The 230,686-nt window shown below is 65.3% G+C and carries 191 protein-coding genes, 4 tRNA genes and 10 pseudogenes (1 of these 205 running past the window's edge); 111 read left to right on the forward strand and 94 right to left on the reverse strand.

Going from position 1 to position 230,686, the window contains the following annotated elements; translation table 11 throughout:
• Positions 1 to 177: 177 nt before the first annotated feature.
• Together GCU53_RS01075 and GCU53_RS01085 are read right to left on the reverse strand one after the other, a co-directional pair.
• Positions 178 to 1,626 carry a CobW family GTP-binding protein gene (locus GCU53_RS01075; RefSeq protein WP_244306977.1) on the reverse strand — a complete coding sequence of 483 codons (1,449 nt, stop codon included), beginning with the start codon at positions 1,624 to 1,626 and terminating at the stop codon, positions 178 to 180.
• A 373-nt stretch (positions 1,627 to 1,999) separates the two neighbouring features.
• Positions 2,000 to 2,749, reverse strand: a complete 750-nt coding sequence (locus GCU53_RS01085) for an IS5 family transposase (RefSeq protein WP_152385980.1) — start codon at positions 2,747 to 2,749, stop codon at positions 2,000 to 2,002.
• A gap of 622 nt (positions 2,750 to 3,371) precedes the next feature.
• Here GCU53_RS01085 and GCU53_RS01090 point away from each other — a divergent pair.
• From GCU53_RS01090 to GCU53_RS25655, 12 genes and pseudogenes are all read left to right on the forward strand, one after another.
• Positions 3,372 to 5,399 carry a sigma-54-dependent Fis family transcriptional regulator gene (locus tag GCU53_RS01090; RefSeq protein ID WP_244306979.1) on the forward strand — a complete coding sequence of 676 codons (2,028 nt, stop codon included), beginning with the start codon at positions 3,372 to 3,374 and terminating at the stop codon, positions 5,397 to 5,399.
• 151 nt (positions 5,400 to 5,550) lie between these two features.
• A pseudogene (locus GCU53_RS01095) lies at positions 5,551 to 6,532 on the forward strand (IS5 family transposase).
• Positions 6,533 to 6,749: 217 nt separating this feature from the next.
• A complete protein-coding gene (locus GCU53_RS01100; RefSeq protein ID WP_152385958.1) occupies positions 6,750 to 7,730 on the forward strand; it encodes an IS5 family transposase in 981 nt (326 codons plus the stop codon).
• A gap of 614 nt (positions 7,731 to 8,344) precedes the next feature.
• Positions 8,345 to 10,282 carry a hydantoinase/oxoprolinase family protein gene (locus tag GCU53_RS01105; protein ID WP_152385981.1) on the forward strand — a complete coding sequence of 646 codons (1,938 nt, stop codon included), beginning with the start codon at positions 8,345 to 8,347 and terminating at the stop codon, positions 10,280 to 10,282.
• A 3-nt stretch (positions 10,283 to 10,285) separates the two neighbouring features.
• A complete protein-coding gene (locus GCU53_RS01110; RefSeq protein WP_244306982.1) occupies positions 10,286 to 10,684 on the forward strand; it encodes an acetone carboxylase subunit gamma in 399 nt (132 codons plus the stop codon).
• Between the two features lie 77 nt (positions 10,685 to 10,761).
• A complete protein-coding gene (locus GCU53_RS01115; RefSeq protein ID WP_152385982.1) occupies positions 10,762 to 12,897 on the forward strand; it encodes a hydantoinase/oxoprolinase family protein in 2,136 nt (711 codons plus the stop codon).
• 51 nt (positions 12,898 to 12,948) lie between these two features.
• Positions 12,949 to 15,225, forward strand: coding sequence for a hydantoinase B/oxoprolinase family protein (locus tag GCU53_RS01120; RefSeq protein WP_152385983.1), 2,277 nt, complete (start codon positions 12,949 to 12,951; stop codon positions 15,223 to 15,225).
• Entirely contained in the window at positions 15,222 to 16,088 is an 867-nt protein-coding gene (locus tag GCU53_RS01125; protein ID WP_152385984.1) for a hypothetical protein, read from the forward strand. Before GCU53_RS01120 ends, GCU53_RS01125 begins: the two co-directional genes overlap by 4 nt.
• 315 nt (positions 16,089 to 16,403) lie before the next feature.
• Positions 16,404 to 17,102 carry a CoA transferase subunit A gene (locus GCU53_RS01130; RefSeq protein WP_152385985.1) on the forward strand — a complete coding sequence of 233 codons (699 nt, stop codon included), beginning with the start codon at positions 16,404 to 16,406 and terminating at the stop codon, positions 17,100 to 17,102.
• Between the two features lie 33 nt (positions 17,103 to 17,135).
• The gene (locus GCU53_RS01135; RefSeq protein WP_152385986.1) at positions 17,136 to 17,792 is read left to right on the forward strand and encodes a CoA transferase subunit B; all 657 of its coding nucleotides are present in this window, start codon (positions 17,136 to 17,138) and stop codon (positions 17,790 to 17,792) included.
• A 282-nt stretch (positions 17,793 to 18,074) separates the two neighbouring features.
• Positions 18,075 to 18,833, forward strand: a complete 759-nt coding sequence (locus GCU53_RS26735; protein ID WP_208845413.1) for a helix-turn-helix domain-containing protein — start codon at positions 18,075 to 18,077, stop codon at positions 18,831 to 18,833.
• Entirely contained in the window at positions 18,791 to 19,114 is a 324-nt protein-coding gene (locus tag GCU53_RS25655; protein ID WP_208845415.1) for a transposase, read from the forward strand. The genes GCU53_RS26735 and GCU53_RS25655 overlap by 43 nt, the downstream gene beginning before the upstream one ends.
• Here the strand turns inward: GCU53_RS25655 and GCU53_RS01145 are convergent, their stop codons facing one another.
• The 5 genes from GCU53_RS01145 to GCU53_RS01165 form a co-directional block, all read right to left on the reverse strand.
• Positions 19,115 to 20,110: an enoyl-CoA hydratase-related protein gene (locus tag GCU53_RS01145; RefSeq protein WP_244306987.1), complete on the reverse strand. Its 996-nt coding sequence runs from the start codon at positions 20,108 to 20,110 to the stop codon at positions 19,115 to 19,117. It lies immediately after the preceding gene.
• Between the two features lie 132 nt (positions 20,111 to 20,242).
• Entirely contained in the window at positions 20,243 to 21,430 is a 1,188-nt protein-coding gene (bktB, locus tag GCU53_RS01150; protein WP_152385987.1) for a beta-ketothiolase BktB, read from the reverse strand.
• 97 nt (positions 21,431 to 21,527) lie between these two features.
• The gene (locus GCU53_RS01155) at positions 21,528 to 22,580 is read right to left on the reverse strand and encodes an NAD(P)-dependent alcohol dehydrogenase (RefSeq protein ID WP_152385988.1); all 1,053 of its coding nucleotides are present in this window, start codon (positions 22,578 to 22,580) and stop codon (positions 21,528 to 21,530) included.
• A gap of 488 nt (positions 22,581 to 23,068) precedes the next feature.
• A protein-coding gene (locus tag GCU53_RS01160) for an IS630 family transposase (RefSeq protein ID WP_208845417.1) occupies positions 23,069 to 24,018 on the reverse strand; the annotation gives its coding sequence in 2 pieces (ribosomal slippage) (positions 23,069 to 23,677 and positions 23,680 to 24,018; 948 coding nt in all).
• 265 nt (positions 24,019 to 24,283) lie between these two features.
• Entirely contained in the window at positions 24,284 to 25,243 is a 960-nt protein-coding gene (locus GCU53_RS01165) for a LysR family transcriptional regulator (RefSeq protein ID WP_152385990.1), read from the reverse strand.
• A 122-nt stretch (positions 25,244 to 25,365) separates the two neighbouring features.
• Here GCU53_RS01165 and GCU53_RS01170 point away from each other — a divergent pair, with 122 nt between their 5' ends.
• Complete coding sequence (locus tag GCU53_RS01170; protein ID WP_152385991.1) at positions 25,366 to 26,589, forward strand: fumarylacetoacetate hydrolase family protein; 1,224 nt, start codon at positions 25,366 to 25,368, stop codon at positions 26,587 to 26,589.
• A 208-nt stretch (positions 26,590 to 26,797) separates the two neighbouring features.
• On the forward strand, positions 26,798 to 28,150 hold the full coding sequence (locus GCU53_RS01175) for an MFS transporter (protein WP_152385992.1): 1,353 nt from the start codon (positions 26,798 to 26,800) through the stop codon (positions 28,148 to 28,150).
• A gap of 269 nt (positions 28,151 to 28,419) precedes the next feature.
• Here the strand turns inward: GCU53_RS01175 and GCU53_RS01180 are convergent, their stop codons facing one another.
• Positions 28,420 to 29,292, reverse strand: a complete 873-nt coding sequence (locus GCU53_RS01180; RefSeq protein ID WP_152385993.1) for an AEC family transporter — start codon at positions 29,290 to 29,292, stop codon at positions 28,420 to 28,422.
• Between the two features lie 25 nt (positions 29,293 to 29,317).
• Positions 29,318 to 29,856 (reverse strand): annotated as a pseudogene (locus GCU53_RS01185) (SDR family NAD(P)-dependent oxidoreductase); the annotation flags it as partial.
• A gap of 328 nt (positions 29,857 to 30,184) precedes the next feature.
• Between GCU53_RS01185 and GCU53_RS01190 the strand changes: the two are divergent.
• The 4 genes and pseudogenes from GCU53_RS01190 to GCU53_RS01210 all read left to right on the forward strand — a co-directional run bounded on the left by GCU53_RS01190 (position 30,185) and on the right by GCU53_RS01210 (position 33,842).
• Positions 30,185 to 31,102, forward strand: a complete 918-nt coding sequence (locus GCU53_RS01190; RefSeq protein WP_208845419.1) for a LysR substrate-binding domain-containing protein — start codon at positions 30,185 to 30,187, stop codon at positions 31,100 to 31,102.
• A 226-nt stretch (positions 31,103 to 31,328) separates the two neighbouring features.
• Positions 31,329 to 31,460 (forward strand): annotated as a pseudogene (locus GCU53_RS26845) (transposase); the annotation flags it as partial.
• A gap of 305 nt (positions 31,461 to 31,765) precedes the next feature.
• Positions 31,766 to 32,572, forward strand: coding sequence for a substrate-binding domain-containing protein (locus GCU53_RS01205; protein ID WP_244306988.1), 807 nt, complete (start codon positions 31,766 to 31,768; stop codon positions 32,570 to 32,572).
• Between the two features lie 127 nt (positions 32,573 to 32,699).
• Complete coding sequence (locus tag GCU53_RS01210; RefSeq protein ID WP_152385995.1) at positions 32,700 to 33,842, forward strand: RNA-guided endonuclease InsQ/TnpB family protein; 1,143 nt, start codon at positions 32,700 to 32,702, stop codon at positions 33,840 to 33,842.
• An 18-nt stretch (positions 33,843 to 33,860) separates the two neighbouring features.
• On the opposite strand, the gene GCU53_RS26425 is transcribed toward GCU53_RS01210, so the two are convergent.
• Positions 33,861 to 33,992 carry a hypothetical protein gene (locus GCU53_RS26425; RefSeq protein WP_280115850.1) on the reverse strand — a complete coding sequence of 44 codons (132 nt, stop codon included), beginning with the start codon at positions 33,990 to 33,992 and terminating at the stop codon, positions 33,861 to 33,863.
• 243 nt (positions 33,993 to 34,235) lie between these two features.
• Here GCU53_RS26425 and GCU53_RS01215 point away from each other — a divergent pair, with 243 nt between their 5' ends.
• A complete protein-coding gene (locus tag GCU53_RS01215; RefSeq protein WP_244306991.1) occupies positions 34,236 to 35,153 on the forward strand; it encodes a substrate-binding domain-containing protein in 918 nt (305 codons plus the stop codon).
• 241 nt (positions 35,154 to 35,394) lie between these two features.
• On the opposite strand, the gene GCU53_RS01220 is transcribed toward GCU53_RS01215, so the two are convergent.
• Positions 35,395 to 37,140, reverse strand: coding sequence for a purine-cytosine permease family protein (locus GCU53_RS01220; protein ID WP_152385996.1), 1,746 nt, complete (start codon positions 37,138 to 37,140; stop codon positions 35,395 to 35,397).
• Between the two features lie 757 nt (positions 37,141 to 37,897).
• Positions 37,898 to 39,412 (reverse strand): mannitol dehydrogenase family protein, encoded by a 1,515-nt coding sequence (locus GCU53_RS01225; RefSeq protein WP_152385997.1) that lies wholly within the window; start codon positions 39,410 to 39,412, stop codon positions 37,898 to 37,900.
• Positions 39,413 to 40,070: 658 nt separating this feature from the next.
• Here GCU53_RS01225 and GCU53_RS01230 point away from each other — a divergent pair.
• Positions 40,071 to 40,964 (forward strand): helix-turn-helix domain-containing protein, encoded by an 894-nt coding sequence (locus tag GCU53_RS01230; protein WP_152385998.1) that lies wholly within the window; start codon positions 40,071 to 40,073, stop codon positions 40,962 to 40,964.
• Between the two features lie 505 nt (positions 40,965 to 41,469).
• Here the strand turns inward: GCU53_RS01230 and GCU53_RS01240 are convergent.
• The 4 genes from GCU53_RS01240 to GCU53_RS01255 all read right to left on the reverse strand — a co-directional run bounded on the left by GCU53_RS01240 (position 41,470) and on the right by GCU53_RS01255 (position 47,029).
• Entirely contained in the window at positions 41,470 to 42,744 is a 1,275-nt protein-coding gene (locus GCU53_RS01240) for an OprD family porin (protein WP_152386000.1), read from the reverse strand.
• Between the two features lie 266 nt (positions 42,745 to 43,010).
• Positions 43,011 to 44,591 carry an aldehyde dehydrogenase (NADP(+)) gene (locus GCU53_RS01245; RefSeq protein WP_152386001.1) on the reverse strand — a complete coding sequence of 527 codons (1,581 nt, stop codon included), beginning with the start codon at positions 44,589 to 44,591 and terminating at the stop codon, positions 43,011 to 43,013.
• 107 nt (positions 44,592 to 44,698) lie between these two features.
• A complete protein-coding gene (araD1, locus tag GCU53_RS01250) occupies positions 44,699 to 45,694 on the reverse strand; it encodes an AraD1 family protein (RefSeq protein WP_152386002.1) in 996 nt (331 codons plus the stop codon).
• A gap of 33 nt (positions 45,695 to 45,727) precedes the next feature.
• A complete protein-coding gene (locus GCU53_RS01255) occupies positions 45,728 to 47,029 on the reverse strand; it encodes an MFS transporter (protein WP_152386003.1) in 1,302 nt (433 codons plus the stop codon).
• Between the two features lie 188 nt (positions 47,030 to 47,217).
• Between GCU53_RS01255 and GCU53_RS01260 the strand changes: the two genes are divergently transcribed.
• Complete coding sequence (locus GCU53_RS01260) at positions 47,218 to 48,954, forward strand: IlvD/Edd family dehydratase (RefSeq protein ID WP_152386004.1); 1,737 nt, start codon at positions 47,218 to 47,220, stop codon at positions 48,952 to 48,954.
• 127 nt (positions 48,955 to 49,081) lie between these two features.
• The gene (locus tag GCU53_RS01265; RefSeq protein WP_152386005.1) at positions 49,082 to 49,804 is read left to right on the forward strand and encodes a FadR/GntR family transcriptional regulator; all 723 of its coding nucleotides are present in this window, start codon (positions 49,082 to 49,084) and stop codon (positions 49,802 to 49,804) included.
• Positions 49,805 to 50,133: 329 nt separating this feature from the next.
• Here the strand turns inward: GCU53_RS01265 and GCU53_RS01270 are convergent, their stop codons facing one another.
• The 6 genes and pseudogenes from GCU53_RS01270 to GCU53_RS01290 form a co-directional block, all read right to left on the reverse strand.
• On the reverse strand, positions 50,134 to 52,683 hold the full coding sequence (locus GCU53_RS01270; RefSeq protein ID WP_152386006.1) for a M10 family metallopeptidase C-terminal domain-containing protein: 2,550 nt from the start codon (positions 52,681 to 52,683) through the stop codon (positions 50,134 to 50,136).
• Positions 52,684 to 52,822: 139 nt separating this feature from the next.
• Positions 52,823 to 52,978 (reverse strand): NHL repeat-containing protein, encoded by a 156-nt coding sequence (locus tag GCU53_RS25360; protein WP_167520013.1) that lies wholly within the window; start codon positions 52,976 to 52,978, stop codon positions 52,823 to 52,825.
• 724 nt (positions 52,979 to 53,702) lie between these two features.
• Positions 53,703 to 54,596, reverse strand: a pseudogene (locus tag GCU53_RS01275) (aldehyde dehydrogenase family protein); the annotation flags it as partial.
• The gene (gene tpiA, locus GCU53_RS01280; RefSeq protein ID WP_152386007.1) at positions 54,593 to 55,405 is read right to left on the reverse strand and encodes a triose-phosphate isomerase; all 813 of its coding nucleotides are present in this window, start codon (positions 55,403 to 55,405) and stop codon (positions 54,593 to 54,595) included. The gene tpiA and the pseudogene GCU53_RS01275, both read right to left, overlap by 4 nt.
• On the reverse strand, positions 55,402 to 56,136 hold the full coding sequence (locus GCU53_RS01285) for a pyruvate kinase (RefSeq protein WP_152386008.1): 735 nt from the start codon (positions 56,134 to 56,136) through the stop codon (positions 55,402 to 55,404). Before GCU53_RS01285 ends, tpiA begins: the two co-directional genes overlap by 4 nt.
• Before the next feature lie 165 nt (positions 56,137 to 56,301).
• Positions 56,302 to 57,282 (reverse strand): IS5 family transposase, encoded by a 981-nt coding sequence (locus tag GCU53_RS01290; RefSeq protein ID WP_152385958.1) that lies wholly within the window; start codon positions 57,280 to 57,282, stop codon positions 56,302 to 56,304.
• 475 nt (positions 57,283 to 57,757) lie between these two features.
• Between GCU53_RS01290 and GCU53_RS01295 the strand changes: the two genes are divergently transcribed.
• The 3 genes from GCU53_RS01295 (at position 57,758) to GCU53_RS01305 (ending at position 61,225) form a co-directional block, all read left to right on the forward strand.
• A complete protein-coding gene (locus tag GCU53_RS01295; RefSeq protein ID WP_152386009.1) occupies positions 57,758 to 58,855 on the forward strand; it encodes an IS630 family transposase in 1,098 nt (365 codons plus the stop codon).
• Positions 58,856 to 58,942: 87 nt separating this feature from the next.
• Complete coding sequence (locus GCU53_RS01300; protein ID WP_152386009.1) at positions 58,943 to 60,040, forward strand: IS630 family transposase; 1,098 nt, start codon at positions 58,943 to 58,945, stop codon at positions 60,038 to 60,040.
• A gap of 87 nt (positions 60,041 to 60,127) precedes the next feature.
• Positions 60,128 to 61,225 (forward strand): IS630 family transposase, encoded by a 1,098-nt coding sequence (locus GCU53_RS01305; RefSeq protein ID WP_152386010.1) that lies wholly within the window; start codon positions 60,128 to 60,130, stop codon positions 61,223 to 61,225.
• A gap of 29 nt (positions 61,226 to 61,254) precedes the next feature.
• On the opposite strand, the gene GCU53_RS01310 is transcribed toward GCU53_RS01305, so the two are convergent.
• The 6 genes from GCU53_RS01310 to GCU53_RS01335 form a co-directional block, all read right to left on the reverse strand.
• Positions 61,255 to 62,562 carry an MFS transporter gene (locus GCU53_RS01310; RefSeq protein WP_152386011.1) on the reverse strand — a complete coding sequence of 436 codons (1,308 nt, stop codon included), beginning with the start codon at positions 62,560 to 62,562 and terminating at the stop codon, positions 61,255 to 61,257.
• A 301-nt stretch (positions 62,563 to 62,863) separates the two neighbouring features.
• On the reverse strand, positions 62,864 to 63,640 hold the full coding sequence (otnI, locus tag GCU53_RS01315) for a 2-oxo-tetronate isomerase (RefSeq protein WP_152386012.1): 777 nt from the start codon (positions 63,638 to 63,640) through the stop codon (positions 62,864 to 62,866).
• An 8-nt stretch (positions 63,641 to 63,648) separates the two neighbouring features.
• Positions 63,649 to 64,290, reverse strand: coding sequence for a 3-oxo-tetronate 4-phosphate decarboxylase (gene otnC, locus GCU53_RS01320; RefSeq protein ID WP_152386013.1), 642 nt, complete (start codon positions 64,288 to 64,290; stop codon positions 63,649 to 63,651).
• Positions 64,287 to 65,564 (reverse strand): 3-oxo-tetronate kinase, encoded by a 1,278-nt coding sequence (otnK, locus tag GCU53_RS01325; RefSeq protein WP_152386014.1) that lies wholly within the window; start codon positions 65,562 to 65,564, stop codon positions 64,287 to 64,289. The genes otnC and otnK overlap by 4 nt, the downstream gene beginning before the upstream one ends.
• Before the next feature lie 3 nt (positions 65,565 to 65,567).
• Positions 65,568 to 66,476, reverse strand: a complete 909-nt coding sequence (ltnD, locus tag GCU53_RS01330) for an L-threonate dehydrogenase (RefSeq protein WP_152386015.1) — start codon at positions 66,474 to 66,476, stop codon at positions 65,568 to 65,570.
• Positions 66,477 to 66,480: 4 nt separating this feature from the next.
• Positions 66,481 to 67,215 (reverse strand): FadR/GntR family transcriptional regulator, encoded by a 735-nt coding sequence (locus tag GCU53_RS01335; protein WP_208845421.1) that lies wholly within the window; start codon positions 67,213 to 67,215, stop codon positions 66,481 to 66,483.
• 173 nt (positions 67,216 to 67,388) lie between these two features.
• Here GCU53_RS01335 and denD point away from each other — a divergent pair, with 173 nt between their 5' ends.
• Positions 67,389 to 68,348, forward strand: a complete 960-nt coding sequence (gene denD, locus GCU53_RS01340; protein ID WP_152386016.1) for a D-erythronate dehydrogenase — start codon at positions 67,389 to 67,391, stop codon at positions 68,346 to 68,348.
• A gap of 66 nt (positions 68,349 to 68,414) precedes the next feature.
• Here denD and GCU53_RS01345 read toward each other — a convergent pair whose 3' ends face one another.
• From GCU53_RS01345 to GCU53_RS01370, 6 genes are all read right to left on the reverse strand, one after another.
• Complete coding sequence (locus GCU53_RS01345) at positions 68,415 to 69,677, reverse strand: OprD family porin (protein ID WP_152386017.1); 1,263 nt, start codon at positions 69,675 to 69,677, stop codon at positions 68,415 to 68,417.
• Positions 69,678 to 69,911: 234 nt separating this feature from the next.
• Positions 69,912 to 70,901 (reverse strand): 2-hydroxyacid dehydrogenase, encoded by a 990-nt coding sequence (locus GCU53_RS01350; protein WP_152386018.1) that lies wholly within the window; start codon positions 70,899 to 70,901, stop codon positions 69,912 to 69,914.
• 13 nt (positions 70,902 to 70,914) lie between these two features.
• Positions 70,915 to 72,213 carry an MFS transporter gene (locus tag GCU53_RS01355; protein WP_152386019.1) on the reverse strand — a complete coding sequence of 433 codons (1,299 nt, stop codon included), beginning with the start codon at positions 72,211 to 72,213 and terminating at the stop codon, positions 70,915 to 70,917.
• A gap of 62 nt (positions 72,214 to 72,275) precedes the next feature.
• Positions 72,276 to 73,226 carry a sugar kinase gene (locus tag GCU53_RS01360; protein WP_152386020.1) on the reverse strand — a complete coding sequence of 317 codons (951 nt, stop codon included), beginning with the start codon at positions 73,224 to 73,226 and terminating at the stop codon, positions 72,276 to 72,278.
• Positions 73,219 to 74,001, reverse strand: coding sequence for a sugar phosphate isomerase/epimerase family protein (locus GCU53_RS01365; RefSeq protein WP_152386021.1), 783 nt, complete (start codon positions 73,999 to 74,001; stop codon positions 73,219 to 73,221). The genes GCU53_RS01360 and GCU53_RS01365 overlap by 8 nt, the downstream gene beginning before the upstream one ends.
• 69 nt (positions 74,002 to 74,070) lie before the next feature.
• Positions 74,071 to 75,096: a LacI family DNA-binding transcriptional regulator gene (locus tag GCU53_RS01370; protein WP_152386022.1), complete on the reverse strand. Its 1,026-nt coding sequence runs from the start codon at positions 75,094 to 75,096 to the stop codon at positions 74,071 to 74,073.
• A gap of 389 nt (positions 75,097 to 75,485) precedes the next feature.
• On the opposite strand from GCU53_RS01370, the gene GCU53_RS01375 reads away from it, so the two are divergent.
• Positions 75,486 to 75,839 carry a cyclophilin-like fold protein gene (locus GCU53_RS01375; RefSeq protein ID WP_244306995.1) on the forward strand — a complete coding sequence of 118 codons (354 nt, stop codon included), beginning with the start codon at positions 75,486 to 75,488 and terminating at the stop codon, positions 75,837 to 75,839.
• 78 nt (positions 75,840 to 75,917) lie between these two features.
• Here GCU53_RS01375 and GCU53_RS01380 read toward each other — a convergent pair whose 3' ends face one another.
• The 7 genes and pseudogenes from GCU53_RS01380 to GCU53_RS01405 all read right to left on the reverse strand — a co-directional run.
• The gene (locus GCU53_RS01380; protein ID WP_244306996.1) at positions 75,918 to 76,382 is read right to left on the reverse strand and encodes a (R)-mandelonitrile lyase; all 465 of its coding nucleotides are present in this window, start codon (positions 76,380 to 76,382) and stop codon (positions 75,918 to 75,920) included.
• Between the two features lie 54 nt (positions 76,383 to 76,436).
• Positions 76,437 to 76,657: pseudogene (locus GCU53_RS25365) on the reverse strand (hypothetical protein); the annotation flags it as partial.
• Between the two features lie 188 nt (positions 76,658 to 76,845).
• Positions 76,846 to 77,778 carry a LysR family transcriptional regulator gene (locus GCU53_RS01385; protein ID WP_152386024.1) on the reverse strand — a complete coding sequence of 311 codons (933 nt, stop codon included), beginning with the start codon at positions 77,776 to 77,778 and terminating at the stop codon, positions 76,846 to 76,848.
• A gap of 99 nt (positions 77,779 to 77,877) precedes the next feature.
• Complete coding sequence (locus GCU53_RS01390) at positions 77,878 to 79,071, reverse strand: MFS transporter (RefSeq protein ID WP_244306998.1); 1,194 nt, start codon at positions 79,069 to 79,071, stop codon at positions 77,878 to 77,880.
• A 230-nt stretch (positions 79,072 to 79,301) separates the two neighbouring features.
• Positions 79,302 to 80,195, reverse strand: a complete 894-nt coding sequence (locus tag GCU53_RS01395; RefSeq protein WP_152386025.1) for a LysR family transcriptional regulator — start codon at positions 80,193 to 80,195, stop codon at positions 79,302 to 79,304.
• Between the two features lie 119 nt (positions 80,196 to 80,314).
• Entirely contained in the window at positions 80,315 to 81,364 is a 1,050-nt protein-coding gene (locus tag GCU53_RS01400) for an NAD(P)-dependent alcohol dehydrogenase (protein ID WP_152386026.1), read from the reverse strand.
• Positions 81,365 to 81,633: 269 nt separating this feature from the next.
• Positions 81,634 to 82,017 (reverse strand): annotated as a pseudogene (locus tag GCU53_RS01405) (alpha/beta hydrolase); the annotation flags it as partial.
• A gap of 787 nt (positions 82,018 to 82,804) precedes the next feature.
• On the opposite strand from GCU53_RS01405, the gene GCU53_RS01410 reads away from it, so the two are divergent.
• On the forward strand, positions 82,805 to 84,022 hold the full coding sequence (locus tag GCU53_RS01410; RefSeq protein WP_152386027.1) for a sugar transporter: 1,218 nt from the start codon (positions 82,805 to 82,807) through the stop codon (positions 84,020 to 84,022).
• Positions 84,023 to 84,212: 190 nt separating this feature from the next.
• On the opposite strand, the gene ahpF is transcribed toward GCU53_RS01410, so the two are convergent.
• The 6 genes from ahpF to GCU53_RS01440 form a co-directional block, all read right to left on the reverse strand.
• The gene (gene ahpF, locus GCU53_RS01415) at positions 84,213 to 85,778 is read right to left on the reverse strand and encodes an alkyl hydroperoxide reductase subunit F (RefSeq protein ID WP_152386028.1); all 1,566 of its coding nucleotides are present in this window, start codon (positions 85,776 to 85,778) and stop codon (positions 84,213 to 84,215) included.
• Positions 85,779 to 85,983: 205 nt separating this feature from the next.
• Positions 85,984 to 86,814, reverse strand: a complete 831-nt coding sequence (locus tag GCU53_RS01420; protein ID WP_152386029.1) for an alpha/beta fold hydrolase — start codon at positions 86,812 to 86,814, stop codon at positions 85,984 to 85,986.
• A 127-nt stretch (positions 86,815 to 86,941) separates the two neighbouring features.
• Entirely contained in the window at positions 86,942 to 88,312 is a 1,371-nt protein-coding gene (locus GCU53_RS01425; protein WP_152386030.1) for a formimidoylglutamate deiminase, read from the reverse strand.
• Positions 88,313 to 88,326: 14 nt separating this feature from the next.
• The gene (gene hutH, locus GCU53_RS01430; RefSeq protein WP_152386031.1) at positions 88,327 to 89,856 is read right to left on the reverse strand and encodes a histidine ammonia-lyase; all 1,530 of its coding nucleotides are present in this window, start codon (positions 89,854 to 89,856) and stop codon (positions 88,327 to 88,329) included.
• Positions 89,857 to 90,883: 1,027 nt separating this feature from the next.
• Complete coding sequence (locus GCU53_RS01435; RefSeq protein WP_152386032.1) at positions 90,884 to 91,555, reverse strand: RES family NAD+ phosphorylase; 672 nt, start codon at positions 91,553 to 91,555, stop codon at positions 90,884 to 90,886.
• Between the two features lie 3 nt (positions 91,556 to 91,558).
• A complete protein-coding gene (locus GCU53_RS01440) occupies positions 91,559 to 91,966 on the reverse strand; it encodes an MbcA/ParS/Xre antitoxin family protein (RefSeq protein ID WP_244307000.1) in 408 nt (135 codons plus the stop codon).
• 158 nt (positions 91,967 to 92,124) lie between these two features.
• Between GCU53_RS01440 and GCU53_RS01445 the strand changes: the two genes are divergently transcribed.
• Positions 92,125 to 92,580 (forward strand): hypothetical protein, encoded by a 456-nt coding sequence (locus GCU53_RS01445; protein WP_152386033.1) that lies wholly within the window; start codon positions 92,125 to 92,127, stop codon positions 92,578 to 92,580.
• A 6-nt stretch (positions 92,581 to 92,586) separates the two neighbouring features.
• Here GCU53_RS01445 and GCU53_RS01450 read toward each other — a convergent pair whose 3' ends face one another.
• Entirely contained in the window at positions 92,587 to 94,665 is a 2,079-nt protein-coding gene (locus GCU53_RS01450) for a sensor domain-containing diguanylate cyclase (protein ID WP_208845423.1), read from the reverse strand.
• Positions 94,666 to 94,816: 151 nt separating this feature from the next.
• On the opposite strand from GCU53_RS01450, the gene GCU53_RS26435 reads away from it, so the two are divergent.
• Together GCU53_RS26435 and GCU53_RS26440 are read left to right on the forward strand one after the other, a co-directional pair.
• Positions 94,817 to 95,218 carry an IS5 family transposase gene (locus tag GCU53_RS26435; protein WP_152388120.1) on the forward strand — a complete coding sequence of 134 codons (402 nt, stop codon included), beginning with the start codon at positions 94,817 to 94,819 and terminating at the stop codon, positions 95,216 to 95,218.
• A complete protein-coding gene (locus tag GCU53_RS26440) occupies positions 95,170 to 95,670 on the forward strand; it encodes an IS5 family transposase (protein ID WP_244307155.1) in 501 nt (166 codons plus the stop codon). The genes GCU53_RS26435 and GCU53_RS26440 overlap by 49 nt, the downstream gene beginning before the upstream one ends.
• 320 nt (positions 95,671 to 95,990) lie before the next feature.
• Here GCU53_RS26440 and GCU53_RS01465 read toward each other — a convergent pair whose 3' ends face one another.
• A complete protein-coding gene (locus GCU53_RS01465) occupies positions 95,991 to 96,269 on the reverse strand; it encodes a hypothetical protein (protein WP_152386037.1) in 279 nt (92 codons plus the stop codon).
• Between the two features lie 43 nt (positions 96,270 to 96,312).
• Between GCU53_RS01465 and GCU53_RS01470 the strand changes: the two genes are divergently transcribed.
• On the forward strand, positions 96,313 to 96,516 hold the full coding sequence (locus tag GCU53_RS01470) for a hypothetical protein (RefSeq protein WP_152386038.1): 204 nt from the start codon (positions 96,313 to 96,315) through the stop codon (positions 96,514 to 96,516).
• Positions 96,517 to 96,764: 248 nt separating this feature from the next.
• Here the strand turns inward: GCU53_RS01470 and GCU53_RS01475 are convergent, their stop codons facing one another.
• Positions 96,765 to 97,793, reverse strand: coding sequence for an IS5 family transposase (locus GCU53_RS01475; protein ID WP_425278158.1), 1,029 nt, complete (start codon positions 97,791 to 97,793; stop codon positions 96,765 to 96,767).
• Between the two features lie 1,005 nt (positions 97,794 to 98,798).
• On the opposite strand from GCU53_RS01475, the gene GCU53_RS01480 reads away from it, so the two are divergent.
• The 9 genes from GCU53_RS01480 to GCU53_RS01520 all read left to right on the forward strand — a co-directional run bounded on the left by GCU53_RS01480 (position 98,799) and on the right by GCU53_RS01520 (position 108,754).
• Positions 98,799 to 99,074, forward strand: a complete 276-nt coding sequence (locus tag GCU53_RS01480; RefSeq protein WP_152386039.1) for a hypothetical protein — start codon at positions 98,799 to 98,801, stop codon at positions 99,072 to 99,074.
• Between the two features lie 503 nt (positions 99,075 to 99,577).
• Positions 99,578 to 101,257 carry a urocanate hydratase gene (gene hutU, locus GCU53_RS01485; protein WP_152386040.1) on the forward strand — a complete coding sequence of 560 codons (1,680 nt, stop codon included), beginning with the start codon at positions 99,578 to 99,580 and terminating at the stop codon, positions 101,255 to 101,257.
• A gap of 153 nt (positions 101,258 to 101,410) precedes the next feature.
• Positions 101,411 to 102,622, forward strand: a complete 1,212-nt coding sequence (gene hutI / locus GCU53_RS01490; protein WP_152386041.1) for an imidazolonepropionase — start codon at positions 101,411 to 101,413, stop codon at positions 102,620 to 102,622.
• Positions 102,615 to 103,424 carry an N-formylglutamate deformylase gene (gene hutG, locus GCU53_RS01495; RefSeq protein WP_152386042.1) on the forward strand — a complete coding sequence of 270 codons (810 nt, stop codon included), beginning with the start codon at positions 102,615 to 102,617 and terminating at the stop codon, positions 103,422 to 103,424. Before hutI ends, hutG begins: the two co-directional genes overlap by 8 nt.
• 248 nt (positions 103,425 to 103,672) lie before the next feature.
• Positions 103,673 to 104,788, forward strand: a complete 1,116-nt coding sequence (locus GCU53_RS01500; protein WP_152386043.1) for a branched-chain amino acid ABC transporter substrate-binding protein — start codon at positions 103,673 to 103,675, stop codon at positions 104,786 to 104,788.
• A gap of 186 nt (positions 104,789 to 104,974) precedes the next feature.
• Positions 104,975 to 105,889, forward strand: coding sequence for an ABC transporter permease subunit (locus GCU53_RS01505; RefSeq protein ID WP_152386044.1), 915 nt, complete (start codon positions 104,975 to 104,977; stop codon positions 105,887 to 105,889).
• Between the two features lie 2 nt (positions 105,890 to 105,891).
• Positions 105,892 to 107,169 carry a high-affinity branched-chain amino acid ABC transporter permease LivM gene (gene livM, locus GCU53_RS01510; protein ID WP_152386045.1) on the forward strand — a complete coding sequence of 426 codons (1,278 nt, stop codon included), beginning with the start codon at positions 105,892 to 105,894 and terminating at the stop codon, positions 107,167 to 107,169.
• Positions 107,166 to 108,041, forward strand: coding sequence for an ABC transporter ATP-binding protein (locus GCU53_RS01515; RefSeq protein WP_152386046.1), 876 nt, complete (start codon positions 107,166 to 107,168; stop codon positions 108,039 to 108,041). Before livM ends, GCU53_RS01515 begins: the two co-directional genes overlap by 4 nt.
• Positions 108,038 to 108,754 carry an ABC transporter ATP-binding protein gene (locus tag GCU53_RS01520; RefSeq protein WP_152386047.1) on the forward strand — a complete coding sequence of 239 codons (717 nt, stop codon included), beginning with the start codon at positions 108,038 to 108,040 and terminating at the stop codon, positions 108,752 to 108,754. Before GCU53_RS01515 ends, GCU53_RS01520 begins: the two co-directional genes overlap by 4 nt.
• Before the next feature lie 174 nt (positions 108,755 to 108,928).
• On the opposite strand, the gene GCU53_RS25370 is transcribed toward GCU53_RS01520, so the two are convergent.
• The 7 genes from GCU53_RS25370 to GCU53_RS01550 all read right to left on the reverse strand — a co-directional run bounded on the left by GCU53_RS25370 (position 108,929) and on the right by GCU53_RS01550 (position 119,561).
• Positions 108,929 to 109,075, reverse strand: a complete 147-nt coding sequence (locus GCU53_RS25370; RefSeq protein WP_167520016.1) for a hypothetical protein — start codon at positions 109,073 to 109,075, stop codon at positions 108,929 to 108,931.
• Between the two features lie 68 nt (positions 109,076 to 109,143).
• Entirely contained in the window at positions 109,144 to 111,390 is a 2,247-nt protein-coding gene (locus GCU53_RS01525) for a xanthine dehydrogenase family protein molybdopterin-binding subunit (protein ID WP_152386048.1), read from the reverse strand.
• A 10-nt stretch (positions 111,391 to 111,400) separates the two neighbouring features.
• A complete protein-coding gene (locus tag GCU53_RS01530) occupies positions 111,401 to 111,859 on the reverse strand; it encodes a (2Fe-2S)-binding protein (protein WP_152386049.1) in 459 nt (152 codons plus the stop codon).
• A 261-nt stretch (positions 111,860 to 112,120) separates the two neighbouring features.
• Positions 112,121 to 113,245, reverse strand: a complete 1,125-nt coding sequence (gene gcvT, locus GCU53_RS01535) for a glycine cleavage system aminomethyltransferase GcvT (protein WP_152386050.1) — start codon at positions 113,243 to 113,245, stop codon at positions 112,121 to 112,123.
• A 97-nt stretch (positions 113,246 to 113,342) separates the two neighbouring features.
• Positions 113,343 to 114,719 carry an L-serine ammonia-lyase gene (locus GCU53_RS01540; protein ID WP_152386051.1) on the reverse strand — a complete coding sequence of 459 codons (1,377 nt, stop codon included), beginning with the start codon at positions 114,717 to 114,719 and terminating at the stop codon, positions 113,343 to 113,345.
• 122 nt (positions 114,720 to 114,841) lie between these two features.
• The gene (gcvP, locus tag GCU53_RS01545; protein WP_152386052.1) at positions 114,842 to 117,706 is read right to left on the reverse strand and encodes an aminomethyl-transferring glycine dehydrogenase; all 2,865 of its coding nucleotides are present in this window, start codon (positions 117,704 to 117,706) and stop codon (positions 114,842 to 114,844) included.
• Positions 117,707 to 118,025: 319 nt separating this feature from the next.
• The gene (locus tag GCU53_RS01550; RefSeq protein WP_152386053.1) at positions 118,026 to 119,561 is read right to left on the reverse strand and encodes a sigma-54-dependent transcriptional regulator; all 1,536 of its coding nucleotides are present in this window, start codon (positions 119,559 to 119,561) and stop codon (positions 118,026 to 118,028) included.
• Positions 119,562 to 119,815: 254 nt separating this feature from the next.
• On the opposite strand from GCU53_RS01550, the gene GCU53_RS26445 reads away from it, so the two are divergent.
• On the forward strand, positions 119,816 to 119,947 hold the full coding sequence (locus tag GCU53_RS26445; protein WP_280115851.1) for a hypothetical protein: 132 nt from the start codon (positions 119,816 to 119,818) through the stop codon (positions 119,945 to 119,947).
• Positions 119,948 to 120,004: 57 nt separating this feature from the next.
• On the opposite strand, the gene GCU53_RS01555 is transcribed toward GCU53_RS26445, so the two are convergent.
• The 4 genes from GCU53_RS01555 to arsB are packed head-to-tail and all read right to left on the reverse strand — an operon-like array spanning position 120,005 to position 124,189.
• Positions 120,005 to 120,241: a thioredoxin family protein gene (locus GCU53_RS01555; RefSeq protein ID WP_152386054.1), complete on the reverse strand. Its 237-nt coding sequence runs from the start codon at positions 120,239 to 120,241 to the stop codon at positions 120,005 to 120,007.
• 36 nt (positions 120,242 to 120,277) lie between these two features.
• Positions 120,278 to 121,282 (reverse strand): permease, encoded by a 1,005-nt coding sequence (locus GCU53_RS01560; RefSeq protein WP_152386055.1) that lies wholly within the window; start codon positions 121,280 to 121,282, stop codon positions 120,278 to 120,280.
• A gap of 51 nt (positions 121,283 to 121,333) precedes the next feature.
• Positions 121,334 to 123,097 carry an arsenical pump-driving ATPase gene (gene arsA / locus GCU53_RS01565; protein ID WP_152386056.1) on the reverse strand — a complete coding sequence of 588 codons (1,764 nt, stop codon included), beginning with the start codon at positions 123,095 to 123,097 and terminating at the stop codon, positions 121,334 to 121,336.
• 12 nt (positions 123,098 to 123,109) lie between these two features.
• Complete coding sequence (gene arsB / locus GCU53_RS01570; protein WP_152386057.1) at positions 123,110 to 124,189, reverse strand: ACR3 family arsenite efflux transporter; 1,080 nt, start codon at positions 124,187 to 124,189, stop codon at positions 123,110 to 123,112.
• A 224-nt stretch (positions 124,190 to 124,413) separates the two neighbouring features.
• Between arsB and GCU53_RS01575 the strand changes: the two genes are divergently transcribed.
• The 8 genes from GCU53_RS01575 to arsJ all read left to right on the forward strand — a co-directional run bounded on the left by GCU53_RS01575 (position 124,414) and on the right by arsJ (position 129,720).
• Positions 124,414 to 124,827, forward strand: coding sequence for an arsenate reductase ArsC (locus GCU53_RS01575; RefSeq protein ID WP_152386058.1), 414 nt, complete (start codon positions 124,414 to 124,416; stop codon positions 124,825 to 124,827).
• Positions 124,828 to 124,835: 8 nt separating this feature from the next.
• Positions 124,836 to 125,192, forward strand: a complete 357-nt coding sequence (locus GCU53_RS01580) for a metalloregulator ArsR/SmtB family transcription factor (RefSeq protein ID WP_152386059.1) — start codon at positions 124,836 to 124,838, stop codon at positions 125,190 to 125,192.
• A gap of 18 nt (positions 125,193 to 125,210) precedes the next feature.
• Positions 125,211 to 125,681: an arsenate reductase ArsC gene (locus GCU53_RS01585; protein WP_152386060.1), complete on the forward strand. Its 471-nt coding sequence runs from the start codon at positions 125,211 to 125,213 to the stop codon at positions 125,679 to 125,681.
• A 23-nt stretch (positions 125,682 to 125,704) separates the two neighbouring features.
• Entirely contained in the window at positions 125,705 to 126,418 is a 714-nt protein-coding gene (arsH, locus tag GCU53_RS01590; RefSeq protein ID WP_152386061.1) for an arsenical resistance protein ArsH, read from the forward strand.
• Between the two features lie 19 nt (positions 126,419 to 126,437).
• Entirely contained in the window at positions 126,438 to 126,932 is a 495-nt protein-coding gene (locus GCU53_RS01595; protein WP_152386062.1) for a cyclin-dependent kinase inhibitor 3 family protein, read from the forward strand.
• Positions 126,933 to 126,944: 12 nt separating this feature from the next.
• A complete protein-coding gene (locus GCU53_RS01600) occupies positions 126,945 to 127,271 on the forward strand; it encodes a YnfA family protein (RefSeq protein WP_152386063.1) in 327 nt (108 codons plus the stop codon).
• A gap of 22 nt (positions 127,272 to 127,293) precedes the next feature.
• Complete coding sequence (locus tag GCU53_RS01605; protein WP_152386064.1) at positions 127,294 to 128,298, forward strand: ArsJ-associated glyceraldehyde-3-phosphate dehydrogenase; 1,005 nt, start codon at positions 127,294 to 127,296, stop codon at positions 128,296 to 128,298.
• A 147-nt stretch (positions 128,299 to 128,445) separates the two neighbouring features.
• Complete coding sequence (gene arsJ, locus GCU53_RS01610; protein WP_152386065.1) at positions 128,446 to 129,720, forward strand: organoarsenical effux MFS transporter ArsJ; 1,275 nt, start codon at positions 128,446 to 128,448, stop codon at positions 129,718 to 129,720.
• Here the strand turns inward: arsJ and GCU53_RS01615 are convergent.
• From GCU53_RS01615 to GCU53_RS01630, 4 genes are all read right to left on the reverse strand, one after another.
• Entirely contained in the window at positions 129,664 to 132,033 is a 2,370-nt protein-coding gene (locus tag GCU53_RS01615) for a heavy metal translocating P-type ATPase (RefSeq protein WP_208845425.1), read from the reverse strand. The two genes, arsJ and GCU53_RS01615, sit on opposite strands and share 57 nt — an antisense overlap.
• Before the next feature lie 78 nt (positions 132,034 to 132,111).
• Positions 132,112 to 132,324, reverse strand: coding sequence for a hypothetical protein (locus tag GCU53_RS25660; RefSeq protein WP_208845427.1), 213 nt, complete (start codon positions 132,322 to 132,324; stop codon positions 132,112 to 132,114).
• A gap of 338 nt (positions 132,325 to 132,662) precedes the next feature.
• The gene (locus tag GCU53_RS01625) at positions 132,663 to 133,313 is read right to left on the reverse strand and encodes a methyltransferase family protein (protein ID WP_152386067.1); all 651 of its coding nucleotides are present in this window, start codon (positions 133,311 to 133,313) and stop codon (positions 132,663 to 132,665) included.
• On the reverse strand, positions 133,300 to 133,548 hold the full coding sequence (locus GCU53_RS01630) for a DUF2933 domain-containing protein (protein ID WP_152386068.1): 249 nt from the start codon (positions 133,546 to 133,548) through the stop codon (positions 133,300 to 133,302). Before GCU53_RS01630 ends, GCU53_RS01625 begins: the two co-directional genes overlap by 14 nt.
• Before the next feature lie 393 nt (positions 133,549 to 133,941).
• Between GCU53_RS01630 and GCU53_RS01635 the strand changes: the two genes are divergently transcribed.
• The 4 genes from GCU53_RS01635 (at position 133,942) to GCU53_RS01650 (ending at position 140,595) form a co-directional block, all read left to right on the forward strand.
• Positions 133,942 to 134,268, forward strand: coding sequence for a hypothetical protein (locus tag GCU53_RS01635; RefSeq protein ID WP_152386069.1), 327 nt, complete (start codon positions 133,942 to 133,944; stop codon positions 134,266 to 134,268).
• Positions 134,269 to 134,327: 59 nt separating this feature from the next.
• Complete coding sequence (locus GCU53_RS01640; protein ID WP_152389752.1) at positions 134,328 to 134,966, forward strand: c-type cytochrome; 639 nt, start codon at positions 134,328 to 134,330, stop codon at positions 134,964 to 134,966.
• A 393-nt stretch (positions 134,967 to 135,359) separates the two neighbouring features.
• A complete protein-coding gene (locus tag GCU53_RS01645; protein ID WP_152386070.1) occupies positions 135,360 to 138,302 on the forward strand; it encodes a hypothetical protein in 2,943 nt (980 codons plus the stop codon).
• Positions 138,303 to 138,429: 127 nt separating this feature from the next.
• Complete coding sequence (locus tag GCU53_RS01650) at positions 138,430 to 140,595, forward strand: LTA synthase family protein (RefSeq protein ID WP_152386071.1); 2,166 nt, start codon at positions 138,430 to 138,432, stop codon at positions 140,593 to 140,595.
• Between the two features lie 12 nt (positions 140,596 to 140,607).
• On the opposite strand, the gene GCU53_RS01655 is transcribed toward GCU53_RS01650, so the two are convergent.
• Positions 140,608 to 142,044, reverse strand: coding sequence for a calcium-binding protein (locus GCU53_RS01655; protein ID WP_152386072.1), 1,437 nt, complete (start codon positions 142,042 to 142,044; stop codon positions 140,608 to 140,610).
• Between the two features lie 148 nt (positions 142,045 to 142,192).
• Positions 142,193 to 143,095, reverse strand: a complete 903-nt coding sequence (locus GCU53_RS01660; RefSeq protein WP_152386073.1) for a LysR family transcriptional regulator — start codon at positions 143,093 to 143,095, stop codon at positions 142,193 to 142,195.
• Positions 143,096 to 143,221: 126 nt separating this feature from the next.
• Between GCU53_RS01660 and GCU53_RS01665 the strand changes: the two genes are divergently transcribed.
• The 5 genes from GCU53_RS01665 to GCU53_RS01685 all read left to right on the forward strand — a co-directional run bounded on the left by GCU53_RS01665 (position 143,222) and on the right by GCU53_RS01685 (position 148,725).
• Positions 143,222 to 144,211: an aldo/keto reductase gene (locus tag GCU53_RS01665; RefSeq protein ID WP_152386074.1), complete on the forward strand. Its 990-nt coding sequence runs from the start codon at positions 143,222 to 143,224 to the stop codon at positions 144,209 to 144,211.
• 116 nt (positions 144,212 to 144,327) lie between these two features.
• On the forward strand, positions 144,328 to 144,798 hold the full coding sequence (locus GCU53_RS01670) for a (2Fe-2S)-binding protein (RefSeq protein ID WP_152386075.1): 471 nt from the start codon (positions 144,328 to 144,330) through the stop codon (positions 144,796 to 144,798).
• Positions 144,795 to 147,107: a xanthine dehydrogenase family protein molybdopterin-binding subunit gene (locus GCU53_RS01675; protein ID WP_152386076.1), complete on the forward strand. Its 2,313-nt coding sequence runs from the start codon at positions 144,795 to 144,797 to the stop codon at positions 147,105 to 147,107. The genes GCU53_RS01670 and GCU53_RS01675 overlap by 4 nt, the downstream gene beginning before the upstream one ends.
• Complete coding sequence (locus tag GCU53_RS01680) at positions 147,107 to 148,126, forward strand: XdhC family protein (RefSeq protein ID WP_244307002.1); 1,020 nt, start codon at positions 147,107 to 147,109, stop codon at positions 148,124 to 148,126. The genes GCU53_RS01675 and GCU53_RS01680 overlap by 1 nt, the downstream gene beginning before the upstream one ends.
• Complete coding sequence (locus GCU53_RS01685; RefSeq protein WP_152386077.1) at positions 148,123 to 148,725, forward strand: nucleotidyltransferase family protein; 603 nt, start codon at positions 148,123 to 148,125, stop codon at positions 148,723 to 148,725. The genes GCU53_RS01680 and GCU53_RS01685 overlap by 4 nt, the downstream gene beginning before the upstream one ends.
• A 25-nt stretch (positions 148,726 to 148,750) precedes the next feature.
• Here GCU53_RS01685 and GCU53_RS01690 read toward each other — a convergent pair whose 3' ends face one another.
• Positions 148,751 to 149,365: a thermonuclease family protein gene (locus GCU53_RS01690; protein WP_244307004.1), complete on the reverse strand. Its 615-nt coding sequence runs from the start codon at positions 149,363 to 149,365 to the stop codon at positions 148,751 to 148,753.
• A 42-nt stretch (positions 149,366 to 149,407) separates the two neighbouring features.
• On the opposite strand from GCU53_RS01690, the gene GCU53_RS01695 reads away from it, so the two are divergent.
• The 4 genes from GCU53_RS01695 to groL all read left to right on the forward strand — a co-directional run bounded on the left by GCU53_RS01695 (position 149,408) and on the right by groL (position 152,843).
• Positions 149,408 to 149,650, forward strand: a complete 243-nt coding sequence (locus GCU53_RS01695) for a hypothetical protein (RefSeq protein WP_152386078.1) — start codon at positions 149,408 to 149,410, stop codon at positions 149,648 to 149,650.
• Entirely contained in the window at positions 149,647 to 150,213 is a 567-nt protein-coding gene (gene phnN, locus GCU53_RS01700; protein WP_152386079.1) for a ribose 1,5-bisphosphokinase, read from the forward strand. Before GCU53_RS01695 ends, phnN begins: the two co-directional genes overlap by 4 nt.
• Positions 150,214 to 150,284: 71 nt before the next feature.
• Entirely contained in the window at positions 150,285 to 151,226 is a 942-nt protein-coding gene (locus GCU53_RS01705; RefSeq protein WP_152386080.1) for a universal stress protein, read from the forward strand.
• A gap of 3 nt (positions 151,227 to 151,229) precedes the next feature.
• Positions 151,230 to 152,843 carry a chaperonin GroEL gene (gene groL / locus GCU53_RS01710; RefSeq protein WP_152386081.1) on the forward strand — a complete coding sequence of 538 codons (1,614 nt, stop codon included), beginning with the start codon at positions 151,230 to 151,232 and terminating at the stop codon, positions 152,841 to 152,843.
• A 217-nt stretch (positions 152,844 to 153,060) separates the two neighbouring features.
• On the opposite strand, the gene GCU53_RS01715 is transcribed toward groL, so the two are convergent.
• Positions 153,061 to 153,687, reverse strand: a complete 627-nt coding sequence (locus tag GCU53_RS01715) for an Hsp20/alpha crystallin family protein (protein WP_152386082.1) — start codon at positions 153,685 to 153,687, stop codon at positions 153,061 to 153,063.
• Positions 153,688 to 153,910: 223 nt separating this feature from the next.
• Between GCU53_RS01715 and GCU53_RS01720 the strand changes: the two genes are divergently transcribed.
• Complete coding sequence (locus GCU53_RS01720) at positions 153,911 to 154,735, forward strand: FAD/NAD(P)-binding protein (protein WP_152386083.1); 825 nt, start codon at positions 153,911 to 153,913, stop codon at positions 154,733 to 154,735.
• Between the two features lie 17 nt (positions 154,736 to 154,752).
• Here GCU53_RS01720 and GCU53_RS01725 read toward each other — a convergent pair whose 3' ends face one another.
• Positions 154,753 to 155,238, reverse strand: coding sequence for a BCAM0308 family protein (locus GCU53_RS01725; protein WP_152386084.1), 486 nt, complete (start codon positions 155,236 to 155,238; stop codon positions 154,753 to 154,755).
• A gap of 116 nt (positions 155,239 to 155,354) precedes the next feature.
• On the opposite strand from GCU53_RS01725, the gene GCU53_RS01730 reads away from it, so the two are divergent.
• Together GCU53_RS01730 and GCU53_RS01735 are read left to right on the forward strand one after the other, a co-directional pair.
• Positions 155,355 to 156,035: a phosphoribosyltransferase gene (locus GCU53_RS01730; protein WP_152386085.1), complete on the forward strand. Its 681-nt coding sequence runs from the start codon at positions 155,355 to 155,357 to the stop codon at positions 156,033 to 156,035.
• Positions 156,036 to 156,058: 23 nt separating this feature from the next.
• Positions 156,059 to 156,691 (forward strand): dienelactone hydrolase family protein, encoded by a 633-nt coding sequence (locus GCU53_RS01735; protein WP_152389754.1) that lies wholly within the window; start codon positions 156,059 to 156,061, stop codon positions 156,689 to 156,691.
• Between the two features lie 19 nt (positions 156,692 to 156,710).
• On the opposite strand, the gene GCU53_RS01740 is transcribed toward GCU53_RS01735, so the two are convergent.
• Complete coding sequence (locus GCU53_RS01740) at positions 156,711 to 157,271, reverse strand: phosphoribosyltransferase family protein (protein ID WP_152386086.1); 561 nt, start codon at positions 157,269 to 157,271, stop codon at positions 156,711 to 156,713.
• A gap of 239 nt (positions 157,272 to 157,510) precedes the next feature.
• A complete protein-coding gene (locus GCU53_RS01745; RefSeq protein WP_152386087.1) occupies positions 157,511 to 158,482 on the reverse strand; it encodes a site-specific integrase in 972 nt (323 codons plus the stop codon).
• A gap of 175 nt (positions 158,483 to 158,657) precedes the next feature.
• Between GCU53_RS01745 and GCU53_RS01750 the strand changes: the two genes are divergently transcribed.
• Entirely contained in the window at positions 158,658 to 159,692 is a 1,035-nt protein-coding gene (locus GCU53_RS01750) for a DNA-binding protein (RefSeq protein ID WP_152386088.1), read from the forward strand.
• Positions 159,693 to 159,701: 9 nt separating this feature from the next.
• Here the strand turns inward: GCU53_RS01750 and GCU53_RS01755 are convergent, their stop codons facing one another.
• A complete protein-coding gene (locus GCU53_RS01755) occupies positions 159,702 to 160,172 on the reverse strand; it encodes a nitroreductase family protein (protein WP_244307007.1) in 471 nt (156 codons plus the stop codon).
• Between the two features lie 35 nt (positions 160,173 to 160,207).
• Positions 160,208 to 160,345 (reverse strand): annotated as a pseudogene (locus tag GCU53_RS26450) (nitroreductase family protein); the annotation flags it as partial.
• A 53-nt stretch (positions 160,346 to 160,398) separates the two neighbouring features.
• Between GCU53_RS26450 and GCU53_RS01760 the strand changes: the two are divergent.
• The 3 genes and pseudogenes from GCU53_RS01760 to GCU53_RS01770 form a co-directional block, all read left to right on the forward strand.
• Positions 160,399 to 161,259 (forward strand): annotated as a pseudogene (locus GCU53_RS01760) (acetyl-CoA C-acyltransferase); the annotation flags it as partial.
• A 61-nt stretch (positions 161,260 to 161,320) separates the two neighbouring features.
• Positions 161,321 to 162,502 (forward strand): acyl-CoA dehydrogenase, encoded by a 1,182-nt coding sequence (locus tag GCU53_RS01765; protein ID WP_152386090.1) that lies wholly within the window; start codon positions 161,321 to 161,323, stop codon positions 162,500 to 162,502.
• 128 nt (positions 162,503 to 162,630) lie between these two features.
• Entirely contained in the window at positions 162,631 to 163,917 is a 1,287-nt protein-coding gene (locus GCU53_RS01770; RefSeq protein WP_152386091.1) for a tyrosine-type recombinase/integrase, read from the forward strand.
• Here GCU53_RS01770 and GCU53_RS01775 read toward each other — a convergent pair whose 3' ends face one another.
• The 4 genes from GCU53_RS01775 to GCU53_RS01790 form a co-directional block, all read right to left on the reverse strand.
• A complete protein-coding gene (locus GCU53_RS01775; RefSeq protein WP_152386092.1) occupies positions 163,918 to 165,531 on the reverse strand; it encodes an FMN-binding glutamate synthase family protein in 1,614 nt (537 codons plus the stop codon). It abuts the gene before it with no gap.
• 23 nt (positions 165,532 to 165,554) lie between these two features.
• Positions 165,555 to 166,652: an IS630 family transposase gene (locus GCU53_RS01780; protein WP_152385966.1), complete on the reverse strand. Its 1,098-nt coding sequence runs from the start codon at positions 166,650 to 166,652 to the stop codon at positions 165,555 to 165,557.
• Between the two features lie 74 nt (positions 166,653 to 166,726).
• Entirely contained in the window at positions 166,727 to 168,550 is a 1,824-nt protein-coding gene (locus GCU53_RS01785; protein ID WP_152386093.1) for a monovalent cation:proton antiporter-2 (CPA2) family protein, read from the reverse strand.
• A gap of 354 nt (positions 168,551 to 168,904) precedes the next feature.
• On the reverse strand, positions 168,905 to 171,511 hold the full coding sequence (locus GCU53_RS01790; protein ID WP_244307008.1) for a patatin-like protein: 2,607 nt from the start codon (positions 171,509 to 171,511) through the stop codon (positions 168,905 to 168,907).
• A gap of 62 nt (positions 171,512 to 171,573) precedes the next feature.
• Here GCU53_RS01790 and acuR point away from each other — a divergent pair, with 62 nt between their 5' ends.
• Positions 171,574 to 172,206: an acrylate utilization transcriptional regulator AcuR gene (gene acuR / locus GCU53_RS01795; protein ID WP_152386094.1), complete on the forward strand. Its 633-nt coding sequence runs from the start codon at positions 171,574 to 171,576 to the stop codon at positions 172,204 to 172,206.
• On the opposite strand, the gene GCU53_RS01800 is transcribed toward acuR, so the two are convergent.
• The gene (locus tag GCU53_RS01800) at positions 172,203 to 172,886 is read right to left on the reverse strand and encodes a response regulator transcription factor (RefSeq protein WP_152386095.1); all 684 of its coding nucleotides are present in this window, start codon (positions 172,884 to 172,886) and stop codon (positions 172,203 to 172,205) included. The two genes, acuR and GCU53_RS01800, sit on opposite strands and share 4 nt — an antisense overlap.
• A 1,021-nt stretch (positions 172,887 to 173,907) precedes the next feature.
• Between GCU53_RS01800 and GCU53_RS01805 the strand changes: the two genes are divergently transcribed.
• A complete protein-coding gene (locus tag GCU53_RS01805; protein WP_152386096.1) occupies positions 173,908 to 174,378 on the forward strand; it encodes an arsenate reductase ArsC in 471 nt (156 codons plus the stop codon).
• A gap of 43 nt (positions 174,379 to 174,421) precedes the next feature.
• Positions 174,422 to 174,919, forward strand: coding sequence for a hypothetical protein (locus GCU53_RS01810; RefSeq protein WP_152386097.1), 498 nt, complete (start codon positions 174,422 to 174,424; stop codon positions 174,917 to 174,919).
• Between the two features lie 122 nt (positions 174,920 to 175,041).
• Here GCU53_RS01810 and GCU53_RS01815 read toward each other — a convergent pair whose 3' ends face one another.
• Positions 175,042 to 176,082 carry an IS630 family transposase gene (locus tag GCU53_RS01815; protein ID WP_152385914.1) on the reverse strand — a complete coding sequence of 347 codons (1,041 nt, stop codon included), beginning with the start codon at positions 176,080 to 176,082 and terminating at the stop codon, positions 175,042 to 175,044.
• 764 nt (positions 176,083 to 176,846) lie between these two features.
• Between GCU53_RS01815 and GCU53_RS01820 the strand changes: the two genes are divergently transcribed.
• The 17 genes and pseudogenes from GCU53_RS01820 to GCU53_RS01895 all read left to right on the forward strand — a co-directional run bounded on the left by GCU53_RS01820 (position 176,847) and on the right by GCU53_RS01895 (position 191,081).
• The gene (locus tag GCU53_RS01820; protein WP_152386098.1) at positions 176,847 to 177,377 is read left to right on the forward strand and encodes a TetR/AcrR family transcriptional regulator; all 531 of its coding nucleotides are present in this window, start codon (positions 176,847 to 176,849) and stop codon (positions 177,375 to 177,377) included.
• A gap of 70 nt (positions 177,378 to 177,447) precedes the next feature.
• Positions 177,448 to 178,128, forward strand: coding sequence for a haloacid dehalogenase type II (locus GCU53_RS01825; protein WP_152386099.1), 681 nt, complete (start codon positions 177,448 to 177,450; stop codon positions 178,126 to 178,128).
• 53 nt (positions 178,129 to 178,181) lie between these two features.
• Complete coding sequence (gene arsS / locus GCU53_RS01830) at positions 178,182 to 179,162, forward strand: arsenosugar biosynthesis radical SAM (seleno)protein ArsS (RefSeq protein WP_152386100.1); 981 nt, start codon at positions 178,182 to 178,184, stop codon at positions 179,160 to 179,162.
• A 13-nt stretch (positions 179,163 to 179,175) separates the two neighbouring features.
• A complete protein-coding gene (locus GCU53_RS01835; protein WP_152386101.1) occupies positions 179,176 to 181,374 on the forward strand; it encodes an FAD-dependent oxidoreductase in 2,199 nt (732 codons plus the stop codon).
• Positions 181,371 to 181,700, forward strand: coding sequence for an NAD(P)/FAD-dependent oxidoreductase (locus tag GCU53_RS25375; protein ID WP_167519999.1), 330 nt, complete (start codon positions 181,371 to 181,373; stop codon positions 181,698 to 181,700). Before GCU53_RS01835 ends, GCU53_RS25375 begins: the two co-directional genes overlap by 4 nt.
• A gap of 33 nt (positions 181,701 to 181,733) precedes the next feature.
• Entirely contained in the window at positions 181,734 to 182,450 is a 717-nt protein-coding gene (locus tag GCU53_RS25380) for an FAD-dependent oxidoreductase (protein WP_167520000.1), read from the forward strand.
• A 93-nt stretch (positions 182,451 to 182,543) separates the two neighbouring features.
• Complete coding sequence (locus GCU53_RS01845; protein ID WP_152386102.1) at positions 182,544 to 182,945, forward strand: DoxX family protein; 402 nt, start codon at positions 182,544 to 182,546, stop codon at positions 182,943 to 182,945.
• A 123-nt stretch (positions 182,946 to 183,068) separates the two neighbouring features.
• Complete coding sequence (locus GCU53_RS01850) at positions 183,069 to 184,109, forward strand: methyltransferase domain-containing protein (protein ID WP_152386103.1); 1,041 nt, start codon at positions 183,069 to 183,071, stop codon at positions 184,107 to 184,109.
• 10 nt (positions 184,110 to 184,119) lie between these two features.
• Positions 184,120 to 184,935: a phosphate ABC transporter substrate-binding protein gene (locus GCU53_RS01855; protein WP_152386104.1), complete on the forward strand. Its 816-nt coding sequence runs from the start codon at positions 184,120 to 184,122 to the stop codon at positions 184,933 to 184,935.
• The gene (gene pstC, locus GCU53_RS01860) at positions 184,895 to 186,109 is read left to right on the forward strand and encodes a phosphate ABC transporter permease subunit PstC (protein ID WP_152386105.1); all 1,215 of its coding nucleotides are present in this window, start codon (positions 184,895 to 184,897) and stop codon (positions 186,107 to 186,109) included. The genes GCU53_RS01855 and pstC overlap by 41 nt, the downstream gene beginning before the upstream one ends.
• Entirely contained in the window at positions 186,106 to 186,879 is a 774-nt protein-coding gene (locus GCU53_RS01865; RefSeq protein ID WP_152386106.1) for a phosphate ABC transporter ATP-binding protein, read from the forward strand. Before pstC ends, GCU53_RS01865 begins: the two co-directional genes overlap by 4 nt.
• Positions 186,880 to 187,023: 144 nt before the next feature.
• Positions 187,024 to 187,611, forward strand: coding sequence for an RNA polymerase sigma factor (locus GCU53_RS01870; protein ID WP_167520017.1), 588 nt, complete (start codon positions 187,024 to 187,026; stop codon positions 187,609 to 187,611).
• A complete protein-coding gene (locus GCU53_RS01875) occupies positions 187,605 to 187,832 on the forward strand; it encodes an anti-sigma factor family protein (protein ID WP_152386108.1) in 228 nt (75 codons plus the stop codon). Before GCU53_RS01870 ends, GCU53_RS01875 begins: the two co-directional genes overlap by 7 nt.
• A gap of 146 nt (positions 187,833 to 187,978) precedes the next feature.
• The gene (locus GCU53_RS01880; protein ID WP_152386109.1) at positions 187,979 to 188,665 is read left to right on the forward strand and encodes a TIGR04282 family arsenosugar biosynthesis glycosyltransferase; all 687 of its coding nucleotides are present in this window, start codon (positions 187,979 to 187,981) and stop codon (positions 188,663 to 188,665) included.
• The gene (locus GCU53_RS01885; protein ID WP_152386110.1) at positions 188,662 to 189,411 is read left to right on the forward strand and encodes a glycosyltransferase; all 750 of its coding nucleotides are present in this window, start codon (positions 188,662 to 188,664) and stop codon (positions 189,409 to 189,411) included. Before GCU53_RS01880 ends, GCU53_RS01885 begins: the two co-directional genes overlap by 4 nt.
• Positions 189,408 to 190,193 (forward strand): DUF547 domain-containing protein, encoded by a 786-nt coding sequence (locus GCU53_RS01890; RefSeq protein WP_152386111.1) that lies wholly within the window; start codon positions 189,408 to 189,410, stop codon positions 190,191 to 190,193. The genes GCU53_RS01885 and GCU53_RS01890 overlap by 4 nt, the downstream gene beginning before the upstream one ends.
• A 14-nt stretch (positions 190,194 to 190,207) precedes the next feature.
• Positions 190,208 to 191,081 (forward strand): annotated as a pseudogene (locus tag GCU53_RS01895) (patatin-like phospholipase family protein).
• A 65-nt stretch (positions 191,082 to 191,146) separates the two neighbouring features.
• Here the strand turns inward: GCU53_RS01895 and GCU53_RS01900 are convergent.
• Entirely contained in the window at positions 191,147 to 192,949 is a 1,803-nt protein-coding gene (locus GCU53_RS01900; RefSeq protein WP_152386112.1) for a PAS domain-containing sensor histidine kinase, read from the reverse strand.
• A gap of 182 nt (positions 192,950 to 193,131) precedes the next feature.
• Between GCU53_RS01900 and GCU53_RS01905 the strand changes: the two genes are divergently transcribed.
• The 4 genes from GCU53_RS01905 to GCU53_RS01920 all read left to right on the forward strand — a co-directional run bounded on the left by GCU53_RS01905 (position 193,132) and on the right by GCU53_RS01920 (position 199,019).
• Positions 193,132 to 194,754: an acyl-CoA synthetase gene (locus GCU53_RS01905; protein WP_152386113.1), complete on the forward strand. Its 1,623-nt coding sequence runs from the start codon at positions 193,132 to 193,134 to the stop codon at positions 194,752 to 194,754.
• Positions 194,755 to 194,851: 97 nt separating this feature from the next.
• Entirely contained in the window at positions 194,852 to 196,225 is a 1,374-nt protein-coding gene (locus GCU53_RS01910) for a solute carrier family 23 protein (protein ID WP_152386114.1), read from the forward strand.
• A gap of 70 nt (positions 196,226 to 196,295) precedes the next feature.
• On the forward strand, positions 196,296 to 197,168 hold the full coding sequence (locus tag GCU53_RS01915) for a 3-hydroxybutyryl-CoA dehydrogenase (protein WP_152386115.1): 873 nt from the start codon (positions 196,296 to 196,298) through the stop codon (positions 197,166 to 197,168).
• Between the two features lie 72 nt (positions 197,169 to 197,240).
• Positions 197,241 to 199,019, forward strand: a complete 1,779-nt coding sequence (locus GCU53_RS01920) for an acyl-CoA dehydrogenase C-terminal domain-containing protein (protein WP_152386116.1) — start codon at positions 197,241 to 197,243, stop codon at positions 199,017 to 199,019.
• Positions 199,020 to 199,080: 61 nt separating this feature from the next.
• Here the strand turns inward: GCU53_RS01920 and GCU53_RS01925 are convergent, their stop codons facing one another.
• Positions 199,081 to 199,917 (reverse strand): HDOD domain-containing protein, encoded by an 837-nt coding sequence (locus GCU53_RS01925; RefSeq protein WP_152386117.1) that lies wholly within the window; start codon positions 199,915 to 199,917, stop codon positions 199,081 to 199,083.
• A 114-nt stretch (positions 199,918 to 200,031) separates the two neighbouring features.
• Between GCU53_RS01925 and GCU53_RS01930 the strand changes: the two genes are divergently transcribed.
• Complete coding sequence (locus GCU53_RS01930; protein ID WP_152386118.1) at positions 200,032 to 200,469, forward strand: hypothetical protein; 438 nt, start codon at positions 200,032 to 200,034, stop codon at positions 200,467 to 200,469.
• Between the two features lie 15 nt (positions 200,470 to 200,484).
• Here the strand turns inward: GCU53_RS01930 and GCU53_RS01935 are convergent.
• From GCU53_RS01935 to GCU53_RS01965, 7 genes are all read right to left on the reverse strand, one after another.
• Positions 200,485 to 200,571, reverse strand: a tRNA-Leu gene (locus tag GCU53_RS01935).
• 159 nt (positions 200,572 to 200,730) lie between these two features.
• Positions 200,731 to 200,804 (reverse strand) — tRNA-Cys (locus tag GCU53_RS01940).
• 39 nt (positions 200,805 to 200,843) lie between these two features.
• Positions 200,844 to 200,919: transfer RNA gene (locus GCU53_RS01945), tRNA-Gly, on the reverse strand.
• 63 nt (positions 200,920 to 200,982) lie between these two features.
• Positions 200,983 to 201,543: a CDP-diacylglycerol--glycerol-3-phosphate 3-phosphatidyltransferase gene (gene pgsA, locus GCU53_RS01950; RefSeq protein ID WP_152386119.1), complete on the reverse strand. Its 561-nt coding sequence runs from the start codon at positions 201,541 to 201,543 to the stop codon at positions 200,983 to 200,985.
• A 33-nt stretch (positions 201,544 to 201,576) separates the two neighbouring features.
• Positions 201,577 to 203,400, reverse strand: coding sequence for an excinuclease ABC subunit UvrC (gene uvrC, locus GCU53_RS01955; protein ID WP_152386120.1), 1,824 nt, complete (start codon positions 203,398 to 203,400; stop codon positions 201,577 to 201,579).
• A complete protein-coding gene (gene gacA, locus GCU53_RS01960) occupies positions 203,400 to 204,044 on the reverse strand; it encodes a response regulator transcription factor GacA (protein WP_152389756.1) in 645 nt (214 codons plus the stop codon). Before gacA ends, uvrC begins: the two co-directional genes overlap by 1 nt.
• 131 nt (positions 204,045 to 204,175) lie before the next feature.
• Positions 204,176 to 204,265: transfer RNA gene (locus GCU53_RS01965), tRNA-Ser, on the reverse strand.
• Between the two features lie 237 nt (positions 204,266 to 204,502).
• On the opposite strand from GCU53_RS01965, the gene GCU53_RS01970 reads away from it, so the two are divergent.
• Positions 204,503 to 204,970: a copper chaperone PCu(A)C gene (locus tag GCU53_RS01970; RefSeq protein WP_152386121.1), complete on the forward strand. Its 468-nt coding sequence runs from the start codon at positions 204,503 to 204,505 to the stop codon at positions 204,968 to 204,970.
• A gap of 36 nt (positions 204,971 to 205,006) precedes the next feature.
• Here the strand turns inward: GCU53_RS01970 and GCU53_RS01975 are convergent.
• Together GCU53_RS01975 and GCU53_RS01980 are read right to left on the reverse strand one after the other, a co-directional pair.
• A pseudogene (locus GCU53_RS01975) lies at positions 205,007 to 205,858 on the reverse strand (FAD-dependent oxidoreductase); the annotation flags it as partial.
• A 35-nt stretch (positions 205,859 to 205,893) separates the two neighbouring features.
• On the reverse strand, positions 205,894 to 207,552 hold the full coding sequence (locus GCU53_RS01980; protein WP_208845429.1) for a SulP family inorganic anion transporter: 1,659 nt from the start codon (positions 207,550 to 207,552) through the stop codon (positions 205,894 to 205,896).
• Between the two features lie 98 nt (positions 207,553 to 207,650).
• On the opposite strand from GCU53_RS01980, the gene GCU53_RS01985 reads away from it, so the two are divergent.
• The 12 genes from GCU53_RS01985 (at position 207,651) to GCU53_RS02040 (ending at position 224,529) form a co-directional block, all read left to right on the forward strand.
• Positions 207,651 to 207,881, forward strand: a complete 231-nt coding sequence (locus GCU53_RS01985) for a hypothetical protein (RefSeq protein WP_152386123.1) — start codon at positions 207,651 to 207,653, stop codon at positions 207,879 to 207,881.
• Positions 207,882 to 208,303: 422 nt separating this feature from the next.
• Complete coding sequence (glgA, locus tag GCU53_RS01990; RefSeq protein WP_152389757.1) at positions 208,304 to 209,797, forward strand: glycogen synthase GlgA; 1,494 nt, start codon at positions 208,304 to 208,306, stop codon at positions 209,795 to 209,797.
• A 15-nt stretch (positions 209,798 to 209,812) separates the two neighbouring features.
• The gene (gene treZ / locus GCU53_RS01995; RefSeq protein ID WP_152386124.1) at positions 209,813 to 211,606 is read left to right on the forward strand and encodes a malto-oligosyltrehalose trehalohydrolase; all 1,794 of its coding nucleotides are present in this window, start codon (positions 209,813 to 209,815) and stop codon (positions 211,604 to 211,606) included.
• Entirely contained in the window at positions 211,593 to 213,668 is a 2,076-nt protein-coding gene (gene malQ, locus GCU53_RS02000) for a 4-alpha-glucanotransferase (RefSeq protein ID WP_152386125.1), read from the forward strand. Before treZ ends, malQ begins: the two co-directional genes overlap by 14 nt.
• On the forward strand, positions 213,669 to 216,428 hold the full coding sequence (locus GCU53_RS02005; protein ID WP_152386126.1) for a malto-oligosyltrehalose synthase: 2,760 nt from the start codon (positions 213,669 to 213,671) through the stop codon (positions 216,426 to 216,428).
• A 25-nt stretch (positions 216,429 to 216,453) separates the two neighbouring features.
• Complete coding sequence (locus GCU53_RS02010) at positions 216,454 to 216,750, forward strand: DUF2934 domain-containing protein (protein ID WP_152386127.1); 297 nt, start codon at positions 216,454 to 216,456, stop codon at positions 216,748 to 216,750.
• A gap of 218 nt (positions 216,751 to 216,968) precedes the next feature.
• Entirely contained in the window at positions 216,969 to 219,131 is a 2,163-nt protein-coding gene (gene glgX, locus GCU53_RS02015; protein WP_152386128.1) for a glycogen debranching protein GlgX, read from the forward strand.
• A 219-nt stretch (positions 219,132 to 219,350) separates the two neighbouring features.
• A complete protein-coding gene (locus GCU53_RS02020; protein WP_152386129.1) occupies positions 219,351 to 219,764 on the forward strand; it encodes a CBS domain-containing protein in 414 nt (137 codons plus the stop codon).
• Positions 219,765 to 219,801: 37 nt separating this feature from the next.
• Complete coding sequence (locus tag GCU53_RS02025) at positions 219,802 to 221,136, forward strand: zinc-dependent alcohol dehydrogenase (protein WP_152386130.1); 1,335 nt, start codon at positions 219,802 to 219,804, stop codon at positions 221,134 to 221,136.
• Between the two features lie 404 nt (positions 221,137 to 221,540).
• Positions 221,541 to 222,308, forward strand: a complete 768-nt coding sequence (locus GCU53_RS02030) for an endonuclease/exonuclease/phosphatase family protein (RefSeq protein WP_244307009.1) — start codon at positions 221,541 to 221,543, stop codon at positions 222,306 to 222,308.
• On the forward strand, positions 222,305 to 223,555 hold the full coding sequence (gene clsB / locus GCU53_RS02035) for a cardiolipin synthase ClsB (protein WP_152386131.1): 1,251 nt from the start codon (positions 222,305 to 222,307) through the stop codon (positions 223,553 to 223,555). The genes GCU53_RS02030 and clsB overlap by 4 nt, the downstream gene beginning before the upstream one ends.
• Positions 223,552 to 224,529: a lysylphosphatidylglycerol synthase domain-containing protein gene (locus GCU53_RS02040; RefSeq protein ID WP_152386132.1), complete on the forward strand. Its 978-nt coding sequence runs from the start codon at positions 223,552 to 223,554 to the stop codon at positions 224,527 to 224,529. Before clsB ends, GCU53_RS02040 begins: the two co-directional genes overlap by 4 nt.
• A 34-nt stretch (positions 224,530 to 224,563) precedes the next feature.
• Here the strand turns inward: GCU53_RS02040 and GCU53_RS02045 are convergent, their stop codons facing one another.
• Positions 224,564 to 225,418 (reverse strand): GNAT family N-acetyltransferase, encoded by an 855-nt coding sequence (locus GCU53_RS02045; protein ID WP_152386133.1) that lies wholly within the window; start codon positions 225,416 to 225,418, stop codon positions 224,564 to 224,566.
• Positions 225,419 to 226,447: 1,029 nt separating this feature from the next.
• Here GCU53_RS02045 and acuI point away from each other — a divergent pair.
• The gene (gene acuI, locus GCU53_RS02050; protein ID WP_152386134.1) at positions 226,448 to 227,434 is read left to right on the forward strand and encodes an acrylyl-CoA reductase (NADPH); all 987 of its coding nucleotides are present in this window, start codon (positions 226,448 to 226,450) and stop codon (positions 227,432 to 227,434) included.
• Between the two features lie 4 nt (positions 227,435 to 227,438).
• Here the strand turns inward: acuI and GCU53_RS02055 are convergent, their stop codons facing one another.
• A complete protein-coding gene (locus tag GCU53_RS02055; protein WP_152386135.1) occupies positions 227,439 to 228,365 on the reverse strand; it encodes a LysR family transcriptional regulator in 927 nt (308 codons plus the stop codon).
• Positions 228,366 to 228,513: 148 nt separating this feature from the next.
• Between GCU53_RS02055 and nfsB the strand changes: the two genes are divergently transcribed.
• Entirely contained in the window at positions 228,514 to 229,167 is a 654-nt protein-coding gene (nfsB, locus tag GCU53_RS02060; protein WP_152386136.1) for an oxygen-insensitive NAD(P)H nitroreductase, read from the forward strand.
• Between the two features lie 471 nt (positions 229,168 to 229,638).
• A complete protein-coding gene (locus GCU53_RS02065; RefSeq protein WP_152386137.1) occupies positions 229,639 to 230,535 on the forward strand; it encodes a hypothetical protein in 897 nt (298 codons plus the stop codon).
• 48 nt (positions 230,536 to 230,583) lie between these two features.
• Here GCU53_RS02065 and GCU53_RS02070 read toward each other — a convergent pair whose 3' ends face one another.
• Positions 230,584 to 230,686, reverse strand: partial view of a potassium transporter Kup gene (locus GCU53_RS02070; RefSeq protein ID WP_152386138.1) — the final stretch only. It continues 1,793 nt past the right edge of the window; 103 of the gene's 1,896 nt are visible here — the last part of the coding sequence; its start codon lies beyond the right edge, outside the window — the gene reads right to left on this strand; the stop codon is at positions 230,584 to 230,586.

Here is a 230,686-nt window from a genome sequence, read left to right on the forward strand (position 1 = left end):
CTGGTGCCGCTCTTGTGGACGAGGCGGTACTCAACATCGTCGGGGCGGTATCGCTGACATCGCCGAGATGGGGGTGATGGCGGCTAGCACGCACTTGCTGTCGTCGGCGTGAATCCGAGCTGGCTGGGTTAGTGGTGTCTAGAAAGCACGATCAGTCGCCACCGTGAATGTGACGTATCAGCGATGGCGGTCTGACTCCGCTGCCCAGGAGTGTGCGCCGACGGCCTGGTGCTTCGCGAAGCGCTTCGGCTGGACGAACCAAGCGTCGAGCTCCAGGCCCTTGCGGGGCGTGAGTGGCATTTGCTGGGTGAGCCAGCAGCGTGTAGGAAGCAGAGGATGGGCGGCGCTGATGCGTGTGGCTGCGACCACTCCGGGAAGGTCGGCCAATGCTCCGCGGATGGCGTCGACTGCCGCTGGGGCGAGATCTTGCACGATAAACACCAGTCGTCCACAGTGATCGGCGAAAGCTCCGTCGTTGGGCCAGGCTTGGAGTCGCACCGGCGGGTAGGCTACGTCCTGCACGCACTGAATAACGTGCGGCTGCGGATTGCCTGCTACTGCCATTAGCCCCTTCACCCGTAGTAGCTGTTGTCCATACGACCCAAGGATTCGCCCGATCGATACCGCGAAGCCATGCCATGGGACTGGCGCTTCGAAGCGGACGATGAAGGACGAGATGGCATTGCCGTGGTGCTCGACATGCTTGCGATGGCGTGCGGCAGACTTAAGCGTCAAGAGTGGCGCCGCTGTTGTTTCCGCCGGTTGGTAATGCTCGTGCTCGCGTTCATCCATCAGCCAGCGGGCGACGTCGGGCAGTTTCCCTGCGACAGCATAGATGCCGCTGCCGAAGAGCTGATCCGGCGATATCTTGCCGTGGCGCACCTCCAGGCGGAGCGCACTGGGGTTGAGAGCGGCAAGTTTCTCCTCCAGCCGCGCCCGGGTTGTGGCGGCGCTTAGGTCCCCTTTGCTGATCAGCAGGCGGTCGGCCATGGCAACCTGACGTATGGCCTCGCGGTGTCGAGTCAGCTGATCAAGACCATGTTCAGCGTCGACGACTGTCAGCACGCTGTCGCAGATGTAGCGCGCCGCGACGAAGCGCTCCTCCATCAGCGTATAGACGATGGGAACCGGGTCGGCGAGTCCGGTTGTCTCAATGATCACCCGAGAAAGGTTCGGGATTTCCCGCCGGGAAAGCCGCTGGTGGAGCTCCCGCAGGGCTCTGAGCAGATCGCCCTGCACGCTGCAGCAAATGCAGCCAGAGTCGAGCAGCAGCGTGTGCTCGTCGAGCTTGTCGACCAAGTGGTGGTCGATACCGACCTCGCCAAACTCATTGATCAGCAGCGCGGTGCCCGCCATCGAGGGATCCTTCATCAACTGATTCAACAGGGTTGTCTTGCCCGCGCCGAGGAAACCGGTGAGTAGGCTGACTGGGATGCGACCGATGGGGTGCTGGGCGGGCCACGATGTAGAGGGGCTTGGCATGGTTGTCTCCGGTATTGTTGTTGTTGATTTCCGTGCTGGAAGCAAGCTGAAGAAAGGCAAAAGCAATGCCAAGGCGTGACGATAGGCTGCAACCCGTTGTGGGCGGCGGTATTGCGTCGAAAGTGTGGGCGCGCGCTTGAGCACGGAGCGTTCTGGGATCGAACGGAAAAGACTCGGCGGTCGTCCAGGAAGCAGACGGTGATGGAGCGAATGTACTCGGCCGGATTAGCTTAACGACGGAAAATCAGTGTGTTGCAAGGCGCCGTGCGCTGCGCCCGCTTTGGCATGGCAGATGCCTTTAATAAGATTCTTCGCGGAATCCTGGGGAAGCGAGGATTGACAGGCAGGGAAGCAGGTAAATTGGCAGTCGCCAAACACACCAAGCCCTACCCCCTGCTGTCGCCATACATCCTATTGATCTTGCCGCCTTCTGGCCAAGCTACGACCTCATAGCCTGCAGCCACTCCGCCGAAAACACCCTCACGTTCAGCCTCGAGCCCTAGGGCCTGTTGACGATTCACATGGGGAGCCATAGAAACCCACAGGCCATGGCTACCATGCTCTCGTAATTTCGCTTCAGCTTGTCGTAGCGGAACGCTACGGCTCGGTGATGTTTAAGCCGTGCAAAGGCGTTCTCGACCAGATGCCGGTAGCGATACAGCCCCCGGTCCAGATCGCCATTGCCCTTGAGCGAGTTGCGCTTTCGGGGAATGACCGCCCGTGCCCCCTGCGCCTCGATCTGTTCGCGAATGCGCTCGCTTTCATGGCCCTTGTCGGCCACGATCGCCTCGGCAGACGGCAACTGCGCAATCAACTCGGGGGCCGAAGTGCAGTCGTTGACGTTGCCCCCGGTGATCTCGAAAGCCACCGGCAAGCCATGCGCATCGACGGCCAGGTGGATCTTGCTCGTGTGTCCCGCGCGGCTTTTGCCGATGGCCTCGGGCTGATCGCTGGCAGCACCGCTACTGTGCTGATGGGCCTTCATGTAGGTGCCATCGATGAAGGCCCACTCGAGATCGGGCTCCTCGATCAACGCCTGGAAAACCTTGAGCCACTTGCCGGCCGCCGACCACGCATTGAAGCGCTTGTAGACCGAGCTCCAACGCCCGAAGGCGCTGGGCAGGTCTCTCCAGGGGCCGCCGGCGCGCATCCGGTAGAGCATCCCCTCGACCGTCATGCGCAGATTCGGCTTGTGATAAATGGCTTGCTGAAGCAGCACGTTTTCCAGCTTCGACCAGAGTTCGTCACTGAGCATCAATCGGGGCATTGCAAACTCGCGGGATTATCGGGCTGGGAGCCTGAATTCTGCGGGTTTGCTCTTCTTCATCAACGCCTCTGGCTCGAAACGTCAACAGCCCCTAGGCTTCCCATCTGCCACGCTGTGGCTGCTGCCAACAGCCAAGCCCGCGGACGTATCGGTGGGCGTTTGATTTTCGGTCGCCTTCACGTCCTATAATCAGACGTTCGTACCGAATTTAGTCGGCGAGCAGCACCGCTCTGGCCGATGCGGCGGTCACTGCTTCCGATAAGAGTCATATGGCTCATATATTGCATCTTATAATGCCAGCCGGCGGACAATATCTTGTGTTGGCAGTAGCTAATCTTAGCTAACGGATGACAAGCTTAAGTTCCGGTCAGGCACCACTGACGGTGAGGCCCGGCATAGATTTGTCGGGGCGGCTGCCATGGTTGATGCAGTTCGCGTGCATGAGACACATGCGGTTGCCAGATGCCGCATAGCGACGACGGCCATAACAATGGAAACCCGACATTGGCGCGGGCACGGTCAGAGGGTCGGTTCCGAAGCTGGTCAAAAGATAACAATAGAAAACAATAGAGAGCTGCGCGTTGCGTTCGCAAATGCGACGACGTAGCCAAGGAGGGTGGATATGCCTGCCACTGTTTCAGGCCAGATGTTTTCCGTACCGGAAAATGATGGCCGCGTTATGGCTTCATGGGAGCGATTTCTCAATGGCTGCGAACCCGGTTCGGATGCGCTGCGCCGCCTGATCGACGATTCTTGGCGACGTTGCTTCGGAGCCAGCGTCGACCCTAGCCGCTTCCAGGCACCGCCGCCGGTTGGCGAGAATTCCCTACATTCCTTGCGCGACGAATGCGCCGATCTGCTGACTGCCAGCGCGCCCATCATGGCCTCGGCACGGGATTTTCTTTCTGAAACTGGAACGGTGATGGTGCTCACCAGCCAGACCGGCATCATCCTTAACCTCGAAGGGGATGTGTCCACGCGCGGCGCGGCGGAAAACGTGCATCTGCTGCCGGGTGCGAGCTGGAGCGAACTCGCTTGCGGCACCAACGCGATCGGTACCGCCCTGGAAATCGGTCAGCCGGTGCAGATTCACTCGGCGGAGCATTACTGCGCCGGCATCAAGCGCTGGTCCTGTTCGGCGACAGTGATCCGCGACCCCTACGACGGTTCCATCCTCGGCGTGGTCGACGTATCTGGGCTCAACGACTCCTACAGCCGACACAGCCTTGCCTTGGTTGTGGCGACGGCCGGTCGCATCGAGAACCGCTTGGCAAGAATGGAAATGGATGTCCGCTATCGCCTGCTGGAGAGCTGTGTCGACCGCCTTTCGCCGAGCACGACTGATGGCGTCATCGTGTTCGACCGTCGTGGTCGTGCCATTAAGGCGAATGCGCGCGCCTCGGCGGTGGTGGCCGATCTGGCTGGTCGCGAGCTGTTTGGCTCGGCGGACGCCCTCGGCACCTTGTCGCTGGACTGGAAGAAGGATGGCGAGGCCGCCGAGGCCCTGCCCGAGTGGATAGACCAGAACTGGCTGCAACCGGTGCTCGTCGGCGGCGAGCATCTCGGTACGGTACTGACGCTGCCAAGCCGGCGCGCGCCTGTCGGCGGCGGTGCCCGTGCGGCGAGCCCGCTCGTCCTCGGTGAGACGGCCGACAAGGGTAGCTTCGACAAGTTGGTGGGAGAGTCGGCGGCACTGCTGCAGACGGTCGGTCGCGCCCGGCAGCTTGCGAAGTCCCGTGTCCCGGTCCTGCTGCTGGGCGAGACTGGGGTGGGTAAGGACGTGTTTGCGCGCTGCATACACGAATCCGGCGCGACCAAGGACGGCCCCTTCGTTGCCCTGAATTGCGGCGGCTTCTCGCGCGAGCTGTTGACCAGCGAGCTGTTCGGCTACACCGAGGGCTCGTTCACTGGGGCGCGGCGCGGCGGCATGATGGGCAAGATCGAGGCGGCCGACGGTGGCACCCTATTCCTCGACGAGATCGGCGAGATGCCCATCGACCTCCAGCCCCATTTCCTGAGAGTGCTGGAGGAGGGCGAGGTTTATCGCATCGGCGAGAACAAGCCGCGCAAGGTCAATTTCCGCCTCGTGGCCGCGACCAATCGCGACCTGCGCAAGGAAATCCAGGCCGGCACCTTCCGCATGGATCTCTTCTACCGGGTTGCGGTGACCAGCATCAACATCCCGTCCCTGCGCGAGCGGGCCGGGGACATTCCCCTGCTCGGCGAGCACTATCTCAAGACCCTGGCGCCGCAGCACGGGCTCGGGCCGCGGATGCTGTCGGCCGGCGCGGTGGCGCTGCTGCAGCAGTACGCCTGGCCGGGCAACATCCGCGAATTCCGTAATGTCATCGAAAGCATGCTGCTCACCTCGCAAGCGAGCGTGCTGACCGAGGCCGACGTGCCGATCGACGTGCGCGCCGCTTCGCGCGCAGCGGCGCACTCGGAACTTGATGCGCCCGACAACCCGCGCGATCTGAACGGCCTGGAGAGTGCCGAGCGCGAGGCCATCCTGCGGGCAATCAAGGGCAGTCGCGGTAACATGACCGCGGTGGCACGCGAACTGGGTATTGCCAAGAGTACTGTCTACGCAAAGCTCAAGCGCTTCGACCTCGAGGCCTATGTAGACGATTTACGCAACTATCGCATCTGACGTCGATTTCTCTTTTCCTGACCAATTTGCCTCCGCCCCTTGATCTAGGGGTGGAGGCTTTGTCTTTTGCAGTACGCTTCAATTAGGGAAATCCTGAAAAAGACTTCCCGATTCTGGTGAAATACACCCGCTCCCTTGTCCGAGTTTCCCGATGAAGCAACTGTCCTTCGCCGATGCCGAGTATGCCGGCAAGCGCAAGCAGACCCGCCGCGAGCGCTTCCTGCTCGAGATGGACCAGGTGGTGCCGTGGCAGGGGCTGATCGCCCTGATCGAGCCCTACTATCCCAAGGGCGAAGGCGGTCGGCCCGCCTACCCGCTGGCAGCCATGCTGCGCGTGCACCTGATGCAGAACTGGTTCGGCTACAGCGATCCGGCGATGGAGGAAGCGCTGTACGAAACCACTCTCCTGCGCCAGTTCGCCGGCCTGAGCCTGGAGCGCATCCCGGACGAAACGACCCCTCCTCAACTTCCGTCGCCTGCTGGAGAAGCACGAACTGGCCGGGGGAATACTGGAGGTGATCAACGGCTATCTGGGCGAGCGCGGACTGTCGCTGCGCCAGGGCACCATTGTCGACGCCACCCTGATCCATGCGCCGAGCTCGACGAAGAACAAGGACGGCAAGCGCGACCCGGAAATGCACTCGACGAAGAAGGGCAACCAGTACTACTTCGGCGCAAAAGCTCACATTGGTGCCGACGCTGAGTCGGGTCTGGTGCACAGCGTGGTGGTCACGGCAGCCAACGTGGCAGATGTCACCCAAGTCGACCAACTGCTGCATGGCGAGGAAAACGTAGTGAGTGCCGATGCGGGCTATACCGGCGTAGAGAAGCGCCCCGAGCATGAAGGTCGGCAGGTCATCTGGCAGGTCGCGGCCCGGCGCAGTACCTACAAGAAGCATGGCAAGCGTAGCGCCTTATACAAAGCGATCCGCAAGATCGAGAAGGCCAAGGCCCAGGTACGAGCCAAGGTCGAACATCCGTTCCGCGTGATCAAGCGCCAGTTTGGCTACACCAAGGTGCGCTTCCGGGGATTGGCCAAAAACACGTCACAGTTGGTGACGCTGTTCGCCTTGTCGAATCTGTGGATGGCGCGCCGATATTTACTGGCGAATGCAGGAGAGGTGCGCCTGTAATGCGGGAAACGGTTGCTGCGACGTGCTCGCGGCAGCTAAAAAACGCAGAAACGAGCGGGTGATCTGATCGTTTTTGATCGATTCTCCGCTTTCAAAGTCGGCGGGGGGCTGAAGTCAGCCAGAAATACATGACTACTTCAGACCATCCTTAGGGAAATCCTGAAAAAGACTTCCCGATTCTGGTGAAATACACCCGCTCCCTTGTCCGAGTTTCCCGATGAAGCAACTGTCCTTCGCCGATGCCGAGTATGCCGGCAAGCGCAAGCAGACCCGCCGCGAGCGCTTCCTGCTCGAGATGGACCAGGTGGTGCCGTGGCAGGGGCTGATCGCCCTGATCGAGCCCTACTATCCCAAGGGCGAAGGCGGTCGGCCCGCCTACCCGCTGGCAGCCATGCTGCGCGTGCACCTGATGCAGAACTGGTTCGGCTACAGCGATCCGGCGATGGAGGAAGCGCTGTACGAAACCACTCTCCTGCGCCAGTTCGCCGGCCTGAGCCTGGAGCGCATCCCGGACGAAACGACCCTCCTCAACTTCCGTCGCCTGCTGGAGAAGCACGAACTGGCCGGGGGAATACTGGAGGTGATCAACGGCTATCTGGGCGAGCGCGGACTGTCGCTGCGCCAGGGCACCATTGTCGACGCCACCCTGATCCATGCGCCGAGCTCGACGAAGAACAAGGACGGCAAGCGCGACCCGGAAATGCACTCGACGAAGAAGGGCAACCAGTACTACTTCGGCGCAAAAGCTCACATTGGTGCCGACGCTGAGTCGGGTCTGGTGCACAGCGTGGTGGTCACGGCAGCCAACGTGGCAGATGTCACCCAAGTCGACCAACTGCTGCATGGCGAGGAAAACGTAGTGAGTGCCGATGCGGGCTATACCGGCGTAGAGAAGCGCCCCGAGCATGAAGGTCGGCAGGTCATCTGGCAGGTCGCGGCCCGGCGCAGTACCTACAAGAAGCATGGCAAGCGTAGCGCCTTATACAAAGCGATCCGCAAGATCGAGAAGGCCAAGGCCCAGGTACGAGCCAAGGTCGAACATCCGTTCCGCGTGATCAAGCGCCAGTTTGGCTACACCAAGGTGCGCTTCCGGGGATTGGCCAAAAACACGTCACAGTTGGTGACGCTGTTCGCCTTGTCGAATCTGTGGATGGCGCGCCGATATTTACTGGCGAATGCAGGAGAGGTGCGCCTGTAATGCGGGAAACGGTTGCTGCGACGTGCTCGCGGCAGCTAAAAAACGCAGAAACGAGCGGGTGATCTGATCGTTTTTGATCGATTCTCCGCTTTCAAAGTCGGCGGGGGGCTGAAGTCAGCCAGAAATACATGACTACTTCAGACCATCCTTAGCGAAGTGCTTATTCGCAATTGCCTGTGCCTATCTTCGCGGTCTTCTCATCCCCACGCTCGTTGACTCTGATCGGCCGACTCCGGTGCTGCCGGTCGGGCATGCCTCATCGCGCCTAGAATTCGGAAAGCTCCCAATTTTTACGTTCTGACACTCGCTTTGTTGCGTTGCATCAATTCAACCGAAATTCGAACGGGTATTCGCGAATCTAGACGCACTCGATTTAACGAAAATTCTGCATTTTTTATTTTTCGTTAAAAAACAATGAGTTGCTGAAAGTAATTAGTCGCTCGTGAGTTGGCATACCGCTTGCGATAAGTATCAGTGGAAAGTCCGATTTCACCGTGTTGAATGACTTTAGTAATCAGCGACGGTGAAACGACTTGAGGGTCCGGAAAACACCAGTCCTGGACTGACGTTAGAAAAGTCTCAATCCACGAACGAGATGACGGGAGAAATGCGGCATGACATTGCAAATAAACATCGATAACGGTGGCACGCTCACCGATATCTGCATCATGACCGATGATGGAGTCAGAAAGACGAAGGTACTGACTACACCTTACGATCTGAGCAAGTGTTTCTTCGAAGGCTTGCAGAAGGCGTCTGGCGTTCTCTACGACACGCCGGACGTGGCGCGGCTGCTCGAGGAGGTCGACCTTATCCGCTATTCGACGACGCAGGGTACTAATGCCATCTGCGAGCGCAAGGGGCCGCGGCTCGGCCTCATCATCGATGCCGGTGCCCGCGACCTGCCGGTGCGCCTGGCGGAACACGATCCAGAGGTGTACGAGGCGCTGGTCGGCGACCGCGTGGTTTTTCTCGATGCCGCCACTGTGCTTGGTGACGATGCGGACGTCGAGGTGGTAAGGGCGATCAACCAGCTTACCGCGGCCGGTGCCAACCGCCTGGTGGTGAGCTTCGGCGGCGCGGCCTTCCTCGAGGTCGAGGAGCGCTTCCGCAAGGTCGTGCTGCGCAAGTATCCGCGGCATCTGCTGGGCGCGGTGCCGGTGCTCTATGGCAGCGACCTGACGACGGATCGCGACGTGATTCGCCGCACCTGGACGGCGCTGATCAATTCCTTCCTGCATCCGGCGACGGAGGCATTCCTGTTCAATGCCGAGAACCGCCTGCGCGCCTATCGCACCAAGAACCCGCTGCTGATCTTCCGCAACGACGGCGATGCTTCGCGCGTCGCCAAGACGGTGGCGATCAAGACCTACAGCTCCGGTCCGCGCGGTGGCATGGAGGGCATGAAGTCCTTTGCCAAGCTCTATGGCCTGTCCGACGTGGTTGCTATCGACGTCGGCGGCACCACCACCGACATCGGCCAGTGCCTCAATGGTACGGTCGCGGAGGTGCAGCGCGGTCACGTCGAAGGTATCAGCGTGTCCTTCCCGCTGTGCGAGATCATGAGCGCCGGCGCAGGCGGCAGTTCCATCTTCAAGGTGGTCAACAACCGCATTGTGATTGGGCCGGAAAGCGTTGGTGCGGTCCCGGGGCCGGCGGCTTTCGGTCGTGGCGGCAAGGAGGCCACGATCACCGATGCCAGCCTGCTAAGCGGTATTTTCGACCCCAAGTCCTATTTCGGCGGCGGTATGGCGCTGGATCTGGACCGGGCTGCCAGCGCAGTCACTTTCAACATCGCCAAGCCGCTGGGCATCGGCCTCGATGAGGCGCTACTGCAGATGGCGCACGCCTACGAGGAGAAGATTGCTGTCGAACTGCACCGCTTCACCAAGGTATCAAAGGACACAGTAATGCTCGCGTTCGGTGGCGCCGGGCCGCTCAATGCCTGTGGCGTGGCAGAGAAGGCCGGCATCGACCGGGTTGCGGTGCCCAAGCTGGCGGCGGTGTTCAGTGCCTTCGGTATCGGCTCGTGCGACATCTCCCAGCGTTACGCGATCGCACTCGACGACCGCAGCACCAAAGGCGTGGGCGAGGCCCTGGCCGGCCTCAAGCTCAAGGCTGCGCGCGACATGTTCGCCGAGGGCTTCGCTGAAGGTCAGTACGACATAGAAGCTTGGCTGGCGGGCGAACTGGGTGACGGCAGCGAGTTGCGCTACCCGATTGCCGACGGAGTCGGCTACCCGGCCGAACTGGCGCACGCACGGACGGTGGAGTTGGGCCTGCGTGCCGTCAAGCCGCTGCGCGCCGAAGTCAGCAAGACCGCGCGCTTCGCCGAGAGCCAGGCCGCCAGCGCCATCGACACGCGCAAAGTGCTGACCCGCGGCAAGGGGCGCATCGACATCCCGGTCTACCGCCTGGCCGAACTGGCTCCGGGCGACCACGCAACCGGGCCCGCGATTCTCGAAGAAGACTTCTTTACGTGCCACGTGCTCGATGGCTGGAGTTTCGTCATCAGCGATGCGGGCGACATCATGCTGAACAGGAAGGCCTGAAAAATGAAAGTTCTGATGACCGAATATCTGCGCATCGATCTCGATTCGAAAAAGTGGGAGTGCCGAGTGTGCGACCACGAGATCGGGTCAGCGACCAAGAGCTACAAGGAAGGCATGCTCGTCTACAACCGCGATCCGCGCGAGATTCATCCGCCCATCATTGACCCTGAGAAGTACCGCTTCACCTTCAGTCCCGACCCGGAGTGGGTGCGCATTCTTGAGTACTACTGCCCGCACTGCGGAACCATGGTCGAGACGGAATATGCCATTCCCGGCCATCCGCCACTGCACGACATGCAGCCGGACCTGCCGGCCCTGCGGGCGCAGTGGGCCAAGCGCGAGGAAATCGCGAAGCCGGTCGTGGGTCCCGAGGTACTGGCCGATCAGGGCCACAATCACTAAGCCACCGTCAACTGCCGGTAAGCATCCCTGCCCTTGATCCGGGCGGTGCCGGCGCAAAAGAATAATAAGGAGATAATATGAGACGCGTTTCAGTCGATATCGGTGGCACGTTCACCGATTGTTTCGTGGTCTGGGATGGCAAGTACATCGAGGCCAAGGCTCTGACCACACATCACAACCTCGCCCTGGGCTTCAATGAAGCTCTGAGCAAGGCCTATCACGACCTCGGCCTGGAGCTCGAGGAAATCCTGTCGCAGGTGGACTCCGTCCGCTACGCCACCACGCTGGGAACCAATGCCCTGATCGAACACAAGGGGCCCAAGATCGGCATGCTGGTTACTGCCGGCTACGAAGCCACGGTGCCGTTGTCGCGTGCTCGCGGCTACGGCGAGGGGCTGGACAACCTGGGCCAGCAGGACATGCCCAACGCTCAGCGTCCCGACCCGTTGGTGCTGCCGCACATGATCCGCGGGGTGCGCGAGCGCGTAGACTTCCAAGGCGACCTGGTCATGCCGCTCGATGAGGACGACGTGCGCACTCAGATCCGCGAGCTGGTGGACCGCGGCGCCGAAATCATCGTGGTAGCGCTAATCAATTCGGTGGTGAATCCGGCGCACGAGCAGCGCATCGAGGAGATCCTGCTCGAGGAATACCCGTCCCATCTGCTGGGGGCGATTCCGGTGGTCTTGTCTCATCAGGTGGCGGGCCGCAAGGGCGAGTACGTGCGGGCGACCTCGGCCATCGTCGATGGCTACCTGCACTCGACCATGTACCACGCCCTATCCGCGCTCGAACAGAACCTGCGGGCCCATCGCTACGAGCAGCCGATGCTGGTCATTCACAACTCTGGCGGCATGGCCCAGCTCAATTCGACGGACGCCCTGCAGACCATCCACTCCGGGCCGGTCTCCGGCATCGGAGCCTCTGAACACCTGGCCATGCAGTGCGACTTGGGCAACGTAGTAGCAACCGACATGGGCGGCACCAGCTACGACATCGGCATTGTGGTTGAGGGTGGCATCAAGCACTACGACTTCAATCCGGTGATCGATCGCTGGCTGGTGTCGGTGCCCATGGTGCACCTGGTGACCCTGGGTGCCGGCGGTGGCTCCATCGCCAGCTATGACCGCATGTACAACACGGTGAAGTGCGGGCCCGAGTCCGCCGGCTCCGATCCCGGCCCGGCCTGCTACGACCGCGGTGGCATGCGTCCGACGGTGACCGACGCCGACCTGTTGCTGGGCTACCTGGACCCGGAGAACTATGCGGGCGGATCGATTCCGCTCAATCCGCGTCGTGCAGCGGCTGCAGTCGAGGACGCGCTGTGCGACGACCTCGACTGCTCGGTCATCGAGGCCGCACTGCTGATCCGCGAGAAAGTGGACGACAGCATGGCCAACGGGCTCTTCACCGAGCTGCGCGCCCGCGGTTATGACCCCAAGGACTTCACCATGCTGGCTTACGGCGGCAATGGGCCGCTGCATTGTTGCGGCATCGCGCAAAACCTGAACATCGACAAGATTCTGGCGCCTCCGTTCAGCTCGGTGTTCTCGGCGGTCGGAGCCGGCAACATGCACCAGCTCCACATCCACGAGACCTCGCTCTACATGGTGTTGTACGACTCGAACACCCGCCACCTGTTCGACGACTACGACCGCTTCAACGCCATCGTCGGCGAGCTGAAGGAGCAGGGTACCCAGGATCTGCTACGCCAGGGCGTGGCCCGCGAGGACATCTGCCACAACCTCGAACTGGATTTGCGCTACGGCAACCAGCTGGTGCAAACCACCGCGGTCATTCCCAAGCACGAGATACATGGTCCGGCGGACGTGCTGGCGATCATCGAGCAGTTCTCCAACGACTACGGCAAGCGTTTCGGCAAGGGTTCGCAGGCGCCGGAGGCTGGTATCCGCATCAACACCATTCGGGTTGCCGCGTTCGTTCGCCACGAGACAGTGCAGTTCGAGGATATCAAGCCGGTGCCAGTCGGACAGCGCAAGTCGCCGCCGCCGCCGTCGGCCACCCGCAAGTGCTATTTCGTCGGCTACGAGGGGGCATTCGAGACGCCAGTGTGGAGCCGAGGGGAGATCGAACCCGGGGTGCAGATCACCGGCCCCGCCATTATCGCCTCCGAAGTGACGACCTTCCTGGTCAATCCGGGCTGGAACTTCGTCGCCGCCAAGCAGGGTGCCTCCTGGTTCCTGCGGGCCTGATAGCCACGGGATAACCATCGACCATATTTCATTTTCATACAGGATTTGAACATGAACGAGATCGCTACGCCTGTAAGGGCAAAAACGCCGAGCGCTGATGAGCTGGCGCTGATCCAGAAGTTCCTCAGCGACACCACGTTGTTCCTTGGGCCGGACCCGGAGATCATGCAGAACCACGATCTGATGCCCCGGACCGAGGCGGAGGACGAGGCCATCCGCAAGATGAGCGACGCCCACACAATCGCCAAGATCCGTGATCGCATCCAGGCCGGCTGCGACGAAGGCTATGAGATGGTGGAGCAAATGGGCGCAGCGCCTGGCGCCAAGTGGGGCGACGTCATCACGGGGGTGTATTCGGCCTCGGGCGATCTCGCCATCGCCAGTGCTGGCGGCGTGCTGATCTTCTCCGCTCTGGTGCACCACCCCATCAAGTTCATCATCAAGAACTGGATGAACGATCCCACCGTGGGGGTGCGCGAAGGCGACGGCTTCATCCATAACGACGCGCGCTATGGCAACGTGCATAACACTGACCAGAGCATGATCCTGCCGATTTTCCACGAGGGGAGGTTGGTGTGCTGGGTAGCCTCCACCGTGCACGAGGGCGAGAACGGCGCGATCGAGCCGGGCGGCATGCCATCCATGGCTGAGAGCCCGTGCGATGAAGGCCTGAAAATGAGCCCCTTCAAGGTGGTGGAAAACTACGAAATCAAGCGAGACATCCTGACCTTCCTACAGAACTCGGTGCGCGAGCCCAAGCTGCAGTACGAGGACATGAAGGTCAAGCTCTTCGCTTGCCTGCGCATCAAGCAGCGGATCGAAGAAACGCTCAAGACCGACGGCCCGGACGCCATGGTTTCGACCCTGCGCCTGACCATGGAGAACGTCCGCGCCGAGGTGAAGCGCCGCATCAGCGAATGGCCGGACATGACGGTGCGCACCTACATCATCCAGGACTCGACCCTGCGCGAAAACTGTGTGGTGAAGATTAACTGCAAGCTCACCAAAACCGGTGACCGGCTGATCTTCGACTTCCGCGGTTCGGCACCGGAATTCACCAATCGACCGACCAACACCATCGTCGCCGGCCTCAAGGGCATGCTATCGCAGGTTTTCCTGTGCTACGTGTGGCCGGATCTACCGCGCGGCCAGGCGGCCTTCGCACCGATCGAGGTAATCACCGATCCGCACTCGATCGTGAACTGCTCCTATGATGCGCCAAACTCGCAAAGCCTGATGTCGATCTTCACCGGCTTCACCGCCGGCCAGCACGCAGTGGCAAAGTTCCTTTACAGTTGCTCGGAGAAATACACGAAGGTACATGCTCCGACCTTTAACATGATCAATACCTTCATTTGGGGCGGAGTGAGCCAGCACGGCGAGACCCTGGGCAACCTCTGTGCAGACCTGAACGGAATGGGGGGCGGCGCCAGGGTGGACCGCGATGGCGAGCACGCCTTGGCACCAATCTTCGCCACCATGGCGGACATCGGTGAGCAAGAGCTGAACGAGGAGGACGTGCCTTTCCTACAACTAGTGTCGAAGAAGATGACGCGCGACGCTATCGCGCCAGGCAAGTATCGCGGTGGCCAGGGTTACACGATGATCGTGGCGACCAAGGACAGCGAGCAATGGGGCTTCATGACTACCTGCCAGGGCGCCAAGATCCCGCCAATACAGGGTCTGTTCGGCGGCTATGCATGCGGTACCTATCCGCTCTCCAAAGTTAAGGGCGTGGATGTGTATGACGTGCTGCTCGAGACGCCGGAAAAGTTCAAGCACTCGATCGAGGAGATCATGAACGAGCAGCCCTTCGAAGGGGCGAGCTACACCACCCACCACATGGGCATGGGCTTCGAGATCTCCAAACGCGGCGAACTGTTCATGATCTCGCAAGGCGCCGGTGCCGGTTACGGCGATCTGCTGGAGCGCGACCCGGCGGGTGTCATTCGCGACATCGAGGAGGGCCTGATCTCGCAGGACGTCGCCGAGCGACTGTACAAGGTCAAGTTCGACCCGCTGACGCTGGCGATCAACCACGAGGCCACCGCCGCGGCCCGCGATACCGAGCGCAAGGCGCGTCTGGCCCGCGGCGTGCCTTATGCCGAGTTTGTCAAGTCGTGGAACAAGCCGACACCACCATCTTACCTGCAGTACTTCGGCTGCTGGGGCGATGATATCGACAAGCTCTATATGGGAGGCGCCGACAAGTTCCGCGCTGCCGACGAGCCCAAGCCCAACTACATGGCGCATCCGAAGGATGTGCGCATCGCCGAACTCGAGGCACGCCTGGCGGCACTCGGCGCGATGGGAGGTGAAAAGCAATGAGCCAACATCTCGCCGACGATCTGCCCGGCGGCACGGGCGGTGGACGCCTGCGGGTGTGGCTGAAGGCTTCGGCCTACACCCGAAGGCTGTTGTTGGGCACAGGAGGCGACCCTTGGTTGAGTGCGCCGCAGTACCTGGCCTACTTCAGTCAGGCCCAGGGCCTGCTGCGACCGGACGTGGCGGTGGTGGAAGTCGGCGAGCTGTTCGATTCCTGGCTGTCTCGCCACCCGGAGGTGGCAGCGGAGCTGGGGTCGAAAAGGCGCCTGTCCTTCCCGCTGCGCAAGCTGCTGGAGCAGGAAGAGCCACGCCAGATCCTGGCCGAGGTCGTGGAGGCGGTCATCGCCAACCTGCGCGGCCAGACGCCACTGGTGCTGGCCATGCCGTCGCCCAAGCACTGGCTGCATCATGCCAATATGCTGGCCGGGCGGATCGAGGTCGAACTAGAGCCGGACGGGATCGAGGATGCCGCCATGTACATGGCTGACCTGCTGCGCTCCGTTTCCGCCTACCCGGTGGGTGGTGTGCTGCTGGAGGAGCAGCCCGCCGATAGCAGCATGGGCGTGACCGACGTCGAACGCTATCGCCCGCTGATCAACGTGGCCAAACACTATCGTTGGTCGCTGGCCTTGCGGCCGCACGGTGGCTCGGCCTTGGCATCGCCCGCGCTGGCCGAGTTCGATGCGGTGATCTCGCCGACCATCCGGGTGCCGAAGCCGGCATCAAGCGGCGTGGATGTGGGCGCCGCTCTGTGGCATGGCGGCAGCTTGCCGGTCCTCGACCAAGGGCAGTTCTACTTCGTCGAGATCCCCGCTGAGCAGCAGCCAGAGTTCGTACTGGAAAGTCTCGTCCGGCTGCGGGCTTGATCTGTCGGGCAAGCGTCGCGGCGCGCCGTGACGCCTGCCCGACCTTCTTGTCACCCTTTGCCCTCCCCGGTTTCCCATGCTCTCTGCCTCCTTAGGTATGGAGCGTGTGAAGGCCCTGCAGCTGTACCGCTAGGCATTGAGCGAGTGAAGGGCCTGCAGTTGCAGGTGCCTGATACCGCGGGAGGGACTTTTTAGGGTAGGCAGTGGCATTAAAACTGGGCTGTACCTTTGCTCTTAAAGGCACTGCTCTCAACTTGACATCGCTCTCCGCCAGCGGCGCTGCGGAAGCAGGACAACAACAAGAGGCAGAACAGCATGGCCGGACTCGACAAGCGCGTGAACACCTACGAAGAAGCCCTGGCCGGGCTCACCGACGGCATGACCGTCCTGGCCGGCGGCTTCGGTCTGTGCGGCATCCCGGAAAACCTGATCGCCGAGATCCGCCGCCGCCAGGTCAAGGGGCTGACGGTGGTCTCCAACAACTGCGGCATCGACGGCTTCGGCCTGGGCGTGCTGCTCGAGGACCGGCAGATCCGCAGGATGATCGCCTCCTACGTCGGCGAGAACGCCCTGTTCGAGCGCCAGCTGCTCGACGGCGAGCTGGAGGTCGAACTGACCCCGCAGGGCACCCTGGCCGAGAAGCTGCGCGCCGGCGGCGTGGGCATACCCGCCTTCTACACCGCGACCGGCTACGGCACCCCGGTCGCCGAGGGCAAGGAAGTGCGCGAGTTCAACGGCCGGCACTACATCCTCGAAGAGGCGATCAGCGGCGACTTCGCCCTCGTCAAGGGCTGGAAGGCCGACCACTTCGGCAACGTCGTCTACCGCCACACCGCGCAGAACTTCAACCCGGTGGTGGCCAGCGCCGGGCGGATCACCGTGGTCGAGGTGGAGGAGATCGTCGCGCCGGGCGAGCTGGAACCCAGCCAGATCCACACCCCCGGCATCTACGTCGATCGCGTCATCCTCGGCCGCTTCGAGAAGCGCATCGAAAAGCGCACCGTGCGCGCCTGATCCTGCCCACCCGACCGAACAAGAGAGACTGCCATGGCACTTTCCCGCGAACAGATGGCCCAGCGCGTGGCGCGCGAGCTGAAAGACGGCTACTACGTCAACCTGGGGATCGGCATCCCCACCCTGGTGGCCAACTACGTGCCCGAGGGCATGGACGTGATGCTGCAGTCGGAGAACGGCCTGCTCGGCATGGGCGCCTTCCCCAGCGAGGCCGAGGTCGACGCCGACATGATCAACGCCGGCAAGCAGACGGTGACCGCGCGTCCCGGCGCCTCGATCTTCTCCTCGGCCGAATCCTTCGCGATGATCCGCGGCGGCCATGTCGACCTGACGGTGCTCGGCGCCTTCGAGGTGGACGTCGAGGGCAACATCGCCTCCTGGATGATCCCCGGCAAGCTGGTCAAGGGCATGGGCGGCGCCATGGACCTGGTGGCCGGCGCCGACAACATCATCGTCACCATGACCCACGCCTCCAGGGACGGCGAGTCCAAGCTGTTGGCGCGCTGCTCGCTGCCGCTGACCGGCGCCGGCTGCATCCGCAAGGTGCTCACCGACCTGGCCTACCTGGAGATCGAGAACGGCGCCTTCGTGCTCAGGGAGCGCGCGCCGGGGGTGAGCGTCGAGGAAATCGTCGCCAGGACCGCCGGCAGGCTGGTGGTGCCCGGGCAGGTGCCGGAAATGACTTTCTAACATCCGCCCAGCCAAAACCGGGTGATGTATCCGGAAACCAGGGTTTTGCCCTGGTTTCTGCATTTTAGAAGCGCACCTCTTCTGCGTCGGCCAGCAGATGCTGTCGGGCCATCCACAGGTTCGATAAGGCGAACAGCGTCGCCCATTATGAAGTGTTCTTGGCCACTCATTATTGTTTTCTCGTTGATCGGCACAACAGCTCAGAAATACCCCCGACCGGCGGCTAGTGCAGTTTCATAGATGTAGTTATGAAAAATGCGGCGTCGGGCGATGCTATGGCCCATGAAAGCACCTTTATTCGTTCGCCCTTTGAGTACCCAGGAACGGCAGGCCCTGCAAGCGGGTCTGCGCGCTCGTGAGGCCTTCACGCTGCGACGCTGCCAGATCCTGCTGGCCAGCGCCGACGACAAGACCGCCACGGAAATCGCCGCCCTGTTCGGCTGCGCCACGCAAACCGTACGCAACACCCTGCGGGCCTTTGCCGCCGAGGGGGTGTCTTGCCTGACGGAGAAGTCGCATCGGCCCAAACGTGTCCGTCCCTTGCTTGCGGGCACGCAGGCCGAGCGCTTGCGCACCTTGCTGCACCGCAGCCCCCGCGATTTCGGCAAGCCCACCCGCTTGTGGACCTTGAGCCTGGCCGCCGAAGTGGCCTTCGAGCAGGGGCTGACCGAACGGCAGCTGAGCCATGAGTCGATCCGCCAGGCGCTGATACGCCTGGGTGTGGGTTGGAAGCGGGCCAAGACCTGGATTACCAGCCCGGATCCCCACTATGCGCGCAAAAAAGCGACGCGACTGGCTGATCGAACTGGCCACAACGCACCCGGACTGGGTGCTGGGTTTCCAGGACGAGGTCTGGTGGAGTCGTTTTGCGCGCCCGTCCCTGAAGGCCTGGAGCGCGGGTCCGGCCCTGCGCCTGCAGCAGTTGCCGGCGGATCCGCAGGATGCCGAACCCAAGGCGCTGAGCTGCTATGGCCTGCTGCGCGCCGACACGGGGGCAGATGCTGCTGCGCTTCGTCAAGGGCCGCCCGGTCAGCCAGGTGACCGAGGACTTCCTGGCGTGGGTCTGCGAGCGCCTGGCGAGCGAAGGGAAGAAGGCGCTGCTGATGATCTGGGACAACGCCAGTTGGCATATCAGCTGGATCGGGGCGCACAACCGCCGGGCCAGGGCCGAGGGTGGCGTACGGATCGTAACCTGCCGCCTGCCGAGCAAGAGCCCCTGGCTGAACCGGATCGAGCCCAGTTGGGTGCATGGCAAGCGGGCGATCCATGAACCCGAACGCCCATTGACGATCGCCGAGGTGATGGAGCGAGTCTGCACCTAATTACGGTTGTGAGCAGCTCCCACCGCTTGAACAGAATGTTGGTTGAAACTGCACTAGGTGGGCGCAGAAGTCGCTCCTCAATTCCGGGCTTTTTTGCGTGCCAACTGATCGCTGAGGAACAGTTCGACCATGGCATGGGCGACATCGGATTTTCGCCAGTGCCGCGAAAGTGCGCGCCTCGAGCTCCAAGGCCTCGTCCAGTGATAGCACAGCCTGTCGGACGACTGCTGTGAGGATAGCCTCTGGCGCCGGATAGTGAGGGTCAAGCTTCCCTGCGTGGTGCTGCTGCACAGCAGCCAGCAACGCCTGGCTCTCCGGAGTCACACGGGGGGGCTGCTGCTTGCGGGCGCGGTAGGCGGCGACCGGCAGCTCGCCATTGGCTGCCATGCGTAGCAGGTTCAGCGCAGATCCGCGTAGCTTGTCGGCAGCGACAATACGGTCGACCGCACCTTGCTCCAGCGCCAGGGCTGAACTATTCGGGGTGCCGGAGAGCAGCCAGTCGAGCGCCGCCTCGGCACCGATTAGCCGGCTCAGGCGCACGGTGCCGCCACAGCTGGGGCAAACGCCCAGCTTCACCTCAGGCAGGCCGACCCGAGCGTCTACCGCCAGGACCCGGAAGTCGGCCGCCAGCGCTAGCTCGAAGCCGCCACCCAGCGCCAGGCCGTTCACCGCTGCCACGGTCGGGAACGGCAGATTTTCCAGGGCACTGAACAGTGCTTGTCCCCGGCGCACCCACCCCAGTAGCTCACCTTCACTGCGGGAGAAAGCTGCGGTGAACTCGGTGACGTCGGTGCCGATGCCGAATACGGGCTTGGCGCTGGCGATCAACAAGCCCTCGACCTCATGGCTGTGGCGTTCAAGCAGTCGGACGACCTCTGCCAGCTCGCCTAGAGTCAGGCTGTTCAGCTTGTTAACGGAGGAGCCCTGCAGGTCGAGGATCAGCTCGACCAGTCCATCTTCCAGTGATTTGAGGCGTATCGCCTTGCCGTTGTACATGCCGTGAGCTCCTTATTGTTTTTGGTTCGCGGCCGCTCGGGCCGCACGCTTTCGGACCGTCGCCGCGCGGGCGACGGCCAGGTCGAAACATTCGGGAAGCGGGCGCGGCCACGCCGGACCGCGCCCGGCCGGTCAGTCGCGCTGCAGCAGCACCGCGATGCCCTGGCCGCCGCCGATGCACAGGCTGACGATGGCGTAGCGGCCCTGGATGCGGGCCAGCTCGTAGACCGCCTTCACCGTGACGATGGCGCCGGTGGCACCGATCGGATGGCCCATGGAGATGCCGCTGCCGTTTGGGTTGAGGCGCTCGCGCGGCAGCTCCAGCTCTTGGGCGACGGCCAGTGCCTGGGCGGCGAAGGCCTCGTTGACCTCGAAGACATCGATGTCGCCAACACTCAGGCCGTTGCGCTCGAGCAGTTGGCGGATGGCCGGAACTGGGCCGATGCCCATGATGCTGGGGTCGACGCCGACCACCGCGTAATCGATCAATCGGGCCAGAACCTGGCGGCCCTCGGCTTCGGCCTTGCTGCGCGCCATCAGCACCAGGGCGGCGGCGCCGTCGTTGAGTCCGGAGGCATTGCCGGCGGTGACCGTGCCGCCCTGCCTGAACGCCGGGCGCAGTCCCTCTAGGTCGGCGAGGGTGCAGCCATGGCGGACGTGCTCGTCGGTGTCGAACAGGGTCGTGCTCTTGCGGGTCTTCAGCTCGATGGGCAGGATCTGCTCCTTGAAGTGTCCTTGCTCAATGGCCCGCTGGGCGCGGTTATGGCTTTCGACGGCCAGTGCATCCTGCTGCTCGCGGCTGATGCCGAACTTCGCGGCGACGTTCTCCGCGGTCACGCCCATGTGGTACTGGTTGATCGGACAGGTCAGGGCACCGACCATGGGATCGACGGTCACCCCGTCGCCCATCCGCTGGCCGAAGCGCGTCGTGGGCAGGTGGTAGGGCGCGAGGCTCATCGACTCGGCGCCGCCGGCCACCGCCGTGTCGCAGAGGCCGAGCTGGATCTGCTGAGCCGCGCCGATCACCGCCTGCAGGCCGCTGCCGCACAGGCGGTTGACGGTCAGCGCCGGGGTCTGCTCGGACAGGCCGCCACGCAGCGCCGCCATCCGGCTCAGGTACATGTCTGCCGGCTCGGTATGGATGACGTTGCCGAACACGCAATGACCAATGCTGGCCGCCTCAATTCCCGCCCGGCGCACCGCCTCGGCGACCATCAGGCCGGCCAGTTCACTGGGTCGGTGGCTCTTTAGGCTGCCACCGAAATCGCCGATGGCTGTGCGTACCCCGCTGACGATGGCAATTCCTTGTTGTTTTTGCATAACGATCTCCACATTGATAATCGGGTTTTTGGCTCCGTGCTTAGGAGTCTCCGGAGAGGCTGAGAGGGGGCGCCTTCTTAATCAAAACCGAAAGGGGTCAGTCGAAATGAATGACTGGCTTGATGATTCCATCTGCCTTGGTAGTCATCATGTCCAGCGCCTTGTGGACTTCAGAAAACTTAAAATGGTGAGTCGTAAGTTTGGTTGGATCAATTCGTCCATTCTGAATTAGTCGCAGTAGGCGTTTCATTCGCTCGCTACCGCCAGGGCAGAGGAGGGTGGTAATGGTTTTTTCTGCCATGCCAACTCCCCAGTCGAGTCGAGGAATATTGATGTGGTCGCCGTGGCTAAAGTAGCCAATATTTGAAATTATACCGCCAGGACGAGCCACCTTTATACAGTTCTCAAAGGTTGATTGAGTGCCGAGAGCATCCATGGCAGCATCGGTACCTTGGCCATTAGTCAGTCTAAGTATTTCGGTAATCGGATCTTTCTCTTTGAAGTTGATCGTTATATCTGCACCGTAGAACTTGGCAAGCTCAAGTCGAGATGGGACACAGTCAACTGCAATCACAAGGCCGGCTCCGAGCATGCGAGTGCCTGCTACAGCCATCAGTCCAACCGGCCCCATTCCAAAAATAACTCCAGAACCGCCTAGGGGGATACGCGCATTTTCAGCACCTTTAAACCCTGTTGACATCATGTCGGTTGTGTAGCAAGCGGCTTCATCTGATACCTCATCGGGGATTAGCGCTAGGTTGGCTTCAGCATCATTTAAATGGAAGTATTCGGCCATGTTGCCGTCTTTTTGAATTGTAAACTTATAACCGCCCAGCATCGTGCCACATTGGGATGTGAAGCCCCGTTGGCAGTTCTCGCATTTGTAGCAGGGTGTAATTGCATTTACAGCAACACGGTCGCCAATTTTAAATCCTTTTACAGCGCTGCCCAATTCATGAATCACGCCTACCGCTTCGTGACCCAAGATTCTATCGGAGATATCTCCTAGTCCACCAGAAACCGTGTGAACGTCTGATGTGCAGACCATGGCAATAGTTGTTTTGATAATTGCGTCATTGGGCCCTGCGGTTGGGATAGGCCGCTCAAGAATTGCAACGTCATTTAAGCCGCGCATCACCAGTGCTTTCATTGTTTTGCTCATTTCTCACCATGAAAATTGAGATATGTGTTTGCTGTTGTGTTTTTAATTGTGACTGAAGTTTATAGATGTGTTTGATATAGGCTTGCATATGTTGTGCCAAGTGTTTTTCATTGCTGGGATTAATATGGATTTCTCATTGAATACAATACGTTACTAAATACAAAAATAATTGTGATCAATATGGTCTGTCCGAGTTTCGAACGCTGTTCGGTCGATGAAGTTTTGATGTCGTACGGTAGGGGCGGGGTGATGGCAAGATCTGGCCGTTTCGGTAGGGGGCGCTAGGTGTTTGGTCCCGGAGAGTCCTGGTCTATGGTATGAGCCTCTCTCGGAGGATGATCCATGGCTCAGGTTCTTCACAAACGCGCCACGACCACGCCCGCCATTCGAGCAGAAATACAGCGATCGCAGGATTCGATCGCGACGCTGAGCCGGCGCTACAACCTCAACCCCAAGACGGTTCGCCTAGAGCCTTTTCATCCTGACCGGCCATAACCGCAATGACGGATATAACGTTCGCATTCGGCGGCCGGAAAGCGCTCCAGCAAGGTGCCGATGGCCGACCACAGGGCATCGACCGTGCGGGCGGCGGCCTTGCGCCGCAGCGCCTTCAGCTTCGCGAACACCTGCTCGATCGGGTTGTAGTCCGGACTGTACGGCGGCAAATAGCACAGCTCGGCACCGCGCGCCTGGATGGCCTCCCGCACACCGGCAACCTTGTGCGAGCCGAGGTTGTCCATCACCACGATGTCTCCGGCGCCCTGGGTGGGCGCCAGCGCCTGCTCGACCCAGGCGCGAAACGCCTGCCCGTTGATCGACCCGTCGAGAACCAGCGGAGCGACCAGCCCGTCGCTGCACAGCGCACAGACGAAGGTGGTCGTCTTCCAATGACCCTGGGGCACCTGTCCCGGGCAGCGCCGCCCGCGTGGCGAGCGTCCCCGGCTCGGGCTCATGTTCGTGCTCGCCCAGGTCTCGTCGAGAAACACCATGCGGCGCACGTCGAATCGGGATTGTTCTTTGGCCCAGGCGTGGCGAGCCTGCGCTACGTCGGCACGTTGCTGCTCGGCGGCCTGGAATGACTTTTTTTGAGCGTCAGCCCCAACCGTCCCAGCGTCTTCCACAGCGTGGTCAGGCTCACCCGCACGCCATGCTCGGCCTCGATCCACTGGCACAACTGCGTCAGTGTCTGCTCGGGCACCGCGGCCACGCGCTCGGTCAGCGCCCCTTCGAGCCCCTGGAGTCGAGGGGGTACGTGGTTGCACTGGAGCCCGGCACTGACCTGGCCCAGATGCTGTCGCGAGCGTGCCCGCGCCACATAGGACTCGCTCACCGCGAAGCGCCTGGCCACCTCGCGAGTCGAGCCGTCGGCCGCCAGCACCCGATCGCGCAGATCCTGCCCGTAGGCCTGCCCTCGACGCCATCCCATGAGCCACCTCCCGCGTTGCCGAACCCATGCTTCCGTTCAGCTTGGCTGCCCGATCCCGGCTCGGCCACAACCACTAGTCAGGCCAAAAATGCTCTAGGGGGTTGAGGTGGTAGCGCCTGCTCAGCGTCGCGATCGAATCCTGCGATCGCTGTATTTCTGCTCGAATGGCGGGCGTGGTCGTGGCGCGTTTGTGAAGAGCCTGAGCCATGGATCATCCTCCGAGAGAGGCTCATACCATAGACCAGGACTCTCCGGGACCAAACACCTATTCCGGCATGCCTTCCCGGCGCAGGCGGGCGAACTCCAGCAGAATGTCGGCGAACTCCTGTGCCGCTGCAGGCAGGGGCTCGTCCTTGCGGGTGATGATGCCGTACTCCAGCGGCTCGACATGGAACGCCGTGTTCAGCACCCGCAACTGACCGCTCTGCAACTGCGACTGCACCATCGACTCGGGCAGCATGGCGATCATCGGGTCGGACTGCAGCAGGGTCAGGAAGGTCTGCATGGAGATGGTTTCCACGGTGTTGCTCGGCGTCCTGATGCCGAATTCGGCGAAGGCCTGTTCCATGCGGCGGCGGATCGGCGTGCTCACCGGGTAGAGGATCCAGGGCCAGCGCTCCAGCTCGGCCAGAGGGACCTCCTCGAGCCGGCCGAGGGGATGATGGCCGTTGACCACCAGGCAGAAGGGCTCGGGGCCGAGTCCCCGGTAGTCGAAGATCTGCTGGTAACGCTCCTCGGTGAAACGGCCGATGATCAGGTCGAGCTTCTTTTGTTCGAGCATCTCCAGGAGCTGGTTGCTGGTCTGCTCCATCACCTCGATGGACAGCAGGGGCCGCTCGGCCTTGATCCGCGCGATGGCTTCGGGCAGCACGACGGCGGTCGCGGCGAAGATGGCGCCTACCTTCAGGTAACCGTGGCCGCCCTTGCTCAGCCGGTTCACCTGTTCGACGAATTTCTGTGTGTCGTTGAGGGTCATGCGGGCGTAGCGGGCCACGTACTCGCCGAGCTCGGTCGGCGGCATGCTGCGCGGCAGGCGCTCGAACAGGGGAAAGCCCAGCGCTTCCTCCAGGTCGCGGAGCATCTTGCTGACCGCCGGCTGGCTGAGGTTCATCTGCTCCGCCGCCGCGTGCATGTTGCGGGTGCGGGCGAGGGTGTCGATCAGCACCAGATGCTTGAGCCTGAGCCAGTTGCACAGGCTGGAGAAGGAAATGTCGGAGCCGGACATCGGAATACTCGGGCAATTCGATAACTGGAAGATATCGGATCTTGAAGATTTGTCATTGGGATTTATCGACCGGGTTCTCTAGCTTGAGTCCATTCCTTTCCTGGACCCACAAGGACTTTCCGATGACTTCCCTGAGACTTGACCCGGCCAACACCTTGCCCGTCGACGGCACCGCCGGCACCCTGATCGGCCGCGCCTGGGTGCCCGGCAAGGTGGCCGGACCTTCGCCGATCGTGCTGCGCGGCGAGGACGTGTTCGACCTGTCCGAGCATTTCGCCACCCTCAGCGACCTGCTGGAAAGCCTGGCGCCGCTCGAGCAGGTGCGCAGCCTGCCGGGCCGGCGCCTTTGCAGCCTGGAAAGCCTGCTGGACAACAGCGGCTGCGCGCCCGATCCCGCCCGGCCGTTCCTGCTGCCGCCGGCCGACCTGCAGGTGATCAAGGCGGCCGGGGTGACCTTCGCTGCCAGCATGATCGAGCGGGTGATCGAGGAGCAGGCCGGCGGCGACGCCGGCAAGGCCGAGAGCGTGCGGCAGATCGTCCGCGCGGCGATCGGCGACAACCTGCGCGCCATCAAGCCCGGCTCCGAGGCGGCGGCCCGCCTCAAGGCGCTGCTGGTCGAGCAGGGCCTCTGGTCGCAGTACCTGGAGGTCGGCATCGGCCCGGACGCCGAGGTGTTCACCAAGTCGCCGGTGCTGGCGGCGGTGGGCAGCGGCAGCGAGATCGGCATCCACCCGCGCTCGCAATGGAACAACCCCGAGCCGGAGGTGGTGCTGGCGGTCAACAGCCGCGGCCAGGTGCTCGGCGCGACGCTCGGCAACGACGTCAACCTGCGCGACTTCGAGGGCCGCAGCGCGCTGCTGCTGGGCAAGGCCAAGGACAACAATGCCTCGTGCGCCATCGGTCCCTTCATCCGTCTGTTCGACGAGCGCTTCAGCCTGGACGACGTGCGCCAGTGCGTGGTCGAGCTGCGGGTGGAGGGCCGCGACGGCTACCGGCTCGAGGGCACCAGCTCGATGCAGCAGATCAGCCGCGACCCGCTGGAGCTGGTCGCCCAGACCATCGGCGCCAACCACCAGTACCCGGACGGCTTCCTGCTGTTCCTGGGCACGCTGTTCGCGCCCACCGAGGACCGCGACCAGCCCGGCGGCGGCTTCACCCACAAGCTGGGCGACAAGGTGAGCATCGGCAGTCCGCTGCTGGGCAGCCTGCACAACCGGGTGAACCACAGCAGCCAGGCCAGTCCCTGGACCTTCGGCCTGCGCGCGCTGATCGGCAATCTCGCCGCGCGCGGCCTGCTCAATGGCCGGCTGGCGCCGGCCCCGGCGGCCGAGCTGGTCGGCGACTGAGGCCATCCGGCAGGCGCGGGTCCGACCTGGCCGGGGGCCGGGCCCGCACATGCATCACCACCATGCTGGCCGAGGGGGGCCGAACATGTGAACTAGACGCACCGTCCGCTCGACACCGGGCGTCGCCCGGACGTGACAGACTGCCAGCCGCCTCATCTCATGGCTGGCCATCCACTCCTTCATTCCGCAGACCCTACTGGGGGATACGATGACAATAATTACAAGAAGCACGACCCGTGCAGACCACCTTGCCCATATCGACAGCGCCATCGCCAAGTGCCGTTGGCGTCTCCTGCCGTTTCTTGCGCTGATGTTTGCGCTGGCCATGATCGACCGCGCCAACGTGGGCTTCGCCAAGGCCGCTCTGCAGGCCGACCTCAACCTGAGCAACGCCGCCTTCGCCCTGGGGGCGGGGATCTTCTTCATCGGCTACGCACTGTTCGAGGTGCCGAGCAACCTCATGCTGCACCGCGTCGGCGCCCGGGTCTGGCTGAGCCGGATCATGATCACCTGGGGCTTCGTCTCGGCCGCCATGATGTTCACCCGCGACGAGACGACCTTCTACTGCCTGCGCTTTCTGCTCGGCGTCGCCGAGGCGGGCTTCTCGCCGGGGGTGATCCTCTACCTGACCTACTGGTTCCCGGCGGCGCGCCGTGGCCAGGCGATCGGCATCTACTATTTCGGCCTGCCCGGCGCCCTGTTGCTGGGCAGTCCGTTGTCCGGCTGGCTGCTGGACATGCACGGCATGTTCGGCCTGACCAACTGGCAGTGGATGTTCCTGGTCGAGGGCCTGGCCGCGGTGGTGGTGGGGGTCGTGGCGCTGTTCTACCTCAACAGCAAGCCGCACGAGGCAAAATGGCTGACCCCTGATGAAAAGAGTGCGCTCAGCCATGAGTTGCAGCTCGAGGACCAGCACAAGCTCGACCACGGTCCGCGCAGCCTGCTGGGGCTGTTGAGCAACCGCCGCGTGCTGAGCTTCATCCTGATCTACTTCAGCGTCCAGATGAGCGTCTACGGGGTGATCTTCTACCTGCCGACCCGCATCGCCGAACTGCTCGGCACCACGGTCGGCCTCGAGGTCGGGCTGTTCATCGCCATCCCCTGGCTGTGCGCGGCGGTGGTCATGTACCTGGTGACCCATTTCGCCGACCGGCACGCCGCCCACCTGCCCATGGCCATGTGCATGCTGACCATGGCTTCCCTGGGCATCGCCGCCTCGGTGCTGGTGAACAGTTTCGCCCCGGTGCTGCTGGCTTTCTGCTTCGCCGCCTCTGGCTTCGTCACCGTGCAGCCGCTGTTCTGGACCCTGCCGACCGGCTACCTGGGCGGTGTGGCTGCGGCCGGCGGCATCGCCTTGATCGGCTCGCTGGGCAACCTCGGCGGCTTCCTCGCGCCCATGCTCAAGGCCCATATGGAAGCCTGGTTCGCCAGCCCCCAGGCCGGCATGCTCAGCCTGTCGCTGACCGGGCTGGTCGGCGTCGGCCTGCTCTGGAAGCTCCACGGCAGCCGTAAGGCGGTCGAGGCGGCACAGCCTGCTGCCGGGCTCGCCAGCTCGAAGTAGGGGCCCCAGCTCCGGGCCGCCGCCGGCCCAGAGCTGACGCCCTCCCTCCCGCCGGCTTTCCTGCCGGCGACTTTCTTCAAGACACGATCAGTCGGTTGCCGCCGAACTCGTTGTCGCTGGCCCAAACCCGGGATGTCGTGTCCGCCGAGGCACTTTCAGGGTCTTCAGCGGGCCGCTCTGCACCCTGTGGCTCAGTTGGGTCTCGCGGTTCCATTCCTCGCCGTCGCCAGGCTTGGACGACGGAATTGCAATCGTGACGCAGAACACCCCTATAGGTGGGGCTTCATGATGCCGATCAGCAGGCTGATGCTGAAGAAGGACATCAGCGTGGTGAACAGCAGGGCGGCAGCGCAGCGGCCCTCGATGCCGAAACGCTGGCCGAAGATCGGGTAGACGCTCAGCATGGGCGAGCTGGCGAACATCACCCCGTCCACTATCAGCGCCGGGTCCACGTCCGGCAGCAGCGAGAAGAGCAGGAACACCGCCAGCGGGTGCAGGATCAGCTTGCCCGCGGCGATCAGCGGCAGCCCGGCGAACAGGCCGCTCAGCTTCAGGCCGTAGAGCGAGCCGCCGATCACGAACAGCGCCACCGGCGCCGAGGCTGCGGCGAGCATCTCCACCACCTTGCCCGGAATCGCCGGCAGGCGCGCCTCCAGCAGGGACAGCAGCAGGCCGGTCAGCATGGCGAGGATCAGCGGGGTCTTGGCTAGGCGCCTGGCCGTCTCGCGCAGCACCTTGGCGGTGGAACCCCGCTGCCGGCCGGCCTCGGCGAGGGTCAGGCTGAGCGGGATGATCAATAGATGTTCCACCAGCATGTTCAGTGCCAGGCCGATGGCCGCCGCCGGGCCGAGCAGTATGGCGACGATGGGGTAGCCGACGAAGCCGCTGTTGGACACGGCCATGCCCAGGGCGGTGATGGCGCTGCTGGTCAGGGACTCGCGTCGTACTCTGAGGGCGAGCAGCAGGCCGAGCAGATACACGGCCAGAGAGCCGAGGCAGTAGGCCAGCAGGTACTGCCAGTTCATCACCTCCTGGAAGGGGCTGTCCGACACGGCCTTGAGCACCAGCGCCGGCAGGGCGAAGCTGACGGCGAAGAAGCCGAGCCCGATCAGGATGAAGATGGGCAGGGTGATGGAGAGGATTGATCTTGCCCAGCCTCAGTAGACGACCGGGGGTGATGGAGTTGACGCGGATATTGTCCGGGCCCAGCTCGCGGGCCATGGCGCGGGCCAGGCCGAGCTGTAGTGCGGCCCGCCGAAGATGCCGCCGCCGCGCTGGGCCGACACCGACGACAGGCAGACGATGCTGCCGGACTTCTGCGCGCGCATCGTCGGGATGACCGCCTGGGACATCAGCAGGGTGCCGCGCAGACTCACGTCCAGCACCTTGTCGTAATCCGAGCCGCGGATCTCCAGAGTCTTCAGCGGCTGGGTGATGCCGGCGTTGTTGACCAGCGCATCGATGCGGCCATAGCGCTTGATCACCTCGTCGACCGCCCGGGTCACCTGGCTGGCATCGGCGACGTTGGCCGCCAGGCCCAGATGGTCGGGGCCGAGTTCTTCCGCAGCATCCCGTGCCGCCTTTTCATCCAGATCCAGGATGACGACCCGGGCCCCATGGTGGGCGAAGGTACGGGCCATGGCGCGGCCGATACCTCGTTGCGAGGCGGCACCGGTGATGATCGCGATCTTGCCTTCGAGCAGCATGCTGGACACTCCTGACATCGTTCTTGTTCAAGAACCGCCGTGGTTGGCCGGGTGTCGGAAGGTTCGGCTGTTACGTCCGCGGTCACAACGCAGCATCCTTCAGTCGTTGCTGAAAAAAATTCAGCATCTAAGCGAAGCCGCCCGGAAATACTGACGTAAATGTTTCGGAATAAGGGAAGTCCTTAGCGAAGCATCTATATGGATGGCCGGATCGCTCAGTAATCGTTGAAAATAATTCAGCATATTATGACGCCAGCTTCAGGGTTGACGTGATGTCGGGAGCCGATGGCATGCTCTGTAAAACCCGCTCGGCCAAGAGACCAGAACAATGATCCGCCCGGAAAAGACGCCGCTGCCTATCCCGCCGTTCAAAGCCATCCTCGCCTTCGAACAGGCGGCGCGTTTCGGCAATGTCGCCAGGGCGGCGAAGCATCTGAACCTGACGCCCTCGGCCGTGAGCCATCAGATCGCCAAGCTCGAAGCGATGATCGGTCGCCAGCTCTTCCACCGGACCAGCAAGGGGCTGGAGCTGACGCCCGTCGGCAGCCAGTACCTGCACGACATCTCGGGCGCGCTGCAGCGCCTGGGCACGGCGACCGAGCGCGCCGCCACCGATGCCAACCTGGAGTGCCTGCGCCTGCATTCGGTCCCCAGCTTCGGCCTGCTCTGGCTGTTGCCGCGCCTCGAGCAACTGCGTGCCAGCAACCCCGACCTGGAGATCAACCTGTCGTGCTCCTACGAGTCCCTGCACTTCAGCCGGGACAAGATGGATGTGGATATCCGCTACGGCCTGGCGAACTGGCCGAACTTGGAGATTCGCACCATTCCCCAGGAAAGCATCGCCGTGTTCGCCGCACCGTCCCTGCTCCAGGCAAAGAGGGTCGACAGTCCCGTCGATCTGCTCGATGCCGACCTGATCCTCTCCGAAGCACCGCTGGTGCAGTGGCCACAGTGGTTCGCGCAGCAGGGCTTGTCGATGCCCGAGCGCCGCTACCCGCTCAGCTTCGACCGCTCCTACATGAGCCTGGAGGCGGCGGTTCATGGCCTCGGCTTCGCGCTGGAAAGCACGCTGCTGGCCCATGACTACATCCAGAAGGGAAAACTCGTCCCGGTGTTCGGCAACGAGCTGCGCAGCCCGGTCAGTGCGCATCATCTGGTCTTCCCGCACACGCATGCCGACTATCCGCGCGTGCGGCGCTTCCTCGCCTGGATGCAGACGGAGCTGGGGCATCCCTTCGCCTACTGACAGGGGCCTGGCTGTGTCGGGAAGCAAGGTGAGCCGCCCCCGATTTTTTCGAGGGCTGATGCAGGAGCGGTTCGGTTACAGCGATCCGGCGATGGAGAAAGCCCCTGCACGAAACCGTTCTCCTGCGCCAGTTCGCCGGCCTGGGGCTGGAGCGCATTCCGGACGAGACAGCCATCCTCAACTTCCGCCGCCTGCTGTAGCGCATCAAGCGGCGGATCGAGCAGGACAGGTACGGGCGAAGGTCGAGCATCCCTTCAGGGGAATCAAGCGGCAATTCGGCTGCAGCAAAGTACGTTTCCGTCGGCTGGCGAAGAACACAGCCCAGCTTGTCACCCTGTTTGCTCTGTCGAACTTTTGAATGATGCGAAAACGTTGCCGATGGCAAGCGAAATGCGCCTGGGATTCAGAAAGCGTCCCTTGCCAAACATCCGTCGGGCAAGAAAAAGACTCATAAATGGATGAAATAGCTTGATTTCGATGCCACTTAGAAAAATAGCGAGGAAATTGCCGATTATTCCAGATCTTTCCTTGCTGTTAACAAGCTATCAGGCGACTTGTAATCATTGGCCCTATCTTGGCAAGTTGCAGGCTGCATGTAATTATTAGTTATAAAAAATGATTTTCTAATCTATAAGGACGATAATGACCCAGCAAGGAGTTGCTATGGGAAGATGGTTATCTTTCCAAATATTTTTGGCTGTAAGCCTGCTTTGCGGGCTTCTATTCACCTATCCCACTGTTGCGGAGCCCTTGCAGTTCGCATTGCTTGCCAAGCGAATCGACCAGCGCTTTTTCATTCAGGCGGGGGAGGGGTGTGCCGAGGCTGCCCGAGCTCAGGGCGACGTCTGCAGATTGTTGGGAACATCCGGGCCACCCCATTTCCGCAAGCAAAACCAACTGCTGGAGCAGGCCTTCCATCAAAAGCTGGACGGTATCGCCTTGTCGGTAACCCAATCGGAGTGGCTGGCTGAGCATGCCCTGAAGCAGAGGGGGCATATTCCATTGATCACTTTCAATAGTGACTTCAATCCTGCGGAGCAGCAGCTGCGCCGCAGCCATGTCGGTTTTGACAACCTGGTATTCGGCAAGCAGTTGGGCAGGCTTGCACAACGCCTCAGGCCGCAGGGCGGAAGACTCTGTGTGTTAACCGGAAGCCTGCGGGACACCCATCAGCAGGAACGCCTACACGGGATTCGCCTGCAACTTGGCGCTATCCCGAACCATAAGGGCACTGAGCGGCTGAGGGGGGAGAATGGCTGGTTCGAGCCGAGCCGCTGCCCGCTCGAGCGGGCCGAAACGGCAGACCGTGCATTGCTCCAGCTCGCCACTCTGCTGAACACCAACCAATTCGATGTCATCGTCAATATCGGCAGTTGGCCAATTGATCAGCCGGCCATGTACCGTCAGCAGCTTGGCCCGATACTGACCGGGCTTGATCGACAGGGAGCGCGCCCGGTCATCATCATCTGATTTTGCGCGGGAAACCCCGGACTTCTAGTCCGGGGAGGGATAGCGCGGCGCTCGCAGAGCGCCCCTGTTCCCGCTTTCTCCGTTTCGGTGTGGCCATCTTCACATTGCGGATGGCAACATGTGATGCATGAACCGTGCGTACAAATACCGTTTCTACCCGACACCTGAGCAGGCGCAATTGCTGGCTCAGACGTTCGGCTGTACGCGCTTTGTCTATAACCATGTCCTGCGCTGGCGAACCGATGCATTCTTCCAGCGGCAGGAGAAGGTCGGGTATCTGGAAGCCAATGCGGAACTCACCAGGCTCAAGCGCTCCGGTGAGTTGCCGTGGCTGAACGAGGTGTCGTGCGTCCCGCTGCAGCAGTGCCTTCGCCATCAGCAGACCGCGTTCAGGAACTTCTTTGCGGGCCGCACGAAGTACCCGGCATTCAAGAGCAAGAAGCATCGCCAGTCCGCCGAGTTCACCCGGTCGGCGTTCAGCTACCGGGACGGCAAGCTGTACCTGGCCAAGTCCAGGACGCCGCTGGATATCCGCTGGAGCCGGCCGCTTCCTGGCGAGCCGTCCACCGTCACCGTTTCCAAAGACTCTGCAGGCCGGTACTTCGTGTCCTGCCTGTGCGAGTTCGAACCTGAGGCCTTGCCCGTCACGCCGCAGATGATCGGCATCGACCTGGGCCTGAAAGACCTGTTCGTCACCAGCGAGGGCGAACGCATCGGCAATCCCCGCCATACGGCCAGATACGCCACCCGGTTGGCCCTGGCGCAGCGCCGGCTGAGCAGGAAAAAGCTCGGCTCGAAGAACCGCGCCAAGGCCCGGCTGAAGGTGGCCCGTATTCACGCCAGAATCTCCGATTGCCGCATGGACCGCTTGCACAAGCTGTCCCGCAGACTGATCAACGAGAACCAAGTGGTCTGCGTCGAATCCCTCGCCGTGAAGAACCTGATCCGCAACCCGAAGCTGAGCAAAGCCATCGCCGATGCCGGCTGGGGCGAGTTCGTTCGCCAGCTGGAGTACAAGGGTGGCTGGGCTGGGAGGCAGGTGGTCGGCATCGACCGCTGGTATCCCAGCTCAAAGCGTTGCTCGTGTTGCGGGCATATCCTTGAGCGGCTGCCTCTGCCGGTCCGCTCCTGGAGCTGCCCGGAGTGCGGAACCGAACACGACCGCGACGTGAATGCCGCGATCAACATTAAAGCCGCCGGGCTGGCGGTGTTAGCCCTTGGAGAGAATGTAAGTGGCATTGGTCAAGTACCGCTGTCCGGTTCTCGGTGAATTGGGAATCCCCTTCCTTCAGGGAGGGGAGCAGTCAACGCTACCCCAGACCCAGACCCAGACCCAGACCCAGACCCAGACCCGGACGCGGAACAGCGTGCGCTGCTCGATGATGGTCTGGTGCAAGCCTATCTTGGCTGGAACAGTCATGAGCTTGGCCATCAGAGCTACTGGATACTCAAGCGTCTCGCGCAGGGCCAAGCCGTCCCCGAGAAAGTGCTTATCGATACTTTCAACATCTACCTGCCCCAGGCGTCGTCAAATAGCCCTGTAAAGCCTTGAATGGCAATTGAATGTCATGGTGAAAGTACGTGAATTCTGATCATTGGTCATGCATAGCGAGTGTTCGAGCGTATCATCTTCGCCAGAACAATGACGCTGTAGTTCGCAGTGGTGGCCAAGTGGAGCAATCATCCCTTTTTCATTCAGGCCGGAAAGGGCTGCGCCGAGGCAGCCCAGGCCGAGGGGGATACCTGTCTGTTGCTGGGCCCTCCTGATTCGTCGCATTTTCGCCAGCAGAACGAAGTGATGGAACAGGCCCTGAAAATGGGGCTGGATGGCCTTGCATTATCGGTAACCAATTCGGCATGGCTGGCCGAGCATGCCTTGAAGGAAGCCAGTCAAACGTTGCTGATTACCTTTGATTCGGACCTGGGCCCGCACGAGCGGCATCTGCGCAAAGGGTACGTCGGGCTCGACAACCTGGCTTTCGGCAAGGAGTTGGGCATGCTCGCCCAGCACTTCAGGCCGCAGGGCGGGAAACTGTGCATCCTGAGCGGCAACCCTGAGGATACCAACCACCAGGAACGTATTGAGGGCATTCGCCAGCAGTTGCGCGGTCAGGCCGAGAAAGGAGTAGCCGGCCGGCAGCTGAGAGGAGAAAAGGGCTGGAGCGAATTGGCACGATGTCCCCTCTATAGAGCCGCCAACCAAAATGATGCATTGATAAAGCTCACCACTTTGGTGGCCTCAAGCAATCAAATCGATGTCATTATCAGCACGGGGAGTTGGTTGATTCATCAGGCGGAATTGTATCGTCAGCAATTTGGCCCGCTGCTTGCCAGGCAGGAAGAAAAGGCTGTCCGGCCGACCATCATCATCGCGACGCCAGAGCCCGGTGCGGCACAGCGCGCACTCCTCGACGACGGTCTGGTTCAGGCCTATCTGAGCATGGAGAGCCAGGAGATTGGCCGTCAGAGCTACCGGATGATGAAGCGTCTGGCACAGGGTAAACCCGTCCCTGAAAAGGTGCTCGTCGACACCCATCTCCATCTCTCCAACCCGTTACAGGGTACTCGTGTCGATCGTTGAGTACTCGTAGCGCATGAGACCATCAGTTTCAGGTCGGGCTCGACATTCAAGCGAATATCGGGATCAAGGGTAATCAACAGATCCTGCCCTGCTGTGTCATGAGCATGGATGACTTGTTGGGTTGAAAATGACTTTTGCCCGTCGCATGCAAGAAATCAATTTTGCCACTCGATAAGTCGTCGCTCTCATGACACAGCAGGGCCAGGAAGGCTCGGAACAAGTCCAGCCTAACTATGGCTCTTCACAGGAGAACGGGCTGCCCCAGTTCCTGAGCCTCGGTAAGAGCCTTGCGCCGACGCATCGCCCAATAGGCGGCCGCGAAATAAATCACGGTACAAGCAAACCCTACATTATAGAAGGTCTCACGGTTTTCTTCGTAAGCCGTCATGTCTGGACTAAGGAACATCGTGTTGAAAGCCAGCAGCAGGGCAATGGTCAAACTTACGCGAGCCACTATGTGGAGCCACTTCGAGAAAGTGGAGTTGTCCTTGACCGGCACCTTGTAGGCCTTGGCCTGTTCTTCCTGGAAAGTCTCGACTTTCTTTTCAAAGGCCAGCAACTCGGCCTCTTCCTCCGGATACTGCTTCCCGGCACCGTACCTCTTGGCCATGAGCGTGTACACGATGATCGTAAAGATCCAGGTCGGAACGAACAGATAATAGAAGGAGATAATATCCAGTGCATTCAGGCCAAAGCCAAACACAAGGCCTGCGCCCCATGAGGCAACTGCCGGAGTGCTATGGGTGAGTTTGCAATAGGCTACCCAGTAGCGGGTCAACCCGATACGGGGGAATATGAAGTGCTCGGCGAAGACAATCGCTCCGACCGGCACAACCAGCAGGCCCGCATAGGTCAGCAAGGGCAGCATTTTCGAAAACACAAAGGGGAAACAAGCAACGATTACGGTTACGACGCCGACGGCCAGCGTGGTCTGCTTGCGAGAGTGATTATGGAAGATCGCCTGCGCGGCAAGACCGGCCCGGTAGAGGTTGGCATTGGCAGTTGTCCAACCGGCAACGATCACAATCACGAATCCCGACAAACCAAGTGCGTGGAAGGCCACATCACCGGGATCCAGAGTGGTGATGGAAGTTTTAAGAAGAACAGCCGTTCCCGCTCCCATGATCCCTGCGGCAATCCAGGCGATATAGTGGCCGAACAGCATGCCCGCACTCGTGCAAAGGCCATAGGACTTTTTCCTGGAATAACGCAGCAAGGCCATGTCAATCAAACCGAAGTGCGTAATGGTGTTGGCCGCCCATGCGAAGCCAATCACCTCGAGCAACCCGATCCCCGGTTCTCCCTGAGCATTCATCCCTGTCCAGATCGACTGACTGCCAATATGTACGAAGTCGCTCCAGCCACTCAAAGTGGTGCGGCCCAGAACCGACTCGGCCAGAGCAGGCATCAACACGAGTGCGCCACTGGCAAACATGACGAACAGCCAAGGCGCACAGATTCCCGAGAAGTCGGAAACGGCGTTGAAACCGTACATGGCGACCAGGACCACAATGACCCCAACCCCCAGCACGACCATGACAAACCAGGGATCTGTTGGAAACCAGCTCAACTGTGCCGGTATATCGAACAGGAAGCGCACCGCCGTCGACGATACGGTTATCATCGCCGCAGATATCACGGTAAAGATAATGACATTCGCCCAGTTATAGAGCTTTGTCATCGAGCCACCCGCAATCTTGTGCAGGTAGGTATACAGGCTCAGCCTCGTTTCCACGGCAATCGGCGTGGTAATCAAGGTCCAGCTCAAGACCGCCAGGATGTTGCCGATCAGCAATCCCAGCAGGATATCCATGGTTTTGGCACCCAGCGCCACGAAGGTTGCACCGATGACAAACTCGGTTGCGGCAACGTGCTCGCCGGCATACAGCCCCATGAAGTGAGTCCAGCCGTGAAGTTTGTGTTTCGGTATTGGCAATTGCTCTTCGCTCATGCCTGCGAAATTTTGGTTATGCGTTTCTGCTTTCATTTCAGCGCTTCTTGTAATTTCACTGCTTAAGGAAACCCTGAAAAAGTCCTGCCTGGCTCGAGCCCCTGTCTTTGCAGACTCCTTGGTCGCGGGCTCTGGCCATCCGATGGCGGAACGGAAGCGGTCTTTCTCAGCCTCAGGAAATCATCTTGTTGTGGGCTCTAGTGGCCTGTTTGGTTAGTTCAGTTAGTCAATTTCGGCGCCCATGGCCCCGATACTGCGTTGCCACTCCTCGCCATAGCCCTGCTATGACTCGTCGCGGCGCCTTGTTTCGGAACCATGGTCATCCGAACTTGAGTTAACAAACTAACCGCACAGGCCACTAGCCCACGGGAGGAGCGGAGACAGGCTTTTGCAGAGTTTTCCGGGTTGGAAGCGCAATGGAGAGAGCAAGCACGTTTGGGGGGGATGCAAGTTTCATTATTATTTACTCCTGCTGATCGCGCGATCAGTCATTTTATCTTTATTGTGACCCTCTCCCCCGCGAAAGAAGATATTCGACGAGGAAGCCAGGGTGAGATGAATTACAGCGAGCATTCACCAGCAAGACAAACTCATAAACATCCAAAAACCTGTATTTTTTTGCACAAAAATAATGACCAGCCCAGCCCCTTTGCATCAGCTAACAGAAAAAAGCCCTTGGCTCTATCGGGGGATACTTACTTTATGAGAGTGCGCCATGAAGTAGCCAACTCATGTCAGGACGACGTATTCAAGGCAGGCTTATCCGGAGTTCTCCGAACAAGCCCGTCTCTTTTCAAATCAAGGTTGCCAATTTCCTTTCCTCTGCTCCAACTTCCTCCGCCATCGTCAACTCAAGCGTGGCGCGCACGCCGAGTGTCTGCAAACGCTCGAGCTGCAGGCGGAAGGTCGCCACGAATGTCGCAGAAGCCGGGATCTTGTGCCCGAACACATCCTCGAGTCCCAAGAAGTTCTCGACCAGACGTTCCTTGAGGCATGCGGCCTCCTGTAGCGAGGCGGCACGCGGATCGAGAACCGGATAGGTTCCACCTTGCTCGTCGAGGCCGCGCAGGTAGTGGCACCAAGCGGCCAGGATCAGTGTCGTGCGCCGCATGTCAATGCCAGCTTCAATCTGCCCAAGCAGGGTCGGCAGTACGAACTTCGGAAGCTTGGATGAGCCGTCGGAGCAAAGCCGGCTGATCTGGTCACAGATTGCCGTGTTGGAAAAACGCTCGATCAGCGTGTCTTTGTAGTTCTCCAGATCGATGCCGGGTACCTCGGCCAGCAGCGGCGTGGCATCCCGGTCCATGTAGCTGCGGACAAACTCCGACAGCTGCGCATCCTGCATCGCCTCGTGCGCATAGCAGTGACCGAGCAAGGCGCCGAGGTAAGCCATCGCCATATGGCTGCCGTTGAGGAGACGAATCTTCATCTCCTCATAGGGCGTGACATCGTCGGTGAACTGCACGCCAACTTCCTCCCAGGAAGGGCGGCCGTTGCAGAACTTGTCCTCCACCATCCACTGCAGGAAAGGCTCGGCCACCACCGGCCAGGCATCCTCGATGCCGGTTTCCTCAAGCAATTGGGAGCGATGCGCATCGCTGGTCATCGGAGTGATCCGATCGACCATGGCATTGGGAAAGCTGACGTTGCTGGCAATCCAGTCATGGAGCTCGAGGTCGTGCAGTTTGGCGAAACTCAACAGGGCATTGCGAGCCACCTGGCCGTTATGCGGCAGGTTATCGCAAGACATCACAGTGAACGGCTTGATGCCGGCTGCACGACGGCGGGCCAGGGCCTCGGTCAGAAAGCCAAATACCGTCCTGGGCTGCTGTGGATTGGCCAGGTCGTGGCGAATCTGTGGCAGATCGGCATTGAACTGACCGCTACTGTCGTCGGTGCAATAGCCACCCTCGGTGATGGTCAACGATACAATCCGGGTTTGCGGGTCAGCCAGCTTGCGAATCAGCGCTTCGGAGCCGTCCTCGGCGAGCAGGAAATCGCCGATGGCGCCGACCACCTGGATCTGCGTGTTGTCGCTGTCACCCAGCTCATAGAGGGTATAGAGATAGTCCTGGGAGGCCAGGGCCTCCTGCATGGCTCGATCTTCCGAGCGCAGCCCCACCCCGCAAATGCCCCATTCGCCGGCCTTGCCCCGGTTGAGCAGCATCTCGGTATAGATCGCCTGATGGGCGCGGTGAAAGCCACCGACACCGATATGCACGATTCCCTGCTTGACCTGCTTGCGGTCGTATAGAGGGCGCTGAACACGCTCAGGAAGTTGAGACAGATTTTGGATATTGAGTTTCACGTTTTGCTACCTCTAGACCGCTCGGATTTGTCGGGAACCAACGAAGCCCGGCCTTTCGTCAGGCAACAAGGATCCCGGTGCGCCTGAAGACGCGCATTAAAAGAGTTCGAAGTAAAAAGGTGATGTCGGGGAAGTCAGGCTGCCCAGGTTGATGAACCTGGCTTGAGCGAAACGTGGCGGTGAGAGCCAAACTTTCGGTCGCCTTGACGGAGTTCCGCAGGGAAGCCATTCCCGGCATGACAGAGCCGGCGACAATTCGCCTTATGGGATATTGATAAGGAATGAGCAGGCTGCACCGCCAGGCTTGATGGATAGCTCATGATTGCCAAGTCCTTTGCCGATCATTCGATCAGCTGTTTTTATCTTTCTTGTCATTCTCCCTTCGCCATTGAAGGACATGCGGCGGGAGAGTCGGAATGAAATGGATTACACCGACTATTCAATGGCAAGACAAACTCATAACCTTCCCAAAACCTGTACTTTTTTGCACAAAGAACAGGCGAGCCCAGCCAGGCTGGCGCCAATTCAGAAAATAAATCCATAAAAATCAATAAATTGATTGAATGGCGCTTGTTTTCGAAATTGCAAAGTGTACAAGCTTTATTTATTTATATATGTTTGTAGCATGTGCATCCTGACAAGATCCAAGCCCAAGGTGATGAACAAGCGAGCCACCACACGTCAGTCATCCCCCTCCTACGAGCTGATTCCCCCGAAGGAGCACAGCTCGATTCTTTATCGAAAGCACGGCTTTCCCGATCCTCTGGTCCGCTGGCACTATCACAAGGAATACGAGTTGCATTTGATCACCCACAGCAGCGGCAAGGTGTTCGTCGGGGATTACATTGGAAACTTCTATCCCGGTACTCTGTTCCTGATAGGCCCCAACCTTCCCCATAACTGGATCAGTCATACGGAAGAACAGGAGATCTATCCGGAGCGGGACCAGGTTGTCGTATTCGTCGACGAAATGATCCAGGCGGCGCGCAATGTCCTGCCGGAGTTCACCGAGCTGGATGGTTTGTTACAGCGGGCCAGCTTCGGCATTGAATTCCAGGACGCAGCAACCATCCGTGAAACACGGAGTTTGATGCAGAAAATAGCGACTTCCAGTGGGCTGGAATCCCTGGCTCACTTCTTGTCCGTCATGGGCCTTCTCGCCAAGGCAGATCAGTACCAATTACTTTCCAGCGAGCATTATCTGACCATCACCGGCGAAAAGAACCAGCAGCGTGTAAATCAGGCGGTCAACTACATTTTCGATCATTACCACGAAAATATAAGCCTGGAGGAGGTTGCCGAGGAGCTCGGCATGCAACCCACCTACTTTTCAAAGTTCTTTCGCCAGGCGACCGGGCGGCGCTTTGTAGAATTCGTCAACAGCCTGCGCATCACCCGCGCCTGCGATCTGCTGGTCCACAGCGACCTGCCGATTACAAATATCTGTTTCGAAGTGGGCTTTACCAATATATCCAATTTCAATCGCCATTTCATGGCATTCAAGGAGATGACCCCATCTCACTATCGCAAGCTGGCAAGTACGGCTGGCTAGGAAAATCCTGAAGAAGACTGCCGTCTCGAAAGGTTCTCAGGCAAGACCCGGCCTCTATTGAAGTGCCGGATCTGTACTTCGGCCTCAACGTCTTTCCCATCCAGTCGCCGGCCTTGCGTGGGCGGTCCATGGATATCCCGCTGCTGGCGACGCACTTCATCGAAGTGATCGGTGCCCGCCTGAGCTGGGGCGGGAAGGGCAGGCAGGAGATGAATGGCCCGGACCGGGCGCTGCGGATGCCAGGCTGACCTGCCCGAGCGGACGACCGGGGAAAGGGTGCCAGCGAGCAGGTGTTCGCCTTCCACGGCGCCATGCCTACCGGGGTCAGCGTCAGCGAAGACGGACGCATCTTCGTCAACTTCCCCCAGTGGGGCGACCAGCCGCCCTTCGCCGCCCTTCGCCGTCGGCGAGATCCGCGACGGCCAATTGCCCCCTATCCGGATGCGGCGAGCAATCGGCCCGATCCGCACGATCCGGCCAAAGGGGTTCATCGCAAGAGGCGCGCTCAGAACAGCGAGAGCGGGTACTGGACGATGATCCGCTGCTCGTCGAACTTGTTGTTGGCGCCCCAGTCGCGGCGGATCGTCGAGTTCCGCCAGCGCAGGATCAGGTCCTTCGCCGGGCCGCTCTGCACTACGTAGCTCAGCTGGGTCTCGCGGTTCCATTCCTCACCGTCGTCGATGGCGCCGGTGTGCACGTTGGTGCCCTTGATGTAGCGGGTCATCAGGGTCAGCCCGGGGATGCCCAAGGCGGCGAAGTCGTAGTCGTAGCGCAGCTGCCAGGAGCGCTCGCGGGCGTTGTCGAAGCTGCCGTTGTAGCTGTCGTTGGCCGCGCTGCCGCCGCTGGTGCCGTTGACCCGCAGCCACTTGTCGTCGCCGCTGACCCGTTGCAGGCCCAGGTAGACGGTGTGCGCGTTGTAGCGGAGAGAGAACATCCCGGAGAGCAGCTTGTTGTCCAGGTGGCCTTCCAGCGCCTCGCCGTCCTCCTCGCCGTCGAAGTAGCCGAGGTTGGCGCCGAGGGTCCATTCCTTGCCCAGCGGCTGGGTGTGCAGCACCTGGAAGTAGCGCTGCTTGTAGATGTCCTTCAGGCGCGCGTACCAGGCGCCGACGGTGGTGCGCTTGTCGTTGAAGGCGTATTCGGCGCCGCCGAAGTCGAAGTCGTCGGAGGTGCGGTCGCTGGTGTAGGGGCTGGTGCCGTTCAGCGTCATGTCCTCCATGCTGCCGTCGTCGCGCGGGCTGTTGCCGGTGATGTGGCCGGCGTAGAGGGTCAGGTTCCTGATCTCCTTCGAGGTGAGCATGGAGCCCTGGAAGGTCTGCGGCAGCGAGCGGCCGTCGTCGGCGCGCAGGATCGGCAGCACCAGGAACCACTCGCCGACGCGCAGCTCGGTCTCGGAATATTTCATCTTGCCGGAGACGGCGATGCGGCCGAAGTGGTCGGCCGGCTTGCCGTCCTTGTCGAGCGGCAGCAGCTGGGTGCCGCCGGTGCCCTTGCCGCCGTCGAGCTTCTGCGAGTACAGGCCGAGCACGTCGACGCCGAAGCCGACCGGGCCTTCGGTGTAGCCGGACTTGAGGTCGAGGATGAAGCTCTGGGTCCATTCCTCGGCCTTGCTGCGGGTGGCGCCGTCGTCGACGAAGTTGCGGTGGATGTAGAAGTTGCGCAGGGTCAGGGTGCCCTTGGCGTCGTCGACGAAGGCCGCCTGGGCGCCAGTGCCGGCGAGCAGCAGGGCGCAGGCGAGGGCGGAGGACGGACGGAGCGAAAAATGCGAGAGGCTGTTCTTCATTGTTGTTGTTACCGGTGAAGATTCGGTGGAAAAGGCGCAAAAAGGCCCCCTCCGCGGTCGCGGATGCGTTGGGCGAAAGGGGGAAAGCCCGGCGACGGTGGCCGGGTCTGGCGGATCAGGCGATCAAGGTTCCCGGCGACGTGCCGGAGAGACGGATGTGCGGCGGAATGCGGAGGCGAGCGCGGATCGAAGTGGTCATGCGGGTTTCCCGTTCGTTGTTGTTTTAGGGAATCCGGGGGCTTGTGCCCCCGGTCGAGCCGGAAGGATCAGAGCGCCTCGCGACTCGGCTGGCCGTCGACCAGGCGCAGGATGCCCAGCGGGTTGGCGTTCTGCAGCGCCTCCGGCAGCAGCTCGTTCGGGTAGTTCTGGTAGCACACCGGGCGCAGGAAACGGTCGATCGCCAGGCTGCCCACCGAGGTGCCGCGGGCGTCCGAGGTGGCCGGGTAGGGGCCGCCGTGGACCATCGCGTCGCACACCTCCACCCCGGTCGGGTAGCCGTTGACCAGCAGGCGCCCGGCCTTCTGCTCGAGCACCGGGACCACGGCGGCGAAGGTGATGAGGTCCGCCGGCTCGGCGATCAGGGTGGCGGTGAGCTGGCCGTGCAGGCCGTGCAGGGCGCGGATCAGTTCGGCCGAGTCGGCCACCTCGACGACCACGCTGGTCGGCCCGAAGACCTCCTCCTGGAGCAGCGCGTCGCCCTCCAGCAGCAGGGCGACGTCGGCCTGGAACAGCTGCGGCCGGGCCTGCCTGCCTTCCTGCTTTTGCCCGGCCAGGTGCCTGACCTTCGGGTGGGCGTGTAGGGCGGCGAGGCCCTGCTCGTAGCTTCTCAGGGTGCCGGCGTTGAGCATGGTCTGCGGGCCCTGGTCGGCCATGGCGGCGGCGAAGGCCTCCAGGAAGGCGGAGAACTCCGCCGAGCGCAGGCCGACGATCAGCCCGGGGTTGGTGCAGAACTGTCCGCAGCCCAGGGTCACCGAGGCGGCCAGCTCCCGGGCGATCTGCTCGCCGCGCTGCTTGAGGGCCGCGGGCAGCAGCAGCACCGGGTTGATGCTCGACATCTCGGCGAACACCGGGATCGGCTGCGGCCGGGCGGCGGCCATGTCGCAGAGGGCGCGGCCGCCCTTGAGCGAGCCGGTGAAGCCCACCGCCTGGATCGCCGGGTGCTTGACCAGCGCTTCGCCGACGCCGTTGCCGTAGATCATGTTGAACACCCCGGCGGGCATGCCGGTCTTCTCGGCGGCGCGGATAATGGCGTCGGCCACGCACGCGGCGGTGGCCATGTGGCCGCTGTGCGCCTTGAACACCACCGGGCAGCCGGCGGCCAGGGCCGCGGCGGTGTCGCCGCCGGCGGTGGAGAAGGCCAGCGGGAAGTTGCTGGCTCCGAACACGGCGACCGGGCCGAGGCCGATGCGGCACTGGCGCAGGTCGACCCGCGGCAGCGGCTGGCGCTCGGGCAGGGCACGGTCGATGCGCGCGCCGTAAAAGTCGCCGCGGCGTAGGACCTGGGCGAACAGGCGCATCTGGCTGCTGGTGCGGCCGCGCTCGCCCTGGATGCGCGCAGCGGGCAGGGCGGTCTCGCGGCCGACCAGGGCGACGAAGTCGTCGCCGAGGGCGTCGAGCTCGGCGGCGATGGCCTCGAGGAGCTCGGCGCGGCGGGTGGCGGGCAGGGCGCGGTAGGCCGGGTAGGCAGCGGCGGCGGCCTCGGCGGCGGCGTTCACTTCTTCCGGGGTCGCTTGGAAGAAAGCATATGGCAGGAGTTCGCCGGTGCTGGCGTCGACGCTCTGGTGGCCGATGGTGCCGGCCGCGCTGCGGCGACCGCCGATGTAGTTGTGACCGATGATCTGGGGCATGGGGGCTCCTTGGATTTGGGTTCTTGGCGATGCCGGCCAGGCTGGCAGCAGGAACAGATACCGTTCGCTGCGGAGGCCGCACACGGCGCTCCGCATGTCATTCCGGGCTAGAGCCTATCTACGCTGCCAGCCCGCGGTTCCGGCGCTGCCGGGGCGATGCCGTTGCTCAGCGGTTCGCCGAACTCGGCGATGCCAATCTCGAAGCGGTCGCCCGGCTGCGTTTTCACTCCATCGGCGAAGGACAGGGTGGCGGTGCCGAAGAAGTGCACGTGCACGTCGCCCGGACGCAGGAACTGGGCGTACTTGAAGTGGTGGTATTCCAGGTTCTCCAGGCTGTGGCACATGTTGTCCTCGCCAGAGAGGAACTCCTTCTCCCACAGCACCTCGCCGTCGCGGCGGATGCGGCTGAAGCCGGACAGGTGGCGCGGTAGCTCGCCCAGGCGCAGCTCCGGGCCGAAGCTGCAGAAGCGCAGCTTGGAATGCGCCAGATACAGGTAATTCCGGCGCTCCATCACGTGGTCGGAAAACTCGTTGCCCAGCGCGAAGCCCAGGCGGTACGGCCTGCCGTCGTCGCCGATCACGTAGAGGCCGGCCAGCTCGGGCTCCTCGCCGGCATCCTCGGCGAACGGCGGCAGCGGCAGGTCCGCGCCGGGGCGCACGACGATGCCGCCGTCGCCCTTGTAGAACCACTCCGGCTGCGCGCCCGCCTGGCCGGCGGCCGGTTTGCCGCCCTCCAGGCCCCAGCGGAACACGCGCATGGTGTCGGTCAGGGCGGCGTCGTCGCCGAGGTTCTGCTGGTGCATCTTGTCGCGGGCGGAGGCGCTGCCCAGGTGGGTCAGGCCGGTGCCGCTGACCAGGCAGTGGGCCGGGTCCGGGTGATCCAGCGGAGCGAGTACGCGCCGCTCGGCGAGCAGCAGGGCGTAGTCGTGGGCCTCGCCCAGGCCCAGGGTCTCGATGCGGCCGGCCAGGCTCTGGCCGGCTGCGATGGCCGCCAGGGCCAGTTCGCGGGTGCTCGTCGCACCCCGTACTTCGCGGGCCAGGCCGCCGTCCACCAGGCCGACGCGACGCGCGCCGCCGGCCGTTTCGAATTGAATCAAGTGCATTTTCGAATCCTCGTCTTGTGAATGGCGGGTGCGTCAGACGCCGCCCAGGTGAGCCGGCTGCTGCGCCTGTCGGCGCTCGAGGCGCTGGTAGACGATCCCGGTCAGCAGCAGGCCGAAGCAGAGCACGGCGGACAGGAAGTACAGGCCCGAGGCCAGGTTGCCGGTGTATTCCTTGAGCGCGCCGATGGCGAACGGCCCCAGGTAGCCGCCCAGGTTGCCGAAGGAGTTGATCAGGGCGATGCCGGCCGCCGCGCTGGCGCCGCTGAAGAAGCGGCCGGGCAGGGTCCAGAACACCGCGGTGATGGAATAGAGGGTGAAGGCGACCAGCGACAGCGCAGCGAGCTGCAAAACCGGCGCGCCCAGCCAGGCGCTGAAGAACATGGCGCAGGCGCCCAGCCCGTGCAGCGCCGCCAGGTGCCCGTAGCGGTCGTTCAGGCGGTCCGAGCTGCGCGGCACGATCAACAGGCCGAGGATGCCGAAGACATAGGGCACCGCCGAAATGAAGCCGGTGGCCAGGGTGCTGCCGCCGAACTGGTGGACGATGGTCGGCAGCCACAGGCCGAGGCCGTAGATGCTCAGGGTGACCGGCAGGAAGAACAGCGCCAGCAGCAGCACGCGCTTGTCCTTCAAGGCGTGCAGCGGGTTCTCGTGGCGGGTCTGGCCGTATTCCTGGCGATCCTTCTCCAGCTCGCCGAGCAGCCAGGCCTTCTGTTCGCCGCTGAGCCAGCCCACCTGGTCCGGGCGGTCGGGGAGGATGCGCAGGGTCGGCCAGGCCAGCAGCACCGCCGGGGCGCCGATGGCAAGGAACAGCCACTGCCAGCCGTGCAGGCCGATCAGGCCGTCGAGGCCCAGCAGCAGGCCGGACAACGGGCCGGTGACCAGCATGGCGATCGGCTGGGAGAGGATGAACAGGCCGAGGACCTTGCCGCGATGGCGGACCGGGTACCACTGGGTGATGTAGTAGAGCACGCCGGGGAAGAAGCCGGCCTCGGCGGCGCCGAGCAGAAAGCGCATGGCGTAGAAGCCGCTCGGGCTGTCGACGAAGGCCATGCCCATGGTCATCAGGCCCCAGGTGAACAGGATGCGGGCGAACCAGCGGCGTGCGCCGAAGCGGTCGAGCATCAGGTTGCTGGGAATCTCAAAGAGGAAATAGCCGATGAAGAACAGGCCGGCGCCCATGCCGTAGGCGGCGTCGCCGAGGCCGATGTCGGCGCCCATGTGCAGCTTGGCGAAGCCGACCGCGGAACGGTCGATGTAGGCGATCAGGTACAGCAGGATCAGGAAGGGGATGAGTTTGACGGTGATCTGGCGGACAAGCCGCGTTTCGGGGCTCATGTGCTGCGGTCTCCAGTTGTTGTTGTAAGGACCGGGTGCGGGGCGGCTGGGGGCCGCCTTCGCGATGCCAGTAGACTATATAGTAATACTATTTATGGAAACAACCCTTCCATTTTGGCTTTTTACGGGGTAGTTTCGTCCATGCCTGTTCTTATTAGTATTACTAAATCAAACAAGAGATCCTCCCCATGTCCGACAAGCGTCCCCTCCGTTCCGCCGCCTGGTTCGGCAGTACCGACAAGAATGGCTTCATGTACCGCAGCTGGATGAAGAACCAGGGCATCCCGGACCACGAGTTCCAGGGCAAGCCGATCATCGGCATCTGCAACACCTGGTCGGAGCTGACCCCGTGCAACGCCCACTTCCGCAAGCTCGCCGAGCACGTGAAGAAGGGCGTGCTGGAGGCCGGCGGCTTCCCGGTCGAGTTCCCGGTGTTCTCCAACGGCGAATCCAACCTGCGCCCCACGGCGATGCTGACCCGCAACCTGGCGAGCATGGACGTGGAGGAGGCGATTCGCGGCAACCCGGTGGACGCGGTGGTGCTGCTCACCGGCTGCGACAAGACCACCCCGGCCCTGTTGATGGGCGCGGCCAGCTGCGACGTGCCGGCCATCGTGGTGACCGGCGGGCCGATGCTCAACGGCAAGCACAAGGGCCGCGACATCGGCGCCGGCACTGTGGTCTGGCAGATGCACGAGGCCTACAAGGCCGGGCAGATCAGCCTCGACGAGTTCCTCTCCGCCGAGGCCGGCATGTCGCGCTCGGCCGGCACCTGCAACACCATGGGCACCGCCTCGACCATGGCCTGCATGGCCGAGGCGCTGGGCACCTCGCTGCCGCACAACGCGGCGATTCCGGCGGTGGACGCGCGCCGCTACGTGCTGGCGCACCTCTCCGGCATGCGCATCGTCGAGATGGTCCGGGAGGATCTGCGCCTGTCGAAGATCCTCACCAGGGAAGCCTTCGAGAACGCCATCCGGGTCAACGCGGCGATCGGCGGCTCGACCAACGCGGTGATCCACCTCAAGGCCATCGCCGGGCGCATCGGCGTGCCGCTCGAACTGGACGACTGGACGCGCATCGGCCGCGGCATGCCGACCATCGTCGACCTGCAGCCCTCTGGGCGCTTCCTGATGGAGGAGTTCTACTACGCCGGCGGCCTGCCGGCGGTGATCCGGCGGATGGACGAGGGTGGCCTGTTGCCCAACCCCGGGGCGCTGACGGTGAACGGCAAGTCGCTGGGGGCCAACTGCGCGCAGGCGCCGATCTATGGTGAAGACGAGGTGATCCGCAGGCTGGACAACCCGCTGCGCGCCGACGGCGGCATCTGCGTGCTGCGCGGCAACCTGGCGCCCAAGGGCGCGGTGCTCAAGCCGTCCGCCGCCACCCCGGCGCTGATGCAGCACCGTGGCCGCGCGGTGGTGTTCGAGAACTTCGACGACTACAAGGCGCGCATCGCCGACCCGGCGCTGGACGTCGACGAAACCTGCATCCTGGTCATGAAGAATGCCGGGCCCAAGGGCTATCCGGGCATGGCCGAGGTGGGCAACATGGGCCTGCCGCCGAAGATCCTGGCCAAGGGCATCACCGACATGGTGCGCATCTCCGATGCGCGGATGAGTGGCACCGCCTACGGCACCGTGGTCCTGCACGTGGCGCCGGAGGCGGCCGCCGGCGGCCCGCTGGCGGCGGTGCGCGACGGCGACATGATCGAGCTGGACTGCGCCGGCGGCCGCCTGCACCTGGACATCTCCGACGAGGAACTGGCCGCGCGCCTGGCCGACCTGGTGCCGCCGGCCCCGCTGCTGTGGGACGGTGGCTACCGGCGGCTGTACATCGACCACGTGCTGCAGGCCGACGAGGGCTGCGACTTCGATTTCCTGGTCGGCTGCCGCGGCGCGGAGGTGCCGCGCCACTCGCACTGAGGCGTCGGCGCGCGGGCCTGGCCCGCGCGCTCCCGGCGGAGCTGGCCTCCATCGGTCCGCGTCGACCTGCTGGACTGCCCGCGGTCGGTGCTACTATGCCGAGCCCCTCCGGAACCGCCATAGACCGATGGATTACCGCCAGCCCAAACCCCGCAAGAGCCAGCACGCCCGCATCGTGCACGAACTCGGCCGCCTGATCGTCTCCGGCCGCCTCAAGCCCGAGGAGAAACTGCCCGCCGAGGCGCAGCTCTGCGAGGACTACGACGTCAGCCGCACGGTGCTGCGCGAGGCGACCCGGGTGCTGGTGGCCAAGGGCCTGGTCTATTCCAAGCCACGCGTCGGCAGCGTGGTGCGGCCGCGCCAGGACTGGCACCTGCTCGACCCGGACGTGCTGCATTGGCTGATGCAGAGTACGCCGCAGAACGAGTTCTTCGACAAGCTGTCGAGCGTGCGCTGCATCATCGAGCCGGCCTCGGCCGCGCTGGCCGCGGTCAACGCCACCCCCGAGGATCTCGAGGCCATCGCCGAGGCTTATGCGCGCATGGAGGCGGCCAAGGACCCGGAAAGCTTCCTGGAGCCCGACCTGGACTTTCACAGCCGGATCGCCGAGGCCACCCACAACGAGCTGCTGGCGCACCTGTGCAACATGTTCTCGCTGGCCCTGCGCGAGTCGATGACCCATTCCAACCGGCGGCCCAACCTTCACGAGCTGGCCCTTCCACGGCACAAGGCGATCCTCACCGCCATCCAGAACCGCGACACCCTGGGCGCGCGGCATGCCTCGCTGGTCCAACTGGAGGACGCGCGTGCCGCATTGAGCGCGGTGCTGGGGGAGGATTTCCCACTTTAAATCGGAGCTAAGAGCCCCCCTGCGGGGGCTTGAGGTTTTGAGTTACTGGAGGGCCAGGTCCCCCGCCGATGGAAGTTCCAGCCTGAACCAATGCCGTTGGCCAGTCAGTAGCTTCGAAGCCATGATTGCTCTGGCCTGCTGCGAGTTCTGCCTTGGAAAGTATTTTTCAGACAGAACCGCACGCGCTTGCTTCATGCACGAAAGCCCCGGGGTGAGCCAAGTATCGATGTTTAAGCAGCTCTTTACCGGTAGCAAAGAAGCAGCGAACAACTTGAATCGCATTTTATATGGACGCCATCCGCTTCTAACGGACAGCGTCCTGCGCTTCTTCAGCCGATCAGCTCGGTCGGCGTGCGGCCGATGACTTCCAACGGGCCGCTGGTGACGGCCGGTGCGGCAAAAAGGAAGACGTCGGCGGACAGCTGCTCACCGTAGTCGCCTTCCAAGGCGATCTCGAAACGCCGCCCCTCGGCATCCGCCTCGAAACTTTTGAGGTAGGTGTGGGTGCCCGCCTCGTTCACCCACACGGCAAGGGTGCCGCCGTGGCCATCGCCCAGGTCGGTGAAGCCGAGCGCCGACAGGTCGATACGGTCCTCGCCGGCGTCGAAGTCGAGGATCAGGTCGCTGAAGCCCTCGCTGTCGGTGCGGTAGCTGTCCTCCAGGGCCGTGAAGCGGAACAGGTCAGCACCCGTGCCACCGATCAGGCTGTCGCGCCCAAGACCGCCGTCGAGCAGGTCGTCGCCGCCGGCGCCATGCAGACGGTCATCACCGCCGTGGCCGACGAGGATCTCGGCCACCGAGCTGCCGATCAGGCTATCGCCGGCCCCGGTGTCCTCGATAGCCAGCGGTGCGAAGAGCACATTGCCGCCATCGAGCCGGTCGGAGAGATCGCCATCCAGGACGATCTCGAAACGCCTTCCTTCGGCATCCACCTCGAAACTTTTCAGATAGGTCCGCGTGCCGGCGTCGTTGACCCGCACGGCCAGGGTGCCGTCATGGCCATCGCCCAGGCCGGTGAAACCGAGGGGGGAGAGGTCGATGCGGTCCTGGTCGGGATCGAAGTCGAAGATCCGGTCGGCGAAGCTCTTGCTGTCGGTGCGGTAGCTGTGATCGTGGCTCGAAAAGCGGAACACGTCGGCACCGCTACTTCCGGCCAGCCTGTCGCGCCCGGCGCCGCCGTCAAGCAGGTCATTGCCGCCGGCGCCATGCAGGCGATCGTCGCCTCCCTGGCCGACGAGGATCTCTGCCACCGGGCTGCCCTGCAGGTTGTCATTGTCTTCGGTGCCCTCAAGAGCGACAGGCTCGAAGATCAGATTGCCGCTGTCGAGCAGGCCGGCGAAGTTGCCCGGCAGGGTGATCTCGAAACGCCGCCCCTCGGCATCCGCTTCGAAGCTCTTGAGATAGGTAAGAGTGCCAGCACTGTTCTCCTGCACAGCCAGGGTGCCATCATGGCCGTCGCCCAGCCCGGTGAAGCCAAGCGCCGAAAGATCGATCCGATCCTGGCTGGGATTGAAGTCGATGATCCAGTCGATGAACCCTTCGCTGCTGGTACGGTGGCTATCTTCGCGGAGCGAGAAGCGGAACACATCGGCGCCCAAGCCGCCTCTCAGCATGTCGCGCCCGGCGCCGCCGTCGAGGATATCGTCTCCGCCCTCGCCACGGAGGCTGTCGTCGCCGCCCTTGCCAAGAATCAGCTCGGGCGCATTGCTGCCACTCAGCGTGTCACTGGCGTCGGTACCCTCAAGGATCGCCATATCATCGTCCAAGGCGCCAAAACTCCTATCGAGTGTGCCGTCGGCATTCAGCCGGATCACGCTGAAGTCATAACCATGACTGTTGGCGTTATAGCTGGATCCCGACACCAGAATCCTGCCGTCGGGCTGCACGGTCAGGCTTTGGGCCTTATCGCTGTTCCACCGGATATCGAAGGAGGCCTTGCCATCGCCACTGAAGTTGTTATCGAGCGTGCCGTCGGCATTCAGCCGGATCACGGTAAAGTCGTCGGAAGTAGTGTCGGAAATGATGGAGCCTTTGCGACTAGATCCTGCCATCAGGATCTTGCCGTCGGGTTGCACGGCCAGGCTTCGGCTTTCAACGTACCCTCCGATGGCAAAGGAGGCCTTGCCATCGCCACTGAAGCTGGTATCGAGCGTGCCGTCGGCATTGAGCCGGATCACGCTGAACTCATTATTATGGGTGCTGGTGTTCCGGCTAACTCCCGCCACCAGGATCTTGCCGTCGGACTGCAGGGTTTGGCTGTGGGCGATATCGTCGTCCCCTCCGATATCGAAGGAGGCCTTGCCATCGCCATTGAAGCTGGTATCGAGCGTGCCATCGGCATTGAGTCGGATCACGCTGAAGTCATAATGATGACTGTTAGCGTCATAGCTGGATCCCGACACCAGAATCCTGCCGTCGGGCTGCACGGTCAGGCTTTCGCTACCACCGCTCCCGAAATCAATGGGAGCCTTGCCATCGCCACTGAAGCTGGTATCGAGCGTGCCGTCGGCGTTCAGCCGGATCACACTAAACTCCTCATTACCGAGGCTGTAGTTAGAGCTGGACACCGCCACCAGGATCTTGCTGTCGGGCTGCATGTTCAGGCTACGAGCATCATCAGAATTTGCTTCGATATCGAAGGAGGCCTTGCCGTCGCCACTGAAGCTGGTATCGAGCGTGCCGTCGGCATTCAGCCGGATAATGCTGAAGTCATAATTATCATTTTTAGTGTTATAGCTGGATCCCGCCATCAGGATCTTGCCGTCGGGCTGCACAGTCAGGCTGCTGGCCCTATCGGAGCTCCCTTCCTCGATCTCGAAGATAGCCTTGCCATCGCTGCCGAAGCTGGTATCGAGCGTGCCATCGGCATTCAGCCGGATGACGCTGAAGTCATCATCGTTAGCGTTATATTAATCCGGCAATACAATAGGGCACTTTCTGTATTTTGGTTTCTCCTTGAAAATCAAGGATATATGCCGATACTGGTATGAGCCTTATTTGTGCTTTCGTATTGCCGGATTAATAGCTAGACCCTGCCATCAGGATCCTGCCATCGGCTTGTAGGGCTAAGTCATAGCTGAAATCGTCACCTCCTTCTATATCTACAAGCATCTTGCCGGTGGTTGTGCGAGTGGTGAGGCTCGATGCGGTATTGCTCGGTGTCGATGTTTTCATTCAACAATCCTTGTATAGTCGGTTGTTTTTAAGGAACGTCAGTCGAAGTTATTTGCCCTTATTCGAGGAGGAGTAGGCAATAGTCTCCTGATAGACCAGGCCCCTTTCCAGTAGGCGCGCCATCTATTGCCAATTTTTTGCAGTCTGGGTAGGCAACAAAGCTTTAATGAGTGTGAGTGACCAATGAAAGCCCGGGCTGTACGAGATCAATGCAATGGAGAGAAGAAACCATCCATTTTGTTGGGTGTCAGACTTGGCTATAACTTCAGCAGCCTGTCGATAAGGGTTCACCGGAGTATTTGCAAAAAGCGTTTTTTAATTAGCTGGGTTTTCTTGGAAAACACCAAGTCTGTTTGGCTGCCTCTCTTGCAGCAGTACTCTCAAGACTGTGTTTTCCTGGCCAAGTTCCGTCTTAAAGAGGGCGGTGACAAAATCTGGGTGCAACACCTGGCCGGCTGCTGGCGACGCACTTCATCGAACAGATCAATCCGTCCAAGGGTTTCATCAGCGTGCAGAGCGTGGCCACTGTCTGATGTCCCGGATCGACTTCGCCGTGCATGCCGTCGGCTGGCGGAGGGAAGCCGACTCCGGCCAGTTTCTGGAAAAAGGCCTGTCGTTGCGCTGAGCGAACGCTTCGTGCCCGGATAGCGAGGCGGCGAGGCATGACAGGCCTTGCAAGAGGCGCGGTCAGAACAGCGAGAGCGGGTACTGGACGATCAGCCGGTTCGGGCAGCACGATGCCGGGGTTCTTGGCGTCCAGGCCGAGCGCGGCGCGCAGGCGGTGCGGGCGCGGGTGGAGTTTCTTCAGGTCGCTGGCGCCCTTGTTGGTGCCGATGAAGGCGAACACGTCGATCTTCCCGGTTTCCATCAGCGCGCTGACGGTCTCGCGGCCGCGGCCGTAGATGACGTTGATCACCCCGGCCGGGAAGCTGTCGCGGAACGCCTCGAGCAGCGGGCGGATCAAGAGCACGCCGAACTTGGCCGGCTTGAACACCACGGTGTTGCCCATGATCAGCGCCGGGATCAGGGTGGTGAAGGTCTCGTTCAGCGGGTAGTTGTAGGGGCCCATGCACAGCGCCACGCCCAGCGGCACGCGGCGGATCTGGCCGAGGGTACCCTGCTCCAGCTCGAAGCGGCTGGAGCGGCGGTCCAGCTCCTTGAGCTCGTGGATGGTGTCGACGATGTAGTCGCAGGTGCGGTCGAACTCCTTCTCGGAGTCCTTGAGGTTTTTGCCGATCTCCCACATCAGCAGCTTGACCACCGCCTCGCGCTGCTCGCGCATGCGGGCGAGGAAGGTCTCGACGTGCTGGATTCGCTCGGCCACCGGCATGGTCGGCCACAGGCCCTGGCCGTTGTCGTAGGCCTTGACCGCGGCGTCCAGGGCGGTCAGCGCAGCGTCGGCGTCGAGCAGCGGGGTGCTGCCGAGGACGACCTGCTCATCGCCCTTGTCGGTCTTCAGGTGGATGGGGCTGCGCACGGCGGCCAGCGGGCCTTCCCAGCGGCGCAGCGCGCCGTCGACCAGGTACTCGCGCTGCTTGATGGGTGCGCCCAGGCGGTAGGGCTCGGGAAGCTCGGCGGCAGAGGGGAAAAGGTTGTGCAGACGGCTTTCGGTACTCATCGTTGTGGTCTCTCTTGTTCTTGTTCTTGTTCTTGTTCTTGTTCTTGTTCTTGTTGTGGGCTGGCAGCCTGGCAGATCGCGGCGAACGCCGCCGCCTCCAGCGAGGCGCCACCGATCAGCCCGCCGTCGATGTCCGGCTGGGCGAACAGCGCTCTAGCGTTGTCGGCCTTGACGCTGCCGCCGTAGAGGAGCGGCGTGGCGGCGGCCCGCTCGAGGTCGAACTCGCCGAGCAGCGCGCGGATGTGTCGGTGCACTGCCTGGGCCTGTTCCGGGCTGGCGGTCTCGCCGCTGCCGATGGCCCATACCGGCTCGTAGGCGATCACCCCGGCGGCGAGGCCCTGGATGCCCGAGCGGCGCAGGACCGCCTGCAACTGGGCGGACACCACCTGCTCGGTCTGGCCCTGGCGGCGCTGCGCCAGCGTCTCGCCGACGCAGAGCACCGGCACCAGGCCGGTCCGCAGCGCCATGGCGAACTTCTCCGCCACCACCTCGTCGCACTCGCCGAACAGGCTGCGCCGCTCCGAGTGGCCGACCAGCACGAAGCGGCAGCCCAGCTCGCGGAGCATCCCGGCGCCGACCTCGCCGGTGAAGGCGCCTTTCTCCAGGCTATGCAGGCTCTGCGCGCCCAGCGCCACGCCGGAGCCCTCCAGCAGGGCAGCGACCTGCGCCAGGTAGGGGAAGGGCGGGCAGACCGCCACCTCGACGCCCTGCAGCGCCGCCAGCTGCGGCAGCAGTTCGTCCAGCAGGCGCCGATTGGCGGCCTGGCCGCCGTTCATCTTCCAGTTGCCGATGACCAGCTTCCGGCTCATGCCGCACCTCCGCAGCAACGCCGCTTCAGCAGGGCCGAGGCGTCATAGGGCGCCTTGCCCTTCAGTTCTTCCTTGATGCGCAGCAGCTGGTTGTACTTGCCCACCCGGTCCGAGCGGCACAGCGAGCCGGTCTTGATCTGCCCGGCGCGGGTCGCCACCGCCAGGTAGTCGACCTGCATGCTCGCGGCGGTCTTGATGTCCGCGCAGTCCTTGTCGGTCAGCGCCGAGGCGGACAGGCCGCCGCCCTGACGGTTGATGCCCTTGTTGTTGGACAGCGGGCCGGCGACCAGCACCTCGCAGACCAGCTGGGTGGCTTCGACCTTGAGGGTCTTGAGCACCACGCGGCCGTCGTCGAGCAGCAGGATGTCGCCGGGCTTGCTGTCGGTGATCAGCGCCTCGTAGTCGATGCCCACGCGGCTGGCGTCGCCGGCGTTCTTGTCCAGGGCGGCGTCGAGGATGAACTGCTGGCCCTTCTCCAGCATCACCTTGCCTTCGGCGAAGCGCGAGATGCGGATCTTCGGCCCCTGCAGGTCGGCGAGGATGGCGACGAAGCGCCCGTGCTTGGCGGCCATCTCGCGGACCAGGGCGGCGCGGGCCATGTGCTCCTCGGCCTTGCCGTGGGAGAAGTTCAGGCGCACCACGTCGACGCCGGCCTTGATCAGGCCTTCGAGGACTTCGGGGGTTTCGGTGGCTGGGCCGAGGGTGGCGACGATCTTTGTTCTACGCAGCATGGCGTTCATTCCTCTAGGGATGGTCTGAAGTAGTCATGTATTTCTGGCTGACTTCAGCCCCCCGCCGACTTTGAAAGCGGAGAATCGATCAAAAACGATCAGATCACCCGCTCGTTTCTGCGTTTTTTAGCTGCCGCGAGCACGTCGCAGCAACCGTTTCCCGCATTACAGGCGCACCTCTCCTGCATTCGCCAGTAAATATCGGCGCGCCATCCACAGATTCGACAAGGCGAACAGCGTCACCAACTGTGACGTGTTTTTGGCCAATCCCCGGAAGCGCACCTTGGTGTAGCCAAACTGGCGCTTGATCACGCGGAACGGATGTTCGACCTTGGCTCGTACCTGGGCCTTGGCCTTCTCGATCTTGCGGATCGCTTTGTATAAGGCGCTACGCTTGCCATGCTTCTTGTAGGTACTGCGCCGGGCCGCGACCTGCCAGATGACCTGCCGACCTTCATGCTCGGGGCGCTTCTCTACGCCGGTATAGCCCGCATCGGCACTCACTACGTTTTCCTCGCCATGCAGCAGTTGGTCGACTTGGGTGACATCTGCCACGTTGGCTGCCGTGACCACCACGCTGTGCACCAGACCCGACTCAGCGTCGGCACCAATGTGAGCTTTTGCGCCGAAGTAGTACTGGTTGCCCTTCTTCGTCGAGTGCATTTCCGGGTCGCGCTTGCCGTCCTTGTTCTTCGTCGAGCTCGGCGCATGGATCAGGGTGGCGTCGACAATGGTGCCCTGGCGCAGCGACAGTCCGCGCTCGCCCAGATAGCCGTTGATCACCTCCAGTATTCCCCCGGCCAGTTCGTGCTTCTCCAGCAGGCGACGGAAGTTGAGGAGGGTCGTTTCGTCCGGGATGCGCTCCAGGCTCAGGCCGGCGAACTGGCGCAGGAGAGTGGTTTCGTACAGCGCTTCCTCCATCGCCGGATCGCTGTAGCCGAACCAGTTCTGCATCAGGTGCACGCGCAGCATGGCTGCCAGCGGGTAGGCGGGCCGACCGCCTTCGCCCTTGGGATAGTAGGGCTCGATCAGGGCGATCAGCCCCTGCCACGGCACCACCTGGTCCATCTCGAGCAGGAAGCGCTCGCGGCGGGTCTGCTTGCGCTTGCCGGCATACTCGGCATCGGCGAAGGACAGTTGCTTCATCGGGAAACTCGGACAAGGGAGCGGGTGTATTTCACCAGAATCGGGAAGTCTTTTTCAGGATTTCCCTAGGGAAGTAGTTGTTCTGTAAAAAAATCAAGTGGAACGGCTGATAAAAAGGATTTGCCGGCAATATCTGGCGCGGCGAGCCAGAAGTTCGCACACTGTTTTTGATTGGCAAGCTCAAGTCTTCGCCAAAGGCATCACAATGAACATGCGACTCGCATCCGCCAGTGGGATTGTTAAGAACTTCGCAAGTTGCTCTGGGCGCGCAGGTTCGAGCGCTCGCTCAGGAAATTCGCAATGAGCCTGAGTGTTGTATCGTCAAAGCGGAGAGTTGCAACTTTGCGAGCTGTTCCCGATGCACAAGTTCAAATGAATGAACTTGCGCATCGCACCACTAGTGTGGTGAATCACAACTACTCAGGATAAGACTTGTCTACCGCGGAGCTGGCAGAGTTTTTTCGGAGGGCATGCGATGAAAACAGGCCGCCCAGCCGTTCGGATCGAACTGACCGAACAAGAGCATGCCGAACTCACCCGCCGCCGAGCCAGGCACAAGGGGCCTGCCGATATGCAGCTGCGCGCCGAGATCATTCTGTCCTGCGCTCGAGGCGAGTCCGGCTCTTCCATTGCTCGACGGCTCGGCATTACGGCGCAAACCGTTTCGAGGTGGCGCCTTCGCTTCGCCCGTTTGGGCCTGCAAGGCCTCAATGACGAGCCGCGCTCAGGCCGCCCACGCAGCATCAGTGATGAAAAGGTCCAGGAAGTGGTCGACCGGGTGCGGCAGACCCGGCCCGACGATGCCAGCCATTGGAGCTCGCGCCGGATGAGCAAGGCCACCCATATTTCACCGGCGAGCGTACAGCGTATCTGGCGAGCCTTCGGGCTCAAGCCTCACCTGGAGCACACCTTCAAGCTGTCCACCGATCCTGCCTTTGTCGACAAGGTGCAGGATATCGTAGGGCTCTACCTGAATCCGCCGGATAAAGCGCTGGTACTGTGCGTCGATGAGAAAAGCCAGATCCAGGCGCTCAATCGAACACAGCCGGGGCTGCCGCTGGAGCCTGGGTATCCGGCGACCCGTACCCATGATTATCAGCGCCATGGCACGACGTCCTTGTTTGCCGCCCTGGATGTGGCCACCGGCGAGGTGATCGGACGTCTCAAGCGCCGTCACCGCAGCGCAGAATTCCTGGAGTTTCTCAGGGCCATCGAGGAAACGGTCGAGAGCGACAAGGCCATACACCTGATCATGGATAACTATGCCGTGCACAAGACCGACAAGGTGCGTGCCTGGCTTGTCGCACACCCGCGTTATCACGTGCATTTCACCCCGACGTCTGCGTCATGGCTGAATCTGGTGGAGCGCTTTTTCTCGATGCTCACCCAGAAGTGGATAAAGCGCCAGGCCCATACCAGCGTGAAGGATCTCGAGCAGTCCATCGAGTATTACCTGGCGACCTACAACCAGAATCCAAGGCCCTTCCGCTGGCGTAAGGGAGCAGGTGAAATCCTGGCCTCTGTCGGCAGGGCTGCTCGAGCCTTGCAAAGAAATAATGAAGCGAACTTGTGATTCACCACACTAGTGTGGTGAATCACAACTACTCAGGATAAGACTTGTCTACCGCGGAGCTGGCAGAGTTTTTTCGGAGGGCATGCGATGAAAACAGGCCGCCCAGCCGTTCGGATCGAACTGACCGAACAAGAGCATGCCGAACTCACCCGCCGCCGAGCCAGGCACAAGGGGCCTGCCGATATGCAGCTGCGCGCCGAGATCATTCTGTCCTGCGCTCGAGGCGAGTCCGGCTCTTCCATTGCTCGACGGCTCGGCATTACGGCGCAAACCGTTTCGAGGTGGCGCCTTCGCTTCGCCCGTTTGGGCCTGCAAGGCCTCAATGACGAGCCGCGCTCAGGCCGCCCACGCAGCATCAGTGATGAAAAGGTCCAGGAAGTGGTCGACCGGGTGCGGCAGACCAGGCCCGACGATGCCAGTCATTGGAGCTCGCGCCGGATGAGCAAGGCCACCCATATTTCACCGGCGAGCGTACAGCGTATCTGGCGAGCCTTCGGGCTCAAGCCTCACCTGGAGCACACCTTCAAGCTGTCCACCGATCCCGCCTTTGTCGACAAGGTGCAGGATATCGTAGGGCTCTACCTGAATCCGCCGGATAAGGCGCTGGTACTGTGCGTCGATGAGAAAAGCCAGATCCAGGCGCTCAATCGAACACAGCCGGGGCTGCCGCTGGAGCCTGGGTATCCGGCGACCCGTACCCATGATTATCAGCGCCATGGCACGACGTCCTTGTTTGCCGCCCTGGATGTGGCCACCGGCGAGGTGATCGGACGTCTCAAGCGCCGTCACCGCAGCGCAGAATTCCTGGAGTTTCTCAGGGCCATCGAGGAAACGGTCGAGAGCGACAAGGCCATACACCTGATCATGGATAACTATGCCGTGCACAAGACCGACAAGGTGCGTGCCTGGCTTGTCGCACACCCGCGTTATCACGTGCATTTCACCCCGACGTCTGCGTCATGGCTGAATCTGGTGGAGCGCTTTTTCTCGATGCTCACCCAGAAGTGGATAAAGCGCCAGGCCCATACCAGCGTGAAGGATCTCGAGCAGTCCATCGAGTATTACCTGGCGACCTACAACCAGAATCCAAGGCCCTTCCGCTGGCGTAAGGGAGCAGGTGAAATCCTGGCCTCTGTCGGCAGGGCTGCTCGAGCCTTGCAAAGAAATAATGAAGCGAACTTGTGATTCACCACACTAGTGTGGTGAATCACAACTACTCAGGATAAGTCTTGTCTGCCGCGGAGCTGGCAGAGTTTTTTCGGAGGGCATGCGATGAAAACAGGCCGCCCAGCCGTTCGGATCGAACTGACCGAACACGAGCATGCCGAACTCACCCGCCGCCGAGCCAGGCACAAGGGGCCTGCCGATATGCAGCTGCGCGCCGAGATCATTCTGTCCTGCGCTCGAGGCGAGTCCGGCTCTTCCATTGCTCGACGGCTCGGCATTACGGCGCAAACCGTTTCGAGGTGGCGCCTTCGCTTCGCCCGTTTGGGCCTGCAAGGCCTCAATGACGAGCCGCGCTCAGGCCGCCCACGCAGCATCAGTGATGAAAAGGTCCAGGAAGTGGTCGACCGGGTGCGGCAGACCCGGCCCGACGATGCCAGTCATTGGAGCTCGCGCCGGATGAGCAAGGCCACCCATATTTCACCGGCGAGCGTACAGCGTATCTGGCGAGCCTTCGGGCTCAAGCCTCACCTGGAGCACACCTTCAAGCTGTCCACCGATCCTGCCTTTGTCGACAAGGTGCAGGATATCGTAGGGCTCTACCTGAATCCGCCGGATAAAGCGCTGGTACTGTGCGTCGATGAGAAAAGCCAGATCCAGGCGCTCAATCGAACACAGCCGGGGCTGCCGCTGGAGCCTGGGTATCCGGCGACCCGTACCCATGATTATCAGCGCCATGGCACGACGTCCTTGTTTGCCGCCCTGGATGTGGCCACCGGCGAGGTGATCGGACGTCTCAAGCGCCGTCACCGCAGCGCAGAATTCCTGGAGTTTCTCAGGGCCATCGAGGAAACGGTCGAGAGCGACAAGGCCATCCACCTGATCATGGATAACTATGCCGTGCACAAGACCGACAAGGTGCGTGCCTGGCTTGTCGCGCACCCGCGTTATCACGTGCATTTCACCCCGACGTCTGCGTCATGGCTGAATCTGGTGGAGCGCTTTTTCTCGATGCTCACCCAGAAGTGGATAAAGCGCCAGGCCCATACCAGCGTGAAGGATCTCGAGCAGTCCATCGAGTATTACCTGGCGACCTACAACCAGAATCCAAGGCCTTTCCGCTGGAGTAAGGGAGCAGGTGAAATCCTGGCCTCTGTCGGCAGGGCTGCTCGAGCCTTGCAAAGAAATAATGAAGCGAACTTGTGATTCACCACACTAGCCAAATGAAACGATCACTATCCTTGCTCGGCCAGGCGAGTAGATTGCTGATGGATCATTTTCCTTTCGAGCTTGAAGTAGATGAGGGCGGTGAGTAGCACACCGAAGATTTCTACCGCTGCGAGGAAGTAGAGACCCGCCGTCAGGCTGCCGGTGTATTCCTTGAGGGCGCCGATGCCGAATGGCCCCAGGTAGCCGCCCAGGTTGCCGATCGAGTTGATCAGGGCGATACCGGCCGCGGCGCCGGCGCCGGTGAGGAAGCGTCCCGGCAGTGTCCAGAAGATGGCGGTGCCGGAGAAAATGGTGAAGGCCGTCAGGCTCAGCGCCATCAGTTGCATCGCCGGCAGGGTTGCCCAAGCGCTCAGGAACATCCCCAGTGCCCCCAGGAAGTACAGCGCGGAGAGGTGGCCATAACGATCGTTCAGGCGGTCCGAACTGCGCGGCATGATCAGCAGACCGATGATGCCGAACACGTAGGGCACTGCCGAGATGAAGCCAGTGATCAGCGTGCTGTTGCCGAACTGGTTCACCAGGGTCGGCAGCCACAGGCTGAGACCATAGTTGCTCAGGGTGACCGGCAGGTAGAGCAGCGCCAGCAGCAGCACGCGGGCGTCTTTCAGGGCATGCAGGGGATTGCTGTGCTCGGTCTGGCCGTACTCCTTGCGGTCAGCCTCCAGCTGCTTGTCCAGCCACCGGCGATCCGCTCCCGGAAGCCAGCGTGCCTGGGCCGGCGTATCCGGCAGGATGCGCAGGGTCGGCCAGGCCAGCAGCATGGCCGGGAGGCCGATCGAGAGCATCAGCCACTGCCAGCCGGCCAGATCGTAGATGCCGTTCAGACCCAGCAGCGCCCCGGACAGGGGGCCGGTGATCATCAAGGCAATGGGCTGAGCCAGAATGAACAGGCCGAGCACCTTGCCGCGATGGCGAACCGGATACCAGCGGGTGATGTAGTAGAGGACGCCGGGGAAGAAGCCCGCCTCGGCAGCGCCCAGCAGGAAGCGCATCGCATAGAAGCTGTAGGGACCTTGTATCAGTGCCATACAGGCCGTGATCGCACCCCAGGTGATGAGGATGCGGGCGAACCAGCGCCGCGCGCCGAAGCGCTCGAGCATCAGGTTGCTGGGTACTTCGAAGATGAAATAGCCGATGAAGAACAGGCCGGCACCGAAGCCGTAGGCGATATCGCTGATCCCGAGATCGGCCGCCATGTGCAACTTGGCGAAGCCGACTGCGGAACGGTCGATGAACGCGACCATGTAGAGCAGAATCAGGAAAGGAATAAGCCGGAGCGTAATTGTACGAATTATCTGTTTTTCCGGATTCATGGCAAAACCTCCGATTGTTGTTTTTATGGATGTTTTTTATAGGCCCGTCCCCTTTATGGGGAAGTGGCCGAGCACACGTTTCGTCTAGCGTCGATGCCAAATTGGGCAAAGCCGACTGCGGGTCGCTCGATAGAGGCGACCATATAGAGCAAGATCGAGAAAAGAGTAAGTGTTAATGTGGTTGTGCGAATTATTTATTCGCTAGGATTCATGACGAAAATCTCCTGTTGTTATTTGCGGCTTTAATAAGCCATTCCTTTTTTAAGGAAGAATGGCAAAGCGAAGTTACTTCACGAAGCCATCAACGCCATCGGGAATACCAGCCGAGCCCTGCTTCGGTGAGACCCCGTGGCGAGTATTCGCAGCCGATCCAGCCGTCGTAGCCGCAGTCGTCGAGGAGCTGGTAGAGATAGGGGTAGTTGACCTCGCCGGTATCCGGCTCGTGCCGGTCCGGAACCCCGGCGATCTGCACGTGCCCCACGCCGGCCTGGAAGCGCCGGTAGGTGGTGGCTAGATCGCCTTCCATGATCTGCGCATGGAAGAAGTCCATCTGCACCTTGAGGTTGGGCTCGCCGAGTTCGGCGAGGATGGCGTGGCCCTCGGCCTGGCGGTTGATGAAATAGCCGGGAATGCTGCGCGAGTTGATCGGCTCGATCAGCAGGGTCAGGTCGTGCTCCTGCAGGCGACGCGCGGCATAACGCAGGTTCTCCAGGTATTGCGCGCGCATTCGCGGGCGCATTTCCTCATTCGCGACCAGACCGGCCATGACATGCAGGCGCGTGCAGCCCAGCGCGCGGGCGTAGTCGATGGCACGATCCACGCCTTCGCGGAATTCCGCCGCGCGGCCGGGCAGCGCCGCCAGGCCGCGCTCGCCGGCGGCGAAGTCGCCGGGCGGCATGTTGAACAGCACCTGGTTCAGGCCGTGCCTGTCGAGCTGTTCGGCGATCTGCTCGGCCGGGTAGTCATAGGGAAACAGGAACTCGACCCCCCTGAACCCAGCCGCCGCGGCGCGGGCGAAGCGGTCGAGGAAGGGCGCGTCGTTGAACAGCATGCTGAGGTTGGCGGCGAATCTGGGCATGGGGCATCTCACCATTGGGCGCCGAAGGTCTGGCGCAGTTCTTCGATTTGTTCTTCATCGAGCAGGCGCACCGGCTGCTGGCGCAGCAGCAGGAACAGCTTGGCCGTCTCTTCCAGTTCTTCGATGGCGTAGCCGGCCGCCTCCAGGGTCTTGCCGGACACCAGGGGGCCATGGTTGGCCAGCAGCACCGCGCTGTGCTTGCCGACCAGGCCGCTGATCGCCTCGCCGAGGCGCGGGTCGCCTGGGCGGTGATAGGGAACCAGCGGCAGCCGGCCGACGCGCATGACGAAGTAGGGCGTCAGCGGCGGCAGGGCGGAGTGGGGGTCCAGGCAGTCCAGGCAGGACACTGCCGCCGAGTGGGTGCAGTGCAGGTGGACGATGGCCCCGGAGTCCTCGCGCCCGGCATAGACCGCATGGTGCAGGAAGGCCTCCTTGGAGGCCGGCTTGCCCGCCAGATGGTTGCCTTCCCAGTCGAGCTTGGCGATGTCGTTCGGATCGAGCTCGCCCAGGCAGGCGTTGGTGGGGGTGAGCAGCCAGCCGTCGTCCAGGCGCGCGCTGATGTTGCCCGAGGAGCCCGGGCTCAGGCCGCGCATGTGCAGGGAGCGGCCGATCTTGACGATCTCCTCGCGCAGTCGGGTTTCCTTGCTCATGCCTGCATCCCCCAGGCTTTGACCATGAAATCGGCGCTGCCGAAATTGCCGGACTTCAGGGCCAGGCTCAGGGGACGACCTCCGCTGGACAGGGGCTGCGTCCAGGGCACGCCGGGATCGATGCTCGGACCGATGCCCAGGCCCGCGATATCCAGTGCGCCGACCACGGCACCGGAGGTTTCCCCGCCGGCCACCAGGAGCTGGCCGACGTCCTGCTCCTGCACCAGGGTACGGGCGATGCTCGCCAGGGCCTGCTCGACACGCTCGCCGACCTGCTGGGTGCCGAACTGCTCCTGGACCCTGCGTACCTCTTCGGGGGAACTGCTGGCATAGATCAGCACCGGAGTCGCGGCATCCTGGCGGGCAGCCCAGGCGATGGCCTCATCGATCAGGGCGGTGCCGCGCGCCATCAGCGCGCCTGCTTCGAGGCGGAAGGACGGGTAGTGCGCCTTGGCCTCGGCGATCTGCGCGAGGGTGGCCTTGGAGCAACTGCCGCTGAGGATCGCCCGGCGGCCGTGGGGGGGCTCCAGGCGGTCGGCGGTGGCGGCCGCGGTCAGGACGCCCCGCTCGCGCCAGGCGCTGGCCAGGCCCAGGGCCAGGCCCGAGCCGGCGGTGACCAGGGGCAGGTCGAGGCAGGCCTTGCCCAGCACCTCCAGGTCGCTGTTGTCGATGGCGTCGCAGATGGCGATGCCGACGCCTTCGGCGCTCAGGGCGGCGATCCGCATCCGAGTGGCCTCGACACCGGCGCGCAGGCTGCGGTAGTCGATCAGGCCGACGGGGCGGCGGGTCTGCGGCTGCAGGACACGCAGCAGGTTGGCATCGCGCATGGGGGTCAGCGGATGGTCCTGCATGCCGCTTTCATTCAGCAGCACGTCATTGGCGAACAGGTAGCCGTTGAACACACTGCGGCGGTTTTCCGGAAAGGCTGGGCAGGCCACGGTGAAGCGGCTGCCGAGGGCGTCGAGCAGGGCATCGCTGACCGGGCCGATGTTGCCGTCGGCAGTCGAGTCGAAGGTCGAGCAGTATTTGAAGTAGAACTGCCGGCAGCCCTGGCTCCGCAGCCAGGCCAGCGCCGCTAGGGACTGGGCGACGGCCTCCTCGGCAGGCAGGGTGCGCGATTTCAGGGCCACCACTAGGGCATCGGCATCCCCGGTCGGCAGGGGCCGGTCCGGTATGCCGATGGTCTGCACGGTGCGGGCGCCACCCCTGACCAGCATGCTGGCCAGGTCGGTGGCGCCGGTGAAGTCGTCGGCGATACATCCGAGTAGCGGCATCGCTCAGCCCTCCGTGCCGTCGTGGGGCAGGCGGATGCCGGGGAAAATCTTCGCCACGGCGATGTCGTCCTCGCGACCGAAGCCGGCGGCCGAGGCCTGCTTGAACATCTGGTGCGCGCTGGCCGTCAGCGGCAGCGGGAAGAGCGCGTCCTGGGCACTGTCCAGCACCAGACCGAGATCCTTGACGAAGATGTTCACCGCCGAGCGCGGCTGGTAGTCGCCGGCCAGCAGGTGGGGCACGCGGTTCTCGAACATCCAGGAGTTGCCGGCGCTGTGGCTGATGACTTCGTAGAGCGTGGCCGGATCGCAGCCCTGGCGGATGCCGTAGGCCATGGCCTCGGCCGCGGCGGCGATGTGCACCCCGGCCAGCAACTGGTTGACCAGCTTGATTTGCGAGCCCTGGCCGGCCTCGTTGCCGAGCCGGTAGACCTTGGTCGCGACGGCCGCAAGCGCCGCCTCGGCGCGCTGGAAGGCCTTTTCCGGACCTGAGGCCATGATCGTGAGTTCACCCTTGGCCGCCCGCTGTGCGCCTCCGGAGATCGGCGCGTCGATCATCGGCAACTGGTGCTCCGCCAGGCGCTCGGCGATACGCCGGGCCGCCTGGGCGGAAATCGTCGCACAGGTCAGAACGACGCTGCCGGGCTTGAGACGTGCGGCGATGCCTTGCTCGCCGAACAGCACCTGCTCGGTCTGTTCGGCGTTGACCACCACGATGAACAGCAGGTCGGTCGCCGCCGCATGCTCGGTCGGGCCGTTCAGTGGCTGGCCGCCTTCGCTGGCGAAGGCCGCACGGACCTCTTCGCGGATGTCGTAGCCCCAGACGGGAAGGCCGGCCCGCAGCAGCGAGCGGGCCATGCCCAGACCCATGGAGCCCAGGCCGATGACGCCGCAGGATGGCAAGGGAGTACTCATTGAATCACCTCTTTGTTGTTGGACTGTCGGATTCGTCGAGAGCGGTCTGCGCCCGGCACAGGCGCTCCTTGGCGTTTTCCAGATGGTGGCTGGCGGCCAGCCGCGCAGCTTCCGCATCGCCCGCGGCGATGGCCTCAAGGAGGCGCTGGTGCTCCTCGTCCACCTGGCGCATGTAGAGCGGATAGCGGGCCTCGTTGCGGCGGGTCACGCTGATCGCCTGGTAGAGCAGTTGGTGGAGGAAATCGATGGTGGTCAGGAAGTGCTGGTTGCCGGTGGCGACGACGATGGCGCGGTGGAAGGCGAGATCCTCGCGAACGCCGTCCTCGCCGCGCTCGACGGCTTCCTCCAGCGCTTCCAGGGCATTGCGCATGGCGCGCAGCTGCGCCTTGTCGCGATGGCGTGCCGCCAGTTCGGCCGCCTTGGTCTCCAGGGCACTGCGCAGTTCGAGAATCTCCGTCACCGATTGCACGTTGCCCTGGGGTGAAGCCAGGCGCAGGACGACCGTCGGCGTGTTGCTCACATAGGTGCCGCTGCCCTGGCGCGAGACCACCAGCTTCTCGCGCTTGAGCATCGAAATGGCTTCACGAACCACCATGCGGCTGACCCCGTACTGGTCGCACAGGCTCTGTTCGGTGGGCAGGCGGCTGCCTGCCGGCAGAGTCCCATCCTGAATCGCCTGGGTCAGGCGCTGCGCCAGACGTTCGGTGAGGTTGGGAGTGGCTTGGTTCAATGTTTCCACGGGGCTTCTCCTGGCAATCGCTCATGACGGACGGGTCCTCGGCGAGGGGGCTTTCGCCACGGTCGATTGCGCTGACCTGAAATTCATAATACAACATGACAAATGCTTGTCACGGCCTTTCATCCAAAAACAAATCGGGGCATCCCGCCCCTTCACACGAAGGTAACCACAGCATGAAAATCCTGGTCACCGGTGGTGCCGGCTTCCTGGGGAGCCGCCTCATTCAAGCCCTGCTGCAACCGGAAGCACTCGATCTCCTGCCCAGCCACGGGCGTATCGTCTCGTTGGACCTGGCACCCTATCCCTATGAGGACCCGCGGGTCGAATCGGTGGTCGGCGATATCGCCGACCCGGCGTGCCTCGCCAAGCTGGTCGATGCCGAGATCACCGTCGTCTACCACTTGGCGGCGGTCGTCAGCGGCCAGGCCGAGGCGGACTTCGACCTGGGCATGCGGGTCAACCTGGATGCCACCCGGGTGCTGTTGGAGGCCTGCCGGCTGCGCGCCAGAATGCCTACCCTGGTCTTTGCCAGTTCGCTGGCGGTGTTCGGTGGCGAGTTGCCGGACAAGGTGCCGGAGGATCTGGCGCCCCTGCCGCAGTCTTCCTATGGCGCGCAGAAGGCGATGGCCGAGCTGCTGGTCGGCGATTATTCGCGCAAGGGGTATATCGACGGTCGGGTCTGCCGCCTGCCGACCATTTCGGTGCGTCCCGGCAAGCCCAATGCGGCGGCTTCTTCGTTCGCCAGCGGGATCATCCGCGAGCCGCTCGCCGGTCTGCCGAGCAATTGCCCGGTGCCGCTGGAGACCCGCCTGTGGCTGTCTTCGCCGGACACAGTGATCGCCAACCTGCTGCATGCCGCACGCCTCAACGGCCAGGCCCTGGGCCTGCGGCGCACCCTCAACCTGCCGGGCATCAGCGTACGGGTCGGCCAGATGCTCGACAGCCTCGAACGGCTGGCCGGCCTCAAAGCCCGCGCGCTGGTCGGCCACGAGCCCGATCCGCGCATAGAACGCATCGTCTGCAGCTGGCCGGGCGACTTCGACAGCCAGCGTCCCCTGCAGCTCGGCTTCGGCGTCGATCGCGACTTCGACGCCATAGTCACGGCGCACCAGCGGTTCATGCAAAACCAGTGATCGTGGGCGCCGGGTGTGCCCGGGAGGAGGCGGCAGGCTGTGCCGCCTCCTGCACGGGGCTGTCCCTCAGAACAGCGAGAGCGGGTACTGGACGATCAGCCGGTTGTCGTCGAACCGGTTGTTCGCCCCCCAGTCGCGGCGCACCGTCGAGTTCCGCCAGCGCAGGCTCAAGGCCTTCAGCGGGCCGCTCTGCACCACGTAGCTCAGCTGCGTCTCGCGGTTCCACTCCTCGCCGTCGTCGATGGCGCCGACGTGCACGTTGGTGCCCTTGATGTAGCGGGTCATCAGGGTCAGGCCGGGCATGCCCAAGGCGGCGAAGTCGTAGTCGTAGCGCAGCTGCCAGGAGCGCTCGCGGGCGTTGTCGAAGCTGCCGTTGTAGCTGTCGTTGGCCGCGCTGCCGCCGCTGGTGCCGTTGACCCGCAGCCACTTGTCGTCGCCGCTGACCCGTTGCAGGCCCAGGTAGAAGACGTGCGCGCCGTGCTTCAGCGAGAACAGCCCGGAGAGCAGCGTGTTGTCGAGCTCGCCGGCCTGGGCGCTGCCGTCTTCCTCGCCGTCGAAGTAGCCGAGGTTGGCGCCGAGGCTCCAGTCCTTGCCCAGCGGCTGGGTATGCACGAGCTGGAAGTAGCGCTGCTTGTAGATGTCTTCCAGCTGGCCGAACCAGGCGCCGACCAGCGTGCGGTTGTCGTTGAAGGCGTATTCGGCGCCGGCGAAGCTGAAGCGGTCGGAGGTGACGCTGGAATTGCCGACCCAGCTCATGTCATTGAGGCTGCTGTCGTCGCGCGGGCTGTTGCCGCGAAAGCGTCCGCCGTAGACCGTCAGGTTCCTGATCTCCTTCGAGGTGAACATGCCGCCCTGGAAGGTCTGCGGCAGCGAGCGGCCGTCGTCGGAGCGCAGGATCGGCAGCGCCGGCGACCACTCGCCGGCCTTCACCTCGGTCTTCGAGAAGCGCAGCTTGCCGGCCACCGCCAGACGGCCGAAGTCGTCGGCCGGCGTGCCGTCCTTGCCGACCGGCAGCAGCTGGGTGCCGCCGGTGCCCTGGCCGCCGTCGAGCTTGACCGACCAGAGGCCGAGCACGTCGAGGCCGAAGCCGACCGGGCCTTCGGTGTAGCCGGACTGCAGGTCGAGGATGAAGCTCTGGGTCCATTCCTCGGCCTTGCTGCGGGTGGCGCCGTCGTCGACGAAGTTGCGGTGGATGTAGAAGTTGCGCAGGGTCAGGGTGCCCTTGGCGTCGTCGACGAAGGCCGCCTGGGCGCTGCTGCCGGCGAGCGCCAGGGCGAAGGCGAGGGCAGGGGACTGACGAAGCGGAAAGCGTAGGGTGCTGTTCTTCATATTGTTGTTGTTACCGGCGAAGAGTCAGTGGAAAAAGCGCAAAAAGGCCCCTCCGCGGCCGCGGATGCGTTGGGCGAAAGGGGCAAGGCCCGGCGGTAGGCACCGGGCTGGGAGTCAGGGGGTGGAGCGGGGTTGGATCGGAGTGTTCATGCGATTTTCCCGTTCGTTGTTGTCGTTGTCGTCACGGATTTGCCCCTCTCCCAATTAGGGGAGAGGGGCTGCAGATCAGTCGGCTCAGCCGGTGGTCCGGGCGACCTCCAGGGCGGCCGGATTGACCAGGTTGGCCGGGCGCCGGCCGGCCAGCGCCGCCAGCAGGTTGTCGACGGCGCAGCGGGCCATGGCCTCGCGGGTTTCGTGGGTGGCCGAGCCGATGTGCGGGGTCGCCACCACGTTGTCCAGGCGCAGGAGCGGCGAGTCGGCGGGCAGCGGCTCGCGCTCGAACACGTCCAGCCCGGCGCCGCGCAGGCGCCCGGCCTGCAGGGCTTCGAGTAGCGCTGTCTCGTCGACCACCTTGCCGCGGGAGATGTTGATCAGGATGCTCTCCGGGCGCATCCGCGCCAGTTCGCGGGCGCCGATCAGCCCGCTGGTGGCGGCGGTCAGCGGCAGCGTCAGGCAAACGAAGTCGGACTCCTCCAGCAGCGCCTCCAGCGAGCGGTAGCCGGCGGCGTAGCGTTGCTCGAGCGCGGGCTTGGGCGACGAGCTGTGGTAGAGGATCGGCATGCCGAAGCCGCAGTGCCCGCGGCGGGCCAGGGCCTCGCCGATGCGGCCCATGCCGACGATGCCGAGGGTCTTGCCGTGCACATCGCTGCCGAACTGCGACGGGCCGATGCTTTTGCGCCACTGCCCGGCACGCACCCAGCCGGCCAGTTCGACGACCCGCCGGGCGGTCGCCAGGATCAGCGCGAAGCCGGTGTCGGCGGTGGTCTCGGTGAGCACGTCGGGGGTGTTGGTGAGCAGGATGCCGCGCCGGGTCAGGTAGTCGAGGTCGTAGTTGTCGATACCCACCGAGACGCTGGAGACCGCCTCCAGCTGCGGCGCCCGGTCGAGCAGTCCGGCGTCCAGCCGGAGGCTGGCGCCGAGCAGGCCGTGGGCCGTGGGCAGGGCGTCGCGCAGGCGGGCCAGGCCGTCGGCCGACAGGTCGTCGATGCAGGTGACCTGCGCCTGCTGGCGCAGGCGGGTCATCAGTTCGGCGGACAGCTTCTTGTAGAGCACGATGTTCTTCATGGACGCGGATTCCTCAGGGATTGGTCGCCGGCTGCGGCTGGCGGCTGGGCAACGGCGCCGGGCGGTCGCTGTTGGTGGGGTTGAGCAGCAGGGTCAGCACCACCGCGATCAGCAGCGAGCCGCTCATCAGCAGGAAGGAAGCCTGCGGCCCGCCGGTGGCGCCGTTCAGGTAGCCGACCAGCCAGGAGCCGGCGAACGAGCCCAGCGCACCCATGCTGTTGATCAGCGCCATGGCGCCGCCGGCGACGTTGAGCGGCAGCACTTCCGGAACGATGGCGAAGAACGGCCCGTAGGGGGCGTACATGCAGCCACCGGCCACCACCAGCAGGGCGTAGGACAGCCAGAAGTGCTCGCTGCCCAGGGCGTAGGAGCCGTAGAAGGCCAGCGAGGCGATCAGCAGCGGCGGCCAGACGAAGACCTTGCGCTGCTGGAAGCGGTCGGAGGCCCAGGATACCCCGAGCATGCCGATCACCGCGGCCAGGTAGGGCAGCGACGACAGCCAGCCGGCCTGGACGATGTCCAGGTTGGCCGCATCCTTGAGGATCGACGGTAGCCAGAGGACCAGGCCGTAGACGCCGATGCTCCAGCAGAAGTACTGCACCGAGAGCAGGATCACCTTGGGCGAGCGGAACGCCTCGCGGTAGTTCTTCACCGGCTTCAGACCCTGCTGCTCAGCGGCCAGCGCCTGCTGCAGGTCCTCCTTCTCACGCTCGGTGAGCCAGTCGGCCTGGGCCGGGCGGTCGTCGGCCAGGCGCCACCAGATGAAGGCCCAGAGCACTGCCGGCAGGCCCTCGATGATGAACATCCAGCGCCAGTCGAACTGTTCGACCAGGTAGCCGGACACCACCGACATCCAGAGGATGGTCACCGGGTTGCCGAGGATCAGGAAGGTGTTGGCCCGCGAGCGTTCGGCACGGGTGAACCAGTGGCAGAGGTAGATCAGCATCGCCGGCATCACCGCCGCCTCGACCACGCCGAGCAGGAAGCGGATGGCGATCAGCAGGTAGACGTTGGGGATGACCCCGGTGAGGGTCGCCAGGCTGCCCCAGAGGATCAGGCTGACGAAGATCAGCTTCTTGACGCTGCGCCTCTCCGCGTAGATCGCGCCGGGCACCTGGAAGAAGAAGTAGCCGAGAAAGAACAGCGCGCCGAGCAGCGACGACAGGCCGGGGGTGATGTTCAGGTCCGCGGCCATCCCGGAGGCGGCGGCGAAGCCATAGTTGGCGCGGTCCAGGTAGGCAAGGCTGTAGGTGATGAAGATGATCGGGATGAGGTACCACCAGCGACGGCTGGCGAGACGGGTGTTTTGCATGGATGTCTCCTGAGCTTGTTGTTTTTGTTGCAGCAGGTGCCGGCGGGGCCGGCGGTGGTTGATCAGGCGTTCTGGGGCTGGGGCTCCTCCGTCAGTTCATGGCGATGGGGCAGGCCCTCCATGTCGCCGATGCACTGCACGGCGCGGCTGCCGAAGGCGTTGCCGCGCTTCAGGGCCTGCGGAAAACTCCGCCCTTCGAGCAGGGCGCTGATCACCCCGACGGCGAAGGCGTCGCCGGCGCCGACGGTGTCCACCACCTGGGCGACCGGCACGCCGTCGATGCGGCCCTCGCCGTCGGCGCTGCGGTAGTAGGCGCCTTCGGGGCCGAGCTTGATCACCACCGCCTCGACGCCGCGCTCCAGGTAGAAGGCGGCGATGTCGGCGGGGCTGTCGTAGCCGGTCAGCAGGCGGCCTTCCTCGAGGCCCGGCAGCACCCAGTGGGCGAGGGCGGCCAGGGCGTTGATCTCACTGACCATCCGCGCCTGGCTCGGCCACAGCGACGGGCGCAGGTTGGGGTCGAAGGACAGGCTGCGCCCGGCGCTGCGCATGCACTCCATCAGCTCGCGGGACAGCGCCCGGCAGCTCTCCGAGAGCGCCGGCGGAATGCCGGTGGCGTGCAGATGGCGGGCCTTGAGCAGGTCGGGCGCCAGGTCGGCGATCGACAGGTGGCTGGCCGCTGAGCCGCGGCGGAAATACTCGACCTTCGGGTCGCTGCCGTCGGTTTCCCGGGACTTGAGCTGGAAGCCGGTGGGATGCGCCGGGTCGATCCGCACGTGACGGCAGTCGAGGCCTTCGCGGGTCAGGCTGTCGAGCACGAAGCGGCCCAGCGCGTCGTTGCCGACCCGGCTCAGCCAGGCGACCTTGAAGCCCAGCCGCGACAGGCCGATGGCCACGTTGCTGTCGGCGCCGGCGATGCGCTTGCCGAAGCGTTCGACGCGGGCCAGATCGCCGCTTTCCTCGGCCACGAACATGGCCATGGTCTCGCCGAAACAGAGCACGTCGATGTCATGCATGCCGGCGTTCCTCCTGCATCTGGCCGAGACGGGCGAGGGTGTCGACGTGCCGGCGGGTGACGGCCAGCAGGTCGTCGCCCTGCAGGGGGTACTCGATGGCGCGCGGCACGCCCGCCGGGAACTGGCGGAACAGGCGCTGCCACTGCTGCAGGTCGACGGGCTCGGGGGGGAGGGCCACCAGCTTGCCGTCGTCGTTGCGCCCGACCGCCTTGCAGTGCACGTAGCGCACGTAGCGGCCGAGACGCTGGGCGGCCTCGTCGACCGGCTGTTCCTGCCAGAGCCAGTTGCCGATGTCGAAGGTCATGCCGATAGCAAGATCCCGGGCCTCGGCTGCGGCGAAGAATGCCTGCAGCGCCTCGATGCGCCCGCCCTGGGCGGTCTGGTCGTTCTCCACCAGCAACTGCACGGGCTGGCCGGCCAGTTGCAGCGCCAGCTCGGACAGATCGTTGCCGGCGCGGTAATGGCCGAGCGAGACCTTCAGCCAGCGCGCGCCGCAGGCCTGGGCACGTGCCAGGGTCGGTTCGAGGGCGGCGGCGAGCCGGCCCTCTTCGCTCCACAGCTCGAGCGGCGCGGAATACAGGCAGTCGAGCCCCAGGGCGTGGACGGCGCCGGCCAGGGCCTGCGGGTCCGGCGGGGCGGCGAACAGCTCCTCGCGCAGCTCGGCGCGGGCGGCGCCGGCCTGGGCCAGCAGCGGCAGGAAACTGGCCTGGCCGCGCTCGCGCACCAGAGTAGCGCCATAGCTGGAAAGACTGACTGAGACGGGGTAGAGGGGCATTGTCGTTATTCCTCTGAAACCGGTTTCATTTTTGGCCGAACGACTCGCCGACAAACTGCCGGCGGGCTGTCAGCCCCGTGGGTGGGTGGAGCCTCGGATAATCAGTTGTGCCTTGAAATCGAAATGCCGGGCCGGCTCGCGGTCGCCGCGCAGGCGCTCGAGCAGGCACTCGAAGGCGGTCGTACCGATCTCGGCGGTCGGCTGGGCGAGGGCGGTGATGCCGCTGCCCACCAAGGGATACCAGTCGAGGTCGTCGAGGGCGATCAGGCCGATCTCCTCGAACAGTCGGCAGCCGAATTCGCGCAGTTGCCGGGTGGCGGCCAGGGCGGCCATGCCGTTGGCGGCGAACAGCGCCTTGGGGCCGGGGCCGGGGGCGATGAGAAAGGCCTGCAGGGCCTCGCGGAGGGTCTCGCCGGTCTGCAGCACCCGGCCCTGGAGCAGGGGACGCCGGGCGATCTCGGTGCCGAAGGCCTCGACGCGCTCCTGGCGCGAACTGGTGCCGTCCAGCGGCTCGCTGACCAACAGCAGGTCGCGGTAGCCGCGCTGCTGCAGATGATCCAGGGCCTGCTGCACTGCATCACGGTTGTCGAGGCCGACCAGATCGACCTCCAGCGCCTCGACCTTGCGGTCCACCAGCACCATCGGCAGTTCGTCGTGCAGGGACAGGAGCTCGCCGGCGTGGTGGCCGAGGGTGTTCACGATCAGCCCCTCGACGTTGTACGAGCGCAGGGCAGCCAGGTGCTGGATCTCCTGCTCGGTGCTGCGGTCGGTGTTGCACACTACCAGGCTGTAGCCGTGCTGGCGGCAGGCGGTTTCCACGCCATGCATCACGGCCACCGAATAGGGGTTGAGGATGTCGGCGACCAGCATGCCGATCAACCGGGTCCGGCCGCGCTTCAGGCCGCGGGCCATCTGGTTCGGGCGGTAGTCGAGGCGCTCGATGGCCTGCTCGATGCGCAGGGCGGTGGCGTCGGCGAGCAACTGGCGGTCGCCGCCGATGTAGCGCGACACGCTGGCCTTGGAGACACCGGCGGCCTCGGCCACCTCGCTGATGGTGACGCGGCTGCCGCGGGCGGACGGGGAAGGACCGTTCACGGACCTGGAACCTCTTGTTCTTGATGTTGTGGGTGGTTTGCGTTGTTGTGAAACCGGTTTCAGTGAAGCGCAAAGGGGAGGGGATGTCAAGGGTGGGAGATGTGTGCCGATAAATGCCGGGGCGTATTCGGCTTGTCATCACTTTTCATGAACGCTGTTCATGGCTCCATTCGCTGCCAGCGGATCAATGAGGGGCGGATTTCATATATAGATGGCGCCGCAACGAGAGAACTCCAGGAGGCGCCATGCTGGTCAGGCTTTTCAGAGCGCGGTTACTACCGATAGCGGTGTTGATGGCATCCATGGCCACGATTTCGGCCAACGCAGGAACGGGCGCTGGCGCGGATCACCCTGACACTCAAGTACCCGTCATTCGCCAGGAGAACAGCATGCGGATCAGCATCGAGATAGAGGGAACCACCATCACCGCGACACTCGAGGACAGTGAGGCCGCCAGGGACTTTGCCTCTTTGCTGCCGCTTTCGCTGACGCTCGAAGACTATGCCGCCACGGAGAAGATCAGCGATCTGCCGAAGCCTTTGTCGACCAGCGGCGCGCCCGCCGGTATCACTCCCAAGGTTGGCGATCTGGCCTACTACGCCCTCTGGGGAAACCTCGCCATCTTCCACAAGGACTTTCGCTACTCCAGCGGCCTGGTGAAACTGGGCACGCTCGACTCCGGCATCGAACTCATGCGTCGCCCCGGGTCCTTCAAGGCCACGATCCGCAGGCTCGAGCGCTGACGCCACAGCCCTGGATCCGGCGGCATCGCTGCCGCCGGGTGGCAGGGGAAGGGGATCAGGTGTCCCGCAAGCGGGTTGTCATTTTGTGTACTGATCGTCGCTGACCTGCTCCAGCCATTCGACATTCTTGCCATCGACGGCCTCCTGGAGGGCGATATGGCGCATGCCGTTGGTATCGGTCGCGCCGTGCCAGTGCTTCACGCCGGGGGCGATCCGAACCACATCGCCGGGCTTGATTTCCTGTTTGTCCTTGCTCCCTTCCTGCACCCAGCCCTTGCCGGAGGTGACGATCAGCGTCTGCCCGCGGGGATGGGTATGCCAAGCGGTGCGGGCTCCGGGCGCGAAGGTGACATGGGCGCCGCTGACCTGGCTGTATTCCGTGGGGGTGACCAGCATGTCGACCACGACGGCGCCGGTAAAGTAGTCGGCCGAGCCCGCCATGCTGGCCTGGTCGCCATTGGGTATCACCTGGATGCCATCGGCGAGCGCGGCGCCGGTGCAGAGCTGGGCGAGAAACAAGGTGGCGTGGAAGGGACGTTTCATGGTCAGCGGTTTCCTTACGGGTAGCGGGGGATGGGATGAGTCCCGGCTGGCGCATCACGCGCCAGCGAAGCGGGTCCTGGACAGGGGAAGGCTGCGCACGCGCTGCCCGCTGAGCACCGCGACCGCGTTGATCACGGCCGGCGGCACGCCCGGCAGTCCGGGCTCGCCGACGCCGCCCATGGAGGTGCCGCTCTTGACGATGCGCACATGCACGCGGGGCATCCGGCCGGGCGGCAGGATGGCGTAGGGCCGAAATTGCGCGCGCGGAGCATGCCGTTCTCGTACATGGAAAGTGGCCCGGTTGCAGTCTCCGGGTATTAGTCCAGAGGAAATGCCAGTCCAGATAGAGGGGAAAATTGCATGGACCTATGTGTCCCATCGATCAATCGGTGTGGGCTGGCGGGCGAGGGTGTGCCGACGCATGCGGTGGCTGAGGCCCGATAGCGTTTTTGCCGGGGCGGGGTCAACTTCCTTCCCGGGCGGGGCTGGACTGGGGTTCGTAACGCAGGGCCGCAATCAGCAGGGACATGGCCCCCGACGGTTGCCGGCGGCTGGGGTAGTAGAGATGGTAGCCCGACCAGTAGGGGCACCAGTCTTCCAGTACGGATACCAGGTGGCCGGTGCGGATGTAGGGCTGCGCGATGTCTTCCGGCACATAGGCCACGCCGAGGCCGGCCATCGCGGCGTCGAGGCAGTCATAGATGCTGTTGTAGGTGAGCTGGCCGTTCACGCGGACGTTCATCTGCCGCCCGTCTTTTCCGAACTCCCAGGCCCAGAGTCCTCCGTAGGTGGGCAGGCGCAGGTTGATGCAGTTGTGCTGCATGAGGTCATCCGGTGTTCCGGGGAGGGGATGATTGGCAAAGTATTGCTTGGTGGCTATCACGGCGAACCGGATGTCCGGGCCGATGCGTAGCGCGATCATGTCCTGCGCGACGATCTCGCCCAGGCGAACACCGGCATCGAACCGCTCGGCGGCGAGATCGACCAGGCCATTGTCGGCAAACAGTTCGACCTGGATGCCCGGATACTTCGGCAGGAATTTCTTCAGCCTGGGGGCCAGCACGGTCCGGATCGCGTGATCCGAGGCGGTGATGCGTATCGTCCCCATGGGGCTGTCGCGCAGCGCCGACAAGGCGGACATCTCGGCATCGATCTCCTCCAGCTGCGGAGCGACCGACTGCAGCAGCCTTTCGCCAACCTCGGTGGGCGAGACCGTGCGTGAGCTGCGCGCCAGCAGGCGAGCGCCAAGCTTCGTCTCCAGCGCCCGCACGGCGTGGCTGACGGCCGATTGCGACAGGCCAAGGTGCGCCGCCGCCCGGGTAAAGCTCTTTTCGCGGGCCACGGCAACGAACGCCACCAGTCCGCCGAAGGATTCCCGCAGAATGTCGTCTCTCATGCTCGGTCAGTCTTCGTCATACGCGTGGCGCAACCATACCACCGCCGTTCCTCACCCAAGGCGCCTGGCAAGGGCGCGGGTCGGGCCGCGGCTTTTGGCTCAGGCCTGTGCCGGTTTCCTGATGCGGGTGCCGTTGCCGATGACCAGCACGGAAAGGATCAGCAGAACCGCACCTCCCACCAGGGGAGCGGAAGCATTGGCATGGTCCAGCAGTTGGCCACCCAGTGCGCCGCCCATCATGATCGCCAGCTGGATCGATGCGACCATCAGTCCGCCGCCGCTTTCCGGCTCGTCATCGATTTCCCTGGCCAGCCAGGTGGACCAGCACACCGGTATGGCAGCGTTCAGCGCTCCCCAGCCGACCATCATGGCCGCCACCGCCCAGAAGAGATGCCCGGCTTCCATCATGGCCAGGGTGACGGCGGCAAGGGCCAGGGGGAGGTAGCGCAGGAGCGGGTAGAGGCGCTGCCGATGGAGCATGGCGCCGGCAAAGTGGGTTCCCGCGAATCCGGCCAGGCCCAGGCCGAGCAGCAGAAGCGACAGCTGGCTCGGACTCACGCTCATTTCGGCTTCCAGGAAGGGGCGGAAGTAGGTGAAGGCGCCGAACGCACCCGCGAACGTCAGCATGGTCGAGATCATGCCCAGGGCGACGTATCGGCGCTTGAGCAGCCCGAACAGGCGGGTGACCGGAATGTTCGCTCGCGGCGGCATCGAGGGAAGGCTCCTGGCCTGCCATAGCAGATTGACGATCACCAGCGGCACGAGGCCGCCGAACACGACCCTCCATCCGAAGAGTCCTCCCAGGTAGGCCCCGATCGGTGCGGCGAACGCCGTGGCGATGGCATTGCCCATGTAGAGGGTGCCAAGCGCCTTCGGCACGCGGTCGGTGGGCACCAGCCGGATGACGGTCGCCGTGGCCAGCGACCAGAAACCGCCGATCGCCACTCCCAGCAGGGCGCGGGCCGTCATCAACAGGGAAAAGTCGGGCGCCAGGGCGATCATCACCAGCGACAGCAGCATCAGCAGGGTCATGCCCATCAGGACGTGCCGGCGGTCGAAGCGTCCGGCGATCGGCGCGATGAACAGGCTGGACAGCACCGCGAAGAAGCCGGACACCGAGATGGCCTGTCCCGCCAGGCCCTGGGTGGCCTGCAGATCTTCGGCGATCGGTGTCAGCAGGCTGACCGGCATGAATTCGGCGGCGATCATCATCGCCACGCAAAGCGCCATGGAGCCCACGGCACTGCCCATCTGCCGCCGGGCAGATACGGATTCGAGAGTTGAAGTCGTCATCGGGTTTTACTCCGGCAATGCGCAACCCGGCACCGCCTCGCGGAGGAGGGGCGCAACGTGGTCGAGGTCGGATGAAGGTGCGGCTGGGCGTGCAGGATGTCGCGAGCGGGATCGTTCGCTTGCCGCCGTCGTTGGGGCTTGATGATAGAGAGGCCGGGTTGCTCGAAGAACACCGGACGCCGAATAGAGCCATGAGCCGAAGTAATCAATCCGGCTGGTTGCGGGCGAGGCTATTCCCCGTAGCGCAGCGCCTCGATCAGGATCTGCATGGCCCGCGAGGTTTCGCGCTGGCTGGAGTAGTAGAGGTGATACCCGGGAAAGGTGCGCCACCAGCTCTTCATCACCGGCAGCAAGCGTCCGGATTCGAGATGCGGGCGCGCCAGGTCTTCGGGAACGTAGGCCAATCCATACCCCGACAACGCGGCGTTCACGATCTGGTAGATACCGTTGAACACCAGCTGGCCGTCTACCCGCACATTCAGCTCGCTCTGGTCCTGCTTGAGTTCCCAGGCGTACAGGTTGCCCCGCGTCGGAAGCCGGAGGTTGATGCACGCGTGGTTCGTCAGGTCCTGGGGGGTGGCAGGCATCGCGTGCGCGGCGAAATACGACGGCGCGCCGACGATGGCGAATTGCAGGTCGGGCGCGATGCGCACGGCCGAGCTGTCCCTGGTCAACCCGTCGCCCAGGCGCACGCCGAAGTCGTACCGGCTCTGGACGATATCGGTGAGGGCGTAATCGGAGCTCAGCTCCACCTTGAGCTTCGGGTAGGCGGTCAGGATCCCGGAGAGCTTCGGCCACAGCAGCGTGTCGATGGCATGCTCGGTGGCGGTGATGCGGAGTGTGCCGGCGGGCGTTTCGCTCAGCTCGGTGACATGCCGCAGCTCGGACTCGATGTCCTTGAACCGCGGGGCGACCACGCGCAACAGCCGTTCGCCGGCCTCGGTGACCGATACGCTGCGCGTGGTCCGCGTCAGCAGCCGTACCCCGAGGCGTGCTTCCAGTTCCCGGATCGTGTGGCTGAGCATCGACTGGGAGATGCCGAGCCGGGCGGCTGCGCGGGTGAAGCTGCGCTCCTCGGCAACGGCCATCAACGCGAGCAAATCGCTGTAAGGTTCCCGGGGCATCGATTCATTCCAGGCAGGGACGGTGGAATTGTACCCGCCGGATACCCCCGCGGCCGATGGCGCCTGCCGGGGGCGAAGGTGGCTCCGAGGGTTTCAGTACGCGGTGAAACCGCTTCCGCTCAAACCGCCAGAGTGGCGGAGTCGATCACGAAGCGGTACTTGACGTCGCCCTTGAGCATCCGCTCGTAGGCCTTGTTGATCTGCTCGGCCCTGATCAGCTCGATGTCCGCGACGATGCCGTGCTCGGCGCAGAAGTCGAGCATTTCCTGGGTTTCCGGGATGCCGCCGATCATCGAGCCGGCGATCGAGCGGCGCTTGAAGATCAGGTTGAACACGTCGGGGGAAGGGTGGGGCGAGGCCGGCGCGCCCACCAGCGTCAGGGTGCCATCGCGCTTCAACAGGGCCAGGAAGGCATCGAGGTCATGCGGGGCGGCAACGGTATTCAGGATTAGGTCGAAGCTCTTCGCGTGGGCCGCCATTTCCCCGTGGTTGCGCGATACCACGACCTCGTCGGCGCCAAGTGCCCTGGCGTCCTCGCGCTTGGACGCGGGGGTGGTGAACGCCACCACGTGCGCGCCCATCGCATGGGCGAGCTTGATGCCCATGTGGCCCAGGCCGCCGATGCCGACGATGCCGACCTTCTTGCCCGGACCGGCCTGCCAGTGACGCAGCGGCGACCAGGTGGTGATGCCCGCGCACAGCAGCGGTGCCACGGCGGCGAGCTGGTCTTCGGGATGCCGGATGCGCAGCACGTAACGCTCGTGCACGACGATCCGCTGCGAGTAGCCGCCCAGCGTCCAGCCCGGCTCGTCCGGCGTCGGGAAGTTGTAGGTGCCGACCATGCCGTCGCAGTAGTTTTCCAGGCCGGTCTCGCATTCTTCGCAATGCCTGCAACTGTCGACGATGCAGCCGATGCCCACCAGGTCGCCCGGACGGAAGCCCGACACATGCGCACCGACGGCCGATACGCGGCCGACGATCTCGTGGCCCGGAACGCAGGGGAACCGGGTGCCGGCCCACTCGGCGCGCACCTGGTGCAGGTCGGAATGGCAGACGCCGCAATAGGCGATGTCGATCTGGACATCATGCGGCCCCGGAGTCCGGCGGGTGATCTCCAGCGGTTCGAGAGGCTTGTCGCCGGCATAGGCGCCGTAAGCTTTTACAACCATGGGAGGCTCCTTTCATCAACGTGCCGCGCGCTCGATATGACGCGCAGGCGGGATGGCCAATGTAAGCCGATACCAACTGACCAATAAGGCGCCAGGGCCGCACGTACCTATGCAGCAGATTGATCAATCCGGGCGCGTTGCTTGCCTCCGGGCGCCTGGCAGATTCCGGGTGCACGTGCGGGTGGCGGGGCAGTCTGCGTCGAGCAAAAAGCCACGCTCGGTAGCGTGGCCTTGTTGTCGAGCGACCCGTGCAAACACGGATAGCCGGGTTACTTCAGGTTGTTACGGAAGAAGGTGACAAGTTTGTCGAAGGGGATCAGGTTGACGCGGTCATAAAGATCCACATGGCCGGCGCTCGGAATCACCAGCAGTTCCCTGGGCTCGCCGGCGAGCTTGTAGGCCTCCTCGCCGAACTCCCGGGAGTGGGCGTTTTCGCCGGTGACAAACAGCATGGGCCGGGGCGAAATCGTCTCGATGTCCGCAAAGGGATAGAAGTTCATGAATTTGACGTTGCTGGTCAGCGTCGGGTGCGTGGTGAGCTCGGGCGACTGGCCTTCGGGGGTGTATTCGCCTCGGGGGGTACGGTAGAAATCATGGAACTCGCGCTGGATCGGATCGGTATTGGCATCCAGTTGATGTACCGTGCCGCTGGTACATTCATCTTGTACTGGTTGTCAAAGGTGATCTTCTGCACGGATACCTTGTCGCTGGTGTAAAAGTTGTTCGCGCCGTTGGACATGTCTGCAGCCATTACCGTGAGTGAGTTCAAGAGAAGGCCAAACGATAGAATCATCTTTCTCATTGGGATTTCCTTCAGTGAAGGATGAGGCAGCTTCCGCACTTGGAAATCATTGATCGGATCGACTCCGGTCAGATCGCTCTATGTCGTGTCAGGCCGTCCGGTAAGGTAAAGAAAGGTCGAAAAGCAGTCTTCGAGCACCTATTGGAGGCAGCCTGTGACGACGAGCGGCTGTGCCGGGTCTTCGGGAACTTCGAGAAGCGACCCGGCTGAGTGATATTGCTCTGTAATAGCCAACCGCAAGGTGCGAATCCATGACTCACGATCACCGATAGAGGTTGGTAATCAAGGAGCCCGAGCCGGTTTCGACCCGCCAAACGATGGAAGGAGCGGGCTTCCGAGCCCATCGACATACCGGCCGTCAGGTTGCTGAAAAGGCCCCTGGCAGGCCTGTTGTGGTACAGGCAGGCGGCACCCTAGAATCGGCTTCGTCTGGCTGTCTCCCCCCATACCCATAATAAATCCCCTCGCTGCGCGCTCTGTCGCTGCGCCCTGGCTTCGAGCCTTGGGTGGCGGGCTTCTGCGTGTGAGCGTTTCGGTGTGGGGGTGTGTCCCTATTTCGCGAACAGGCGCCTGGTGTGTGCTTTCCATGCCCGGCGGACGGCCCCTGTCGCCTCCCTTTTGAAGGTGTACGTCGTTAAATGAACACACCCCCGAATGCCCCGGCCGGCAGTTGGCTGAGCGTGGTTGCGCTGGCCCTGGCAGGCTTCATTTTCAACACCACCGAATTCGTTCCCGTCGCTTTGCTGAGTGCCATCGGCGGCAGTTTCGAACTGCCCACCGACAAGGTCGGCCTGATGCTGACGATCTACGCCTGGGTGGTCACCCTCGCGTCGCTGCCGATGATGCTGCTGACGCGCAACATCGATCGGCGCCGGCTGCTGATGTTCGTGTTCGCCCTGTTCGTCGCCAGCCATGTCCTGTCGGCGCTGTCCTCCAGCTTCGGCGTCCTGTTGCTGAGCCGGATCGGCGTCGCCTTGGCGCATGCCGTATTCTGGGCGATCACCGCCTCCCTGGTGGTGCGCGTGGCGCCGGCGGGCAAACAGACGCAAGCCCTTGGCCTGCTGGCGACCGGCACCTCCCTGGCCATGGTGCTGGGCATTCCGCTGGGCCGCGTGGTGGGTGAAATGCTCGGCTGGCGCACGACCTTCGCGGCGATCGGCGTGATCGCCACGCTGGTCCTGGTGTGTCTGGCCCGGACGCTGCCGCCGCTGCCCAGCCAGAACTCGGGTTCGCTGCGCAGCCTGCCGGTGCTGTTCAAGCGCCCGGTCCTGGTCGGCTGCTACATGCTGACCGCCCTGGCGATCACCGCGCATTTCACCGCCTACAGCTATATCGAGCCTTTCGCCGAGGCCGTCGCGCACCTGACCGGCGAGGCGACGACCATCCTGCTGCTGCTCTTCGGCGGCGCCGGCATCATCGGCTCCCTGGTGTTCAGCCACTTCTACAACCGGACCCCGAACGGCTTGCTGCTCATGGCCCTCGCGGGTATGGCGCTGTGCATGCTGCTGCTGTTACCGCTGGCCGGGGACGCCTGGACGCTCGGCACGCTGAGCCTGGCCTGGGGGATCGCCATCATGTGCTTCGGGATGGTGCAGCAGTCCAGGGTCATGGCCCTGGCCCCGGACGCCACCGATGTGGCGATGGCGCTGCATTCGGGTATCTACAACATCGGCATCGGCGGCGGCGCCCTGCTGGGCGGTGCGGTGAGCAGCCAGCTGGGGCTGGCGAGCGTCGGCACCGTCGGCGGATTGCTGGCGGTGGGCGGGCTGCTGCTGGGCGGCGCGATGCTCCATCGCTTCGGCAAACCGCTGCCCTCCATGCCGGTGGCGCTGGAGAGCCGGGCCTGCGAGGTGTGAGGGCGAGGGCGGTGCCCGCCAAAAGCGGGCAACCGAGCCGTAGCCGGCCGTCGGGCATTCAGCGGAACAGAGCGCCTTGTCCTTGCAGCCTGTCCAGCCCGCCCTGGCGTGCAGAATCGCCGGGCATGAAAAAACCGCCTGCCGTGAGGCAGGCGGTTTTTCTTTTTCCCGAGTCCTCGAGGGCCGGCCGTCAGGCCGGGGCCGAGGTGCGGATCAGGTGGTCGAAGGCGCCCAGCGAAGCCTTGGCGCCTTCGCCCACGGCGATGACGATCTGCTTGTAGGGCACCGTGGTGACGTCGCCGGCGGCGAACACGCCGGGAACCGTGGTGCTGCCGTGGGCGTCGGTGATGACCTCGCCGCGCTCGCTGAGCTCGACGGTGCCTTTCAGCCACTCGCTGTTCGGCAGCAGACCGATCTGCACGAACACGCCTTCCAGTTCGACGCGATGCGCCTCGCCGCTGGCGCGGTCCTTGTAGACCAGGCCGTTGACCTTCTGGCCGTCGCCGACCACTTCGGCGATCGGCGCGTTGAGCAGCACGGTGACGTTCGGCAGGCTGTGCAGCTTGCGCTGCAGCACCGCGTCGGCGCGCAGCGCCTCGCCGTGGGTCAGCAGGGTGACGTGGGCGACGATGCCGGCCAGGTCGATGGCCGCCTCGACGCCGGAGTTGCCGCCGCCGATCACCGCCACGCGCTTGCCCTTGAACAGCGGGCCGTCGCAGTGCGGGCAGTAGGCCACGCCCCTGGTGCGGTATTCCTGCTCGCCGGGCACGCCGAGGGCGCGGTAGCGGGCGCCGGTGGCGAGGATCACGGCCTTGGCCTTGAGCGAGGCGCCGGACTCGAACCGCACCTCGTGCAGACCGCCCTTGGCGGCGGCCGGCACCAGCTTGACCGCGCGCTGCAGGTTCATGATGTCGACCTCGTACTGGCGGACGTGCTCTTCCAGGGCGCGGGCGAGTTTCGGACCTTCGGTCTCCGGTACGGAGATGAAGTTCTCGATGTCCATGGTGTCCAGCACCTGGCCGCCGAAGCGCTCGGCCACCACGCCGGTGCGGATGCCCTTGCGCGCTGCGTAGATGGCCGCCGAGGCGCCGGCCGGTCCGCCGCCGACCACCAGCACGTCGAAGGCTTCCCTGGCGTTGAGCTTCTCGGCCTCGCGGGCGCTGGCGCCGGTGTCGAGCTTGGCGAGGATCTGCTCGAGCTCCATGCGGCCCTGGCCGAACAGCTCGCCGTTCAGGTAGATGGTCGGCACCGCCATGATCTGGCGCTTCTCGACCTCGTCCTGGAACAGCGCGCCGTCGATGGCGACGTGGCTGATCCTGGGGTTGAGCACCGCCATCAGGTTCAGCGCCTGGACGATGTCCGGGCAGTTCTGGCAGGACAGCGAGAAGTAGGTTTCGAAGCGGTATTCGCCGTCGAGGGCCTTGATCTGGGCGATGGCCTCCTCGCTGGCCTTGGACGGGTAGCCGCCGACCTGCAGCAGGGCCAGCACCAGGGAGGTGAATTCGTGGCCCATGGGGATGCCGGCGAAGCGCAGGGAGATGTCCGCACCCGGACGCTCCAGGGCGAAGGACGGGACGCGCGCGTCCTTGCCGTCGGTGCGCAGGGTGATCTTGTCGCACAGGCCCTGGATGTCCTGCAGCAGGCCGAGCATCTCCTGGGATTTGGCACCCTCGTCGAGGGTAGCGACGATCTCGAAGGGCAGGGTGACCCTTTCCAGATAGGCTTGCAGCTGGGTCTTAAGGCTGGCGTCCAACATGGGTTTCGACTCCTCGATGGGGGTGAAGAACTTTTGATGGGTGCAACCTTACGATGCGAAGGGCATTTTGACTAATCGATTGAACTTTTCGGGCTGATTTCATTTTTCTATCCATGTCCGCCAGCGAGCGGCCGGACGAGCGAAGGTTTGCATGTCCGGCCGTAGCGGGGGAGATGGCGTGCTGGCGCCATGGGGGCAATCTGGATCAGGAGCCAGCTTGCCGCTCTGCGCGCAGGAAGCCGTCGACCAGCTCCAGAACGACCTGCTCCCGTTCGCGGTGCGGGACATGGCGGGTATCGGCCAGCACCTCGGTGCGCGCGGGGCCGCCGGCCAGTTGCGCGATGAGTTCGGGATGCCGGGGCGAGCCGTATTCGTCGTCGAGCCCGTGAATGGCGAGCAGCGGGCAGCCGACCCCGGGCAGGACGGGGGCCAGGGACCAGGAGGCGAACGTCGGCGAAAGCCAGGTGTCGAGCCAGGCGTCGAGCACCCAGCGGGCCTTGTCGCCGTGGTATTTCCCGAGCCGGGCAAACTGGTCTTCTTGCCCGAACAGCGCCTTGGCCTCCCGAAGACCCGCCAGGGTCCGGTCCTCGACGAAGGCCTGGGCGGACTCGGTGATCAGGGCTTCGCAGGCATCGGCGAACCTGCTTGCGCAGTGGACGGCCATGCCGCCGCCGACGCTGTGGCCGAAGGCGACGAAGCGCTGGATGGCGAGCTGCTTGCGGACCGCCGGGAAATGGCGCTCGGCCTCTTCGGCGATGAACGCGAACGTCGGTCGGTCGCGGCGCGGATCGGAGCGGCCGAAGCCGAGCCGGTCGTAGGCGATCACCTTCCTGCCGGTGCTGGCGCACAGTCGCGCGGGAAAGCCGCGCCACAGCTCCACGCAGCCGAGGGAGTCGTGGAACAGCACGATCGGGCTTTGCGGCTCTTCGTGAATTGCCACGGCCGGCGTCCAGACGCGGGCGAAGACACGCCCGTCGGGCGTTTCCAGCCACAGGTCCTGTTGGATTGCGTGCTGCGCTTCCTGCATCGACGACATGGGGGAGCTCCTTGAGGAATGAAATGACGAGCCAGGCCATCGGCTCTGCGCGGCTATCCAATCCGAATACCGGGGTGGTTCGCAACCCGAATCGCTGGCGAGGGCGAAATCATCCGCCTGCCGGCGCTCAGGGCGTTGCCGAGAGCGTTGCCAGCACCCTGGCGAAGGCGCGGGCGGTGCGCTCCTCGTCCGCGTGGTGGCCTTCGCGCACCACCCAGCGGCCGGCGACCATCAGGTCGCGCACCTGGCGGTCGCTGCCGGCGAACAGCCAGCGGTTGAGCAGCAGATCGCCTTCGGCGCTCGCCAGGTAGGGATCGTCGCCGTCCAGCACCAGCAGATCGGCGCGCCGGCCCACCTCCAGCGCGCCCACCGGCTGCCCGAGGGCCTGGGCGCCACCGCTCAGGGCCGCCTGGTAGAGCACGGCGCCGACCGCCGGCTGCCCGGGGCGGGCGAGGCGGTTGCGGCGGCGGTCGCGCAGGCGCTGGCCGTATTCCAGCCAGCGCAGTTCCTCGACCACGCTGACCGATACCTGGCTGTCCGAGCCGACGCCGAGGCGCCCGCCATGGGCCAGGTAGTCGCTGGCCGGGAACAGGCCGTCGCCGAGATTGGCCTCGGTCGTGGGGCATAGGCCGGCGACCGCGCCGCTTGCGGCCAGGTGGGCCAGCTCGCCCGGCTGCGCCTGGGTGGCGTGCACCAGGCACCAGCGCTGGTCCACCGGGCAGTGCTCGAACAGCCACTGCAGGGGGCGGCGGCCGCTCCAGGTCAGGCAGTCGTCGACTTCCTTCTGCTGCTCGGCGATGTGCAGGTGGATCGGGCCGTCGATGGGCGAGTCCTCCAGCACCCGGGCGATCTGTTCGGGCGTGACGGCGCGCAGGGAGTGGAAGCCCAGCGCCAGGGGCTGTCCGCTTCGTCTCAGTGCCGGGCGCAGGCGTGCCAGGAGATCGAGGTAGCCGTCTGCATCGAGGATGAAGCGCCGCTGCGCCGCCCCCGGCGGCTGGCCACCGAAGCCGGAATGGCTGTAGAGCACCGGCACCAGGGTCAGGCCGATGCCGGCCTCGCGGGCGGCGCGGGCGAGGCGCAGGGACAGCTCGGTGCGATCGGCGTAGGGCCGGCCATGCAGGTCGTGGTGCAGGTAGTGGAATTCGGCGACGCTGCTGTAGCCGGCCTTGAGCAGCTCGATGTAGAGCTGGCGGGCGATGGTTTCCAGCTGCTCGGGAACGAGCCGGGCGACCAGCCGGTACATCTGTTCGCGCCACGACCAGAAGCTGTCTTCGAAGCCGCCGGCCACCTCGGCGAGCCCGGCCATGGCGCGCTGGAAGGCGTGCGAGTGCAGGTTGGGCATGCCGGGCAGAACGGGCCCGTGCAGGCGCTCGGCACCCGCGGCGCCGGCGTCGGGCTCGATCCGCTCGATCCGGCCGGCGCCATCGATCTGCAAGCGCACGTTGCGCGCCCAGCCCCCCGCCAGCAGGGCGCGTTCGGCGAACAGGACGGTGGTCATGGCGGCGCCTGCGCTCAGAGGTAGAGGCGGGTGCAGGGCACCCAGCGCTCGAAGGCGCCGCCTTCGACCCAGGCCCGCGCGGTGGCGATGTCCGGGGCGAAGTAGCGGTCTTCTTCGTAATGCGCCACCCGGCTGCGGATCAGCGCCATCACCTCGCCCAGTTGCGGCGAGCTGGACAGCGGCGCATGGAAGTCCACGCCCTGGGCGGCGGCCAGGAGCTCGATGCCCACCACTGCCGCGGCGTTGCCGGCCATGTCCTGCAGGCGGCGGGCGGCGAAGGTGGCCATGGACACGTGGTCCTCCTGGCCGGCCGAGGTCGGCAGGCTGTCCACCGAGGCCGGATGGGCCAGGCTCTTGTTCTCCGAGGCCAGCGATGCCGCCGTGACCTGAGCGATCATGAAGCCGGAATTCAGTCCGCCGTCCCTGACCAGGAAGGCCGGCAGGCCGGACAGCGCCGGGTCGACCAGCAGGGCGGTGCGCCGTTCGGAGAGGGCGCCGATCTCGGCGATGGCCAGGGCCAGCACATCGGCGGCCATGGCCACCGGCTCGGCGTGGAAGTTGCCGCCGGACAGCACCTCGGCGTCGCCGGCGAACACCAGCGGGTTGTCCGACACCGCGTTGGCCTCGCGCAGGAACACTCCGGCGGCGAAGCGCAGGTGATCCAGGCAGGCGCCCATCACCTGTGGCTGGCAGCGCAGCGAGTAGGGGTCCTGGACCCGCTTGCACCGGGCGTGGGAGCGGTTGATGGCGCTGTCGTGGAGCAGCTCGCGGTAGAGCGCGGCCACCGCGATCTGCCCCGGCTGGCCGCGTACCGTCTGGATGCGGGCATCGAAGGGTACGAAGGAGCCCTTAAGCGCCTCGACGCTCAGGCTGCCGGCGACCACCGCGGCGCCGAACAGCCGTTCCGCGGCGAACAGCCCGCGCAGCGCCAGGGCGGTGGACACCTGGGTGCCGTTGAGCAGCGCCAGGCCTTCCTTGGGCCCGAGCGTCAGGGGCTCGAGACCGGCGAGGGCCAGTCCCTCGGTCGCCTCCAGCAGCCGGCCCTCGTGGCGCACCTGGCCGACCCCGAGCAGCGTCGCCGCCAGATGGGCCAGCGGCGCCAGGTCGCCGGAAGCGCCCACCGAGCCCTGGGAGGGGATGCACGGATAGACCCGGGCCTGGTAGAGCCGGAGCAGCGCCTCGATCACCGTCCAGCGGACCCCCGAATAGCCGCGCGCCAGGGAGGCGATCTTCAGCGCCAGGATCAGCCCGGCGCTGGCGTCGTCCAGCAACGGCCCGGTGCCGGTGCAGTGGGAGAGCACCAGGTTGCGCTGCAGGGTGGCCAGCGACCCGCCCGGGATCGAGGTGCGCGCCAGCAGGCCGAAGCCGGTGTTGATGCCGTACACGGTGCGCTGGCTGGCGAGGATCGCTGCGACGCTGCGGGCGCTGGCCTCGACTTCGGCCCGGCAGGCCGGATCGAGGTCGATCCCGGCCTGATTCCAGTAGAGGTCGCGCAGGTCATCCAGGGTGAGTTGGCCGGGGCGCAAAAGCAGGGTGGAAGGCATGGCGGCCTCCTGCAAAGGGGCTTCTCCATATAGATAGGCAGAAAGCCCGGGTCTTGTCGAAGGCGTTCCCGGCGTGGGGGCGGCGGATCGGCGCGGAGCAGGCCGGCCATTCGGTGCCATTTACCTAAATCGGAAATGATGGAGGAGCCGGACGTCGCCGGCTTGCCGGGCATGTCTCGAAATGCCTGGACGGTCGTGGGGCGAGGGGGCTCGAAAGATCGGTGCAGAAGGCAGGGAAGGGCGGTTTGTCCGATGCCGAAGAGTCCGGAAAAGAAGGGAAAAAACGGCGGGCAAGAAAAAGCCCACCAAAACAGCAGTGGGCTTTGTCACACGATGGTGCTGATCCCTCAGCTGGATTCATATTGCTCCACTTTTCGTGAAGGTTCCATCAAAAAAGGCCCGAAAAACTCTTTTTTACAGGCATTCCGACGATCGGCAATCACCGGCTCGCAACGGCTGCCATGCCTGTACCGGTAATGTCATGAAACCCGCGCTCCAGAGCGTTTCATGACGTTAAGGGCGTCCTGCCTTCAGGCGCGATCCGCAAGATCCGTTCTTCTGTTGGCAGGAGAGGGCCGTCGATGCCAGGCGCTCGTCGAACCGAGGGACTCGACAGGGAGGGCGTATGAGGCCATCAGGCCCGAGAGCTGGATGGAACTGTCGCGAGACGTCGCCAGGGTGGGCTTGGTATCGGTGTTATTTTTCCAAAATCGGAAAATAAGGAGCAAATTTTACCTTGGCCGGCTGTGCCGTATGTCCGCTTGTGAAGACAAGCAGGCAGACAGGCGCGTCTGGGCTGGCTGTAGCGGGAAGGGCACTATCCCTGGTTTCTTTCCTGAAATCGGAAATAAAGGAAGGGACAAGTATTTCAAGCCAATCCCCTGACCGCATGCCAGCGACTCGCAGGCAATCAGGGGGATTGCTGGGGGGATCGGTCGGAAAGCGGATCTGCCGCAGGGGGTGGAGAAGGTGTCGGCACTCCTTCTGGCAGGGCCGTGCGGCAGAAGCGGGGGGCAGCCGGGACGGCTCAACGAATTTCCGACACTTCCAGCACGTGGGTAAAGGCCTGCTGCTGGCCATCCCAGACATAGCGCAGGTGCTTGCCCTGCATCGGGATGCTGGTTGCCGGCGGGCGGAACAGCGCCACGCATTCGGCGCCCGGGCGGCGCACGCTGTCGTAGAGCAGGCCCCAGCTGCCTTCCAGGCGCAGCCGGGCGGCGAAGGCCTGGGCCGGGCCGTAGTGGCCGGGATCGGGGTTGTAGAGGGCAGGGTCGCCGGCGCGGATGTCCAGCAGCGGCCGGACGATCTGGCTCAGGTAGCAGCGCATGGTCAGTTCCAGACTGGGCTGCTGCGTGGCGGCGAGGAAACGTGCGCGGTGGAACTGGGTTTCCGCGATGGCCGCTTCGAGGCTGTTGGCCGCGTAGTAGACGCCGTAGCTGCCGTCGGTGAAGCGGCTCTGGTTGCCGATGTGGGTGAAGGCCGCCATGACCGGGCTCGAGCCGGGCCCGGAGATCCGGTCCTCGGCTGCGACCAGATGGATCTCGCCGGCCTCCTCGCGCAGGCGGTCGTTGGTCAATGCCTCGATCTCGAAGGCGATTTCCAGGTCGGCGGGGTCCAGGGTGTCCTCGAACACGCCGATGGGCGGGAAGTGGCTGGCGATCAGCCGATGTGCCTGCCAGGCAGGGGTGACCTCATGCATGCCCTAGCCCCGCTGTGCCGCCAGATAGCGGTTGACGTCCGACAGGTCGACCAGCGACCCGGCCAGCATCCGCTGCAGCGCCGAGTCGCCGTTGAAGGGGGCGGCCCGGTTCGGGCGCTTGACCCAGTCGTAGGTGGAAGGCGAGTCGCCGAACAGGATACGCAGCGACTTGTGGATGCCCATCAGGTGGGAGATCCGCTCCAGCAGGTCGCGGCCCAGTCGGACCTCGGGGAGCTTGCGGTAGTTGAAGTAGGTGGAGCGGCCGATGCCGCCGAGGAGCACCATCTGCTCTTCCGGGGTCAGCCCCCAGAGTTCGGCGAGATGGAAGAAGAACTTCAGCGCCACGCGCCCGGCCTGGGGCGTATCGACGCCGGTGCGACCGGTCGGGGCGGTGCGGGTATGGGGTTCCATGGGCAAGCTCCGTGCTGTCCTGATATGGTTTATAAATGCAAATATAGTCCATATATGGACTAGAGGAACAGCGTCAGGCCTGATTTCGTGTCGTGCGCTACCATTGCGCCGATTGATGTCCGAAGCCATGCGGCCTTGCGCCGCGACGGGGAATGCCGATGTTCGGAAGAGCTGCCGGTGAGGTATTGGGAAGCGGGCTTTCCGCCTTGGCCAGGGATGCCGCCAACGAGAAGGGGCGACTCGGCGAGATGTGCCGGCGGATCGTCAGTCACCCGGTGAAGGTACTCGCTTCCTTCATCGCCGCACCGCTGTTGATCGTCCGGGTCGCCTGGCTGGTGAAGGATCCCAGGCGGCGGCTCGTCGCGATCATCGGCCTGCTGCTCTCCGTACTGCTGTCATACGGGGCGGCCACTTTCCTTGGCACCCTGGTCGGGGCGGCCTTCGTCGCTTCGCATATCGGGCTGCTGGCGGGCATCGGCTTCCTGTTCGGCACGACCCTGAGCGTCTACCTGAGCGTCATCTTCTCGATCGTCGTGTTCCATGCCGTCTCGTTCGTCTTTCTCAAGATCAGCTCGCAGGAAGTGCTCGACTACCTGCGCGATATTTCCAGCTGAGACGCTTCAGGCGAAGCTGACCCTGTTCCGGCCCATTTCCTTCGAGCGGTAGAGAAGGTCGTCCGCCTCGGAGACAAGGCGGTCCAGATCGGGCTGGCCGGCTTTCCGCTGAGCGATGCCGAAGCTCGCGGTGATGGAGATGTCCTTGCCGCCATGCTGCAGACGGAAACCTTCCAATGCGCAACGCAGGCGCTCGGCCAGGCGGGCAGCCTCGCCCAGACTGGTTTCCGGCAGGAGCAGGATGAATTCCTCGCCACCCCATCTGGCCAGTACGTCCTGCTGCCGGATGGCCACTTCGAGGATCCTGGCTGTGGCAACCAGTACCGTATCTCCGCAGGCATGGCCATGGGTATCGTTGATCGACTTGAAATGATCGATGTCCAGGAGGATGAGCGACAGTTCCAGCCCTTCCTGCTGAGCCCGGTTCCACAGCGGCAGCGCCCGGTCGTAGAAGGCCCGCCGGTTGGCGATTCCGGTCAGGGGGTCGAGCGTCGCCAACTGCTCGGCGCGCAGCTTCTCGGCCTGGCTGACGCGGAAGCGGTAGGTGAGGGCCAGGGCCAGCAGGGTGGCGTCCAGCATCATGCCGATGTCGGCTGCGCGATAGGTCCACTCATTGGTCGGGATGCGGCCCCAGACTGCCAGCGTACTGATGGCCGCGCCGAGCATCGCGGCGATGGCGGCCAGCAGGAAGTATTTTGCCGGCCTCTGCCCGGAGCGCATGGAGATCGTGCCAAGCGCCAGCATGATGAGCGAGAACAGGAGAACGAACACGAAGGCGAGCATCAGGGCGTATTTCCGGCTGCCGGCCAGGATGGCGAGCAGCATCATCAGGCCGAAAATGCCCAGATAGCCGAGCACGACCTGGTGGAGACGCGGGAAATGCCGGCGGATGTCCAGAAAGCGCAGGGCAAAAATCAACCCGCTGCTCCCGTAGAGCAGCACCAGCAGCGGATTGGACCATTGCGCCCAAACTCTGGAGTCGGGCCAGAGCCACTGGAAACCATGGCCGGTATAGGCGCCATTCATCAACAGGAAGGCGCCGAGATACAGGGAGTAGAGCAGGTAGGTCGCATCCCGCAGACCGGCATAGAGCATGAAGTTGTAGGCCAGCAGGGCGAACAGGAAGCCGTAGAAGAAGCCGTAGCTGTAGTCCTGAAGGCGTTCCCGGGCGCGCGCCTCGTCCTTCGTCAGCAGATAGAGCGGAACGACCATGGGGTCGGGCTTCTCCACGCGGATGAAGAGTTCGTTGAGACCGGGCTCGAAGGCATGCTCGAGCACGAGGAAACGGTTGTCGCCAGGATGCTGCCCGAATGCCTGGCGGTCGGCGACCAGATGGCTGGCTTGGGGCGTTCCGGTGTGGCGGAAATGCACCTCCACCCGGTCTAGCCAAGGGGTCTTGATGTGCAACTGGCGCTCCAGCGGCTGAGTCGTCGGGTTGTTCACGACGAGGTGGAGCCACACGGGAGCCGAGGCGATGCCGAAATTCGGCACCGGGCTGCCGACAGCTCTGAAGGCGCCCTGGGCAAGGGCGGCGACAGCCTGCTCCAGGCTCAGCCTGCCGCCCGTCTCCATCAGATAGCTGGTGTGAAGGCCGATCGGGCCGCTTTGGAAAACGTCTGCCGGGAGGGGAGGGTCTTCGGCAAAGGCCGGTATGTCCTGGAGCGAGGCGAGCAGCAGGAGCAGTGCGAGGAGCAGGCGAGTCTTCATTAGGTTTCGTCTAATGGCGGCGCTGTGGGCAGCATTTGGCATATTGACAGTAAGCGATTGCCGAACCACGGCGTCAACTGGCGGCGAGGCGTCGGAAATGCGGGGATATTTTGCCGCATGATCGGCCAAGGCGGCTCGTTGCAGGCTGTCCGCGCGGAAAGTCCATGGAATGATCGGGCAGGAGAGAACGATCGGCGCGAAAAAGAGCCGAATAACAGAAGAGATGGCTTGGGCGGGATCATCTGGAAGACGTATCGGCTGAGGCTCGCAGCAGGGGTTCATGCGGCGGCTGGCCGAAGGAGAAACGCCATGCAACAACGCCAATACGTGACCATTCGACTGGTCGATGCCTGCGGACGCATCACGGGCCTGATTCATGTGCCGATGCATTCCCGCTTCCACACTCCCGAAGCGGGAAGTACCTGGCGCAGAGACAATCCCGAAAGACGCTCAGACCGCTGTCGCGATTAGGGTTTGTCTGAAAAGTCGATTTGGCTAAAATGCCGCCTCCGTTGTTCCGAGCGCAGCCATGTCAGGCCGTTACGAGATTTCTGCCCAGCGCTGGGCGATGATCGAAGCCATCGTTTCTCCCCCTCAACGCATGGGCCGCCCCCGGCGAGATGACCGCCAGATGCTCAACGGCATCTTCTGGATTCTGTGCTCAGGGGCCAAGTGGCGCGATCTTCCCGAGCGTTATGGCCCCTGGAAGACGGTATATCAGCGCTTCAGGCTGTGGCGTGACAACGGCACCTTCGAGCAGGTGCTGCGGCATCTGCATCTGCGTCTGCGTGAGGACGGCTTTATCGACCTGGATACCTGGATGGTCGACTCAACGTCGATTCGGGCCACCAGAGCCGCCAGCGGTGCGAGAAAAAAAGGGGCCTGCAAGAGCCGCAGCACCAATGTCTCGGCCGAAGCCGTGGTGGGCTGACCACCAAGCTTCATCTGGCCTGTGACAGCAACGGGTATCCGCTGGCAGTGATGCTTTCACCCGGGCAGGACGCCGACTCGCGCTATTTCATGCCCTTGCTTGAGCAGATCAGCCTGCCTGGCAGCCAGGGTCGTCCGCGCAAGCGCTGCCGGTATGTACTGGCTGACAAAGGCTACGACAGCGAAAGCCTGCGCCAATACTGCGACCGGTATGGCATGAAGCCCATCATTCCCTTACGCAAGATGCACCGTAAGCCTCGACCGGGCTTGCCTCGCCTATTTGACAGACCGCAGTACCAAAAGCGCAACGCCATTGAACGACTGTTCAGTTGGCTCAAGGAAAAGCGCCGTCTTTGCACCCGTTATGACAAGCTGGCCAGCAGTTTCAAGGCCATGGTCACGCTGGCCTGCATCGAAAAATGCTTACGTGCCGACTTTTCAGACAAACCCTAGTGGCAAAGTATGATGGCGATAATGCTGCTGGGTATTATCGATACCAATGCAATAAGTGAAACAATTATATAAGTTCTGCCCTGCCGGCGCCGATTACAGCGCCGGCGCATGGAGTATCACCTCTTGAAGTCCATGATCCGGCCGATATAGCTCATGATGCATCGGCCGGGTTATCGAAGGCGGGACGGTGAGCGGATAGCCATGTTTTCAATTGCCGAAACTGTCCTGACTCGACGGGAGTGCAATCACAAGACAGTTTCAGGAGTCGTGATCGGTTTTCCAGGTTGTTGTCCGGTGCACTACAGGCATGCTGTCATGCATCAGCTTTCCGGCCTGCGGGAAGTTTGCCTTGAATGTCTTTCCATCAGCCGAAGCAGTTGCCAGGGCCCGCCGGAATATCCGTTGCGCCGGCGTGGCAGCCACATTCTGGCCATGCGTAGCTGATTGTCGGCAAATCCTCGCAACTCATTTGCCAGGTCATGCAGATGAAGATGGTCGAGTTCCCGGGCGACACGTTTGTTGTCACGGGCGTGACGCACGAGATCGCTGGCATGCATGCGGGCAGTGCCGCTATGCTCAAGGTTCGGCATGTTGGACATAGGAGTACCTCTCTGGGAAAGAGGCCATCCATGGCGATGGCTATTGCTGATACTGCAAGCGTTCCTTCCCGATATCCAATTCGCTCCTGGCTTCTGTGTCGGTCTCTCTGTTTTTAAAGATAACAGCAATGCCGGCAATGTCGAAGGTTGTGTTCAGGGGATGTCTATTGAAATGGACATTCCAGGCTGCCCGGTGTTCCGTGGCATGCCTGCCAAGACTTCTTATAGAACTTGCCAGGCGTTTTGACAATATGAGTCGGTAATATGAAAAGTGGAGGCTGCTGGAATTCAATGATTCTTTCAGGGAGCGATTGTCCGGGATCTGTATTCGCGCCGAGGTGTTGCAAGCAGGTATGGCTCTTTCGGGGCACCTCTAAAAACACCCACCTGAGCTAGGTCGAGCAGTGACGAACCCAGCGCTTGGCATCCGTTGACCGGGTTGATGTCTCGCAGAAGATCCTGCTGCCGGTCGCGGTATGCAACCGGCGACCTGACTCAGGCCATTTCCAGCAGTCTCGACATCCGCTTGAGGTTGTAGACCGCCGATTTGACCACCAAACCGAACTCCGCCCGGACCAAGCCAATGCTCCGGACCCTCTTGCCGCCCATCTGGGCGAGGCTGGCAAATACATGCTCGACCCTGGCCCGGGGGCTGGCAATGCGTTTGTTCCGGGCCTTGCCCGGCTCTCCGATAGGCTTGCCGGCCTGGCCCTTGCGCTGGATATGCGGTCGCCAGCCGATCAGCTTGAGCCAGCGCTCTCTGGGCTTGTCGTGATAACCGCGATCCGCCCAGAAGTCACGGCTGCTGTTGTTTCGGTCGAGCACATCCACCAGGTGCAGGGTATCGGCCTCGCTGGCATCGCTCACCCGCACGCCGCGGATCAGCTTGTGCCGACGATCCACGCTGACCGACAGCTTGTAGCCGAAGTACGATTTGCCGTGCTTCTTCGTCCAGCGCGCCTCGACATCCTTTTGTCGGCGCTGGGCGGGTGACCACTCCACCGGCACAGCCTGCTCCTTCACCACGGCCTGCTCATCGGCTGTGTTGTGCTGGATGGGCGCGCGAACGATGCTGGCATCGATGATCTGCCCTTTGCGAGCCCGGAATCCGTGTGCCTGCAACTGACGCTGCACCTCGGCAAAGATCTGGTGCTCGACATTGGCCTTGACCAGGCGCTCGCGAAAGAGCCAGATCGTGTTGCGATCCGGCACTCGGCCGGCGTGCTTGAGACCGGCAAAACGCTGGAAGCTCATGCGGTCGAGCAACTGGAACTCCATCTGCTCGTCGGACAGGTTGAACAGTTGCTGGAGTACCAGCAGTCGCGTCATCTGCTCCGTTGGATAAGGCGGCCGGCCGCCCTTGGCCCTACTGGGCCTGGGAGCCCAGCGGTCGATTTCGGCGGCCAAGGATGCAAAGTCCACATGCTTGTTCAGTAGGGCCAGTGGGTCGCCCAAGCTGTCCAGCTTGGCTTCACGCTCCTGGTCGGCAAAAAGACTGAACATCAGCAGGCTCCGGGTGATCAACAGGCGGATGATCTTACCCGGCGGCCGGGCTGGTTTTTAGAGGTGCCCTTCGGTGGTCCAGGCCATGACCGGCAACTCTCTCCTCGGGCGATGAGCGGCAGGGCGGTAGGCCGGCTCTGGATCAGCACGCCGCGGCTGGTGCGCGCGTGGAGCTGCGCGAAGACCACCGGCTTGTCGAGGCAGCGTAGTCCCGCTCGCCTGCGTGCCATCGACTATCCCGGCCGTGTTGCCGGCCCTGACAGATGGGGTGCGAGAGACTCGCGGGAAAATGCGAACTGGAATGCAGGAAACGGCTTGCGAACCTGTGGCGTTATCCTGTGGGATCTCTTCGAACGGCTGCCGATGGTTCTCCCGGCGCCGAATGTCTGGTTGGGGACAGGCAACTGTTGTGTACTGGCCTGATCGACAGGCACGACATACCTCGTACTTTTAGTGCAGGGAAGGATGTCAACTGCAATACAGATACCAATGCTCGCCTTCTGGAGTTCGGCGGCCGCTCTGACAATTGGGGAGTTGCCCTTGTCTGTCCGTGAGGAGTGCATGCTCACCCTGGACGGAAGAGCAGGGCTATAACCCTGGATACAGGGTGCCGGATTCGCAATGAGATAAAGAATCCTGAAAAAGGACAGCATGTTTTGCAGCGGTCTGCTCTGCCAGTGACAAAGATTGAAGTGTCCGTAGCCGAAAACGCTCCATGGACTCTGCCGTTCAGTCCGGCAAGGCCGGTGGCGCTCATAAGCTCTTGAGGAAGGAGGGAATTCCTGGTTGCTGCGTAAAGCCGGGAACGCCCTGGAGCGCTGTGTGCGAGGTGGTGTGCCGGACGGGCAGGAAAAGTCACGCCTGAAAAGGCTGGCAGATAGATACTCTTTTGGAGCCTCCGTGACATGCGACAACTATCGCTCTTGCCTGTGGTGCGAAACGGAGCAATCACCGGGATAGATCGTCGTCTACGCTTTTTAACGCGTTCCGCTGCATGTCCAGGGAAATGACAAGGGGAATAAAGGAATGACACTCAACGACTTGGCTGCCCGCTCCTCAAGCTTCAACATGCGTCTGCATAGCCTGCAAGGCATCTCGATAATCAACTGGGACAAGATGAAGATCCCGCCAAAAGATCGGCCGGCACTTATGGGGAAAATGCATCGCGATGCCGCCACCTGGCTTTATGGCTATATTGCCGCGCTGGTGGACCGGAAACTTGTCGATGCGGGGGATGCCGAACGGATGTATTGCGAGCTTCTGTATCTGCATGAGAAGCACTCTTCCGTCGTCAACTCCTGATGGAACCATGAACCCCGGGAGTGCCCGGGGTTTTATATTAATCCGGCAATACAATAGGGCACTTTCTGTATTTTGGTTTCTCCTTGAAAATCAAGGATATATGCCGATACTGGTATGAGCCTTATTTGTGCTTTCGTATTGCCGGATTAATATCGAGCTGATGCCAATCGCTCGGTTGGACCTGCTTTGGACCGCAGCTTCCTTGTCTCAACGGAGGTCTGGCTCTCCGCGACGAGAAGCCTTGTCTGGAGGCGAGTATGGCCAGAGGTCGGCACAGATTTTCCGTGCGCTCTGCCTGGCGCCGCTACCCGCATTCCCCGCCCATCCCCCATCCACAGCCTGCGTACATCTTCGATGCCTTGCAGGGCCTGGCGCGCCGCTTCGGCTGCGCCCGGCCCTGGCGGCTATGCTTGAAGGCAGACCCATGCGTGCAGGCGCGATTCGAAAGGCCCGCCACCGCGGCCGATCGCATGCTCCTGCACTCCAGGCGTGAGGATGTTCCCATGAGCGAGTCCTTCCACAGGTACCGCGACGTCGAGATCCGTGCTCCCCGCGGCACGGCCCTGAACGCCAGGAGCTGGCTCTGCGAGGCGCCGCTGCGTCTCTTGATGAACAACCTCGACCCGGAGGTGGCGGAGAACCCCAGGGAACTGGTGGTCTACGGGGGCATCGGTCGGGCGGCGCGCAACTGGGAGTGTTTCGACAGGATCGTCGAGTGCCTGAAGAACCTGGCGGAGGACGAGACCCTGCTGATCCAGTCGGGCAAGCCGGTGGGGGTGTTCCGCACCCAGCGCGACGCGCCGCGGGTGCTGATCGCCAACTCCAATCTGGTGCCGCACTGGGCCACCTGGGAGCAGTTCCACGAGCTGGACGCCCGGGGCCTGGCCATGTACGGGCAGATGACCGCCGGCAGCTGGATCTACATCGGCAGCCAGGGCATCGTCCAGGGCACCTTTGAGACCTTCGTCGAGGCCGGCCGCCAGCACTATGGCGGCGACCTGCGCGGGCGCTGGCTGCTCAGCGCGGGCCTGGGCGGCATGGGCGGCGCGCAGCCGCTGGCGGCGACCCTGGCCGGGGCCTGTGCGTTGCTGGTCGAGTGCCAGCAGAGCCGCATCGATTTCCGCCTGAAGACCGGCTACCTGGACGAGCAGGCCCGCGACCTGGACGACGCCCTGGCGCGTATCGCCCGCTACACCGGCGAAGGACGGGCGGTGTCGGTCGGCCTCTGCGCCAATGCCGCGGACATCCTGCCGGAGCTGGTGCGCCGCGGCGTGCGCCCGGACCTGGTCACCGACCAGACCAGCGCCCACGATCCGCTCAACGGCTACCTGCCGAGGGGCTGGAGCTGGGCCGAGTACCGCGAGCGCGCCGAGCGCGAGCCGGCCGCGACCGTCAAGGCGGCCAAGCAGTCGATGGCCGAGCACGTGCGCGCCATGCTGGCCTTCCACGGGCAGGGCGTGCCGGTGTTCGACTACGGCAACAACATCCGCCAGATGGCCCGGGACGAAGGGGTGGAGAACGCCTTCGACTTCCCCGGTTTCGTGCCGGCCTACATTCGCCCGCTGTTCTGCAGGGGCATCGGCCCGTTCCGCTGGGTAGCGCTGTCGGGCGAGGCCGAGGACATCCATCGCACCGACGCCAGGGTCAAGGAGCTGATCCCCGACGATCCGCACCTGCACCGCTGGCTGGACATGGCCCGCGAGCGCATCCGCTTCCAGGGGCTGCCGGCGCGGATCTGCTGGGTCGGCCTCGGCCAGCGCGCCAGGCTCGGGCTGGCCTTCAACGAGATGGTCAGATGCGGCGAGCTCAAGGCGCCGGTGGTCATCGGCCGCGACCATCTCGATTCCGGCTCGGTGGCCAGCCCCAACCGCGAGACCGAGGCCATGCGTGACGGTTCGGACGCGGTGTCCGACTGGCCGCTGCTCAACGCCCTGCTGAACACGGCGAGCGGCGCCACCTGGGTGTCCCTGCACCATGGCGGCGGCGTCGGCATGGGCTACTCGCAGCATGCCGGGGTGGCCATCGTCTGCGACGGCAGCGACGAGGCCGCGGTGCGGATTGCCCGCGTCCTGCACAACGACCCGGCCAGCGGGGTGATGCGCCACGCCGATGCCGGCTACCCGGAAGCCATCGCCTGCGCCCGCGAGCAGGGGTTGAACTTGCCGATGCTGGGGGATTCCTGATGACGGAGGGCATCGCCGTGCTCCCGCTTCCGTCTCTCTCCGGTTGGGGCGGGAGAGTGGGGCCAGATATCGGCCGATCTTTCTTTCCCCGATCCTTCTCCCCGGCATGGGGAAGGAGAAGTTCATGCATGACCGCTTGAGGGGGCAAGGGTAATGACCGACACCCGCTGCTGGTTCCACTGTCACGTCGCCACCATGGCCGGCGGCCATTACTCGGTGATCGAGGATGCCGCGATCCTTGCCCGCGGCGAGCGGATCGCCTGGATCGGCCCGCGCGACGCATTGCCGCCCGGCGACTGCGAAGCCATCGACCTGGGCGGCGCCTGGGTCACGCCGGGGCTGATCGACTGCCACACCCACCTGGTGTTCGCCGGCGAGCGCAGCGCCGAGTTCGAGCTGCGCCTGGAAGGCGCCAGCTACGCCGAGATCGCCGCCCACGGCGGCGGCATCGCCAGCACGGTGCGTGCTACCCGCGCGGCCAGCGAGGAGCAGTTGCTGGACTGCGCGTTGCGCCGCGCCCGCCAGTTGCTGCGCGACGGGGTGACCTGCCTGGAGGTGAAGTCCGGCTACGGCCTGGATCTGGCCGGCGAGCGCAAGCAGCTGCGCGTCGCCCGCCTGCTCGGCGAGCGCCTGCCGCTGACGGTGCGCACCACCTGCCTGGCCGCCCATGCCGTGCCGCCGGAATACACCGGGCGTGCCGACGACTACATCGAGCATGTCTGCGACGAGTTGCTCCCGGCGCTGGCCGGCGAGGGCCTGGTGGATGCGGTGGACGCCTACTGCGAGCACCTGGCCTTCTCGCCGGCGCAGGTCGAGCGGCTGTTCCGGGCCGCAGAGGCCCTGGGTCTGCCTGTCAAGCTGCACGCCGAGCAGCTTTCCGCGCTGGGCGGCACCCGGGTCGCGGCGCGCCACCGGGCGCTGTCCGCCGATCACCTGGAATATGCCGGCGAGGCGGACATCGCCGCCCTGGCGGAGGCGGGTACGGTCGCCGTGCTGCTGCCGGCGGCCTTCTATCTGCTCGACGAGAGCCGCCGGCCGCCGGTCGAGGCGCTGCGTCGCCACGGCGTGCCCATGGCCCTGGCCAGCGACCTCAACCCCGGCACCGCGCCGGTGCTGTCGCTGCGCCTGATGCTGGCCATGGCCTGCACCTCCTTCGGCCTGACCGCGGAGGAGGCCCTGGCCGGCGTCACCCTGCACGCGGCCCGCGCCCTCGGCCTGGCGGACGCCCACGGCAGCCTGGAGCCGGGCAAGTACGCCGATTTCGTCGCCTGGGACATTCACCGCCCGGCCGAGCTGGCCTACTGGCTGGGCGGCGAGCTGTCCCGGCGGATCGTCTTTCACGGAAAGGAAGTCAGCCATGGATGAAGTCCTGGAGTTCAGCCGCGGTCGGGTGCCGCTGCTGATCAGCATTCCCCACGCCGGCACCCTTCTTACGCCCGAGGTCGAGGCCGCCCTGGTGCCGGCTGCTCGCAGCCTGCCGGACACCGACTGGCACCTGCCGCGGCTCTACGATTTCGCCGCCGGGCTGGGCGCGAGCCTGCTGGTGGGGCGTTATTCGCGCTACGTGGTGGATCTCAACCGTCCCCCGGACGATGCGCCGCTGTACGCCACGCCGACCACCGGGCTGTTCCCCGCGACCTTTCTCGACGGCCAGCCGCTGTTTCAGCCGGGCAGGGAGCCCAGCCCCGCGCAGCGCGCCGAGTACCTGCAACGCGTCTGGCGGCCCTATCACCAGACCCTGGCGGACGAGCTGGCGCGCCTGAGGGCGGAGTTCGGCTACGCGCTCCTGTTCGACGCCCATTCGATCCGTGCCGTGGTGCCCTGGCTGTTCGAGGGCCGCCTGCCCGACCTCAACCTGGGCACCAATTCGGGTGCCAGTTGCGATCCGCGCCTGGCCGAACGGCTGATGGTCGTGTGCGCAGAGGCCGAGGGCTACAGCCGGGTGCTCGACGGGCGCTTCAAGGGCGGCTACATCACCCGCCACTACGGACGGCCGGAGGAGGGCATCCACGCGGTGCAACTGGAGCTGGTCCAGTGCCGCTACATGGAGGAGCAGGAGCCCTTCCGCTACCGCGAGGATCTCGCCGGACCGACCCGCGGCGTGCTGCGCGCGCTGCTGGAGGCTATGCTGGCATGGGGCTATGAAGAGGGGCGGCGCCGCCGATGACCGCCGACGATGCGCCGTCGACGCCTCGTAAGTCATTGTTTAAACTCGGCCCGCGACTCGCATACCCATGATGCGAGTGTGCCTTTTGGCGCGTTTGCCCACCTGGCGGCAGCGTGCGTTCGGGCATGCTCGCGCCCCCTTTCCGGACTTCCCCAGAGGCCAACCCGGGGCCCGGAGGCAGAGACGGTAGGTCTCGCTGAAACGAAAGGTCACTCCCCAATACCTCCAATAACAAGGAGCTTCACTTCATGACGATGGTGAGAAAAGGCATCCTGGCTTTCGCGGTCTCGGCCGCGCTGGGCCTGTCCTCCGCGGCCCAGGCCGACGTGCTGATCGGCATCGCCGGCCCGCATACCGGTCCCAATGCCGCCTTCGGCGAACAGTACTGGCGTGGCGCCAGCCAAGCGGCAGCCGACATCAATGCCACCGGCGGGATCAACGGCGAGCCGGTCAAGCTGATCAAGGGCGACGACGCCTGCGAGCCAAAGCAGGCCGTGGCTGTGGCCAACCGGCTGGTCGACCAGGACAAGGTCGCCGCGGTGATCGGCCACTTCTGCTCCTCCTCGACCATTCCGGCCTCCGAGGTGTACGACGAGGCGGGCATCCTCGCCATCACCCCCGGCTCGACCAATCCGCAGGTCACCGAGCGCGGCCTGACCGGCATGTTCCGCATGTGCGGCCGCGACGACCAGCAGGGCCAGGTCGCCGCCGACTTCATCGTCGACACCCTGAAGGGCAAGCGGGTGGCGGTCATCCACGACAAGGACACCTACGGCCAGGGCATCGCCGACTCCGCCCGCGCCCAGCTGAGCAAGCGCGGCATCGCCGCGGTGCTCTACGAGGGCCTGACCCGCGGCGAGAAGGACTTCAACGCGCTGGTCACCAAGCTGCGCGGCGCCAACGTCGATGTGGTCTACTTCGGCGGCCTGCACACCGAGGCCGGCCCGCTGCTGCGGCAGATGCGCGAGCAGGGCCTGACCGCCGCCTTCGTCTCCGGCGACGGCGTGGTCACCGACGAGCTGGTCACCACCGCCGGCGGCCCGCAGTACGTCAAGGGCGCCTTCATGACCTTCGGCGCCGATCCGCGCAAGATCCCCGAGGGCCAGGCGCTGGTCGAGAAGCTGCGTGCCGGCGGCTACGAGCCGGAAGGCTACACTCTGTACGCCTACGCTTCGCTGCAGGCGCTGGCCGCGGCCTTCAACGCCACCGGCGGGACCGACGCGGAGAAAGCCAGCCAGTGGCTGAAGAGCCATCCGGTGGCGACCGTGATGGGCACCAAGGAATGGGATGACAAGGGCGACCTGAAGGTCAGCGACTACGTCATCTACGAGTGGGACGACCAAGGCAAGTATCACCAGCGGTAACGCGTCGCCCAGGCCGGGCAGGGTGGATGGCCACCCGGTGGAAAACCCGCGCAGCGGTTTTCCACCTGAGCCGTAGTGGTGGATAAGGCTGCGCCGTTATCCCCCCCTGCCGCTTCGGCCCGCTCCTGCAGGGGCTTGGCTGCGCAGCAGAACCCTTCATGAACCGCCCATAGACGAGACTTACGCATGGACGGCATCTTCCTGCAACAACTGGTCAACGGGCTGACCCTCGGGTCGGTCTACGGTTTGATCGCCATCGGCTACACCATGGTTTACGGGATCATCGGCATGATCAACTTCGCCCACGGCGAGGTGTACATGATCAGCGCCTACCTCTCGGCCATCGGCCTGGCCCTGCTGGCGTTCTTCGGCCTCGAATCCTTTCCGCTGCTGATCTTCGGCACGCTCTTGTTCACGGTCTGCGTCACCGGCCTGTACGGCTGGACGATCGAGCGCATCGCCTATCGGCCGCTGCGCAACTCCACGCGCCTGGCGCCCTTGATCAGCGCCATCGGCATCTCGCTGATCCTGCAGAACTACGTGCAGCTCAGCCAGGGCGCGCGCCAGCAGGGCATACCGACCCTGCTCGACGGCGCCTTCCGCTTCCCGATCGGCGAGGGCTTCCTGCAGATCAGCTACACCAAGGTGTTCATCCTGGTCGCCGCCTTCGCCGGCATGGCCGCGCTGACCTGGGTGATCCACTGCACCCGGCTCGGGCGCATGTGCCGCGCCACCCAGCAGGATCGCAAGATGGCGCAGATCCTCGGCATCGACACCGACCGGGTGATCTCCTGGGTGTTCGTCATCGGCGCCGCCATGGCCGCGCTGGCCGGCCTGCTGATCACTCTGAACTACGGCACCTTCGACTTCTACGCCGGCTTCGTCATCGGCATCAAGGCGTTCACCGCCGCGGTGCTCGGCGGCATCGGCTCGCTGCCCGGCGCCATGCTCGGCGGTCTGATCCTCGGCGTCGCCGAGGCGCAGTTCTCCGGGATGGTCAACACCGACTACAAGGATGTGTTCAGCTTCTCGCTGCTGGTGCTGATCCTGATCTTCCGACCGCAAGGACTCCTGGGCCGGCCCCAGGTGGCGAAGGTGTGAGCATGCCCGAGCGTTCTTCCCTGGATATCCGCCAGCCGCTGCTCGACAGCCTGCTGGCCGGGCTGATCGCCCTGGTGGTGTTCGGCCCCATCGTCGGCGTGGTGCTCGACGGCTACAGCTTCAACCTCGAGGCCTCGCGCGTGGCCTGGATCGTCGGCACGGTGATGCTCGGTCGCCTGGTCCTCAGCCTGTTCCTGCACAGCGCCACCGGCCGCGGCTGGCTGCAGCGCTTCGAGGGCGGCAGCGCCGGCGTGCAGGTGCTGGCGCCGGACTACCGCTCGCATCTGCGCTGGATCGTCCCGCTGGTGCTGCTGGCGGCGCTGATCTTTCCGTTCTTCGCCGGCAAGTACCTGCTCACCGTGGTCATCCTCGGCCTGATCTACGTGCTGCTCGGCCTGGGCCTGAACATCGTGGTCGGCCTCGCCGGGCTGCTCGACCTGGGCTACGTGGCCTTCTACGCCATCGGCGCCTACGGCCTGGCGCTCGGCTACGAATACCTCGGCCTCGGCTTCTGGAGCATGCTGCCGCTGGCCGCGCTCGCCGCGGCGCTGGCCGGGGCGCTGCTCGGCTTTCCGGTGCTGCGCATGCACGGCGACTACCTGGCCATCGTCACCCTGGGCTTCGGCGAGATCATCCGCCTGGTGCTGAACAACTGGCTGTCCTTCACCGGCGGGCCGAACGGCATGTCGGTGCCGGCGCCGACCTTCCTCGGCCTCGAGTTCGGCCGGCGCGCCAAGGACGGCGGGGTGCCGTTCCACGAGTTCTTCGGCATCGCCTACAGCCCGAACATCAAGTTTCTGTTCATCTACGCGGTGCTGCTGCTCACCGTGCTGCTGGTGCTCTACGTCAAAGGCCGGCTGGTGCGCATGCCGATCGGCCGGGCCTGGGAGGCGCTGCGCGAGGACGAGATCGCCTGCCGCGCCATGGGCCTCAACCACGTGCTGGTCAAGCTCTCGGCATTCATGCTCGGCGCCTCGACGGCGGGGCTGGCCGGGGTGTTCTTCGCCAGCTACCAGGGCTTCGTCAACCCGACCTCGTTCACCTTCTTCGAATCGGCGCTGATCCTCGCCATCGTGGTGCTCGGCGGCATGGGCTCGACCCTCGGCGTGGTGCTCGCCGCCTTCGTGCTGACGGTGGCGCCGGAGCTTCTCAGGAGCTTCGCCGACTACCGGGTGCTGCTGTTCGGCATGCTCATGGTGCTGATGATGATCTGGCGGCCGCGCGGACTGATCCGCATCAGCCGCCGCGGCTTCGCGCAACGTCCGGGGGTGGCGCCATGAGCGACGACGAGATTCTCAGCGTCGAGCACCTGTCCATGCGCTTCGGCGGCATCCGCGCGCTGCACGACGTCAGCCTGGGGGTGAGGCGCCACTCCATCACCGCGCTGATCGGTCCCAACGGCGCCGGCAAGACCACGGTGTTCAACTGCCTGACCGGCTTCTACCGCGCCAGCGGCGGCAGCATCCGCCTGCATGCCCGCGGCCGCAGCACCGACGTGCTGCAGGTGCTCGGCGGGCCGTTCCGGGCGGGCGACTTCGTCAACCCGCGGCGCTTCGCCAGCCGCCTCTGGTTCAAGCTGTTCGGCGGCACCCACCTGGTCAACCGTGCCGGCCTGGCGCGCACCTTCCAGAACATCCGCCTGTTCCGCGAGATGTCGGTGCTGGAGAACCTGCTGGTGGCCCAGCACCTGTGGGTCAACCGCAGCCTGCTGGCCGGCATCCTCAACACCCGCGGCTTTCGCCGCGCCGAGGAGCAGGCGCTGGAGCACGCCTTCTACTGGCTGGAGGTGGTCGATCTGGTCGACTGTGCCAACCGCCTGGCCGGCGAGCTGTCCTACGGCCAGCAGCGCCGCCTGGAGATCGCCCGGGCCATGTGCACCCGGCCGCAGCTCCTGTGCCTGGACGAGCCGGCCGCCGGCCTCAACCCGGCCGAAACCGCCGCGCTCAGCCGCATCATCCGCACCCTGCGCGACACCCACGAGGTCACCGTGCTGCTGATCGAGCATGACATGGGCCTGGTGATGGGCATCTCCGACCACATCCTGGTGCTCGATCATGGCGAGCTGATCGCCGAGGGACCGCCCGCGGCGATCCGCCACGATCCCAAGGTGATCGCCGCCTATCTGGGCGCCGACGAGGAGGAGCTGGCATGAGCGTGCCCTTGCTGGAGTTCCGCGATGTCGACCTGCACTACGGACCGATCCAGGCGCTGCGCCAGGTCAGCCTGCACGTCCACGAGGGCGAGACGGTCAGCCTGATCGGCGCCAACGGCGCGGGCAAGTCGAGCCTGTTGATGTCGATCTTCGGCCAGCCGCGGGTGAGCGCCGGGCAGATCCTCTACCGCGGCGAGGACATCACCCACAAGTCGGCCCACCACGTCGCCTCCAGTGGCGTGGCCCAGTCGCCGGAAGGACGCCGGGTGTTCCCCGACATGAGCGTGGAGGAGAACCTGCTGATGGGCACCATCCCGATCGGCATGGCGCACGCCGACGAGGACCTCGGGCGGATGTTCGAGCTGTTCCCGCGCCTCGAGGAGCGGCGCAACCAGCGCGCCATGACCCTCTCCGGCGGCGAGCAGCAGATGCTCGCCATCGCCCGCGCGCTGATGAGCCGGCCGAAGCTGCTGCTGCTCGACGAGCCGTCGCTGGGCCTCGCGCCCATCGTGGTCCGGCAGATCTTCCAGATCCTGCGCGAGCTGGCGGCCGGCGGCATGACCCTGTTCCTGGTGGAGCAGAACGCCAACCACGCGCTGAAGCTGTCCGACCGCGGCTATGTGATGGTCAACGGGCAGATCCGCCTGTCGGGAACGGGAGAAGAGCTGCTGGGCAACCAGGAGGTGCGCAGCGCCTATCTGGGCGGGCATTGAGGGGCGGGGGACATTGCCTGTACGGAGTCCGTGATTGTGGTGGACGGCAGCCAGCCCAGTCTGCCCCCTCGAATGGGGGGTGCCCCTGGAAATTACGGCTGTGAAATAGTGATTTGACGAGACTGGAGGTCGGGCGAGACGTTGCCCAGAGATCGGCGCTATGGATATGGAATATCACTTTTGGCTCGGGATTTCCGTGCTGGCGCTCGCCGGCATGATCTGGCAAGGCATCCGCAAGTAGCTGAGCCACTGGCAAGGGGCCTTGGAGCGGTCGTGGGCGTAGTCCTCCTCGTTGGCGGTAACGCCTCGGTCGGTGGTCATTTCTCTTTCTGCGCCTGGAGAATGGCGCCCGGCATCTCCGCCATGCGGCGATGCCGGATGGCGCCGCCCTATGCCTGCAGCTGATTGCCGATCGGCAGCCGGCGGATGCGCTTGCCGCTGGCGGCGAACAGCGCATTGGCCAGCGCCGGCGCCAGCGGCGGCACGCCCGGCTCGCCGACGCCGCTGGGCGCCTGCGCCGAAGGCACGATGTGCACTTCGACCTGCGGCATCTCGTTGAGGCGGATCACCTGGAAGTCGTGGAAGTTCGACTGCTCGACCACGCCATCCTTCAGGGTGATGGCGCTGTGCATCGCTGCCGACAGGGCGAAGCCGATGCCGCCCTCCATCTGCGCGCGGATCACGTCCGGGTTGATCGCCAGGCCGCAGTCCACCGCACAGACGACCCTGTCCACCCGGTAGCTGTGGTCGGGCTTCAGCGTCACCTCCACCACCTGCGCCACGAAGCTGCCGAACGACTCGTGCACCGCGATGCCGCGACCGCGCCGCTCGCCCTGCGCTCCCGGCGGCAACGCGGCGCTCCAGCCGGCCTTCTCCGCCACCAGGTCGAGTACGCCGAGGTGGCGCGGGTGCCTGTCCAGCAGCGCCCGCCGGTATTGGTAGGGGTCCTTGCCGGCCGCCACGGCGGCTTCGTCGATCAGCGTTTCCGTCGCGTAGGCCGTATGGGTATGTCCCACCGAGCGCCACCACTGGGTCGGCACGCCGATGCCCTGCGCCAGGTGCAGCTCGACGTGCAGATTGGGGACCGCGTAGGCGAGATTGTCGATGCCTTCCACCGCCACCTTGTCGATGCCGTCCTTGAGCATCAGGGATTCGAACGGCGTGCCCTGCATGAACGACTGTCCCACCAGGCGATGCTGCCAGGCCATCAGCCGGCCTTCGCCGTCCAGGCCCAGGCTGGCCCGGTGCAGGAACAACGGGCGGTAGTAGCCGCCGCGGGTGTCGTTGTCGCGGGGCCAGACCATCTTCACCGGCCCCTTCAGCCCCTGGTCCCGGGCTGCCCTGGCGATGGACACCGCTTCCAGCACGTAATCCGAGTGCGGGTTGGCGCGCCGGCCGAAACTGCCGCCGGCGTAGAGCTGGGTGATCGACACCTTCTCCGGGGCAATGCCCAGCAACTGTGCCACCAACTGCTGGTCGCCGGACTGCCACTGCTCGCCGTTCCAGATTTCGCAGCGTCCCTCGTCCAGCCTGACCACGCAGTTCAGCGGCTCCATGGCGGCGTGGGCGAGATAGGGGAATTCGAACTCGGCGTCGATGCGCCTGGTCGCCTGCTCCAGCGCGCTGCCGGCGTCGCCTTCGTTGCGCGCGACAGCGCCGGGTTGGCCGGCCAGCTCCCGGTAGCGGGCGAGGATCTCCGTGCTGCCGAGGCGGAAGGCCTTGCTCTCGTCCCACTCCACCTGCAGCGCGTCGCGCCCCCGGATCGCCGCCCAGGTATTGGTGGCCAGCACGGCGACCCCGGCGAAACGGCGCTCGTCGCCGGGATACTCGACCACCGCGACCACGCCCGGCACCGCCCTGGCCTTGCTCGCCTCGACCTTCGACGGCGTGGCGCCGAAGCGCGGCGGATGGGCGGGGACGGCCACCAGCATGTCCGGCAGGCGGATGTCCTGGGTGAACAGCGCGCTGCCGTCGGTCTTGTCCGGGCTGTCGGTGCGCGGCAGCTTCTGCCGGCCGATGAGGCTGAAGTCCTTCGGGTCCTTGAGCTTCACGTCGGCGGGCAGCGGTTGCCTGGCCGCGGCCTCGGCCAGTTCGCCGAAGCCGGCCCTGCGCCCCGAGGCGGCGTGCTCGACCACGCCCTGGCGCACGGCGATCTGCTCTGCCGGCACCTGCCATTGTCCGGCGGCGGCGGCCACCAGCATGGCGCGGGCGCTGGCGCCGGCCTTGCGCATCTGCTCGAAGGAGTTGGCGATGGCGCTGCTGCCGCCGGTCCCCTGCAGGCCGAAGGCAAGGTTCTTGTACAACTCGGTGTTCGCCGGGGCGCCCTCGACGCGCACGCGGCTCCAGTCCGCATCCAGCTCCTCGGCGATCAGGGTGGCGAGACCGGTGTAGCTGCCCTGGCCCATTTCGACGTGCTTGGCGATCACCGTGACCACGCCGTCGGAGCCGATGCGCAGAAAGGCGTTCGGCTCGAAATCATCGCCGGCCGCTTCGGCCAGGCCCCGGCGCCCGAGCAGCGGTGCGAAGTAGATGCCCAGCGCCAGGCCGCCCGTGCCGCGCAGAAAGGCGCGGCGGCTGAAGTTGCGGATGCCGCTGTCGCCGGCAGCCGTTTCGTTCGGGAGTTGCAGCTCTGCCATGGGGTGCTCCTCAGGCCAGGCTCCGCGCGGCTTCGTGGATCGCCGCGCGGATGCGTACATAGGTGGCGCAGCGGCAGAGGTTGCCGCTCATGGCCGTATCGATATCGGCATCGCTGGGATTCCTGTTGGCCGACAGCAGCGCGCTGGCGGCCATGATCTGCCCCGACTGGCAGTAGCCGCACTGCACCACGTCGAGCTTGCGCCAGGCCTCCTGTACCGCCTTGCCGGCGGGCTGTTCGGCGATCGCCTCGATGGTGACGACCTGCTTGCCGGCCACCGCCGCAAGCGGCGTCACGCAGGCGCGCGTCGGCTGCCCGTCGACATGCACGGTGCAGGCGCCGCACAGCGCCATGCCGCAGCCGTACTTGGTGCCGGTCAGCCCGGCGACATCGCGCAGGGCCCAGAGCAGCGGCATGTCCCCGGGCGCATCGAACTCGTGGTCCTTGCCGTTCAGGTTCAGCTTGATCATCGAAAGGTTCACCTCATGTCGCGGCTGTGGAGCTTGGGTGTCTCAAGCGTAGGCGGCCGATGCGTGGGCCGCAGCATAAAGCGCGAGGGCAACGTTCGGGCATCAGGCAGGCGCCCAGCCGGTGGTATTGCAGCGCGATCGGGGCGTTGTGCCGGACCGGCAAGGATGGTGATCGCACAGTCTCCGTGGCCAGCCGGGAAGTCGGCCGGCCTGGTGGGCGAATCGGCCCCTCTCCCGCGGGCGGAAGAGGGGCGGCAGGGCTCAACCGCGGTAGTAGCGCTGCGGCACGAACGGCGTCCTGGCGACCTTCATCGCCACGCGCTTGCCGCGGACGATGGCCCAGACCTCGCTGCCCTCGGCGGCATGGCTGCTGGCGACGTAGCCCATGGCCACCGGCGCGCCCAGGCTCGGGCCGAAGCCGCCGCTGGTGACCTTGCCGATCGGCGTGCCTTCGGCATCGACGATTTCCGCGCCTTCGCGCACCGGCACGCGCTCCTGCGGCAGCAGGCCGACGCGCTTGCTGGCCACGCCTTCCTTCTGCTGGGCGAAGATCCGCGCCGCGCCGGGGAAGCCGCCGGCACGCGCGCCGTCTGCGCGACGCGCCTTGGAGATGGCCCACAGCAGGCTGGCCTCGACCGGGGTGGTGGCGGTGCTCATGTCGTGACCGTACAGGCACAGGCCGGCTTCCAGGCGCAGCGAGTCGCGGGCGCCGAGGCCGATCGGCTGGACTTCCGGTTCGGCGAGCAGGGCGCGGGCGAGCTTCTCGGCGTGCTCGACCGGCACGGAGATCTCGAAGCCGTCCTCGCCGGTGTAGCCGGAGCGGCTGACGATGCACGGGCTGCCGAGCAGCTCGACCTCGGCGATGTGCATGAAGGTCATCTTCGCCACCTCGGGCGCCAGGCGCGCCAGCACGTCGACCGCCTTGAGGCCCTGCAGGGCGAGCAGGGCGCGCGACTCGAACAGCGATTCGATCCGGCAGCGCTCGCCGATATGCTTCTGCAGGTGGGCCAGGTCCTGCTCCTTGCAGGCGGCGTTGACCACCAGGAACAGGCGCTCGCCGCCCAGGTTGGCGACCATCAGGTCGTCGAGGATGCCGCCGTTGTCGTCGGTGAACAGCGCGTAGCGCTGCAGGCCCACCGGCAGGTCGACGATGTCCACCGGCACCAGGGTTTCCAGGGCCGCGGCGGCGTCGGCGCCGTGCAGGAGGATCTGGCCCATGTGCGAGACGTCGAACAGCCCGGCCTGGTCGCGGCTGTGCAGGTGCTCCTTGAGCACGCCCAGCGGGTATTGCACCGGCATGTCGTAGCCGGCGAAGGGCACCATGCGCGCGCCCAGTTCGAGGTGCAGGGCGTGCAGCGGGGTTTTTGCCAAGGTTGAGGCGGTCATGCGGGAACTCCGGATGTGTACGGCGATGATTCGGGGCGGCGGGAGCGGACTGGCTCGCGCCGGCGCGAGGGATTGATGGGGACGGCGGGTTCGCGGTTCAGCATTCGATGATGTTCACCGCCAGACCGCCGCGGCTGGTTTCCTTGTACTTGCTCTTCATGTCGGCGCCGGTCTGGCGCATGGTGCGGATCACCCGGTCCAGGGAGATGCAGTGCCGGCCGTCGCCGCGCAGGGCCATGCGCGCGGCGTTGAGCGCCTTCACCGCGCCCATGGCGTTGCGCTCGATGCAGGGCACCTGGACCAGCCCGCCGACCGGGTCGCAGGTCAGGCCGAGGTTGTGCTCCATGCCGATCTCGGCGGCGTTCTCCACCTGCTGCGGAGTGCCGCCGAGCACTTCGCAGAGCGCGCCGGCGCCCATCGAGCAGGCTACGCCGACCTCGCCCTGGCAGCCGACCTCGGCGCCGGAGATCGAGGCGTTTTCCTTGTAGAGGATGCCGATGGCGGCGGCGGTGAGCAGGAAGCGCTCGACGCCCTCCAGGCTGGCGCCGGGCTCGAAGCGCATGTAGTAGTGCAGCAGCGCGGGGATGATCCCGGCGGCGCCGTTGGTCGGCGCGGTCACCACGCGGCCGCCGCTGGCGTTCTCCTCGTTCACCGCCAGGGCGTAGAGGTTGATCCAGTCGAGCACCCACAGCGGATCGTCCCGCCTGTCCTCTGAACGGCGGTTCAACTGCTGGTACAGGTCGGCGGCGCGGCGCCTGACCTGCAGCCCGCCGGGCAGCATGCCCTCGCTGCGGCAGCCGGCCTCGACGCAGTCCTGCATCACCTGCCAGATGTGCCGCAGGCCGGCGCGGGTCTCGCTGTCCGGGCGCCAGGCCAGCTCGTTGACGCGCATCAGCGCACTGATCGAGAGCCCCTGTCCGGCGCACAGTGCCAGCAGTTCGCCGGCGCTCCTGAACGGATAGGGCAGCGCGATGCTGTCTTCCTTGAGGCGGTCGGCGCCGGCGGCGCTGGCGCCGACCACGAAGCCGCCGCCCACCGAGTAGTACTCGCGGCTGCGGATCTGCAGGCCGGCGGCGTCGAAGGCGCGGAAGACCATGCCGTTGGGATGGTAGGGCAGCGGCTTGCGGATCAGCGCCAGGTCGTCCTTCTCGACGAAGCGGATCGGCCGGTCGCCGAGCAGGCGCAACTCGCCGCTGGCGCGGATCGCCGCCAGACGCTCGGGAATGCGATCGGTGTCGACCCGTTCCGGCTGCTCGCCTTCCAGGCCGAGCAGCACCGCCTTGTCGCTGCCGTGGCCCTTGCCGGTGGCGCCGAGGGAGCCGTGCAGCTCCACCTTGACGCGCATGGTGCTCGCCAGCAGGGCGTCGCGGCGCAGGCCCTCGGCGAAACGCGCCGCGGCCCGCATGGGGCCGACGGTGTGCGAGCTGGAGGGACCGATGCCGATCTTGAACAGGTCGAACACGCTGAGAGACATGACGGAAGCTCCGACTGCGGAGGGCTCACGCAGCAATGGCCTGAGTATTTCTTGTTATAGACCCTAACGGTGACACCGGGAGTGGTGTCGACCTTGCTCCGGGAGCCCATGGCGTGTCGTCGTCAGGCGTCCTGATAGGCCTCCGGCGCAGGGCAGGTGCAGACCAGGTTGCGATCGCCATAGACGTTGTCGACCCGCGCCACCGGCGGCCAGTACTTGCCCTCGACCAGGCTGGCGACCGGGTACACCGCCTGCTCGCGGCCATACGGATGGCGCCACTCGCCGACCAGCTCGGCCGCGGTGTGCGGCGCGTTCTTCAGCGGGTTGTCGTCCTTGTCCAGCGTGCCGTTCTCCACTGCGCGGATCTCCTCGCGGATGGCGATCATGGCGTCGCAGAAGCGGTCCAGCTCCTCCTTCGACTCGCTCTCGGTCGGCTCGATCATCAGGGTGCCGGGGACCGGGAAGGACATGGTCGGCGCGTGGAAGCCGAAGTCGATCAGGCGCTTGGCCACGTCGTCGACGCTGATGCCGCTGGTTTCCTTGAGCGGGCGCAGGTCGAGGATGCACTCGTGGGCGACCAGGCCGTCGGCACCGGTGTAGAGCACCGGGTAGTGGTCCTTCAGACGGCTGGCGATGTAGTTGGCGTTGAGGATCGCCAGGAGCGAGGCACGGCGCAGGCCGGCGCCGCCCATCATGCTGATGTACATCCAGGTGATCGGCAGGATGCTGGCGCTGCCGAACGGCGCCGAGCAGACCGCGCCTTCCCGGCGTTCGAGCTGGCCGTGGCCGGGCAGGAAGGGCGCCAGGTGGGACTTGACCGCGATCGGGCCGACGCCCGGGCCGCCACCGCCGTGGGGAATGGCGAAGGTCTTGTGCAGGTTGAGGTGCGAGACGTCGCCGCCGAACCGGCCCGGCGCGCACAGGCCGACCATGGCATTCATGTTGGCGCCGTCGATGTAGACCTGGCCGCCGTGCCGGTGGACCAGCTCGCAGATCTCGCGTACGCCTTCCTCGAACACGCCGTGGGTCGAGGGGTAGGTGATCATCAGCGCGGCCAGTTGCGCGCCGTGCTGCTCGGCCTTGGCGCGCAGGTCGTCGATATCGACGTTGCCCTGGGCGTCGCAGGCCACCACCACCACGCGCAGGCCGGCCATGCTGGCGGTCGCCGGGTTGGTGCCATGGGCCGAGGCGGGGATCAGGCAGATGTCGCGCTGGCCTTCGCCGCGGCTGGCGTGCCAGGCGCGGATCGCCAGCAGGCCCGCGTACTCGCCCTGGGAGCCGGCGTTGGGCTGCAGCGACACGGCGTCGTAGCCGGTGGCGGCGCAGAGCATGCGCTCGATGTCGGCGGTCAGCCGGGCGTAGCCCTGGCTCTGCTCGGCCGGTGCGAAGGGGTGCAGGTTGCCGAACTCGGCCCAGGTGATCGGGATCATCTCGCTGGCGGCGTTGAGCTTCATGGTGCAGGAGCCCAGCGGGATCATGCTGCGGTCCAGCGCCAGGTCCTTGTCCGCCAGCCGGCGCAGGTAGCGCATCAGCTCGGTTTCCGAGTGGTAGCGGTTGAACACCGGCTGCTGGAGGAACGCCGAGGTGCGCAGCAGCGCCGGCGGCAGGCGCTCGCCAGCGCTCGCGGCCAGCGCGGCGAAGTCCGGCAGGGCCTGGCCTTCGCCGGCGAAGATCGCCCACAGCGCCTCGACCTGCTCTGCGGTGGTGGTTTCGTCGAGGGACAGGCCGAGGCGGCCGGCGTCGATCTCGCGCAGGTTGATGCCCCGGGCGCGGGCCCGCTCGTGCAGCTCGGCGGTGCGCGCGCCGCTGGCGACGGTCAGGGTGTCGAAGAAGTGTTCCTGTTCGATGCCCTGGCCCAGCTGGACCAGGCCGCGGGCGAGGATCGCGGTCAGGCCGTGCACGCGCCGGGCGATCGCCTTGAGGCCTTCGGGACCGTGGTAGACGGCGAACATGCTGGCGATGTTGGCCAGCAGCACCTGGGCGGTGCAGATGTTGCTGGTGGCCTTCTCGCGGCGGATGTGCTGCTCGCGGGTCTGGATCGCCAGGCGCAGCGCCGGCTGGCCGTGGCGGTTGACCGACAGGCCGACCAGGCGGCCGGGCATGTCGCGCTTGAAGGCGTCGCGGGTGGCGAAGTAGGCCGCGTGCGGGCCGCCGAAGCCCAGCGGCACGCCGAAGCGCTGGGTGTTGCCGAGGGCCACGTCGGCGCCGAATTCGCCGGGCGGGGTGAGCAGGGTCAGCGCCAGCAGGTCAGCGGCCACCGCCACCAGGGCGCCGGCGGCGTGGAAGCGCTCGACCGTTTCGCGGTAGTCGAACAGCTCGCCGTCGCAGGCCGGGTACTGCAGCAGGGCGCCGAAGTAGGGGCTGGCGTCGGTGAGTTCGCGCTCGTCGCCGACCACCACCTCGATGCCCAGCGGCTCGGCACGGGTGCGCAGCACGTCGAGGGTCTGCGGCAGGCAGTGGCGGGAGGCGAAGAAGGCGCGGGCGGCCTTGTTCTTCGACAGGCGCTTGCAGAAGGTCATGGCCTCGGCGGCGGCGCTGCCCTCGTCGAGCAGGGAGGCGTTGGCGATCGGCAGGCCGGTGAGGTCGCCGATCAGGGTCTGGAAGTTCAGCAGGGCCTCCAGGCGGCCCTGGGAGATTTCCGGCTGGTAGGGCGTGTAGGCGGTGTACCAGGCCGGGTTTTCCAGGAGGTTGCGCAGGATCGGCGCCGGGGTGTGGGTGCCGTAGTAGCCCTGGCCGATGAGGCTGGTGAATTGGCGGTTCTGCGCGGCGATGGCCTTGAGCCGGGCCAGCGCCTCGGCCTCGCCCAGGCCGTCGCCTGCGTCGAGCACGCTGGTGCCCTTGATGCTGTCGGGAATCACCCGTTCGCCCAGGGCGTCCAGGGAGGCGTAGCCGAGCTGGCCGAGCATGGCGGCGATGTCGGCCTCGCGCGGGCCGAGATGGCGGGCGATGAATTCGTTGGTGGTGCTGAGGGCGCGGCGATCGGTCATCGGTGAATCCTGAAGGTTCGCCCGCAGCGAGGCGGACGAGGGATTGAGGGCTCGTGCAGGATGACGAGCGGTTGCTCGCCCAGAGCAAGGCGGATGCCATCTTTACAAATATCATTATAAATCAATTACTTATATGTTTATTTGAAAGTGCTGGCGAAACCGCTTGGAACGAAATCGTTACATTGGAACTGGCGCTTTGGTGCCAATCCCTGAGATGGCGGGCGGCAGCCATTGCTGTTGCGAATGCATTCCGCTGTATCGTTTTGATTACAGATGGGCCGGCCTCGTGCATCTCGGGCAGGAGCCAGCACGCCGGCTCCTACCGCTCGCCGCCGGGAATCCCGTACTTGCGCAGGCGCTTGGCGATGGCGGTGTGCGAGGTCTGCAGGCGGGCGGCCAGCAGGCGACTGGAGGGGTAGCTGGCGTAGAGCTTTTCCAGGATGCCGCGCTCGAAGTTCTCCACCGCCGCGCCGAGGCTGCCGATCTCGTCGGCCTGCGGCGCCACGGCGGTGCCGGCGATGTCCAGGTCGCCGATCTCCACCAGACTGCCCTCGCTGATCGCCGCGGCGCGGAAGATCACGTTCTGCAGCTGGCGTACGTTGCCCGGCCAGCGGTTGGCCAAGAGCGCCGGGTAGGTGTCCGGCGCCAGGCGGCAGGGCGGGCGGCGGATCTGCGCGCAGGCCTGCTCGAGGAAGTGGCGGGCCAGCGGCAGGATGTCCTCGCTGCGCTCGCGCAGCGGCGGCACGGCCAGGTTGAGCACGTTGAGCCGGTAGAACAGGTCCTCGCGGAAGCGGCCCTCGCCGACCATCTGCTCCAGGTTGCGGTGGGTCGCGCTGAGGATGCGCACGTCGACCCGGATCTCGCGCTCGCCGCCGATGCGCCGGAAGCTGCCGTCGCTGAGAAAGCGCAGCAGCTTGGCCTGCAGGTAGGGCGACATCTCGCCGATCTCGTCGAGGAACACCGTGCCCTGGTGGGCCAGCTCCAGCAGGCCGGGCTTGCCGCCGCGCTGGGCGCCGGTGAAGGCGCCGGGGGCGTAGCCGAACAGCTCGCTCTCGGCGAGGTTCTCCGGCAGGGCCGCGCAGTTGAGGGCCAGGAAGGGCGCATTGCGCCGCGCGCTGACCGCGTGGCAGGCGCGCGCCACCAGCTCCTTGCCGGTGCCGGTCTCGCCCTGGATCAGCAGCGGCGCGTCGAGCACCGCCACCCGCTGGGCGCGGGCCTTGAGCGTGCGCAGCGCCGGCGAGTCGCCGAGCAGGGCGTCGAAGCCCTCGGCCTGTTCGTGGTGCAGGGCGGCCAGGCGCTCGCCGAGGCGGTTGGGCGCGTACAGGGTGAGCAGGGCGCCGGCCAGCTGGCCGCTTCCCTGTCCGGCGCCCTCGCCGATCGGCATGGCGTCGAGCAGCAGGGTCCGGCCGTCGAGGGTGACCTCGCGCATCGGCAGGCGGAAGCCGTGGGCCAGCAGCTCCTCGTGCAGTTCCGGGGCGGCGAACAGCTCGCCGAGCGTCTCGCCGTCGGGATCGCGGCCGGCCAGCTCGATCAGCGCCGGATTGGCCAGCAGCACCCGGCCGCTGCCGTCCACCGCCAGCAGCGGATCGGGCATGGCGGCGAGCAGGGCGTACAGCTGCAGGCTGCGCCGCTGGCCGGGGAGGATGTCGACCACCTCCACCGCCTGCACCCCGCGCACCTTGAACAGGGCGCCGCGCAGTTCCTCGAGCACCTCGGCACTGAGCGTCGGCGCGTCGATGTAGACGTTGGGCGGGACCATCTCCACGGCGTCCAGGTTGAGATTGCGCCCGCCGAGCAGGGCGAGCACTTCCTGGGTGATGCCGACGCGGTCGATGAAGGTGACGTGGATGCGCATGGACGGTGGAGTGGCTGCTGAGGGAATCCGCAAGTATGCGGCCTGGCGCCGCCGCGGAAAACGCCCGGCCCGCGGCAGCAGGCAGGTCGCCTTGCCGTCTTTTGTCGGTGGCTGGCGGGCCGGCTCGCTCGACCTTCGGGAGAGGTGGCCTACAGCGGAGTTCCCCGGCGGCTGCCGCTGTATCAAGTGCTGGCCGAGACAGGAGTGTCTGTCGAAAGCAGCCAATACGCAGTGTAATTTCACCCATCAGGTGGATGAAATTACACCTGTACCCGCGCAGAATTCGTCAATTTCTCCTCGACGCTCTCGAGGACTCTCCCGTGGTGCTGGTCAACGACGAGCAGTTGGTGGCTGCGCCGCTCGCCTTGTTCTGGAGCACTCCGTGAATGCCGCTACAGCCCACGGCATGGCCGATCTATGCTGCAAAACCCGGCGCGTGCCTGTCACTGAGCCTTGAGCAGCGCCTTGACCTCGTCGGCGCTGAGCACCTTGCCCACCGACACCACCTTGTCGTCGATGGCCAGGGCCGGGGTCGACATCACGCCGTGGGCGGCGATTTCGGCGAAGTCGGTGACCTTCACCACCTCGGCCTCGCGGCCGAGGCTGGCCAGCGCAGCCTGGGTGTTCTCGGTGAGGGCGACGCACTTCTTGCAGCCGGAGCCGAGGATTTTGATGATCATGATGGTTCTCCTGGGGGGTGATTGCGACGCTCCGCTTCAGATGAGCAGGTGGGCGAAGGCATTGAACAGATAGCCGATCAGCGTGATGCCGGCCAGCAGGATGGCGAAGAACAACGCCAGCAGCGGCGCCCTCACCACCTTTTTGAGCATGATCAGCGACGGCAGCGACAGTGCGGTCACCGCCATCATGAATGCCAGCACGGTGCCCAGACCGACGCCCCTGGCGACCAGCGCCTCGGCGATCGGCAGGGTGCCGAAGATGTCGGCATACATCGGCACGCCGACCAGCGTGGCCAGCGGCACCGCCCACCAGTTGTCCCGACCGATCACCGCCGTGATCAGCTCTTCCGGAATCCAGTTGTGGATGGCGGCGCCGATGCCCACGCCGATCAGGATGTACAGCCAGACGCGACGGATAATTTCGGCGACCTGCTCGCGGGCGTAGGTCAGGCGATCACGCAGGGTCAGTTGTTCCTGCGGCAGGTCCAGCACCTTGTGTTGAGTCACGAAGGCCTCGACGTGCCGCTCCATCTTCGCCCGGCCGATCAGCGTGCCGCCGAGCACCGCCAGCACGATGCCGACCAGCACGTAGGCGATGGCGATCGACCAGTTGAAGATGCTCGCCAGCAGGATCACCGAGGCCAGATCCACCAGCGGCGAGGAGATCAGAAAGGAGAAGGTCACCGCCAGCGGCAGGCCCGAGCCGGTGAAGCCGATGAACAGCGGGATCGACGAGCAGGAGCAGAACGGCGTGACGGTGCCGAGCAGCGCGCCCATCACATTGGCCCGCAAGCCGTGCGTGCCGCCGAGGATGCGTCGCGTGCGCTCCGGCGGAAAGTGGCTCTGCACCCAGGAGATGGTGAAGATCAGCACCGACAGCAGGATGAAGATCTTGATCGTGTCGTAGATGAAGAAATGCAGGCTGCCGCCGACGCGGCCGGCCATGTCCAGGCCGAACACATCCTCCACCAGCAGGCGCACCAGGGCAGACAGCCAGTCCATGCGCAGCAGCTGATCGTTCAACCACTTGAAAATTTCCAACGGGTGTTCTCCTTGCGGTGCGCCTGGGCGCGTACTTCTTGCCGCTTGTCGTCAATGGCTGCCGGACCCGCTCAACGCCAGCAGGCGCTGCACGCCGATCGGCTCCTCGGCGAGCAGCGGCACCACGGCGTGGCGGCGCGCATGGGTGTGGGCCACGGCCTCGATCTCGGCGAGTTCGTTGCGTGCCCGCTGGCGCAGCAGGGGCGAGTCGGTCCGCGCAGCGGCGATGCTGTTGTTGATCACCCAGGCCCAGGGCTCGATGCCGGCGCGGCGCAGGTCGGCCTGCAGGTTGGCGGCCTCCAGCACCGGCGTGGTTTCCGCCAGGGTGACCAGCAGCACCCTGGTCTGCTGCGGGTCCTGCAGCTGCATCATCGGCGTGCTGAAGCGCATGCCGCTGGCGCTCATCTGCCGCTGGATCTCGCGGTGGTAGGCGCCGGTGGCGTCGAGCAAGAGCAGGGTGTGGCCGGTCGGCGCGGTGTCCATGACCACGAATTTGCGGCCGGCCTCGCGGATGACCCGCGAGAAGGCCTGGAACACGGCGATCTCCTCGGTGCAGGGCGAGCGCAGGTCCTCGGCCAGCAGCGCGCGGCCAGCCTCATCCAGCTTGGCGCCCCTGGTCGCCATCACGTGCTGGCGGTAGGCCTCGGTCGCCGCGTGCGGATCGATCCGGCTCACGGTGAGGTTGTCCAGCGAGCCGTCGAGGGTTTCCGCCAGGTGGGCGGCCGGGTCGGAAGTGGTCAGGTGCACGGGCAGGCCGCGGTGCGCCAGCTCCACCGCCACCGCGGCGGCGAGGGTGGTCTTGCCGACACCGCCCTTGCCCATCAGCATCACCAGGCCGTGGCCGGCGGCGGCGATCTCGTCGACCAGCGCGGCGAGACTCGGCGCCTGCAGCGCGGGGGCGGCGGCTGGCGCTTCGGGGAGCACGCCGCTCGCGCCGTCGAGCAGCTGGCGCAGCGCCTCGAGGCCGACCAGATTGAACGGCTTGAGGGCGATCCGGTCGCAGGGCAGGGCGCGCAGCGCTTCGGGCATGGCCTCCAGCGCCGCCTGTTCGCGGGCGCAGACGGCGGCGGCCAGCGGGTCCCGCTCGCCCTCGCTGGCCGGCAGCACGCCGTTGACCACCAGGTACTGCTGGCGCAGGCCGATGGCGGCGAGCTCCTCGTGGGTGCGCGCCACCTCGCGCAGGGTGGCCTGCTGGGCGCGGGCCACCAGCACCAGGCGGGTACGCCGCGGGTCGGCCAGCGCCTCCACCGCCTCGCGGTACTGGCTGCGCTGCTTGTCCAGCCCGGCCAGCGGGCCGAGGCAGGAGGCGTCGCCCTGGCCGGCTTCGAGAAAGCCGCTCCAGGCGCCGGGCAGCTGCAGCAGGCGGATGGTGTGGCCGGTCGGCGCGGTGTCGAAGAGGATGTGCTGGTAGCCGGCGGTCAGATCGGAGTCGACCAGCAGTTCGGTGAACTCGTCGAAGGCGGCGATCTCGGTGGTGCAGGCGCCGGACAGCTGCTCCTCCATGCCCTTGACCACGTCCTCCGCCAGCACGCCGCGGGCCGGGCCGACGATGCGGTCGCGGTAGGCCTGGGCGGCGCCCTGCGGGTCGATTTCCAGCGCGGACAGGTTGGCCACCGCCGGCACGGGCGTGATGCGGTTGCCGATGGCGATGCCGAACACCTGGCCGACGTTGGAGGCCGGGTCGGTGCTGACCAGCAGCACCCGCTTGCCGCTCTCGGCGAGGCGAATGGCGGTGGCGCAGGCGATCGAGGTCTTGCCGACGCCGCCCTTGCCGGTGAAGAACAGAAAGCGCGGCGGTTGTTCGAGAAATTCCACAGGATTGCCTCCTCAGTTGCGCGACCGGCCGCGCTCGTACCAGGCGCGGCTGTCGTTGACCAGCTTCACCAGAGCGAGCATCACCGGCACCTCGATCAGCACGCCGACCACCGTGGCCAGCGCGGCGCCCGAGTCGAAACCGTAGAGGACGATGGCCACCGCCACCGCCAGCTCGAAGAAGTTCGAGGCGCCGATCAGCGCCGAGGGGCCGGCGATGTCATGGCGCACCTTGAGGCTGTGGTTGAGCCAGTAGCCGAGGGCGGCGATGAACAGGGTCTGCAGGAAGATGGGCACGGCGAGCATGCCGATGATCAGCGGCCGCTCGACGATGGCCTCGCCCTGGAAGGAGAACAGCAGTACCAGGGTGGCGAGCAGGGCGACGATGGTGAAGGGCGCGATCCTCGCCAGCGCCGCCTGGAAGACTGCCGTGCCGCGGGCCAGCAGGCGCCTGCGCAGGAACTGGGCGATGGCCAGCGGAATCAGGATGTACATCACCACCGAGAGCAGCAGGGTGTCCCAGGGCACCGGGATCGACGACACGCCGAGCAGCAGGGCGACGATGGGCGCGAAGGCGAACACCATCACCAGGTCGTTGAGCGCCACCTGGGTCAGGGTGAAGTTGGGGTTGCCGCTGCACAGGTTGCTCCACACGAACACCATCGCCGTGCAGGGCGCGGCGCCGAGCAGGATCAGCCCGGCCATGTAGCTGTCGATCTCGCCGGCCGGCAGCCAGGGCGCGAAGACGTGCTTGAGGAACAGCCAGCCGAGGAGGGCCATGGTGAAGGGCTTCACCGCCCAGTTGACGAACAGGGTGATGCCCATGCCGGCCTTCTGCTGACGCACCTCGTGCAGCGCACCGAAGTCGATCTTCATCAGCATGGGAACGATCATCACCCAGATCAGCAGGCCCACGGGGATGTTGACGTGGGCGATCTCCCGCGCGCCGACCGCATGGGCCGCCGCCGGCGCGAAGAGGCCGATGAGGGTGCCGGCGACGATGCAGAGGAGCACCCAGAGGGTCAGGTAGCGCTCGAAGAAGCCGAGCGGGGCGCCGGTGGCCCCGGCGGCTGCCGCTTCGCATTGGCTGGACATGGGGTATCTCCTTTCTCCGGTCCGTTCGCGTCGAGGGTCATGTTTTCTTCATCTGGCTGTCCGAATATGCGCCTCTGCGCATGCTTTGGCGCCTGTCGGCTCCGCAAGCCTGCAGCCGCAAGCGCTTCGAGGGCTGTTTTACGGACTCGACAAGTGTGCCTGCTTTACTTCATATGCGGCAATACATATATTCACCGAGCCATATCTATAAACAGAGGCCGACCATGGGCCACAAGAGCCGCGTGCTGTTCGTCTGCATCGCCAATTCCGCCCGTTCGCAAATGGCCGAGGCGCTGTTGCGGCACATCGCGCCGGAACGGTTCGAGGCGCACAGCGCCGGCACCGCGCCGGGGCGGATCGATCCGCGCGCGCTGGCGGCGCTCGAGGAGCTGGGGATCCCGACCGAGGGGCTGTTCAGCAAGTCGCTGGAGGAAGTCGCGGGCGAGCCGTTCGACCATGTCATCACCCTGTGCGACAAGTCAGCCCTGGAGTGTCATGCCCTGCCCGGCGCCGGCGAGTACCTCGCCTGGGACTTCGAAGATCCGGCTGCCAGCGGCAGGGCCGGCGCCTACCGGCATACCCTTCACGAAATCCACGAACGCCTGCGGATGTTCGTGCTGGTGAAAAGCAAGCCTTGAGGACTGCCATGGTCGAGCACCTGACCCCCACCACGGTATTCAAATGCCTGGCCGACGAGACCAGGGCGCGGATGACCCTGCTGATCGCCCGTGAGGGCGAGCTGTGCGTCTGCGAGCTGACCGCGGCGCTGGAGGGGAGCCAGCCGAAGATTTCCCGGCACCTGGCGCTGCTGCGCAGCTGCGGGCTGCTGGAGGACCGCCGCCAGGGCCAGTGGGTGTACTACCGCCTGCATCCGCACCTGCCGGATTGGGTGCACGAAATGCTGCAGACCATCCTGGCTGCCAACCGCAACTGGCTGCGCCCCGACTCCGAGCGGCTGGAAGGCATGCGCAACCGCCCCGAGCGCAGCACGATCTGCGCCTGAAGCCAAGCGAGCGAAGCGATGAAGGTTCTCTTTCTGTGTACGGCCAACAGCTGCCGCAGCATTCTCTGCGAGGCGCTGTTCAACCACCTGGCCCCGGCCGGCATGCGCGCCTTCAGCGCCGGCAGCCAGCCCGGGGGCCAGGTGCATCCGCTCACCCTCGAGGCCCTGGCGAGAGCCGGGGTGGCTTGCGACGGGCTGGCCAGCAAGTCCAGCGAGGCTCATGCCGCGCTGCAGCCCGACCTGGTCATCACCGTCTGCGACAGGGCGGCCGGGGAGGCCTGCCCGGTATTCTTCGGCCCGGCGATCAGGGCCCACTGGGGGCTGGCCGATCCGTCCGGGCTGGCGGGCAGCGACGCCCAGGTCGCCGCCGCCTTCGACGCCACCGTGGCGCGGATCGAGACCCGCATCCAGGCCTTTCTCGCCCTGCCGTTCGAGCGGCTGGACGAGGCGGCCCTGCAGGCCGAGCTGGCCCGGATCGGCACCCTGTAACCCCTTTTCTACGGATGGACGCCATGCCCGACGACCTGCCCAACCTCGATCCCGCGCTGCTCGACGTGCCGAGCCTGGAAAAACTCGGCCTGCCGGCGCAGCCCGAACATCCACCGCGCATCCTGCTGCTCTACGGCTCCAACCGCGAGCGCTCCTACAGCCGCCTGCTGGTGGAGGAGGCGGCGCGCCTGCTCGAGCGGCTCGGCGCCGAGCCGCGGATCTTCTCGCCGGCCGGGCTGCCGCTGCCGGACGACGTGCCGGACAGCCACCCCAAGGTGCAGGAGCTGCGCGAGCTGGTGCTCTGGTCGGAAGGCCAGGTATGGTGCTCGCCGGAGCGCCACGGCGCGATGAGCGCGGTGTTCAAGGCGCAGATCGACTGGATCCCGCTGACCCAGGGAGCGATCCGCCCGACCCAGGGCAAGACCCTGGCGCTGATGCAGGTCTGCGGCGGCTCGCAGTCGTTCAACGCGGTCGGCCAGATGCGCGTGCTCGGCCGCTGGATGCGCATGTTCACCATCCCCAACCAGTCCTCGGTGCCCAAGGCCTTTCTCGAGTTCGACGAGGCCGGGCGCATGAAGCCCTCGGCCTACTACGACCGGGTGGTCGACGTGATGGAGGAGCTGGTCAAGTTCACCCTGCTGCTGCGCGGCCGCGCCGACTACCTGGTCGATCGCTACTCCGAGCGCAAGGAGTCGGCCGAAGCGCTGTCCCGCCGCGTCAACCAGAGCGCCATTTGACATCCCAAGGAAAACACCCGTGTCCCATCCCCACGACCTCCTCGCCATCCCCGGTTGCCCGGGCCGTCTGATCTTCACCCCCTGTCCCGGCACCCGGGACACCAGTCTGGCCAGCGCGCTGGACACCCTGCAGGCGGCCGGCGCCACGGCGCTGATCACCCTGATGCCGGCCGAGGAGCTGCGCCTGAATCGAGTGGACGAGCTGCCGGCGCTGTGCGCCGCGCGCGGCATAGAATGGTTTCACCTGCCGGTGGCCGACGAGCAGGTGCCGCTGGACGACTTCGACGCCGTCTGGATGCAGGCGCATGCCCGCATCCGGGCGCTGCTCGATGAAGGCCGCGGCATCGCCATCCACTGCAAGGGCGGCTCCGGGCGCACCGGGCTGATCGCCGTGCGCATCCTGATTGAGCGCGGCCTGCCGCGCGCCGAGGCCGTCGCCCTGGTCCAGGCGCTGCGGCCCAAGGCCATCCAGCACCCGGCGCATGCGGCCTGGATCGCGCAGTTCGGTCGGTAGCGGCCAGGCCACATGCTGAAGACCCTGGCCCTGTTCGTCGTGACGGCCGTTGCCGAGATCCTCGGCTGCTATCTGCCCTGGCTCTGGCTCAAGGGGGGCAGGAGCGCCTGGCTGCTGCTGCCGGGGGCGATCTCCCTGGCGCTGTTCGCCTGGCTGCTCTCGCTGCATCCGACGGCGGCCGGGCGGGTCTATGCCGCCTATGGCGGGGTATACGTCGGCGTCGCCCTGCTCTGGCTGTGGCTGGTCGACGGCATCCGCCCGACGTTCTGGGATCTGCTCGGCGGCAGCGTGGCCCTCGCCGGCATGGCGATCATCATGCTGGCCCCACGAAACCCATGATTTCTGAAACGAGGAGTTCGCCATGACCATCAAGGTAGGCATCAACGGCTTCGGCCGCATCGGACGTCTGGCCCTGCGCGCCGCCTGGGACTGGCCGGAGCTGGAGCTCGTGCAGATCAACGATCCGGCCGCCAATGCGGCGACCCACGCCCACCTGCTCAATTTCGACTCGGTGCACGGCCGCTGGCGGCACGAGGCCGGCAGCGACGGCGACTGCCTGGTGATCGGCGGCCGGCGCATCCCGGTCACCGCCAACAAGGCCATCGCCGACACCGACTGGTCGGACTGCGACGTGGTGATCGAGGCCAGCGGCAAGATGACCAGGGTCGCCCTGCTCAAGGCCTATCTGGACCAGGGCGTCGGGCGCGTGGTGGTCAGCGCGCCGGTCAAGGAGCCGGGCGTGCTCAACGTGGTGATGGGCGTGAACGACCGGCTGTTCGACCCGGAGCAGCACCGCATCGTCACTGCCGCTTCCTGCACCACCAACTGCCTGGCGCCGCTGGTCAAGGTGATCCACGAGAACCTCGGCATTCGCCACGGCTCGATCACCACCATCCACGACCTGACCAACTCCCAGAGCATCCTCGATGCGCCGCACAAGGACCTGCGCCGCGCCCGCGCCTGCGGCATGAGCCTGATCCCGACCAGCACCGGTTCGGCCACCGCCATCGCCGAGATCTTCCCGGAGCTGCGCGGCCGCCTGAACGGCCAGGCCGTGCGCGTGCCGCTGGCCAACGCCTCGCTGACCGACTGCGTGTTCGAGGTGGAGCGCGCGACCACGGTGGAGGAGGTCAACCAGCTGCTCAAGGCCGCCGCCGAAGGCGAACTGAAGGGCATCCTCGGCTACGAGGAGCGCCCGCTGGTGTCCATCGACTACCGCACCGACCCGCGCTCGTCCATCGTCGATGCCCTGTCGACCATGGTGGTCAACGGCACCCAGGTGAAGCTCTATTCCTGGTACGACAACGAGTGGGGCTATGCCAACCGCACCGTGGAGCTGGCCCGCAAGGTCGGTCTGGCCGGCTGAGTGCCTCTGCGTAGGGCGGGTTAGCCGCACAGCGGCGTAACCCGCCAAGGATACCGGCAGGCATCCTTTTGTCGGCCTCACGGCCGATTGGCGGGTTACGGCTTGCGGCCTGACCCGCCCTACGGTTTCCACTCATCAGGTTCTCCCATGCACGCACTCGCTCGCCTTTCCCCCGAAATCCGCCAGTACCTGCTGGTCACCGGCAACTACTGGGCCTTCACCCTCACCGACGGCGCCCTGCGCATGCTGGTGGTGCTGCATTTCCACGGCCTCGGCTACAGCCCGCTGGAGATCGCCCTGCTGTTTCTCTTCTACGAATTCTTCGGCGTGGTCACCAACCTGGTCGGCGGCTGGCTCGGCGCGCACCTGGGCCTCAACCGCACCATGAACCTCGGCCTGGGCCTGCAGGTGCTGGCGCTGCTCATGCTCGCCGTGCCGGCGAGCCTGCTCACGGTGCCCTGGGTGATGGCGGCGCAGGCGCTGTCCGGCATCGCCAAGGACCTCAACAAGATGAGCGCCAAGAGCTCGATCAAGCTCCTGGTGGCAGAGGGGCAGCAGGGCACCCTGTACCGCTGGGTGGCGCTGCTGACCGGCTCGAAGAACGCCCTCAAGGGGGTCGGCTTCTTCCTCGGCGGCGCGCTGCTGGCCTGGCTGGGCTTCGCCGGCGCGGTGCTGGGCATGGCCGCGCTGCTGGCGCTGATCTGGCTGGCCAGCCTGGCGACGCTGAAGAAGGATCTGGGCAAGGCCAAAAACAAGCCCAGGTTCCGCGACCTGCTCTCGAAGAGCCGAGCGATCAACATCCTCTCGGCCGCGCGCCTGTTCCTGTTCGGCGCCCGCGACGTGTGGTTCGTGGTGGCACTGCCGGTGTATCTGGCGAGCAGCTTCGGCTGGGACTTCTGGCAGGTCGGCGGCTTTCTCGCCGTCTGGGTGATCGGCTACGGTATCGTCCAGTCCTTCGCGCCGCATCTCACCGGCAAGCGTCGTGGCCAGGTGCCGGACGGCCGCGCGGCCTTCGCCTGGGCGCTGTCGCTGGCCGGGCTGCCGGCGCTCATCGCCCTGGGGCTCGGCACGCCGCTGTCGGCGCAGGCGGTACTGATCGGCGGCCTGCTGCTGTTCGGCGTGCTGTTCGCCGTCAACTCCTCGCTGCACAGCTACCTGATCGTCAGCTATGCCAAGGAGGACGGCGTGTCGCTGGACGTGGGCTTCTACTACATGTCCAACGCCCTCGGCCGGCTGCTCGGCACCCTGCTGTCCGGCTGGGTGTTCCAGGCCTGGGGGCTCACCGCCTGCCTGTGGGTGTCGAGCCTCTTCGTGCTGCTGGCGGCGCTGATTTCCCTGGGCCTGCCGGGCGCGCCGGCGGTCGCCTCAGGCGCGCTCCAGCCGCGCCCGCTTGAGCAGGGCGGAGTTGACGATCACCGATAGCGACGACAAAGCCATGGCCGCGGCGGCGAGGATCGGATTGAGCAGGCCGAGGGCGGCGATCGGCACGCCGATGGTGTTGTAGACGAAGGCCCAGAACAGGTTGCGCTTGATGGTGCGCATCGTCGCCCGCGACAGGCGGATGCCGGTCACCACGTCGCGCACGTCGCTACGCACCAGGATGATGCCGCCGGTTTCCTTGGCCACATCCGAGCCCGAACCGATGGCGATGCCGATGTCGGCGGTGGCCAGTGCCGGCGCGTCGTTGACGCCGTCGCCGACCATGGCCACCACCTTTCCCGCAGCCTGCAGTTCCTTGATCGCCCTGGCCTTGTCGGAGGGCAACACGTCGGCGATCACCCGGTCGATGCCCAGCGCCCGGCCGATCGCCGCGGCGGTGCGGGCGTTGTCGCCGGTGAGCATCACCACCTCGATGCGCTCGGCGCGCAGTCCGGCGATGGCTTCCCGGGCCTCCGGCTTGAGGGTGTCGGCCACCGCGACGATGGCCGCCAGGCGGCCGCCGCTGGCCAGCAGCATCGCGGTCTTGCCATCGGCCTGCAGACGCTCCAGCTCGGCCGCGGCGTCGCCCAGCGGCACGCCTTCGCGCTCCATCAGCCGGCGATTGCCGAGCAGTACCGACTGGCCGTCGATCTCCCCACGCACGCCATGGCCGGGAATCGAATCGAAACCCTGCAGCGGGGCCAGCGCGATGCCCTGCACCCTGGCGCCCTCGAGCAGGGCTTCGGCGAGCGGGTGCTCGGAGCCGACCTCCAGGCTGGCGGCCAGGCGCAGTGCGTCCTCGCGGGCGAAGCCGCCCAGCGGCAGCACGTCGGTGAGCGCCGGTTCGCCGCGGGTCAGGGTGCCGGTCTTGTCGAAGACCACGGTATCGAGCTTCTGCGCCTTCTCGAGGATCTCGCCGCCGCGGATCAGCACGCCGGCCTGGGCGCCGCGCCCCACGCCGACCATCAGCGCCGCCGGGGTGGCGATGCCGAGGGCGCAGGGGCAGGCGATGATCAGCACGGCGATGAAGGCCAAAAGGCCCTGCGGGAAGTTGCCCGCCAGCCACCAGCCGGCGAAGGCCAGCACGGCGGTGCCGACCACCGCCGGCACGAAGTAGCGGGTTACCTCGTCGGCGATGCGCTGGATCGGCGCGCTGCTGGCCTGGGCCTCCTCGACCATGCGGATGATCTGCGCCAGCGCCGTCTCGGCGCCGATCCGCGTGGCCTCGAAGCGGAAGCTGCCGGTGCGGTTGAGGGTGCCGCCGATGACCCGGGCGCCGGGCTGCTTCTCCACCGGCATGGACTCGCCGGTCAGCATGGACTCGTCGACGGCGGAGCTGCCCTCGGTCACCACGCCGTCGGTGGCGATGCGCTCTCCGGGACGGACCACCACCGTTTCGCCGACCATCACGCTGTCGGCGGGGATTTCCGTCTCCATGCCGTCGCGGATCACCCTGGCGGTGGCGGGCTTGAGGTCGAGCAGCTTGCGCACCGCCGCCGAGGAGTGCTTCTTGATGATCTCCTCCATGTACTTGCCCAGCAGCACGAAGGCGATGATCACCGCGGATACCTCGAAGTAGACGGCGCGCTCGTCCACCTTCACCGGCAGCACCTCGGGGAAGAACAGCACCGCCACGCTGTAGAAGTAGGCCACCGAAGTGCCCAGGGCGATCAGCAGGTCCATGTTGATCGAAAGGTTGCGCAGGGCGTTGAAGGCGCCCTTGTAGAAGCTCCAGCCGCCGATGAACTGCACCGGGGTGACCAGCAGGAACAGCCACATGCCCCAGGTGAACCAGGGCAGGGCGGGAATCGGCGCCCAGGTGAGAATCGTCGCCCCGGCGGCCAGGCCGATGAAGGCCCCGGCGCGCAGGATGGCCAGCGCCAGCACGCCGGTCAGGGCGATGGTCACCCGCCGGCGCATGGATTTCAGCTCGGCCTCCGGCGATTCGAAGATGCGCTGGCAGCTGGCGCTGCAGAAGTAGTAGGTCTTCCCGGCACGTTCGCTGCGCAGGGCGGTGGCCTTGTCGACCATCATCCCGCAGACCGGATCCTTCGCCCGGCCCTCCCGTCCCTTGGCGTCGGCCGCCCGCATCGGCAGGTCGTGCCCGCTGTGGGGATCGGCCGGCGACGGCGTCCGGGCCGCGGGAGCCGGCACATACCTGCCGGGCGCCGCCTCGAACTTCTCGAGGCAGTGCGGCGAACAGAACAGGTAGGACTTGCCCTGGTAGGTAGCGCGGGGCGCTGCCGGGGTCTCCTCGACCGGCATGCCGCAGACGGGGTCTACTGCTGGGGAGCGTTCGGTTGCCACGGTATTCATAGATCCCTCGTCATTCTCCGAACATGGCTTCGATGTCGCCGGTCGAGCACGACTCATTGCTCCTGCCCGGATGTGGCATCAGTTCTGGCCCGGATGGGGCGATGCCGTGGAAATGGAATACTCGATTTCATCCTCACGGTCGGGCAGCCTCACGAATATCCGGAACCGGTAGGTGCCTTTCTTGACCATGGAGAACAATTGCCCGTAGGACATCAAGCCGTTGATCTCCATGGGCGCCAGAGCCTTCGCGGGCGTTTCCGAGATCCCGACCTCGATGAGCTGGGCGCGCACGGCAGCCGTGCCGATGCGCTTTCCAGTGGCGGTGTCGAACAGGGCGACGACCAGGTGGTGGGGTCGCCCTGGCCATCCTTTCGATGCATTTCATCCAGTTCATGCCTGTCGGTGAAGACGGCGCCTGGCACGAGCCCCCAATACAGCGTCACACCTTCCCGCTCCTGCATCGACTGCGCCACGGCCTCCCATGCCGGAAGCCAGAGAAAGGGCAGCAGCAGTGCAGTGGCCAGCCAGGTTGCAATCCTTCGGCCTGGAGCGTTCTGGATGGCTTGTATCCGAGGGAACATGGCGCTTCTCCTGATTGAAAGATGTAGATATCTCTGCCTTGGCCCGCTTCAGACGTCGCGGGCCTCCTGCTTCCAGCGAGGAAAGAACCTGGGGGTGCGCTGGGCGTATTGCTCGAATTCGGCCCCGAACTGGCGATCCATTTCCGCTTCTTCGGTGATTGCCAGGCGGCCATACATCGCCACCAGAATCGGGAACATGATCAGGGTCAGCAGGGTCGGCCACTGCAACAGGAAGCCGAGCAGGATCAGTACGAATGCCACGTACTGCGGGTGGCGAATTCGCGCATAGGGGCCGGTAGTTGCCAACTGGTGGTTGCGTTGTGCCCGATAGAGGACATTCCAGGCACTGGCCAGCAGATAGAAACCGAAGCCGAGAAACAGGTAGCTGGCGATATGCGGAATGCCGAAGTGGGGATTGCCCTTTCCGCCCGCCAGGGTCGACCACAGGTGACCGGCATCGTGGGACAGGATGTCGAGTTCCGGGTATCTGCTCTGCAGCCAGCCGGACAGCAGGTAGATGGTCAGCGGAAAGCCGTACATCTCCACGAAGAGCGCGACGATGAAGGCGGAAAATGCGCCGAAACTCCGCCAGTCCCGTGCGCTCTCCGGCTTGAAGAAACTGAAGGCGAACATGATGAAGACGGCCGAGTTCAGGATGACCAGCGACCATAATCCGTAGGCTGGCTCAGCGTGGTCCATGAGGGCTCTCCTTGTCTGTTCCGTGCTTGTCGTTTCCGCCATGACCGCGATGCATGAACAAATGCATCAGGGGGCAGGCAAGAAACAGCAGATAGGGCAGCGCACCCAGGACATGTGCCGTGTGTTCGGTGAGCAGGAAATAACCTGCCACGGCCCCGATCACAAGCAGGCCGATGGCGTAGCGGGAGCGCCAGAAACCGCCGGGTGTTTCATGCATTCCATGATCATGTTTCATGATTGTTTCCCGTTGCCGCTTGCTTCAATGGAGCCGGCCAATCATTCGCTCCGTGCTTTATAGCTATCCGCCATTCATGTCGGCATTACATTGATGCCGCTCAAGACTCATCGATTTTACGTCTGTTATTTATGGGTTCGACTTAGTGTAGTGCTGTCAAGACGGAAAACTTGAAACTGACGCAAATGTAATGAAAAGCCCTTTCTGATAAGCAGTTGCTGCCTGTCATCCGCTCGAGCGGCTATTGTCGGCCTTACATAAATGTAATCGAAGCCCCCTCTTTCACCATGGCAGATTAGGGGGTAAGCGGGCAGGGCAACTATTTTTATCCTGGCGGTATCGCCGGCTTTTCCGGGTATCGCCACTTCGTGCCAATCCATGAGGGCTTGAAACATGAGCAACTTTCCGAAACGCAAGATCCTGCTGTCCGGCTTCCTCGCCCTTGTCCTGGGGGCCGCCCTGCAACTGCCTGCCCTGGCGGCGCACCACGAGCACAAGGAGGACTCCGGCAGCACCCAGGACTATCAGGAGCAGCAGGGGCGCAAGGGCGGCACCATGGGCGACGAGCGCAAGATGGAGCACGACGGCCACGAGAAGCGAATGGAGGAGATGCACGAGCAGCACATGCAGCCCGATGACGAGGAGGAGGGCGACACGGACCTGGACCGCAGCGGGCAGGGCACTTCCGAAGACGGCAGTGACGGCACCATGGAAGAATGATCTCCCGGGCAGCGGCGGGGCATTCGCGCCCTGCTGCTTCCGATGTGAAAAGGACAAGCATGGGAATTCTCAAGACACTGACCTGGAGCGGCCTTGCCGTCGTCGCGCTCGGCGCCGGCGTCCTGTATTCGGGGCTGATCGACGTGGGCGCCGACGCGCCGCATTCCGCGCCGGTGCGGGCTCTGCTGGAGACGGCCCGGGAGCGCTCGGTCGCCGTGCGCGCCAGGGGCATCCAGGTGCCCGATCTCGCCGACGAGGCCATGATCCGCGCCGGGGCCGGCAACTACGACGCCATGTGCGTCGGCTGTCACCTGGCACCGGGGCTCACCGAGACGGAGCTGGGCCGCGGGCTCTATCCGGCGCCGCCGAATCTGGGCGAGGTTGGCTACGCAGGCGACCCGGCCGGCGCGTTCTGGGTCATCAAGCACGGGATCAAGGCCACTGCCATGCCGGCCTGGGGCCGGAGCATGGACGATCCGTACATCTGGGAGCTCGTGGCCTTCCTCGGCCGGCTGCCGAGCCTCGATGCCGAGAGTTACCGGAGGATGGTGGAGAGCAGCCCCGGGCACCGCCACGGCGGCGGGAGCATGGGGCCGGAAGCAGCGCAGGGCGGCCCGGCTCATGGGCCGTCCGCTCCCGTCGAGGTGCCAGCCTCGGAGGTCCATATCCATGGCGACGGAGAACGGCACGTCCATTGAGAAGCCGTGGGCAAAACAGGCAGGCTGACGCGAGGCCGACTGGCTCCTGAAGCCAGACTCCGCAGGGGCTATTCCTGCGACTCTTCGAACTTGTCCTGCCATCCGTTTACTTGTGCATCAACTTCCGTATCAAAGTCCAGACTCTGGTTTTTTCCGGTCCGATTCGAAAACCATGAATACGGAACTTGGCAAGATAAAGACAGTCTTGAAAGAGCTACCGCAAGGCAGATGGTCAAGTAATTTCGGCCTACTGTCGAGGCTCGAAAAAGTTTCCCCGAGTATCTGGGCAAGTTTACCAACAGGCTGCCGGGCTGGAGCCGGCTCTGGTGTGTCCAGACGATAGGGCCGCTCGTTGAGAGCAATTACAATTAAAGTCAGCACAAGGATAGTTGTATGGCGACTTCGATATCGGTTAATACCGCGCCGAGCTTCGGCCTTCGATCGGCCAGCGGCAAGCTGGTCGTGGATGTGGATGGACTCAACGATTACGGCCATGCCCTGGCCCTGCAGCCCGACGGCCGGATTCTGCTGGCAGGGCGCAGCTACAGCATCGCCAGCAAGAGTTACGACTTCGGCGTGATCAGGTTGAATGCCGATGGCTCGCTCGATACCGGCTTCGATGGCGACGGCAAGGCCGCCTTCGCCATTGGGGACTCCTTCGATGGCGCGCGAAGCCTGAGCGTACTGCCGGACGACAAGATTCTGGTGGCGGGATACAGCTATACGACCAGCAATAACCCTGACTTCGCCCTGATCCGGCTGAATGCCGACGGCACGCTGGATACCGGCTTCGGCGATGCTGGCCAGATCGTCGTCGATATCGGCGGAGGAGGAGACCAGGATTCCGCCTATGACCTGGCCGTGCAGCCCGACGGCAAGATCCTGCTGGCGGGCGAGAGCCACTCCAACTTCACGGTGATCCGGCTGAACGCCGATGGCACGCTGGATAGCGGCTTCGGTGTCGATGGCAAGGTCGCGGATCTCGGCGGCAGCCAGAGCGAGAGCCTGTTCCTGCAGCCCGACGGCAGGATTCTGCTGGTGGGTCCGACCTACAACGCCAGCAGCGGCAATTACGATTTCGGCGTGCTCCGCCTGAATGCCGACGGCACACTCGACACCGGCTTCGGCACCGACGGCAAGGTCACCTTCGACGGTGGGGGTCACGAATACGGTAATGACCTGATCGTGCAGCCGGACGGCAAGATCCTGGTAGCCGGCATTGCCGACATGAGCGCCACCAGCACTCCGAACAACAACTTCAGTGTGCTCCGTCTTAACGCCGACGGCTCGCTCGATACCGGCTTCAGCGAGGATGGCGAGGCCATCGTCGATGTTGCCAGGCACCATGATTTCGGCTTCAGCATGGCCCTGCAGCCCGACGGCAGGATCCTGGTGGCGGGCATGAGCCGGGTGAGCGGCGACCCCAACAGCAACTACAACTTCAGCGTGGTCCGCCTGAATGCCGACGGCACGCTGGATACCAGCTTCAGCGACGACGGCAAGGCCACCTTCGATGTCGGCGGCAGCTACGATGAAGGCCGCAGCCTGACCGTGCAGCCCGACGGCAAGATCCTGCTGGCGGGCTCCAGCTACAACCCCGGCAGCGGCAATTACGACTTCAGCGTGATCCGTCTGAACGTCGACGGCACGCTCGATACCTCGTTTGGCAGCCCGACCGGCAGCCCGAGTTCGCTGGGCGGTACGGCCCACTACACCGAGGGCGCGGCGCCCGTCCTGCTGGATGCCAGTGTGGCGATCTTCGATACCGAACTGGCCGCCCTCGATGGCGGTGCCGGCAACTACGCGGGCGCCAGCATCACCCTGAGCCGCCAGGGCGGGCCTTCCCCAGAGGATCTGTTCTTCGCGCTCGGCGATCTCGCCTTCAGCGATGGCGCTGCCGTGCTGTCCGGCGTGACGGTGGGCAGTGTCGGCCAGGCGGACGGCACGCTGGGCATCGCCTTCAATGCCAACGCCTCGCAGGCACGGGTCGACGAGGTGCTCTCCAGCATCGGCTACGCCAACACGGCCGATGCGCCCCCGGACAGCATTCGCATCGATTGGGCTTTCCGGGACGGCAGCGGCAGCGACGCGCTGTCCGTGACCGACGGCACGACCGTCCATTTGCTCAATACCAACGACGCGCCGACCGTGGAGCTCCCGTTGCGGGTCGCCGCGAACGAGGACGATGCCGCCTTTACCGTCGATCTGCTGGCCGGGGCCAGCGATCCCGATGGCGACAGCCTTGAGGTGATCGACGCCGGGCTGCTGCCGGGAGGCATCACCCTCTCCGGCAACCTGCTGACCGTCGACCCGGGCCATGCCGCCTTCCAGCATCTGGCCGCCGGTGCCACACGGGAGATCCTGGTCGACTACCGGATCAGCGATGGTATCGACAGCATCGGGCAGATCCTCGGCCTCTCGATCCGGGGTGTGAATGACGCGCCCCGGACGACGGCGGTCTCCCTCTCTGGCGTGGAGAATGCGCCCCTGTTGATTCCGCTGGTCGAGGATTACGTCCGCGATCCCGATGCCGGCAGCCAGCTCCATATCGGCGCGGTGACCGCCATCGACTACGCCTGGGCAGGCGATACGGCCTCGACCGCGCTGACGCATCCCATCACCGGCCAAGCCGTATCGCTCGACGTCCTGGCCGGCACGACCGTGGTGTCCAGCGATGGCAAATCCCTGCTGCTCAGCCCCGCCAGCGAGCTGGAGTGGATGAGCGCCGGCCAGAAGATCACGGCGACGGTCCACTACAGCGTGGAGGACGAGAGGGGGGCCGCCACGACCGGCAGCATTGCCGTGACGCTTTCCGGGGCGGCCGCGGATGAGCGCAGGGGCGCCGACGATCTGGCGGGCAGCCAGGCCGGGGATGTCCTGGAGGGAGGAAATGGCAAGGATACCCAGCAGGGGTACGGCGGCAGCGACGCGCTGTACGGGGGCAGCGGCGACGATGAGCTCCGCGGCGACAAGGATGTCGACTACCTCTACGGCGACAAGGGCGACGATCTGCTCGACGGGGGAGCGGGCAACGACGTGCTGTTCGGTGGCAAGGGCGACGACCTGCTCATCGGCGGCGCCGGCAGCGATCACTTCGTGTTCGGGCCGCGGTCGGACAGTGATCGCATCCTCGACTTCGTCAAGGGCATCGATACCCTGCACTTCGTCGACTTCGGGAGGCCGGGCATCAGCGCCGAGGCCTTCGTCGCGGAACATGTGTCCGGCGACGGGGAAGGCGGTCTGCTCATCGATCTCGGCAGCAGCGCGATCACCCTGGTGGGAGTGAGCGATACCCAGGGCCTGGCGGAGTCGATTTCCTTCGTCATGTCCTCCTGAGGCAAAGAGCGAGCCCGACGGGACCACGCCCGGGGGCTTGACGCTTTGTTCACCTGCTTTTGACGGGTTGTACATGCCCCTATGAATAGAGTGGTTGCCACAGACTTCTTCGAGGAGTGTGGCAACCATGTTCTCGAGCCGCCCTGCCGGACTCGCCTTTTTGCAGAAACACCGCCGGGCGTCGGTCCGGCAACTCCAGGAACCGCGCCCAGGGATAGGGGACGAGGCAAGTTACCGGCAGTCCGTCGCTCGAATCGCCTGCAGCATCTCCCTCCGCCAGCATCTGGCCTTCACCCTGGCCAGCGCCGCCGTGCTGATGCTCCTGTACTCCCTGCTGCGCCTGGCCCTGCTGCTCTACAACAGCGAGCAGATCGGCCCGGCGTCCGCCGCGACCCTGGCCGAGGCCTTTCTCAACGGCCTGCGCTTCGATCTGCGGCTGGTCGCGTACATCTGCGCGCCCCTGGTGCTGGCCGTGATCAGCCGGCGGGCGATGCGGGCAAGGGCGCTGCTGTGCGCCTGGCTGACGTTGTTCGCCAGCCTCACCCTGTTTTTCGGCGTGCTGGAGCTGGACTTCTACCGCGAGTTCCACCAGCGGCTGAACAACCTGGTGCTCCAGTACCTGAAGGAAGATCCGCAAACCGTCCTGAGCATGCTCTGGCACGGCTTCCCGGTCCTCCGCTACTTGCTCGCCTGGCTGCTGGCGACGCTGCTGCTGGGCTGGCTGTTCAGGCGCCTGGATTTGTTCACCCGCTCGCCGGCCGTGGATGGCCGGCAACAGGAGGGCGGCCGCTGGCCGGTCCGCGTCCTGACTTTGGCGATCTGCCTGGCGCTGGCCGTGCTCGCCGGGCGCGGGACCCTGCGTCAGGGGCCGCCGCTGCAGTGGGGCGATGCCTTCACCACCGACTCGATGTTCGCCAACCGGCTCGGTCTCAACGGCACCCTGACCCTGGCGGATGCGCTGCGCAGCCAGCTCTCCGATCATCGCGACAACCGCTGGAAGGCCGGCCTGGCGGATGACGAGGCCCGCCAGACCGTGCGGCAGATGCTGCTGACCGACGCCGACCGGCTGGTCGACGGGGACAGCGCCGCGGTACGCCGCGACTATCGGCCGCCGCTCGGCGGCACCCTGCCGGTGCGCAACGTGGTGGTGATCCTGATGGAAAGCTTCGCCGGCCATTACGTCGGGGCGCTGGGCGCGCCAGGCGGTATCACGCCGAACTTCGACCGGCTGGCCGGGGAAGGGCTGCTGTTCACCCGCTTCTTCTCCAACGGCACCCATACCCATCAGGGCATGTTCGCCAGCATGGCCTGCTTCCCCAATCTGCCCGGCTTCGAATACCTGATGCAGACGCCCGAGGGCGGCCATCGGTTCTCGGGGCTGCCGCAACTGCTCGGCGAGCGCGGCTACGACAGCCTGTACGTCTACAACGGCGATTTCGCCTGGGACAACCAGTCGGGCTTCTTCGGCAGCCAGGGGATGAAGACCTTCATCGGCCGGCACGACTTCGTCGATCCGGTGTTCTCTGACCCGACCTGGGGCGTCTCCGATCAGGACATGTTCGACCGCGCCGCCGAGGAGCTGGAGCGCCGCAGCGAGGCCGGCAAGCCGTTCTACGCCCTGCTGCAGACGCTCTCCAACCACACGCCTTACGCCCTGCCGGAGCACCTGCCGGTGGCGCCGGTGAGCGGCTTCGGCGAGCTGGACCAGCGCCTGACCGCCATGCGCTATGCCGACTGGGCGCTCGGGCGCTTCTTCGACAGGGTCCGTCACGCGCCTTATTTCCAGGACACCCTGTTCGTGGTGGTCGGCGACCACGGCTTCGGCAGCCGCGAGCAGCTCACCGAGATGGACCTGCTGCGCTTCAACGTGCCCCTGCTGCTGATAGGTCCGGGCGTGCAGGAGAAGTTCGGCGCCCGCCGCGACATCGTCGGCACCCAGGTCGACATGGTGCCGACCATCATGGGCCGCCTCGGCGGTACGGTCCGTCACCAGTGCTGGGGCCGCGACCTGCTCGCCCTGCCGGCGGCAAGTCCTGGGTTCGGCGTCATCAAACCCTCGGGCGGCGACCAGACCGTCGCCCTGGTCAGCGGCGACCGGGTGCTGGTGCAACCCCCCGGCCTGCCGGCGAAGGTCTACCGCTATCGCCTCGGCAGCGAGCCTGCCAGCCTGCCGCTCGCCGCGGTACCCGACGAAGCGCTGCTGAAGCGCCAGCTCGGCGCCTTCCTGCAGACGGCCACCGCCAGCCTGCTGGACGACACGGCCGGGGTGACCGACGGCAGGCCGGCGCGCTGAGGGGGCCCTGCTTCAGGCGAGGGGCCAGTCGGCAAGAGAGAGGGATATCCCCACGGAGGAAATCCCGCCCGCTTCGGGAAACAGCAGCATTGATCCCTCCGTGGTGAGCGCCGGGTCGTCGACGAAGGCACCATTCACGCCGGTGTCGGCGTCGAACATGAAGTCGTCCTGCGCCATGTCGTGCCTGGCGATGCCCGCCAGCCGGATCGAGCCTTCGATCCAGCTGACGAGGGTATCGGCACCGTCTTCGGCAATGGTGATGTCCTGCGGCCCGAGGTCCTTGAAGGCGATGTGGTCGAAGGCGCCGGGACCGGCCGTGAAGCCGCCGACGACCAGGTCGTGGCCGCTGTCGCGGGAGACGATGAAGGCGTCGGCGCCGTCGCCGCCATCGAGGCTGTCATCGCCGCTGCCGCCTTCGAGCATGTCGTGCCCGGCGCCCGCACTCAGCGTGTCATTTCCGGCTCCGCCCATGAGGTTGTCTGCTTTCGTCCCACCTTCCAGCCAGTCGTCGCCGTCGCCCCCTCTCAGGTCGTCCATGCCCGGGCCGCCATCGAGATGATCGTTGCCGGCGTCGCCCCGCAGGTCATCATCGCCGTCGCTGCCGGAAAGGTCGTCGTCGCCCTCCAGGCCGAGGTAGTAATCGCGGGCCGCGGTGCCGGCGAAGACATCGCGGCCCGCGTCGCCGATCCGGACATTGAATTCGTCGAAGCGGAAATCGGCGTCATCCGTGAGCGGCTCCGCTCGTGACGGAGGGGCCGCTCTTGTCGGGGGCGCGGCCCTGGCCAGGTCATCCATGGCATGGGCGCCGCCGACCGGCAGTAGGTGATTGTCCTCGGTGAACATGAAATCGTCCTGCGCCAGCTCGCCTTTGTCCACGCCGACCAGCAGCACCGAGCCCTGTCCGTCGTTCCAGCTGACTCGCGTGCCGGCGGCCGCCTGCTCGAAGTCGAGGTCGTCCGGGTGGATGTGATGCAGCGCGAGGTGATCGAAGATCCCGGGGCCTGCCTGGAAGTCGAAGATCAGGTCGTGACCGCTCGAGGGATCGACCATGAAGGCGTCGCCACCCCGGCCGCCGATCAGCACATCGTCCCCGGTGCCGCCTTCGAGATCGCCATGCCCGTCCCCCTCGTCGAGCCAGTCGCGGCCTTCCGCGCCGCGCAGGGTGTCGGCCTTGGCCTGGCCGAGCAGAATGTCGGCGCCTTCGCCGCCATCGAGGTGATCCGCACCGTCCCCGCCATCCAGATAGTCGCTGCCGGCGCCCCCGAGCAGATCGTCGTCCCGGTCGCTGCCGGGAAGAAAATCCGGATCGTTGCGACCGAAGGCGACGTTCATGCCGTCCTCGCGCGGATCGAAGCGATCGGCGCGATCCGTGCCGATGAAGAGGCGGTAGTCGTCGACGTCGAGTCGAGTGGCTTCGCTTGCCATGTCCCGTCTGAATCTGCTGACCATGAAGTAACCTCCGAGCGTTGCGGCGGATCGCTCGGCCTGCCAGGCAGGGGCAATGGGTGCATGGGCGACAGGCCGACAACAGTTACCGACTTTCGGCAAACGGCGGGGGTTCCGGCGCCTTTCCCGGCGGCGATGCCCGGTCCTGGCCTCAGAGGCCCAGTGCGCGGATGCTCTCGATCAGCTGGCGCAGACCGGGCTGGGCCTGGCGGCGGCTGGGGTAGTACATGCAGAAGGGCGGGCCCATCGACGACCACTCGGGCAGCACCGTCTCCAGCCGGCCGCTGCGCAGCTCCTCGGCCACCCGCAGCTCCAGGCAGTAGGCCAGGCCCAGGCCGTCGAGCGTGGCCTGTAGCAGGATGTCGGTCTCGTTGGCGCCGAGCGATCCGGGGACGTCCAGATGGATGGCCTGCGGGCCGTCGCCCAGCTCCCACTTGTAGGGCGTGTTGTCGCCCAGGCGGATGCGCATGCACTGGTGGTGCAGCAGGTCTTCGGGCACTTGCGGGCGGCCGCGGCGACTCAGGTAGTCGGGGGAGGCGACCACGATCCAGCGCAGCTCGCCGGTCAGCGGCATGGCGATCATGTCGCGGGGCACGGTGCCGCCGTAGCGGATGCCGGCATCGAAGCCGTCGGCGACGATGTCGACCATGCGGTCCTCGACCGCCACCTCCAGCTGCAGCTCCGGGTAGCGGGCGAAGAAGCCCGGCAGGACCGGGCCGAGCAGCAGGCGCGAGGCGTCGCGGGGCACGTTCAGGCGCAGCCGGCCGATCGGCGCGTCGCGGTGGACGTCCAGCTCGGCGAGGGCCTCGGCGATGGTCTGGAAGCCCTGTTCGAGACGTTCGGCCAGGGCGCTGCCGGCCTGGGTGGGGACCACCGAGCGGCTGGTGCGGTTGAGCAGCTTCACGCCCAGGCGCGACTCCAGGTTCTTCATGGCGTGGCTGAGCGCCGAGGTGGTGACGCCCAGCTCGATGGCCGACTGGCGAAAGCTGCGGCGCCGGACGATGGTCATGAATACGTTGAGATCGGCGAGTTCCGCGCGGGTGAAGGCCGGCATCCGAGGTCTCCCATGCTTGCCGTGAAATCAATGGATTATTGAACCTCATTCAACGGTACATGAGATAGATTGATCCGCTTCTCTCGGACTCCGCTGTCCGCCGCTCGTCTCGCCAAGGAGGATCTCATGAGCATCGAAACCATCCGGATCGACGGCGTCGCCACGCCTGTTTCGCGCATCGGCCTCGGCACCTGGGCCATCGGCGGCTGGATGTGGGGCGGTGCCGACGATGCGCGCTCGGTGGAAACCATCCGCAAAGCCGTCGAGTCCGGCATCAACCTGATCGACACCGCGCCGGTCTACGGCTTCGGGCATGCCGAGGAGGTGGTCGGCAAGGCCCTGGAGGGCATCCGCGACCAGGCGGTGATCGCCACCAAGGTGGCGCTGGAATGGTCGGATAGCGGCATCCACCGCAACGCCACGGCGCGGCGCATCCGCCAGGAGATCGAGGATTCCCTGCGCCGCCTGCGCACCGACCGCATCGATCTCTACCAGGTCCACTGGCCCGACCCATTGGTGCCCCACGAGGAGACCGCCCGCGAACTGGAGAAGCTGCGCGCGGAGGGCAAGATCCTCGCCATCGGTGTGAGCAACTACTCGCCCGACCAGATGGACGGCTTCCGCCGCTTCGCCCCGCTGGCCACGGTGCAGCCGCCCTACAACCTGTTCGAGCGCGCCATCGAGGAGGACGTGCTGCCCTACGCCAAGGAGCACGGGCTGGTGGTGCTGGCCTACGGCGCTCTGTGCCGCGGCTTGCTGTCCGGGCGGATGCGCGCCGACACCAGCTTCGAGGGCGACGACCTGCGCAAGGTCGATCCCAAGTTCCAGGCGCCGCGCTTCGCCCAGTATCTGGCGGCGGTCGAGGCCCTGCGCCAACTGGCCGCCGAGCGCCACGGCAAGTCGGTGCTGGCCCTGGCGATCCGCTGGATTCTCGACCAGGGGCCGACCATCGCCTTGTGGGGCGCACGCCATCCGGGCCAGCTCGCTGGCATCGACGAGGCCTTCGGCTGGAGGCTGGGCGCGGAGGACCTGCGCCGGATCGACGCCCTGCTGGCCGAGCACGTCAAGGACCCGGTCGGCCCCGAATTCATGGCGCCGCCGGCGCGCCAGGGCTGAGCAGCTCTGCGTCGAGGTTTCGTCGGGCGCCGGTCATCGCTACAGTTCGCCAGCGCTTTCCATGCTCGGGGATCGTCCCGGGCGCCTTCCCAAGGAATCAGGACCACGACATCGTCATGCTCACCCTCAACCTGAACGGCAAGGATCATTCCCTCGATGTGCCGGAAGACATGCCCCTGCTCTGGGCCATCCGCGATGTCGCCGGCTACAGCGGCACCAAGTTCGGCTGCGGCATGGGCCTGTGCGGCGCCTGCACCGTACATGTCGACGGCCAGGCCACCCGCGCCTGCGTCACGCCGGTAAGCGTGGCGGCCGGCAAGAAGATCACCACCCTCGAGGCGCTGCACGCCGATCCGGTCGGGCAGGCGCTGCAGGCCGCCTGGCTGGAGCTCGGCGTGGCGCAGTGCGGCTACTGCCAGGGCGGCCAGCTGATGACCGCCACCGCGCTGCTCAAGGGCAACCCAAACCCCGACGAGGAGCAGATCGAGTCGGCGATGGCCGGCAACGTCTGCCGCTGCGGCACCTACAACCGGATTCGCGCGGCCATCCAGGTCGCCGCCCGGAAGCTGCGGGAGGGCAAGGCATGAGCAGGACGGACATGGACGACTTCGCCGTCGCCAATCTCAGCCGGCGCGGCTTTCTCAAGGGCGTGGCGGCTGGTGGCGCGCTGCTGATCGCCGCCAGCTGGGGCTGGCGCGAGGCCTTCGCCGAGGAGCGCAAGTACGGCGCCGACGGCATGGAGCACGGCTGGGTCGACGATCCCAAGGTGTTCCTCGCCCTCGGCGCCGACGGGCTGGTGACCTTCGTCTGCAGCCGCTCGGAGATGGGCCAGGGGGTGCGCACCAGCCTGGCCATGGTGGTCGCCGACGAGCTGGAAGCCGACTGGGCGATGATGCGGGTGGCGCAGGCGCCGGGCGACGAGCAGCACTACGGCAACCAGGACACCGACGGCTCGCGCAGCATGCGCCACTGGTTCGAACCGCTGCGCCGCTGCGGCGCGGCGGCGCGGCAGATGCTCGAGCAGGCCGCCGCCGAGCGCTGGCAGGTGCCGGTCGGCGAATGCCGGGCGCAGGAGCACAAGGTCGTGCACGTCCCGAGCGGGCGCAGCCTCGGCTACGGCGAGCTGGCCGAAGCTGCGGCGGCCCTGCCGGTGCCGGCGCGCGACAGTCTGCGTTTGAAGGCGCCGGAGCAGTTCCGCTACATCGGCAAGGAGTCGACCCGCGCCATCGACGGCGCCGACATCGTCAACGGCCGCGCCGTCTACGGCCTCGACCCGCGCTTCGAGAACATGCTCTACGCGGTGGTAGCCCGCCCGCCGGTCTACGGCGGCAAGCTGAAGAATCTGGATGCGAGCGCCGCGCTCCAGGTGCCGGGCGTGCTCAAGGTGCTGGAGATCGCTGGCTCGCCGCTGCCCTCCGAGTTCCAGCCGCTGGGCGGCGTGGCGGTGGTGGCCGCCAACACCTGGGCGGCGATCAGGGGCCGGCAGGCCCTGAAGCTCGACTGGGAGGACGGCGCCAATGCCGCCTACGACTCGGTCGCCTACCGCCAGGCCATGAGCCGGGCGGCGAGAGCGCCCGGCAAGGTGGTGCGCGAGGCCGGCGACGTGGAGGCGGTGTTCGCCGGGGGCGGACGGCTGGTCGAGGCCGAGTACTACATTCCGCACCTGGCCCAGGCGCCGATGGAGCCGCCGGTGGCCACCGCATACTTCGCCGACGGTGCCTGCGAGGTCTGGGCGCCCAGCCAGGCGCCGCAGGTCACCCGCGAGCGCATCGCCGAGCGCCTGGGCATCCCCTTCGACCAGGTGAAGGTCAACGTGACCCTGCTCGGCGGCGGCTTCGGCCGCAAGTCCAAGCCGGACTTCATCCTCGAGGCGGCGGTGCTGGCCAGGGAGTTCCCCGGCCGCCATGTGCGCGTGCAGTGGACCCGCGAGGACGACCTGCAGCACTCCTACTTCCATACCGTCTCGGTGGAGTACCTGCGCGGCGCCCTGGACGCCGACGGCAAGCCGAGCGCCTGGCTGCACCGCAGCGTGGCGCCGAGCATCGGCGCGCTGTTCGGACCGGACCCCAGGCACGAGAACCCCATCGAACTGGGCATGGGCTTTGTCAGCATGCCCTACGCGCTGCCCAACCTGCGCCTGGAGAACCCCGAGGCGGCAGCCCACACCCGGGTCGGCTGGTACCGCTCGGTGTCGAACATTCCCCATGCCTTCGCTGTGCAGAGCTTCATCGCCGAGCTGGCTGCCGCCGCCGGCCGGGACCACCGCGACTTCCTGCTGGAACTGCTCGGGCCGGCGCGCCGGATCGATCCGCACAGCCTGGGCGACACCTGGAACCACGGCGAGTCCCCGACGCTGTACCCCATCGACACCGGCCGCCTGCGCGCGGTGGTCGAGGAGGCGACCCGCCAGGCCGGCTGGGGCAGGGAACTGCCCAGGGGGCGCGGCCTGGGGCTGGCGGTACACTACAGTTTCGTCACCTACGTCGCCGTGGTGCTCGACGTGGAGGTCAAGGACGACGGCACCCTGGTCGTGCACCGGGCGGACATGGCGGTGGATTGCGGCCCGCAGATCAACCCCGAGCGCATCCGTTCGCAGATGGAGGGCGCCTGCGTGATGGGTCTCGGCAACACCGTGGTCAGCGAGATCGCCTTCAAGGACGGTCGGGTGCAGCAGAGCAACCTGCATCAGTACGAGGTGGCGCGCATGCCGCTGGCGCCGAAGACCATCGCTGTGCATCCGGTCCGCCCGGCCGGCGAGGTGCCGCTCGGCGGGGTCGGCGAGCCGGGTGTGCCGCCGGTCGGTCCGGCGCTGGCCAACGCCATCTTCGCCGCCACCGGCAGACGCATCCGCGAGCTGCCGATCCGCAACCAGCTCAAGGGCTGGCGGGAGGCCTGATGGACAGCGCTGACCTGAATGTTTTGCGCAGCGTGCTGGCCTGGCGGCAGGCCGGCCAGCGCGTGTTGCTCTATACGGTGGTGCAGACCTGGGGCAGCGCGCCCCGGCCGCCCGGCGCCATGCTCGCCCTGCGCGGCGACGGCATGCTGATCGGCTCGGTGTCCGGCGGCTGCATCGAGGACGACCTGATCGAGCGGCTGCGCGACGGGCGCAGTGCGCCGGGCCGGCCGGTGTCCCTGGTGACCTACGGGGTGACCCGTGAGGAGGCGGCGCGCTTCGGCCTGCCGTGCGGCGGCACCCTGCGCCTGACCGAGGAGGAGGTGTTGGAGACGGCCTGGGTCGAGGCGCTGCTGGCGCGCTGCGAGAACCACGAGCTGGTCGCCCGCGAACTGGATCTTTCCAGCGGCGCGGTCAGCCTGCACGAGGCTTCCCGCGGCGATGCCCCGAGTTTCGACGGGCAGCGTCTGCGCGCCGTCTACGGGCCGCGCTGGCGCCTGTTGCTGATCGGCGCGGGGCAGCTGTCGCGCTACGTCAGCGAGATGGCGCGGATGCTCGACTTCGAGGTGCTGATCTGCGATCCGCGCGAGGAGTTCGCCTTCGGCTGGGAGGACGGTACCGCCCGCTTCGTGCCCGGCATGCCCGACGACGCCGTGCTGGCCATCGAGCCGGACGAGCGCACCGCCATCGTCGCGCTGACTCACGATCCGCGCCTCGACGACATGGCACTGCTCACCGCGCTGCAGTCGCGCGCCTTCTACGTCGGCGCCCTCGGCTCGCGGGTCAACAGCGCCAAGCGCCGCGAGCGCCTGGCCTTCCTCGGCCTGGCGGCGAGCGACATCGAGCGTCTGCACGGCCCGATCGGCCTGCCCATCGGCAGCCGGGTACCGGCGGAGATCGCCCTGTCGCTGCTGGCCGAGATCGTCGCGCTGAAGAATGGGGGCGGCAAAGACGGGATCGTCAACGGTAGGGTCGCCTGCGCCGCCCAGCCGGCCCCGCAGGCGAACGGGCAGCCGGTATGAGTGGCGTCTGCGCCGTGCTGCTGGCGGCGGGGCAGGGCAGCCGCTACGGCGCGGTTGCCGGGGCGGGCGAGGACAAGCTGCTGGCACGCTGCCACGGCCGCGACGGCAGCGAACGGGCGGTGCTGGAGCATGCGCTGCTGGCTCTGCGGGCGAATCTCGAGCGGGTCCTGCTGGTGACCCGTCCCAACAATGGCGGGGTGATCGCCCTGGGCGAGGCGCACGGCTGCGAAGTCCTGAGCCTGGACTCGGCCGGGATGGGTCAGAGCATCGCTGCGGCGGTGGCGCGGACGGCGGACTGCGCGGGCTGGCTGATCGCCCTGGGCGACATGCCGTTCATTCTGCCGTCGACCGTGGCGCGTGTGCTGGGTGCGTTGGAAGAGCAGCCGCTGGTGGTGCCCACCTGGCAGGGGCGCTACGGGCATCCGGTCGGCTTCGGCCGCATCCACGGGGCGGCACTCATGGCGCTGGATGGCGACCACGGGGCGAAGCGTCTGCTGCGCGAGGGGCCGGTGCTCGAACTGGCGGTCGAGGATCGCGGCGTGCTCTGGGACGTCGATACGCCCGCGGCGCTCGGCTTCGCAAAGGCTTTGCCCGGCTGAGCCGCGTCCAGCCGGGCAGGGCGGCTCAGTGGCGCTGTTCGTCCTGCGGCACCCAGTTCAGGCGGCGCATGGGACAATCCGGCGTTCCGGAGCGCCCGGCACAGCTCGAAACCACCGTATGCAGAGTCTGCTGCTTGCTGTTGCTCCAGATCCAGGGGGCCACGATGTCCTTCCTGGGCTGGCCCCAGAGCCCGCAGCGCTCCCGCTTGGCCTCGGCTTCCACGGGAAGCAGCTCGGCAAGCGGCGTGGCCTCGTCGTGGGCGACCCAGGCCGCGCCACGGCGGATCATTTCACGGTTGATGTCTTTTCCCTCGACGAACATCTGCGCGACGCTACGTCCGGCTAGGTCACGGGCCTGCACCTGCAGGATGGCTCGCTTGCCGAGCGCCAGCTTGGAGAGGGTCTGGCGGGCCTTGTCGCTGTAGGGCTGGTCGGGATTGGGGGCGTCGATGTTGGCCAGACGGACGTGGATCTGCCAGTCGTCGGAGGTGACCACGCTGAGGGTGTCGCCATCGAGGACTTCGACCACCTGGCCGGTGATCTCCTCGGCCGGGGCCTGGGTACTGCCCAGCAGCAACAGCATGGAAAGCAGGCTGCCTTTGACGGTCGCCTGGTTTGCAAATGGGGTGCGATAAATCATGTACTCGCCTCCTTGCGGGGGGCCCCGTTCCCCGTGATGTGAATGCTCTTGTTCCCAAGCCATTCGGCTGAAATCATTGAACCCGGTCACATACTGGGCAAGATGCTAGCTAATGGCTTTGGTGATGGCAATCATTATCTTTTCAAGGGACAACCTGCATTAACCGAGAGCAAGCAATCCCTTGAAAACTTCAATCGCTCTTCGGATGACACCATGATTCTTGTGCTTTTGCCGGAACGCCTCGGCATATCGGTTCACCGCTACGGTGGCGAAAGGGGGAGATGAACGTGCATGGCAGGCTGTTCTACCTGATGGGACCCTCGGGGGCTGGCAAGGATTCTCTGCTGCTTCGCGCGCGAGAACGGCTCAGCGCGCGCTCCTGTCTCATTGCCTCGCGCTACATCACCCGCCCGCCCGAACTGCGCGGGGAAAATCACCTGTGGCTGAGCGAAGCCGAATTCGAGCAGAGGCTGGCACTCGGCACCTTCGCCTTGCACTGGAGCGCCAATGGTCACCGCTACGGCATCGGCCTGGAGATCGACTGCTGGCTGGAGCGGGGGCTGGATGTGCTGATCAACGGCTCGCGCGCCCATCTGGAGCAGGCCCGGCTGCGCTACGGCAAGCGTCTGGTGCCGCTGCTGCTGCAGGTCGATCCGGCGTTGCTGCAGCAGCGCCTGAGCGCCCGCGGCCGGGAGACGCCGCAGGAGATCGCCGCACGGGTCGAGCGCGCCCGGCGGCTGTCGGCGGAGCGGCCGGCGGACGCCATCGTCATCGACAACAGCGGTGAGCTGGAAATGGCGCTCGCCCAGCTCCTGAAGGCCGTGCAGCAGCACTCTCCGTCCGGGTAGCGCGCTGCGAGCCGCTCTCCGGCAGGCCTACTACTATGAAAGCATGGCCTGTCACCCCGGAGGATCTCTCCATGAGCCAGTTCCAACGCCTGTTGCTGGTCGTCACCCCGGACATGTGTCGAACACCGGCCTTCGAGCGCGCCGCTGCCCTGGCCAGGGTCAGTGGCGCCCCCCTGCACATGGCCCTGTTCACCTACGTGGAAACCCTGGCGGCGGTCGGCCGGTTCAACCCCGAGGGCATGAAGGAGGCCGTGGACAGCTACCTGGGCGGACATCGCGAGTGGCTGGAGGAGGAAGCGTCGATCCTGCGCAGCCAGGGCCTGCAGGTGACCACCGAGGTGGTCTGGACCAAGCATCCGGCGGAGGAAATCATCACCCACGTCCAGGAAATGCCGGTCGACCTGCTGATCAAGGACGTGCGCCCGGAGTCGGCGGTCATGCGCGCCTTCGTCACGCCTCTGGACTGGCAGCTGCTGCGCCGCTGTCCCGTGCCGCTGCATCTGGTGACCGATGCGCACAACCCGGTGCCGCTCAAGGTGGCGGCGGCGGTCGATCCCTTCGTCCATACGGAAGGGGCCAGCGAGTTCAACGACCGGATCATCCGCGCGGCCGGCGATCTCGCCCTGCAGTGCAATGCCGAGCTGCACCTGCTGCATGCCTGCAATGCCCAAGGCGGTCAGCCCTTCGGCAGCGCCACCCTCAACCTGCCCTGGCTGGGTACGCTCGGGGCAAAAATGAAGAGCACGGCCCAGGAGGCTTTCCGGCTGCTCGCCGACCGTCACGGCGTACCGGAGAAGCAGCGGCACTTCCTGCTGGGCCCGCCGGTTCCCACCCTGACCGATTACGCCTGCCGCCACGAGATCGACGTGGTGGTGCTGGGCAGCAGCCTGCGCAAGTCCCTCGAGCAGGAGATTCTCGGCAGTACCAGCGAGGCACTGCTCTACCGGCTGCCCTGCAGCGTACTCGTGGTTCATCCGGAGGGGGTCGGCGAACTTGATCGCTACGGGAGGTGAAGCATGGCAAAGACCCGTATCCTGTTCCGCAACGCCGCGCGCGAGAAGGTCCTGCAGGGGGCGACCCAACTGGCCGACGCGGTGCGTGTGACCCTGGGGCCGAAATCCAAGTCGGTGCTGATCCAGAAGCAGTGGGGGACGCCCTCGGTCTGCAACGACGGCGTGACCATCGCCAAGCAGGTGGACCTGGAGGATGCCGAGGAGAACCTCGGTGCGGCGATGCTGCGCCAGGCCGCCGAACGCACTGGCGAGACGGTCGGCGACGGTACCAGCACCTCCACGGTGCTGGCCCAGGCGATCTTCGCCGATGGCGTGCGCAACGTGGTCGCCGGCGCCAGCGGCATCGACCTCAAGCGTGGCCTCGACCGCGGCCTGCAGGTGGCTGTCGCGTCCCTGCAGGCGCAGTCGCGCCCCGTGGTGGCGCGCAAGGAAAAGGCCCAGGTCGCCAGCATTTCCGCGCACAACGACGCTGAGGTCGGAGAACTGGTGGCCGAGGCCATGGAAAAGGTCGGCGGCGAGGGCGTCATTACCGTGGAGGAGTCGAAGACCACCGAGACCATCCTCGAAGTGGTCGAGGGCATGCAGTTCGAGCGTGGTTATGTGTCGCCGTACTTCGTCACCGACCCCGAGAAGATGCAGGTGGTGCTGGAGGATGCCTTCGTCCTGCTCTGCGAACAGAAGGTCAGCCTGCTGCAGGACCTCATCCCCCTGCTGGAGGAGGTCGCCAAGGCCGGTCGGCCACTGCTGTTCATCGCCGAGGACATCGAGGGCGAGGCCCTGGCCACGCTGATCCTCAACCACATCCGTGGCGTGCTGCATGCCGTGGCGGTCAAGGCGCCGGGGTTCGGCGACCGGCGCAAGGAGATGCTGGAGGATATTGCCGTGCTGACCGGCAGCGAGGTGATCAGCCGCGATCTGGGACGCAACCTGGCGGACACCACGCTGGCCCAGCTCGGCCGCATCCAGCGTGTGGTGGTCGACAAGGAGAGCACCACCCTGATCGGCGGCGCCGGCGACTCGGCGGCGCTCGAGGCGCGGATGAAGCAGATCCGCGCGCAGATCGACAAGACCGGCAGCGACTACGACCGAGAGAAGCTGCAGGAGCGCCTGGCCAAGCTCTCCGGCGGCGTGGCGGTGATCCGCGCCGGGGCGCCGACCGAGGCCGAGATGAAGGCGCGCAAGGACGCCCTGGACGATGCCATCTCCGCGACCAAGGCGGCGATCGCCGAAGGCATGGTCCCTGGCGGCGGTCTGGCGCTGCTGCGCACGGTACCGGCGCTGCTCGCCGAGGAGGCGCAGGTCGAGGGCGACGAGCGCACCGGCTTGCAGATCCTGCGCCGCGCCCTGGAAATGCCGGTGCGGACCATCGCCGAGAACTCCGCCGTGGACGACGGGGTGGTGGTCGCCCGGCTGCTGGCCGAGGAGGGCAACGTCGGCTTCGATGCGGCGCAGAACCGCTATGTCGACATGTTCGAGGCCGGCATCATCGACCCGACCAAGGTGGTGCGGGTGGCCCTGGAAAATGCGGTATCGGTCGCCAGTATCCTGCTGCTGACCGAGGCGACCATGACCGAGCTGCCCGAGCCCAAGCCCCTGGAGCCGCGCCTGCCGGAGTGAGACGTGGGCTGCGCTGCCGGCGAGGCATCGGCTATCGCCGGCAGGCGGGATTCCTGCCGACAATCACGGGAAAGAAAAAGGGGAGGGAGTCCAGGCCCGAGCCTTGAGGAAGGCTTGGGCTGGGGCGCCATCGGTGAGGGCGGCCGTTGCGGCGGCTTGATCACCTCGCGCCCCAGAGACCTGTATCAGATGGACCGTTCAGCCGGGAGCCGCTCGATCAGTGGGTGGTGGTTTGTTGGCTACCGGTGTCCTGCTGCTGCTCGGTCGCTTCCCCGCGCTTGATCTCGATGGACTTCTCCGGCTGCTGCGCCTCGGGTCGTTTCGGCAGGGTGATGCTCAGCACGCCCTTGTCGAAGCGGGCTTCGATCTTCTCGGCATCGACGCTGTCCGGCAGGACGAAGCTGCGCTGGAAGGCGCCGTAGCTGCGCTCGGAGAGGTAGCGGCCCTTGCTGCTCTCTTCACGCTCGTTCTTCTTCTCGCCCTTGAGCATCAGGTTGCCGTTGCACAGCTTGAGCTCGATGTTCTGCTCGTCCATGCCGGGCAGTTCGGCCGTGATGAGAATGGCCTGCTCCTGATCGACGATGTCCACCGCAGGCATGCTCATGCCGGTCATGCCTCCTGCACCCCCACCCCGGCCGAAGGGCTCCATCAGACTGCCGAAGTTGAGGCCGCTGCGTCCCATCGACCCGAACGGCGACATGCGATCGAAGTCTTCGAAAAGATGATCGATCTGCCGGCGCAGGTTGGTCAGTGGACGCCAGGGGTCGCTGCCGGAAAAGGCAGTGGGTTGCTGGGACTGCTGTTCCCGGTTGACGGGAACGTTTTGTTGTTCTGCTTGAGCCATGGTTATTTCCTCCATGTCGGAATGGATAGAAAGTGCAACCGCACCACAGTCAAGCACATGTCCGGCCGAATTCTATTGCCTGCCCGGGGCAGGCGACGAAATGCCGGACAGTGCATTGCACGGAAAGGATAGTATTCTCTCGCCATACCCGCGCCTGCGACGATGGCTGCGGCGCTTCCTCCCGTCGTGTGCATCAGCCCTTAATGCAGAGGATTGAATCATCATGGTCAGCCTGGTTCCTCGGCCCATGCAGTTGCTCGAGTTCCACGACGAAGGCGAAGGGGTACGGCATTTCAGCTTCGCGCTCCAGTCGCCGCGGCCCGGCGACCAGGCTGTCATGCCCGGCCAGTTCTTCATGCTGACGGTGCCGGGGGCGGGGGAAGCACCCTTCAGTTATGTCCGTCCGCCGGACTGGCAGGGGCGCTTCTCGGCATTGGTCCGCCGGGAGGGCCTGGTGAGCGCAGCCCTGTTCGGGCTGGAGCCGGGGGCGCGGCTGGGCTATCGCGGTGCCTTCGGCACCGGCTGGCCGGAGCTGTCGGGCGCCCGCCGAGTGCTGGTGGTCGCCGGCGGCAGCGGCCTGGCGGCGCTGGCCGGCTTGATCGAGGCGCTGATCCGCGGCGGCCACCAGGATGCCCTGACGCTCGTCTACGGAGCGCGCAGTCCGGGCCATCAGGTGCTGGCCCGGGAGCGGGCGCACTGGCGGGAGGCGCTGGAACTCATCGAAACCCTGGAGCGGCAGGCGGACGGCCGTGTCGGTTGCAACCCGCTGGGGCCGCTGCGGGCCAGGCTCGCCAGCCAGGTTCCGGACGCCGTGCTCTGCTGCGGGCCTGAGCCGCTGATGCAGAACGTCGCCGAACTCTGCCTGACGCACGGCGTGCCGCCAACGGGGATCTGGCTGTCCATCGAGCGGCGTCTGGACTGCGGTATTGGCGACTGCGGACGTTGCCATGTCGGGCGCAGCCCGGTCTGCCAGGAAGGGCCGGTCTATCGCTACGACCGCTATCTCGACCGGCTCGCCGAGGAGCAGGATGCGCGCCGGTCCTGCTGAGCCGGCGCGTCAGTTCTTCAGTTGCGTTCCCAACGGACTCTCAGCGCGGTCCGGTCGTCGCTGTAGGTGTAGTCGACATGGCCCTTGAAGGCCGCCTCCAGCGCATGGCCCAGCCGGTTGGCCAGGTGTATGCCGGTGGTTGTCACCACCAGGCCTTCGGGCTCGTCGGTGATGGTCATCAGCCGTTCGAGGGGATGCTCCCGCTTTTCCAGTGACTCGGTGTTGTGCAGCAGGTTGCAGATCTCGTCGGTGTGGTCCTTGACGAAGCGACCGGCCAGGGTCAGGTTGCCGGCCGGGGCCTTGTCGGCGATACGCCGGCAGGCCGGGCAGAGGCTCCTTTCGGCATGTTCGGCGTCGTTCAGTCCCTCCCAGGACCAGCGGTTCGCGCCCGCCTGATAGGAAACCCCGCATTCCGGGCAAAGCGCGTCGCCCCGGGCCTGCCAGTGCCTGAGGTAGGGGTCGTGAACGTCCTGCTGGTACAGTTGGTCGTGACGCGTGTCCATGACAGCACCTCGCTGCATCGGGAGTTCGGCTATCCGTCGCGATTTCCGTCCATCCGTCCATGACGCGGATTTATTGGGCCAGACTCAAAGCATAGAAGTGCAGCGGAGCCGTGCAAATGAACCTGACTATTCCCTTTCCAGACCGGGTCTATGCCGGCCGGGCCCTGGCCGAGCAACTGGTCGCGGAAGGTTCGTGGGACGATGCTCTGGTGCTGGCCCTGCCGCGTGGCGGCGTGCCGGTGGCCTACGAGGTGGCCAGCCGCCTGGGACTGGAGCTGGACATCATGGTGGTGCGCAAGCTGGGCCTGCCGGGCCATCAGGAGCTGGCGATGGGCGCCATCGCCAGTGGCGGCGTGCGAGTGATGAACGAGGAGGTCGTTCACTACGCCCATGTGCCGCCGGCTACCGTCGACGTCGTCGCCGAGCGGGAGATCCAGGAGCTGCAGCGCCGCGAGCGCGTCTATCGCGGGGAGCGGCCGCTGCCATCGGTGCGCGAGCGGCCGGTGATCCTGATCGACGACGGCCTGGCGACCGGTGCCACCATGCGCGCCGCCATCGAGGCGGTGAAACTGCTGGGGGCGGAGAAGGTGATAGTTGCCGTGCCTGTCGGCGCGCCGGAAACGGTTGCCCAGCTACGCCGGCAGGCAGATCGGGTAATCTGCCTGTATACGCCGCAGGATCTCGTTGCGATCGGTTATTGGTACCGCGACTTCAGCCAGACCTCCGATCGCGAAGTGCAGGAGTTGCTGCGACAGGCATGGTCAGATCAAGAGAACGATGGAGAAAGACAAGCATGAAGAGTCCTGTTGTGCCGCATCCGATGCGTTTCCCCATGGGCAAGGTCAGGCTGCATGGCGACCTGATTGCTCCGGAGGATGCGCAGGGGCTTGTGGTGTTCGTGCATGGCAGCGGCAGCAGCCGGCACAGTCCGCGCAATCGCAGCGTCGCGCGCTTCTTCAATGGCCTGGGAATGGCCACCCTGCTGTTCGACCTGCTCACCGACGAGGAACAGCCGATCGACGAGATCACCCGGCAGTTCCGCTTCGACATCTCGCTGCTCGGCGAACGGCTGAGCGGGGTGGTCGACCAGTTGCGCGCCAACGCCGACCTGCGTGACTTGAAAATCGGCCTGTTCGGCGCCAGCACCGGTGCCGCGGCCGCATTGATCGCCGCAGCGGCACGTCCGGCCGATATTGCCGCGGTGGTTTCCCGGGGCGGGCGCGTCGATCTGGCGGGCGACGTCCTGGGCAAGGTGCATGCGCCCTCGCTGTTCATCGTCGGCGAACTGGACAGCGAAGTCCTCGCGCTGAACCGCCAGGCGGCCGAGCGTCTGCAATGCCCGCATGAACTGGCGGTGGTGTCGGGCGCCACCCACCTGTTCGAGGAGCCGGGGACGCTGGAGGAGGTGGAGCGGCTGGCCGGCCAGTGGTTCCTCCAGCATCTGGCGAGTTGAGCGGGGCGGCTGGCGCACCTCAGCCGCGCCGGCGCAGTTCGATGCAGAATTCCGCCTCGTAGGGCGGTACGTGACAATCGATGATGTCCCCCGGAGCGATCTGCAGGCGAACCCCGCAGACGTCGGCATGCACCGGCTGGCGGCTCACGCAGCGGTCCACCAGCACCGCTGTACGTATCTCGTCGGCGCCCAGCCGGCTCAGGTAGGCACAGCTGCGCAGCAGTGAGTGGCCGCCATAGCGCACGTCGTCGACCAGCAGCAGCGGGGTGCCGGCCAGCTCCAGGCCGGCCAGGGTCGGGTTTTCCTCCAGCAGGGTTTCGCGGTGCAGCACGCTCAGGTCGTCCGCATAGCGCTTGACCCGCAGGGGAGTGACCGGCAGTTCGGTCAGTCCCAACAGAGGCTGCAGCCGGTCGGCGAGCATCCGGGCGAGCGGTTCACCACGCCGTAACAGCCCCACCACCCGAAGCGGCCGTCCCGACTGGAACAGCTGCGCGGCCTGCTGCGCCATGTGCTGCAGCACCGGTTCCAGTTCGGCAGCGGTATAGAGGCACAGCCGTTGCTCGTGCTCGATGTCGCTCATTGCAGTCCCCCGTGCTGCCATCTCTCTGAAACCATAGCCGATCGTCCTCGGTCGGCGTCGCCTGAGGTGGATGCCCGTCAATCCCTCAAGACAAGAAATGGACGTGCCAGGCAGGCAGCCTTTGGGCAGAGTCTTGGCCTGCTTGCAGCAGCTTATTACTGAAATCGGAAATGCAGAATGAGGAAAACTTCACCCAATCCACTTCCGTATATCAAACCTTGTAATCAAGGAAACACCGGTCAAAGCGGATCGGAAAGCTTCGGCAGGGAACAGGAATCGCTCTCCAGAAGCGGCCTGGCAGCCAGGCCGCCGAAGGACAGGGTAGGGTCGATGTAGCGCATGGCCGATTTCACATCCTTCCAGCCGACGTAGCCCATCAGGCTCTTGAGGTCCCAGCCATTGGCGGCGGCCCAGGTGGCGAAGCCGCGGCGCAGCGAGTGGCTGCTGTACGACTCGGCCGGCACTCCGGCGCGCTCCAGGATCTGCCGCAGCAGGGCGATGAGGCTGTTGGGGTTGAGACCGTCGGCGCCGAGGTTGCCCCAGCGGTCCAGCCGGCGGAACACCGGCCCCTGGGTCAGGCCGGCCAGCTCGATCCAGTCCAGATAGGCCTGCACTGGACACAGCCGCTTCAGCGCCGGGGCGCGGCAGGTGGTGCCGAGAAAGTCGCGGTCGCCCTTGCTGCGCGGCAGATGGATCTCCATGCCGACGCCGGCCACCGCCTGGATGCGCTCGACCTCCAGACGGCACAGCTCGTCGCTGCGAAAGCCGCGCCAGAAACCGAGCAGCAGCAAGGCAGCGTCGCGCCGATAGCGCAGCAGGGTGGCGCTGTCGTTCCGGGCGGAGGCCTCGTTGGCTTCGGCAGCGAGCCAATCGACGGCCTGTTGGAGATGCTGCAGTGGCAAGGGCGCGGCCTGTTTTTCCCGCGCCGGATGCAGGGCCCGAATGCCCTTGAGCACCTGGCGCACCACCGGCGCCTTGGTCGGGTCGGGAAAGCCCTGGGAGATGTGCCACTGGGCCAGAGCGGCGAGGCGCAGCTTCAGTGTGTTGAACGACAGCTTGTCGGCGTGGGCGACCAGATAGCGCGCCACGCTGTCGCCGGTCGCCGGCAAAAAGCCGCCCCAGCTCACCTCGAAGTGCTCGATGGCTGCCTGGTAGCTGCGCCGGGTGTTCTCCCGGGTGCCGGCCTGCAGGTAGCGCTCGATCTCGCTCATCGCCCATCTCCAGTACGAAAAGCGCCATTCTCGCAGCTGCCTGCGTGGCTGTCAGCGGATAACCCTTAATTATCAAGTCTCAGGAATTGCCATTTTCCATATCCATCCTGGTACAAATTAGTATGTAATTACATATTATGTAAAACAGTATTAAATCTCGGGAGAGCAGGGACCCATGGCACGTGGCGGCATCAACAAGGCACTGGTCATGCGGGCACGGCAGGCGCTGCTGGCCCGCGGCGAACATCCCGGCATCGACGCGATACGCGTCGAGCTGGGCAATACCGGCTCCAAGACCACCATCCATCGCTACCTGAAGGAGCTGGAGGAAAGCGAAGCCGGGCAGGCGAGCAGGAGCGCCAACACTTTGAGCGACGAACTGGCCGCACTGATCGCGCCGCTGGCCGCGCGCCTGCAGGACGAGGCCGAGGAAACCGTCGCGCGGATGCGCCAGCAGTGCGACGCCGAGCGAGCGGATTTCGAGGCGCGCCTGGTCCAGGCGCAGGAGCAAATCGGCCAGTTACAGGGGCAGGTCGACAGCCTTTCAGGCCAACTGCAGGCCGAGACGGAGCGTCATCAGCAAAGCCGCGAGCAGCTGCAGCAGGCCGAAGTCGAGCAGGTGCGCCTGCGCCAAGCCAACCAGGATCAGGCTGCACACCTGAAGGATCGCGACGAGCAGGTGCGCTCGCTGGAAGAGAAGCACCGGCACAGCCGCGAGGCGCTGGAGCACTACCGCCAAGCCAGCAAGGAGCAGCGCGAGCAGGAGCAGCGCCGCCACGAAGCCCAGCTGCAACAGGTGCAGATGGAGCTGCGCCAGTTGCAGCAGACGCTGATCCTCAAGCAGGACGAGGTGACCCAGCTGAACCGTGCCAACGAGCGCCTGGCCAGCGAGAATGCCTATAGAGCGAAGGAGCTGGAGGAACGGCGCGACCGGCTGGAGCGGCAGGCCGGTGAGCTGGCCGCGCTGCAGGGGCAGTTGAGCCAGTCCCATGCCGCCAGAGAGGTTTTGCAGGAGCGCCTGGGTCTGCTGCAGGCGGAAACGGGCGAGCTGAAGGCCACTCTCGACACGCAGCGCCAGGAGGCGCAGGCGCTGCACATCGGCCTGGCGGCGGCCAACACGGAGCTGCAGTTGCTGCGCCAAGCCGTGGCGAACGCGCAGGAGAGGGCGCCCGAGCCAGAGGCGTCACCGGAGCGGCAGGAGGAGTCCTGAGCGCAGACGTCAGCACACCCGTTCCGCTGCTGTGTCGAAGCCATGGAAACTGGCGAATTCCTCGACCGGCTGCCGCTCGGTCAGCAGGCAGTTTTCCGGGGCCTGGGTGTCCTCGCACAACGGCAGGTGCCGGCGCACGACGGCATGGAAAGGGGCGAAGGCGGCCTGGGCGCAGCTGTGCAGCCCCTGGCCGCGGGCGGTGACGAGGATGTTCTGGATGAACATGCCGAGGTCCATGTAGCTGCCGGTGTTCAGGCGGCGGTCGAGGGTCACCAGCAGGCCGACCGGCGCATCGAAGAACGAGTAGTTGCGCAGCATCTGCTGCTCGCGCCGCTGCAGGTCCCTGCGGTCGATGCCCAGGGCTTCGTAGAGGGCGAAGCCGTTCTGCCGGCGGCGATCCAGGTAGGGCTCGACCCATTGGCTGGGGTAATACTCGTACTCGGGCCGATGCTGCTCGCCGCCTGCAGAACGTCCCGGCACAGCGCCTGTAGCGGTTCGCCGGCGACCGCATGGACGCGCCAGGGCTGGATGTTGTTGCCGCTGGGCGCGCGCGAGGCCACCTGCAGGAGGTGGCGGATCACCTCCTGCGCGACCGGGGTGGACAGAAAGCGGCGCACCGAGCGGCGCGATTGGATGGCTTCATCGACATGCATGCCGATTCTCCTTTTTGGACAGATGCTGTGGCGGGCGACTCGGTTCACCAGAACTTCAGAACGTGAGCCGCGCGCCCTTCGTGCTGGCCAAGAGCGAAAGCCCCTTCGCCCGCGAGCTCCGCGCTTTCGACAGCACCATCGGCGCGCGCTTTCCCAATCCGCGGGTGGAGGCCGAGTTCGGCGCCGACTCCATGCCGGAAACCGCCGACAACGTGGCCCGCATCCTGGGCATCGACCGCGCGGCGGCCGACCGCTACGCCGAGCGCAGCCAGCGGCTGTACGCCGCGGCCGCCGAGGCCGGTTTCTACGCGGACGAGATCCTGCCCATCGAGGTCGCTCAAGGACGCCGCCAGCCGCCGAAAGTCGTGGCGAGCGACGAGCACCCGCGCCCGGACACCAGCCTGGAGTCGCTGTCGCGGCTGCCGGCGCTGTTCGCCGGGGGCGTGGTCAGCGCCGGCAACGCCTCCGGGGTGAACGACGGCGCTGCGGCCCTGCTGCTCGGTTCGCGGGCGATCGGCGTGCGCTACGGCCGCAAGCCGCGGGCGCGCATTCTCGCCGGCGCCATCGCCGGGGTGGAGCCGCGGCTGATGGGCCTCGGCCCGGTGCCGGCGATCCGCAAGGTGCTGAAGCGCACCGGGCTGAGCCTGATCGACATGGACACGATCGAGATCAACGAGGCCTTCGCCGCCCAGGTGCTGGGCTGCGCCCGCGAACTGGGCCTGGCCTGCGACGAGCCGCGGCTCAACCCCAACGGCGGCGCCATCGCCATCGGCCACCCGCTGGGCGCTTCCGGTGCGCGTCTGGTGCTGACTGCGCTGCGCCAGCTCGAACGCACCGGCGGGCGCCATGCGCTGGTCAGCCTGTGCATCGGCCTGGGGCAGGGGATCGCCTGCATCGTCGAACGGCTGGACTGATCCCGGTTTCGCCCGGACACTGAATTCACTCGCGACAGAACAACAAGACAGGAATACCGACATGGCCAACCACGCAAGCTTCAACTGGGCAGATCCGTTGCTGCTCGACCAGCAACTGAGCGACGAGGAACGCATGGTGCAGGACAGCGCCCGCAAGTTCGCCGCCGAGCGGCTGGCCCCGCGGGTGCTGGAAGCCTTCCGCCGTGAGCACACCGACCCGGCGATCTTCCGCGAGATGGGCGAGACCGGCCTGCTCGGCGCGACCCTTCCGGCCGAATACGGCGGCAGCGGCCTGAACTACGTGTGCTACGGGCTGATCGCCCGCGAGGTCGAGCGCATCGACTCCGGCTACCGTTCGATGCTCAGCGTGCAGTCCTCGCTGGTGATGCTGCCGATCTTCGAGTTCGGCACCGAGGCGCAGAGGCAGAAGTACCTGCCGAAGCTGGCCAGCGGCGAGTGGATCGGCTGCTTCGGCCTGACCGAGCCCGATCACGGCTCCGACCCGGGCTCGATGGCCTGTCGGGCGAAGAAGGTCGACGGCGGCTACCGGCTGACCGGCAGCAAGATGTGGATCACCAACAGCCCGATCGCCGATGTGTTCGTGGTCTGGGCCAAGGACGAGGCCGGCGACATTCGCGGCTTCGTGCTGGAGAAGGGCTGGGCCGGGCTGTCCGCCCCGGCGATCCACGGCAAGGTCGGGCTGCGCGCCTCGATCACCGGCGAGATCGTCATGGACGAGGTGTTCGTTCCCGAGGAGAACGCCTTCCCCGAGGTGCGCGGCCTCAAGGGGCCCTTCACCTGCCTGAACTCGGCGCGCTACGGCATCGCCTGGGGTGCCCTGGGCGCCGCCGAGGCCTGCTGGCACACCGCGCGGCAGTACGTGCTCGACCGCAAGCAGTTCGGCCGCCCGCTGGCCGCCAACCAACTGATCCAGAAGAAGCTGGCCGACATGCAGACCGAGATCGCCCTGGGCCTGCAGGGCTGCCTGCGCCTGGGACGAATGAAGGACGAGGGCACCGCGGCGGTGGAAATCACCTCGATCATGAAGCGCAACAGCTGCGGCAAGGCGCTGGACATCGCCCGCCTGGCCCGCGACATGCTGGGCGGCAACGGCATCAGCGACGAGTTCGGCATCGCGCGGCACCTGGTCAACCTGGAGGTGGTGAACACCTACGAGGGTACCCATGACATCCATGCGCTGATCCTCGGCAGGGCGCAGACCGGCATCCAGGCGTTCTTCTGAGCGGGTAGGGGCAAGAGCCCGGCTTCGAGCCGGGCTTTCGCACGTATCGGGGGCAGGAAGTATTCCGATTATGCCTATAATCGGAATATGTACCCTGACATCCAGCCACCCGACAGATCCCTTGCCCGATGACCGAACTCATTCCCCAGCCGCTGTTCGACACCTATGCGCGCTTCCTGGCGCTGTCTCCAAGCAGCCTGGTGTTCGAAAACCGCTTCGTCGTGCGTTTTCTGAACAGGCTCGAACCGGAGCTTCCGGCCAAGAACGATTACCTGCACACCCGGGACTTCCTGCGCTCCTACGCCGGCTGGGAAACCACCTACAAGGCCTACCGCATCCAGGTGGAGCGGCTGTTGCTGTGGTGCTGGCTGAAGAAGGGGAGTTCGGTGCTGAAGCTGACGCGCGAGGACGCCGAGGCCTTCCTCGGCTTCTGCCGCGAACCGGACATGGAGTGGGTCGGCCAGGCGGTGCGGCGGCGCTTCATCGCCGGCGAGGAGCCCGGCGAGCTGGTGCTCAATCCGCAATGGCGTCCCTACGAGAGCCTCGGCAGCAAGGCGGCGCGCAAGCTCGCCGACGAGACCGGCATGCCGCGCCAGGCGCCGGAGCATTACAAGGTCACGGCGAGTTCGCTGAAGCAGGCCTTCACCATCTGCTGTTCCTTCTACGACTTCCTGGTCGGGCAGAATACGCTGCTCGACAACCCGTTCCGCGCCATCGAGGAGCCGGGCCGCTTCTTCGAGAAGCGCGCGCCCTCGATCGAGGGCAAGGTGCTCAACCCGCTGCAGTGGGCGTTCGTCATCGAGACCGCGGAGTGGATGGCCCATCAGGATGCGGAGCGCCACGAGCGCACGCTGTTCGTGGTCGTCGTGCTGTTCTCCCTGTACCTGCGCATCTCCGAGCTGGCCGGTCGGCCCGACTGGCATCCGACTATGCAGGCCTTCCAGCAGGACGAAGGCGGCGCCTGGTGGTACGTGACCGTCGGCAAGGGCGGCAAGGAGCGGCGGATCTCGGTCGGCAGCGAGCTGCTCGGCTACCTCAAGCGCTACCGCATGTCGCGCAACCTGACGCCGCTGCCGCAGCCCGGCGAGAACGTGCCGCTGCTGCTGAAGCTGGACGGTCGCGGCGGGCTGACCGACCGGCAGATCCGCAACATCGTGCAGAAGTGCTTCGACACCGCGGTCAAGCGCATGCAGGCCGAGGGCCGCGGCGAGCGGGAAATCGCCAGCCTGCGCGCCGCCAGCACCTACTGGCTGCGCCACACCAGTGCCAGCTACGACGCGCCGCACCGGCCGCTCAGGCAATTGCAGGTCGATCTGGGCCACGCCAAGGCCAGCACCACTCATGACATCTACTACAACAGCGTCGCACCGGAGCGCACGCCCACGGGGCGCCCGCGCCGGCTGAAGCGCCGCTGATCAGAAGCGCGCCGCCTCGAAGCTGTCGGCGCGCGCCATCCGCCACATGCGCGCGTAGAACTCGCTGTCGATGCGGTCGCCGAGCAGTTCGCCCGGCTTGAGGAAGGCGTGCAGCTGGGCGTACTGGCGGATTTCGCTCTCCGACAGGCGCCGCAGCAGGTGGCGGGGCTCCAGTTGCGCAGGATGTTCGAGGCCGGCGGCGGCGACGATCTCGGCCAGGGCCTTGAGCGTGTTGCGGTGGAAGTTGCGCACCCGTTCGGCCTTGTCCGGCACCACCAGGGCGCGTTGGCGCAGCGGGTCCTGGGTGGCCACGCCGGTCGGGCAGCGGTTGGTGTGGCAGCTCTGCGACTGGATGCAGCCGATGGCGAACATGAAGCCGCGCGCCGAGTTGGCCCAGTCGGCGCCGATGGCCAGCACGCTGGCGATGTCGAAGGCGCTGATGATCTTGCCGCTGACCCCGAGGCGGATGCTGTCGCGCAGGCCGGCGCCGACCAGGGTGTTGTGGACGAACAGCAGGCCCTCGCGCAGGGGCACACCCATGTGGTCGGAGAACTCCAGAGGGGCGGCGCCGGTGCCGCCTTCCTTGCCGTCGACGACGATGAAGTCGGGCAGGATGCCGGTTTCCAGCATGGCCTTGACGATGCCCATGAACTCCCAAGGATGGCCGAGGCAGAACTTGAAGCCGACCGGCTTGCCGCCGGACAGCTCGCGCAGCCGGGCGACGAAGCCGAGCAGCTCCAGCGGCGTGGAGAAGGCGCTGTGGCGGGCCGGGGAGACGCAATCGCGGTCCATGCTCACGCCGCGGGTGGCGGCGATCTCCGCGGTGATCTTGTTCATCGGCAGGATGCCGCCGTGTCCGGGTTTGGCGCCCTGGCTCAGCTTGATCTCGATCATCTTCACCTGATCGTTCTGCGCCTGGCTGGCGAAGCGCTCGGGATCGAAGCGGCCGTCCTCGGTACGGCAGCCGAAGTAGCCGCTGCCGATTTCCCAGATCAGGTCGCCGCCGTGTTCGCGGTGATAGGGGCTGATGCTGCCTTCGCCGGTGTCGTGGGCGAAGCCGCCGAGCCTGGCGCCCTGGTTAAGGGCACGGATGGCATTGGCACTGAGCGAGCCGAAGCTCATCGCCGAGATGTTGAAGATCGAGGCGGAATAGGGCTTGGCACACTGCGGACCGCCGATCTGGATGCGCAAATCCTCGGGCTTGCCGAGCTCGGCCGGGCGCATCGAGTGCGTGATGAACTCGAAGCCGTTCTGGTAGACGTCGTGCAGGGTGCCGAAGGCCTTGTCGGCGCTCTGGTTCTTGGCGCGCGCGTAGACCAGCATGCGCTGGGCCCGGGAGAAGGGCAGGCACTCGTCGTCGGTTTCCAGCAGGTACTGGCGGATCTCCGGGCGGATGTACTCGATCAGGTAGCGGATGTTGCCCAGCACCGGGTAGTTGCGCCGCACCGCGTGCTGCGTCTGCCGCAGGTCGTTGACGCCCACGAGGCTGAGCAGCCCGGCGATCAGGGTCAGCGGCCAGAGTCCGGGCGAGCCGGGGAGGAGGGGCAGGGTGACGACGGTGAGCAGTATGCAGGCGACAAAGAAGGCGTAGCGACTGAACAGGGTGACACTCATTCGAGGATTCCTAGTGTGGTGAATCACAAGTTCGCTTCATTATTTCTTTGCAAGGCTCGAGCAGCCCTGCCGACAGAGGCCAGGATTTCACCTGCTCCCTTACGCCAGCGGAAGGGCCTTGGATTCTGGTTGTAAGTCGCCAGGTAATACTCGATGGACTGCTCGAGATCCTTCACGCTGGTATGGGCCTGGCGCCTTATCCACTTCTGGGTGAGCATCGAGAAAAAGCGCTCCACCAGATTCAGCCATGACGCGGACGTCGGGGTGAAATGCACGTGATAACGCGGGTGCGCGACAAGCCAGGCGCGCACCTTGTCGGTCTTGTGCACGGCATAGTTATCCATGATCAGGTGGATGGCCTTGTCGCTCTCGACCGTTTCCTCGATGGCCCTGAGAAACTCCAGGAATTCTGCGCTGCGGTGACGGCGCTTGAGACGTCCGATCACCTCGCCGGTGGCCACATCCAGGGCGGCAAACAAGGACGTCGTGCCATGGCGCTGATAATCATGGGTACGGGTCGCCGGATACCCAGGCTCCAGCGGCAGCCCCGGCTGTGTTCGATTGAGCGCCTGGATCTGGCTTTTCTCATCGACGCACAGTACCAGCGCCTTATCCGGCGGATTCAGGTAGAGCCCTACGATATCCTGCACTTTGTCGACAAAGGCGGGATCGGTGGACAGCTTGAAGGTGTGCTCCAGGTGAGGCTTGAGCCCGAAGGCTCGCCAGATACGCTGTACGCTCGCCGGTGAAATATGGGTGGCCTTGCTCATCCGGCGCGAGCTCCAATGACTGGCATCGTCGGGCCGGGTCTGCCGCACCCGGTCGACCACTTCCTGGACCTTTTCATCGCTGATGCTGCGTGGGCGGCCTGAGCGCGGCTCGTCATTGAGGCCTTGCAGGCCCAAACGGGCGAAGCGAAGGCGCCACCTCGAAACGGTTTGCGCCGTAATGCCGAGCCGTCGAGCAATGGAAGAGCCGGACTCGCCTCGAGCGCAGGACAGAATGATCTCGGCGCGCAGCTGCATATCGGCAGGCCCCTTGTGCCTGGCTCGGCGGCGGGTGAGTTCGGCATGCTCGTGTTCGGTCAGTTCGATCCGAACGGCTGGGCGGCCTGTTTTCATCGCATGCCCTCCGAAAAAACTCTGTCAGCTCCGCGGTAGACAAGTCTTATCCTGAGTAGTTGTGATTCACCACACTAGAGCGGATCGGAGTATTTCGGGGGAGTAACGGGTTCTTCCAGAACGTCCCGGGCGAACAGGCTTTCGAGATCGTCGAAGTAGGCGTGGGTGGTCCTGAGGCTGGCGGCCTCGTCGCTGACCACCTTGTGCAGCTCCTGCAGCATTTGCTCGTCGTGGCGGCGGAAGCGCTCGATGCGCGCACTGGCCTGCTGTTCGCTCAGGCCCAGCCCGAGCAGCACCTGGCGGCCCATCTCCAGGCTGGAGAAGAAGGTCTCGCGCACCGGGCCGGCATCCAGGTCCAGCAGGGTATGCAGCTGCTCCCAGTCCAGGGCGCGGGTGATCACCTTCATGTGCGGATAGCGCTGGCGGACCAGGCGGGCCGTCTGGATGTTCGCCTGGCCGTCGTCGGTGGCGATGACGAAGAACTGCGCATGCTCGGCCTTGGCGGCGTGCAGGATCTCCAGGCGCAGGGGATTGCCGTAGTAGATCGGCAGGTCGCTGACCTTGCGGTGGAATTCCACCGCCTCGACCGCCGTGTCGAAGCCCACGAAGGGTACGCGCTGGGCGTGCAGGAGGCGGGCGACGACCTGGCCGACCCGCCCCATGCCCATGATGATCACTCGCGGTTCGTGGTCGATGTACGGGGCCTCGTGGGACTGTACAGCCGGTTGGCGGACCGATCCGGAAAGCCGCGAGAGCAGCACGACGACCAGCGGAGTAATGGCCATCGACAGGGTGATGGTCAGCACCAGCAGATCGTGGAGTCTCTCGTCGAACAGCCCGTGGTTGCGGGCGATGGAAAAGATCACGAAGGCAAATTCGCCGCCGCCGGCGAGCACCACGCCCAGGCGCAGCGCGGAGTCGGGCTGCAGATGCCCGGTATGCCGCCCGACGAAGGCGATCAGGGGCAGCTTGAGCAGGATCAGCAGCAGGGCCAGGCCGAGCACCGTCCAGACCGACTCGACCAGCAGGTCGAGGTTCATGTTCATGCCGACGCCGAGGAAGAACAGCCCGAGCAGCATGCCCTTGAAGGGCTCGATCTTCGCTTCCAGGGCATGGCGGTACTCGGACTCGGCCAGCAGCACGCCGGCCAGGAAGGCGCCGAGGGCCATGGACACGCCGATCCACTCCATCAGCAGGGCGCTGCCCATCACCACCAGCAGGGCGGTGGCGGTAAGGATGTCCTGCATGTCACCCTTGGCCACCATGCGGAACAGCGGGCGCAGCAGGTAGCGGCCGCCGATGACCAGGCCGCCCACGCAGGCGACCACCTTGAACAGCTCGACCAGCGGGTCTTCGCCGCTGTCCGGCCGGCTGACGCCGCTGAGCAGCGGAACCATCGCCATCAGCGGAATGGCGGCGATGTCCTGGAACAGCAGCATCGAGAACGCCAGGCGCCCGTGGGGCATGTGCAACTCGCGGCGCTCGGCGAGCAGCTGCAGGACGAAGGCGGTGGACGACAGCGCCAGGCCGAGGCCGAGGACGAGGGCGCTGGTCCAGTGCTGCTGGAAGAAGGCCATGGCCACGCCGCCGATGGCCGCGCCGCACAACAACACCTGTGCCAGGCCGGCGCCGAACACCGCATGGCGCATCAGCCAGAGTCGCTTCGGCGACAGCTCCAGGCCGATGATGAACATCAGCATCACCACGCCCAGCTCGGAGATCCGCATGATGCTGCCGGGCCGATCGATCAGGCCCAGTACGCCGGGACCGATCAGCACGCCGCCGATCAGATAGCCGAGCACGGCACCCAGCTGCATGCGCTTGGCGAGCGGCACGAGCAGGACCATGGCAATCAGGCAGACCACGCTGGCCTGTAACAGGCGCGACTCATGTTCCACTGCGAAATACCTCTATGAGCAGGCCTTGGAGAGAATGGAGCGGCACGACGCGACCGGGCGCCGGACTCGTTCCGGGAAAGTTGCACAATTGTGCCTATGGCGTGGCTTTTTGACAGCTGACCCTGGTCATCGCTTGTGACTGGTGATCTGGAGCGTACAGGCTGTCCGTGTATCATCCGGATTTCGGGGTTTCAAAACCCAAACCTAAAGTTCGCATAATGTATATTATGTTAAATTGCATATGCACCAGCGAACACCATAACCCCTGCTGGCCAGCGAACCCCCTCTCTTCCTCAAAGTTGACGAATAAGGTGCAGGCCGAATACGCCGCCGCCGGAAGACCGACACGCCCGGCTACAGGCACGCGATGGCCTCCTTGAGCTGGGCGATCAGCGCGGGAATCGCATGCAGGTGTTCCTCCTCCTCGGCGAGCACCTGCTCGAAGGCGCGTTTTTTCAATGCTGCAATATCGAAATTGCCGCGCACACTCACCGGCGCCGTGCTGAGGAGGATGTCGAAAAGCCGGTCCACCGCATGCAGGCGTCCCCACAGGTAGTCGTTCTCGCGGATCGAACGGCCGAGAAAGCCGCCGAAGCTGGCGAGCGAGCGGCCGAGCAGGACGTCCTTCTGGCCTTCGATCCTGAGGCTGGTCGCATCCTCGGGACTGATGCGGTCGACCAGGATCTCCTCGATGGGGCCCGCATCGGTATCCAGCGACAGCGCACTCACGGTTGGGCGCAGAATGATGTCCCAGAAGAAATATCCCAGATAGCCGGTAAGAATGGCATCGCGGCTCGCCGCCTCCAGGCCCAGCACCAAGGGCGAAGCCAGCATGGCATCGGCGTCGTCCGCGGTTCGGGCGAGGTCGCACTCCTGCGCCAGGCGCTCGACCAGCCGGGCTATCTCCTCGAAAGTAGCCGGCTCGGGCAAGGGGACGGCGCCGAAAACCGCGGATTTCGCGCCCTCCTCCAGGAAAATATCCCGGCAGGCGGCGATCGCCTGTCGGCTGAGAAAATCGATGCTGTCGTAGATCGACAACTCGTCGATGCACTTGTGGATCTTGATCTTCAGCAGATCGAGGGATTCCGAGTGGCCGATGCTGAGCGGATCGTCGGAGACCTCGGGATAGTGTTCGTTGATTTCGTGCAGGACGAAGTTCAATCGCCTCCTCTTATAGATCACGCCGAAATCCAGAATCATCTTCCCGTAAGGCGGCAGCTCGGCGTTGTTGTAGAGATTGTCGGGCATGACGTAGGAATCGGTAATGATCCCCTGTTGTCTTGCCCAGCTCTCGATGATGTCCTGGACTCGACACGCCTCCGGCGAGTTGGCGGTGAACTGACAGGCACTGGTGATGATCTGCACGATGTAGTCCAGGGCCTCGAGAACCAGCGAGCGCATCCACACGTCATAGACGACCGTGGTCCCGGCCAGCAGGCTGATCGACGAAAGCCGCCAGTGCCGCAGGTCGTCGGCCGAGAAGCTCCCCCGCAGCCCGCCCGCCGTCGCCTGCTCGATCAGCTTCGCGGCCAGGGGTCTGGCGCTGGAGATCGCCGTCTTGAGACGTCTGGCCTGCACGTTGTAACGACTGATGACCGCCAGTTCGTTGTATACCGGATCATGCCGCGGCAGGTCCGAGAGCGCGCCCCGCAGGGTAGCGAAAAAGCCCGGAACGCCAGCCCCGGGCGCTGCCTTGTCGATCCCTGGATGGGGATCGATGAAGACCAGGCGGCGGTCCACCTCCCGGAAGGCGCAGTGCGTGCGGATGGCCTCGACGCAGGCCATGATCGGCTTGTTGTCGAGCACGCTGCCGTCGAGCAGCACCGCCTCCTCGGGATTCTCGCCGCGCTCGCGATAATGGCGAAAATTCCGCTCCAGAAAATGCGCGCGTGCCGGCCAGGGGACATGGCGCTCGGCCAGAATCTCGTCGATTTCGCGGATCCGGGCGGGCGGAAACGCGCCGGGAAAGGAAGCCGTCGCCCGTCCCGCAAAGGCCAGGGAGGGAAAGTTGTCCACGTCGAAATCGCTGAGAAGATGTCCGGTCTTGCGATGGTCGAGGCCGAACCGCAGAAGGTGGCGGTGCTCCCGCTCGTAGGCGACCGGTGGATCATGGATGAAGATCGGCCGCTCGATTCCCCGGAAGTCCGTGACCGTCACCAGAAGATCCAGTCTGGCCCCCTGGGGCAACAGCGACTCCCACGGCGAGCTGGAGGTTTTCATCGCCGTCAGGGCATCGAGGATGAGCGTGGTCAGGCGCCGGCCGTCCAGGGGCGGTTTGAACCAGCGGGAGCGCAGGAACACCGAGATCCGCTTGGCGATTTCGGCATCGGCCTTTCCCGGCAGCAGGCCCTCGCGGTCGAGCCGGGTGAGCAAGGGCCGCATCAGCGGCCAGAAATACCACTTGCTCCAGAGCCGCGCCTTGGCCTCGGGTGCCAGCAGGTTCAGCATGTCCGCTTCCTCGAGCCATATGCGGGTGACCGGTATCAGGCTGCGATCGTGAGCCAGTGCCGTGGCCAGGGTCACACCGTTGATGCCGCCCGCCGAAGACCCGGCGATGACGTCGACGATCACTCTCAGGCACACGTCCTTGCCCAGCGCCTCCAGGAACTCAAGATAGACATCGCCGGTGGAGTTCTCCGGCTCGTCCGGGTAGTTCTCGTGCAGGCGGCGCGACGGCTTTTCCCGGCCCTCACCGGCTCTGTCGCCGTGATAGAGCTTCGAGGCCCGAACCAGATTGAGGATTTCCCGATTGATGCCGTGCTGGTAGATCGCAAGCGACACGCCGCCGAACAGGACGACCGCCAGCCGAAGCTCTTTCTCTTTCATCGTCAGTGTCTCGCCGGGCCCATCAAAACCGATGGCCCCCGCAGCGCCCCCGTGACTCGAACCTCTTGAGTATGGCGCGTTGGCAGAAGGCAGAAGGCAAAGGCGCCTCGAGACCGGCACGGGAAGCGTGTCCACCCTCCTCCCTGCGGCCTGGACGAAGCGGTTGACTTGGGCGGCGATCCCGCCAGAATCGCCCCATGACCATCACGACTCCCAAACCCCGACGCGGCCGTCCTCCCAAGGTCGCCCGGGATTTCCCCGACACCCGCGAGGCGCTGATCCGCTGCGGGATGGAAGTCCTCACCGAACAGGGCTTCATGTCCACCGGCATCGAGTCCGTGCTCAAGCGCATAGGCGTGCCCAAGGGCTCCTTCTATCACTACTTCGACAGCAAGGAAGTCTTCGGCCAGGCGGTGCTGGAAAGCTATGGCGCCTATTTCGCCCGCAAGCTGGATCGCTGGCTTTTGCAGGAGGAAGTGCCGCCGCTGCAGCGCCTGCGCGATTTCGTCGAGGACGCCAAGGCCGGTATGGCGAAATACGAATTCCGGCGCGGCTGCCTGGTGGGCAACCTCGGTCAGGAGGTAGCCATCCTGCCGGAAAGTTTCCACGCTCAGCTGGAGGCCACCCTGTGCGACTGGCAGTGTCGCCTGGCCGCCTGCCTGCGGCTTGCCCAGGACCGTGGCCAACTGGCTGGCGACGCCGTTTGCGAGGAGCTTGCCGCCTTCTTCTGGATCGGCTGGGAAGGCGCCGTGCAGCGCGCCCGGCTGGTTCGCAACGGCACGCCGCTGGACATCTTCCTCGAGGGCTTCCTCGCCGGACTGCCGCGTTAGCGGCCGACTTCGCCATCTGCCGGAAGGCGCACCCTCCCCGGCTGGCCGCCTGCCTGTGCACGCAGATTCAGCGGATCGACCAGCCCGGCCGCAATGGCCATGCCGACCAGATCGGCATGCCGCTCGGCCTGCATGCGCTTCATCACCCGCATCCGATAGAGATCGACCGTCTTCACGCTGATTTCCAGCTGCTCGGCGATCTCCCGGTTGGTGTAGCCCTGCACCAACGGCAGCAGCACGTCGCGCTCGCGCGGGGTCAGCGCATCCAGGCGCGCCTGCACTGCCTCCTGGCCACGGCTGTCGGAGCGGTGCTCGCCATGACGGCCGAGCGCCTGCTGCACGCTATCGAGGAGAATCTGCTCGTTGTAGGGCTTCTCGATGAAGTCGCAGGCGCCGGCCTTGAAGGCCCGCACGACGATGGGCACGTCGGCGTGCCCGCTGACGAAGATCACCGGTAGGTCGATGCCCCGCGCGCGCATCGCCTCCTGCACGTTCAGCCCGCCCATCCCGGGCATCCGTATGTCCAGCAACACGCAGGCGTTGAGACTGGGCTCGCAGGCGTCGAGAAACTCCCGGCCGCTGATGAACGGCAAGGCCTTCAGCCCCACCGACTCGAGCAGCCAGACGGTCGAGTCCAGCATGCCTTGGTCATCGTCCACCACGTACACCACCTGCTCCATCGGGATTCTCCTGTTGTTGTCATTGGGCGCTGTCTTTCCGGGAGGCTGCGGAGCAGCGAGCCGCCCTCCCCCTGAACGTCGCCGGCACGGATAGAAGAGCCTGGCACCGGGCAATCCAGTCGCCATCGAAGCGGCCAAGTACAGCATGCCTGCCGGCATGCCGGAAGTGCGAACCGCACGACCACCCTGCGTTTGGCCTGTTTGCTGGTTTCAGGTTATGTAGGAATTTTATGGGTAAGGTATTCCTGTTTGTTTATTTCCGATTACGGTAATTTTTTCAAAAGGAAATGCCATCTAGTGGCCTGTTTGGTTAGTTCAGTTAGTCAATTTCGGCGCCCATGGCCCCGATATGACTCGTCGCGGCGCCTTGCTTCGGAACCATGGTCATCCGAACTTGAGTTAACAAACTAACCGCACAGGCCACTAGGGATGTGGGATGCCACATCACTAAATTTCCGATTACAGAAATATCGCCAACAAGATACCTGTACCGACCGGCAATTTCCGACTTGCAGATGCGGGCTAGATCAAGGCAGGCCTCTTCGAGGCGCTGGTGCACGATTTGCGCGAACCGATCCGCAGTGCCGACAAGAGAAAGGCGCCGAACAGGTGCAGAAGTTGCCTGGGGAGTCGGTGGAGAGTGCCTTCGTCGACCAGGGCTACAGCGGCGAGTCGCCCGCCCGGCAAGCAGAAGAGCATGGAGTCCAACTGGAAGTGACCTGTGTGTAACAAACACACAGCTCCTTCATCTGAGGGGTACAGCTGGTCACGCCTGCCCTGCCATTTCTCACGGAGGCACTACCCAGTCATAGCGTTAGGCGCCGTAGCGCCCGAGCAGCCCACAGTCTAAAAAAATTATGGAAGCCTGGCAGGCGGTTCACCCGGGCCAGGACGTATTCGAAGACCGGGCGCTGGAGATCACCGGCTACCTGCCCATTTCGGTCGAAGACTGGAGCCGGGCTCCTGACACGCGCTCAGGCCACCGGCACCCGGCCCTGATCATCGCTGCAAGGAGCAAGACATGAAAATCCTTTTCCTCTGTACCGCCAACAGCTGCCGCAGCATCCTCGCGGAAGCCATCTTCAACCACCTGGCGCCGGCCGGCATGCGGGCCTACAGCGCCGGTAGCAGGCCGCGCGGCGAGGTGCATCCGCAAAGCCTCAAGGCCCTGCAGCGCGCCGGCATCCAAGTGATCGGGCTGCACAGCAAGGCACAAGGCGTGCACGAGGGGCTGCGCCCAGACCTGGTGATCACCCTGTGCCACAATGCGGCCAGCGAACCCTGCCCGGTCTACTTCGGCAGCGCGATCAAGGCCCACTGGGGGCTGCCCGACCCGGCCGGGCAAGGCGACTCGCAGGCGAAAGTCGATGCGGTGTTCGACCGGACGGTGGCCAGTATCGAGCAGCGGGTCAGCGCGTTCCTGTCCCTTCCTCTGGAGCAGTTGGGTACGCAAGAGCTGAGCAGCGCGTTGGCAGCCATCGGCCAGCATTGAACGCATCCTTGGAGCTCCGTACCTGACGAGCGGGAATCGACCGATGACGAAGGGCACAGGCGCCTCGCGCCCCTGGCATGACGACCCGCAAGTCTGGCATTTCGTCTTCGTGCGCTACCTGGTCTTCTTCGGGCCGATGAATCTGCTGTGGGAAATCGCACAGCTGCCGCTTTACACCCTCTGGACGCAAGCGCCACCCCCATCGATCGCCTACGCGGTCATCCATTGCACGCTGGGGGACATACTCATCGCTGTGCTCGCCCTGCTCGCCGCGCTGGGTGTCACGAGCGCCGGCCCCCTGGACCGGTGGCGCTGGCGGCGGATAGGCGCCGTCGCGGTTACTTTCGGCCTCGCTTATACAGCGTTCAGCGAGTGGATCAACACGGCCGTGCGGATGAACTGGGCCTACTCCGAATGGATGCCGCTGACGCCCTTCGTTCCGCTCGGCGCCTCGCCGCTGCTGCAATGGCTGGTGCTGCCGACAGCCGCGCTGGCCTTGGCCCGTGGTTCACTGCACAAAGCAAACGGCCCAGAGGGGTAAGAGGTGCGTCTTCAACGCTGGTCCCCCCTTCCGGGCCATGAGGCAATGTGCGGGACGCCTGCCTGATCGGCGCGGCGCCCCGCACATGCCATAGCTAGCCGCTATTAATCAGGCCCTTAAATTCACGCCATGGCATAGCGTGCTGCAGGATGCTGGAAATAGGCCATGACCTTGTCGGGCAAGCTGCCGAGTGTGTTCATGAAAGCCATCGCCTTGTCCAGCAGGCTGGCCTTGTCATGGCTGACCGGGCCGCTGCGCAGCGCCGTCTTGAAATCCCGATTCAGGTACTCGTCGGGATTGGACTCGGGCGCATAGGGTGGTAGGAACACCAGTTCGATCCTGTCCTGCTTGTCACTGAGCCACTCGCTGACCACCTTGGCATGGTGGACGCGCAGGTTATCGACCACCAGGAAGATCTTCTGCGGTGTCCCTTCAACGAGGCGGCTCAGGAAGTCGATGAAACGCAGCGCGTTGATACTGCCTTCGACGATCTGGAAGGCCACCTCGCCACGGGGCGAAATTGCGGAGATCATCGACAGCTTGTGCCAGCGAGTGGGCGTCGCCAGCACTGGCGTCTGGCCCCTGGGGGCGTAGCCGCGTATCCAGTTCGCATCCTCCTTGACTGCGGTTTCGTCCCCCCAGTGAATCACCGCTCCTTCGGCAGCGGCGCGCGCCTTGACCTGGGGGTAGGTCTGCTTCAGCCAGCGCTCGATGTCCTCCGGCCGCTGCTCCTGCGCCCGCTTCACGGGACGCTGAGGCGTAAACCCCCAGCGCTTGAGATACTTGCCGATCAACCGGTCCTGCAGCTCGATCCCGAGGCGTTCCCTGGCCAGCGCCTTGATGGCCGGGCGCGTCCACAGGGCAAACGGCAACTGCAGCTGCTGCGGGGGTTGCTCGACGATTTGCTCGCGCAGCCACTGCTCGTCGGCCGGCGTCAGCTTGCGGCAGGCGCCCGCCGGGCGCCCCCGACGCTTTTCCTCCAGGGCTTGCGCGCCCTCGCGGTTGGCACGGGTCAGCCAAGTCTTGATGGTGGTCGGATGCACACCGGTGACCGAGGCCAACTCCTCGACTTTCATGTTGGACTGCTGGCGCAGGCGAATCACTATCTGGCGAAGCAGCTTGCGACTCTCTGCGGTCAGTTTGCGGGCGTCGATCTTTTCCATGCCTGAAGTCTAACTAGACGTCTATTTAAGGGCCACCTTAATAATGTCGCCGCTCACTTCTGCCGCCAGGCCTGGCCGGCGAACATCTCGTCCAGAGGGGTGTGGAACATGGTGCGGGTAAAGTCGGCCAGTGCCGCCACCGATTGCATCGGTGACCTGCGGTGCGAGACCCGATTTCATATCGCCAGCACGCTGTGCGCGGACACGCAGTATTCGCAGCCGTTCTCGCGGCTGATGACCAGGAACACCACACCTCCTGTTCGGCCGGGGTAAAGCCCGACTCGTTGCGGAAGGCGGCATAGCCGTCCAGATAGGTCTCCAGCAGGCAGGGGGAGTTGACCATGCGGGCGTACACGTTGGGGATGAAGCCGACCTGCGCCTGGGCTTTTCCAGTACGGCCTGTCCGCGGTTGTCGGCGCTATTCAGCGCTGAGTGCAGGCAGGCTCAGTTGGTGTTCGCAGAGCATGGGACTGATTGATCCCTAAATATTCTGCAAAATGCCTCGTCGCCAAGGTGCGGCAAGCTGACCTCAGGCAGGTAACGCCTACATTTTGGACTGATCGGTTCCAATGTCAATCCAGAGCCTGCAGTTGCGCTTGTGCGGCGGACCGTTGGGCGGCTACTCGACTCGGGCATACGGCAAGGAGTTTTGTTACAACTCGGGAAAGTTTCTCCTTGAGTTATGAAATGATCGGTCCATAATTCGCGCCATGAACCGTGGACGCCCTAGAAACTTCGATCCTGACCTCGTTTTGGAAAATGCCATGCAGCTTTTCTGGAGCAAGGGCTATGAGGCCACCAGCCTGCAGGATCTGCTGGAGGCGACAGGTCTTTCCAAGAGCAGCCTTTACGAGAGCTTCGGTAACAAGCAAAGCCTGTTCGAGGCCGCGTTCACCCGCTACTTCGACAGCCGGTCCAAGCAGATGAGGACCCGGCTTGAGCAGGCTGACTCGCCGTTGGCTTTCATCCGCGCATGCCTGCTGTCCGTGCTTGAGGATGCGGAGCGAAATACGCCCCGTGGCTGCATGCTGGTCAACGTGGCCAATGAGTTCTCCACCGCCGACCCCGCGGTACAGCAGCTGATCGGGCTCGCTACCCGCCGCTTTCGCGAGGTATTCGAGCAGGCCTTTGCGCAGGCGCAGTCCTGTGGGGAGATACCGGCGACGCGTGCCCCTGCCGCCTTGGCGCTCTACATGCATTGCTCGATGAGCGGCCTGCGTACTCAAGTCAAATCCGGTCTGCAGCGAAAAGATTTGCTCAGCGTTATCGAGATAATCATGTCGAACCTGAGCTGATTTTTTTTCGCTTAATTATGGACTGAAAAGTCCAGATTAGTGCTTTCAAGCCACTCCATAAGGAAATCCCATGATCAATGTGGTCGCTTTCGACATCTACGGGACGCTGATAGACACCCAGGCAGTGCTCGGCAAGTTAACCGGGGTGATGGGCGAGCAGGCGCCGTCCGTGGCCAGGACGTGGCGCCAGAAGCAGTTGGAGTACAGCTTCCGCAGAGGCTTGATGCGAGACTATTGCGACTTCTCGGTCTGCACCCGGGACGCCTTGCTCTTCTCGTGCAGGGAAAACGGGGTGGCGATCAGCCCGGCTGACGTCGAGCAGCTGATGCAGGCCTATGCCGAGTTGGAAGCTTTCCCCGATGTGCATGCCGGCCTGCAGGCGCTGGCCGAGAGCGGGCTTCGCCTCAATGCATTTTCCAACGGCAGCCATGAAGCGGTCGAGCGACTGCTGCAGCGGGCCGGGATTCGCGACGCTTTTGCCGACGTGGTGAGTGTCGAGGCCGTGCGCTCCTTCAAGCCGGCGCCGGAGGTCTATGCCCACCTCGTTGCGGTCTGCGGGGTGCCTGCCGAACGGATCTGCCTGGTTTCGGGCAACCCCTTCGATGTGCTGGGCGCGGCACACGCCGGGCTGCGGACAGCCTGGCTGCGGCGCGATCCCGGCACGCAGTTCGACCCCTGGGGCGTGGAGCCCGATATCACGCTGGAGAGCCTCGACGGCCTGGCGAGCCGCCTGCGCGAAACGCGTCTGTAACACAGATCCGCCCCGCGTCTCAAAAGGGACAGTTTCCAAGAGTAGCCACCGCCATGCACGCCACCCTACCCCTTCTCAACGCCCTGGGCTTCCCCGCGATCCGTCGCGGTCGGGTGGAGGCCCTGCAAGTCAACCTCACCTACCGCTGCAACCAGCGCTGCCTGCACTGCCACGTCAACGCCGGACCGACCCGCAGCGAGACCATGACCGACGAGAGCCTGGCGCTCCTGCACCAGGTCATCGATGCCCATCCGGTACAGACCCTCGATCTGACCGGGGGCGCCCCGGAAATGCACCCGCGTTTTCGGGAGATCGTCACTCACGCGCGGCGCGAGGGGTTGCGGGTCATCGATCGTTGCAACCTGACCATCCTCGGCGAGTCCGGTTACGAGGACCTGGCCGCGTTCCTCGCCGAGCAGGGCGTGGAGGTGACCGCCTCCCTGCCCTGCTACTCGCGCGAGAATGTCGACAGGCAACGCGGCGATGGCGTGTTCGAGGCCAGCGTCGCCGGACTGAAGACGCTCAACCGGCTCGGCTATGGCATGGATCGCAGCGGGCTGATCCTCAACCTGGTGTACAACCCGCAAGGCCCCCGCCTGCCGCCGCCCCAGGCCCGGCTCGAAGCCGACTACAAGGCCCGGCTGGCCGAGGACTTCGGCATCCACTTCAGCCACCTGCTGACCATCACCAACCAGCCGATCGCGCGCTTCGGCAGCACCCTGGTGAGCAAGGGGCAGTTCAACGGCTACATGCAGCTGCTGCGCGACAGCTACCGGTCGGAGAACCTCGCGGCAGTGATGTGCCGCAGCCTGATCAGTGTCGACTGGCAGGGCTACCTCTACGACTGCGACTTCAACCAGATGCTCGACCTGCCCATGGCCATGCCGGGGCTGATCGGCCGCGACCGGCCGCATCTGCGCGACCTGCTCACGTCCGCGAGCCTGGACGGCAACCCCATCGTCACCCGCGACCACTGCTACGCCTGTACGGCCGGGCAAGGTTCCAGCTGTGGCGGCGCATTGGACAACCACTGAGGAGTGACTCGTCATGGACAAGCGCAAATCGGCCCTGCTGGCCATTATCCTGCTGCTGGTGGCGGGCTTCTTCCTGTTCGACCTGGGCCAGTACCTCGATCTGGCCAGCCTCAAGGCGCAGCACGCGGCGCTCGATGCCCGGGTGGCGGCCCATCCCCGGCTGGCCGGCGGGCTGTTCTTCCTGATCTACGTGCTGGTCACCGCGCTGTCATTGCCCGGTGCGGCCTTGATGACCCTGGTGGGCGGTGCGCTGTTCGGCCTGCTCGGCGGCACCCTGCTGGTGTCCTTCGCCTCCACCCTGGGGGCCACCCTGGCCATGCTGATCAGCCGCTTCCTGCTGCGCGACTGGGTGCAGGCCCGTTTCAGCCAGCGCCTGGCCGGCATCGACCAGGGCATCGCCCGCGAAGGGGCCTCCTACCTGTTCGCCTTGCGCCTGGTGCCAGTATTTCCCTTCTTCCTGATCAACTTGGCCATGGGCCTGACCAAGCTACCTGCGCGCACCTTCTGGTGGGTCAGCCAGCTGGGCATGCTGCCGGGCACCTTGGTCTACGTGAATGCCGGCCGCGAGCTGGGCCAGCTGGACTCGCTGGCCGGGATTCTCTCGCCGGGGCTGCTAGGCGCCTTCGTGCTGCTCGGTCTGCTGCCGCTCCTGTCGCGCAGGGCGCTGGACTGGTTCAAGGCGCGCAAGGTCTACGCCGGCTGGGTCAAGCCCAGGCGCTTCGACCGCAACCTGGTGGTGATCGGCGCCGGCTCCGGCGGTCTGGTGTCGGCCTATATCGCCGCGGCGGTGAAGGCCAAAGTCACCCTGATCGAAAAGCACAAAATGGGGGGTGACTGCCTGAACACCGGCTGCGTACCGTCCAAGGCGCTGATCCGCTCGGCCAGGCTGGCCAATGAGCTGAAGAAGGCCGAACGACTGGGCTTCAAGCCCGTCGTCGGTGGCGAGGTGGATTTCGCCGCGGTCATGCAGCGCGTGCAGCGTGTGGTGGAGAAGGTCGGGCCGCACGACTCGGTCGAGCGCTATACCGGCCTGGGCGTGGAGGTGATCGAAGGCGAGGCCCGGATCACCTCGCCTTGGTCGGTGGAGGTCAACGGCCAGAGCCTCAGCACCCGCGCCATCGTCATTGCCACCGGCGCCAGCCCCCTGGTGCCGGAGATACCGGGCATCGAGCGGGTCGCACCGTTGACCTCGGATAACATCTGGGAGCTGCGCGAGCAGCCCAGGCGCCTGCTCGTACTCGGCGGCGGTCCCATTGGCTGCGAGCTGGCCCAGGCCTTTCAACGGCTGGGTTGTGGAGTCACCCTGGTGCAGCGGAACCAGCGCCTGTTGCCGCGCGAGGATCCCGATGCCAGTTCGGCGGTACTGGCCGGCCTGCGAGCGGACGGGGTGGACGTGCTCCTTCAGCACAAGGCCGTGCGCTTCGAGGTCGTTGACGGCCAGCGGCAGCTGATCTGCATGAACATGGCCGACGACAGCGAGACGGCCATAGCCTTCGACCAGGTGCTGCTGGCCCTGGGGCGCGTCGCCAACGTCAAGGGCTTCGGTGCCGAGGAACTGGGGCTGGAGGTGCGCGACAACGGCACCCTGGCAACCGACGGCTACCTGGCCACGCGCTTCCCCAACATTTTCGCCGTGGGCGATGTCACCAGCGCCTATCAGTTCACCCATACCGCGGCATACCAGGCCTGGTATGCCGCGGTGAACGGCCTGTTCGGCGGCCTCAAGCGCTTCAGGGTGGACTACCGGGTGATTCCCTGGGCCACCTTCACCGACCCTGAGGTGGCTCACGTCGGCCTCAACGAGCAGGACGCCAAGGCCAAGGGCATTGCCTGCGAGGTCACCCGTTTCGGCATCGACGATCTCGATCGCGCCATCACCGACGAGGCGGCCCATGGCTATGTCAAGGTGCTGACCGAGCCCGGCAAGGACCGCATCCTCGGCGTGACAATCGTCGGCGAGCACGCCGGCGACCTGATCGCCGAGTACGTCGCGGCGATGAAGCATGGCCTGGGCCTGAACAAGATCCTCGGCACCATCCACATCTACCCGACCCTGGCCGAAGCCAACAAGTACGCGGCCGGCGAATGGAAGCGCACCCACGCCCCGGCTACGGCGCTGCACTGGCTGGCACGTTTCCATCGCTGGCGTCTGGGGAGCGGCGGCAAGAACGAAGCCGCCTCGCCGCTCAAGGCAGACGGGAGACTCTCGTGAACGGCGAATTCGACCTTCTACTCTCGGGGGCCGGTCATGCCCATCTGGGCGTGCTGCGCCAGTGGTCCACCGGGCAACGCCCCAAGGGGCGTATCGCCTTGATCAGCGAGGGGCCCTACGCCTGGTACTCCGGCATGTTGCCGGGACTGCTGGCGGGGCGTTACAGCCCCGAGCAATGTCGCGTGCCCCTGGAGGGGCTGTGCGCCAGCACTGAGGTAGTGCTGCTGCAGGGCCGGCTGGTGGGCCTTGAGCCAGCCTCCAGCAGCCTTGAGCTGGCCGATGGTAGGCGCTTCTCGGCATCCTGGCTGTCCCTCAACCTGGGCTAGCAACCCAAAGCGCCTCAAGAGCTGGGCGGCGAGATGGCATTGTTGCCGGTGAAACCCTTCGAGGCTTTCCTCAAGGGCTGGAGCCAGTGGCAGGAAACACCACAGCCGCTGGCCATCCTCGGCGGCGGGGCCGCCGGGGTCGAGCTGGCGCTTGCGCTCGCTCCGCAGGTGCCGGAGCTGACCCTGCTCAGCGCCGGGCGGATTCTGGCGGGATATCCCGCTTCCCTGCGCCACAGGGCTTTGCGCCACTTGGCCAAAGCCGGGGTGACGGTTCAGGAAGGCATGGCCGTGGATTCCATTCATGGCGATGCCCTGGTCGCCGGCAATCACCTGGCCTGGCATGGCAGGCGCGTGATCCTGGCCACGGGGGCCAGCCCACTGCCCTGGCTGCGCGAGACGGGGCTGGCCTGCGATGAACGCGGTTTCATCAGCATCCGCGACACCCTGCAGAGCCTTTCCCATCCTCACATCCTGGCTGCCGGCGATTGCGCCAGCCTGGCCGGCACGCCACGCAACGGCGTGTACGCGGTACGCCAGGGCCCGACCCTGGCGGCCAATCTGAGCGCGGCCCTGCTGGGCCAGCCGTTCGTGCGTTTCGTGCCGCAGCGCCATGCGCTCGGGCTGCTGGCCGACGGTCAGGGCGGTGCGCTGATGAGCTGGGCGGGTCTCAGCGCCGAAGGGCGCGTGCTTGGCTGGTGGAAAGACCGGCTCGATCGCCGCTTCATCAACCGGCATCTCGTCAGCCACTGAACCCCCTTTCACCTGCCCAGCCAAACCGGTCGGGCATGAAAAACCAAGGCCAAGTCACAAACTCGGCTCTACTCGATCAAGGAGAAAACCGCAATGAAAACCTGGACGCTGCTATTCCTGCGCGTGTCGCTTGGCTGGCTGCTGGTCATCTGGGGCGCCGACAAGGTGTTCAACGTCGAGCACGGCATGGCGGTGGCCAACAAGTTCTACTTCGGCTTCCTCGCCGCCGAGAACGCCCTGCGTGTGGCCGGAGCCCTGCAGATACTGGTCGGTCTGGCGGTGGTGGTCGGCTTTGCGCGCCGCTGGGCATACCCCGTGCAGGTGCTGCTCAACGGCGCCTCCCTGCTGGCAGTGATGCAGTCGGTGATCGATCCCTGGAACTGGGTGTTCCAAGGCAGCAACGCGCTGTTCTACCCCTCGCTGATCATCTTTGCCGGCAGTCTGCTGCTGATCGCCTATCGCGATGAGGATCGACTGGTCATGGACAGGTCCTGAGCTGTAACAAAACCCCGGCTGTTCGTATCTGCTTGATAGGCCACAGTCACCACACATCTACCAAGCCGCTCCGCTTCACCACTCGCGGGCCGGCGCTTGGCAATCCGCACACAGAGGTCGCTCATGCACGAGTCGGTACAGAACTACTACGGCAAGATCCTGCAGAAAACCGGGGATCTGAAAACCAGCGCCTGCTGCGACGTCTCCAGCCTGCCCGGCTGGCTCAAGCCGCTGCTGGACAAGGTGCACCCGGAGGTCAACGCGCGCTACTACGGTTGCGGCCTGGTCGCACCGACACTGCTGGAAGGCTGCCGGGTGCTCGACCTGGGCAGTGGCTCGGGCCGCGATTGCTACGTGCTGGCCCAACTGGTGGGGCCGCAAGGCTCGATACTGGGCGTGGACATGACCGCCGAGCAACTCGCCGTGGCCAACGCCCATCTGGACTACCATACCGAGCGCTTCGGCTATGCCAATGTGGCGTTCCGCCAGGGCTATATCGAGGATCTTGCCGCCCTGGAGCTGGCCGATGCCAGCTTCGACGTGATCGTCTCCAACTGCGTGATCAACCTGTCGCCGGACAAGGACAGCGTGCTGCGCGAGGCCCATCGCCTGCTCAAGCCGGGCGGCGAGCTGTACTTCTCCGATGTCTACGCCGATCGCCGGCTGACCAAGGAACTGCGCGAGGACGAGGTGCTCTACGGCGAGTGCCTGGGTGGCGCCCTGTACTGGAACGACTTCGAAAACCTCGCGCGCCGCCACGGCTTTGCCGATCCGCGGCTGGTGGAGGATCGCCCGATCAGCGTGGACGCCCCGCACCTGGCGGAAAAGCTCGGCGACGCCCGCTTCTTCTCCGCCACCTACCGGCTGTTCAAGCTCGATGGCCTGGAGCCGGCCAGCGAGGACTACGGCCAGGCAGTGATCTACCAGGGCAGCATCCCCGGCGCGGCCAGCGCCTTCGTGCTCGACAAGCACCACCGCATCGAGACCGGCCGGGTCTTCCCGGTGTGCGGCAACACCTGGCGCATGCTCAAGGACAGCCGCTTCGCCGCGCACTTCCAGTTCATCGGCGACTTCAGCCGCCATTTCGGCATCTTCACCGGCTGCGGTGCCGGCCTGCCGTTCGATCAGCCGAACGCCGCAGCGCCAGCGGCCAGCTGCTGCTGAGGGAGTAGCCATGTTGATCCGCGGCCTGTTTGCCCTCGCCTGTACCGCGCTGCTGCTGGCCGGCTGTGCGCCGCAGCGCGAGCAGACCATCACCGTTTCCGGCTCCAGCACCATCGCGCCCTTGATGGCCGAGATCGGCAAGCGCTTTGAAGCCCGGCACCCCGGCATGCGGGTCGACGTGCAGTCCGGCGGCACCTCGCGCGGCATCCAGGACGTGCGCGGCGGCCTGGCGAGCATCGGCATGGTGTCGTGCGCGCTGAACCCCGATGAGCGGGATCTGACCCCCTTCCTCATCGCCAACGATGGCATCACCATGATTGTGCATGCCGACAATCCCCTGGATGGCATCAGCAGCGCGCAGGTGGTGGGGCTCTACACCGGCCGGCTCGGTGACTGGAGCGAGCTGGGTGGCCAGCCAGGACCTGTGGTGAAGGTGCACAAGGCCGAGGGGCGCTCGCCCCTGGAGCTGTTCCTCAAGCACTTCGGCCTCGACAACGCTGCGGTGCAGCCGGATCTGGTCATCGGCGACAACCAGCAGGGCATCAAGTCGGTGGCCGGCAATCCGCTGGCCATCGGCTACGTATCCATCGGCAGCGCCGAGTACGAAGCCCGGCAGGGCGTGCCGATCAAGCTGCTGACCCTGGATGGGCAGGCGGCCTCGACCGAGGCCCTGCTCTCCGGCAGCTATCCGCTGAGTCGCGAGCTGAACCTGGTGGTACGCGGCGAGCCCGACGCCAACATCCGGGCCCTGCTGGCCTTCGCCCAATCCAGCGAGGTGGCCGACCTTGTCGCTCAGCACGCCTTCATCCCTGCGCCACGGCGCTGACCGCCTGCTGGGCGGTGCCAGCCTGGTCTGCGCGCTAAACGCCGCCATGGTACTGCTGCCGATCCTGGTGTTCCTGACCCAGGCCAGTTGGCCGCTGCTGCAGCAGCCGGCCAATCTGTTGGGCGCGAGCTGGCAGCCGGCCAGGGGGCTGTTCGGCCTGCAGGCCATGCTCGGTGCCTCCCTGCTCAGCAGCCTGCTGGCCCTGCTGCTGGCGGTGCCGGCGGGGCTGCTGGTGAGTGTCTGGCTGATCTTCTATGCACCCTCGGCCGTGGCGCGGCTGTATGGCGCCATGCTCGGCCTGATGGCCAGCATCCCCTCGGTGGTCTACGGACTCTGGGGGCTGATGGTGCTGGTGCCGCTGCTCAACCGTTGGGTACCGCCTGGTGCCAGCCTGCTGGCGGCGGGTATCGTCCTGGCCCTGATGATCCTGCCGTTGCTGATGGTGCAGGCGGACGTGGCCCTGCGCGAGAGCGCCCGGCGTCATCTGCCGGCGGCGCTGTGCCTGGGCGTATCGCGCTGGGCGGCGATCCGCCGGGTGCTGCTGCCGGCCGCCTGGCCGCGCCTGTGGCCGTCCATCCTGCTGCAGCTGGGGCGCGCGCTGGGCGAAACCATGGCAGTGCTGATGGTGGCCGGCAACGTGGTGCAGTGGCCGGGCTCACCCTTCGAGCCGGTGCGTACCCTGACCGCCAATATTGCCCTGGAGATGAGCTACGCCAGCGGCCCGCATCTGCAGGCGCTGTACCTGAGCGGCTGGGTGCTGCTGGTGCTGGCCCTGCTGCTGATGGGACTGGCACGCCTGTATGGGAGTCGCACATGCTACCGGCAGGCCGCGGCCGGTCTGGCCATCTCGCGGGTTGGCTACCTGCGCCGCATCCTGCTGCCCTTTGCCGCGCCGGGCATCGCCGCCGCCCTGGTGCTCAGCGCCGGTCGCGCCCTGGCGGAAACCGCCGTGCTGCTGTTCACCGCCGGCTACGTGATGCGCTGGCCGGAGAGCCTGTTCGACTCCGGGCGCACGCTGGCCGTGCACATCTACGACCTGGCCATGAACGTGTCGGGCGGCCGCCCGGCATCGACCGGCACCGCCCTGGTGCTGCTGGGCTTCGCCTTGCTGATCCAGCTGATCGCCTGGCGCATCGGCCAACGACCGCAGTCCTTTTGCGAGATAAACCCATGAGCAATCCCCCCTCACTGAGCATCCAGGGACTCAGCGTGCATTATGGCGAGCAGGGGGCCTTGCTCGGCGCCTCCCTCGACGTGGCCCCCGGCGAGCTGATGGCGCTGGTCGGCACCAGCGGTTGCGGCAAGAGCAGCCTGCTGTCGGCGGCCAACCGCATGAGCGACCTGGTGTCCGGCGCCCGGGGCAGCGGCCGGGTACTGATCGATGGCCAGGACGTGCTGGACAGCGGCGTCGATGTCCAGCTGCTGCGCCGTCGAGTCGGCATGGTGTTCCAGCAGCCCAACCCCTTCCCCCTGAGCATCGCCGAGAACATCCTGTTCGCCCTGCGCGAGCACGGCGTGCGCAGCAAGGCCGAACTGCATGGGCGGATGGAACAGGCGTTGCAGGCCACCGGGCTGTGGAACGAGGTGCGTGACCGCCTGCACCGGCCCGCGCTGGGCCTGTCCGGGGGCCAGCAGCAGCGCCTGTGCTTCGCCCGCGCCCTGGCGCTGGAGCCCAGCGTGCTGCTGCTGGACGAGCCCTGCAGCGCCCTCGACCCCATCGCCAGCGCCACCGTCGAGGGGCTGATCGACAGCCTGAAGGGCCGCTATACCCTGCTGATGGTCACCCACAACCTGGCCCAGGCGCGGCGCCTGGCCGACCATGTGGCGGTGTGCTGGGTACGTGATGGCTGCGGCTGCGTACTGGACAGCGGACCGGCCTGCGAACTGTTCGAAAGCGCGCGCGATCCGCTGGCCCATCGCTATCTCAACGGCTTGCTGTGCTGAGCGACCCTGGATTTCAGCAGCTGCGGGCAGACACCGATGTAACAACGGCCGGGCGACGGCATCCCAGGATGCGCACTGCGGCACGGCCGATATCCATGCTGAAGTCAGCACGCTCTGGGGAATGGAATGGAAGAAGAACGGGATATGGTCAAGCGTCTGCAGCAAGGGGATGCGGCAGCCTGCGAGGCGGTCATCCGTGCCCATCACCGCTTTCTGGTGGCCATGGCCACCCCTCTGGTCGGACAGGGGTTGGCCGACGATGTCGCCCAGGAAACCTGGTTGAAGGCCTTCGCCGCCATCAAGGGCTTCGAGGGACGCTCGCGGTTGCGTACCTGGCTGGCGCGCATCGCACTGAACGAGGCGCATGCGCTGCTGCGCCAGTACAAGCGCGAGGTCTCGCTGGAAGGCTGGGGAGTGGACAGCGGCTCACCGATTGCTTCCAGCTTCAGCGACAAAGGCACCTGGAGTCATCCGCCCGCACAGTGGCACCACGACAGCCCGGAGGCTCTGCTGACCGAAGCCGAACTGCACGAGTGCATCCGCAAACATCTACATCGGCTGCCCGGCGACCAGCGGAGCGTGGTGCTGATGCGCGAGCTGGGCGGGCTGGAATTCGCCGAGATTGCCCGGGCCACCGGGCTCAGCGAAGGCAACGTGCGCGTCCTGCTGCATCGGGGGCGGCAACGCATGCATGCCATGCTCAACCACTTCGAGGAGGTGGGCACATGTTGACCTGCAAGGAAATGTCGGAGTTGGGTTCGGACATCATCGACCGGCATCTGGGCCTGCGCACGCGCATGGCCGTTTTCATGCACCTGCGCATGTGCTGGCGCTGCCGGCGCTATATCAAGCAGCTCCGGCTCACCTCCCAGGTCCTGCAGCAGCTGCCGCTGGACTGGGAGCCCGTGGATACCGCAGCCATCCTGGACAAGGTGCGCAAACATGCGGAGTAGCCGGGCCACCTGCTTCGCCAGGCAAGGCTGTAACAGGAGCCGCCCGGCTCCCTCCAATTCATAGACAGGTGGCCGTAAATTCGGCAATCCGCGAGCCGGCCGCCCCCTTGAAAGCTTCCTCTGCCATTTTGCTGCGAGCCTGGTCGATGTTCCCTGAAGAAAATACCTCCCCTCATCCCACCCTGGTCCTGGTCTGCAAGCGTCCCGCCATCGGTCACGGCAAGCAGCGCCTGGCTGCCCGGATTGGCGCCGAAGCGGCGTTACGGATTGCCGAATGGCTGCTGGACTGTGCGCTGGAAGATCTCGGCAACTGGCCCGGCGCCACGGTGATCGCGCCGGATCAGAGGGTGCATCGCGACTGGGCCAGTGCCCTGGCCCCGCAGGCCCTCTGCCTGCCGCAGGGCAGCGGCAACCTCGGCGAGCGGCTGAATGCTCTGGATCACACACTGCGCGCCGCCGGGCATCGCCGCCTGGTGTTCATCGGCAGCGACGCGCCGGCCCTGCGCCCTGAGCATTACCAGCGGGTACGTATCGCCCTGCGAGAAGCGGATACGGTGCTGATCTCCGCCAGCGATGGTGGCGTGGTGCTGATGGCTTCGAACCGGCCCTGGCCCGACCTGACCGAGCTGCCCTGGAGCACTGCCGATCTGGGCCAGGCACTGGCCGACGCCTGTCGCGAGGCAGGCCACTCCGTTGCACTCTGTGGCGAGTCCTTCGATATCGACGAGCAGGCGGACCTGACGCGCGCCCTGGGCGAACTGGCCGACGACCCACGCCCGGCACGTCGCCGCCTGCTGCACAGCCTGGCCAGCACCTGCGGAGAGCACGCATGAGCGCCCGGCTCCCGGTCAGCGTGGTCATTCCCTGCTTGCGCGACGAGCTACCCCTCGAGCGTCTGCTCGGCCAGTTGCGCCAGGCCGAAAGGGACGGCGGTCCGCCGTTGCAGATCATCGTCGTCGATGCCGCCGCCAGCGAGCCTTGCCAGGCGCTTTGCCGACGTCACGGGGCGCTCTGGTCGCCAGCGGTGCCCTGTCGTGGCGAGCAGCTGCGCCAGGGCGCGGCACTCGCCGAACACGACATCCTCTGGTTCCTCCACGCCGATGCCGAGCTGGACGGCCAGCCGCTGGCGGCATTGCGTCAGGCCGTCAGCACGGGGGCAGCGGGTGGCTACTTTGCCTTCCGCTTCAGTGGCACCCCCGGTTGGCAGGGTCGCCTGCTCGAACGCCTGGTGGCCTGGCGCAACCAGGTCGGCGTGCCCTATGGCGACCAGGGGCTGTTCGCCCGACGCAGTGCCTACTACGCGGTGGGACAGCACGCGCCATGGCCCCTGTTCGAGGAAGTCCCGCTGGTCGAGGGGCTGCGCGAGCATGGCGATTTCCGCTGCATTCGCCAGGGGCTGCGGGTGAGTCCGCGCCGCTGGCAACGCGACGGTTGGTGGCGCCGCGCCTGCCGCAACCGCCTGCTGGCCCTGGGCTTCATCCTCGGCATTGCACCCACTACGCTCGCGCGCCTGTATGCCGGCAAGCCCCGAACGGGGGCCATGGCGGCACAGGGTCCAACCTCGGGAGAGCGGCCATGAGGATGCTGCTGTGGGCTCTGCTGGCCCTGAGCGGCCTTGCCCAGGCCGAGTCCTTCGACCATCGGCACAAGGGCTGGAACAGCCTGCTCGAACGTCATGTGCACTGGGTACGCGAGGGTGTGGCCAGCGAGGTGGACTACCCGGCCTTCGCCCGTGACCGCCAGGCGCTCGCTACCTATCTGGCGCAGCTGTCGGCGGTCAGTCGCGCCGAGTTCAATGGCTGGGCTCGCGACCAGCGACTGGCCTTTCTGATCAATGCCTACAACGCCTTCACCGTGCAGTTGATCCTCGACCACTACCCGACTGCCTCGATCAAGGACATCGGCAGCCTGTTCGGCTCGCCCTGGAAACGCCGCTTCATTCCGCTCCTCGGCCAGACCCTCAGCCTCGACGACCTGGAGCATGGGCTGATCCGCCAGCCGGGTGCCTACGACGAGCCGCGCATTCATTTCGTGGTCAACTGCGCTTCGGTCGGCTGTCCTGCATTGCGCCCGGAAGCCCTGGTCGCCGAACAGCTGGAGGGCCAACTGGAAGACAGCCTGCGTCGCTTCCTCGGTGATCGCCAGCGCAACCGCTTCGATCGGCAAGGCAACCAACTGGAAGTCTCGAGGATCTTCGATTGGTACGGCGAGGACTTCGCCCGCCAGGCCGGCTCGGTGAGTGGCTATCTCGCTGTGCGAGCACAGTGGTTGAGCGATGAGCCTGCCGATCAGCAACGAATACGCCAGGGCGCGGAGCTGGGCTACCTTGACTATGACTGGACGCTGAACCAGCAGCGCTGAACAGGAGAGGGGACATGCAATCCAGCACCGCCTTGGTTCTGGCCGGCGGCGGAAGCCTCGGCGCGGTTCAGGTCGGCATGTTGCAGACGCTGGTGGAAGCGGGGTTGAACTTCGATCTCGTGGTCGGCGGCCTCGGTCGGAGCCATCAATGGCGCCTATTTCGCTGCCCGCCCCACCCTTGCCGGCATTGCCGGGCTCGCGGATATCTGGCGCGGATTGCGCCAGGCCGACGTGTTCCCCTTCTCGTTCACCGACGCCCTCGGCGGGTTGCTGCATCACCGCGGCCACCTGCTGCAGCCGGCCGCCCTGAAGCGCCTGATCCGACGCGCGCTGCCCATCCGGCGCATCGAGGAAGCCCGACTGCCACTGCACATCGTCGCCACCGACCTTTTGAGCGGCGCGGAGGTCGTGTTGTCCAAGGGAGATGCCGAACAGGCCCTGCTGGCCAGCACTGCCATTCCACTGGTATTCCCGGCGGTGTGGCGCGAAGGCAGCGTGCTGGTAGACGGTGGGGTGAGCAGCAGCACCCCCATCGCCAGCGCCGTAGCGCTGGGTGCTACTCGAATCCTGGTGTTGCCCACAGGCTTTGGCTGCGCCTGCAAGGAGCCGCCCAGAGGCCTCGTAGCCCTGGCACTGCATACCCTCAACCTGATGAGCATGCGCCAACTGGTACGCGACATCGAGCTGCATGCAGCCCGTGCGCGCATTCATGTCGTTGCCCCACTGTGTCCTCTGGCAGTGTCGGTTTTCGATTTCAGCCAGACCGGAGAGCTGATGGACCGCGCCCATCAACGGACCCGAGCCTGGCTGGATTCCGGGGGACTCGAGCAAAGCGGCGTGCCGGATTCGCTGATGGCACATCACCATGCTGACATGATGATGCCGTAAGGCGGCGACCTACGGCGAACGGAGCTCACTGGGGGTATCTCAGAAGGCGGAACTTTGGCGCCTTTCTACTGGATCGGCAGCCGGCAGCGCATCGACAGCCCGACGCCCTCGGCGCGCTGCGCTTCCAGGGAGCCGCCGAAGCCCTCGACGATGCTGCGACTCATCGACAGGCCCAACCCAAGCCCTTCCGGCTTGCTGGTGTAGAACGGCGTGAACACCCGCTCCAGCTCAGCGTCGCTCAGCCCCGGCCCGCAGTCGCGCACCTCGATCGTTACCCGCCCGGCCTCGGCACGGGCCGTCAGCATGATGCTGGTCGGCTGGCCGGGATGGGCCTCATGGTTGGCGTCGATGGCATTGCGCAGCAGGTTGAGCAGGACCTGCTCGAGCAGCACCCGGTCGGCGTAGACCGGCGGCAGGTCGTTCGGCAAGTGCGCCTCGATCGTCACCTGGCTGGCGTTCGCTTCCCAGCCGCAGAGACGTACCGCGCCCCGCGCCACCTCGGCCACATCGAGCGCCTGCATGCGTCGCTGCCCCTTGCGCAGAAAGGCGCGCAGCCGCTTGATCACCTCCGAAGCGTGCTGGGCGTGCTCGGTGATGCGTTCCAGTCCCTGGGCAACGCGCAGCACCGCCTGCGGATTGTGCTCCAGGGATTGCAGGTAGCGCTGGCTGGCGCTGGCGTAGTTGACCACCGCCGCCAGCGGCTGGTTGATCTCGTGGGCGAGCCCGGAGGCCAGCTCGCCGAGACTGACCAGCCGGGCGGTATGCGCCAGCTCGTCCTGATGACGGTGCTGCTGCGCCTCGCGCAGCTCGCGCTCGGTCATGTCGCGCGCCACCAGCGAGTAATAACGTTCGCCGCCGACCGCAGAATGCGCCAGCAGCACCAGCGAAACCGGCACCGAGGCACCGCCGCCCATCGGTTGCAGGCGCGCATCGGCGCTCCACGCCCCCTGTCGCTCGGCGATGCTCCAGCCCTCGGCCTGCAGCTGCGCCACGTCGTCGCGGGCGAAGAGTGCGGCCAGCGGCGGCATCGGCTGCCGCTCGCCGATCCCCAGGGTGCGCCGGGCAGCCGGATTGAGGTAGGTGATCTGTCCGGCCGGGTCGATGAACAGCACCAGATCGGTGTTGGCCTCCACCACGCCGGCCAGTCTGCGGTTGTTTTCCTCGGCACGGACCCGGGCGGTGATGTCCCGCGACACGCTGATCACCTCCACCACCTCACCGGTATAGGTGTCACGGATCGCCCGGCTGGCCGTCTCGAACCACAGGTAGTGCCCGGCACGGTGGCGCACCCGGTAGCTCATGGTGTGATAGCCGTGCTGCTCCAGCGCCTCCCGGGCACTGACCAGTTGCGTCCGCTCGCGAATATGCACGAACGTGCGTACCGGCTTGCCGCGCAGCTCCTCCGGCCAGTAGCCGAGCAGGGTCCAGGAGGCCGGCGAAGCGTCCAGGAAACGCCCGTCGGGATCGTGGCGGGAGATCAGGTCGGTAGTGTTCTCGGTGATCAGTCGATACAGCCGACGCGCCTTGGCGGCCTCGCGCTCGCCGAGAATGTGTCCGGTGGCATCCCGACAGCGCGCCACCACCCTCCTCGTTCGCGGATCGGGAATGAAAGTCCAGAGCAGAACCCGCTCCCCGAACTGCGCCTCGACGTCCTCGATGGCCCGCCGCTGCTCAAGACAGGCGCGCACCAGCTGCTCGTGATTCGCCGGCAGGCAGCCGGCCAGAACCTGCCGTTCGGACTCGCCGAGCAGCGCCCGCAGGGACTCGTTCAGTTCCAGGGGCCGAGCACGGGAATCCAGCAGCAGACCGGGCTGCGGATCGAACGCCAGCAACGGCGAAGCGCTCGGATGATCGGCATCTGGCTGCATTCGTTTATAACCATCCCTTACTGGGAGTTAAATTAAATAAATATAGTAATCATACTACATTGTGCAGGTAGTATTTACATATCAAATGGAGATTGCTATACAGATCGGCGAAGGGTGTACCAGCCCTGCCGGAACGGAAAGGCTGGCAGGCAATAAGAACAATCAGCCGAAAGGATAAAAGCATGTCGATCTTCGAACAGGGCCTGTCGCGCTCTGAAGTCAACCACGTCCCCCTTTCCCCGCTGAGCTTCATCGAGCGAAGCGCCTCCGTCTATCCGAACCGCCCAGCCGTGATCCATGGTTCGATTCGCCGCACCTGGGCCGAGACCTATGTGCGTTGCCGCCGCCTGGCCTCCGCCCTCGCCGGTCGCGGCATCGGCAAGGGCGATACCGTGGCGGTGATGCTGCCCAACATTCCGCAGATGCTCGAGGCGCACTTCGGCGTACCGATGGTCGGCGCAGTACTCAACACGCTCAACGTACGCCTGGATGCCGAGGCCATCGCCTTCATGCTGCAGCACGGCGAGGCCAAGGTGCTGATCGCCGATCGCGAATACCAGGAGGTGATCCATGCCGCAGTCGGGATGCTCGATCATCCGCCGCTCCTGATCGACGTCGACGATCCGGAGTACGGCGAAGGCCAGCCGATCAGCGATCTCGACTACGAGGCCCTGCTCGCCGAGGGCGACCCGGCGTTCGCCTGGCAGTGGCCAGACGACGAGTGGCAGGCCATCAGCCTCAACTATACCTCCGGCACCACCGGCAATCCCAAGGGGGTCGTCTACCATCACCGCGGCGCCTACCTGAACTCGCTGGGCAACCAGATGGTCTGGGCGATGGGCAACCACCCCGTGTACCTCTGGACCCTGCCGATGTTCCACTGCAATGGCTGGTGCTATCCCTGGACCGTCACCGCCCTGGCCGGCGTGCACGTGTTCCTGCGCCGGGTCGATCCGCAGCAGATCCTCACCCTGATTCACGAGCACCGCGTCACCCATCTGTGCGGCGCCCCCATCGTCCTCAATGCCCTGGTCAACATGCCAGACTCGGCCAAGGCTGCCATCGACCACCCGGTGCATGCCATGGTCGCCGGCGCCGCACCGCCGGCCAAGGTGATCGGTGCGGTGGAGGAAATGGGCATCCAGGTCACTCACGTCTATGGCCTCACCGAAGTCTACGGCCCGGTCACCGTGTGCGCCTGGCACGAGGAATGGGACGAGCTGTCGCTGGACGAACGGGCGCGGATCAAGGCGCGCCAGGGCGTGCGCTACCCGACCCTGGAGGGAGTGATGGTGGCCGATCCGCAGACCCTGAAGTCGGTGCCGCGCGACGGCGAGACCATCGGCGAGATCTTCATGCGCGGCAACACGGTAATGAAGGGCTACCTGAAGAACCCGACCGCTACCGCCGAGGCCTTCGAGGGTGGCTGGTTCCATACCGGCGACCTGGGCGTCTGGCATCCGGACGGCTATGTGGAGATCAGGGACCGCCTGAAGGACATCGTGATCTCCGGTGGCGAGAACATCTCGACTATCGAGGTGGAAGGTGTGCTCTATCGCCATCACGGCGTCCTCGAGGCAGCCGTGGTGGCCCGCCCCGACGAGAAATGGGGAGAAACCCCCTGCGCCTTCGTCACCCTCAAGGCCGGCCACGAGCGGACCAGCGAGGCGGAGATCATCGCCTTCTGCCGCGAGCACCTGGCCGGCTTCAAGATCCCCAAGCGCGTGGTCTTCAGCGAACTGCCGAAGACCTCCACCGGCAAGATCCAGAAATACGTCCTGCGCGAACGCGCCAGGGCGCTGTAGTCCCTTTCCGCCGCCCGGTAGCGCCACGAACGCGCCAGGTGTGCCTGCCCGTTTTACAACAACGATAACAATGGCGCATGCGCCAACGGAGACCTCCATGCAACTATTCAATCGCAAAGACGGTGACGAGCAGCCCTACTGGCCGGCCGGCCCCTTCAAGGTCCGCCTGCCCTTCGTGCACTACCGCTGGGAAACCGCGGAAATGCTCCAGGCGTTCATCATGTTCGTGGTCAGCCTGGGCATGATCCCGCTGCTGGAGAAATACCTCGGCCTGCCCTATGAGGTGGCCATCGCCTACGTGGTAATCTGCGGCATCGGCTTCATGCTGCCGGCCCTGCTCGGCGTGCCGCTGGTGCCGGGCTGGATCACGCCCGGCATCCCGGTGGTGATCCTCTTCCTCAGCGACTACCAGCCCGGTCCGGAAGCTATCCAGGCCCTGTTCGCCCTGCAATTTCTGGTGTTCCTGATCTTCCTCCTGCTCGGTGTCACCCGTCTCGGCAGCGTGATGGTGCGTCTGGTGCCCAACTCCATGAAGGGCGGCATCATCATCGGCGCCGGCATTGCCGCACTGATGGGCGAGATCTCCAGCGGCGGACGCCTGGCCAATACCCCGATCTCCCTGGTGCTGGGCAGCCTGATCTGCCTGTACCTGATGTTCTCGGTATCCTTCAGGGGCCTCACCGAGCGTGTGCCGCTGGCGCGCAAGATCGTCAACTACGGGATGGTGCCGGGCATGCTGATCGCCATTTTCATCGGCATCGCCGTGGGTGAGTACAAGATGCCGGAGATCAGGTGGGGGATCACCCAGCCGGCCTTCGACCAGCTCTGGAACTACCTGCCGTTCGGCATCGGCTTCCCGGATGCGAAGATCTTCCTCTATGCCATCCCCACGGCGGTGATCGCCTACATCATCGCCTTCGGCGACATCATCGTTGGCCAGTCGCTGATGCAGCGCGCCGATGAACTGCGCACCGACGAAAAGATCGACTACAACGTCGACCGCATCCATCTGGTCACCGCCGTGCGCAACGCCCTGCATGCCTTCTTCGCGCCCTACCCCGGCCTGGCCGGGCCGCTGTGGACCGCCGCCGCGGCGACCATGGCCGAGCGCTACAAGTACGGCCGCAAGGCGATGGACTCGATCTACAGCGGTGCCGGCACCTTCTGGATCACCGGTTTCATTGCCCTGTTCATCCTGCCGCTGGTGAGCTTCTTCCAGCCGGTGCTGCCGATCGCCCTGTCGCTGACCCTGGTACTCACCGGCTACATCTGCCTGATGGTCGGCTTCGAGCAGCTCAACAACAACACCGAGCGCGGGATCGCTGGCACCATGGGCGTGGTTCTGGCCGTCTATGGGGCGGGCTGGGGCCTGGCCACCGGGGTCGTGCTGTACATTCTGGTGGAGCGCACCCATCTGCTCCGCTTCGCCTCGACCAAGAGCGAGATCGGCGCCACCCCGGAAGCCGACTGAACCGCTATATTCCTGTCGTCCACGCCTGTACGGGGCTGGGCGACAGGAGCCTATCCAAGGAAAGCCGAACATGAACGATCCCTTGAAGAATACGACTGAAGCGCGCATCGCAGTCATCGGCGCCGGAACCATGGGCAACGGTATCGCCCAGGTCTGCGCATTGGCAGGCCGCCAGGTCACTCTCGTGGACATCTCCGACAGCGCCCTCGAGCGTGGCCTCGCCACCCTGTCCGCCAATCTGGAGCGCCAGGTGAAGAAGGGGCTTATCGCGGAGGCGGACAGGCAGGCAGCCCTGGCCCGCATCCACCCGCAGACCCACTACGGCGCTCTCGCCGGAAGCGAACTGGTTATCGAGGCGGCCACCGAGAACCTTGACCTCAAGCGGCAGATCCTCGCCCTGATCGAGGAAGCGACGGAGCCCGACGCGCTCATTGCCAGCAACACCTCCTCGCTGTCGATCAGCGAACTGGCGAGCGTGCTGGGCAGCCCCGAACGCTTCATCGGCCTGCACTTCTTCAATCCGGTGCCGGTCATGACCCTGGTCGAGGTCATCCGCGGCCTGCAGACCTCCGAGGCCACCCATGCGAAGGCCGTGGCGTTCGCCGAGCAGGTCGGAAAGACTGCCATCTCGGTGCGCAACAGTCCCGGGTTCGTGGTCAACCGCATCCTCTGCCCGATGATCAACGAGGCGATCTTCGTCCTTCAGGAGGGATTGGCCAGTGCCCAGGACATCGACACCGGCATGCAGCTCGGCTGCAATCAGCCCATCGGTCCCCTGGCACTGGCCGACCTGATCGGTCTGGACACGCTGCTGGCGATTCTCGAAACCTTCTACCGCGATTTCGGCGATCCCAAGTACCGTCCGGCTACCCTGCTCAAGGAAATGGTCGCGGCCGGCTATCTGGGTCGCAAGAGCGGCCGCGGCTTCCACGTCTACGCCTGAACCGCGGTCCAGACACCGGCCGCCCGCCCCGTTCGGGCGCGTCCGTCTCATGACAAGAAAACGAGGTCCGTCATGCCCGAATACCACGCCCCCCTGCGCGACATGCGCTTTGTCCTGCACGAGGTGTTTGCCGCTGACAAGCTCTGGGCTCGCCTGCCCGCCCTGGCCGAAACGGTGGATGCCGAAACCGCCGACGCCATCCTCGAGGAGGCGGCCAAGGTCACGGGCGAACTGCTCGCCCCGCTCAACCGCAGCGGCGACGAGGAAGGCGCACACTGGGACAACGGTGTCGTCACCACCCCGGCCGGCTTCCGCGAAGCCTATGCCACCTATATCGAGGGCGGCTGGGTCGGCCTGGCCGGCAATCCGGCCTATGGCGGCCTGGGCATGCCGAAGATGCTCGCCGTGCAGTTCGAGGAAATGCTCTATTCCGCCAACGCCAGCTTCACCCTGTATTCGGCGCTGACCTCCGGCTGCTGCCTGGCACTGGACGCCCACGCCAGCGAAGAGCTCAAGCAGCTCTACCTGCCGCGCCTGTACAGTGGCGAATGGGCGGGCACCATGTGTCTCACCGAAGCCCATGCCGGTTCAGACCTCGGCCTGCTGCGCACCCGCGCCGAGCCGAAGGCCGATGGCAGCTACGCCATCAGCGGCAGCAAGATTTTCATCACCGGTGGCGAACAGGACCTGACGGCGAATATCGTTCATCTGGTGCTGGCCCGCCTGCCCGATGCACCGCCCGGCTCGAAGGGCATCTCGCTGTTCCTGGTGCCCAAGTTCCTGGTTGCTCCGGATGGCACCCTCGGCGCGCGCAACTCACTGTCCTGCGGCTCGCTGGAACACAAGATGGGAATCAAGGCCTCGGCCACCTGTGTGATGAACTTCGACGGCGCTACCGGCTACCTGATCGGCGAACCACACAAGGGGCTGGCAGCCATGTTCACCATGATGAACTACGAGCGCCTATCCATCGGCATCCAGGGCATCGGCTGCGCCAAGGCTTCCTACCAGAATGCCGTGGCCTATGCCCGTGAGCGCCTGCAGGGGCGCGCCCCGGGAGGTGCCCAGACACCGCAGAAGAGCGCCGATCCCCTGATCGTCCATCCCGACGTGCGGCGCATGCTGCTGACCATGAGGGCCCTGACCGAGGGTGGACGAGCCTTCTCCACCTACGTCGCTCAGCAGCTGGACCTGACCAAGCATGCCGGGGACGCCGACGAACGCCGTCACGCCGAAGCGCTGGTGGCGCTACTCACCCCCGTCGCCAAGGCCTTCTTCACCGACATCGGCCTGGAGAGCTGCATCCACGGCCAGCAGGTATTCGGCGGACACGGCTACATCCGCGAATGGGGCCAGGAGCAACTGGTACGCGATGTACGCATCGCGCAGATCTACGAGGGCACCAACGGCATCCAGGCCCTCGACCTGCTGGGCCGCAAGGTCGTGGCCAACGACGGCGCTGCATTGCGACTGTTCGCCGGGGAGGTCCGCGCCTTCGTCGACGCGCCGGCCGCCTCCCGCCCCTTCGCCAGCCAGCTGCTGGCCGCCCTGGAGTGCCTGGAAGGCATCAGCATCTGGCTGCTCGACCAGGCCGGCAAGGATCCGGCACTGGCCAATGCCGTCGCGGTGGACTACCTGAACCTGTTCGGTTATGTCGCCTATGCCTACATGTGGGCACGCATGGCTGCGGTGGCCCAGGCCAGTCGTGACAAGGATGAGGCCTTCTACGGTGCCAAGCTGTCCACTGCGCAGTTCTACTTCAGCAAGCTGCTGCCGCGCATCCTGTCCCTGGACGCCGTCATCCGTGCCGGCAGCGCCCCGCTTCTGGAACTGGCCGACGACCGCTTCTGAATACTCACGGCAGCCGGCGGGCCTGGTGACCGGGCCGGCCGCCCCTTGGCGGCGATGACCGCTACTGGAGCATACTCATCGCCGCGTCCATCGAAGCGCTCAGATCCTCATCGGCCTGTACGTCCAGACAGGGATCGAGGCCGAGCTTGGCGAACGCCGGGATCCCTCGCCAGTCGAGTTGCGTAAAGGGATGCCCGGTGCCGACATGACTCAGCAGTTCCGCCACCTGAACGATATCCACATAATCCACCTGAGCGGAGTCCCGGGCAAAGTTCAGATATTCCCCAGGAACAATCGCAATGGGAGCAGGAAACTCCCAGTTGCGTAGAATTCTTTCGCCGAGGATCGGGTGAGCCTGGTCGATGATCTGCTCGAGAACCTCCGGATCGGCCAACAATGCTGCATGGGTTTCCGCATAGGTCAGGATAGGCAGGATGCCGATCCGGCTCACCAGACCGGCCAGCGTCGCCTGGTCGGGCACCAGTCGGGTGTAATGACGGCAGAGCATGTAACAGATACCGGCAACTTCACTGCTCTTGCGCCAGGCCTCACGCATCTTGCGGTCCACGACAGGAGAATTCGCCTGGAACATCTGCTCCATGGCCAGACCGGTAGCCAGGGTGCAGGTATAGTTGATGCCCAGACGACCGATGGCCGTCTGCAGGTCGGTGATCTCCCGATTGGCCCGCATCAGCGGGCTGTTCGCCACCTTGATGAGCCGTGCGCTCAGCGCAGCATCGTGCCCGATCACTCTCGCGAGGGCGCCGATGCTGACCTCCGGATCCCGGGCAGCCTCACGCACCTCCAGAGCAGCCTCGGGCAATGTAGGCAATACCAGCTCATCGTTGTCGATGGCCTCGATCAATTCACGCTGAACCTTCTCGGCAAGCTCGCTCATCTCGTTCCTTCCCGCTCCTACTCATCAATCATGCTCGATCAGAGCGGCCGGTTTCTATCGATAAAACGCCTGATCGGCAAGGAGATTCTGCCACCAAGCAGGATCCGGAACTCATTGAGCAATCACGAAATTCGCACTTGCCAAGTGCCTGAAGCCCACGATGCCAGCCCGCAACGCTTTTTCCAGAACGACAGAAAGAGACCATCAACCATTCCCTGCCATACATCTCACGAGCAAAGCATCGACTTCGCCAGAAAGTTGCGTCCGCCATCAGGCGATATTATTGCTCGTACAGCAATAGTGAATGATTGCAGATATGGGAAAGAGTTCAGCTATGGTTATGCCTTTCGTGAAGCAAGACGCAAACAGACAACACCGAGCTTGATCATGAACGGCCAAAAACAGGAGATTCCCCGGTCATACTTGTTAGGGAGAACCACAACTGCAAAACATATTACGGCCCAGACAGGCGAGTTTAACAACTTTGACGAAAAGAACTCTACGGCTCAAGGCAAAGTTGGAAAATCGCGGCAGAATCTTCTGAAAGCCTGAAGTACGTGTCGATATTGGTGCCCGGAGCCGGGATCGAACCGGCACGCTGTTGCCAGCGAGGGATTTTAAGTCCCTTGCGTCTACCAATTTCGCCATCCGGGCAGATGGACTGCAGGCAATTATTTCTTGCGAAGATCTATAAATATATACAGCCTAAAGTCATGAGGCAAGTTAAAGATAATGGATGGCCTTTCAAGATATGGAGAAAAAAGATAAAGCAAAACGCCCCGAAAACATATGCTTTCGGGGCGTTTTGTCGATTGGAGGCCGAGGTCGGAATCGAACCGGCGTACACGGATTTGCAATCCGCTGCATGACCACTCTGCCACCCGGCCTGTGAGTGAGACTCCAATAAACAGTCTCACAAGAAAAACTGGAGCGGGAAACGAGACTCGAACTCGCGACCCCGACCTTGGCAAGGTCGTGCTCTACCAACTGAGCTATTCCCGCGTCGTGGTGACGGGCGACATTCTATAGAATTACGTCGCCCAGTCAAGCCTTTGATTCAAAAACTTATTTTTTTTCAACTGTGGCACTGAGATGAGGCCAGGCCGCCAACAGGTACTGGGTCATGGACCATAGCGTGAGTGCTGCGGCGACAATTAGCAGTGCATAGCCAAGGATGACCCAGAAGGTCAGCAGCGGAGGATTGGCAAGAAGCAGAACCAGAGCCACCATTTGGGCAGTAGTTTTCCACTTGCCCAGATTCGAAACCGCTACCTGTGCCCGAGCGCCCAGTTCGGCCATCCATTCGCGCAGGGCCGACACCATGATTTCGCGACCGATGATAATGATGGCCGGCAGAGTCAACCAAAGATTGGCATGCTCCCCTACCAACAACACCAACGCCACGGCGACTATCAGCTTGTCCGCTACGGGGTCGAGAAAGGCGCCGAACGGGGTGCTTTGCTGCAAACGGCGGGCAAGATAGCCGTCAAACCAGTCGGTCACAGCAGCAAAGGTGAATACGGCACTGGCTGCCAGGTAGCTCCAGGTGAACGGCAGATAGAACAAAAGGATGAAAACCGGGATCAGCAGAACGCGCAGAATTGTAAGTATGTTGGGGATGTTCATCGGCACGACTGGGCTACGGAGTAAGCAGGCATTCTACTCGCTGTGCAAGGCCGCATAAATCGACTCGGCGAGCTTTTTGCTGATCCCCGGCGCCTTGGCGATTTCATCGATGCTTGCCCGGGATAGCTCTTGAAGCCCTCCGAAAAACCTGAGCAGTTCGCGCCGACGCTTCGGTCCTATGCCGGCGACCTCCTCCAGACTGGAGGTACGCCGCACCTTGCCACGCCGTGCCCGGTGCCCGGTAATGGCGAAACGGTGGGCCTCGTCGCGGATCTGCTGGATTAGATGCAGAGCCGGCGAATCGGCCGGCAATGTGAATTCATGGGCGGCATCGTTCAGGTAAAGGGTTTCCAGCCCAGGCTTGCGGGTGACGCCCTTAGCCACACCGAGCAGGATCAGATCCGGCACGGCCAGTTCCTGCAGAACCTCTTGCGCTATTGTTAGCTGTCCCTTGCCGCCATCCACCAGAAGAATGTCGGGGAGCTTGCCCTCGCCATCGCGCAGCTTGCCGAAGCGACGGGTCAGCGCCTGCTGCATGGCAGCGTAATCGTCACCGGCCGTCACACCCTCGATGTTGTAGCGACGATATTCTCCCTTCTGGGCGCCCTCGGGACCGAATACCACGCAGGACGCGACAGTCGCCTCGCCGCTCGAATGACTGATATCGAAGCACTCCATGCGCTGAGGCGGCGCGTCCAAATCGAGCGCCTCAGCCAGGGCTTCGAAGCGGGCCGCCAGATGCTGACGATGGGCCAGCCGCGCCGACAGCGCTTGCTCCGCATTGGCAATCGCGAGTTGCTGCCAGCGCGCCCGGGCCGCACGCACCCGATGCCTGATGTGCAACTCGCGGCCTCGCTGCTCGGCCAGGGCCGACGCGAGTGCGGAGAAGTCTTCGTGCATGGCATTGACGATGATCTCGCCAGGCAGATCACGCTCCGGATTGGCAAGGTAGTATTGGCCCAGAAAGGCTGCCAGAACCTCCCCCACTTCTTCCTCGATACCAACCTGCGGGAAGAAGTTCTTGCTGCCCAGCACACGCCCCCCGCGCACGCTGATCAGATGCACGCAGGCTCCGCCAGGCTTGACCGCGGCAGCCAACACATCCACATCGCCGCTGCCGCCCTCCATGCTCTGCTGATCCTGAACGCGACGCAGCAGGGCGATCTGGTCACGCAACTCGGCAGCACGCTCGAAATCCAGACGAGCAGCCGCCTGCTCCATCGCTGTGGAAAGCTCCTCGGCCAGGGCGTTGCTGCGTCCTTCAAGAAACATTACCGAGTGACGGACATCCTCGGCATATTCGGCCGGATCGACCAGACCGACACAGGGGGCCTTGCAGCGCTTGATCTGGTGCTGCAGGCAGGGACGAGTCCGGTTCCTGAAGTAGCTATCTTCGCACTGGCGAACCTGAAAGGCCTTTTGCAGAAGCCCCAGGCTTTCGCGTATGGAGCCAGCACTGGGATAAGGGCCGAAATAGCGCCCCTTCTGCTGCTTCGCCCCCCTGTGGATGCCGAGCCGGGGAAAGTCCCCATCGGACAGGAATACATAGGGATAGGACTTGTCGTCACGCAGCAGGATGTTGTACGGCGGCCGCCACTCCTTGATCAGGGTCTGCTCCAGCAGCAGCGCCTCGGTCTCGTTGGCGGTGATAGTGGTCTCGACCTGCGCTATCCGCGCCACCAATGCAGCCGTCTTCGGCGCCAGCCCAGTCGTACGAAAATAGCTGGACAGGCGCTTCTTGAGATTCTTGGCCTTTCCGACATAGAGCAGCTTTCCTTCTGCGTCCAGCATCCGATAGACGCCGGGATGACCGCTGCAGTGAGCCAGAAAAGCTGCACTGTCGAAGAAATTCCCCATCAGCTGGATGCATCGACCATGCCGTGGCGCACGGCTAATAGCGCCAGCTCCACGTCACTGGTGATGGAGAGCTTCTCGAAGATGCGATAGCGATAGGTGTTCACGGTCTTCGGCGAGAGGCAGAGCTTGTCGGAGATGCTCTGTACCTTCTCGCAATTGGCGATCATCAGAGCGATCTGGATCTCCCGCTCGGAGAGCAGATCGAAGGGAGAACCGCTCTGCTGTGGCTGGAAAGCCTTCAGGGCCAGCTGCTGGGCGATTTGCGGGCTGATATAGCGCTGCCCGGCGAAGACCTGGCGAATGGCCTGGACCATTTCGTCGAGCGCTGCCCCCTTGGTCAGGTAGCCGGCTGCCCCAGCCTGCATGAGACGCGTCGGGAAAGGATCTTCCTCGCACACGGTTACCGCAATCACCTTGATGCCGGGATTGCTGCGCTGCAGCTTGCGAGTCGCTTCGAGACCGCCGATGCCGGGCATCTTGACGTCCATCAGGATCACATCAGGCTTGAGATCGCGCGCCTTCTTCAGGGCCTCTTCGCCGGAGCTACCTTGTCCGACAACCTGTAGACCGTCGATATCGGCCAGCATCCGGGTGATGCCAGCTCGAACCAGATCATGATCATCGACCACAAGCACCCTAATCAACAGACACCTCGTTTCGTGTCGGCAGAGACCAAGAGCGACCTGCCTGGGAAACATTCGGTCGAGACCGAAACGTCAGGAAGATCGGCCGGCCACCTGCCAAGTGGACAAGCCAGTCGGCTCGACCATGAAGGTGGCGGAGGCGGTGAGATTCGAACTCACGGAAGAGTTTCCCCTTCGGCGGTTTTCAAGACCGCTGCCTTAAACCACTCGGCCACACCTCCGCATAAGTGCGGACGGCAATTTTTACCGGATCATCTCCGAGTGTCAAACGGTTGTTTTGATGAAGTCTCAAGATAACCGGACAATAAATATGAAATAGCAAAGATTTTCATTTTGTGGCCAGCAAACGCCAGCCAACTTCGCCAAAGAGGAATGGCGATGACAAAGTATCGAGACGATGATCTACACCGTTCCTCATGCTAAGTTCCCGAGTCTCATCCTGCCGGAGAGTTGCCCGCATGTTCGTTCGCCTCCTGTTCACCTCCCTTCTCGCCTTCTTCTCCGGCGCAGCTCCCGCCACAGAGTATCGGGCGGGCGCGTTGCAGATCGACACCCCCTGGTCGCGGGCATTGCCGCCCAACGCGCCGGCGGGCGCCGTCTACTTCACCGTGAAGAACGGCAGCCAGACGGCGGATCGCCTGGTCGACGCCTCCACCCCGAGCGCAGCGAAGACCGAGCTGCATACCCATCTCAGGGTGGGCGAAGTCATGCGTATGCAGCGCATCGACGCGATCGCCATCCCTGCCGGCACGGAGGTGAAACTCGAGCCGGGTGGACATCATGTCATGTTCTTCAATCTGAAACGTCCGTTGGCGGCCGGCGAGCACTTTCCACTGACGCTGGAGTTCGAAAAGGCCGGCAAGGTGGAGATCGAGGTTGAGGTCCGGAGCGATGCTCCTGCCAGCGAGGGGCACGAGCATCATTGACTCCCGACCGACCAGGAGTCGTCCGGCACTCCGCCGTCAGCGGCTCACGGGGGTACGCATGGTGACGAACTCTTCCGCCGCCGTCGGGTGGATGCCCAGGGTCTCGTCGAACACCTGCTTGGTGGCGCCCGACTTGAGCGCCACAGCGAGCCCCTGAAGGATCTCGCCTGCCTCCGGACCAACCATGTGGCAGCCCAGCACCCGGTCGGAAGCGGCATCCACCACCAGCTTCATCAGACTGCGCTCCTGGCTGTCGGTCATGGTCAGCTTCATCGGACGAAAACGGCTTTCGAAGATCTGCACCTGATAGCCGGCCTTACGCGCCTGCTCTTCGGTCACGCCAACGGTACCGATGTTCGGCAAGCTGAACACTGCCGTGGGAATCAGGCGATAGTCGACCGGCCGGTACTGCTCGGGCCTGAACAGGCGCCGGGCGACCGCCATGCCCTCGGCCAGAGCCACCGGCGTGAGCTGGACGTTACCGGTGACATCGCCAATGGCGAGGATGGATGCCACGCTGCTGCGGTACAGATCGTCGACCCGGATATAGCCCCGCTCGTCCAGTCCGACCCCGGCATCCTCCAGCCCCAGATCATCCAGCATCGGCCGCCGCCCGGTGGCATAGAAGACGCAGTCGGCCTCCAGGCTGCGCCCATCCCGCAGGGTGGCCCGCAGACTGCCATCGGCCTGGCGATCAATGCGGGCGATATCGGCATTGAACTGCAAGTCGACCCCCCTCTTGATCATCTCGTCGCGCAGGTGCTCGCGCACCGCCTCGTCGAAGCCGCGCAGGAACAGCTCGCGGCGATAGAGCAGGCTGGTCTTCGCACCCAGCCCGTGGAAGATCGAGGCGAACTCCACCGCGATATAGCCGCCTCCCACCACCAGCGTCACCTACGCCACACAGAACCGGATCCCCGCCGTCAGGAAGCCGTGACCTCCGCCCTTTCCCCGCAGGCGGACAGGGCCTCGGTGAAGCTCGCGTGATAATCCTGCGTGCCGATCAGCTCCAGTATGCCCGCCCGCTCCAGCTTGCCATGCACCCGCGGGCTCGCCTCGCAGAGCTTGACCCGGATCCTGCGCCTGCCCAGTTGCTGGATGACCTCCTCCAGCGTCTGCAGACCGGTGATATCCATGAAGGGCACGCGTTTCAGGCGAATGATCAGCAGGCGCGGATCGGTATGGGTGCTGGCCAGCGCCCGCTCGAAGGTTTCCGCCGCCCCGAAGAACAGCGGCCCCTCCACGGTATAGACCAATACGCCATCGGGTAGCCGGCTCTGTCCGTTGCCGAGCAGCTCCGGCTCGAGTTCCTGCTCGAGCTGCTGCTGCACCGCCACCGAAGAGGCCATGCGGCGCATGAAATGCAGCATGGCCAGAATCACTCCGATGTTCACCGCGATCACCAGATCGCTGAACACTGTCAGCCCGAAGGTGATCAGCAGAATGCCCACGTCCGCCCTGGGCGCCCGCTGCAGCATGCGCTTGAAGTGCTTCAGCTCGCTCATGTTCCAGGCCACCACGAAAAGGATCGCGGCGAGGGCGGCCAGCGGAATGTTCGCCGCCAGCGGCGCCAGGAACAGCAGGATCAGCACCAGGGTGAGCGCATGGACGATGCCGGCCAGGGGACTGTTGCCGCCGTTGCGGATGTTGGTCGCGGTGCGGGCGATCGCCCCGGTGGCGGCGAAGCCGCCGAACAGCGGCGTGGCCAGGTTGGCAATGCCCTGGCCGATCAGCTCCTGGTTGGAGTCGTGCTTGGTCCCGCCCATGCCGTCGGCGACCACGGCGGAGAGCAGCGACTCGATGGCGCCGAGCATGGCGATGGCAAAAGCCGGGCCGATCAGCTCGATCAGGCGGGCCGGCGTGATCTCCGGCAGCCCCAGCTGCGGCAGTCCCTGAGGAATGCCGCCGAAGGCACTGCCGATGGTGGCCACCCCCTCGAACTGGAAGACCGACTGGACGAGTGTGGCGGCGACCATTGCGATCAGCGGACCGGGAACGCGCCGCAGCGTCCGCAGGCGCGGCGCAAAGACGACCAGCGCCAGACTGCCCAGGGCCAGCAGCGTGGTCGGCAGATGCAACTGCGGCAGCGACTGCAGCAAATGCCAGAGCTTCTCGTGAAAATGCGTGCCCGTCACTGCCGGCAGACCGAAGAAGTCCTTCCATTGGCTGACCCAGATGATCACTCCGATACCGGCCGTGAAGCCGACGATGACCGGATCCGGGATGTACTTGATTACCGTCCCCAGACGGCTGAGCCCGAGCAGCAGGAGAATGCCGCCGGCCATCAGGGTCGCGATCTGCAGGCCGTCGACCCCGTGCTCGGCGGTCACGCTGGCCAGGATGACGATGAAGGCGCCGGTCGGACCGGCGATCTGCAGCCGGCTGCCGCCGAACAGGGAAACCAGCAGACCGCCGACGATGGCGGTATAGATGCCCTGCTCCGGCTTCACCCCGGATGCGATGCCGAAAGCCATGGCCAGAGGCAGCGCCACGACAGCGACGATGACGCCGGCCACCAGATTGCGGAGCCAATGCTCCCGCCGCAGCAGGCCAGCCCGCCACGCCTCACGAATTGCGATCATCAGTGGTCCTCCCGGAACCGGAACATGTGCGTGATATTAACATGTCATGAGAATGCTAAAGTCCTCCGGCGCACGCCCTCGGTTCGTCCGGAGAAACCATGAAACGCCAGGATGTCGAAACCCTGCAGGCCGAAGGCAAGGCCTTCGCCACCCACCTGATCCGCAATCCAGCCCGCAGCGGGGAATGGATCGCATTTTTCCAGCTGAACACCGGGCGCAGCTTCTTCCTGATCGACGAGCACGACGAAGTCGAATCCTTTCCCCAGCTGGACAGGCTTGTCGAAGTCTTGCAGAGGCTTGGCATCAAACTGGCGGAAATCCATTTCTGAATCACACTTGTTCAGTCGCAGCGCGGCATCTTTCTCACATGCGCTGCAGTGAAGCCCCCCGTGGCGAAACCATTCGATCAACGGTCGAGGTCCATTCGCCAATTAGCGTCCACACTTCATGAATGGCGGGTTTCCGACGCTCGCCAGGCAGTCACGGCCTCGAAAGGCATTGCGAAGGCTCTGGCGAGCGCTTTCACACATCCTCTCGAGGCAACAGCACGAAAAAGGGAATGCCATTGCACCAGGAGGGCTGCACCGGCCGCATGGCGCTAATAACTCATCGATGACTGCGGACTTAGCGGGCCTTTCGGATCCCCTCCACGAAAGAGGACCGGAAGGTCCGGCAAGGAAGATTTGACTGGAGGATGACCATGAGTAATGCCGCTGTACAGGCTCAGCGTATCGAACGTCGGGAACAAACCATGCGGGTCGGAACGAGCCGACCCACTCCGCAGATCCGCACCGTCCAGGAAAACGAAAGCAAGAAAAAGATCCTCTTCGTCACCTCCGAGCTCTCCGACCTGGTCAAGACCGGCGGACTGGGGGAAGTATCCGCCGCCCTGCCCCGGGCACTCCGCCTCCATCACGATGTCCGCGTGCTTCTGCCCGGCTACCGGCAGGTCATGCAGAGCGGCCATCCCATCCGCCTGGTCGGCACCCTCAGCGGCCATGCCGCCCTGCCCCGCTGCCGGATCGGCCGCATCGACCTGGACGACGGCCTGATCGTCTATGTCCTCATCAGCCCCGAACTCTACGAGCGCGAAGGCACCCCCTACGGCGACAACCGCAACCAGGAATGGCCGGACAACCACATCCGCTTCGCCCGCCTCGGTCTTGCCGCCGCCGATTTCGCCGCTGGCGAGGCCGGCGTCAGCTGGCGCCCCGACCTGATCCACGCCCACGACTGGCCAGCGGGACTCGCGCCAGCCTACCTGCGCTGGCGCGGACAAAACACACCCTGCGTCTTCACCATCCACAACCTCGCCTACCAGGGCCTGTGGCGGCCGGAATGCCGCGCCGAACTGGCCATCCCTCCGGAGGCCCTGCGGATGGAGCGCATGGAATTCCATGGTCAGTTGTCCTTCCTCAAGGCCGGCATCGCCTATGCCGACCGCATCACCACGGTGAGCGCCACCTATGCCCGGGAAATCACCACCCCGGACTTCGGCTGCGGACTGGAGGGCTTCCTCCGGGAAAAGGCCGAGCACGGCCTCCTCTGCGGCATCCCCAACGGTATCGACGAAAGCTGGGAGCCGGAAACCGATTCGCACCTGCTGTGCAACTTCAGCGTCAACGACTGTGCCGGCAAGGCCGTGCATGCCGAGCACGTACGCCAGCAGTTCGCTCTCGCTCCTTCCAGCGGCCCGCTGCTCGTGGTGGTTTCCCGCCTGGTCCAGCAGAAAGGCCTGGACCTGACCCATGCGCTCGCCGAAACCCTGGTCGGAAACGGCGGACAACTGGCCGTCATGGGGCGCGGCGAACCCCAGGTGGAAGACAGCATGCGGCAACTGGCCGAACGCCTTCCGGGCCAGGTGGGAGTGAACATCGGCTTCGATGAAACCGTGGCGCGGCGCATGTTCGCCGGTGCCGACTTCCTGCTGATGCCCTCGCGCTACGAGCCCTGTGGCCTCAGCCAGATGTATGCCCAGCGTTTCGGCTCGCTACCCATCGCGCGCAAGACCGGCGGACTCGCCGACACCATCGAGGACGGGGTGACCGGCTTTCTCTTCGAGGAAGCCTCCGTGGAAAGCTACCGCGAAGCCCTGCTGCGAGCCTTCCGGGTATTCGCCACACCGCACCTCTTCCATGCGATGCGCTGCCGTGCCATGGCCGTACCCTGCTTCTGGCGGGAGACCATAGACCCCTACCTGCAGCTCTACCGGCAGCTTTTGGAAAGCCGGCATGGCGAGGCATGAACGGAGACCCTATCCATGTCAATTCCCAGCTACAACCGGCGCTTCGGCGCACAGCCGATCGACGCGCAGAACACCCGCTTCACCCTCTGGGCCCCGGACGCCGAGCGCGTCGACCTGGAGATCCTCTACGGCAACCGGCTGCCCATGCGCAAGGAACGGGACGGCTGGTTCGTGCTCGAAGCTCCTCACGGCGCCGGCACCCAGTACCGCTTCCGGATCGACGACGAGATCAGCGTGCCGGACCCGGCCTCGCGCTCCCAGGTCGCCGGCCTGCATGGCCCCAGCATGGTGGTCGATCCCCAGTCCTACCAGTGGCGCCACCCCCACTGGCGCGGCCGGCCCTGGCACGAGACGGTGGTCTACGAACTGCACGCCGGCCTGCTCGGCGGCTTCCACGGAGTCGAGGCGCAGCTCGCGGAGCTGGCCGAGCTGGGCGTCACCGCGATCGAGCTGATGCCCATCGGCGAATTCTCCGGTACCCGCAACTGGGGCTACGACGGCGTGCTGCCCTTCGCCCCGGAGTCCGTCTACGGCTCGCCCGACGATCTCAAGCATCTGATCGACACCGCCCATGGCCATGGCCTGATGGTGTTCCTGGATGTCGTCTACAACCACTTCGGCCCGGAAGGCAATCACCTCGGCCGCTACGCCAAGGCCTTCTTCCGCCACGACGAGCAGACGCTCTGGGGCGACGCCATCGACTTCCGCCAGCAGCCGGTACGCGACTTCTTCATCGAGAACGCCCTGATGTGGCTGCAGGAATACCGTTTCGACGGTCTGCGCCTGGATGCCGTGCACGCCATCAGCGAGCGCAGCTTCCTTACTGAACTGGCCCAGCGGGTGCATGCCGTGGTCGAACCCGGCCACCACGTGCATCTGATGCTGGAGAACGAGAAGAACCAGGCCAGCCTGCTCGAGGAAGGCTACGTGGCGCAGTGGAATGACGACGGCCACAACGTCCTGCACACAATGCTCACCGGCGAGCAGCAGGGCTACTACGCCGACTACCACCAGGGCGCCGCGGAAAAGCTCGCCCTCTGCCTGAGCGAAGGCTTCGTCTTCCAGGGCCAGATCGCCCGCCAGGGCCAGTCGGAACCCTGCGGCGAGCCCAGTGCGCACCTGCCGCCCAGCGCCTTCATCCTGTTCCTGCAGAATCACGATCAGGTCGGCAACCGCGCCTTCGGCGAACGCCTGGTCAGTCTGGCCGATTGCGACTCCCTGCGTGCGGCCACCACCCTGCTGCTGCTCTCGCCGATGGTGCCCCTGCTATTCATGGGCGAGGAATGGGGCACGCACCGCCCCTTCCTGTACTTCACCTGCCACCAGAGTCCGGAACTGGCCCAGGCGGTGCGGGAGGGCCGGCGCCGGGAGTTCTGCAGGTTCGAGCCGTTCCGGGACATGTCTCTCTGCGAACGGATTCCCGATCCCAACGACGAGAGGACCTTCACCACCTCGCAGCCGGACTTCCAGTGCTGCCTCGATCCCAAGCACGCCGAATGGCGTGCCCTCTATCACCACCTGCTGGGCCTGCGCCGCCGCGAGATCGTCCCGCGCCTGCCCGGCAGCCGAGCGCTGGGGAGCGAAGTGCTGGGGGCCGAAGCCGTGGTAGCGCGCTGGCGGCTGGGTGACGGCAGTGTCCTGCGCATCGAGCTGAATCTCGGCACCCAGGCCGTACCGTTGCAGGAACACCACAAGCACGGCCGGCTGCTGTTCGCCAGCCAGGACATGGAGGAATTCCACGAGCATCTTGGCAAGCTTCCCGCCCGGATGGCCCGTGTCTATCTGGTAGCGCCGGATGAGCAACGATGAGCGACTCCGCACCCTGGCCGCCGCGGCCGGGATAGCGGTCGACTGGGTCGACGCGGACGGGCAGCCACAGAAGGTCACACCCGAGGTCCTGCGGCGGGTACTGGCCGGGCTGGAACTGCCGGCCGATAGCGCCTCGCAGATCGAGGACAGCCTCAAGCAACTGCGTCAGACGGGCAGCGAGCTGCCGCCGCTGCTCACCCTGGAGCGCCAGCAGCGTCTCGACCTGTCCGGCCATTTCGCGCCAGGCAGCGCCTTCGATCTGACCCTCGAGGACGGCCATCGCCACAGCGGCCGGCTCGACGGACAGGGCTGCCTGCCGCCGATCGCGCAGTCCGGCTACCACCAGTTGGCGATCGGCGAGAAGTTGCTCACCCTGGCCGTCGCCCCGCCGCACTGCACCGGCGTGGACGAGCTGAGCGGCAGCCCTGCGCCGCGCCTCTGGGGGATAGCGGTGCAACTCTATTCCCTGCGCCGCCAGGGCGACGGCGGCATCGGCGATACCCAGGCCCTGGAAACCCTGGTGCACCAGGCCGCCCGGCAGGGTGCGGCGGGCATCGCCATCAGTCCGCTGCACGCCATGTTCAGCGCCGATAACCACCGCTTCAGCCCCTACTCGCCATCCAGCCGGCTGTTCTACAACGTGCTGCACAGTGCCCCGGGCAGCATCCTCGGCGAACGCGAGGTGCGCACCGCGATCGAAGCCAGCGGACTGACCGATGAGTGGCAGCGCCTGGAGCAGCTCGACCTGATCGACTGGCCGGCAGCCGCCGAAGCCAAGCTGCGCCTGCTGCGCGCCCTGCATGCGGAATTCCGCCACGGCGGCAATCCGCTGGAGCAGGACTTTGCCAGCTTCCGGCGCAACGGCGGAGAAGCCCTGGAGAACCATTGCCGCTTCGAGGCGCTGCACGCCTACCACGTCCGCCACAACGGACTGTACGACTGGCGGCAATGGGATCCGGCCCTGCGCTGCCCGGGCAGCGCCGCAGTGGCCGGCTTTGCCCGCGAATACGCGGACGAGATCACCTTCCACGCCTTCGCCCAGTGGCTGATCGCCCGCGGCCTGGAGCGTACCCAGCACGCCGCGTGCAGCGCCGGCATGCCGATCGGTCTGATCGCCGACCTGGCGGTGGGCGCCGACGGCGGCGGCAGCCAGGCCTGGAGCCGCCAAGCCGAACTGCTGTCGACGCTGACCGTCGGCGCGCCCCCGGACGCCCTCAACCGCTCCGGGCAGAGCTGGGGAGTATCCGCCTTCTCGCCCTCGGGCCTGCGCCAGCACGGCTTCCACGCCTACATCGAGATGCTGCGCGCCAACCTGGCCCATGCCGGCGGCATCCGCATCGACCACGTGATGGGGCTCCAGCGCCTGTGGCTGATCCCGCCGGGCGGCGAGCAGCGCGACGGTGCCTACCTGCACTACCCGCAGGAAGACCTGATGCGCCTGCTGGCGCTGGAGTCCTGGCGACACAAGGCGGTGATCCTCGGCGAGGACCTCGGCACCGTCCCGGAAGGCTTCCGCCCGATGCTGGCCGAGCGCGGCATCCTCGGCATGCGCGTGCTGCTCTTCGAGCAGAACGACGAAGGGCGCTTCTCGCGCCCGCAGGAGTGGCCCGACAACGCCCTGGCAACCAGCACCACCCACGACCTGCCCACCCTCGCCGGCTGGTGGCAGGAGCGCGACATCGACTGGCGCGAGCGCCTGCAGCTGGCCGATGCCGAGGCCACCGAGGCGGCCCGGCAGACCCGCCGGCGCGAACGCCAAGCCCTGCACGAAGCCCTCGCCGACGCAGGCGGCCCGGCTCCCGACGCGCCTTTGGACCGCGACGGCCTGATCGACGCCTGCGTGACCTTCCTCGGCAAGACGCCGGCGCCCCTGGTCCTGCTACCCGTGGAGGATGCCCTGGGCCTGGACGAGCAGGCCAACCTGCCCGGCACTGTCGACGGCCATCCCAACTGGCGGCGGCGCCTGCCCGTCGAGAGCGACGGACTGCTCGACGGCGCGGACCCGGCACGCCGCCTGCGACTGCTGAAGGAAGCCCGCGCGGCCTCGAGCAGGAGAAGTTGAATGAGCGAGCTGCGCGCCACCCTGCGCCTGCAATTCCACAGGGATTTCACCCTTGACGACGCCGTACCGCTGGTCGACTACTTCGCCGGCCTCGGCATCAGCCATCTGTACGCCTCGCCGCTGCTCACCGCGCGCCCCGGCTCGCTGCACGGCTACGACGTCATCGACCCGACCCGGATCAACCCCGAACTGGGCGGCGAGCCGGCGCTGCGGCGCCTGGTCGAGGCCCTGCGCAGCCATGGCATGGGACTGCTCCTGGATATAGTCTCCAACCACATGGCGGTCGGCGGCGCCGGCAACCCCTGGTGGCTGGACGTGCTGGAGTGGGGCCGGCGCAGCCCCTACGCCGGCTTCTTCGACATCCAGTGGAACTCCCCCGACCCGCTGCTCGAGGGCCAGTTGCTGGTGCCCTTCCTGCGCAGTGACTACGGCGAGGTCCTGCAGGCCGGCGAAATCCCCCTGCAGTTCGACGCCCAGACCGGCTCCTTCCATGCCAGCCATTACGAACACCGCTTTCCCATCAGCCCGCCGAGCTACGGCGAACTGCTGCGCGCCACCGGCCATCCGGCCCTGCAGGACCTGGCCCTGCAGTTCGATGCCCTCGCCGGCGAAGATGGCTACCTCCAGGCCACCGCACCGAAGGCCAGGCTGGCGCAGCTGGCTTCCCAGCCCGAGGTGCGCGCCGCCATCGAGGCCATGCTCGGCGTCTACGATTCGCGTCGGCCGGAAGGCCTCGAGCGCCTGCACGTCCTGCTCGAGCACCAGTTCTACCGGCTGGCCAGCTGGCGCACCGCGGCGGACGACATCAACTGGCGGCGCTTCTTCGACATCAACGAGCTCGGCGGCCTGCGCGTGGAGCGTCCGCGGGTCTTCGAGGCCACCCACGCGAAGATCTTCGAGTTGCTCGAGGAAGGCCTGATCGACGGTCTACGCATCGACCACATCGACGGCCTGGCCGATCCGCGCGGCTACTGCCGGCGCCTGCGCCGGCGCCTGGATCGGCTCGACCACGGCCGACAACGGCATCGGCCGATCTACGTCGAAAAGATCCTCGCTCAGGGCGAGGAACTGCATGGCGACTGGCAGGTGGATGGCACCACCGGCTACGAATTCATGAACCAGCTGTCCCTGCTGCAGCACGACCCGGACGGAGAGACGCCGCTGCGTGCGCTCTGGCACAGCCTCAGCGGCCGCCCCGCCGAGTTCCTCGAGGAAGTGCGCCAGGCCCGCCAGCTGGTGCTCACCGGAACCCTGGCCGGCGACTTCGAGAGCGCCGCCCAGGCGCTGCTGCAGGTGGCACGCAGCAACCTGATGACCCGCGACCTCACCTTCGGGCAGATCCGCCGGGCGCTGCTCGAGCTGATCAGCCACTTTCCCGTGTACCGCACCTACATCGGCGCCTGCGGCCGCCCAGCCCAGGACGAGCCCTTCTTCCGCCAGGCCCTGGAAGGCGCCCGCACCACCCTCAACGAAGCCGAGTGGCCGCTGCTCGCCCACCTGGACCGCTGGCTCGGCGGCGAGCCCTTGCGCAGCCTGCCGCCAGGGGTATTGCGCAAGGTGCGCCGCCACGCCTGCGTACGCTTTCAGCAGGTCACCGCGCCGGCCGCCGCCAAGGCGGTGGAGGATACCGCCTTCTATCGCTCGGGCATGCTGCTCTCGCGCAACGACGTCGGCTTCGACAGCCAGCGCTTCAGCGCCCCGCCGGAGGACTTCCACGCCGCCTGCCTGCGGCGGCGCGAACGCTTTCCCGACAGCCTGCTGGCCAGCGCCACCCACGACCACAAGCGCGGCGAGGACACCCGCACGCGCCTGGCCGTGCTCAGCGAACGCGCCGGCTGGTACGCAGAGCGGGTGCAGCGCTGGCTGCTGCTGGCCCAGCCGCTGCGCCGGAGCCATGGCGACGGCCCGGCACCGGCACCCGCCGACGAGTTGATGCTCTACCAGACCCTGCTCGGCAGCTGGCCGCTGGGTCTGGCCCCGGACGATGACGAGGGGCTGCGCGCCTATGCCGGGCGCCTGCGCCAATGGCAGGAAAAGGCCCTGCGCGAGGCCAAGCTGTACAGCAGCTGGAGCGCTCCCAACGCTCCCTACGAGGAAGCCTGCCGCAGCTTTCTCGACGATCTGCTGGAAAAGCCCGCGGGTGCCCGGTTGCGCGAGGAAATCGCCGCGTCGGCCGCCAGCATCGCCCCGGCCGGCGCCCTCAACAGCCTGGCGCAGACCCTGCTGCGCATGACCGTACCCGGCGTGCCCGATCTCTACCAGGGCGCCGAATTCTGGGATTTCAGCCTGGTCGATCCAGACAACCGCCGGCCGGTGGATTTCACCGCCCGCCGCCAGGCTCTGGCCCAAGGCACGGAGCCCGCCGGGCTGCTCGAGGATTGGCGCGACGGGCGCATCAAGCAGGCCCTCATCGCCCACACCCTGGCCCTGCGCGCCCGCTACCCGGCCCTGTTCGCCGCCGGCGACTACCTGCCGCTGGAGGTGGCCGGCGAGCACAGCGTACGGCTGCTGGCCTTCGCCCGGCACCATGCCGGGCAGTGGGCGGTGGTACTGGTGCCGCGCCTGGCCAGCGGCCTGCTCGGCGAGGACGGACAGCCGTTGATCGAAGCGGCGCAGTGGAGCGATACCCGCGTGCTGCTTCCCGCAACGCCTGCGCTGCGGGGACTTTTCTCGGGCGATGCAGTCCCAGACAGAAAGGGAGAACTGTTTGTGAGGGAAGCCCTGGCGACCTTTCCGGTCGGCCTCTTCCATGGCGCATGAGCACGAATAAAAGGGGTGAAATGGAATGACGAGCAACGAGCAGCGTATCCGCGAACTGGCCTATCAGATCTGGCAGTCCGAAGGTTGCCCCGACGGCCAGCAGGAACGTCACTGGCAGATGGCCTGCAAACTGGCCGAGGCCGAGTTGCAGGCCGCCACGCCGCAACCGCGCACGCGCAAGCCGGCGGCGCCGCGCAAGAGCGCCGCCAAGCCGGTGGAAACCGTGGGAAGAGCGGCCGCCGAAACCACGCCCGTGGCCAAGGGCGTCCCTGCCACCGAGAAGAAGCCGCGCGCCACCCGTACGCGACCGATGACCCCGTGAAGCGTCTGCCTGGTCGTCGCTGAACGGGACGCTCTCACAAGAGCGGCAACCGCTCGGCAGGCGGCATGGCCACATTTGCCCGTGTTCGGCTGCGCCCCAGCCCCGAACCCAAAGGATTCGATCGATTGCACGGAGGCATATCCTGATCGCCCATGGCGCAGCAGCGCTCCGTTGAAGCGGAGCGCTGCCCCTCCCTTTCAGCAGTCGGAGTAACGAGCATGGATCGGCACAAGAAGCCCCAAGCACCTCAGGTGAAGACTCCGTCGCGCATCCGCGAAGGCCTGCCCTTTCCTCTGGGCGCGACCTGGGACGGTCTGGGCGTCAATTTCGCCCTGTTCTCCGCCCACGCCACCAGGGTGGAGCTCTGCCTGTTCGACGACGCCGGACAGACCGAAGTGGAGCGCATCGAACTGCCCGAGTACACCGACGAGATCTGGCACGGCTACCTGCCGGACGCCCATCCGGGCCAGGTCTACGGCTACCGGGTATACGGCCCCTACGCGCCGGATGCCGGGCACCGCTTCAACCCCAACAAGCTGCTGATCGACCCCTATGCCAAGCAGTTGGTCGGCGAGCTGCGCTGGTCGGAGTCCCTGTTCGGCTACACCATCGGCCACCCGGACGCCGATCTCAGCTTCGACGGGCGCGACAGCGCCCCCTACGTGCCCAAGAGCAAGATCATCGACCCGGCCTTCACCTGGGGCCGCGACTGCCCGGTGCAGACCCCCTGGGACCGCACCATCCTCTACGAGACCCACCTGCGCGGCTTCACCATGCGCCATCCGGCGGTGCCGAAGGCGCTGCGCGGCACCTGCGCCGGCCTGATGAGCCCCGAGGTGCTCGACTACCTGCGCCAGCTCGGCGTCTCGGCGATCGAGCTGTTGCCGGTCCATGCCTTCGTCCAGGACCAGCACCTGCTGGAAAAAGGCATGACCAACTACTGGGGCTACAACACCATCGGCTTCTTCGCCCCGCACCCGCGCTACCTGGCCAGCGGCAAGATCCAGGAATTCAAGGAGATGGTCGCCCACCTGCACCACGCCGGCCTGGAGGTGATCCTCGACGTGGTCTACAACCACACCGCCGAGGGCAACGAGCTGGGGCCTACCCTCTCCATGCGCGGCATCGACAATGCCACCTACTACCGCCTGATACCGGACGACAGGCGCTACTACATCAACGACTCGGGCACCGGCAACACTCTCGACCTCTCCCACCCCTGCGTGCTGCAGATGGTCACCGACTCGCTGCGCTACTGGGCCACGGAGATGCACGTGGACGGCTTCCGCTTCGACCTGGCGACCATCCTCGGCCGCGAGCCGAAGGGCTTCGCCGAGCGCCACAGCTTCCTGGTCGCCTGCCGCCAGGACCCGGTGCTGCGCCAGACCAAGCTGATCGCCGAGCCCTGGGACTGCGGCCCGGGCGGCTACCGGGTCGGCGGCTTCCCGCCCGGCTGGGCGGAATGGAACGACCGCTTCCGCGATACCGTGCGGGCCTTCTGGCGGGGCGACGAGAACCAGTTGGCGGATATCGCCAAACGCCTCACCGCCTCCGGGGACCTCTACAATCAGCGCGGCCGACGGCCGTTCGCCTCGGTCAATTTCGTCACCGCCCACGACGGCTTCACCCTCAACGACCTGGTCTCCTACAACGACAAGCACAACGAGGCCAACGACGAGGACAACCAGGACGGCACCGACCACAACCTCTCCTGGAACCACGGCGTCGAGGGCCCCACCGACGACCCGGAGATCAGGGAGCTGCGCTTCCGGCAGATACGCAACTTCTTCGCCACCCTGCTGTTCTCCCAGGGCACGCCGATGATCGTCGCCGGCGACGAATTCGCCCGCACCCAGCATGGCAACAACAACGCCTACTGCCAGGACAGCGAGATCGGCTGGATCGACTGGCACCTCGACGAGGACGCCAGGGCGCTGCAGGAGTTCGTCCGTCGCCTGATCCGCCTGCGCCTGCGCTTTCCCATCCTGCGCCGCGGACGCTTTCTGGTCGGCGCCTTCAACGAGGAGTTGGGGGTCAAGGACGTCACCTGGCTGAATCCCTCCGGCACCGAGATGACCATCGAGCAGTGGGAGGAAGACCACAACCGCTGCCTCGGCATGCTGCTCGACGGCCGCGCCCAGCCGACCGGCATTCGCCGCGCCGGCTCCGACGCCACCCTGCTGCTGGTGGTGAACGCCCACTACGACCTGGTCAATTTCCACCTGCCGGCGGTCGCCCAGGGCAAACGCTGGAGGCGCCTGGTGGACACCCACAAGCCGACGGCAGCCGAAGAGCGCTTCGCCTTCGACACCGAGTACGGCGTCACCGGCCGTTCGCTCCTGCTGTTCGAGCTGATCAGGAACGGCAACCAGAACGCCTGACAGAGGGCCGGACGCGGGCGGGGAAAGCGCTGCATTGCGCTTCCTGCAGAGCCCCGTGCCATGCGCAGGGACGCTCCGGCGAGCCCCGTACCGCTCGCGAAAAAACGGGAACCCCCACCCCATGAAGCGAGTCTTGTTGATAGGTACGACAGTACCTCGGCTGGCCAGGCCGAGTGGTGACCAGGCCTGCTTCCATCCACCAGAGAGGAAGGCATTACCATGAAAATCCAAGACATCATGACCCACGACGTACAGACCATTCGCGTTGACCAGACGCTGCGCGAGGCGGCCGAAATGATGGAGCAGATCGATTCTGGAGCCCTGCTGGTCAACGAAGGCGACCGCCTGGTGGGCATGCTGACCGATCGCGACATCGCCATCCGTGCCGTGGCCAAGGGCAAGGACAACGACACCCAGGTGCGCGAAGTGATGACGCCCAACGTGTGTTACTGCTTCGAGGACGAGGACGTGCAGCATGTCGCCGAGAACATGGCCGACATCCATGTGCGCCGCCTGCCGGTGATGAACCGCGAGAAGCGCCTGGTCGGCGTGGTCTCGCTGGGCAATATCGCCGAATGTCACAACCCCTCGGTCAGCGATACCGTGCTGCAGGGCGTTACACAGGCGCACTGACAGCGCAGCCAACCGACTACCCTCCGGGGAGGTGCCTATGAAAGCGGTAGTTTTCCACGACATCGGCGACATCCGCCTGGATGATGTACCGGAGCCCCAAATCGAAGCACCGACCGATGCGATCGTCCGCCTGACCGCGTCGGCCATCTGCGGAACCGACCTGCACTTCATCCGCGGCACTGTCGGCGGCATGCGCCCGGGCACCATCCTCGGCCACGAGGGCGTCGGCATCGTCGAACAGTTGGGCGAGGAGGTGCGCAACCTGCAGATCGGCGATCGCGTGGTGATCCCCTCCACCATCGCCTGCGGCAACTGCTCCTATTGCCGCGCCGGCTACTACGCCCAGTGCGACGTGGCCAACCCCAACGGCAAGGAAGCCGGCACCGCCTTCTACGGGGGCCCTGCGCAGACCGGGCCCTTCCAGGGACTGCAGGCGGAAAAGGCGCGGATTCCCTTCGCCAACATCGGCCTGGTCAAGCTGCCCAGCGAGATCAGCGACGATCAGGCCATCCTGCTCTCGGACATCTTTCCCACCGGCTATTTCGGCGCGGAAATGGCCGAAATCGATGACGGCGACACCGTCGCCGTGTTCGGCTGCGGCCCAGTCGGCCAGTTCGCCATCGCCAGCGCCAAGTTGCTCGGCGCCGCACGGGTGTTCGCCATCGACCAGTGTCCGGACCGCCTGCAGATGGCGCGCCAGCAGGGCGCGGAAACCATCGACTTCAACCGCGAGGACCCGGTGCAGACCCTGCGCCGGCTGACCGACGGCATCGGCGTCGACCGGGCCATCGACGCGGTGGGCGTGGATGCCGAGCACGAGCACGCCTTCCAGCATGGCCACGATCCCGAAGAGGAGGAACGCTTCGCCCGCGAGGTCGCCACCGTGGCGCCGGAGACCCATCCCGACGGGGCCAACTGGCGGCCGGGCGATGCGCCCAGCCAGGCCCTGGAATGGGCCGTGGAGGCACTGGCCAAGGCCGGCACCCTGTCGATCATCGGAGTCTATCCGCCGCAGGCTCACAGCTTCCCCATCGGCCTGGCGACGGAGAAGAACCTGACCATCAACATGGGCAACTGTCACCACCGCAAATACATCCCCAAGTTGATCGAGCTGATCCTGGCCAAGCGCATCGATCCGGCGAAGATCCTCACGCAGATCAAGCCGATGGGCGACGCCATCGCCGCCATCAAGGCCTTCGACCGGCGCGAGCACGGCTGGATCAAGGTCGAGCTGCATCCGCAGCAGATGCAGGGCGGCACGACAGGCAGCGAGGAAACGGTGAACACGGACGAGCTGCTCGATGAAGGCATCGAGGAAACCTTTCCCGCCAGCGATCCGGTATCCGTCAGCCCGCGGCCGGCACAGCGCTGAAGCCAGGCGCAAGGCCCATGACCACGGGTCCCCGGGTTGACGGGCCGAGCCCCGGTCTCCAGTCCGGGGCTCCACGCCAGGACCCGGCGGAGCCTGCCGGAGCCGGCCTGACGAAAGCGCGATCACCAGGATTGCCCCCTCGAAGCGTCCCGGCAGGTTTCGACATGCGTCGCGGTCCTGTCGGCGACCATTGTGTCCCGGAGCACGACAGGCCCGGTCCGGGGGAGCGACGGAAGGAGGCCCGGCGCAGCGGCCGGGCGTGGGAGGAGTCATCGATCCCGACGCCATCCGGCGCCGGCGGGACGGGCTGCGCCCCGTCATGTCAGGGCCCCGGCGATTTGCCGGTGGAGCCGGCGACCCGGCCGGGACAGCGCCCTGCAGTCGAAAGCACAAGGAGCAGTTATGTGAGCCAACCCCACAACGGAGAACAGCGCGTCGAATCCCTGCACATCCTCACGGTGAACACCCACAAGGGCTTCACCGCGTTCAACCGCCGCTTCATCCTGCACGAACTGCGCGAAGCGGTGCGCGACGTCTCGGCCGACCTGGTGTTCCTCCAGGAGGTGCTCGGCACCCACGAGAGCCATGCCCGGCGACATCGCAACTGGCCGGAAACCCCGCACTACGAATTCCTCGCCGACAGCATGTGGGGCGACTTCGCCTACGGGCGCAACGCCGTCTACCCGGATGGCGACCACGGCAATGCCGTGCTGTCCAAATACTCCATCCAGCGCTACCGCAACCTCGACATCTCCGTACCCGGCCCGGAGCGCCGCGGCCTGCTGCACTGCGAGCTGGAGGTGCCGGGACAGCCGGAGGTGCATGCCATCTGCGTGCACCTGGGCCTGCTCGAAAGCCACCGGCAGAAGCAGCTCGGCCTGCTCTGCGAGCTGATCCAGTCGCTGCCGGCCGATGCGCGCATCGTGGTCGCCGGAGACTTCAACGACTGGCGCCTGCGCGCCTCCAACCGCCTGCGCGGCTGCGGCCTGGTCGAGGTCTTCGAACACAGCCATGGCCAGTGCGCGCGCAGCTTCCCGGCGCGCCTGCCCCTGCTGCGCCTGGACCGCATCTACGTGCGCAACGTCAGCCCGCAGCACGTCAAGGTGCTTTCCCACACCCCCTGGCCCCACCTCTCCGATCACCTGCCCCTCGCGGCGGAGGTGCGCCTATGAACTTTCCCTGGCGACACGACAACCACCTGTGGCTGCTGGAAAACGGCGAGGAGTTCTTTCCGCGGGTGTTCGAGGCTATCCGCCAGGCCCGCCAGGAGATCCTCCTCGAGACCTTCATCCTCTTCGAGGACAAGGTCGGCAACGAACTGCACCGCGAGCTGATCGCCGCGGCACGGCGCGGCGTGCATGTCGAGATCACCGTGGACGGCTACGGCTCGGCGGACCTGACGCCGGAGTTCGTCGCGGCCATGACCGAGGTGGGCATCCGCATTCGCATGTTCGATCCGCGCTCGAAGCTGTTCGGCATGCGCACCAACCTGTTCCGCCGCCTGCACCGCAAGATCGTGGTGATCGACGGCAGCCGCGTCTTCCTCGGCGGCATCAACTTCTCCGCCGATCATCTGGGCGATTTCGGCCCGACCGCCAAGCAGGACTACTCCGTCGAGGTAATCGGTCCGGTGACCCGCGATATCCATCGTTTCGCCCTCGCCAGCATCGCGGCCACCGAGCCATCGCGGCTCTGGTGGCGCCGGCAGCGTCGCGTCCGCAACGGCGGCAGCGGCCAGCAGCCGGCAGAGATGGCTGCCGAGGGCACGGCCCAGGCACTTTTCGTCAGCCGTGACAACCGCAGCCATACCAACGACATCGAGGAGCAGTACCTGGAAGCCATCCGCCAGGCCCGCCGCCGGCTGGTGATCGCCAATGCCTATTTCTTCCCCGGCTACCGCCTGCTGAGGGAAATCCGCCGGGCCGCGCGGCGCGGGGTCAAGGTGGAACTGATCCTGCAGGGCCAGCCGGACATGCCGATCGCCAAGTTCGGTGCGCGCCTGTTCTACGAGTACCTGCTCAAGGACGGCGTGCTCATCCACGAATACTGCGACCGTCCGCTGCACGGCAAGGTCGCCCTGGCCGACGACGAATGGGCCACCGTCGGCTCGAGCAACCTCGACCCGTTGAGCCTGTCGCTCAACCTGGAGGCCAACCTGATCATTCGCGACTGGGCCTTCAACCATGAATTGAATGCGCGGCTGGAGCGGCTGCGGCGCGACCACTGCCGGCTCATGACCAGGGAGAAGATCGCCCGCGACGCCTGGTGGCGCATGCCCCTGGCCTTCCTCGCCTACCACGCCCTCACCCACTTCCCGGCCTGGGTCGGCTGGCTGCCGGCGCACACCCCGAGGGTGGAGGTCCTGCAGGGCTGCCCCCGTCCGGACGACGGCGATAACCTGCGCAAGCCCAGCCCATGAAGGCCGCCGCATCCCTCGCAGCACGGCTGCGCAGCCACTGGCCGCTGGTCCGGCGTGTCCTCGTCTGGATCTTCTTTCTCCTGATGACCGGGCTGCTGTTCAGCCTGGCGCGCAACATCGAATGGCGAAACGTCCTCGCCACGCTGGCCGGCTACCGCCCGGGCATCCTGCTGCTGGCCCTGGCCATCGCCGCCGCCAGCCACCTGCTCTACAGCTGCTTCGACCTGCTCGGACGCCGCTACGCCCATCACCAGCTGCCGCAGGGCCAGGTGCTGGCGGTGACCTTCGTCTGCTATGCCTTCAACCTCAACCTCGGCGCCTGGATCGGCGGCCTGGCCATGCGCTACCGCCTCTACTCGCGCCTCGGCCTGTCCACCCTGCAGATCACCCGGATCTACAGCCTGAGCCTGACGACCAACTGGATCGCCTACCTGCTGCTCGCCGGGCTGACCTTCGCCGCCGGCACCGTGCGCCCCCCGGCGCATTGGGCGATCGGCCACGGCAGTCTGCAGGCCCTGGGTGTCCTGCTGCTGGTGCTGGTCGCACTCTACCTGCTGCTCTGTGCCTTCTCCCGCCGCCGCGTGCTGAGCGTGCGCGGGCATTCGCTCGGCCTGCCGAGCCTGCGCCTGGCCCTCTGGCAGCTCGTCCTGGGCGCCGGCAACTGGCTGCTGATGGCGCTGGTCATCCACACCCTGCTGTTGCAGCAGGTCGGCTATGGCAGCGTGCTCGGCACCCTGCTGATCGCCAGCATCGCCGGCGTGCTCACCCACATCCCCGCCGGCCTTGGCGTGCTGGAAACGGTGTTCGTCGCCCTGCTCCACCAGCAGGTCGAACGCGACAGCGTGCTGGCCGCGCTGCTCGGCTACCGGGCGATCTATTACCTGCTGCCGCTCTCGGTCGCCAGCCTGGTCTACCTGGGCCTCGAGGCGCGGGCGAAACGGATGCGGCGGAAGGAAGCCGGAAAGCTGGCATGAATCCATGAGCCAGCCTGCCGGCCAAGGAGAGGTTTCAGCCCAGCTCGAAGGTGGTCACGCCATAGAGGCGGTCGAGTGCCAAGTCCGGCTCGGCGCCCGCATACATGCGGGCCGTCTCGAACACCACCTGCATGCCGTGGCGCTCGGCCAGCTCGACCGCCGCCCGGTTGACCTCCGGCACATCCAGATAGAACGGCTCCGCCGCTTCGATACCCTCGCGCAGTTCCACCAGGAGCGCTTGCGCCAGCGCTGGCGTGTCGGCGAACAGGGGGCCGATCTTGTAGCCGGAGAAGCACTTGCGCCGGACGCCGTAACCGGCGAGACGGCCTGCCTGCAGGATGCCCAGCGCCCTGGCGTCGGGCTGGCCGATCCAGCGCTCGAGAAAGCGGGTCCGCGGCGCCGGGAAGAAAGCCCGGTCATAAGCCTCGACCGCCGCGAAGGACAATGAGGTCAGGTCGACGAGCGCGTTCGGCTCCGCAGAAGCCCTGGCAGGCCCCCGCCCTTCGTAGCGCACATTGCGGTAGGCCAGCCTGAAACCGAGCCGCCGGTACTGCTCCTGCTGGGCGACCACGCCATCGAGCCCGATGTTGCGTCCGGCGAGATGGTCGGTCGCTGCCTTGAGAATCTGCGAGCCGTACCCCTTGCCACGGTATTCCGGCCGGACGATGTAAAGGCCGATGAAACCGAAGGAATCGCCATACCTGACCGCCGAAACCGTGGCGATCGGCTCGTCGTTCAACAGCCCGATCAGGAAGCCGTGCGGATCGGCCGCATGGAAGCACTCTGCATCGTGGATGCCCGGATTCCAGCCCTCATTGGCCGCCCACTCGATCGCCAGATCGACTTCGCTGCGGATCATGGTGCTGATTTCGTAGGTTTCCTGCTGCATGCTTTTCCCCGAACAAACGACCGTAACCCGTTAAAGCGTAGTACAGGCACTATTCTCGACAGCCCCTGCGGCCCCGTCCTTAAGCCAGGACTCACCGGGCGGCCAAGCCAACGTCCTGGCTTTCCCTCTCCCTCCCACGCCCTCGCAAAGCAACAGTCCGCTCTACCCCTTTCTGATTACCTGGTTGGTTGGCTCGAGGCTTTCCCGAGGTGAAGACTTGCACCCCCATAGATTTCCGATTTCAGGATTTATAACTGGAGCGGCAACCAGACGCCTGCCGCCGGGCGCAGCAATTCCATATCCGTTCGCTGGATCGGCCAATTGCCGCTCAGGAGATCGCCGGGTACTTGCAGCCAACCCGAGGGGAACTTGATCAACACACTCTTTCGAGCTGCGCCCGCCGGGCCTGAGGCTCAATGCGAACGCTGCGCTCCCCAACACAGCGGGCCGACGACGGAGCCTGACGCAATGCCAGCGTCCATCCCGCAAAAGCGAAATGCGGCAAGCATGGGAGTCGTCAGCAGGACAGTCGCGAATCGACATGCAGCGGTCGGAAGATACAAAGCCGATCGCTTGCCCTTTCGCGCGGTCAGGAAAAGACGAGGTGGAGGTCAAAACGGTGCCGGAAACTCAGCACTACCGCTATCCGTGGCTTCGCCATGGGGGCGGAGATTGCCGAGCGGCTCGCCAATGATGTATCCCTGCTCCAACCAGGCTGTCTCTAGCTGCTCAAAATAGTCGGGAACCACGCCACTTACCGCCAGACTCTGCCTTTACCCCTCCTATCCAGAGCCCTACGGCCAGAGTCTTGACGCCGGTCGACTACTGCAGGCAGGCGAAAGCCTTGCCGTGGTTGCATCAGTACACCGGCACCAGCCTACCTGCTTTTCTTTAAAGACATACGGTCTATAATCCCGCGAGCCTGCAACGACGCCAGAGCGGCTGCGGGCCAAGGCCAGGCACGCACACGCGCGTCCCGGCCTGTTTTTCGACCCAGAATAGACGATCGGTCTAAAAAGGAGGCGATGCATGTTCAAGGCGATCCTGATCGAAAAGGACGAAGAAGCGGGTTACCGCGCGCGGACCACCCAGCTGGACGAGGCGCAACTGCCCGAGGGCGATGTGACCATGCGGGTCGACTACAGCACGCTGAACTACAAGGACGCGCTGGCCATCACCGGCAAGGGGCCGGTGGTGCGCAAGTTCCCGATGGTGCCGGGGATCGACCTGGCGGGGACGGTGGAGGCCAGCGACAACCCGGATTTCAAGGCCGGCGATGCGGTGCTGCTCAACGGCTGGGGTGTCGGCGAGAACCACTGGGGCGGACTGGCGCAGAAGGCGCGACTGGACAGCCGCTGGCTGATCCCCCTGCCCCACGGCTTCACGACGCGCCAGGCCATGGCCATCGGGACCGCCGGCTATACCGCGATGCTTTCGGTGCTGGCCCTGGAGCGCCACGGCGTGACGCCCGAACAGGGCGAGATCCTGGTCACCGGCGCCAACGGCGGGGTCGGCAGCGTCGCCATCGCCCTGCTCGCCCGCCTCGGCTACCGGGTGGTCGCCTCCACTGGCCGCCCGGATCAGGCCGATTACCTGAAGAAGCTCGGCGCCGCCGAGATCATCGACCGCAGCACGCTGTCCGAGCCCGGCCGGCCGCTGGCCAGGGAGCGCTGGGCCGGGGTGATCGACTCGCTGGGCAGCCATACCCTGGCCAACGCCTGCGCCGCGACCCGCTACGGCGGCACCGTCGCCGCCTGCGGCCTGGCCCAGGGCATGGACTTCCCGGCCACGGTGGCGCCCTTCATCCTGCGCGGCGTGACCCTGGCCGGCATCGACAGCGTGATGCGCCCCCGCGAGGAGCGCATCGCCGCCTGGGAACGCCTGGCCCGCGACCTGGACCTGGCGCTGCTGGACGAGATCACCCGCGAGATCGGCCTGGACGAGGCCATTCCCGTGGCCGGCGAGCTGCTCGCCGGGAAGGTGCGCGGGCGGGTCGTGGTGGATGTGAACCGCTGAGCGCTCAGGGCGCCTCGGCCAGCCGCCGCAGGCGCTCGCCCAGTTCCGCGAAACGGCTCCTGAGCAGGGCGTGGAACTGCTGGACCGCCGGCGAGAACTGCTTGCGGTGCGGACAGACCAGATGCAGCGGCGCCGGCTCGCCCGGACAATCGCCGAGCAGCACCTCCAGACGCCCCGCCGCCACGTCCTCGCCCACATCCAGCCAGGATTTGTAGGCGATGCCGTGTCCGGCGATGGCCCAGCGGCGCACCACGTCGGCATCGTCGCTCAAGAGGCCGCCGCGAACCGCGATCACCCGCCGGTGCCCCTGCTCCTCGAATCCCCACTTATCGTGGGCCCGTCCGCCCAGCAGGTAGACCAGGCAGGCGTGCCCGGCCAACTCGTCGAGCGTCTGCGGCCGCCCGCTGCGCGCCAGGTAATCCGGTGCGGCCACCAGCACCCGGCGGTTGTCCGGCGCCAGCGGCAGGGCGATGAAGCTGGCGTCCTCCATGGGACCATAGCGAATCGCCACGTCGATGGGATCGCGGAAGATATCGGCGACCTGATCGGAGAGCAGCAGGCGCAGAGTCAGCCGCGGATGCTCGCGGCAGAACTTCGAAAGCCAGGGCAGCAGCAGGTTGCGCCCCAGATCGGAGGGCGCGCTGACCTGCAGCAGGCCCTGCAGGTCGGCCCGCTCCCGGTGCAGACGCTCGTGGCCTTCGCGCAGGGTCTCCAGTACCCGCTCGGCATAGGGCAGGTACTGCTCGCCTTCGGCGGTCAGCCGCAGGCTGCGCGTCGAGCGGGCGAACAGGCGGATGTCCAGGTGCCGCTCCAGACGCTTGATTGCCGCGCTGACCTGTCCGGGCAGCAGGTCGACTTCCCGGGCCGCAGCGGAAAAGCTGCCGAGGGCGGCGGAGCGAATGAACAGGGTCAGATCCTCCAGGCGGATCATTTTCACTCCTCAAGTGAAAGTGTTGGCTGATTTTGCTGCTTTTCATTGAAAGCTGCACAGCCGAACATCCACCCAGCCGCTCACCGCGCCCGAGGCGGGAACGGAGACAGCCGAGCACCTTGGGAAATCATCAACAGGAGAACGAACCTTGACTATCGCCAATGCCGCCAGGACCCGCTACACCACCAAGGCCTACGACCCCACCCGCAAGGTGCCCGAGAGCACCATGGAGGAGTTGCAGACCCTGCTGCGCTACAGCCCGTCCTCGGTGAACTCGCAGCCCTGGCACCACATCATCGCCGCCAGCGAGGAAGGCAAGGCCCGCATCGCCAAGGCGACCCAGGACGGCTACGCCTACAACGAGGCGAAGATCCTCAACGCCTCCCACGTCGTGGTGCTCTGCGCCCGTACCGATCTGGATGCGGCCCACCTCAAGGCCGTGCTCAACCAGGAAGACCTCGACGGCCGCTTCGCCAACCCGGAAGGCAAGGCCGGCCAGGGCAACGTGCGCAGCACCTACGTCAATCTGCACCGCTACGACCGCAAGGACCTGCAGCACTGGATGGAGAAGCAGGTCTACCTGGCCCTGGGAACCCTGCTGCTCGGCGCCGCCGCTCTCGGCGTGGACGCCACGCCCATCGAGGGCTTCGACCTCCACAGGCTCGACGAGGAGCTGGGCCTGCGCGAGCGCGGCTTCACCAGTGTGGTGATCGTCAGCCTGGGCTATCGCAGCGACGACGACTTCAACGCCAGGCTGCCGAAGTCGCGTCTGCCGGCCGAGGACATCTTCACCTTCCTGTAACCGACCCAGTCGCCGTCCGCCGCGCGCCTGTCGGGCGCGGGGGGCGGCATGTCCGCCCCCGGATGCCGGCAATCCCGGTTCATCGATAACAGCGCTACCTTGCAGCTCTCCCAGCGCTGCACGAAACTGCAGCAGCCGAGGCAGCGCATGCCCTATAGCCTCCCCGCCATCCGACGATGCCTGAGGCCCATGGCCGGCGGGCGATCGCCCGTTACCTGACCGGCTCGACTATGCTCGAAGGATCAAAGGTCAGACCATGGGGTCGATCCCTTTCCCCGGTGCATGCCCGAGCCTTCGAAGCAACGGTGATCATCGTCGGCATGTTGCGCCCCCTCCTCCATAGCCAGAGCCTGGAAGACGGAAGCTCAGATGCAGAGCCTATCCCTCGACTACCACTCGGGGGTGCTTGACCGCGAGAAACCGAACGGATCAAATCGCGAACAATTCTCATTGGGCAACAAGGAGCAGTTCATGAAGGCCCGAAGCGTACTCGTTTCACTGCTGGCTGCCGGCATGGCAGTTGCCGATGTCTGCCTGGCTGCCGACGCCACGCAGAAAGCGCTGATCGAGATCGTCAAGCGACAGGGTTGGACCAAGGCCTGCCCACAGATCCAGCTCCAGATAGAGGCCCTTGAAGAGCCTCGGGACGTTTCCGGCAAGGACTGGCGCGACTATGTAGCGCTCAAGGGCTGGTGCCTGGTAGAGGCGCGCCGCGAAACCGAAGCCATCGACTTCCTCGAGGCCAGGCTGATCTCGGGCAATCGGGATCCTCGCCTGCTCGATATCCTGGGCACCAGCCAGTTTCGCAGCAGCCTGGACGCCGAGGCGATCGCCACCTTCGAGGAAGCCCTCGCGAAGGGCCTGCCCGAACAGGCCAGGCCGAACGTCTACAGCAAACTGGCGACCGCCTACATGAGGCAGGCATCCGCTGGTGGCCGAGTAGCCGATCCGGATACCCTGGCCCAGGCCGAGCGCTATGCCAGGCTGGCCCTGGAAAGCGAAAGGGAACCGGCCCCCGCGGTCTACAGCCAGCTCGCCCATGTGAAGAGCGCCCAGCAGAAGCACGACGAGGCGATCGAACTGCTCAAGCTGGCGCTGGAGAAGAACGCCACCTACGAGGGCTGGCCCTCTCCCGGGCTGCGCAAGGTCATGGACGCGCAGTTCCTCATGAGCCTGGGCCAGGTGCATTACTGGAAAGGAGAACAGGAGCGCGGGCGCACCCTGATGGATGCTGCGGTGGACGCGGCCCCCACGGAGTCCCAGAAAAGCGTGCTGGATATCATCCGTGACAGCACCCTCAATCCGCGCCCTATGGGGCAGTTGCAGAAGGCTCTGCCGCCGTTCGTTCCGCTCGACAAGGACGCCTGACCCTCTCTTGCAGGCGGCCCGCTCAACCGAACGCGGGCGAAGCCGCCACTATATCTCCACCTGCGTCCCCAGCTCGATCACCCGATTCGCCGGCAGCTGGAAGTAGCGCATGCTGCTGTTGGCGTTCTTCTGCATGAACACGAACAGGGCC

It is taken from the genome of Azotobacter salinestris (assembly GCF_009363155.1).
GTDB lineage: Bacteria > Pseudomonadota > Gammaproteobacteria > Pseudomonadales > Pseudomonadaceae > Azotobacter > Azotobacter salinestris.

Coding starts and splice junctions, on each gene's coding strand:
- GCU53_RS01085 (WP_152385980.1), bottom strand. CDS start 2,749: ATGCCCCGATTGATGCTCAGTGACGAACTCTGGTCGAAGCTGGAAAAC.
- GCU53_RS01090 (WP_244306979.1), top strand. CDS start 3,372: ATGCCTGCCACTGTTTCAGGCCAGATGTTTTCCGTACCGGAAAATGAT.
- GCU53_RS01100 (WP_152385958.1), top strand. CDS start 6,750: ATGAAGCAACTGTCCTTCGCCGATGCCGAGTATGCCGGCAAGCGCAAG.
- GCU53_RS01105 (WP_152385981.1), top strand. CDS start 8,345: ATGACATTGCAAATAAACATCGATAACGGTGGCACGCTCACCGATATC.
- GCU53_RS01110 (WP_244306982.1), top strand. CDS start 10,286: ATGAAAGTTCTGATGACCGAATATCTGCGCATCGATCTCGATTCGAAA.
- GCU53_RS01115 (WP_152385982.1), top strand. CDS start 10,762: ATGAGACGCGTTTCAGTCGATATCGGTGGCACGTTCACCGATTGTTTC.
- GCU53_RS01120 (WP_152385983.1), top strand. CDS start 12,949: ATGAACGAGATCGCTACGCCTGTAAGGGCAAAAACGCCGAGCGCTGAT.
- GCU53_RS01125 (WP_152385984.1), top strand. CDS start 15,222: ATGAGCCAACATCTCGCCGACGATCTGCCCGGCGGCACGGGCGGTGGA.
- GCU53_RS01130 (WP_152385985.1), top strand. CDS start 16,404: ATGGCCGGACTCGACAAGCGCGTGAACACCTACGAAGAAGCCCTGGCC.
- GCU53_RS01135 (WP_152385986.1), top strand. CDS start 17,136: ATGGCACTTTCCCGCGAACAGATGGCCCAGCGCGTGGCGCGCGAGCTG.
- GCU53_RS26735 (WP_208845413.1), top strand. CDS start 18,075: ATGAAAGCACCTTTATTCGTTCGCCCTTTGAGTACCCAGGAACGGCAG.
- GCU53_RS25655 (WP_208845415.1), top strand. CDS start 18,791: ATGCTGCTGCGCTTCGTCAAGGGCCGCCCGGTCAGCCAGGTGACCGAG.
- GCU53_RS01145 (WP_244306987.1), bottom strand. CDS start 20,110: ATGTACAACGGCAAGGCGATACGCCTCAAATCACTGGAAGATGGACTG.
- bktB (WP_152385987.1), bottom strand. CDS start 21,430: ATGCAAAAACAACAAGGAATTGCCATCGTCAGCGGGGTACGCACAGCC.
- GCU53_RS01155 (WP_152385988.1), bottom strand. CDS start 22,580: ATGAAAGCACTGGTGATGCGCGGCTTAAATGACGTTGCAATTCTTGAG.
- GCU53_RS01165 (WP_152385990.1), bottom strand. CDS start 25,243: ATGTCCGGCTCCGACATTTCCTTCTCCAGCCTGTGCAACTGGCTCAGG.
- GCU53_RS01170 (WP_152385991.1), top strand. CDS start 25,366: ATGACTTCCCTGAGACTTGACCCGGCCAACACCTTGCCCGTCGACGGC.
- GCU53_RS01175 (WP_152385992.1), top strand. CDS start 26,798: ATGACAATAATTACAAGAAGCACGACCCGTGCAGACCACCTTGCCCAT.
- GCU53_RS01190 (WP_208845419.1), top strand. CDS start 30,185: ATGATCCGCCCGGAAAAGACGCCGCTGCCTATCCCGCCGTTCAAAGCC.
- GCU53_RS01205 (WP_244306988.1), top strand. CDS start 31,766: ATGGGAAGATGGTTATCTTTCCAAATATTTTTGGCTGTAAGCCTGCTT.
- GCU53_RS01210 (WP_152385995.1), top strand. CDS start 32,700: ATGAACCGTGCGTACAAATACCGTTTCTACCCGACACCTGAGCAGGCG.
- GCU53_RS26425 (WP_280115850.1), bottom strand. CDS start 33,992: ATGACTGTTCCAGCCAAGATAGGCTTGCACCAGACCATCATCGAGCAG.
- GCU53_RS01220 (WP_152385996.1), bottom strand. CDS start 37,140: ATGAAAGCAGAAACGCATAACCAAAATTTCGCAGGCATGAGCGAAGAG.
- GCU53_RS01230 (WP_152385998.1), top strand. CDS start 40,071: ATGAACAAGCGAGCCACCACACGTCAGTCATCCCCCTCCTACGAGCTG.
- GCU53_RS01240 (WP_152386000.1), bottom strand. CDS start 42,744: ATGAAGAACAGCCTCTCGCATTTTTCGCTCCGTCCGTCCTCCGCCCTC.
- GCU53_RS01245 (WP_152386001.1), bottom strand. CDS start 44,591: ATGCCCCAGATCATCGGTCACAACTACATCGGCGGTCGCCGCAGCGCG.
- araD1 (WP_152386002.1), bottom strand. CDS start 45,694: ATGCACTTGATTCAATTCGAAACGGCCGGCGGCGCGCGTCGCGTCGGC.
- GCU53_RS01255 (WP_152386003.1), bottom strand. CDS start 47,029: ATGAGCCCCGAAACGCGGCTTGTCCGCCAGATCACCGTCAAACTCATC.
- GCU53_RS01260 (WP_152386004.1), top strand. CDS start 47,218: ATGTCCGACAAGCGTCCCCTCCGTTCCGCCGCCTGGTTCGGCAGTACC.
- GCU53_RS01265 (WP_152386005.1), top strand. CDS start 49,082: ATGGATTACCGCCAGCCCAAACCCCGCAAGAGCCAGCACGCCCGCATC.
- GCU53_RS25360 (WP_167520013.1), bottom strand. CDS start 52,978: ATGAAAACATCGACACCGAGCAATACCGCATCGAGCCTCACCACTCGC.
- tpiA (WP_152386007.1), bottom strand. CDS start 55,405: ATGAGCCGGAAGCTGGTCATCGGCAACTGGAAGATGAACGGCGGCCAG.
- GCU53_RS01285 (WP_152386008.1), bottom strand. CDS start 56,136: ATGCTGCGTAGAACAAAGATCGTCGCCACCCTCGGCCCAGCCACCGAA.
- GCU53_RS01290 (WP_152385958.1), bottom strand. CDS start 57,282: ATGAAGCAACTGTCCTTCGCCGATGCCGAGTATGCCGGCAAGCGCAAG.
- GCU53_RS01295 (WP_152386009.1), top strand. CDS start 57,758: ATGAAAACAGGCCGCCCAGCCGTTCGGATCGAACTGACCGAACAAGAG.
- GCU53_RS01300 (WP_152386009.1), top strand. CDS start 58,943: ATGAAAACAGGCCGCCCAGCCGTTCGGATCGAACTGACCGAACAAGAG.
- GCU53_RS01305 (WP_152386010.1), top strand. CDS start 60,128: ATGAAAACAGGCCGCCCAGCCGTTCGGATCGAACTGACCGAACACGAG.
- GCU53_RS01310 (WP_152386011.1), bottom strand. CDS start 62,562: ATGAATCCGGAAAAACAGATAATTCGTACAATTACGCTCCGGCTTATT.
- otnI (WP_152386012.1), bottom strand. CDS start 63,640: ATGCCCAGATTCGCCGCCAACCTCAGCATGCTGTTCAACGACGCGCCC.
- otnC (WP_152386013.1), bottom strand. CDS start 64,290: ATGAGCAAGGAAACCCGACTGCGCGAGGAGATCGTCAAGATCGGCCGC.
- otnK (WP_152386014.1), bottom strand. CDS start 65,564: ATGCCGCTACTCGGATGTATCGCCGACGACTTCACCGGCGCCACCGAC.
- ltnD (WP_152386015.1), bottom strand. CDS start 66,476: ATGAGTACTCCCTTGCCATCCTGCGGCGTCATCGGCCTGGGCTCCATG.
- denD (WP_152386016.1), top strand. CDS start 67,389: ATGAAAATCCTGGTCACCGGTGGTGCCGGCTTCCTGGGGAGCCGCCTC.
- GCU53_RS01345 (WP_152386017.1), bottom strand. CDS start 69,677: ATGAAGAACAGCACCCTACGCTTTCCGCTTCGTCAGTCCCCTGCCCTC.
- GCU53_RS01350 (WP_152386018.1), bottom strand. CDS start 70,901: ATGAAGAACATCGTGCTCTACAAGAAGCTGTCCGCCGAACTGATGACC.
- GCU53_RS01355 (WP_152386019.1), bottom strand. CDS start 72,213: ATGCAAAACACCCGTCTCGCCAGCCGTCGCTGGTGGTACCTCATCCCG.
- GCU53_RS01360 (WP_152386020.1), bottom strand. CDS start 73,226: ATGCATGACATCGACGTGCTCTGTTTCGGCGAGACCATGGCCATGTTC.
- GCU53_RS01365 (WP_152386021.1), bottom strand. CDS start 74,001: ATGCCCCTCTACCCCGTCTCAGTCAGTCTTTCCAGCTATGGCGCTACT.
- GCU53_RS01375 (WP_244306995.1), top strand. CDS start 75,486: ATGCGGATCAGCATCGAGATAGAGGGAACCACCATCACCGCGACACTC.
- GCU53_RS01380 (WP_244306996.1), bottom strand. CDS start 76,382: ATGAAACGTCCCTTCCACGCCACCTTGTTTCTCGCCCAGCTCTGCACC.
- GCU53_RS01385 (WP_152386024.1), bottom strand. CDS start 77,778: ATGAGAGACGACATTCTGCGGGAATCCTTCGGCGGACTGGTGGCGTTC.
- GCU53_RS01390 (WP_244306998.1), bottom strand. CDS start 79,071: ATGACGACTTCAACTCTCGAATCCGTATCTGCCCGGCGGCAGATGGGC.
- GCU53_RS01395 (WP_152386025.1), bottom strand. CDS start 80,195: ATGCCCCGGGAACCTTACAGCGATTTGCTCGCGTTGATGGCCGTTGCC.
- GCU53_RS01400 (WP_152386026.1), bottom strand. CDS start 81,364: ATGGTTGTAAAAGCTTACGGCGCCTATGCCGGCGACAAGCCTCTCGAA.
- GCU53_RS01410 (WP_152386027.1), top strand. CDS start 82,805: ATGAACACACCCCCGAATGCCCCGGCCGGCAGTTGGCTGAGCGTGGTT.
- ahpF (WP_152386028.1), bottom strand. CDS start 85,778: ATGTTGGACGCCAGCCTTAAGACCCAGCTGCAAGCCTATCTGGAAAGG.
- GCU53_RS01420 (WP_152386029.1), bottom strand. CDS start 86,814: ATGTCGTCGATGCAGGAAGCGCAGCACGCAATCCAACAGGACCTGTGG.
- GCU53_RS01425 (WP_152386030.1), bottom strand. CDS start 88,312: ATGACCACCGTCCTGTTCGCCGAACGCGCCCTGCTGGCGGGGGGCTGG.
- hutH (WP_152386031.1), bottom strand. CDS start 89,856: ATGCCTTCCACCCTGCTTTTGCGCCCCGGCCAACTCACCCTGGATGAC.
- GCU53_RS01435 (WP_152386032.1), bottom strand. CDS start 91,555: ATGCATGAGGTCACCCCTGCCTGGCAGGCACATCGGCTGATCGCCAGC.
- GCU53_RS01440 (WP_244307000.1), bottom strand. CDS start 91,966: ATGGAACCCCATACCCGCACCGCCCCGACCGGTCGCACCGGCGTCGAT.
- GCU53_RS01445 (WP_152386033.1), top strand. CDS start 92,125: ATGTTCGGAAGAGCTGCCGGTGAGGTATTGGGAAGCGGGCTTTCCGCC.
- GCU53_RS01450 (WP_208845423.1), bottom strand. CDS start 94,665: ATGAATCAGGCCCGTGATGCGTCCGCAGGCATCGACCAGTCGAATGGT.
- GCU53_RS26435 (WP_152388120.1), top strand. CDS start 94,817: ATGTCAGGCCGTTACGAGATTTCTGCCCAGCGCTGGGCGATGATCGAA.
- GCU53_RS01465 (WP_152386037.1), bottom strand. CDS start 96,269: ATGTCCAACATGCCGAACCTTGAGCATAGCGGCACTGCCCGCATGCAT.
- GCU53_RS01480 (WP_152386039.1), top strand. CDS start 98,799: ATGACACTCAACGACTTGGCTGCCCGCTCCTCAAGCTTCAACATGCGT.
- hutU (WP_152386040.1), top strand. CDS start 99,578: ATGAGCGAGTCCTTCCACAGGTACCGCGACGTCGAGATCCGTGCTCCC.
- hutI (WP_152386041.1), top strand. CDS start 101,411: ATGACCGACACCCGCTGCTGGTTCCACTGTCACGTCGCCACCATGGCC.
- hutG (WP_152386042.1), top strand. CDS start 102,615: ATGGATGAAGTCCTGGAGTTCAGCCGCGGTCGGGTGCCGCTGCTGATC.
- GCU53_RS01500 (WP_152386043.1), top strand. CDS start 103,673: ATGACGATGGTGAGAAAAGGCATCCTGGCTTTCGCGGTCTCGGCCGCG.
- GCU53_RS01505 (WP_152386044.1), top strand. CDS start 104,975: ATGGACGGCATCTTCCTGCAACAACTGGTCAACGGGCTGACCCTCGGG.
- livM (WP_152386045.1), top strand. CDS start 105,892: ATGCCCGAGCGTTCTTCCCTGGATATCCGCCAGCCGCTGCTCGACAGC.
- GCU53_RS01515 (WP_152386046.1), top strand. CDS start 107,166: ATGAGCGACGACGAGATTCTCAGCGTCGAGCACCTGTCCATGCGCTTC.
- GCU53_RS01520 (WP_152386047.1), top strand. CDS start 108,038: ATGAGCGTGCCCTTGCTGGAGTTCCGCGATGTCGACCTGCACTACGGA.
- GCU53_RS25370 (WP_167520016.1), bottom strand. CDS start 109,075: ATGACCACCGACCGAGGCGTTACCGCCAACGAGGAGGACTACGCCCAC.
- GCU53_RS01525 (WP_152386048.1), bottom strand. CDS start 111,390: ATGGCAGAGCTGCAACTCCCGAACGAAACGGCTGCCGGCGACAGCGGC.
- GCU53_RS01530 (WP_152386049.1), bottom strand. CDS start 111,859: ATGATCAAGCTGAACCTGAACGGCAAGGACCACGAGTTCGATGCGCCC.
- gcvT (WP_152386050.1), bottom strand. CDS start 113,245: ATGACCGCCTCAACCTTGGCAAAAACCCCGCTGCACGCCCTGCACCTC.
- GCU53_RS01540 (WP_152386051.1), bottom strand. CDS start 114,719: ATGTCTCTCAGCGTGTTCGACCTGTTCAAGATCGGCATCGGTCCCTCC.
- gcvP (WP_152386052.1), bottom strand. CDS start 117,706: ATGACCGATCGCCGCGCCCTCAGCACCACCAACGAATTCATCGCCCGC.
- GCU53_RS01550 (WP_152386053.1), bottom strand. CDS start 119,561: ATGCGCATCCACGTCACCTTCATCGACCGCGTCGGCATCACCCAGGAA.
- GCU53_RS26445 (WP_280115851.1), top strand. CDS start 119,816: ATGAAATTACACCTGTACCCGCGCAGAATTCGTCAATTTCTCCTCGAC.
- GCU53_RS01555 (WP_152386054.1), bottom strand. CDS start 120,241: ATGATCATCAAAATCCTCGGCTCCGGCTGCAAGAAGTGCGTCGCCCTC.
- arsB (WP_152386057.1), bottom strand. CDS start 124,189: ATGTCCAGCCAATGCGAAGCGGCAGCCGCCGGGGCCACCGGCGCCCCG.
- GCU53_RS01575 (WP_152386058.1), top strand. CDS start 124,414: ATGGGCCACAAGAGCCGCGTGCTGTTCGTCTGCATCGCCAATTCCGCC.
- GCU53_RS01580 (WP_152386059.1), top strand. CDS start 124,836: ATGGTCGAGCACCTGACCCCCACCACGGTATTCAAATGCCTGGCCGAC.
- GCU53_RS01585 (WP_152386060.1), top strand. CDS start 125,211: ATGAAGGTTCTCTTTCTGTGTACGGCCAACAGCTGCCGCAGCATTCTC.
- arsH (WP_152386061.1), top strand. CDS start 125,705: ATGCCCGACGACCTGCCCAACCTCGATCCCGCGCTGCTCGACGTGCCG.
- GCU53_RS01600 (WP_152386063.1), top strand. CDS start 126,945: ATGCTGAAGACCCTGGCCCTGTTCGTCGTGACGGCCGTTGCCGAGATC.
- GCU53_RS01605 (WP_152386064.1), top strand. CDS start 127,294: ATGACCATCAAGGTAGGCATCAACGGCTTCGGCCGCATCGGACGTCTG.
- arsJ (WP_152386065.1), top strand. CDS start 128,446: ATGCACGCACTCGCTCGCCTTTCCCCCGAAATCCGCCAGTACCTGCTG.
- GCU53_RS01615 (WP_208845425.1), bottom strand. CDS start 132,033: ATGAATACCGTGGCAACCGAACGCTCCCCAGCAGTAGACCCCGTCTGC.
- GCU53_RS01625 (WP_152386067.1), bottom strand. CDS start 133,313: ATGGACCACGCTGAGCCAGCCTACGGATTATGGTCGCTGGTCATCCTG.
- GCU53_RS01630 (WP_152386068.1), bottom strand. CDS start 133,548: ATGAAACATGATCATGGAATGCATGAAACACCCGGCGGTTTCTGGCGC.
- GCU53_RS01635 (WP_152386069.1), top strand. CDS start 133,942: ATGAGCAACTTTCCGAAACGCAAGATCCTGCTGTCCGGCTTCCTCGCC.
- GCU53_RS01640 (WP_152389752.1), top strand. CDS start 134,328: ATGGGAATTCTCAAGACACTGACCTGGAGCGGCCTTGCCGTCGTCGCG.
- GCU53_RS01645 (WP_152386070.1), top strand. CDS start 135,360: ATGGCGACTTCGATATCGGTTAATACCGCGCCGAGCTTCGGCCTTCGA.
- GCU53_RS01650 (WP_152386071.1), top strand. CDS start 138,430: ATGTTCTCGAGCCGCCCTGCCGGACTCGCCTTTTTGCAGAAACACCGC.
- GCU53_RS01655 (WP_152386072.1), bottom strand. CDS start 142,044: ATGGTCAGCAGATTCAGACGGGACATGGCAAGCGAAGCCACTCGACTC.
- GCU53_RS01660 (WP_152386073.1), bottom strand. CDS start 143,095: ATGCCGGCCTTCACCCGCGCGGAACTCGCCGATCTCAACGTATTCATG.
- GCU53_RS01665 (WP_152386074.1), top strand. CDS start 143,222: ATGAGCATCGAAACCATCCGGATCGACGGCGTCGCCACGCCTGTTTCG.
- GCU53_RS01670 (WP_152386075.1), top strand. CDS start 144,328: ATGCTCACCCTCAACCTGAACGGCAAGGATCATTCCCTCGATGTGCCG.
- GCU53_RS01675 (WP_152386076.1), top strand. CDS start 144,795: ATGAGCAGGACGGACATGGACGACTTCGCCGTCGCCAATCTCAGCCGG.
- GCU53_RS01680 (WP_244307002.1), top strand. CDS start 147,107: ATGGACAGCGCTGACCTGAATGTTTTGCGCAGCGTGCTGGCCTGGCGG.
- GCU53_RS01685 (WP_152386077.1), top strand. CDS start 148,123: ATGAGTGGCGTCTGCGCCGTGCTGCTGGCGGCGGGGCAGGGCAGCCGC.
- GCU53_RS01690 (WP_244307004.1), bottom strand. CDS start 149,365: ATGATTTATCGCACCCCATTTGCAAACCAGGCGACCGTCAAAGGCAGC.
- GCU53_RS01695 (WP_152386078.1), top strand. CDS start 149,408: ATGCTCTTGTTCCCAAGCCATTCGGCTGAAATCATTGAACCCGGTCAC.
- phnN (WP_152386079.1), top strand. CDS start 149,647: ATGAACGTGCATGGCAGGCTGTTCTACCTGATGGGACCCTCGGGGGCT.
- GCU53_RS01705 (WP_152386080.1), top strand. CDS start 150,285: ATGAGCCAGTTCCAACGCCTGTTGCTGGTCGTCACCCCGGACATGTGT.
- groL (WP_152386081.1), top strand. CDS start 151,230: ATGGCAAAGACCCGTATCCTGTTCCGCAACGCCGCGCGCGAGAAGGTC.
- GCU53_RS01715 (WP_152386082.1), bottom strand. CDS start 153,687: ATGGCTCAAGCAGAACAACAAAACGTTCCCGTCAACCGGGAACAGCAG.
- GCU53_RS01720 (WP_152386083.1), top strand. CDS start 153,911: ATGGTCAGCCTGGTTCCTCGGCCCATGCAGTTGCTCGAGTTCCACGAC.
- GCU53_RS01725 (WP_152386084.1), bottom strand. CDS start 155,238: ATGGACACGCGTCACGACCAACTGTACCAGCAGGACGTTCACGACCCC.
- GCU53_RS01730 (WP_152386085.1), top strand. CDS start 155,355: ATGAACCTGACTATTCCCTTTCCAGACCGGGTCTATGCCGGCCGGGCC.
- GCU53_RS01735 (WP_152389754.1), top strand. CDS start 156,059: ATGCGTTTCCCCATGGGCAAGGTCAGGCTGCATGGCGACCTGATTGCT.
- GCU53_RS01740 (WP_152386086.1), bottom strand. CDS start 157,271: ATGAGCGACATCGAGCACGAGCAACGGCTGTGCCTCTATACCGCTGCC.
- GCU53_RS01745 (WP_152386087.1), bottom strand. CDS start 158,482: ATGAGCGAGATCGAGCGCTACCTGCAGGCCGGCACCCGGGAGAACACC.
- GCU53_RS01750 (WP_152386088.1), top strand. CDS start 158,658: ATGGCACGTGGCGGCATCAACAAGGCACTGGTCATGCGGGCACGGCAG.
- GCU53_RS01765 (WP_152386090.1), top strand. CDS start 161,321: ATGGCCAACCACGCAAGCTTCAACTGGGCAGATCCGTTGCTGCTCGAC.
- GCU53_RS01770 (WP_152386091.1), top strand. CDS start 162,631: ATGACCGAACTCATTCCCCAGCCGCTGTTCGACACCTATGCGCGCTTC.
- GCU53_RS01775 (WP_152386092.1), bottom strand. CDS start 165,531: ATGAGTGTCACCCTGTTCAGTCGCTACGCCTTCTTTGTCGCCTGCATA.
- GCU53_RS01780 (WP_152385966.1), bottom strand. CDS start 166,652: ATGAAAACAGGCCGCCCAGCCGTTCGGATCGAACTGACCGAACACGAG.
- acuR (WP_152386094.1), top strand. CDS start 171,574: ATGACCATCACGACTCCCAAACCCCGACGCGGCCGTCCTCCCAAGGTC.
- GCU53_RS01800 (WP_152386095.1), bottom strand. CDS start 172,886: ATGGAGCAGGTGGTGTACGTGGTGGACGATGACCAAGGCATGCTGGAC.
- GCU53_RS01805 (WP_152386096.1), top strand. CDS start 173,908: ATGAAAATCCTTTTCCTCTGTACCGCCAACAGCTGCCGCAGCATCCTC.
- GCU53_RS01810 (WP_152386097.1), top strand. CDS start 174,422: ATGACGAAGGGCACAGGCGCCTCGCGCCCCTGGCATGACGACCCGCAA.
- GCU53_RS01815 (WP_152385914.1), bottom strand. CDS start 176,082: ATGGAAAAGATCGACGCCCGCAAACTGACCGCAGAGAGTCGCAAGCTG.
- GCU53_RS01820 (WP_152386098.1), top strand. CDS start 176,847: ATGCAGCTTTTCTGGAGCAAGGGCTATGAGGCCACCAGCCTGCAGGAT.
- GCU53_RS01825 (WP_152386099.1), top strand. CDS start 177,448: ATGATCAATGTGGTCGCTTTCGACATCTACGGGACGCTGATAGACACC.
- arsS (WP_152386100.1), top strand. CDS start 178,182: ATGCACGCCACCCTACCCCTTCTCAACGCCCTGGGCTTCCCCGCGATC.
- GCU53_RS01835 (WP_152386101.1), top strand. CDS start 179,176: ATGGACAAGCGCAAATCGGCCCTGCTGGCCATTATCCTGCTGCTGGTG.
- GCU53_RS25380 (WP_167520000.1), top strand. CDS start 181,734: ATGGCATTGTTGCCGGTGAAACCCTTCGAGGCTTTCCTCAAGGGCTGG.
- GCU53_RS01845 (WP_152386102.1), top strand. CDS start 182,544: ATGAAAACCTGGACGCTGCTATTCCTGCGCGTGTCGCTTGGCTGGCTG.
- GCU53_RS01850 (WP_152386103.1), top strand. CDS start 183,069: ATGCACGAGTCGGTACAGAACTACTACGGCAAGATCCTGCAGAAAACC.
- GCU53_RS01855 (WP_152386104.1), top strand. CDS start 184,120: ATGTTGATCCGCGGCCTGTTTGCCCTCGCCTGTACCGCGCTGCTGCTG.
- GCU53_RS01865 (WP_152386106.1), top strand. CDS start 186,106: ATGAGCAATCCCCCCTCACTGAGCATCCAGGGACTCAGCGTGCATTAT.
- GCU53_RS01870 (WP_167520017.1), top strand. CDS start 187,024: ATGGTCAAGCGTCTGCAGCAAGGGGATGCGGCAGCCTGCGAGGCGGTC.
- GCU53_RS01875 (WP_152386108.1), top strand. CDS start 187,605: ATGTTGACCTGCAAGGAAATGTCGGAGTTGGGTTCGGACATCATCGAC.
- GCU53_RS01880 (WP_152386109.1), top strand. CDS start 187,979: ATGTTCCCTGAAGAAAATACCTCCCCTCATCCCACCCTGGTCCTGGTC.
- GCU53_RS01885 (WP_152386110.1), top strand. CDS start 188,662: ATGAGCGCCCGGCTCCCGGTCAGCGTGGTCATTCCCTGCTTGCGCGAC.
- GCU53_RS01890 (WP_152386111.1), top strand. CDS start 189,408: ATGAGGATGCTGCTGTGGGCTCTGCTGGCCCTGAGCGGCCTTGCCCAG.
- GCU53_RS01900 (WP_152386112.1), bottom strand. CDS start 192,949: ATGCAGCCAGATGCCGATCATCCGAGCGCTTCGCCGTTGCTGGCGTTC.
- GCU53_RS01905 (WP_152386113.1), top strand. CDS start 193,132: ATGTCGATCTTCGAACAGGGCCTGTCGCGCTCTGAAGTCAACCACGTC.
- GCU53_RS01910 (WP_152386114.1), top strand. CDS start 194,852: ATGCAACTATTCAATCGCAAAGACGGTGACGAGCAGCCCTACTGGCCG.
- GCU53_RS01915 (WP_152386115.1), top strand. CDS start 196,296: ATGAACGATCCCTTGAAGAATACGACTGAAGCGCGCATCGCAGTCATC.
- GCU53_RS01920 (WP_152386116.1), top strand. CDS start 197,241: ATGCCCGAATACCACGCCCCCCTGCGCGACATGCGCTTTGTCCTGCAC.
- GCU53_RS01925 (WP_152386117.1), bottom strand. CDS start 199,917: ATGAGCGAGCTTGCCGAGAAGGTTCAGCGTGAATTGATCGAGGCCATC.
- pgsA (WP_152386119.1), bottom strand. CDS start 201,543: ATGAACATCCCCAACATACTTACAATTCTGCGCGTTCTGCTGATCCCG.
- uvrC (WP_152386120.1), bottom strand. CDS start 203,400: ATGGGGAATTTCTTCGACAGTGCAGCTTTTCTGGCTCACTGCAGCGGT.
- GCU53_RS01970 (WP_152386121.1), top strand. CDS start 204,503: ATGTTCGTTCGCCTCCTGTTCACCTCCCTTCTCGCCTTCTTCTCCGGC.
- GCU53_RS01980 (WP_208845429.1), bottom strand. CDS start 207,552: ATGATCGCAATTCGTGAGGCGTGGCGGGCTGGCCTGCTGCGGCGGGAG.
- GCU53_RS01985 (WP_152386123.1), top strand. CDS start 207,651: ATGAAACGCCAGGATGTCGAAACCCTGCAGGCCGAAGGCAAGGCCTTC.
- glgA (WP_152389757.1), top strand. CDS start 208,304: ATGCGGGTCGGAACGAGCCGACCCACTCCGCAGATCCGCACCGTCCAG.
- treZ (WP_152386124.1), top strand. CDS start 209,813: ATGTCAATTCCCAGCTACAACCGGCGCTTCGGCGCACAGCCGATCGAC.
- malQ (WP_152386125.1), top strand. CDS start 211,593: ATGAGCAACGATGAGCGACTCCGCACCCTGGCCGCCGCGGCCGGGATA.
- GCU53_RS02005 (WP_152386126.1), top strand. CDS start 213,669: ATGAGCGAGCTGCGCGCCACCCTGCGCCTGCAATTCCACAGGGATTTC.
- GCU53_RS02010 (WP_152386127.1), top strand. CDS start 216,454: ATGACGAGCAACGAGCAGCGTATCCGCGAACTGGCCTATCAGATCTGG.
- glgX (WP_152386128.1), top strand. CDS start 216,969: ATGGATCGGCACAAGAAGCCCCAAGCACCTCAGGTGAAGACTCCGTCG.
- GCU53_RS02020 (WP_152386129.1), top strand. CDS start 219,351: ATGAAAATCCAAGACATCATGACCCACGACGTACAGACCATTCGCGTT.
- GCU53_RS02025 (WP_152386130.1), top strand. CDS start 219,802: ATGAAAGCGGTAGTTTTCCACGACATCGGCGACATCCGCCTGGATGAT.
- clsB (WP_152386131.1), top strand. CDS start 222,305: ATGAACTTTCCCTGGCGACACGACAACCACCTGTGGCTGCTGGAAAAC.
- GCU53_RS02040 (WP_152386132.1), top strand. CDS start 223,552: ATGAAGGCCGCCGCATCCCTCGCAGCACGGCTGCGCAGCCACTGGCCG.
- GCU53_RS02045 (WP_152386133.1), bottom strand. CDS start 225,418: ATGCAGCAGGAAACCTACGAAATCAGCACCATGATCCGCAGCGAAGTC.
- acuI (WP_152386134.1), top strand. CDS start 226,448: ATGTTCAAGGCGATCCTGATCGAAAAGGACGAAGAAGCGGGTTACCGC.
- GCU53_RS02055 (WP_152386135.1), bottom strand. CDS start 228,365: ATGATCCGCCTGGAGGATCTGACCCTGTTCATTCGCTCCGCCGCCCTC.
- GCU53_RS02065 (WP_152386137.1), top strand. CDS start 229,639: ATGAAGGCCCGAAGCGTACTCGTTTCACTGCTGGCTGCCGGCATGGCA.